Genomic DNA, 230,686 nt, shown 5'->3' on the forward strand with positions numbered 1-230,686 from the left:
TTCTTGCCGGAGGTAGAGCACTGGATGGTCTAGGGGGCCTACAAGCTTACTGAAATCAGCCAAACTCCGAATGCCGGTAAGTGAGAGCGCGGCAGTGAGACTGCGGGGGATAAGCTTCGTAGTCGAGAGGGAAACAGCCCAGATCGCCAGCTAAGGCCCCTAAGCGTGTGCTAAGTGGAAAAGGATGTGGGATCGCATGGACAACCAGGAGGTTGGCTTAGAAGCAGCCACCCTTTAAAGAGTGCGTAATAGCTCACTGGTCAAGTGGTTCCGCGCCGACAATGTAGCGGGGCTCAAGCACACCGCCGAAGCTGTGGCATTCACATATGTACTCGGCTTTCGCCTTCGGGTGGGAGTCCAGGTGTGTGGATGGGTAGGGGAGCGTCGTGTTGCGGGTGAAGCGGCGGAGTGATCCAGTCGTGGACGCTACACGAGTGAGAATGCAGGCATGAGTAGCGAATGAAGGGTGAGAACCCCTTCCGCCGGATGACCAAGGGTTCCAGGGCCAGGCTAATCCGCCCTGGGTGAGTCGGGGCCTAAGGCGAGGCCGAGAGGCGTAGTCGATGGATAACGGGTTGATATTCCCGTACCCGCAAAGGAACGCCCAAGATGAACCTCGGGATGCTAACTGCCTGAAGCGTCTGCGGTCTTCGGACCAAGGGCGTGGAGGCCAGGACCCTTCTGGGTAGTAGTTTAGTGATGGGGTGACGCAGGAAGGTAGCTGATCCCGGCCGGTGGTTGTGCCGGGGTAAGCGTGTAGGCCGTGTCATAGGCAAATCCGTGACACATGAGGCTGAGACGTGATGCCGAGCCGTTCTGGTGAAGTCAGTGATCCTATGCTGCCGAGAAAAGCCTCTAGCGATGTTCCGAGCGGCCCGTACCCGAAACCGACACAGGTGGTCAGGTAGAGAATACCGAGGCGACGGGTGAACTGTGGTTAAGGAACTCGGCAAATTGCCCCCGTAACTTAGGGAGAAGGGGGGCCGGACGCGTGAAGCCCCTTGCGGGTGGAGCGTGGTATGGCCGCAGAGAGCAGGGGGAAGCGACTGTTTACTAAAAACACAGGTCCATGCCAAGTCGTAAGACGATGTATATGGACTGACGCCTGCCCGGTGCTGGAACGTTAAGGGGACCTGTTAGCTCTTTGGGGCGAAGCGGAGAACTTAAGCGCCAGTAAACGGCGGTGGTAACTATAACCATCCTAAGGTAGCGAAATTCCTTGTCGGGTAAGTTCCGACCTGCACGAATGGCGTAACGACTTCCCCACTGTCTCAACCACAGGCCCGGCGAAATTGCAGTACGAGTAAAGATGCTCGTTACGCGCGGCAGGACGGAAAGACCCCGGGACCTTTACTATAGCTTGACATTGGTATCTGAATTCGATTGTGTAGGATAGGTGGGAGCCGGTGAAGCTCGGACGCCAGTTCGGGTGGAGGCGTTGTTGAAATACCACTCTGTTGGGTTTGGGTATCTAACTTGCGGCCCTGATCGGGTCGAGGGACAGTGTCTGGTGGGTAGTTTAACTGGGGCGGTTGCCTCCTAAAGGGTAACGGAGGCGCCCAAAGGTTCCCTCAGCCTGGTTGGCAATCAGGTGTTGAGTGTAAGTGCATAAGGGAGCTTGACTGTGAGACTGACGGGTCGAGCAGGGACGAAAGTCGGGACTAGTGATCCGGCACTTGCGTGTGGAAGCGGTGTCGCTCAACGGATAAAAGGTACCCCGGGGATAACAGGCTGATCTTCCCCAAGAGTCCATATCGACGGGATGGTTTGGCACCTCGATGTCGGCTCGTCGCATCCTGGGGCTGTAGCAGGTCCCAAGGGTTGGGCTGTTCGCCCATTAAAGCGGTACGCGAGCTGGGTTTAGAACGTCGTGAGACAGTTCGGTCCCTATCCGCCGTGCGCGTTGGATACTTGAGAAGGGCTGTCCCTAGTACGAGAGGACCGGGACGGACGAACCTCTGGTGTGCCAGTTGTTCCGCCAGGAGCATGGCTGGTTGGCTACGTTCGGAAGGGATAACCGCTGAAAGCATCTAAGCGGGAAGCTCGCTTCGAGATGAGGTATCCCACCACCTTTGAGTGGGTAAGGCTCCCAGCTAGACGACTGGGTTGATAGGCCGGAGATGTAAGCACGGTAACGTGTTGAGTTGACCGGTACTAATAGGCCGAGGGCTTAACCACTCTATGCTTTATGCTTAGCGTCCACTGTGTGATTCACAGCAAACGAACAACCATCCCATGCTGCTGTTTGTGGTGTGTGGGTTGCTGGTTGTGGTTTCGCTGATGGCTGTTTCGGTGGTCATAGCGGAGGGGAAACGCCCGGTTACATTCCGAACCCGGTAGCTAAGCCCTCCAGCGCCGATGGTACTGCACTCGGGAGGGTGTGGGAGAGTAGGACGCCGCCGGACTTAACGTTGAGAAAGGCCCACCCCTGACGGGGTGGGCCTTTCTTCGTTTCCACGGAATGGTGGCTCCGCGGGCCCGCGCGCGACCGTGACACATGGCGGTCGGCCGAGTTCAGCGGCGGTCGGCGGTAAATGCGGTTGGGCGCGCGGTTCGACGGCGGTCGCCGGTAATGCGGTTGGGCGCGCGGTTCGACGGCGGCCGCCGGTAATGCGGTTGGGCGCGCGGTTCGACGGCGGCCGCCGGTAATGCGGTTGGGCGCGCGGTTCGACGGCGGCCGCCGGGAATGCGGTTCGGCCGGCGTCAGTGGCGGTCGCCGGTGATGTAGTCGGCGAGGGTGCTGCGTTCGGTCTCCAGCTCGTCGATCCGGTTCTTCACCACGTCACCGATGCTGACGACGCCGGACAGGCGGCCGTCGACGAGCACCGGCACGTGCCGGAAGCGGCGTTCGGTCATGAGCCGGGCCACGTCCTCCAGCTGCGCATCCGGCGCGACCGTCCGGACCTGGGTCGTGTGAATGGTGCTGACGGGTTCGGTCAGCACTGCCGGACCGCGGTCGGCCAGGGCCCGGACGACGTCCCGCTCACTCACGATGCCCTCCACCGTCACCCCGTCCCGTGACACCACTACGGCGCCGATCCGGTGGCGTGCCAGCTCGCCGACCAGCCCCTCCACCGACATGTCCGGCGCCACCGTCACCACCGCGTCGCCTTTGACGCGAAGAATGTCTCTGATCCGCATCGCCCCTCCTGTACCGGTCGGCCCCCGTGCTCCCCTCTATCCCTTCCTGCCTTCTATGCCGAAAACCGACCCCGCAAGTCAAGGCCCTTCGGCGTACGTCGAAGCCGCGGCCCACCGGGCGGTCTCCCACTCATGGAGACTATCGCCGGTCCCTCGATGGGCGGACTGTCATCTGAAATCCTGCTATAGCACCACGGCTGGATGCCGGTCAATCGACTGTTGACCAACGTGCGGCCGGAAGGACCATCTGAGTGCTCATCGAGCCTCGCGGCAAATATGGCACTCGGACAGGTCACGTTCCGAAGAGGTTTCCAGGCATCGGCGTCCCGCGACGATCAACCGATTGCCGATACGTCCCTGTCCCGCGGCGATCAGCGGAACACCGATACGCCCCTCCCGGGTGGCACCCCGGTCACGGGCCCGGATGGCGCGCGATCTCCGTGCGCGATGCCGGGCCGGGTGGTGCAGCGGACGCGGGTTGCGGCGCCATGCCGGGTGGCGTGGCGCAGGGCGGCGCAGCGGAGGGCGGGCGTGATGCCGGCCGCGCCCGGTCTGCGGGTGTGGCGCCATGCCGGGTGGCGTGGCTGAGGGCGGGCGTGATGCCGGCCGCGCCCGGTCTGCGGGTGTGGCGCCATGCCGGGTGGCGTGGCCGAGGGCGGGCGCTGGTGCCGTCGGTGCGCCGGTCTTACGGGGGGCGGCGTCGCCGCGGGTGGCGCAGCCGGGGCCGGGCGTGGTGCCGGGGGCGTCCGGTCTGCGCGCCGGGCACTATGCCGGGTGGCGCAGCGGCGTGCGCGGAGCCACGGGTGCGGCGTCGCCGCGGGTGGCGCACCTTCAGCGAGCGTTGTTTCGTGACCGGCGGCGTACCGTGCGGTGGGCGCGGTGCCGTGAGGGCGGTGCACCGTTCAGTGCGGCGGTGTCGTGAGGGCGGCGGTGTGGCGCCGTGACGGCGCGCGGCCGGCTCACGTCCTGGCCAGGACGGTTCGGCGAGCGGCCGTCGCGCATCCGGCGTCGACCCGGCGTATGCGGTCGGCGGCTGTGTCGACGTGCGCCTCAGGCGATGGAGGAGAGCGGGGGAGAGGATGGCGGACGTGTCTGACGGCAGGGTGGTGCGGCAGTTGGAGGCGATCGCCGAGGTGGTCGAGGTCAGCGGGCGGTTGGGCGTCACGGCCTGGTTGCGTGGTGGGTGGGCGATGGACTTCTTCCTCGGTGAGCTGACCCGCCCGCACGTAGACATCGACTGGTTCGTCTGGGATGACCAGGCGGCACGCCTGGCGGAGGCTCTGGTCGCCCGCGGCTGGGCGCTCGAGGCAGAGCCGCCGCACGACCGGCAGATGGATCTGAGCATGAGGGATGTCGAGCAGAGCCTGACGCTTCTGGGCCGTGACGAGTCCGGGAATCCGGTGGTTCCGGCCGGGCCGTGGGCCGGCGCGCCGTGGCCGGAGACCATGCTCGACGGTCCGCCGCGCACTCTGGCCGGCATCACCTGCCGGATCATCGCCCCGGAAGCGCAGATCGAGATCAAGCGGATGCTGCCGGTCTGGAATCCGGCCCTCCCGCGCCGCCCGAAGGACGCCACCGACATCGCCCGCCTCGAGGCTGCCCTGCGCCGCTGACCCCCTTGTGCGTGCCGAAGGCGCTGACCGGCTGCCGTCCGAGGCGGCGCGGCGCCTGGTCGCGGGCGGCGCGGGCGCCGCGTCGCGGGAGGGTGGGCGATACCGGTCAGGGCAGTGTGGACGCGCCTCGCCAGGCGGCGTGGACGCCGCCGCCCCGCCGGGCGGCGGCGTCGGTGGGAGCGGAGGTCAGCGGCGGCGGATGGCCGAGCGCCAGCCGGACGGCACCGGCTTGGTGGTGCGTTTGCGGAGGAGGAACAGGGCTGCGGCGGCGCCGGCGAGGGCCAGCAGGCCGGCGGCGGGTTTGCGGTGAGTGGACACCGCCTGGGCGGGACGGGACGTGCGGACCGTGGTCACCGCCTGCCGCAGGCGCGACGGTGACGAGTCCGGGTCCATGTCGGTACGGACCTGCTCGGGTGCGTTGGTGGTCATCGCTCAACCTCTCAGGAGGGGGTGCGTGCTATGCCCGGCTTTATGCCCCTTGGTGGCGTGGTTTCAACCCGTGCTGTGACTGAAGTTAATCGGAGAGTGACGTCAGCGTTGTCCGCGAACTGACAGACTCCGTGTCCGAAACGGGTGAAGCGGGAAAACCGGGTCAAGCGTCGAGTGGCACGTGCCCGGAGATCACCGCGTCCGGCCAGCCGGCGGGGATACGTTCGAGGACGCCACCGGCGAAGACCTCACGCAGCCCGAGCGGCTTCAGGTGCACGTAGCCGATGTGGCAGTCGCAGATCGCGTTCACGCAGGTTCGCGGGCGCAGCGCGGCACGCCACGTACCGTCGTACAGATTTCCGATCTCCTCCTGGACGAAGTGACAGCGCCGCACCGTGCCGTCACCGCGCACCGAGATGGCCGTCTCCCCGGCGTGGCAGGGGCGGTCCAGCGACAGGTGGGGTCGCACGCTGTAGCCGAACAGCGGGTCGAGCGCGGTCCACCGCGCCTCCTCCTCGGGCGTGTACCGCCGGCCCTCGGCGGCGTTGACCCACACGTACACCCGCTCCGGAAGCGCGGCGCGCAGCGCGCGCGCCTCGTCGAGGTGTTCCGGAAGGCCGACCACCCCCACCGAGAAGCGCACGCCCATCCGCAGCAGCGCCGCGCAGCGGGCCAGGAACCGCTCCCGGGTGACCTGGCCCGGGTGATAGGTCGCCCAGAGCGCGGCGGTCGCCGGGTCGGCCGCGGCCAGCCAGTCCGGCCGGGCCGCCAGGTTCGTCTGGATCGCCACCCGCTCGACGTGCGGCAGATGCGACAGCGACACCATCGCGTCGCGGTACCAGCTGCGGGTCAGCCCCTCGCCCCACGGGGTGAAGAGCACCGACAGGCGTACGTCGGTGGTCGCGGCCACCCAGCCGGTGAAGCGCTCCAGCGCGGCGCGGTCCTCCCGCAGCAGCCCGGGCGGATCGTGCCGCTTCGCGAACGGGCAGTACGGGCAGTCGTAGTTGCAGCTCGCGAGCGGTCCGCGATAGAGCACGGCGAGCTTCATCGAGCCTGGTACCCGGCCATCGCCCGGCGTACGTCGGCGGAGGTGAGCCAGGGGCCGACGGCGTCCGAGCGTTCCAGCCCGGCGGCGGTCAGGCGCAGCCCGCCGGGCTCCGCCCATCCGGCCTCGACCAGCCGGGCCAGCTGTGGGAAGTCCGCCGCCGGGTCGCTGGCGAACCTTTCCCGGTACGCCGCCGCGGGCACCCCGTCCACCCGCAGCAGCGACTTGATCAGCCACCGCCGCCGCTGCTCGGCCTCGTCCAGCGCGAAGCCCACCTCGGCGAACGCGAAGTCGTCCGGCGGCCGGGACAGGTAGTCGTCGAGCACCGCCCGGACCTGGCCCACCGAGACCGCGTAGTCGAACGAGTAGTGCAGCCGCCGGGTGTACGAGCGCGCCCCACAGCCGATCCCGACCATCCCGTCGTCCTGGCAGCAGTAGTCCGGTCCGTCGTCGGCGACCGTGGGCAGCCGGAACTGCCGCATCGACTCCTGCCGGTAGCCGGCGGCCAGCAGCGCCTCGCGGCCCTGGCGGTAGAGCGCCAACCGCTGCGCGTCCCAGTCCGAGCGGGTGACGGCGCGGCGGCCCAACCCGGTCAGCGGGCGTACGTACAGCGGGTAGAGGAATACCTCCTCGGGGCGCCAGGCCAGCGCGGCGTCCAGGCTGAACTGCCAGGACCGCGGGGTCTGGCCGTCGATGCCGTAGATCAGGTCGAGGTTGAGCACCGGCACCCGGGCGTCCCGGATCGCGCCGAGCGCCCGCTCCACGTCGGCGCGGCGCTGCGGACGGCCGGCCGCGCGGGACTCCGCGTCGAGGAAGCTCTGCACGCCGATGCTGACCCGGGTCGTGCCGTGCGCGGTGAGCACGCTCAGCCGGTCCGGGGTGGCGGTGGCCGGTGACGTCTCCACCGACAGCGGCGCCCCGGGCAACCGCGCGCCGAGCACGGTGGTGCAGATGTCGAACAGCTCGGCCAGCTCGCCCGCCTCCAGATGGGTCGGGGTGCCGCCGCCGAACGCGGCCCGGGCGAACGCCGCGTCCCCGACCGCGTCGCGCACCCGGGCGGCCTGGTGGCGCAGCTGGGCGAGATAGGCGGTGACCTGCTCGGCGGGAGCGTTGGCCCGGGTGAACAGGTTGCAGAAGCCGCATCGCATCTCGCAGAACGGCACGTGCACGTAGAGGAAGAGCGCGTCGACCGCCTCGTCACGCCACACGTCGGCCAGCGCGGGGCGCGGGCGCAGCGGGCGGTACGACGTCTTGTGCGGGTACGCGTACAGATAGGCCTGGTAGGGGGAACCGTCGATCATCATGCTCCCGGGGTCAGCACGAACTGGGCGTACGGCACGGTCCACACCACCTCGTGACCGACCCGGTGTCCGGTGTGGCCGTCCTCGCCGTACGCCGTGCCGTGGTCCGCGCAGACGATCGTGAACACCGGCCGGTCCCGCCCGCTGACCAGCTGGAACAGGCGGTCGATGCGGCTGTCGACGTACTCCAGGGCGGCCGCGTGGCTGTCCCGGCTGTCGGTGGCGGCGCCGGGCAGGTAGTGCCGGTTGGGCTGGTGCAGGGCGGCCACGTTGAGGAAGGTGAACAGCGGCTGCCCGGCCGGCAGCGCGCCGAGCGACGCCTCCAGGCGCCGCAGCTGGGCGCCGAGGCAGTCCGGCGCGGTCACCCCGAACTCCGGTTCCCAGTGCGCCTCGGCGAACAGGCCGGGCAGCACCCGGCCGAGCGCGCCGCGCTGGTTGAAGAAGCCGACCCCGCCCAGGCAGAGCGTGTGGTAGCCGGCCCCGGCGAGCGCGGTGGGCAGGTCCGGCGCGTCGAACACCCAGGTGTCCGGCCCGGACGTCGTGCTGCCGGGGAACGCGGCGGCGTAGAGCCGCTCGTGGTCGCCCGGGGAGTCGGGGGTGGGCAGGAACCCGGCGAAGAACGCGTGGTGGGCGGCGTAGGTGAAGCTGGCCGGGGAGTGCCGCCGCTCCCAGCGGCCGCCCGGCAGCACCCGGGACAGGTGCGGCGTGCGGCCGGTCGCGGCCAGCTCGGCGGCCACGTCGTAGCGCAACGTGTCCAGGGTGACCAGGAGGATGTCGTGGCTGCCGATCAGCGAACGCACGCGGCCTCCCGGTGCCGCTGCCAGCGGCCGCTGACCAGCGCGTGGATCTGCTCGGCCCAGGTGTCGCGGCCGTCGTGCCGCACGCCGGGGATCAGGTCGCCGAACGCGTTCACCTCGGCGACCGCGTGTCGCGCCCGGCCGGCCAGGAACATCAGGTCGACGCCGACGTGCAGGCTGCGCGGGAAGCAGGCGGCCACCCGCTCGCAGGTCTCCATCGCGGCGGTCCAGGCCGCCGGGCCGGTGTGCGCGCGGAACGCGGCCAGGTCGCCGCGGGCGTTGCCCAGGTGCAGATTGGTCAGCGGGCTGCGGGACGTCCGGACCACCACGTGCGTGGGGCGCCCGGCGATCACCACCACGCGCAGGTCGGCGACCCGGTCGCCCAGGCGGGCCTTGGGCAGCCAGCGCTCCACGTGCAGGCCGTCCGGGGCGAGCCGGTCGACGATGGCCGCGATCTGTGGCTCGGTCGTGTACCGCCGCAGGCGCAGCGAGTTGAACAGCCCGTCCGGGGTGAGCTCGACCGAGGTGGTGGCCAGCACCCGGCCCGGCCCGACGGCGAACGCCAGCACCCCGGAGGCGGAGGAGCCGTGCGCCGGTTTGACGAAGACCCGGTGCCACCCCGCGGCGCTCATCGCCTCGCGCAACTGCGGATAGGAGCGCACCGGTGGCAGCGCCGCGGGCACCGGGATCCCGGCGGCGGACAGCAGCGCGTGGCACCGGCGCTTGTCGCAGAGCACCGCGATGTCGCCGGGGTGGTTGAGCGGGTCGGCCCCGCCGGACACCGCCCGCGTGGCAGCCGTGACCAGCCCGGCGTACGCGGCGGCCAGGCCGAGGATCTCGCCGTGGCGGGCGGGCCGGTCGCCGCCGCGCAGCAGGCGATCGACCTGCGCGTCCTCGCCGGGCGAGTCGATGCGCAGCAGCCCGCCGGTGGGCGCCGGGGCCCCGCTCAGCAGCTCCCGCCAGGGCAGCACCCGCGGCCGGGGCAGGCCGGCCGCCACCGCCGCCCCGACGAAGCCGGCCACCCGGCGGTTCGCCGGGTTGCCGATCACGGACAGCCGCATGTCACTCGGCCACCGCGGTGTAGCGCTCGGAGAAGTGTTCGCCGCCGGAGTCGTACTCGTCCGGCTCCTGCGGGTCGCCGACGTCGACGCGCACCCCGGGCAGCGCGGCCACCACGGCCGCCGCGGTCTGCTCGGACATGTAGTGGAACCGCAGGTTCAGCTCGCGCAGGTGGGTGAGGGGCTGCCCGGCCAGCAGGGCGGCCGCGCCGGCGTCGCCGAGCGTGCCCATCGACAGGTCGAGCGACTCCAGACGCTGGACCACCGGCGCCCCGGCGAGCGCGGCGGCGATGTCGTCGGCGAACTCGGCGTTGCGCAGGCCGAGCCGGCGCAGGTTCGGGAAGAGCTCGCCGTCCAGCAGCGGGCGCAGCACGTCGAGCGTGACCCGGCCGCCGTAGTCCGCCACGCCCAGCCACAGCTCCAGATCGGTCAGGGCGGGCAACCGGGAGGCGAGCACCGCGCCGGCGAAGTCCGCGCCGAGGCCGCCGCTCTGCACCACCAGCCGGCGCAGGCTGTCGTGGCGGACCGGGGCGGCGAACCGGAAGTCCTCGCCGCCGCGCACCTGCAGCGTCTCCAGCCGTGGGTAGGCGGTGAGCAGCGGGCTGACGTCGCCCACCTTCATCCAGGAGATTTCGCACTCCTCCGCGCCGATGTCACCGAGGAACAGCGAGCGCAGCCGGGGCAGGCGCGGGGCGGCCGCGCAGATCTGCGCGACCGGCGCGGGGGCGAAGGCGGCGTACCCCCACGAGCCGATCACCAGGGACTCCACGGCCGGGCCGAGGTCGGTCACGAACGCCTCGAACTTGGCGCGGAACTCCTCGCAGAGCTTGATGTCGACGGAGCCGTCGTAGCCGACGTGGGACACCCGCCACGCGACCGGGCCGGTGGTGTCCTGCGGGTAGTCGACGACCCGGCGGCCGTCGAAGGAACCGGTGCCGGAGGAGAACGTCATGGCGTGCTCACTCCGAGACCGCGGTGTAACGGGACGAGCCGCGCGGTTGCTGGCGTTCCGAGACGTCGACGCGGACCCCGGGCAGCGCGGCCACCACCGACTCGGCCACGGGCGCGGTCATGTAGTGGTGGTGCAGGTCGAGTTCGCGCAGATGGGTCAGCGACCGGCCGGCCAGCAGCGCGGCGGCGCCCTGGTCGCCGAGCGTGCCCAGGGACAGGTCGAGCGACTCCAGGCGCTGCACGACCGGCGCGGCGGCCACCGCGCCGGCCAGCTGATCGGCGATCTCGGCGTTGCGCAGGCCGAGGCGGCGCAGCTCGGGGAACAGGTCGCCGGCCAGCAGCGGGGCCAGGTCGGGCGGGGTGATGTCGCCGCCGTAGTCGCTGACGCCGAGCCAGAGCTCCAGGGCGGTCAGCGCGGGCAACTCGGAGGCCAGCACGGCCGCGGCGAAGTCGCGCGGCAGGCCGCCGCTCTGCACCACCAGCTCGCGCAGCCGCTCGTGCCGCACCGGGGAGAACCGGAAGTCCTCGCCGCCGCGCACCCACAGCACCTGCAGCGCGGGGAACGCGGCCAGCAGCGGACTCACGTCGCCGACCTTCATCCAGGAGATCTCGCACTCGTCGAAGGTGATGTCGCCCAGGAACAGCGCCCGCAGCCGGGGCAGGCGCGGCGCCAGCGCACACAGGTGCCCGATCGGGGCGACGTTCAGCGCGGCGTAGCCCCAGGAGCCGACGACCAGGGCGGTCGTGTCCGCGCCGGCCTGGTCGACGAACCGGTCCAGCAGGGCGGTGAACTCCGCGGAGACCTGGTCCTCGTCGTCGTCCTCCACCTCCGGGTCGGCGATGCGCCACGCGACCGGGCCGGTCACCGCCGGCAGCGGCCCCTCGGCGGGGAACTCCACGACCGGTAGACCGGCGAAGGTCTCGGCACTGCTGTTGAAGGTCATCGGCGCCCCCTGCCCTGCGTTCGACTCAGCGGCGCGACCGTAGCAGGAGCCACCGACAGAACGCCGCCCGCCCGCGGCCCGCGGGACCGGCGCAGGGCCCGCCCGGCCAGAGTGAGCAGCAGGATCGTGGCGGTGTCGCACAGCGCGGCGAGGACCAGGCCGGAGCCGGAGAGGCCGGTGGCCGTGACGGCCCGCAGCACCAGGCAGGCGGCGGCGCTGAGCGCGGCCACGGCGGCGAGCCGGCCCACCCGGTCGCGGCGTGGCCGGAACCGGTCGCCGTGGCCCTGCCACCAGCCGGGCAGCCGGCGCTCCACCAGCGTGGCGAACAGCAGCGCGGGCAGGGTGACCGTGGCGGCCAGCGCCAGCGACAGCAGCAGCCCGGCGCCGGCCACGGTGGCCGACACCGCGGTCACCGTGCCGAGGGTGATCACGTCGAACCGGCGCAGGCCCCAGCGGCCCTGCGCGAGCAGCCACACCGCGGCGACCGCGAGCGGCGAGAACCCGGGCAGCAGGGTGCCCACCCAGTGGACGAGCAGGTACGCGGCGGCGAACACGGCGGTCCGGGCGGCGTAGCGGGCGACGGTCATCGGCGTACCTCGAAGGCTCGGGGCGGTTGCCGGACCATCGGCGGGCGGCGCCCCCGGGTGAGGATTCCGCCGCCGTTGGTCGCCGGGCGGGCGGGCGCCGGTACGGCCGCCCCGCGCCGCCGGCGGTCACGCCACGCCGACCTCCCGGAACGCGGCCCGGACGGTCTGCGGGGCGTGCCGGCCCGCCTTGCCGTCGCGGGCCAGGAGCCGAGCCTGCTCGGCGCAGATGTAGGCGCAGTCCTTGAACTGCGCCTGCGGCCAGAGGTTCTGCAACGCGGCGTAGAAGATCTTGGCGGCCGGGAACGAGCCGAGCTCGATCGCGGTCAGGTAGAAGGCGCGGTTGACGATGCCGCTGTTGATGTGCGGGTCGCCGCTGGGCACGTACCGCGACATGTGCGCGGCCTGCGGGTCCTTGCCGAGCACCGGGTTGTCGTAGGCGGTGCCGGGGTGGGCCATCGAGCGGATCGCCTCGCCGTACATCGGGTCGGCCATGACCTGCTCGCCGATCAGCCAGTTGTGCTCGCCGGCGTCCACATGCTGCACGTACTGCTCGACGCAGGCGCCGAAGATGTCGGAGAACGCCTCGTTGAGCGCGCCCGGCTGGTCGGTGTAGACCAGCCCGGCGGTGTACTGGGTGACCCCGTGCGTCAGCTCGTGCGCGCACACGTCGATGTCCCGGGTGAAGTCCTGGAAGACCTGGCCGTCGCCGTTGCCGAAGACCATCCGGGTGCCGTCCCAGAACGCGTTGCCGTACTTCTCGCCGTAGTTCACGTCGCCGAGCAGCGCCGATCCGGCGCCGTCGATCGAATGGCGGCCGAGCACCTCCCGGAAGAACTCGCGGGTCGCGCCGAGCGCGTCGTAGGCGGCGTTGACGTTCCCCGCGGCCACCGGGTCGTCGCCCTCGCCGCGCACCGCCTGCACCCCGGTCTCGAACCGGTGCTGATCGTCGAAGATGTGCCGGTCGCCGTTGCCCGGCGAGGGCGCGGTGACCGCGTTGAGGCCGGTGGCGGCCAGCAGCAGGCGGCGCTGCTGGCGGACCGCGGTGGAGGCGACCGCGGTGCGTTGCGCGGCATCCGCGTCCAGTCCGAGCTGGCGGGCGTTGCGCGCGATGTGATCGACGATGTACGACGGGACGTAGAAGCAGACCGATCCGGACATGATTCCCCCTGGCACGATCTCGCGGGTCCGCATGATCAAGCGTGGGGGCCCGCCGGCCTTGAGCAGACAATGGCGCCGCTGCGACACGTCGCGTCCACTCTCGACCGCCCGGCGCATCGGTTCCTGAGCTGAAGATTACGGCCGGTCCACATCGGCGCCAATTCCCCGATCGCGGCATTGTCCCACGTCAAACCCCGAAAAGGGGGGTGAGTGGGAGCGCGCCGGTCCGGCGGCGCGCCCGTGACCTCACGATCGCGCGGTCAGCACTCCGCCCGGCCGAGGCGCCAGTAACCCATGAACGCGACCGCCCGGCGGTCCACGGCGCACGTGCCGACCAGGTGCCGGCGCAGCGTCTTGATCACCGCGGCCTCGCCGGCCAGCCAGGCGTAGAACCCGTCGGTGGCGGCGGTGCCGTCCGGGACCTCCCAGAGCATCTCCTCATCGACGTTCACGTCCTCCAGCTCCGCGCGGGTCACCCCGGCGGCGTCGCCGAGCAGGCGGGCCGCGGCGGCCTGGACCGCCGGGACCAGCTTGGCGCCGTGGGCGGCGCCGTCGCGCGCCAGCCAGGTGACCCGGATCCCGGCGGGGGCGTCCAGCAGCAGCTGGTCGCCGCTCTCCGGAACCTCCAGGACGACCTCGCCGCCCATGTCCGCGGGCAGGCCGGACAGGATGGAGGCGATCGCCGGGACCGCGGTCTCGTCGCCGACCAGCAGGATCCGGTTGGTGTCGACCGGCGGGTGGAAGTCGATGCCGCCGTGCGGGCCGGCGAAGTCGGCGTTCGGCCCGAGCAGGCAGGCGATCGAGCCGGGGCGGGCCGACGCGGCCCAGCGCGAGGCCGGGCCGTTCACCCCGTGCAGCACCATGTCGACGTCGACCTCGCGCAGGTGGCGGCGGACGGCGCGGACGGTGTACGTCCGGATCGGATTCTGCCGGTCGGCGGGCAGGCAGCGCCACTGCGCGAACCAGTCCGGCCCGGTGGGCAGGTGGTCGAGCCCGCAACCGGCCAGCGGCGGGATCAGCTTGCAGCGCTGGTCGAAACCGTTGTCGGCGAACCGGTCCAGATCGTCGCCGGTGAACGTGACGCGCAGGAAGTTCGGGCTGAGCCGGGTGACCCGGGCCACCTCGACCGGGAAGAACCGGAACGGGATCACCTCGGTCGACGGAACAACGGTCTGCGTCACGGTCGCCTCCCCGGCGGATCGGTTTAGGTGACCCTAACCTAATCCGCCCGGGTGCTGGCAACCCGATGGCAACCCGGAAATTCCTGCCGGCCGCCGCCGGCCGGACGATCCCAGGGGTCCCGTCGCAGAAGGAGCCGGAGATGCCGCAGACCCCGCCCGGAACCACCACCGTGCTGACCTTCAGCGATGCCGACGCCGGACTGTCCTGGCCCGCCGACGACTGGGCCGCCGCGCTGGAGCCGCCGACCGTGCTGATCGCCGACGACGACGAGGGCGTCCGGGACCTGATCGGCACGAGACTGCGGGCGGCCGGCTACCGGACGTTGATCGCCTCCGACGGGCGTACCGCGATGGCCCTGGCCCTGGGGGAGCGGCCCCAGCTGGTGCTGCTGGCCGTGGACATGCCCGGGCTGGACGGGTTCGCCTTCTGCTACGAGCTGCACTCCTCCCCGCAGACCGCGCACCTTCCGGTGATCTTCATCAGCGCGCGGGCCGAACCGGCCGAGGCCGAGCTGGCCCGGGTGGTCGGCGCCGAGGACTACCTGGTCCGGCCGCTCGACCCGGCCGACGTGCTGCGCCGGGTCCAGCGCCTGCTGCACCACTGACCGGTCCCGCGCCCGGCCGCGGCTCGCCGGTGGCCCACCGGCCCCGTGCGGCCCGCGGCGGCCGGCGGTGGCGCGCGGACCGTTAAGCTGCGGAGATGGCCGACGAGGACGTGGTCCGGGAGCTGCTCGCCGCGGTTCCCGCCGGCTGCACCTATCTGGTGCCGATCAGCGGCGAGGATGGCGCGATCATCGACTTCCGGGTCGCGGCCACCAGCGACCAGATCCACGACATCTACGGCCGCGGCACGCAACGCGTCGACAGCCGGCTCAGCAAGCTCTACCCCTCCATGGTGGACGGCCCGCTCTGGCGGCTGTACCTCGAGGTGATGCGCACCGGGACATCCGCCACGATGGACGAGTTCCGGTACGACGAGACCCGTCCCGGCGTGGTCGCCGAGTCCCGCTTCGAGATCAGCGTGCGCCGGGTGCTGAACGGCCTGCTGGTCTGGTGGACCCGGGTCGACGAGCACCGCCGCCGGCTGGAGAGCACCGAGCTGCTGGGCAGCCTCGGCTGGACGGAGTACGACCTGGTCACCGGCCGGGTGGACTGGTCCCCGGGGATGTACCGGATCTTCGAGCGGGAGCCGGCCGACGGGCCGTTGTCGCGTACCGAACAGGCCGCCGCCATCCTTGCCGAGGACCGCGGGATCTCCGAGACGGCCTGGCAGACCCTGGATCTCGGGGCCACCTCCGACGTGACCGTCCGGTTCCGGATCGGCGCCGGCGTCAAGCACCTGCGGATCCTCTCCGACATGGCACGCGACGCCCAGGGCCGGCCGGTCAAGATCTACGCCGTGGTGCAGGACGTGACCGCCCGCGTCGCCTCCCGCACCGAGATCGAGCGGCTCAGCGACGAGGTCCGGGTCGGCCAGCTGAGCGCGGTGGCCCAGCAGCGGGTGGCCCGCCAGCTGCAACAGATGATCCAACCGGTGCCGGCCGGCACGTTCGAGCTGGCCGGCCTGGAGGCGATGGTCAGCTACCTGCCGGCCGAGAGCGCCGTACAGGTGGGCGGCGACTGGTACCACGCGCAGACCCTGCCGGACGGCCGGGTCGCGCTCGCCGTCGGCGACGTGGCCGGGCACGGCCTGGACGCCGCCAGCGGCATGGCCCACCTGCGCTTCGCCCTGGTCGCCTGGCTGTCGGTGGGCATCCGCGACCCCGGCCTGCTGCTGCGCCACCTGAACCAGCTCTGTGCGCAGCTGGGCATCACCGCCACCGCGGTCGTCGGCGTCTACGACCCCGCCACCCGGCAGCTGCCCTGGGCGCGGGCCGGGCACATGGCGCCGCTGCTGGCCCGGCACGGCCGCGACATCGACCTGGGGTGGCCGCCCGGCCTGCTGCTGGGCGCCGAGCCGGACGCCGACTTTCCGGTCGCGCAGACCCGGCTGCAGTCCGGCGACCTGGTGCTGCTCTACACCGACGGCCTGGTGGAGCGCCGCGGCGACATGCGCCGCCGGACCGCCGAGGTGCGCGGGCACCTGAGGGCGGTCTCCGCCGATCCGGGCGCGGACCCGCTGCCGCGGCTGCACCGGCTGCTGTACGCGCCCAGCCCGGACGACGACACCTGCACGCTGGCCGTGCGGGTCCGCTGAGCGCGCTCAGAGGTCCAGGGCCACCCGGACCAGCGTGCCGCCCGGCACCTCGGCCGAGTAGACCCAGTCACAGATCCGTTCCACGATGGCCAGGCCCCGGCCGCGGGTCGCCTCCGCCGACGGCATCGCCCGGCCGAACGGCCGCGGCCCGCCGCCGTCGACCACGTCGCAGAGCAGCCGGCCGTCCTCGGCCCAGACCCGGATGTGCCCGCCCCCGCCGGTGTGCTGCAGGGTGTTGGTGGTCAGCTCGCTGACCGCCAGGGTGAGCAGGTCGATCCGGGCCTGCGCCAGGCCCAGCGCCCGGGCCCGCTCGGCGACGAAGGCGCGCACCGCGCGCAGATCGTCGGGCTCGGTGTACGACATGCCGTCGACGCCGGTCGGCTGCTCAGACATGGCGGCGCTCCGTGGCCGGGGCGCGCAGCAGGGCGTCCAACCCGGTCAGCCGGAGCACCGTGGCGACCGGGCCGGTGGCGTTGACGACGTGCAGCCGGCCGGCCCGGCCCCGTGCCGCGTGGTGGGCGACGACCAGGGCGTGCACGCCGGTGGAGTCCAGGAAACCGACCGCGGCGACGTCGACGAAGACCGTGCCGGCCCGGTCCACCGCGTCCAGCAGCACGGCGGTGAGCCGGTCGCGGGCGGTCAGGTCGCAGTCGCCGGACAGGATCACGGTGACCCGACCCGGCTCGGCGACCGTCCTCGCCTCGAAGCTCGCCATCGACCGCCGTACCTTTCCCTGCCGGGGAACAGCCTGTCCGGCCCCATCATGTCACCCGGCGGCCGGAAACGCGCCCGGGGCGGGGGATGCGGGCGGCGCCGAACGAGCCCGCGCGGGCGCCGGCTCCAGCGGCGCCCGCGCGGGCTCGGGATGCGTCAGGCCTGCTCGGCCAGGGCCGCGCAGCAGGTGTCGATGAGCAGGCGGGTGACCACGTACGGGTCGACGTTGGCGTTCGGGCGGCGGTCCTCGATGTAGCCCTTGCCGTCCCGCTCCACCTGCCACGGGATGCGCACCGAGGCGCCCCGGTCGGAGACGCCGTAGCTGTACTCGGTCCACGGGGCGGTCTCGTGCAGGCCGGTCAGGCGGTGCTCGATGCCCGCGCCGTAGCCGTCCACGTGCTCCTGGCGCCGCTTGCCCAGCGCCTCGGCCGCGGTGATGATCGCGTCGTAGTTCTCGCGCATCCCGTTGGTGGAGAAGTTGGTGTGCGCGCCGGCGCCGTTCCAGTCGCCCTTGACCGGCTTCGGGTCCAGGGTGGCGGAGATGCCGTAGTCCTCGGCGATCCGGTAGAGCAGCCAGCGGGCCACCCACAGCTCGTCGGCCACCTGCGGCGCGGCGACCGGGCCGATCTGGAACTCCCACTGGCCCGGCATGACCTCGGCGTTGATGCCGGACAGGTGCAGCCCGGCCGCCAGGCAGGCGTCCATGTGCTTCTCGACGATCTCACGGCCGAAGACCTCGTCCGCGCCGACGCCGCAGTAGTAGCCACCCTGCGGGGCGGGGAAGCCGCCACCGGCCGGGAAGCCCAGCGGCCGGCCGTTCTCGAAGAAGGTGTACTCCTGCTCGATGCCGAAGATCGGCTCCTGGCTCGCGTACTTGTCCGCGCTCGCGACGCAGGCGGCCCGGGTGTTGGTCGGGTGCGGGGTGCCGTCGATCAGCTCGACCTCGCACAGCACGATGATGTTGTCACCGCCGCGGATCGGGTCCGGACAGGTGAACACCGGCCGCAGCACGCAGTCGGACTTGTCGCCCGGCGCCTGGTTGGTGCTGGAGCCGTCGAAGCCCCAGATGGGCGGCTCGGCGCCGTCGGCCAGGATCTTGGTCTTCGACCGGAGCTTCGCGGTGGGCTGGGTTCCGTCGATCCACAGGTACTCGGCCTTGACAGCCATGAAATCTCCTAAAACGTGAAAACGGCGCCTTGCGGCATTGCCGGACGACCCTGGCGCGGCGGGCAGAGGCTACCGACCGAAGATCAAATCCACGTTTCCGATCCCGAACATCGGACGAGTGATCCCGGTAACCCGGCGGTCACCAATTCCTGCCCTCCCGGAGCAGAGCGGCCCGTGCCGCGGCGATGTGCGGCGCGTCCCGGGTGGCCGAGCGGGTGGCCAGGTAGAGCGTGTTGATCGGCGGGTCGGCGGTGGTCAGCACCTCGACCAGGGTGCCCGCGGCCAGGTCGTCGGCCACCAGGTAGCGCGGCAGCACGGTGACCCCGATGCCCGCGGCCGCGGCGGCGCGCAGCGCACGCAGGTCGGGAACGACCAGCACGGCGCGCCGGGGCGGGGGTGAGCCCAGCACGTGCCGCCACCAGCGGCGCACGATCGGCAACTCCTCCGCGTACGCCAGCAGCGGCGCCTGGTGCAGGTCCGGCAGCGGGAGTATCGCCGGGTCGGCCACCAGCACGAACTCCTCGTCGCAGAGCGGCTCGGCGTGCAGGCCGGCGCGGCGCGGGCGGATCGCGCTGACCACCAGGTCGAGCCGGCCCTGGCTGAGCTCGGTGAGCAGGTCGTCGGCCAGGCCGAGCCGCACCCGTACCGACACGCCGGCCGCGATCGTGCCGGCCAGCGCGGGCAGCACCCGGGCGGTCATCAGCTCGGCCGGGCCGCCCAGGTGCAGCGTGCGGCCGGCCGGCTCGGCCGCCTCGTGCAGCCCGGCGGCCACCCCGGTCAGGGCGTCCATCGGCCCGTCCAGGCGCCGGGCCAGGTCGTCGGCGGCGGCGGTCGGGGTCACGCCCCGGGCGCCGCGCACGAACAGCGGGTGCCCGAGCTCGCTCTCCAGGCTGCGCAGCTGCGCGGTGACCGTGGGCTGGGCCAGGCCGAGCAGCTCGGCGGCCCGGGTCAGGGTGCCGGCCCGGTAGACGGCCAGGAACGTGTGCAGCAGGTCGAGACTCACCACGTCGGCCATTCTCCCGCGGCATCCCATCAGTTTCCTGATGGGTGACTGCCGTTGTTGCTGTTGGTGGCCGATGGCTGCCGGCGGGCAGAGTGGACCGCGAGACCCCTACTCTCGGAAGGAAGAGAACCGTCATGGCGAAGATCCTGATCGGCCTGACCAGCCACGCCGACCTGGGCGGGCTCCGCGGCACCGGCTACTACCTGCCCGAGGCCGCCCACCCCTGGCAGGTGTTCACCCGGGCCGGCCACGAGGTCGAGTTCGCCAGCGTCGCCGGCGGCGAGCCGCCGGTCGACGGGGTGGACCTGACCGACCCGGTGCAGAAGGCGTTCACCGACGACCCGGCGGTGCAGCAGCGGCTACGCCACACACCCCGGTTCGCCGACCTCGACCCGGCCGGCTACGCCGCCGTGCTGTTCGCCGGCGGCCACGGCGCCATGTGGGACTTCCCCGGCGACGAGGGCCTGATCCGGTTCGGCCGCGGGGTGTACGAGCAGGGCGGCGTGGTGGCCGCGGTCTGCCACGGCCCGGCCGCGCTCATCGGCCTCACGCTCTCCGGCGGGACCCCGCTGGTGGCCGGCAAGCAGATCGCCGGCTTCACCAACAGCGAGGAGGCCGCCGTCGGGCTGACGGACGTGGTGCCGTTCCTGCTGCAGAGCCGGCTCGAGGAGCTGGGCGGCAAGCACAGCGGCGCGGCCGACTGGCAGCCGCACGTGGTCGTCGACGGGCGCCTGGTGACCGGGCAGAACCCGGCATCCTCCACCGGAGTGGCGGAAGAAGTGCTGAAAGTCCTGTCCACGCCCGGCCGGTAGACACATAATGTGACCGGCCCCACAGCCTTGCCGGGAGGGGCCCGAGGAACGACGATCAGTGGTAACAGCGCGGGAGGAGGCGGCCGTGCAGACCCAGAGGATCGTCGTCGGCTACGACGGCTCGGTGGAGGCGCGCAAAGCGGCCCGCTGGGCCCTCGACGAGGCCGAGCGTGGCGGTGTGCCGGTGGAGTTGGTGTACGCGTACGAGTGGCCCAGCTACGTCCCCGCCGCCGCGATGATGCCCGCCGCGGCCGTCTACCCGGACGCGGACACCGACGTGGCCGTCACCGACATGCTCACCGCCGCGGTCGACACCGCGACGGCCACCCATCCCGGCGTGCGGGTCTGGGCCCGGGTCGAGCACTCCACCGCCGCGGTCGCCCTGCTCCAGCGGGCCGCCGACGCCTCCCTGGTGGTGCTCGGCGGCCGCCGTCCCAGCGGTATGCGGGCCTGGCTCGGCTCGACCAGCGGCTCGGTCAGCGCGCACGCCCGTTGCCCGGTCGTGGTGGTCCGCGGCGAGCCCCGCACGACCGACCCGGTGGTGGCCGGGGTCGACGAGTCGGAGGCCGCCGGGCTGGTGCTCGGCTTCGCGTTCGAGCAGGCCGCGGTGCGCGGGGTGCCGGTCCGCGCGGTGCACGGCTGGTTCCCGCCGGACGGCCGGGACCTGCTCTGCGACGCGAACCTGCGCGCGGTCGTCGAGCAGCGCGGCCGCCTGGAGGCGATGGTGAGCTGCTGGCGCAGGCGGTTCCCGGGCGTCCCGGTCAGCGCCGAGGTGGTGGTCGGGACACCGGGTGAGGTGCTGGCCCAGGCCGCCACCGGCGCTCAGCTGGTGGTGGCCGGCGCGGGCGGGCGCAGCAGCCTGCGGGCGGTGCTGCGGCCCTCGGTCGGGCGGCACCTGCTGCACCGGGCGCGGTGCAGCGTCGCGCTGGTCGGCCGCGCTCGTGCCGCCATCCGGTTCTGACGTGCCGGCGGTGTTTCGTTCGTGCTGCAGTCGGTTGTGACGTGCCGGCGGTGTTTTGCTCGCGCTGCAGTCGGTTGTGACGTGCCGGCGGTGTTTCGCTCGTGCCGCAGTCGGTTGTGACGTGCCGCGGGGTCGCGCCGACGCGTGACGTCCGGTTGTGACGTGCCGCGGGGCCGCGCCCAGGCTGCCTTCGAGCGGTGCCTTGCCGCCCGCAACCGCCGCGCCTCAGCCCGTCAACGACGCCGAAGGCTTGGCCTTCACCGCACGAGCGGACCGTGTCCGGCCCGCGGCGCCTCGCTCGCCGGGAGCCGGCTCAGATGCGACCGGCGTCCAGCTCGTCGAGGATCCGGGTGAGGATCGCGGGCGTCTCGGCCGGTGGTTCGGCCTCGATGAACAGGCGGCCGATCGCCGCCGCGTAGTGGTCCACCTCGTCGCGCCGGTCCAGGTAGAGGGCGCTGGTCAGGTGCTCGATGTAGACCACGTCGGGCAGTTCCTCGTGCGGGAACCGCAGGATGCTGAACGCGCCGCCGGCCGCCGCGTGACCGCCCGACTCGAACGGGACGACCTGCAGCCGCACGTTCGGCGACGCGCAGGTCTCGATCAACGTGACGATCTGCTCGCGCAGCACGGCGCGGCCGCCGATCGGCCGGCGCAGCACCGCCTCGTCCAGGACCGCCCACAGGCGTGGCGCATCCGGCCGCTTCAGCACCTGCTTGCGCTGCATCCGCAGACTGGCGCGGCGGTCGATCTCGTCGGCACCGGCGTTGCTGTGACCGAGACGGATCACCGCGCGGGCGTACGCGTCGGTCTGCAACAGGCCCGGCACGAACTGCACCTCGTACGTCCGGATCAGCTCCGCCGCCTGCTCCAGGTCCAGATAGTTCTGGAACCAGGTGTCCAGCACGTCGCCGTACGCGTGCCACCAGCTCGGCGCGCTCGCCTCCCGGGCCAGCGCGACCAGGCGCTCGTGCTCGGCCGGGTCGTCGACGCCGTACAGCTTGAGCAGGTCGACGATGTCGCGCTCCTTGAAGCCGACCCGGCCCAGCTCCATCCGGCTGATCTTGGATTCTGAGGCGCGGATGGAGTACCCGGCCTGCTCCCGGCTCAGGCCGCTGGCCCGCCGCAGGGCGCGCAGATGGGTGCCGACCTGGAGCCGGCGCACGGTCGAGCCACCGCTGTCGTGTTCCTCCGCCAAGGAGACCTCCTCGGAGGCGAGCGTAGAGACCAGGGATCCGAAGCGAAGGAGAGGGGGTGGACCGCGGCGGGCGGAATACCGTGCCGGACGGCGTTACGGCTTGCGGCCGACGGCGCAGAACTGGCTGATCTCGGCGGCGTCACGGCCGTCCGGATCTGGCCGCCACCGGGTCACCGAAACCACCCCGGGCTCGACCAGCTCCAGCCCGTCGAACAGCGCGGCGATCCGTTCCGGGCTGCGCAGGTGGTATTTCGGATTGGCCGAGATGTTCCAGATCCGGGCGGCCTCGCGGACCTCCGGATCGGTGTCGCTGCCGTCGTACATCGCGAAGTAGCTGCCGGACGGGAAACGCGCCATCAGGGTGTCGATGATCCGCTTGGCCTCGGCGTCGCTCTCCACGTGACCGAGGATGCCCATCAGCATCAGGGCGACCGGCTGGTCGAGATCCAGCGTCGTCCCGGCCTGCGCCAGGATCCGCTCCGGATCGTGCAGGTTGGCGTCGATGTACGCGGTACGGCCCTGCGGGGTGCTGGTCAGCAGCGCCCGGGCGTGCGCCAGCACCAGGGGGTCGTTGTCGACGTAGACGATCTTCGCGTACGGGTTGGTGGCCTGGGCGACCTCGTGCGTGTTGTCGGCGGTGGGCAGGCCGGTGCCGATGTCCAGGAACTGGGTCACCTCGGCCTCTCCGGCCAGGAAACGCACCGCGCGGGCGAGGTACTGCCGGGAGAGACGGGCGTGCTCGGCGAAGTGTGGCATGGACGCGACGATCTGGTCACCGACCTCGCGGTCGACGACGAAGTTGTCCTTGCCGCCGAGCAGATAGTTCCAGATCCGGGCGGTCTGCGGCACGGTCGTGTCCAGTTTGGGCACGTCGGGCAGGTCGTCGGCCACGCGTACATCCTCGCGTCGGGGCGGACCCGGTGTCCGTTGTGGATCCGCGGCGGGCAGTCGCCGCCAGCATACCGAGCCCGGCCGTCCGAAAGGGAGCCGGGAGAGGATCAGGAGAGCGATGCCGTCACCCGACGTCGGACTTCCGTGTTCGTCGCGGTCGTCCCCGGCCGCGTCGGCAACCGGTGCGCGCCGTGGCGTCGGTCCGGGGCGGCCCAGCTCGCGGTCGTCCCCGGCCGCGTCGGCAACCGGTGCGCGCCGTGGCGTCGGTCCGGGGCGGCCCAGCTCGCGGTCGTCCCCGGCCGCGTCGGCAACCGGTGCGCGCCGTGGCGTCGGTCCGGGGCGGCCCAGCTCGCGGTCGTCCCCGGCCGCGTCGGCAACCGGTGCGCGCCGTGGCGTCGGTCCGGGGCGGCCCAGCTCGCGGTCGTCCCCGGCCGCGTCGGCAACCGGTGCGCGCCGTGGCGTCGGTCCGGGCGGCCCAGCGTGCCGCAGCTGGTCAGCTCGGCCGGTGGTGGCGGCCCGTCGTGCCGGGTGCCGGTCGTGACCAGGTCGATCGCCGCGAAGATCCGGGTCTTGGCCGGCGCCCGGTCCGGTCTGAGCCCGGCGTTGCCGGCGCTCCCGTGCTCGTCGACGATATCGGGCACCACCAGCGCGCTGGCGACGATCGTCAGCGGACCGGCGCCCGCGATGTCGCGGACCGCGTCGAGCAGCCGCTCGGCGGCTGCAGCGCGAAGCTGTCCAGGCCCCCGGAACGGGTGCGGCCGGGCCGGACATGCCACCGGCATCCGGGTGGCGCGCACCGTAGCGCCGTTCGCGGATGCCGCCCAGTAGGGCAGGATGGACGGCACAGGTCGCGGGGAGGGAGATGACATGCCACTGTTGCGCCGGGTCATCGGGGCGGTGCTGCGCCGTGTGCGCCAGCGCCAGGGCCGCACCCTCAAGGAGGTCGCGGGCGCGGCCGGGGTGTCGTTGCCGTACCTGTCGGAGGTGGAGCGCGGCACCAAGGAGGCGTCGTCGGAGATCCTCGCGGCGATCTGCCGAGCGCTCGGGCTGCCGATGACCGACCTGCTCGACCTGGTCCGCGACGAGATGCTGCGCCAGCTGGCGCCGCAGACCGCCCGCCGCGCCGGCCCGCTCGTGCAGGCTTCCCGCCGCCCCGCCCGGCCGCTCGTGCAGGCTCCCCGCCGCGCCGTTCCGGTCTCGCGGATCAGCGCGCCGGTCCCGTCGGCGGCGCCCGTGGCCGAGTGCGCGACCGGCACGACCCTGCGGCTGCGTTCGGCGGCGGGCCGCCCGCGCACCCGGCTCAGCTGCGCGCGCCGGGCCGTCCCTCTCACGGTGACCTGCTAGGAGGGTCGCCGGGTGAGGCCGCCTCCACGCCGGACCGCGGCGCGCGTGGCGGCCCGTGGCAGCGCGGACGCCGCGCGGGGCCGCCGCGGGGCTCGGCCGCGAGGCCCGCGGGCGGGGCCCCACTGCTCGTACCCGGAAGCAAGCGGCCCTGCCACGAGCGAACCCGGAGCCGACCCGCCTCCGCGGCGGGACAGGAGGACGAAGCCGACACCGGGATGAGGCAGGCCCGGCGCCGGATAAGGGAGGCGTGGCGCCGGGATGGGGCAGGCGTGGTGCCGGGATGAGGCAGGTCGGACCGGCGGGATCAGCGAGGCCGGGCGGCCGAGGCCGGATCGCCGGCCGGAGCCGGCAGCGGCGACGCCGCGTGGCACCGCGACCGGACGAAACGGCGCAGCCGGGCGGGAAGGGCGCAAGCCGGCGGCCGGCGGAAGCGGCTGGGAACGGGCCGGGTGGGACGGCCGGGGCCGAGGCGAAATCGAAGCTGGGCAGGGGAGATCGGGGCGGTTGCGGGGCTCAGTACGATCGTCGCCATGCCTGCGACCGGACAGCCTCTCGACGAGCCTGCGACCACCGAGCCGACCGAGGCCACCGGCGAGCAGCCGGATGGCGGGCCGGCGTCCCGACGTCGCCGTAAGTGGCTGCGGATCACGCTGATCCTGACGCTGATCCCGGTGGTGCTGATCGCCGGCGCCGCGGTCGCCGGCACGTTCTACTTCCGGTCGGTGACCAGCGACGTCGCCCGGGTCGACGCGTTCAGCGCGGTGCCCGAGGCGGCCCGCCCGACGAAGGACACGGTCGCCAAGGACGCCCTGAACTTCCTGGTGCTGGGCAGCGACACCCGCGACCCGGAGAACACCGGCGGTTCGCGCAGCGACACGATCATCGTGCTGCACCTCACCCGGGACCGGTCGGCCGCGCAGCTGATCTCGATCCCCCGGGACACCTGGGTGCACGTGCCGCGGTCGGCCGACGGCAAGCACGGCGACGTGAACGCGAAGATCAACGCGGCGTACGCGTGGGGTGGCGTCCCGCTGACCGTGCAGACCGTGGAGAGCTACACCGGGATCCGGATCGACCACGTCGCCATGGTCGACTTCGCCGGCTTCAAGGAGATCGTCGACGCGCTGGGTGGCGTGCGGATCACCGTGGAGCAGGCGTTCACCTCGACGCACTCGCTGAGCAAGGACAGCGTCCGCAAGTTCCAGGCCGGGCCGCAGACCATGGACGGCGCCACCGCCCTGGACTACGCCCGCGAGCGGTACGCGTTCAAGGACGGCGACTTCGCCCGGATCCGGCACCAGCAGGACGTGATCAAGGCGGTGCTGGACAAGGCGTCCTCCGGCGGCGTGCTGACCAACCCGGCGAAGCTGAACGCGTTCCTGCGGGCCACCACCAGCGCGGTCGGCGTGGACAAGACGCTGAACCTGCTCGACATGGCGATGGAACTGCGCCACCTGCGCAGCGGCAACCTGGCCTTCTACACCAGCCCGAGCAGCGGCACCGGCATGAAGGGCGACCAGAGCGTCGTGCTGCCGGACCGGGCCAGGGCGAAGAAGCTGTTCACCGCGATCCGCAAGGACGACCCGGCCGCGGCCGCCGCCGTGGCCGCCGCTTAGGCGTCCGCCGGCACCGGCGGCGCCCGGAGCGGTTCTCGACCGTGCTGATCCTCGCTACCCGATCAGGCGGTGACCGCTTCCGCGGGCGCCTTCGCGGTGCCGGCGATCCGTACCCCGAACCATGCGACCACCAGCGCCTCCGCCACCAGCAGCAGCGGGAAGAGTTCCGCCGGCCGGTCCACCCAGGCCGTCGCGGCGGCCAGGGCGCCGAAGGCGATCACCCGGGAGCCGATCCCGGAGACCAGGTAGCGCCGCGGGGCGGCCCAGATCATGTGCCGCACCGACATCCAGGTGGAGAACATCAGCAGCGCCTTGTACCCGCAGTACGCCGCCACCGCGGACAGGGCCAGGTCCCGCAGGTCGCCGGCGAGCAGGCCGCGCACCCACGGCCAGGTCAGGATCACGGCGGAGACGGCGGCCAACGCCGCCACGGTCAGCATCCGGGCGCCGGTGACCAGCCTCGCCCGGCGGCCGCCGACCACGTCCTCCCGGGTGCTCGCCGACAGCGCGACGTGGAACGGACCGAACGCCAGGTCCATCGCCCGCAGCACGACCACCGCGGCCGGTCCGGCCAGCGCGCCCGCCACCGAGGGCAGCGCGACCGTGTAGACCAGGTCGACCGCGGCCGTGGCGCAGTAGAGCGCGCCGACCCGGACCGCGGCCAGCGGGCTCGGCCGGATCCCGCCGGTCCGTTCCCGCCGGCCGCTCAGCAGCACCCAGGCCAGCACGGCGAGCTGGCCGGGCACCGCGGCCACGTCGACCCGCAGGCCGGCCAGCGCCAGCAGCCCGCCGGACACCAGCGTGCCGATCGCGGTGAGCTGCGGGATCAGGTTGGCGCGGGCGGTCGTGCCGGTGCGCGCGGCGGCCCAGAACAGCGCCTCCAGCGGGATCTGCAGCAGCACCGGCGTGAGCATCAGCAGCCGGTCGCCCCAGCTCGCGCCGGGCAGCGCGGTGCCGGCCGAGACCAGGCCGACCAGCGCGACCGGCCCGATGGTGACCGCGGCGGCGCGGCGGGCCCAGGCGTGCACGTCCCAGCCCGCCGGGACCAGCTCGGCCGAGAGCGGGCGGCCGATCAGCGACTCCATCAACGCGTACGGCACGGCGAGCAACGCGCCCTGCAGCGCGACGAGCGCGAGCCGGTCCGGGTCGGCCCACGAGGCGAGCAGGAAGAGGACGACGCTGGCCAGCCGGGACAGCGCCTGCACCGACAGCTGCGAGGACCGGAGTCCGCGGATCACGGCTCCGACCCGACAGCGGCGCTCGGCTCCCGCCGCTGCGGGGCCGGCGCGACGTCCGGATCGGCTGCGGCGGCGGTGCGCTGGGCGTACGCGGCGAACACCGCGAGCACCATCATCGCCCCGGTGTACTCCCACGTCTCGATCATCAGGCTGCCGCAGAGCAGCCCGGCCAGCAGCGCGAGGTGTACCACGTGAGCCGGGTGCGCGGCCGAGCCGCGGGACAGCCGCAGCAGTCCCCAGCCGGCCAGGCCGAGCACCACGACCAGCACCGGGACGCCGAACTGCAGCGCGATGCTGAGGAAGTAGTTGTCCACGAAGATCTGATGCCCCGCGCCGACCACCCGGGAGGTGGTGGCCGCGCCGGCCCCGCCCAGCCCCCAGCCGTACGCCAGCGGCGCGTCGCGCAGCAGCGCCGCCCAGTTGTCGAGGCGGTCGAAGGTGCTGGTGGAGCCGACCGCGCCGAGCGCCGCGAACCCGGCCACCACGCAGGCGACCACCGCGGCGCCGAGCAGCCGTGCCCGGCGCCGGGCCGCGGGGCCGCCGGCCCGGTTCAGCACCACCGCGGCGACCAGCCCGCCGACCAGCAGCAGCGCCCCGGACCGGCTGGTGCTCAACACCAGGCAGAGGGCGGCCGAGGCGGCGCCGGCGTGCCAGGACCAGGCGCGCGGGCGCAGGTCGCGGCTGATCCAGAGGGCGACGTAGCCGAGCAGGTAGGCCCCGGCGAGCATTCCCAGCTCGGCGTTGAACTCGGTGAGCCCGGGGGCCCGGAACGTGTCGCCGATGATCCGGATCGCCCGGTCCACCTCGAAGCCCCAGAGAACCAGCTGGTCCGGCCCGATCAGCACCTCGGCGACGGTGGCGACGGCGTTCGCGACGACCAGCCACGCGGTCACGGTGACCAGCCGGCGCAGGTCACGCTCGGACAGCCCGGCGGCGACCACGGCCAGCACGATCGGCAGCATCAGCAGGCGCCCGCCGACCGCGGTCTGCCCGAAACCGTGGTGCATGATGCCGACGAGCGCCCCCACCCCGGTCACCAGCAGCCCGGCCCCGGCGATCAGCAGCTGGCGGCGGGACGGCGGGCGGCGGATCAGGGTGACCACCAGCAGGGTGCAGGCGACCGCGGCGGCGGAGAGGCTCAGGGCGTAGTCGCGGCCACCGAACACCCAGCCGAGGAACCACTCGACCCGCAGCATCCAGAGACCGAGCGGCGCGACCAGCACGACGAGCACGTAGACGAGCCCGGGCAGCGGCCGCACGGCGAGGTACGCCAGTCCGGCGACCACCACCGGCAGGGCGGGGGAGAGGCCGGCGAGCCAGCAGAACGCGCCGGCGACGGCCAGGAACGCCGCGGCGATGACGGCGGGCCTCTTCCATTCGGTGATCACGATCGGCTCGTCTCCAGATGCGGGGTGGTGTACTCGTGCAGCACGGCATCGACGTGCGCGTCCCAGTCGAGGCGTGCGCCGTCGGAGCGGGCCGAGGCGGCGAGCGCGGTGTAGCGGTCCGCGGGCAGTCCGGCCGCTTCCTCGAGGCGGCCACGGAGCGCCGCGGCGCCGTCGAACAGCAGGTAGGAGCCGGGGGCGGCCATCACCGGCGCGGCCGCGGCGGAGGCCAGGATCGGCCGGCCGGCGATCAGGGCCTCGGCGCAGACCAGGCCGTACGTCTCGGACACCCGGCTGGGGAAGACCAGCCACCCGGCCTGCCGCAGCGCCTCGCGCTTGCCGTCGGAGTCGAGATAGCCCAGGTAGCGCACCGACGGGTGGGCGGCGGCGGCCGCCTCGACGCGCGCGCGCAGCGGCCCGTCGCCGCCGATCAGCAGGGTGCCCCGCGCGCGCAGCGGGCTCGCGCTCCACGCGTCGAGCAGATCGGTGACGCCCTTGTGCGCGGCGAGCGCGCCCAGGTAGAGGAAGGTCGAGCGGTCGCCGGGCGGCAGCGCGCGCCGGTCCGGCGGCACCGGCGTGGACAGCGGCACCACGCGCTGGTCCAGGGCGGCGGCCGACGGCACCAGGCGCAGCAGGGTGGCCCGGGTGCGTTCCGCGGGCAGCAGCAGACGGACCCGCCGCAGGCCACGGACGAGCGCCGCGGCGCGGGCGGCGAGCAGCGCGTCGAGGGCCCGGGACCGGCCGGTGTTGCCGAGCGCGTTGTTCGGGTCGCAGATCGCCATGTCGTGCACCGAGTGACAGACCGGATAGGCCGCGGCGAGCCGGGTCACCGCCGGCATCCCGATGCCCTGCCAGTTGTGCACGTGCACCACGTCGGGGGCGAACTCGCGCAGGTCACCCGGGTGCAGGCCGGTGCGGTCGGCGAGGTCACCCAGGTGCGTGGCGAGTTTGCGCAGCGGGCCGGGCGCGCGGTCGCTGACCCGGGTCCGGATCGGCCGGTCACCGGGTTCGCCGTGCGCGGAGGGACGCGCGTACACCGCGACGTCGTGGCCGCGCGCGACCAGGGCGGCGCTCAGGTCACGCAGGTAGCGCTCGGCCCCGCCGCGCACCGCGAACGACGTGTGCACCATCGCGATCCGCACCTCAGCCACCCGCCGGCGTCGCCACCGGGCCGAGCAGCTCGACCAGGTGATCGGTGGCCTCCTGCCAGGAACGCCCGGCGCCCGCGGTGGCCGGCCGGGGGCCCGCGACCGCCGCCCGCACGGCGTCGGCCAGCGCCTCGGCGGTCCAGGTGGTCATCCGCACGGCCGCGCCGGCGGTCGCTTCCAGCAGCGCCGGGTCGGGTGAGATCACCACCGGGGTGCCCAGGCGCAGCGCCTCGGCGGCGGGCAGGCCGTACCCCTCGAAGTGGCTCGGCATCAGGACCGCGGCGGCGCCGGCCACCGCCGCCGCGTACTCCGCGTCGGTGAGCCGGCCCAGGAACCGCACGCCGGGGCGGGGCGGGCCCCACAGGTCCGGCTTGCCGCCGGTCAGCACCACGATCTCGTACGGCGTGAGCAGCCCGGCCGCCTCGATCGCCAGCTCCACGCCCTTGTGCGCGGCGTGCCCGGCCACCAGCAGGTACGGCTTCTCCCCGGTCACCGGCGAGCGGCCGGGCGCCGTGCTCAGGTCGCTGCCCGGGTGCCACACCGCGGTCCGGTGGTAGCCGACCCCGTACACCCCGAGCAGGTCGTGCCGGGTGCGCGCGCTGACGCAGAGCAGCCGCGCCGACCGGTCCACCGCGGTGCGGTAGCTCAGCCTCCGGTACTGCAGCACGGCCGGCGACAGCCCGTGCGGCCACAGCCGGAACGCCAGGTCGTGCATGATCGTGGTGACCGGGGCCCGGCTGCCGCGGATCGCCAGCGACGGGCTCAGCGACAGCACCCGCGAGCCCGCGGCGGTGGCCCGGCGCAGCGCGGCGGCGGCGCCGGTGATCGTGGCGGCCCGGCCGCCGGACTGGGCGCTGAGCACGCTGACCGCGGCGGCCGACGCGGGCACCTCCCAGTCCGCCGGGGCGGCCACGATCCGCAGCTGGTGCCCGGCCGGCCAGTGCCGGGCCAGTTCGGTCAGGACCCGGGTGATGCCGCCCGGCCCGACACCGCTGGCCTCCAGCACGGTGACCCGGTCAGCGGAGGGCATCGGCGATCCAGGTGTTCATCCGGGCGGCGAACAGCTCCGGCGCGAACGTCTGGGCGTGCGCGCGGATCCGGGTCGGGTCCAGCTCGTCCAGACGATCCAGCGCGGCCACGTACCCGGCCGGGTCGTAGCCGTCGACCAGGACGCCGGTCTCACCGTCGATGACCGTTTCCAACAGCCCGCCCCGGCGCAACCCGATGATCGGGGTGCCGGCGGCCTGCGCCTCGACCGGGATGATGCCGAAGTCCTCGTGCACCGGGAAGAGCAGGGCGCAGGCGCCGGCGTACAGCTCGCGCAGCCGCGCCCGGTCCGGCCGGAGCTCGATGGTGATCTCCGCGCCGGACGCGGCCGCGAGCCGGCGCAGCCGCGCCTCGTCCGGCCCGTGCCCGGCGATGACCAGCGGCCGTCCGGACGCCTCGGCGATCGCCATCATCAGGTCGAAGTTCTTGTACGGGATCCAGCGCCCCAACCCGAGCAGATAGTCGCGCGACCCCTCCGGCGCGGCCCCGAAGTACGCCGCGTCGACCGGCGGGTAGATCACCTCGGCGTCCCGCTTCCAGAACCGCTGGATCCGCTGCCGCACCTCACGCGAGTTCGTGGCGTACGCGTGCACGTGCCGGCTCAAGCGCCGGTCGGCGGCCTGCAGGATCCGGCGCGGCCCGTGCAGCAGCGGGTTCGCGCCGCGCTCGTCGAACTCCGGCGACCAGATGTAGCGGGCCGGCGTGTGCACGTAGCTCAGGTGCCGGGTCTGCCGCGGGTCTCCGATCCGGACGGTGTGCGCGAACGCGTGGCTGCTGGAGAGCACCACGTCGTAGTGCTGCCGGGTGAGGGTGCGCCAGGCCAGCGGCATGAGCGGCAGCGCGAGTGCCTTGCTGTGCCGCAGCGGCGTGCTGGCCAGCCAGGATTCACGCAGGCGCCCGAAGACGCTGACGTCGGCGTCGCGGTCGGCCCAGAGCGCGTACCGGTCGGCGGCCGGCAGCAGCCCGGCGATGTGCCGGAAGACCAGTTCGGCGCCGCCGGTCGAGCCGTACCACTCGTGGACGATCGCCGCCGAGCGACCGCCCAGGACGTCGTCGGTCCACACCGGGTCTCCGCGAAGTGCCGGGCGTTCGCCCAGCAAGTCGTCAGTACTCACCATTCCTCCGCGAAGTCGTGCGTCACCGGACGGCGGCCCGTGCGTCCGGCCGCCGTCGATGTGGTGCGGGTTCCGTCAGCTGTGCCGGGACCAGAGATCACGCAGGGGAGCCCAGCTGCCGCCGAGGTCCTCCTTGCACAGCGCCTCCAGGTAGACCGCGGAGATCTCGCCCTCGCGGTCCCACCAGATGCCGCAGTACGCCCGGTTGTCGGCGCCCTTGAGCGCGTACTCCACATAGGTGCCGGTCGTGCCGGTGACCCCGCCGGTCTTGTGCGAGGGCAGCTCCATGCCCTGCACCAGCGAGCCGTTCTGCAGGCTGAGCTGCTGCCGCCAGGCGCGGGCGGCATCGCGCTGCGCGGCCGTCCGGTACGACGCGAAGTGCACCGACACCCCGCCGTAGCGGCAGAAGACGTGGGTCTTCTCGTCGACCGGCAGCTTCGGGCCGCCCGGCTCGGTGTTGCTCGCGCAGCCACCGACCTCGGCCACCCACGGGCCGGCGATGCCGCTCAGGTCGTTGCCGAGCTTGGCCCGGTTGATCGCCAGCTGGGACGCCTCGTACGGCGGCAGCGAGGTGCTGGCCGCCGGTTTCGCGGCCGTGCCGGCGGCCGCCGGGGACCCGCCGTCGCCCTGCGACTTGCCGAGGAAGAAACCGCCGGCGCCGAAGGCGAGCGGCAGCACGATCAGCGCGGCGATGATCCCGGCCCGGCCACGCTTCGGCTTGGCGGTGGCGGGGAAGCGCGGCGCGGCGGGCGGGCGCTGCTCGTCGAACGGGTCAACGGCCCAGGCCGGCGGCCCGCTCTGCGGCGGCGCCGACGTCGGGTCGGCCGGCCAGTAACCGGGACCCGAGTTCGGGTTCGCGGCGTCCCACGAGGGCAGCGGCGACGCCGAGGTCTGCTGCGGGGCCACCGGCGGGGTGGGCGGCGGGCCCCACTGCGGCTGCGGGGCGACCGGCTGCGCCGAGATCGGCTGCGTGGCGACCGGCTGCTGCGGCCCGGGCGCCACCGGCTGCTGCGGCGCCGGCGGCTGCATCATCGGCGGCGCCGGCGGGAACGGGCCGTTGACCGGCGTGGCCTGCGGCGACGTGGCCCACGGTCCCGGCGGCGGCGGGGGTACCGGGCCCGGGGTGATGGGCTCGTCGCCAGTGGGATTCCGGGAGGGGTCTTCGCTCACGGACGGCAGGCTACCAGCGCGGGCAAGCGGGATCGATGGTGTGCCCGGGTCCTTGATCAGACAGTTAGGCGAGCACGGTCAGCGGGGTTCCGGCGCCGATCTCGTCGAGCAGGGTGCGCTGCGCGGCCCCGGGCATCCGGATGCACCCGTTTGACACGCTGCGCCCGAAAACGCTGCTGCGGTACCACGCGTGGATGCCGGTGTGCGCGAGCTGGAAGGCGGCCGCCATCTTCTCCCGGTCGTCCGGGATGGAGCCGAGCACCAGCGCGTCCAGCCCGAGATAAGGCTCACCGGAAATCCGGGTGGTGCCCATCACGTACGTCCGGCCGACCGGCGTCGGGGTGGCCGCCGAGCCGACCGCCACCGTCCAGCGTTGCTGCTCCTGGCCGTCCCGCAGCCAGCTCAGCGTGTGCCCGGAGCGCTGCAGCACCAGCTGGTCGCGCAGGGCCTGGATCTCCCAGTCGCCCGGGGGCACCCAGCCGATCCGCCGGTTCACCGACGGCACCAGCACCGCCACCCAGCCGTTGTCCTCCCCGACGATCGGCACCACCGTGCGCAGCCCGCTGATCTTCGGCGGGAGGAAGGCACGCGGCTCGCCGCCCGGGGCGTCGTAGAGCGCCACCCGTTTCGACGGGCGCAGGCCCTGCGTCGGCGCGACCGTGGAGTTCTGCTCCGGGTCGGCGGGCAGGCCCCGCGGGCCCTGCTCGTACGAGATGACCGGCAGGTCGTCGGGGGGTTCCGCGGCCGGCAGCGGCGTCGCCGAGGTGCTGGGCCGCGCCGGTGCGGGGGCGGCCGCCGACGAGGGCGTCACCCACTGACCGGCGACCGGTTCGGGGTCGCGGTCGTGGGCGAGACCCACGGCCGCGCCGGTGGCGAGCACCGCGGCGGCGGCCGCGGCCGTCAGGTACACACGGGTGCGGGCGCTCGGCATCGGCCCAGACTAGCCATCCGGTCCGCCCACGATCAAAAAATGAGAGATGCTCGGCACAAGATTCGTTCACATCCGCCGGATAGGGTTCCCGGCATGCTTCGCAAGCTGGGCTTTCTCACCATCGGCCGGTTCGACGAGGCTGATCCGCGCCGCGGCCACGAATCCACGCTGGAGATCATCGAGCTGGGGGAGCGGCTCGGTTTCGACAGCGCCTGGCTGCGCCACCGGCACCTGCAGTTCGGCATCTCCTCACCGATCGCGGTGCTGGCCGCCGCCTCGCAGCGCACCAGCCGCATCGAGCTGGGCACCGCGGTGATCCCGCTGGGCTGGGAGAACCCGCTGCGCCTGGCCGAGGACCTGGCCACCGTGGACGTGCTCAGCGGGGGTCGGCTCAACCCGGGGGTCAGCGTCGGCCCGCCGATGAACTTCGAGCGCATCAAGGACGCGATCTACCCGGACACCGCGGCGGTCGAGGACTTCAGCTATGCCCGGGTCGAGCGCCTGCTCGCCGGCGTGCGCGGTGAGCCGGTCACCGACCTGCGCGGGACGGTCGGTTTCGAGGAGTTCTCCGACCGGGTCCAGCCGTACTCGCCGGGACTGGCCGACCGGATGTGGTACGGCGGCGGCAGCCTGCGCTCGGCCCGGTGGGCCGGCGAGCACGGCATGAACCTGCTGACCAGCAGCGTGGTCAAGGCGGAGGACGCACAGGACTTCGCGCAGATCCAGCTCTCGCACATCCGCGCGTTCCGGGCCGCGCACCCCGACGGCGCGCGGGCCCGGGTCTCGCAGGGGCTGGTGGTGATCCCGACCGACTCGGCGACCGCGGCCCAGCGGGCGAGATATCAGGCGTACGCGCGGAGCCGGACCGCGCGTACCCGGACCCCGCAGGGCCCGGCCCGGATGATGTTCGCCCCGGACCTGGTCGGCAGCTCCGCCGAGATCGCCGAGCGGCTGGCGGCGCACGTCGCCTTCCGCGAGGTGGACGAGGTGGCGTTCGCCCTGCCGTTCACCTTCGAGCACGACGACTACGTGCAGATGCTCACCGACATGGCGCACCACCTGGGCCCGGCGCTGGGCTGGCGGCCGGCCGCCTGAGGGGCCCGGCGGCCCGTCACGTTTCGCGCCGGGCTGCTGGGCCGCCGCGTCTCGCGCCGGGCTGCTGGGCCGCCGCGTCTCGCGCCGGGCTGCTGGGCCGCCGCGTCTCGCGCCGGGCTGCGGTGGCGTCGCGCGCCCGGTGCTGGGCTCCGGCGGCGGCCGGCCGGGCACTAGGCTCCGGCGGCCGGATCCGCGGCCGGATCCGCGGCCGGGTTCGCGGCGGGTGACGCGGACATCCAGGCTCGGGTGCCGAAGAAGGCGCAGGAGCGGCTGGCGACGGCGGCCGCCTCGTCGAGCGCCTCGGCGAACGCCGCGTCGGTGAGCGGCCAGCGCCGGGCCACCGCGAGGGTGAGCGCGCCGTGCAGGATGTCGCCGGCGCCGAGCGTGTCGAGCACCGCCGGCCGGGGCACCGGCTGCGCCACGAAGCCGCCGGGAGTCCAGCGCAGCAGTGGCTCGGCGCCGCGGCTGACCGCGATCCAGCCGACGCCGTGGGCGGACAGGTAGGCGGCCACCGGTGGTCCGCCGGCGACCCCCGGCGGGCGGAAGTCGGCGGAGCAGACCACCACGTCCAGCAGCGGCAACAGTTGCGGGATGACCGGTTTCCAGCTGCCCGCGTCCAGCACGGTGGGTATCCCGCGGCGGCGCGCCTCGGTCAGCACGGCGGTCGCCAGCTCCGGGTAGTGGCCGTCGACCTGCACGGCCGCGGCACCGGCCAGGAGCGGGGCGAGGTCGGGGACGGTGAGGGTGCGGGCGGCGCCGTTGGTGGAGACCACGGCGCGGTTGCCGGTGCCGGCACTGACCACGATGCTGGAGACCGGCGGGGCGCCGGGGTCGTCCGCGCTCAGGTCGCTCAGGTGGACGCCGAGCTGCGCCAGATCGGCGTGGATGCCGGCCGCGAGCGGGTGCCGGCCGACCGCGGTGAGCAGCACGGCCGAGCCGCCGAGGTGGGCGACGGTGGCCGCGGCGTTGGTCGCCGGGCCGCCCGCGGCCACGGTCTGCGCGAGCGCGGTGACCTTCTCGTTGTCTGCCGGGTACCGCTCGACGAGCTGCAGCACGTCCAGAGTGCACAGCCCGGCGAGCAGGACGCGGCTCACCGGACCGCCCGCGGCTCGGTGCGGGCCAGCCGCGCGGCGAGCCCGTCGACGAAGGTGACCAGCGCGAACTCGAAACTGTCCCGGTCCACCGCGTCGGCGTGCTCGCGCAGCCGGTGCGCGTCGCCCAGCGCCGGGTACCGGTCCAGGTAGACCTGCACGTCGTCGACGAATCCGCGCGAGAAGGACCCCATCGCCGCGCCGACGACCAGGTACTTCGTCGAGGCGCCGATCATCGTGGCGTCCCGGGCCGGCCAGCCGGCCGCGACCAGGCCGCCGTGCACCGCGTCGGCCCGGCGCAGCGAGGCGTCGCGCTGGCCAGGGCCGTGCGCGAGGAACGGCACGATGTTCGGGTGCTCGGCGAGCGCCGCGCGGTACGACCGGGCCCAGCCCAGCAGCCCCTCCCGCCAGCCGGCGGTGAACGCGCTGACGTCCACCCGCTCCATGATCTCGCTGGCCACGTCGTCGAGCAGCTGCTCCTTGGTGGGGTAGTGGAAGTACAGCGCGGGGGCGCTGACCGACAGCGCGGTGGCGAGCTTGCGCATGCTCAGGCCGTCCAGCCCGTCCCGGTCGATGATCTCCAGCGCGGCCGCCCGGATGCCTTTCCTGCTCAGCAGGGGGGTGGTGGGCCGGGGCATGGTTCCTCCGGGGATTGAGAAGACTAACGACGTTAAGTTAACATGGCGGCGTTAACCTGACAGCGTTCAGTTTAGGAGCCGGCCGTGGACCTCACCCTCTCCGCGGAACAGCAGCAGCTGCGCGACCTGGCCCGCGAGTGGGTCGAGCGTGAGGTCGTCCCGCACGCGGGCGAGTGGGACCGGGCCGAGCAGGTCGATCCGAAGATCGTCGGGAAACTCGCCGAGCTCGGTTTCCTCGGCCTGGGGATCGCCGAGGAGTTCGGCGGCTCGGGCGGCGACTTCCTGTCCTACGCGCTGGTCATGGAGGAGCTGGGCCGCGGCGACACCTCGGTGCGCGGCATCGTCTCGGTCTCCCTCGGACTGGTCGCCAAGAGCATCCAGGCCTACGGCGACGAGCACCAGAAACGCCGCTGGCTGCCGGCCCTGTGCGCCGGGGAGACCCTCGGCTGCTTCGCCCTCACCGAGCCCGGCACCGGCTCCGACGCCGGCAACCTCGGCGCCCGCGCGGTGCGCGACGGCGACGACTGGCTGATCAGCGGCGAGAAGATCTTCATCACGAACGGGACGTGGGCCGGAGTGGCGCTGATCTTCGCCCGTACCGGCGGGCCCGGGCCGAAAGGCGTCTCCGCCTTCCTGGTCCCCACCGACCGCGCCGGCTTCGTCCGGCGCGAGATCAAGGGCAAGCTCGGCCTGCGCGGGCAGGCCACCGCCGAACTGGTCCTCGACGAGGTCCGGGTCGCCGACTCCGAGCGGCTCGGCGCCGAGGGCGCCGGCTTCAAGATCGCGATGGGCGCGCTGGACAAGGGGCGGATCGCGGTCGCGGCGGGCAGTGTGGGCCTGGCCCGCGCGTGCCTGGAGGCCAGCCTGGCGTACGCCGGTGAGCGCACCCAGTTCCGCAAGCCGATCGCCGCCTACCAGCTCGTCCAGGAGATGATCGCGGACATCGCCGTGGAGACCGAGGCCGCCCGCCTGCTCGTCTGGCGGGCCGCCGACCTGGTCGACCACGGCCGGCCGTTCGGCACCGCGGCCTCGATGGCCAAACTGTTCGCCAGCGAGGCCGCGGTCAAGGCCGCCAACCAGGCGATCCAGATCTTCGGCGGGTACGGCTACGTCGACGAGTTCCCGGTCGGCAAGTACCTGCGCGACGCCCGCGTCACCACCCTCTACGAGGGCACCAGCCAGATCCAGAAACTGCTCATCGGCCGGGCGCTGACCGGGATCAGCGCGTTCTAGAACAAAGGAGTTCCTCCATGAGCCGGGTAGCCATCGTCACCGGGGCCGCGCGCGGCATCGGCGCGGCCACCGCGCTGCAGTTCGCGTCCGAGGGCGCCGCCGTCGCCGTGCTCGACCTGGACGAGTCGGCCTGCGCCGACACCGTCGGCCGGATCCGGGCCGCCGGCGGCACCGCCGTCGCGCTCGGCTGCGACGTGGCCGACGAGGCCCAGGTCGACGGCGCGGTCGACAAGGTCGCCGCCGAGCTGGGCGGCGTCGACGTGCTGGTCAACAACGCCGGGGTGCTGCGCGACAACCTGCTGCACAAGATGTCCGCCGCGGACTGGGACACCGTGATGAGCGTGCACCTGCGTGGCGCGTTCCTGTGCAGCCGGGCGGCCCAGCGGCACATGGTCCCCCGGCGCTCCGGCAAGATCGTCAACACGTCGAGCGTCTCCGCGCTGGGCAACCGCGGCCAGGCCAACTACGCCGCCGCCAAGGCCGGGATCCAGGGCCTGACCCGGACGCTGGCGATGGAGCTCGGCCCGTTCGGCATCAACGTGAACGCGGTGGCGCCCGGCTTCATCGTCACCGAGATGACCGACGCGACGGCGGCCCGGGTCGGGCTCTCCGCCGCCGAGATGCAGACCAAGGCGGCCGAGATCACCCCGCTGCGCCGGGTCGGACAGCCGGAGGACGTCGCCCGGGTGGTCGCGTTCCTGGCCAGCGACGCCGCCTCGTTCGTCACCGGCCAGACCCTGTACGTCGACGGCGGCCGCCGTCTCTGAGGTGCCCCCCGGGCACGCTGAGTTTTGAGGGAGCGACATGCGCCGCACCGTATTCAACGAGGACCACGAGGCCTTCCGGCAGACCCTGCGCGAGTTCCTGCAGGCCGAGGTCGTTCCGCACTACGACGCGTGGCTGCGCGCCGGTGAGGTGCCGCGCGAGTTCTACAAGAAACTCGCCGAGCTCGGCCTGTTCGGCATCGAGGTGCCCGAGGAGTACGGCGGCGCCGGCATCGCCTCGTTCAAGTTCGCCGCCGTGCAGTACGAGGAGACCGCCCGCGCCGGCGTCTCCTTCGGCGGCTCCGGCGTGCACGTCGCGCTCTGCCTGCCGTACCTGCTCAAGCTCGCCACCGAAGAGCAGAAGCGGCGTTGGCTCCCGTCGTTCGTCAGCGGCGACATGATGTTCGCGATCGCGATGACCGAGCCCGGCACGGGCTCCGACCTGGCCGGCATGAGCACCACCGCCAAGCTCACCGAGGACGGCAGGCACTACGTGCTCAACGGCGCGAAGACCTTCATCACCGGCGGCGTCCTGGCCGACCGGGTGATCGTCTGCGCCCGCACGTCACCGCCGAGACCGGACGACCGGCGCTTCGGCATCTCGCTGCTCGTGGTGGACACCAAGCTGCCCGGCTACACGGTCGGCCGCAAGCTGGACAAGCTCGGGCTGAAGACGTCCGACACGGCGGAGCTGGCCTTCCAGGACGTGCTGGTGCCGGTGGAGGACCTGCTCGGCGAGGAGAACCGGGGGTTCTCGTACCTCGGTCAGAACCTGCCGCAGGAGCGCCTGGGCATCGCCTACGGGGCGTACGCGCAGGCCGCCGCGGCGGTGGAGTTCGCCAAGAAGTACACACAGGAGCGCAAGGTGTTCGGGCAGACCGTCGCCTCGTTCCAGAACACCAAGTTCGAGCTGGCCGCCTGCCAGGCCGAGGTGGACGCCGCGCAGGCCGTCGCCGACCGGGCCCTGGAGGCGCTGGACGCGGGGGAGCTGACCCCGGCCGAAGCGGCCTCGGCGAAGCTGTTCTGCACCGAGGTGGCGCACCGGGTGATCGACCGGTGCCTGCAGCTGCACGGCGGGTACGGGTTCATCAACGAGTACCCGATCGCGCGCCTGTATGCGGACAACCGGGTCAACCGGATCTACGGGGGGACGTCCGAGGTGATGAAAATGATCATCGCCAAGGGGATGGGGCTCTAGGGTTCTCGGGAGCGCCCCACCCGGAACCTGCCTGGTCGCCGAAGGCGCCGCGAGTCCGGGAGGATCGTGGCGAGTGATCAAGCGGTGGGTGCGGGTGAGTGCGTGCATGGCTGGCCGAGCCGGTGAATGGGCCGGCGTGGTCGGTCAGGGGATGTAGTCCTCCAGGCGGGCCGGGGTGAGGCCGTTCTTGTGGATCGCTTCGAGGACGGCCAGGAAGTCGTCGACGAAGCGGGGGCGGAAGTGCATCAGGATGATGTCGCCGGGCTTCACGACCTTCGGGGTCCCCTGGTAGAAGATCTTGCCGTGGTCGGTGGTCTGGGTCCAGTTGAACACCGCCTTCATGCCGCAGTCGTGCGCGGCCCGCAACGTCGTCCCGTTGTAGGCGCCGCCGGGCGGGCGGAACAGGGTCGGACGGTCGCCGTACAGCTGGGCCAGACGATCGGCGCCACCGCAGATCTCGCGCTTCTGGCCCGGGTAGGACAGCCGGGTCATGGTGGCGTGGGTGATCGTGTGGTTCTCGATGGTGGCGCCCGCGGCCTTCAGCGGGGTGAAGTAGCCCGGGTCGTCCTTGATCGCGTCGACCTCGAGGAACAGTGTCACCGGCACGTTCGCGGCCTGGAACAGCCGCAGCGCCAGCGGGTTCTTCGCCCAGCCGTCGTCGATGGTGATGAACGCGACCTTCTGGGTGGTCGGGATGTGGCTGAAGAATGCCGCCTTGTCGCCGCCCGGCAACGCGACCCTGGTCGCCGCGGGCGCCGGTGGGAACCGCGGGATCCGGGCGCGCAGGTCCGGCGGCAGCGCGGCGAGGGCGGCCGACACCGATTCCGGCACCCCGGTTCCGGCGGCCGCTGATTCCGGCAGCCCCGCCCCCGGGCCGCCTTCCGGCGCGTTCGGCCCGGCGGACGCCGCCGCGGCGGACGGGTCCGGGGCCGTGGCGGAGCCGGACTTCGTGGCGCCGGGCGCGGCTGCCGCCGCGGCGCCGGTGGGCCGGCTGCCGGAGCTGCCGCACCCGGCGACGAGTGCCAGCAGCGCCGCCGCGGCCACGCTGCGGAACAGCCTGCTCGATCTCATGCCTGCGCCTCCGGGGGGAAGAGGTGGTCCGTCAGACGTGAGACGTCGTCGACCGGTGAAATGTGCGCCTGGAAGGTGGATCGTGTGGTTCGTCATGGCCGCCACCCGCCAGGTCGGGGAGCGCGGCCGATCTTAGAGGGTGGTGCAAAATCGTTCAGGGTGGTCTGTCCGCTGAGCCCGTTCGGAGATCGTTTCGCAGGTCCGCCACAGATTCGACCGGCGCCAGGACCCGACCGCGGTCGCCGTCGACTCGCTCCGGGGCCGCGAACCACGTCCCCGCGGCCACCATCGGCGAAGACGCCGGCACGAAGGTGCCGGGCCGCAAACGCGGGCCGGCCGTGGACGCCCTCGGCCTGATCATCGCCGTGGTCGCGACCGCCTGTGGCGCTGGCGTGCGTTCGACCGTCACAGTGACGCCTATCCGGACGCCACGAAGCAAATGAACGAGTGCGCCGAGGGCTATCGTCGTCGGATGCCTGAGTTGATCGCGCCTTCCGTCCGTCTGCACCGGGCCTGGCTCGAGGCTCATGCGGAGTGGGGCGCGGGGCCGCACGAGGACGGCTTCGGACTGGGCCAGTCTGACGACGTTGGCACACCAGCCGGCTTCGCCGCCTGGCTGGCACGGCTGGCGAAGCAATCGGATCCCGCCGAGACGATCGACGTCGGCAGACACCGCTGCACGTACCGCTGGATCGTCGACGGTGATCGGGTGCTCGGCGGGATCGCGCTGCGAGACGGCGATGACGACTACGTGTCATGGGCCGGACACGTCGGTTACGGCATCCGGCCCTCCGCGCGGCGACGCGGGCTCGCCACGTGGGCATTGGGTCGAATGCTCAACGAGGCTCGAGCGTGGGGCTTGGACCGGATTCTGGCCGTCTGCGCGGTCGACAATGCCGCGTCGATCAAGACGATCGAGCACGGTGGGGGAGTCTTCGAGGGCGTCAGGGACAACGGAACCGGCCCGCTCCGCCGCTACTGGATCACACTCTGATCAGGCGGCGATGGGCTCGGGCGGTGCGGCCTGGTGGCTCCCGCCCCGAGTTGCCGGGCGGGCGATGAGGGTGATGGTCGCCCGGGTGATGTGGGCTTTCGGAGTGTGCGGGGAGGCGTTGGTCGCGGACGTTGCGGCGGGCACGCATTACCGGAATTCGTCCTTCACGCCATCGAGTGACCACTATCTACCGCGAATCCGCAGAACGATCTCCGACCGGGTCCGACATCCAGATCAACCCGAACAGTTCGGGAGCGCCCTCCTGGATAGCGCCCGCGAACGCGCCGGGCTCTAGGGTGAGGCGCATGGCGCTGCTGCACCGGGCGGAGATCCGCCCCACCAAACTGGAGCTGCTCGGCGGCTGGCTGCCGTACCGGAGCTGGTTCGCCGGCCCCCGGGACGCCGGACTGAGCCGGGTCGCGGCGGCCCGGTTCGACGATCCGGCCGGAGCGGTCGGGATCGAAGTCCTGCTGGTGCGGGCCGGGGACGGGCCGGTGCTGCACGTGCCGCTGACCTACCGGGGCGCGCCCCTGGCCGGTGCCGGGGCGTTCCTGGTCGGCACCACCGAGCACGGCGTCCTGGGCACCCGCTGGGTCTACGACGCGGCCGGCGACCCGGTCTTCGCGGCGGTGCTGGCCGAGGTGATCCGGACCGGCGGCGCTCAGGCCATCGAGAAGCTCGTCGAGGACGACCGGGTCGTCGTCCGCGAGCCGAGCCTGCTGCTGCGCGGCAGCGGCGGGCCGGGGACCGGCGCGGCCGGCCCGGGCCGGGCCGGCGGCATCGAGGTCACCGACGGCGACCCGACGGTGATCGGCACGCGGTCCGGCAGCCTGCACCTGGTGCGCACGCCGTCCGCGCCGCACACCGGGTCCGGCGCGGTCCTGACCGGCCGGTGGTCCGGCGTGGACACCCCGGTCGTCCTCGCCCGCCTGGCCGGCTGACGCCGGGCTCGCGCGCCCGGCGGGCTGCGGCCCGTCCCCGCGCGCCTGGCGGGCTGCGGCCCGTCCCCGCGCGCCTGGCGGGCTGCGGCCCGTCCCCGCGCGCCGCGAACCCGGCCCGGTGACCGGCCTGCCGCGCCCGGCAGGCTCAGCCCTTGAGCCGCTCCTCCGCCTTGCGCGCGGCGATCAGGATCGGATCCCAGACCGGCGCGTACGGCGGGGCGTAACCCAGGTCCAGCGCGGTCATCTCGCTGACCGTCATCCGGTTCCAGAGCGCGACCGCGAACGCGTCGATCCGCTTCGCCGCCTCGGCGCGCCCGACGATCTGCGCGCCCAGCAGCACCCCGGTCTCCCGCTCGGCGATCACCTTGACCGTCATCGGGATGGCGCCGGGGAAGTAGCCGGCCCGGTTGGTCGACTCGACCGTCGCGGTGACGTACCGGAAACCGGCCTGCCCGGCCTCCCGGGAGCTGAGCCCGGTCCGGGCCACCTCCAGGTCGCACAGCTTGGTCACCGCGGTCCCGATGATCCCGGGGAAGGTGGCGTACCCGCCGCCCAGGTTGATCCCGGCCACCCGGCCCTGCTTGTTGGCGTGCGTGCCGAGGGGCACGTGCACCGGCCGTCCGGAGACCCGGTGCAGGACCTCGGTGCAGTCGCCGGCCGCCCACACCCCCTCGGTCACCTTCTGCCGCAGGTCGGTGCGCAGGCCGCCGGTGGGTCCGAGGGGGATGCCGGCGGCCTCGGCCAGCGCGGTGTTCGGCCGTACCCCCAGGCCGATGACCACGACCCCGGCCGGCAGCGGCCCGGCGTCGGTGGCCACCGCGGTGACCCGGCCGCCGGAGCTCTCCAGGCCCTCGACGGTGACGCCGGTGCGCAGGTCGATGCCGAGGCCGCGGACCGAGTCGGCGATCAGCGCCCCCATGTCCGGGTCGACGGTGCCCATCGGTTGCTCGGCCTTCTCCACCAGCGTGACCCGCAGACCGCGATTGATCAGTGCCTCGGCCATCTCGACGCCGATGTAGCCGGCGCCGATCACCACCGCGTCGCGCGGTTGCTCGGCGTCCAGCCACTCGCGCAGCGCGCTGCCGTCCTCCAGGGTCTGCACGCCGAAGACGCCGCCGGCGCCGGTGGCCGCCCAGCCCGGGCGGACCGGGGTGGCGCCGGTGGCGTAGACCAGCTCGTCGAAGTCCTCGCGCAGGTCCCGGCCGCCGTCGAGGTCGCGCACCGTCACCGTGCGCGCGGCCAGGTCGATGCCGGTCACCTCGTGCCGGGTGCGTACGTCGATCCCCTGCTCGCGGAACTGCTCGGGGGTGCGGGCGAGCAACGCGTCCGGGCCGTCGACCACCCCGCCGATCCAGTACGGGATGCCGCAGGCGGAGTACGACACGAACCGCCCCATCTCGAACGCCACGATCTGCAGCTCGTCCGGTCCGCGTCTGCGCCGCGCCTGAGCCGCCGCCGACATGCCCGCCGCGTCCCCGCCGATCACGATCATTCGCACTCGCCCATTGTGCCCGGTCCGGCGCGCCGATTACCGGCAGATTTCCGCAAGGTGTTGCCTCACGCATCGGTCGGAATCTATGGTGACCCCACCGACGTCGAAGCGCTTCGATGGCGCGTCCGCCGCCGAAGCCGGGTCCCGGCCGGCCCGGTGGTGGTCGTCCGCTCCGGATGATCACCACCGGCGCCGGCCGGAGTCCGACCGGTCCGCTCACCGTGCCTGCCCGAGGGGGGTCCACCATGCCCGCACGACGCGGCCTGGCGTTGCTCGCCGCCGCCCTGCTGGCCGTGCCGCCCGCGCCCGGGGCCGCGCGCGCCGGCGAACCGCTGCCGTTCCGCGATCCGGCCCTTCCGCTCCAGGCCCGCATCGACGACCTGGTCGGCCGGCTCACCCTGCCGGAGAAGCTGTCGCTGCTGCACCAGTACCAGCCGGCCGTCCCGCGGCTGGGCCTGGCGGTGTTCAAGACCGGCACCGAGGCCCTGCACGGCGTGGCCTGGTCCAACGACCACGACGCCGGCGGCGCCAAGGTCGACGCGACCGCGACGGTCTTCCCGCAGGCGGTCGGCCTGGCCAGCAGCTGGGACCCCGAGCTGCTGCGCCGGGTCGGCGCGGCGGTCGGCGACGAGGCCCGCGGGCTGCACGCGCAGGACCCCACGGTGTGGGGCCTGAACCTGTGGGCGCCGGTGGTCAACCTGCTGCGCGACCCGCGCTGGGGCCGCAACGAGGAGGGCTACTCGGAGGACCCGCTGCTGTCCGGGACGATCGCCACCGCGTACGGGCGGGGCCTGCAGGGCGACGACCCGCGGCACCTGAAGACCGCGCCCACCCTCAAGCACTACGCGGCGTACAACAACGAGACCCGGCGCGACCAGACCTCGTCGGACGTGCCGCAGCGGGTGCTCAACGAGTACGACCGCACCCCGTTCCGGATCCCGCTGCAGGCCGGCGCCGCGACCGGGGTGATGGCCTCCTACAACCTGATCAACGGGCGCCCGGCCACCGTCGATCCGGACCTGGCCACCCTGGTCCGCGGGTGGAGCGACCAGCGGCTGTTCAACATCACCGACGCGTGGGCGCCGACCAACCTGACCGGCTCGCAGGGCTACTTCGCCACCCAGGCCGAGGCGGACGCCGCCGTGGTCGCGGCCGGACTGGACAGCTTCACCGTCGACAACATCGACGGCGAGCCGACCGTCGCCGCGCTGCGGCAGGCCCTCGACCGGGGGCTGCTCACCGAGCGGCAGGTGGACACCGCGGTCGGCGATGCGCTGAGCATCCGGTTCCGGCTCGGCGAGTTCGACCCGGACGGCGGCCCGTACGCGGACATCCCGCCGTCGGTCGTGGACAGCCCGGAACATCGCCGGCTGGCCCGGCAGGCCGCGGCCGAATCCATGGTGCTGCTGAAGAACAGCGGGAACGCGCTGCCGCTGCGCCCGGGCGGCTCGGTCGCGGTCGTCGGCCCGCTCGCCGACACGCTCCACACCGACTGGTACGGCGGACAGCTGCCGTACCGGGTGACCGCCCTCGACGGCATCGGCGGGCGCGCGGCCGCCACGTACTCCGGTGGCGCCGACCGGATCGCGCTCAGGGACGTGGCCACCGGCCGCTACGTGAGCGCCGCCGACCCGCAGGCGGTGGCCGCCACCGCGACCACGGCCGACGCCGCCGCCCAGTTCGACTCGGTGGACTGGGGCGACGGGGTCTCCACCCTGCGCAACGCCGCCACCGGCAGGTACCTCGGCTACGACGGGGGCCCGTTCGTCACCCGCGACGACGCGCCCACCGGCTGGTACGTCCAGCAACAGTTCAAGGTGGAGAAGCAGCCGGACGGCACGGTGGTGCTGCACTACGCCGGGTACGAGACGCAGGAGAGCTGGTTCGGCGCGAACACGTACGTGACCGTGGGCGCCGACGGCCGGCTCGCGCTGGGCGCGGCGACCGCCGCCGGGGCCGCGCGCTTCACCAGGGAGGTGCTGGTCGACGGCGTGGCCGCGGCAGCCGCCGCCGCGCGGGGCAAGCAGGCCGCCGTCGTGGTGGTCGGGACCGACCCGTTCGTGGCCGGGCGGGAGGCGCACGACCGTACCGGCCTGTCGCTCGGCGCCCGGCAGCAGGCGCTGATCGAGGCGGTCCGGGCGGCCAACCCGCACACCGTCGTGGTGCTGCAGAGCGGTTACCCGGAGGCGATCACCTGGGCGCAGCGACACGTGCCGGGCATCGTCTGGACCACGCACGCCGGCGCGGAGACCGGCAACGCCCTGGCCGACGTGCTCTTCGGCGACGTCGACCCGGCCGGGCGGCTGACCCAGACGTGGTACCGGTCGGTCGCCGACCTGCCGGCCGACCTGACCCGGTACGACATCGTCAAGACCCGGCAGACGTACCAGTACAGCGCCGCGCGGCCGCTCTACCCGTTCGGCCACGGCCTGTCGTACACCAGCTTCGCCTACCGCGACCTGCGGGTGGCCGGTGACCGGGTCAGCGTGACCGTGACCAACACCGGCCGGCGGGCCGGGGCCGAGGTCGTGCAGCTCTATACCCACCAGCGTGCCTCCCGGGACGTCACGGCCGCCAAGCAGCTGCGCGCCTTCCGCAAGGTGTCGCTGCGGCCGGGGCGCAGCACGACCGTCACGTTCCGGCTGACGCCGCGGGATCTGGCCCGGTGGGACGTCACCCGGCAGCGCTGGGTCACCGAGACCTCGGTGTACGACATCCTGGTCGGCTCGTCGTCGCTCGACATCCGGCAGCGCGCGACCCGCGCGGTGCGCGGCGAGACGATCCCGGCGCGGGACCTGTCCGTGCCGACCCGGGCGGAGACCTTCGACGACTACTCCGGAGTGCGCCTGCTGGACGAGAGCAAGACGAGCGGCACGGTGGTCGGCGCGACCGCCGCCGGCGACTGGGTCGCCTTCCGTGACGCGGCGCTGCGCGGCGGCCGGACCCTGACGGTGCGGGCGGCGGGCGCCGGGACGGTGCAGGTCCGGGTGGGCTCGCCGACCGGGCCGCTGCTCGGCACGGCCACGGTGGGTGACACCGGCGGGATCCATGCGTACGTCGAGACGCGCGCCCCGTTGTCGGCCGTGAGCGGCCGCCGGGACGTCTGTCTGGTGCTGAGCCCGGGCCTGCGGGTGGCCTCGTTCAGCATCCGGTGAGACTCGCGGCGGGGAGCCGGATGGGAGCGGGCTCCCCGCCGCGACCCTGCGTGCGCGGGGCGTGATGGCGCGGGTGACTAGGATCGGCGGGGGGTAGCGGTCTTGGGCCGGGGTACATGGGGAGGCGCTGTGCCGACGATCAACGACGTCGCCCGGGCGGCCGGTGTGTCGCCCAGCACGGTGTCGTACGTGTTGAGCGGCCGCCGCCCGATCTCCGCCGAGACCCGGGCCCGGGTGCAGGCCGCGATCGCCGAGCTCGGCTTCCACCCGCACGCCGGGGCGCGGGCGCTGGCCAGCAGCAAGACGAACGTGCTGGCCCTGGTGGCGCCGCTGCGGGTGGACGTCAACGTCCCGGTCATCATGCAGTTCGCCACGGCCGTGGTGACCGCGGCCCGCGCGCACAACCACGACGTGCTGCTGCTGACCAAGGACGAGGGCACCGCCGGGCTGGAGCGGGTGGCGCACAGCACCATGGTGGACGCGCTGATCCTGATGGACATCGAGCGCGACGACGTGCGCCTGCCGGCCATCCGCCGGCTCAAGCAGCCGTCGGTGCTGATCGGCCTGCCCGCCGACCATGCCGGCATCGCCTGTGTGGACCTGGACTTCGAGGCCGCGGCCGGAGCCGCGCTGCGGCATCTGGCCGGGCACGGGCACCGGCGGATCGGGCTGATCGGCCCGTCCCCGGCGGTCTACCGGCGGCAGACCACCTACGCCGACCGGTTCCTGGCCGGCTTCCTGCAGGCCTCGGCCGACCTGGGGATACGCACCGCGACCCACCCGTGTGAGCCGGGCGTCGAGGGGGTCCGGGCCGCGCTGGCCGATCTCGACACCGAGCTGCCCGGGCTCAGCGCCCTGGTGGTGCACAACGAGGAGGCGCTGCGGCCGCTGCTGGACCTGCTGCACGCGGCCGGGCGGCGGGTGCCGGAGGACATCTCCGTCGTGGCGATCTGCCCGCGGGACGTGGCGACCAGTATGCCGGTCGATCTGACCTCGATCGACATCCCGGCGCACGAGGTCGGCACGCTGGCCGTGGAGACCGCGATGCGGTTGCTGGACGGCCGCCGGGTGGAGTTCACCCGCCTGCTCGAACCGGGTCTGGTCGAGCGGGGCAGCTGCCGCGAAATCGCGCCGTCACACCGTTGACATCTCCAGCACCGGTTTCATAGCGTCTGCGGCAAGGCCGTTGTCGAAGCGCTTCGACATTTTCCGCGCGATTGTCGAAGCGCTTCGACCCCCTTCGCCGCTGCACCCACTCCTCGACCCAGTCCCCCTGGGAGGACGACATGTCTTTTTCGCGTCGCGGTCTGCTGGCCGGGGCAATCCTGACGACCGCCTCGCTGGCCCTGGGCGCCTGTGGTGGCGGCGGTGACTCCGGCGCCGACGCCAAGTCCCTCACCCTGTGGCACTACGAGGGGCCGACCAGCGCGATGGGCATCGCCTGGAACCGGGCGATCGAGATCTTCAAGCAGAAGCATCCCGGCGTCGAGGTGAGGTTCGAGGAGAAGAGCTTCGAACAGATCCAGCAGAACGCCCAGATGATCCTGAACTCCGACAGCGCGCCGGACATCCTGGAGTACAACAAGGGCAACGCGACCGCCGGCCTGCTCTCCAAGCAGGGCCTGCTGACCGACCTCAGCGACCAGGTCACCAGGTTCGGCTGGGACGCCAAGCTCAGCGGCAGCCTGCAGACCACCGCCAAGTACGACGACGACGGCATCATGGGCAGCGGCAAGTTCTACGGCGTGCCCAACTACGGCGAATATGTCATGGTCTATTACAACAAGGCGATGTTCGACCGGTACCAGATCGCCGTGCCGACCACACTCGACGAGTTCACCGCCGCGATGGACACCTTCGTCAAGAACAGGGTCACCCCGCTGGCCGTCGGCGGCGCGGAGTACCCGGCCCAGCAGATCTTCTACGAGCTGGCGCTGTCCCGGGCCGACCGCGCCTTCGTCGACGACTACCAGCTGTACAAGAACAAGGTCGACTTCACCGGCCCGGTGCTCAGCCACGGCGCGACCACCTTCGCCGACTGGGTGCGCAAGGGCTACGTCGGCAAGGACGCGGCCGGCATCAAGGCCGAGGACATGGGCGTCTCCTTCGAACAGGGCAGGTTCCCGATCCTGATCTCCGGCAGCTGGTGGTACGGCCGGTTCGCCAAGGAGATCAAGAACTTCGACTGGGGCACGTTCCTGTTCCCTGGCAACAGCCTGCACCCCGGCTCCAGCGGCAACCTCTGGGTGGTCCCGGAGAAGAGCAAGGCCAAGAGCCTGGCGTACGACTTTATCGACATCACCATGTCGAGCGAGGTGCAGAACCTGCTCGGCAACAGCGGCGGCGTCCCGGTCGCGGCCGACCCGGCGGCGATCACCGACGCCAAGAACAAGGAACTGATCGAGAACTTCAACAAGATCTCCACCGCGGACGGCCTGGCGTTCTACCCGGACTGGCCGGCCCCGGGCTACTACGACGTGATGGTCGCCGGCGTGCAGGGCCTGATCAACGGCTCGAAGACCCCGCAGGCGTTCCTCGACGAGGTGGCCAAGCCGTACCAGGAGAACCTGGCCGACCTGGGCAAGTGACCCCGGCGTGGGCGGCGGGGCGACCCGCCGCCGGCGCCCGGTGCGGAAAGGATCTCCCCGGATGGCCGGCAACAGCAACACCCGCAGCCGCGGTTACGGGCTCTACCTCATCCCCGGGATCATCGCCTCGACCGCGGTGATCGTCGTCCCGCTGGTGATGACCGTCTACATCAGCTTCACCCGGTGGACCGGCATCGGCAGCCCTCGCTGGATCGGTGCCGACAACTACACCCGGCTGTTCGCCGACGCCAACTTCTGGGCCTCGTTCGGGCACATCATCCTGCTCATCGTCGCGATGGCGGTGGTGCCTACCCTGCTGGGCCTGGTGCTGGCCGCGGTGCTGTTCGACCACGTCGCCAAGCACTTCGGCGACCGCTGGGCCGCGGTGCTGCGCTCCGGGTACTACCTGCCGCAGGTGCTGCCGGTCGCGGTCACCGGCATCATCTGGGGCTGGATCCTGCACCCGAGCTACGGCGCGCTGAACAAGATCATGGATGCGGTCGGGCTCGGCTCGCTGACCCGCAACTGGCTCGGCGACCCGAAGTACGCGCTGTACAGCGTGATGGCCGTGATGATCTGGTTCCAGCTCGGCTACCCGGTGGTCATGTTCATGTCCGGCCTGCAGCGCATCGACCCGGAGCTGTACGAGGCGGCCGACCTGGACGGCGCCACCTGGTGGCAGCGGTTCCGGAGGATCACCGTCGCGATGATCCGGCCGGAGCTGTACGTGGTGCTGGTGACCACCACCATCGCCTCGCTGAAGATCTTCGGGCAGATCTTCGTGCTCACCCGCGGCGGGCCGAGCAACGCGACGTTGGTGCCGTCCTACTTCGCGTACAAGAACTTCTTCGAGAAGGCCCAGGTCGGGTACGGCTCGGCGATCGCCACGGTGCTCACCGTCCTGATCGTCGTGCTCGCCGTCGTCTTCCTGCGGCTGCAGAACCGTGCCGAGCGGAGCTGAACGCATGACCGTCACCGCTACGCGCACCCCGTCGCGCGCCCCGGCGAAGCCGTCCTTGCGGGAGCGGCACCCCGGCCGCTTCCTGGTGCTGGCCCTCCTGCTCGTCCTGCTGCTGCTGATGGTCGCGCCGCTACTGGTCGTCGCGGTCAACGCGGTCAAGAGCCCGGCCGACTACGCGTCCAACGGCCCGCTGTCGGTGCCCACCCACCTGCACTGGGACGGCATCGTCGACTTCTGGAACCGGGTCGACTTCGGGCTCAAACTCCTCAACAGCTTCATCACCAGCCTGGTGGTGGCGGTGCTGGGCGTGGTCCTCTCGGTGCTCAACGCCTACGCGCTGGGCATCGGCCGGGTCCGGGGCCGTGCCTGGTTCCTGGTCTTCTTCCTGGTCGCCAACCTGCTGCCGCAGGAGGTGCTGGTCTACCCGCTGTACTACCTGTCGAAGCAGATCGGCCTCTACGACAGCCTGTTCTCGATCATCATCATCTTCACCGTCATCCAGAGCGCGTTCGGCACCTACCTGCTCACCTCGGTCTACACCGAGTTCCCCCGGGAACTGCTGGACGCCGCCTCGGTGGACGGCGCCGGGAAGTGGCGGGCACTGTGGCGGGTGGTGGTCCCGGTCAGCCGGCCGACCCTCGCGGTGCTGTTCACGTTCTTCTTCATCTGGACGTGGAACGAGTTCTTCCTGCCCCTGATCTTCCTGATCTCCAACGACAACCAGACCGTCCCGGTGGCGCTCGGCGTGCTGCAGAGCGACCGGATGATGGACGCCACGACCACCAGCGCCTCCGCGCTGATCGGCATCGCCCCGGCGATGGTCTTCTTCCTGATCTTCCAGCGGACCCTCACGCGCGGCATCGCCGCCGGCGCCATCAAGTGACCCAGGAGAAGGACTGCCATGAAGTTCACCGACGGCTACTGGCGCAAGCGCGACGGCCTGACCGTGCTGCACCCCGCGCACTACCAGGACAGCACCCCGGGACCCGGCTCGCTGACCGTCTACGCCGCCACCAAACGCATCCGCGACCGGGGCGACACCCTGGACGCGCCGCTGATCACCGTCACCCTCACCGCCCCGATGGCCGACGTCATCCGGGTCACCGTCGAGCACTTCCAGGGCGCGCGCCCCCGCACCCCGGCCTTCGAGATCGCCGCGAAGGACGTGGACGTCACCGTCGACGCGGCGTCGTTCACCTCCGGCGCGCTGACCGCGCGGGTCAGCACCGGCGACGACTGGGCCCTCGACTTCCTCGCCGACGGCCGGCGGATCACCGGCAGCGGCTGGAAGGGCATCGGCATCGTCGACGGCCCGGACGGACCGTTCGTCCACGAGCAGCTCGACCTCGGTGTCGGCGAGCTCGTCTACGGCCTCGGCGAACGCTTCGGCCCGCTGGTCAAGAACGGGCAGAGCATCGACATCTGGAACGAGGACGGCGGCACCAGCAGCGAGCAGGCGTACAAGAACGTCCCGTTCTACCTCACCAGCGGCGGGTACGGCGTGCTGGTCGACCACCCCGGCCGGGTCTCCTTCGAGGTGGCCTCCGAGATGGTCACCCGCACCCAGTTCAGCGTCGCCGGGCAGAGCCTGTCGTACCTGGTCATCCACGGCCCCACCCCGGCCGACGTGATCCGCAGGTACACCGCGCTGACCGGCCGGCCCGCGCTGCCGCCGGCCTGGTCCTTCGGCCTCTGGCTGACCACGTCGTTCACCACCTCCTACGACGAGGAGACGGTGAACAGCTTCATCGACGGGATGGCCGAACGGGACCTGCCGCTGAGCGTGTTCCACTTCGACACGTTCTGGATGCGCGAGTTCCACTGGTGCGACTTCGAGTGGGACACCCGGATCTTCCCGGACCCGGCCGGGATGCTGAAACGCCTCGCCGACCGGGGGCTGCGGGTATGCCTGTGGATCAACCCGTACATCGCGCAGCGGTCGCCGCTGTTCGCCGAGGGCCGCGACAACGGCTACCTGGTCAGGACCGTGGACGGCGACGTCTGGCAGTGGGACCGCTGGCAGGCCGGCATGGCTCTGGTCGACTTCACCAACCCGGCGGCCCGGCAGTGGTACGCGGCGAAACTGCGGGCGCTGGTCGACATGGGCGTCGACGCGTTCAAGTCCGACTTCGGCGAGCGCATCCCGGTCGACGGCATCGTCTGGCACGACGGCTCCGACCCGGAGCGGATGCACAACTACTACACCCAGCTGTACAACCAGGTGGTCTTCGACGTCCTGCGAGACAGCCGCGGCGAAGGCGAGGCGGTGCTGTTCGCCCGCTCGGCCACCGTCGGCGGCCAGAAGTTCCCGGTCCACTGGGGCGGCGACAACACCGGCAACTTCGCCTCGATGGCGGAGAGCCTGCGCGGCGGGTTGTCGCTGATGTCGTCCGGCTTCGGCTTCTGGAGCCACGACATCGGCGGCTTCGAGGGGCTGCCCGACCCGGTGGTCTTCAAACGCTGGGTGGCGTTCGGGCTGCTCTCCTCGCACAGCCGGTTGCACGGCAGCAAGTCGTACCGGGTGCCGTGGAACTTCGACGAGGAGGCGGTGGACGTGCTCCGCTTCTTCACGCACCTGAAGTACCGGCTGATGCCGTACCTGTACGGCGCGGCCCGGGAGGCGCACCTGTCCGGGCTGCCGGTGATGCGCCCGATGGCGGTGGCGTTCCCGGACGACCCGGCCGTGGCCTACCTGGACCGGCAGTACATGCTCGGCGGCGACCTGCTGGTGGCGCCGGTCTTCGACGCCGGTGGCGACGTGCGGTACTACGTCCCGGCCGGGCGCTGGACGAGCTACCTGACCGGCGAGGTCGTGCAGGGCCCGGGCTGGGTGCGCGAGACGCACGGCTTCCGCAGCGTCCCGCTGCTGGTCCGGCCGGGGGCGGTGATCCCGGTCGGCGCCCGGCAGGACCGCCCGGACTACGACTACCGCGACGGCGTCACGCTGCGGTTGTACGCGCCCGCCGAGGGCCGTACGGCCGTGGTCGTCCCCGGCCCGTCCGGCGCCGACACCGTCTTCACGGTCGTCCGCGAGGGCGCCCAGCTGCGGATCGGCCGCAGCGGCGAGGCGCTGCCGTGGAACGTGCGGCGGGGTGACGAGGTCACCGAGCTGGCCGCCGACCAGGACAGCTGCACCCTCACCCTCAGCGGTTCGCGGAACCCTTCCGGTTCTGCCTCGCGGCCGCGGTAGGGCGGGGTGCGGGTAGATCAGCCGGGATCGGTGGCCGGGCGGGTAGCGGACAGCCCGGCCACCGATACCCGCGACGGTGCCCTTGGCGGTCACTTCACCGCGGTCTCGTGTTACCCAGCTCACCATGATCCGGATGTCACAGACGGGCGGTCAGGGGTCTCTCATCACGTGTCATCAGGAAGGTCCGGTGACGGAAGGAGCAAAGACGATGCAGGCGACGAAGGCGATGGAGCTGGCGCGGTTCACGGTCGACCCGCAAGATGTCGATGCCATGCTCGCCGCCCGGCCGGCCATGCTGGCCGCGCTGCGGGAGCGGTTCTCCGGCTTCGAGTCGCTGCGGCTGGTCCGGCTGGACGAGCGGACGTGGCTCGACGTGGTCATCTGGGCCAGCCGCGCGCAGGCCGACGAGGCAGCGGCGCTGGTGGGCGACGTGGCCGCATGCCGGAATGCGTTCGCGTACATCAAGGAGGTCGTGTCCATGGAGCACGCCGAGGTCGTCTTCGCAGGTGACCGTGCTGCCTGAGACCGATGGGGCGAGCGGGCCGGACCTGGAAGGTCTGGCCCGCCGGGCCGTAGCAGGCGAGGCCCGCGCCTTGGAACAGCTGTGCCGGGAGTTGCAGGACCTGATCTATCGGCTGGCGCTGCGGTTCTCCTCCGATCCGCAGGCCGCCGCCGACGCCACCCAGGAGATCCTCATCCTGGTCATCACGCATCTCGCCGAGTTCGAGGGCCGGTCGAAGCTGACCACCTGGGTGTACACGATCGCCTCGCGGTATCTGCTGCGTTCCGTGCGGGGCCCGGTGGAACTCAGCGTCGCCGGCCCCGAACCGTTCGCCGACTGGATCGACGACAACCTCGCCGCCGAATCCGCCGGCGGGCACGACGAGGCGGAGTATCGGCTGCTCGCCGGCGAGGTGCGCCTGGCCTGCACCTACGGCATGCTGCTGACCCTGTCCCGGCCGCTACGACTGGCGTACCTGCTCGGTGACCTGGTCGGTCTGCCCGATGTCGAAGGAGCGGCGGCTCTGGAGATCAGCCGTGCGGCGTTCCGTCAGCGGCTGGCTCGCGCTCGCACGATCATGCGGGGGATCATCGCGGACCGGTGCGGGCTGGTCCGCGCCGAACACCCCTGCCGCTGCGACCGCCAGATCGACTCCAGCATCGCCTACGGCATCCTCGACCCACGCCGGCCCGTGTTCAGCACCCTGCCCGGTGCCACCGCACCGATACCGGCCGGCACTCTGGCCGCGGCCGCCCACGAACTGGATCTGGCCACCGCCATCGCCGAGGCGTACCGGTCCGGGCCGGACTATCGCGCACCGGGCGACGTCTGGCGGGCCCTGCAACAGGCGTGCCCAGCTTTGACCGGCTGAACTCCGCCGTCGCGACCCCCACGGGCCCTGGCGAACGGCCGGTACGTGTCGTTCCCGCACCAAGGTTCTGTCCCGCCTGCGCAGATCCGCTGCGGAGGCGGGACCCACCGGGTCGCGCCGGTCATCCGGGCCGGTCCTCGCCGGCCTGGACCCGCTGGGCGCTCTCGATGATCCGGCGCAGCCGCCGATCGCTCTCCGGGTGGCGGCCGAGAAAGCGCGCGGCGGCGCCGCAGATCGCCGACGCCAGACCGGTGTCGCGCCCGTGCGGGCTCTGCAGCAGCAGGTCCAGGACACCGACCGCGACCTCGGGATGCGCCGCCGGGTCGGCGCCCAGCCGGCTCAGCACCGAGTCCGCATAGGCGAGGTGATCGTCACCGGTCCAGCCGAGCCGACTCGCCGCCGCGATCCGGGCGGCGTCCAGGTAGGCCGGGCCGGACGGATCGCTCCAGAGGCCGAGGAGCACGTGCGTCGCCGACCGGGTCCGCCCCTGCGCGTCGGCGGCGAACGTGTCGACGGTGAAACCCAGCCGGTCCGACAGCGGCTCCAGGGCGTGCTGCACCATGTCGTCCAGCACCGCGCACTGGAAGTACGACTTGCGGCGCAGCTGCTCCAGGCTCAGGTCGTGCACGGCGAAGGTCCGCCCGCGATCCTCCGGGCGCAGGTCGAAGGTCCAGGCCGGGTCGACGGCCGGGGCCCGCGGCGAGTTGTACAGGCTCAGGTGCAGGTCGCGCCGGTCGCCGTGCCGGGTGCGCTCCAGCGACACCAGGTCGACCAGGCTGGTCCACCCGTCCACGCCCAGCTGCGAACGCCACAGCAGGGCCTGGGCGTGCCAGGCGTCCACCGGGTCCGGCGGCTCCGGGTAGAGCTCGCCGCCCCGCACGTCGCCCACGCACAGGTTGAGCAGCAGCAGGTTCGCGGCGTACGTCGCGTAGCGCGCCGGCTCGCTCGGGCTCAGCGGCCGGTAGCCGGCGTACCGGGAGCCCGGCGGGGTGTGGTTGACCGCGCGGTACAGCCGCAACAGCAGGTCGCGCAGGTGCTGCCGGGCGTCGTCGGCGATCGGCCCGGCCATGTGGGTCAGGAACTCGATGACCGGCGCCCGCACGCTCAGCGGCTGGAACGACAGCAGCGCGCGCAGCAGGTCGTCCTCGGCGGGCGCGGGGGTGAACGACATCGACGACGCGGCGTCGCGGGCCGCCACGTCCAGCAGCGCCTGCCAGGTGAGCCGGGCGACCAGGAACTCGCCGAAGGTGGCGTGCAGGAACTCGTACGTCTGGAGGTGGTCGTCGCCGGCCGCCCGGGCCCGGTGGATGAAGAAGAACCGGCCCAGCGTCAGCTCGGCCTCCTGCAGCGGCGAGCGCATACCGGCCGCGGCGGGCGGGGTCTGCGGCCCGCGGATCCGCAGCGCCGCGATGTCCCGGTCCAGATCGGACTCGGTGGCCCACTGGGTCGCCCGGTTGAACATCGCGAACCCCACCACCGACAGACGCCGCAGCTCGTGCTCCACCGCCACCCGCAGCTCCCGGTCCGGGAGACCGGGCCGGTGCTTGGTGATCTCCCGCAGCGCGAAGCTGCGCAGCAGCTGCTCGTAGAGCTCGTCCGGGCGCAGCGAGACCGGGGAGCGCTGCAGCGCGTTGCCGGCCGCGTCGTAGAGCGCGAGCATGAGCAGCAGCAGCGGCTGCGCGGCGAGCTCGCGGTGGGCGAGCACGGTCTCCGCGGCGAGCGGCTGGAGCCCTCGCGCGGCGAGGTTCGCGGCGTTCCCCCGGTTCCAGATGTCCAGCCAGGTGGCCACCTGCTCGTCGTCGAACGGCTCCAGGCGCAGCGCGACCGTCTCCTCCGGAGCGCGGGCCCGGTCGGCCACCGCGGTCCGGCTGGTGACGAGCACGGCGAGCGGCCGGCCCTGCTCGGCCTCGCGGCGCTGGAACCGGGCCACCCGTACCAGGTAGTCGGTCTGGCTCACCCCGACCGCCTGCAGCAGCTCGTCGAAGCCGTCGAGCATGACGACCGGCATCGCGTCACCGGCCGAGCGGGCCAGCGCGGGCCACTCGACGCGCTCGCCGGTGGCCTGCCGGACCGCGTGCTCGATCTGCTCCTGGACGTCGTCGACCGCGGGTGTGTCGCGCAGGACGACCCGGACCGGCAGGAAGTCGGCGGCCGGCAGGCGCGCCGCCAGGATCCGGGTGAGCACCGACTTGCCGGAGCCGGGCTGGCCGAGCACCAGCAGCGGCGCGCGTGCGGCCTGCGGCGCGGTCAGGTGGCCGATCAGGAACTCCGGCAGGTCGTCGCGGACCGGACGGCCGGACCACCAGGACTCCTCGCTGACCCGGTCGGCGGGCGAGACGGCGGCGGCCCGGAACCGCGGCGGCAGGTAGCCCTCGCCGAGCGGGGGCACCCGGATGCCGTCCGGGATGTCGCCGGACTCCACGATGCGGCGACCCAGCTCGGCGCGGTAGGCCCGGGCCAGGCTCTCCCGGCGCTCGTCGGGCGCGCGGCCGGTGGAGATGTCGCGCAGCATCTCCTCCAGCCCGGCCAGCGCGGCCCGGGTCGCCCGGTGCTCCTGCCGGCTGGCCCAGCAGGCCACCTCGGGGAAGTCGGCCACCAGCCGCCGGAACAGCTCCTCGTAGCGCGTGACCGCCCGGGGTGGCACGCTGCTCATCGCGTCGTAGAACTGCCGTCGCCGGCCGACGGTCAGCCGGTCCCAGACGGCCAGGCCGGTGACGAAGGTGCGGACCGAGGCCGCCAGCTCCCGGTAGTAACCCTGCAGGAGGTCCGCGAAGACCTCCGGCGGCACCGCGGGCGCGGGCAGCGTCAGCACCGCGTCGTCGACCCGCTCGATGAACGAGCCGGCGGCCACCGACTGCTGCTCCTGGCGGGTCAGCTCCAGGTCACGGAACCGGAACGGCAGCCCGGCCTGTTCCATCGCCTCGAAGAAGGCGGCGACGACGAGCACCGCGTGGGCCGCCTCCAGCCGCTGCGTGCGGGTGTGGCGGGCCAGGCCGCTGCGCCGCTCGGACAGCTCCCGGACCAGGTCGTGGCTGAGGCGGGCCAGCTCGGCCTTCGCGTCGAACAGGCCGAGCAGCACCGGCGCGGCCGGCGTCGCGGCGAGCAGGGCGCCACCGGTGAGCTTCTCGATGGCGCGGACGACCGCGCTCTCCTGGCCGCCGAGCAGCCGGACCGCGTCCGCGTAACTGAGGGACCGAGCCATGCCGTCCATCATGGCCGGTGATCGCCACGTGGCCGGTGCGCCGGTGTCGCCTTGACCGGGGCCGCCGGGTGGGCCAGGATAGGCCAAGTTACCAACGGGTAACTTGAGGCAGGGAGGCCGTATGCCCACGCTCGACCGGCAGGACGACGTCTTCGTCCTCGACCTCGGCGACACCGAGAACCGCTTCCACCCCGACTGGCTGCACGCCGTCGGCGCCGCCCTGGACGAGGTGGAGCGGGCCGGCGGCGCGAGGGCCCTGGTCACCACCGCGACCGGGAAGTTCTACTCCAACGGGCTCGACCTCGACTGGCTGGGCGCCCACGGCGACTCCTTCCAGGAGTACGCGAACCTGGTGCACGCGCTCTTCGCCCGCGTGCTGTCGCTGCCGGTGCCCACCGTCGCCGCCCTGCAGGGGCACACCTTCGCCGCCGGCGCGATGCTGTCGCTGGCCCACGACATCCGGGTGATGCGCGCCGACCGGGGCTTCTGGTGCCTGCCCGAGGTCGCCATCGACATCCCGTTCACCCGCGGCATGTCCGCGCTGATCCAGAGCCGCCTGACCCCGCGGGCCGCGCACGAGGCGATGACCACCGGGCGCCGCTACGGCGGCACGGACGCGCTGGCCGCCGGGATCGTCGACCACGCGGTCGCGCAGGAGGCGGTCCGCCCGTTCGCCGTCGAGCTCGCCGCCGGCCTGGCGGGCAACGCCGGCGACACGCTGGGCACGATCAAGACCCGGATGTACGCCCCGGTCCTCGCCGTCCTGAACGACCGGGAGAACCCGCTGGGCTGAGCCCGGCGTCGCTCACGCGGGCTGGGCGAGCAGCGTGGCGATCCGGTGGTTGAGGCCCGGGACGTCACCCTGCTCCCCGTCGAGCAGCCACCGGCACATCTGCACGGACCCGTCGACGACCGTGCGCACCCGCTCCAGGCGCCGGGCGGTGAACTCCGCCCAGAGCCGGTCGTCCAGCGCCGGGCGGGACAGCAGCAGCTCGCCCAGCACGGCGGCGTCCTCCAGGGACATCGCGGCGCCCTGGGCCAGGGTCGGCGGTGCGGTGTGCGCGGCGTCGCCGATCACCGCCACCCGGCCGCGGTGCCACGGGCCGTCGAGCAGGTGGTGCCGGAAGCGGGTGAAGTTGATCCCGTCCGGATCGGTGAAGCCCTCGCGGATCTCGTCCCACGGCCCGTGATAGCCGGCGGCGAGCTCCCGGACCACCGCCAGGGACTGCGCCGGGGTGAGCCGCCCACGGCGGCGGGGCGCCTCGGCGAGGTAGGCGTACAGGGTGTCCGGCCCGGTCGGGCAGTAGCCGGCGATGTAGGCCGGGCCGCCGTGGATCAGCTCGGTGCGCCGCACCGACGGCGGCCGGGGCGCGACCACCCGCCAGATGTCGATCCCGACGTCGTGGGTGGTCAGCTCGATGCCGATCGCCCGGCGCACCGCGGAACGCATCCCGTCGGCGCCGATCACCAGGTCGTAATGCTCGGTGCGGTGGTCGGTGAGGGTGACCTCCACGCTCGCGCCGAGCGGGCGCATCGAGGTGAACGTGGCGCCGAAGCTGATCCGTGCCCCGGCCTGCTCGGCCCGCTCCAGCAGCAGCCGTGCCAGCACCGGGCGGTACGTGCCGAAGCTCGCCGGCAGGTCCGGCCCGCCCGTCCGGATGCCGGTGACCTCGGCGAGCAGCGTCCCGTGTGGATCGGGGGCGCGCAGGCCGAGCGTGTCGAAACCGTACCCACGCTCCCGCAACCGCTCCCAGACGCCCAGCTCGCGCAGCACTCGCAGGGCGTTGCCCTGCAGCGTGATCCCGGAGCCGTGCGCGCCCGCGTCGGGCCGGACGTCGACCAGGTCGACCGCGACGCCGCCGGCCGCGAGCCGGATGGCCACCGCCGCCCCGGCGGTGCCGGCGCCGACGACGAGAACGTTACGGACCGCGGGCACGGGCGCTCCCTTCCGGATCGGGACTGGACCGCTCCCACTGTCCACTGTGCTCACCAGGGTGGGAAGGGAGACGTGGGTCACTGCGGCGCACCCCTTGATCACTTTACTCGCCGTTCACGTCGCGGACGGCGCATGTCCCACAGCGGCGCGGGTAACGTCCCGATCGGAAGGGCCGAAGGGCCCTGCCAGATGGATCGCCCGCGGAGAAAAGTGAAGATCGAAAAAGCTTTCGGGGAAGGAAAGATCGTGACCGCTGTGCTGGACCACGAGGACCTGGTTCGCAAGCTAGCCCAACCGGACGACTCGGAGGTGGCGAGCCTCGACGCGTGGTGGCGGGCGAACAACTATCTGACCATCGGCCAGATCTATCTGCAGGGCAACCCGCTGCTGCGTGAGCCGCTCAGGAACGAACACATCAAGCCGCGTCTGCTCGGGCACTGGGGGACCAGTCCGGGGTTGTCGTTCATCTACGCGCACGTGTCGCGGTTGATCAAGACGACCGGGCAGCAGGCGATCTATCTGGCCGGTCCGGGGCATGGTGGCCCGGCGCTGGTGGCGGCGGGTTATCTGGAGGGCACGTATTCGGAGGTGTATCCGAACGTCGGGTTGGACGAGGCCGGGATGCTGCGGTTGTTCCGGCAGTTCTCCAGTCCGGGTGGCATCCCGAGTCACGTGTCGGTGACCACGCCGGGTTCCATCCATGAGGGTGGTGAGCTGGGGTATGTGCTGGTGCACGCGTTCGGCGCGGTGATGGACAATCCGGATCTGCTGAGCATCGCGGTGGTCGGTGACGGTGAGGCCGAGACCGGTCCGCTGGAGGGCTCGTGGAAGGGCATCTCGTTCATCAACCCGGAGCACGACGGTGCGGTGCTGCCGATCCTGCATCTCAACGGCGCGAAGATCGCCGGTCCGACCGTGCTGTCGCGCAAGGACCCGGAGGAGGTCCGCAAGCTCCTCGAAGGCCACGGTTACGAGATCATCGAGGTCGGCGGCGACGACGTGCCCGGCATGCACTACCGGTTCGCGGCCGCGCTGGCCGAGGCGTGGGGCAAGATCAGGGCCATCCAGACCGCCGCGCGCAGTGGCCAGTGGGACGGCACGCGCCCGCAGTGGCCGTTGATCGTTCTGCGGACGCCGAAGGGGTGGACCGGTCCGGAGAAGATCGACGGGATCACGGTGACCGGGACGTGGCGGTCGCACCAGGTGCCGCTGTCGGGGGTGAAGGGTAATTCCGATCATCTGACCGAGTTGGAGAACTGGCTGCGGTCGTACCGGCCGGAGGAGTTGTTCGACGCGACCGGCGCGCCGGTGGAGCTGGTGCGGGCGTTGGCGCCGGAGGGTGATCTGCGGATGAGCGCGAGTCCGCATGCCAACGGGGGGTTGCTGACCCGGGATCTGGATCTGCCGGACTTCCGTGGTTATGCGGTCGAGGTGAAACGGCCGGCGCAGGGGCGGGCGGAGTCGACGCGCAGGCTCGGTGAGTTCATGCGGGACATCTACACCCGTAACCCGGATCGGTTCCGGTTGTTCTGCCCGGACGAGACCAACAGCAACCGGCTCGGCGCGGTGTTCGAGGTGTCCGACCGGGCGTTCATGGAGACCGTCACCGGCGAGGACGTGAAGATCAGCCGGTCCGGGCGGGTGATGGAGGTGCTCTCCGAGCACAACTGCCACGGCTGGCTGGAGGGCTACAACCTGACCGGCCGGCACGGCATGTTCGCCACCTACGAGGCGTTCGCGATGGTCAGCGCGTCGCAGACGATCCAGCACGGCAAGTGGCTGCAGGAGGCCTCGCACCTGCCGTGGCGGGCCAAGGTGCCGAGCCTGAACATCCTGCTGACCTCGACCGCGTGGCGTAACGACCACAACGGGTTCTCCCACCAGGGGCCGGGCCTGATCCAGAACGTGCTGACCCAGCGCGGTGACGTGGCCCGGGTCTACCTGCCGCCGGACGCCAACACCCTGCTGTCGGTCGCCGATCACTGCTTCCGGTCCCGGTCGTACATCAACCTGATCGTGATCGACAAGCAGCCGCAGCTGCAGTGGCTGGACATGGACCAGGCCATCGAGCACTGCACCAAGGGCGCCGGGATCTGGGAATGGGCCGGTACCGACGACGGCTCCAGCGACCCGGACATCGTGCTGGCCTGCGCCGGTGACGTGGTCACCATGGAGACCGTGGCCGCCGCGCGGATCCTGATGGAGAAACTGCCGCAGCTGAAGGTCCGCGTGGTCAACGTGGTCGACCTGATGACCCTGCCACGGCCGAAGGACCACCCGCACGGCATGAGCGAGACCATGTTCCGGGAACTGTTCACCGACCACGTCGACGTGGTCTTCTCCTTCCACGGCTACCCCGGCGCGATCCACCAGCTCGTGCACGGCCGGCCCGACGCCGACCGGTTCCGGGTGCGTGGCTTCATCGAACAGGGCACCACCACCACCCCGTTCGACATGACCGTCCGCAACCGCGCGTCCCGCTACCACCTGGTCATGGACGCCATCAACAACGCCAAACGCCTGCCCAGCGGCGCCTCCGAACTCAAAGCCTGGTGCGAAGCACAACTGGCCCGCCACGAAACCTACGTCGTCGAACACCTCGAGGACATGCCCGAGGTACGTGACTGGTCGCTGGAGGACTGGGCCGAGCGCTGATCCGCTAGAAGGTCGATCCGCCTCTTTGCCTAACGAAGTGTTGGGTCAAGGGGCGGATCCCCTTTTTTTCGACGCCGGGTGACGAGAAGGTGAAGGGCACACACCTACTCGACGTTGAGGAGGACCTCGGATGGTCGCTACGCTCAGCCCCTGGCCGACGACCCGGCAGGGATCGACCCGGCATCCCGTGCCCACGCTGCAGTACCTGCTGCGCTCGCACGGCCACACGGTCACCGTGGACGGCGTCTTCGGGGCGCAGACCGGCGACGCGGTCCGCGCCTACCAGCGCACCCGGGGCCTGCCCGACAACGGCATCGTCGGCGCGGAGACCTGGTTGGCGCTGATCGCCGAGGTCGGTCCCGGCGCGCAGGGCAACGCGGTCCGCGCCGTGCAGCACCGGTGTCGGCCGAGGGACTCCTCCGGCGCGACGCCGGACGGGACCTTCGGCCCGGCGACCGAGTCGGCGGTGCGGGCGTTCCAGCAGGCGGCGGGCCTGACCGCGGACGGGGTGGTCGGCCGGCAGACCTGGCAGGCCCTGATCGGTGGCGCCGAGCGGTTGCGGCGGGCCGGCTGACCCGCTCGGGAGACGGCGCCGTCGCGGCCGTGCGGCGGTGCTGTCCGCGGTTCCGGCGGTGCTGTCCGCGGTTCCGGCCCGCTGTTCGCGGTTCCGGCGGCGCGGCCCGCCGGTGACCGCTGGTCAGCGTGGGTGGCGGGACGCGGCCGCGGCGACCGGATCGAAGCCGAACGGCAGCTCCAGCCGGTGCCGGCGCATCAGGTCCCGGTCGGCCAGCAGCGTGACCGTCTCGCCGTCCGCCGCGATCCGCCCCGCGTCCAGGACCACCGAGCGCGGGCACAGCTCCAGGGCGTACGGCAGATCGTGGGTCACCATCAGCAGCGTCACCGGCAGCGACTCGAGGATCTCGGCCAGCTCCCGCCGGCTTGCCGGGTCCAGATTGGACGACGGCTCGTCGAGCACCAGGATCTCCGGGCGCATGGCCAGCACGGTCGCCACCGCGACCCGCCGCCGCTGCCCGAACGACAGGTGGTGCGGCACCTGATCGCGGTGCTCGGACATCCCCACGGCGGCCAGCGCCTCGTCCACCCGGGCGTCCAGTTCGGCGCCGCGCAGTCCGAGGTTGGCCGGGCCGAAGCCGACGTCCTCGGCGACCGTGGGCATGAAGAGCTGGTCGTCCGGGTCCTGGAAGACGATGCCGACCCGGCGGCGGATCTCGGCGATCCCGGCCCGGTCGGCGGGCGTCACCGGCAGCCCGGAAACCTCGACCGTCCCGCCGCCGCCGTGCAGGATGCCGTTGAGGTGCAGCACCAGGGTGGTCTTGCCGGCGCCGTTCGGGCCGAGCAGGGCGACCCGCCCGCCGGCGGGCACCGTCAGGTCGACGCCGCGCAGCGCCTCGCGGCCGTCCGGGTACGCGTAACGCAGCCCGGCGACGCGCAGGGCGGGCGGCCGGTCGGCGGGATCCGTCATGTCGATCATGGTAGGTGGCCGTCCGGTCAGGTCAGCAGGCCGGCGGCCAGCGCGATGCCGGCGGACAGCACGGGCAGCGTGGCGGAGAGCGCCCACTCCCGGGGCGGCGCGGGCCGGCCCGCCGGATGGGGGAGCCGGCCGGTGTAGCCACGCGACACCATCGCCAGGTAGACCCGCTCGCCACGTTCGTACGAGCGCAGGAACAGCGACCCCACGCCGACCGCGAACGCCTTCACCTGCCAGAGGAACCGCGGGTCGTAGCCGCGCGACAGCCGGGCGATCCGCATCCGCCGCGCGTCGTCGGCGAGCACGTCGAGGTAGCGCAGCATGAACGTGGCGATCTGGGTGAACACCGCCGGGACGCGCAGCCGGTCCAGGCCGATCAGCAGGTCGCGCATCGTCGTGGTGGCGGCCAGCAGCAGCGACGCCAGCACGCCCAGGGTGCCCTTGGCGAAGATGTTCCACGCGCCGTGCAGGCCCTCCACGGACAGCGACATGCCGAGCCAGTCCACCCGCTCGCCGTGCCCGAAGATCGGCAGAGCGACCGCGAGCAGCACGAACGGCAGCTCGATGGTGGCCCGTTTGAGCAGCCAGAGCACCGGCACCCGGGCCACCGCGGTGACCGCGGCCAGCAGCACGGCGTAGCCGCCGAAGGCCGCGAACTCCGCGGGCGGGGTGAGCACCACCACGACCGTGAACAGCAACACCGCCACGATCTTCACCTCGGGGGCCAGCCGGTGCAGCCGGCCCGCCCGGTCCAGGTAGAGCGGGTGGGCGTGTCCCGCCGCCACCTCAGCCGGCCTTCTGCTCGCGGCGGCGGACCAGCCAGAAGGCGCCCGCGCCGATGCCGAACGTGACAAGCACGCCGGTGGCCCCGGCCAGGCCGGTGGAGAGGTACGGATTGTCGATGCCCCGGATCCCGTAGTCGGCGAGCGGGCTGTCCCGCAGCTGGTGCGCCTGCTCCTGCCGGGCCATGCAGTGCCCGCCGGTGATCTCGCCGGCGGCGTCGAAGGTGCACCCCTCACGGGCGGCGGAGTCCAGGCCGTCCGGGCTGCCGGAGGCGAAGTTGCTGACCACGCCGGCCAGCAGCAGCGCGACCAGCAGGCCGCCGGCCAGGAACCAACCGAGCTTGCGGCTCATACGACGGTCTCCACCTCAGGCGTCAGGGCGGCGGGCTTGCGGAACCTGCGGAGCGCGTAGACCAGGTCGGGCCGGACCCGGGCCACGGTTGCGACGGTGGTCGCGGCGATCAGGCCCTCACCGACGCCGATCAGCACGTGGGTGCCGGCCAGCGTGCCGGAGACCCAGGGCAGCGACAGGTCGGTGGTGCCGCCCAGCGCGTACTCCAGCACGAAACCCTGCGAGGCGACGACGACGGAGACGACCGAGGCGGCGAAGGCGGCCGTGCCGAGCCCGCCCGGGTTCTTCGGCAGCACCCTCAGCAGGCCGGCGACCAGCAGATATCCGGCGGCGGTGCCGAGCAGTGCCATGTTGGTGATGTTCAGTCCGATGGCGGTCAGGCCGCCGTCGGCGAAGAGCAGGCACTGCACGACCAGCACGGTGGAGACGCACAGCGCGCCCACCCACGGCCCGACCAGGATGGCCGCGAGAGCACCGCCCAGCAGGTGCCCGGAGACGCCCGGCAGCACCTGGAAGTTGAGCATCTGGACGGCGAAGATGAACGCCGCCACCAGGCCGGCCATCGGGGCGAGCCGGTCGTCCAGGTCGGCCCGGGCCCGCCAGACGCAAACCGCCAACGCCGCCACCGCCACCGCCACGAACAGCGCGGAGACCGGACCGTTCACGATTCCGTTCGCGATGTGCATCGCGCGCACATCCATGACGCCTCCCCCTGCGGGCCGGAAGTCCCCGCGGGGTCAGCATATTAGCCAGCCGTAGCTGTTGCACATCCTTGGCAACTAGGTCTTGTCATGATCGTTGTCACCGCGCACGCCGACGACCCGCCCGGGCCTGCGCCCCGGGCGGGTGGTGGCCCCGCCGATCGTCCGGCCTCAGCCGGCCAGCACGTCCTCGACCGGCCGCCGCGGCGCCTGCTGACCCGGACGGCCATATCCGATCCGCAGCGCGATCTGCGGGAACCCGGTACGCCCCAGCGACCGCCGCAGCTGGTCGCGGGCCGCCGGCACCTCGATCGGCTGGGAGATCATCGAGCAGGCCAGCCCGGCGTCGGTGACGGTCAGCAGCACCCGCTGCATCGCCTGCCCGGCCTGCACCTGGTCGAGCCGCCGGTCGCCGGCCGTGCCCAGGATGCCGACCAGCGGCTCCGGCTCGTAGTCCCGGCCCGGCGCGCGCCGCCGGTCGGTGAACGCCCGCTGCGGGATCAGATCCTGGTGCTCGCCGACCACGGCGCCGGCGTACGCCGGGACGCCGTCCGGCGCATCCTCGGTGTCGGTCCAGGTGATCAACTCGGCCTGGTACCGCTCGTTGCGGCGCAGCACCCGGTCGGCGCTGTGCGCGATCTCCGAGAACCCGGTCAGCGCCGTCATCCCGACCAGCAGGTCCAGCCAGGCGTTCTCGGCACGGGCCGCCTCGATCAGCCGGACCCGGGCGTCCGGCGGCACCGGGTCGGGCCAGAACGGGTCGCGGTTGCTGTGCCGGCGCTCGATCGCCGCGTACAGATCACGTTCCGGATACGTCGGCGGCCGGTGCCGCCCCGGCCTCAGCCGGGCCATCACGTCCGGATCCCCGGGCTCCGGCAGCAACGTCACCTCGGCCGGGGTGCCGGCCCAGGCCAGCGCCAGCCGGGCGTTGAGAGTGGCAGCGCCACAGGCCAGGCGCAACGCCCAGCCGCTCTGGTCGGCGACGCTGAGCTGACGGACCGGATCGGCCACCACCTCGATGGCACCGTCGCGCAGCCGGAAGACCCACGGCTGGGTGTTGTGCATCGAGGGCGCCTGGATCCCGGCCGCTGCCGCGCGCCGCAGGTCTGACTCGTCGTAGCCGTTCACACCGTCCAAGGTGCCTCGCGAGCCGCCCGGCGGGCAGGGCCGAAAGTCCTGCGCGCCGGGGATATGAAGTCAGCTCGGCAGGGGGACCTGCCAGGTCAGCCGGGTGCCGCCGTCCGCGGCCGGGCCGATCTCGAACGCGCCGCCCAGGTCGTTGGCGCGCTCACCCATGTTCACCACGCCGCCCCGCGCCAGCGACGGGTCGATGCCGACACCGTCGTCGCGGACCTGGAGGCGCAGCAGCCCGTCGGCGACCCGGACCGAGACGCGGGCGTGCTGCGCCCGCGCGTGCCGCGCGACGTTCGCCAGCGCCTCGCGCAGCACGGCCAGCAGTTCCGGTACGACGTCGTCCGGCACCGCGCTGTCCACCGGCCCGGACGTCTCCAGATCCGGCCGGAAGCCCAGCGTGGCCTCGGCCTCCTCGACCGCCTTGCGCAGCTCGCCGCGCAGCGACGGGCCGACCGGCGCGCGCAACTCGAAGATCGACCGCCGGATGTCGCGGATCGTCGCGTCCAGGTCGTCGACCGCGCTGTTGATCCGTTTCGCCACCTCGGGCTTCACCGTGTGCGGCCCGACCGCGCTCTGCAGGTGCATCCCGGTCGCGAACAGCCGCTGGATCACCACGTCGTGCAGGTCCCGGGCGATCCGCTCGCGGTCCTCCAGCACCGCCAGCAGCTCCCGCTCCTCCTGGGCGCGGGCCCGCTCCAGCGCCAGCGCGGCCTGCCCGGCGAACGTCGACAGCAGCACCGGGTCCTCACCCGCGCCGAGCGCCGCCTGCGTGGCCGACTGCGAGACGATCAGCACACCCTGCGGGCTGTCCGTCCCGGCCAGCGGCGCGGCCAGCGCCGGGCCGGACGGAACCGGGCCGGGCCACTCGGCGGCCGCGCGCAGGTCGTCCAGCTGCCGGTACCGGTCGAGGCCGAAGTCACGCACCACCGGGCTGTCCGCCGGCAGCACCTTGCCGGTCAGCTCGTCGCTGGCCGGGTCGGCGCCGTCGGCCACCTCGATCCGGTACCGGGCGTTCTCCTCCTCGTGCAGCAGCAGCAGCACCAGCTCGGCGCCGGCCACCTCACGGGCCCGGCGGGCGATCAGCCGCAACGCCTCGGTGCGGTGCACGGTGCCCAGCAGCACGCCGGTGATCTCGGCGGCCGCGGCCAGCCAGGCCTCCCGCCGCTGAGCCAGCTCGTAGAGCCGGGCGTTGTCGATCGCCACGCCCGCCGCGGCGGCCAGCGCCACCACGATCTCCTCGTCGTCCTCGCTGAACTCGGCGGCGCCCTGCTTCTCGGCCAGGTAGAGGTTGCCGAAGACGTGGTCGCGGGTGCGCACCGGCACGCCGAGGAAGCTGTGCATCGGCGGGTGGTTCGGCGGGAAACCGTACGACCGGGGGTGCTTGCGGATGTCCGACAGCCGCACCGGCTTCGGCTCGGTGATCAGCAGGCCGAGCACGCCCCGGCCGTGCGGCAGATCGCCGATCTTGGCGTGCACCGCGGGGTCGATGCCGTGCGTGATGAAGTCGGAGAGGCTGCCCTGATCGGGCCCGAGCACGCCGAGCGCGCCGTACCGCGCGCCGGCCAGCGCGCACGCGGCCTCCACGATCCGCTGCAACGTGCTGCGCAGATCCAGGTCCGAACCGATGCCGACCACCGCGTCCAGCAGCGCCCGCAGACGCTCGCGGCTGTTCACCACGTCGCCGACCCGGTCGAGCATCTCCTGCAGCAGCTCGTCCAGCCGGAGCCGGGACAGAGGGCTCAGACCCAGTGAGGGGGTAGATCCTTCGGCCACGGCAAAAGGGTATCCGGTGCCCGTCCCGGGCGACGCGGGACCTATGACCCTGTGTGCCCGGGCCGGCCGGGGGATAAAAATAAGACATGATCCGAGTCTTTCTCCTCGACGACCACGAGGTCGTCCGCCGTGGCCTGATCGACCTGCTCCAGTCCGGTGGCGACATCGAGGTGGTGGGCGAGTCCGGCTCCGCGCGCGAGGCGGCGGCGCGTATCCCCGCGCTGCGGCCGGACGTGGCGGTGCTGGACGCGCGGCTGCCCGACGGCAACGGCATCGACGTGTGCCGGGATGTGCGCGCGGTGGACTCGACGATCAAGGGATTGATCCTCACCTCGTACGAGGACGACGAGGCGCTGTTCGCGGCGATCATGGCGGGCGCCTCCGGGTACGTGCTCAAGCAGATCCGCGGCACCGACCTGCTCGACGCGGTGCGCCGGGTGGCCAGCGGCCAGTCGCTGCTCGACCCGGCCGTCACCCAGCGCGTGCTGGAGCGCATCCGCAACGGCGTGGAACAGCCGCGGGAGCTGGCCGGGCTCACCGACCAGGAGCGGCGGATCCTCGAATTCGTCGCCGAGGGGCTGACCAACCGGGAGATCGCCGGCCGGATGTTCCTCGCCGAGAAGACCGTGAAGAACTACGTCTCCAGCCTGCTGGCCAAGCTCGGGCTGGAGCGGCGCACCCAGGCCGCCGTCCTGGCCACCAAGCTGCTCGGGCACTGAACTTGTGGCTTCTCTCCGCTCGGCGGGCATGTCGCCCCGTTGACTCGATGCCGAGGGCCCGGAGAACGACCACGCTTCGATCTCCGGGCCCTCGGCATCGCCGGGCGAAATGCGCCGGGGTTGCGGTCCGACCGTGCGGGGGGACGGGGTTGCGCAGGCTGCGGTTCTCGGGGGACCGCGTGCGAGTGCTCCGGGTCCGGCGGGGCGGAGCCGCCGGTCCGCTCCGCGGCGGCGGGGCGGGCCCGCTCACCCGGTGGTGGGGCGTAGCGGGAGGCGGACGGTGGCTATCGTGCCGCTTGGCTTGCCGGCGCCCAGGGTGATGGTGCCGCCGTGCAGTTCGATGATGGCGCGGCTCAGGGCCAGGCCGAGGCCGGCGCCCGGGATACCGCTGTGCCGGGCGTTGGTGGCGCGGTAGAGCCGGGCGAAGAGCCGGTTCCGTTCGCCCTCCGGGATCCCCATCCCGGCGTCCGCGACGGTGAGGACCGCGGCGTCTTCGTCCGCGGTGAGGGTGACCGTGACCGTGGAGTCGGCCGGGCTGTACTGCACCGCGTTGCCGATCAGGTTCTCCGCGACCTGCCGCAGCCGCGCCTGGTCGCCCGGGATCTCCAGCCGGTCCGGCAGGACGGTCCGCACCCGCGGGTGCGGACGGCCGCTCTCCGCGGTCACCGTGGCCACCGCCGCGTGCAGCACCGCGGCCAGATCCACGGTGCCGACGGTCAGGCCCGCGTGCCCGGACTCCAGCGCGGACAGGTCCAGCAGCCGCTCCACCAGCGTGCGCAGCCGCGCGTTGTTGCGCTCGATCACCGCGAGCAGGTCGCGCACCTCGCCGATCGTGGTGTCGTCACCGGACTCGGCGATCAGGTCGGTGTACGTGGCGATCGAGGTCAGCGGCGTGCGCAACTCGTGCCCGACCAGCGCGATGTACTCGCCGATGCTGGCCGCCAGCTGATTCGCCAGCTCGTCCGAGCGGCGCCGCTCCAGGTACGCCCCCAGCAGCCCGGCGATCCCGGTCAGCAGCACCGCCAGGGCCGGCTCCGGGTCCTGCCGATCCGGGGTGAAGAAGGTGAGCACCCCGAACACCTGCTCGGCGCTGAGCACCGGCACCGCGCCGGCCGCGCGATATCCGGTCCCGGCCGCCACGTACGGCAGCATCGGCGAGTCCGGCGCCTGGATGTCCGGCACGAAGATCGCCTCGCCGCGCTCCCAGCACAGCCCGGCCAGCCCCTGCCCGCGTTCCATGACGGCCGGCAGCGGCGCGGCCCGGGCGCCCGGCGCGCTGTGCGTCACCGCCGGCCGCAGCCGCCCGGACACCTCGTCGACCAGCCACAACCGCAGGTACGGCCAGTCCAGGCAGGTGGACAGGCTGCGCAGCACGGCCGCCCCGGCCTGCTTGATGTCCGGCGCGTGCACCAGCGCCTGCAGCACCTCGGCCTTGCACCGCTCGTACCGCCCCTGCAGGTGGTCGCCGGTGATGTCGTGCACCGCGGCGACCGCGCCGAGCACCGTCCCGGCGGTGTCCCGCACCGGTCGCGCGTTGATCACGAACCACCGGGACCGGTGCTGCGGGTCGCAGGCGCGCAGGTCGGCGTGGTACACCCGCTCGCCGCGCCGGGCCCGCTCCAGCGGCACCTCGTCGGGCTCCAGCGGGGTGCCGTCGTGGTGGCGCAGCTGGAACCGGGCCGGCCACTCCCGCGCCGGCAGGGTCGCGCACTCGTCGCCGAAGAAGTCGCGGACCGCCTGGTTGACGAAGATGGTCCGGCCCTCGTGGTCGCAGGCCATCGCGCCGACGTCCAGGCACCGCGTCAGCTCGGCCAGGAACGGGTCGTCCGGCGGCAGCGGCAGGCACTGGCGCAGGGTCTCGGTGAGTTCCTTGACGCGGAACGGCTTGGGCACCACGGCGGCGGCGCCGGCCTCGGTGAGCCGCCGGTCGCCGGGTGGCAGGTAACCGGTGATCAGGACCACCGGGACGTCCGCGGTGGCCGGATCCGCGCGCAGCGCCCGGCACATGCGTACGCCGTCCAGCTGCGGCATGTCGACATCGGCGACGATGAGGTCGAACCGGTCGGCCAGGGCGGCGGCGAGCCCGGCCCGGCCGTCACCGGCGACGGTCGCCTCGTGGCCGAGCCGCCGGACGATCTCGGCGAGCACCGCCTGATGTTCCGGGTTGTCCTCGACGACCAGCACCGCTGCCATGGCCGTACTCTAGAGCGACATAATCTTTCACAAGCGGTAAAAAGTGACAATAGACTCGCCCAGGTTTCGCGAACGGCGAGGGCGGGGTACTGTCCGGCCGCATATCGGCGACTCCCGGGAACAGGCATGAACGACTGCACCGAGCGGCGGCCGGCCGCACCGGAAGACGGCCTCGCGGATGCGGCCCAGGGCGCCGCCCCGGAGGCGGGCTGCAGATGAGCGCGCTCACCGCCCACCTTGACGTGCCCCTCAACCAGGGTGCCCCCGGCACCGCCCGGCGCGCGGTCGTCGCCGTCCTTCTCGGCTGGGGGTTCCGCGATCCGGAATGGCTCGACGCGGCCGCCGTGGTGGTCAGCGAGCTCGTCACCAACGCGGTCCGGCACGGTGGCGGCTGCGTCGCGCTGCACGTCGAGGCGCACGGCGAGCGCGTGATGGTCTCGGTCGCCGACGGATCCTCGGTGGTGCCCCGCCGCCGCGACCCGGACGACGTGGGCGGCCGGGGGATCGCGCTGATCGAGGCCCTGTCGGCCGGCTGGACGGTGCACAACCACGAGGGCGGCAAGCAGGTGCGGGTGCGGTTGCACCCGTGCCCGGGCGCGACCGCGGCGGAGTCCGGCACGAGCCGGGAGGACGCCGCATGAGGATCGTCCGGTACGACGGCCCGGACCTGACCCGGCTGGCCTTCCACGGTGAACTGGACCTGGCCACCGCGGACCGGGTGCAGGAGCAGGTGGCCGCGGCGCTGGCCGCCGGACCGCCCCGCCGGCTGGTGCTCGACGTGTCCGCGCTGACCTTCTGCGACTCCTCGGGCATCGACGCGCTGCTCAACGCCCGCGCGTGCGCCCGGGCCCGCGGCGTGGCCTGCCAGGTGGTCGGCGCGCACGGCATCGTGCGCCGGTCGATGGCCGCCACCGGCGTCCTCGCCCTGCTCACCGCCGGCTGACCCCGGGCCCGCTCCCGCGCGACCGGGACCGGCACGGTGGGCCCGCGGCCGGGACCGGCACGGTGCGACCGGGACCGGGACCGGGACGGTGGGCCCGCGACCGGGACCGGCACGGTGCGCCGCGGTCGCGCCGCCTCGACCGGCCGGGACCCGCGCCGCATGTGGGCGGGTGACCGCGGACGGGGGTGGACCGGCGTACCGGGAAGGGTCTCAGACGCGGAAGCGGCGGACCGCCGAGCGCAGCTGCTCCGCCAGGGTCTCCAGGTCCGCGGCGGTGCTGGCCGCCTGGCCCGCCGCCGCGCGGCTGGTCGCGGTGCTGTGCGCGACGCTGGCGATGTTGCCGGCGATGTCGGTGGCGCCGGCCGCCGCCTCGCTGACCCCGCGGCTCATCTCGGTCGTGGTGGCGCTCTGCTCCTCGACCGCCGACGCGATCGTGGTCTGGAAGTCGCTGATCTGCTCGATGATCCGGCTGATCTCGTCGATCGCGGTGACCGCCTGCCCGGTGTCGTTCTGGATCGCCGCGATCTGCTGGGAGATCTGCTCGGTGGCCCGCGCGGTCTCCTGCGCCAGGTCCTTCACCTCGCTGGCCACGACCGCGAAGCCCTTGCCCGCCTCGCCGGCGCGGGCCGCCTCGATGGTGGCGTTCAGGGCCAGCAGGTTGGTCTGCGCGGCGATCGTGGTGATCACGTCGATCACGTCGCCGATCTGCGCGGACGAGTCGCCGAGCCGGTTGATGGTGGCGCTGGTGGCCCGAGCGGCGGCGACCGCCTCCGAGGCGACCTGGGCGGCCTCCCCGGCGTTGCGGGAGATCTCGCTGATCGCCGAGCCCATCTCCTCGGTACCGGCCGCCACCGTCTGCACGTTGCCGGACACCCCGGTGGCGGTCGCGGCGGCCAGCCCGGCCTGCTGGTCCGCCTCGGCCACCGCGTCGGCGATGTCGTGGCTGATCCGGCGCATCGTCTCGGACGCGTCGGTCAGCCGGCCGCCGCTCTCGGCGATCTCCACGACGGTGGTGCGGATGCCGGCGACCGCCTCGTCGACCGCCCGGCCCATCACCGCGATCTCGTCGGAGCCGGTGGTGTCGGCCCGGGCGGTCAGATCGCCGCCGGCCATCGCCTGCAGGGTCTGCACCAGCCGGGCAACCGGGCGTGTCACGCTGCGGGTGACCAGCACGGTGAGCAGCACCGCGGCCGCCACGGCCACCAGGAAAGCGATGATCATCGTGGTCCGGGCGGTGGCCGCGTGGCTGCGCGCGGTGCGGGTCGCGGTCTCGGCCCGCCCGCTGACCGAGGCGACCAGGTTTTCGGTGGCCTCGACAATCTTGAAGTAGATGTCGTATCCGGGCCCTAGGATGATCTTGTTGCCGCCCGGGATGTCGCCCCGCCCGAACGTGGCGGCCGCCTGGTCGTCGATCCGGAAGTAGTCGTCCCAGCTGGCGAGCAGGGCGTCGAAACTCGTGCGCTCCGCCGCCGTCATCGAGCCGGTGTCGGTGGCGTCCAGCAGGTCCAGGAGCTTCTTCTTGTCGGCGAGGAAGCCGGCCCGGTTGTCGCTGGCCGGGTCGACGGCGACCTTCGGGCCCAGCCGGTACGCGTCCCAGGCGTAGGCCACCTGCCAGCCGGAGATGTCCGCGTCGTAGTACTTCTGCTCGTCCACCTGGTGCAACAGCCGCTGCAGCCGCTGGACCTGCGCCGCCGAGTCGGACTGGCGGTTCAGGGCGACCGCGCCGATCGCGACCGCCACCCCGAGCAGGGCCAGTACCACGGCGAACGCCGCCGACAGGCGGCCGGCCAAGCGCAGACGTCGCAAGATCGGCATGATGAACCCCCCGCTCGGGCGACCGTTTCCTAGATCAGCAGACCACGGTCATCCGGGCGATGGTGCCCTTTCCGGAACCCTCCGAGGCGACGGTGAGTGTGCCCTCGTGCGCCGTCATGATCCGGTGGGCGATGCTCAGCCCCAGGCCGACGCCGGGAACGGCCTGTTCCCGGGCGAAACGACCGCGGTAGAACCGCTCGATCACGTGCGGCAGTTCGTCGGCCGGGATGCCGGCGCCGTCGTCGACCACGTCCAGCCCGAACTCGTCGATCCGGACCCGGACCGTCGAGCCGGCCGGGCTGAACAGCACGCCGTTGCGGACCAGGTGCTCGGCGGCCTGGCTGAGCCGGGTGAGGTCGCCGGGCACCGGGAAGCCGTCCGGCCCGTCGAGCGTCTCCAGCCGCAGCGTCACGCCGCGCTGCGCGGCCTGCGCCTGGCAGGCGGCGAGGGCCGTCTCGGCGACCGTGACCAGGTCGGTCTGCGCCCGCAGCAGCGGCAGCGGCGTGCCGGCGGGCCGGGTTCCGGCCAGCAGGTGGTCGACCATCCGGACCAGCCGTTCGCCGTTGCGCTGGATCGGTTCCAGCATCCTGCGGTACGGCGCCAGCTCGTCGTTCTCCACCAGCAGCTCCAGGTAGCCCTGGATGGTGGTGACCGGGGTGCGCAGCTCGTGCGACACGGTGGCGACGAAGTCCTCCTCCCGGCTGATCGCCCGGGTCAGCTCGTCACCGATCTCGGCCAGCAGCAGCCGGGCGCGGATCGCGGACAGGTGTCCGGCGGCCTGGCCGGCCATCGTGTGCAGCAGATCGAGCTGCCGGTCACCGGCTTCCCGCGGCTCGTCGTCGAGCACGCACACGGTGCCGAGCAGGAAGCCGTCCTCGTCCAGCAGCGGCACCCCGGCGTAGAACCGCAGGTTCGGCCAGCCCCGCACGTCGTCCCACGTCCGGTAGACCGGGTGGGCCGAGGCGTCCCGCACCACCAGCGGCGCCCGGCGCTGCACCACGGCCGCGCAGAACGACGCGTCCAGCGCGGCGCCCGCGGCCGGCATGCCGGTGTTGCCGGCGAACCAGCACCGGTCGCCGGCGACCAGCGTCACCGTGGACATCGCGGTCTCGAAGACCGAGCTGGCCAGCCGGGTCAGCTCGTCGAGGACGACCGGGCGGGGCGCGTCCAGCAACTGGTAGCTGTGCACCGCGGCCAGGCGCGCTTCATCGCCGACTGCGCTCATCTGCATCCGTCTCCCCGGGCCGCCGGCGGATTCTCCACCGTACGGCAGCTGACTTCGGCGGTCGGCGGGCCCGGATGAGGAGATCGCGACGGGTGATTTATTCCATCACACAACGCTTATGGATGGTCACCGAGGGTCGATGCTGGCGGCCCGCCGGGACGCGGCGCATCCGGACGAACGGGGCGGGACGGCTACGCCGGGCACCGCTGGGCGTACTCCTCGGCCACCGCCGACACGGCCCGTACCGCCCCGGCGGCCTCGGCCCGGATCCGCCCGGCGGTGCCCGCCGGGTCGGCGACCGTGCCGGCCCGGGCCTGATCCTCCACGCCGGCGCAGAGCCCGGCCAGCCCGGCGGCCCCGATGTTCGCCGCCGAGCCCCTCAGCGAGTGCGCCCGCTCGAGCAACGCCTCGGGGTCCGCCGCCGGGTCCTCCAGCAGCGCGGTGACCTGCTGCACCGCCCCCGGGGTCCGCGCCGCGAAGGACCGCAGCAGCCGCAGCGCCAGGGCCAGTTCGGCGGGCGCCGGGTCCGGGTCGAGGATCGCCTCGATCCGGGCGCGCACCGCGGCCAGCCGCTCGTCGTCCTCCGGCATGCGACCATCCTGCGCCCGGCGCCGGGCACGGGACGCCGGGTTCGGCCAGAAAACCCGCGGCGCCGAGCCGGCGAACCGGTGCCCCCACCGTCCGCTCGGCCGGCAGCCAGTGCCAATGACACGCGGCGGACCCGGGCCGTTGAGGCGCCCCAGCCGGCCCGGGTCCTGCCGACCCGCCCGGCGGCCGCGGTGGCGGCGTACCCGCACGCCCGGAACGCCGCGACCGGACCGCGCGGCAGCCCCCGCGCCTCCCGCCGGTCCGCGAGCGCGCCGTGCAGGTCGGTCTCGTACGCGTCCGTCGGCGGCGCGTGCGCCAGCACGTCACCCGCGCGCTGCGCCGCCGCGGGCGCGCCCCGGTCCACCGGCGGCGCTGACGGGATTGCGGGGGCGGGGCCGGGAACTCGGGGATCCGCCGCGGTGACGTGCGGGTTGGTGGTGGTTAGGCGGGGTTGGGGAGGGTACGTCAACTCCCTGGAAGCTGTGCAGGACGGAGGGGACGATGGCGTACACCGACGCGCGGAGTGAGCAGGCTTCTACCGCGGAACTGGTCAGCCGGCTCAGCGAGCAGGTCACGACGCTGGTGCGGGACGAGCTGACGCTCGCCCGCATGGAGATGGTCGACAAGGGCAAGAAAGCCGGGAAGGGCGCCGGGTTGCTGGGCGCGGCCGGTGTCACCGCGATGTACGGCCTCGGCGCCCTCCTGGTCACCGCCGGAGCCGCGCTGGCGCTGGTGCTGCCGGTGTGGGCGGCGGCCCTGATCGTGACAGCCGTGCTGTTCCTGGCTGCCGGGATCATGGCGCTGGCCGGTCGGCGAGAGGTCAAGCAGGCGGTGCCGCCGACGCCGGAGGCCGCCATGGAGAGCGGCCGGGAAGACGTCGACGCCTTCATGAGCGCGGCCCGCACGGGGAGGAACCTGTGACCGACGACGCCCCAGCCGGCGGCAACTCGGCGTCGGGCCGCGATCCGCGGGAGGGCGAGGCCCGACCCGGGGCCTCGGCGCCGTCGGGCCGTGTGCGCGAGGGTGACGCCCGGCCCGGGGCCTCGCCGCCGTCGGGCCGGGAGCAGGGGAGCGGCGCCCGGTCCGGGGCTTCGGCGTCCGGTCCGGGGCCCGCCGGGAAGTCCCCGGGCGGTCCGGGGCCCGCCGGGAAGTCCCCGGGCGGTCCGGGGCCTGCCGGGAAGTCCCCGGGTGGTCCGGGGCCTGCCGGGAAGTCCCCGGGCGGTCCGGGCGCGGCCGGCAGGGCGCCCACCGGGTCGGCCCGCGGCAACACCTCCCCGGGCGGAGCCCGCGGTGGCAAGCCATCCGCCGGCACTTCCCCCAGGGGAACGCCCGCCCCGTCACAGTCCGGCTCCCCGAAGCCCGCACCACCCAAGCCGTCCGCCCTGGACCCGCGCCGAGCCGCCGGCCCGAACCCGGCGGCCCCGAAGGCCGCGCCCACCCCGGGCGCCGGCCGCTCGTCGTCGGCACCGAAGCCGGCGCTCCCCAGGACCGCCTCCGCGTCCGCCGGTCCCGCACCGGCCGAGCCGCCGTCGTCGAAGGCGGCGCCGGAGTCCGCGATCACCGCAGCCACCGCGCCGGACGAGCCCGCGCCGACGCAGGTCCCGGGCGACGGGGGCATCACGCCTGCCAAGCCCGGCCCGCCGCAGGGCGCAGGTTCCGCGGGGCCCGAGGCCGCGAAGCCCGGACCGCGCAAAGGCGCGTCCCCGCCCGGCCGCTCCGTGCGGGGCGGGCCCGGCAGGTCGGCATCGCCGAAGGCTGCGGGTGCTGCGAAGACCGCGTCGCCGGAGGCTGCGGGTGCTGCGAAGACCGCGCCGCCACAGACCGGGGGTGCTGGGAAGACCGCGCCGCCGCAGGGTTGGCCTGAGTCCGCCGGGCCTGCCGAGCCCGTCGCACGGAAGCCGGCGCCGCCGGGCAGTCCGCATACCCCGGATGCCGCACGCAGCGGCGCGGATGCCGCACGCAGCGGCGCGGATGCCGCACGCAGCGGCGCGGATGCCGCACGCAGCGGCGCGGATGCCGCACGCAGCGGCGCGGATGCCGCACGCAGCGGCGCGGATGCCGCACGCAGCGGCGCGGATGCCGCACGCAGCGGCGTGCGGCCGTCGCCCGCGGCGAAAACCGCCTCAGGTGCGGCCGCTTCCGCGGGGTCGGAACCCGGGTTCCCGGGCACTGAGCCGGCAAGCACGGCCCGGCCCGCTCCGCGGGCTGCGGAGGCGGCGGTCGCGTCCGAGCCGGGCAGCCCAACCGGGACAGCCCAGTCGGCAACCGGGCCGGCTCAGACTGCTCAGTCGGCAACCGGGACGGCAGAGACGGGGACCGGGACGGCGCAGTCACCGATCGGGACGGCTGCGGCGGGAGCCGGGCCGGGTGCGGCGGCAGCGGCAACGGCGGGGGCGTCGGAGCCCACTGCGGTCACAAGCGCGCCGGACATGCCGGGGCAGACCCTGGCGGTGCCGCCCGCGGTGGCTTCCGGCGGGTCGGCGGCGTGGGTGGACACGGGTACAGCCGAGCCCGCCGATCAGGCCGAAAAGCGCAGCGCGGGGAGCGGTGCTGCCCGGACCGGGAGCGGGTCCGGTGGCGGAACCGTTCGGCGCGCGAACGGCGTTGCCGGCGCCGTCCCCGTGAAAAGCGGGGTTGCCGGGACCGCCGCGCGGGCAGAAGACGGGGGGTCGGGAACGGCCCGCCGACCCGGATCGCCCGCTGCCTCGGCGGGAAGCACGCTCGATCCCGGTTCCGCGCAGGAGTTGTCGCCCGGTTCCGGTCCCGCGCAGGAGACATCGCCCGGCTCCGGCCCGGCACACGGGCCGACGGCGGGTACGCCGATGAAGCACGAGACGTCGAAGGAGAGTTCACCCATGTCTGTGCAGTCGAAGTCGGAAGCCGCCGGCTCGTCCGGAAAGCCGGCCGCGACGGGCGGCGGTGCCGGCGGGGGGCATGGCGCCGGCGAGAGCACGCACGAGGACAAGCACACGCAGCCGCGTAGCACCGAAGAACTGCGCGCGGAGATCGAGCAGACCCGCGCGGAGATGGGGGAGACGGTCGAGGCGCTGGTCGCCAAGGCGGACATCCCGGCCCGGGTCAAGCACTCGGCTGCCGACAAGGCCGCCCATCTGAAGGAGACCGCCGCGGATCTGAAGGACGCGACCGTACACAAGGCAGCCGATCTGAAGAGCGCCGTCACCGGCAAGGCCGCCGATCTGAAGGAGACCGCTGCGGGTAAGGCCGCCGAGCTCAAGGAGACCGCTGCCGACAAGGTGGCACAGGTCAAGGGCGGCTCGGATGCCGACCGGGAGGCGCCGGGCGACGCGGCCGGTCCGGGCGGGCCGGAGGCCGGAATCGGGGAGCGGGCCGCGCAGATCGAGGAGGCGGCTGTCACCATGGGCAGCCAGGCCCAGCAGGTGATGACGCAGACGGGCAGCGCGACGGCGGCCGGAGACCAGTCGAGCGGACCCGGGCACATCGCCGAGGCGACAGCGCAGGCCGGCACCCGGATGGCATCGTCGGCGGCGGACGCCGCCGAGCGGGCCACCTCCGCGCTCGACTCGGCGCGTCGCCGGGTCGCTTCGCACCCCAAGGAGTACGCGCTGCTGGGCGCCGCCCTGGCCGCCGCTGCCGCCGGTGTCGCCCTGATCCGCCGCTCGCGCTGACCGTAACCGCACACCCGGCCGGGCGGATTGCGGCCTTGACCGGTCGGGTGAGCGGTTCGCCGACGCCTGGCTGCCGACCGGGTGAAACCTGGGCGTCGCCCGGCCTGCCGCCGCCCGGCGAGCAAGCGGGCGTCGCCCGGCCTGCCGCCGCCCGGCGAGCAAGCGGGCGTCGCCCGGCCTGCCGCCGACCGGCCAAGGTCCGGGCGTCGCGCGGTCGGCATCCGGCCGGGCGACGGCAGCAACCGGGACGCCGCAACGGCGGCGGCCCGGCGCGGTGGGCGCGTGTGGTCGCGGGATCAGGCGGCGCGGACCAGGGCGAGCAGCGCGGCATGCGTCTGCGCGTCCGCCGCGACCAGCAGCCCGGATCCGTTCTGCCAGGCAGTGCCGTCGGCGCCGGTGACCACGCACCCCGCGGCCGCACAGATCGCGATGCCGGCGGCGAAGTGCACGCTGTCGCTGACATCCCCGTACGTCAGATAGGCGGCCCGCCGCCCGTCCGCGACCCAGAGCAGGGCCAGGGTCGTCGACATCACCCGGGGGCGGAAACGGTCCCGGAATCCCGGCGCGGCGATGACCCGCGCCGGCTCGACCGCGAACGGCGGGTCCAGGTTGATGTCGACCAGCGCGGACACCGGGGACGGGGTCAGTGGCGTGTCGGTGCCGTCGGCGTGCCGGACCCGGGCGACCGTGCCGTCGGTCCAGTACGTCTCGCCGGTGAACGGATCGGCGGACGCGGCCGCGGTGACCCGGTCGCCGTCACGGAGGGCGACGTTCGCGGCCACCAGCGGGGTTCGTACCGCGTAGTTGAGCGTGCCGCAGAGCGGGTCGACCAGCCAGCGGCGCCGGGCGGCGGACGGTCCGGACGCGCCGGTCTCCTCGCCGGTGACGGCGTCGTCCGGGCACGCGGTCCGCAACACCTCACGGATGGCCTGCTCGGCCGCGAGATCCGCCTCGGTGGCGAAGTCGCCGCCGCCCTTGTCGACCCGATCGAGGGTGTGCCCGTACCGGTTACGGATGATCTCCGCCGCGGCCAATGCCGCCGCGATGGCGGTCTCGTGATCCATGGCATGGACCGTAGCCGGGGCGTGCGAGGATGGTCCGGCGCCGACCCCCTCCGGCGTAGGACGGCAGGCTCGCGCACCGATGAACGTCCCGGCAGATCGGCCGCGCCCGGCGGCGGACGCGGCGGCCAGTGACGAGCCTGCCGAGGCGACGACGGCCGACCCCGCTGCGGCGCCCACGCAGGACCCGGCCACCGCGGCGCCCACGGCTGAGCCGGACACGGCGGATCCGGCGGTTGCACCCGCTGACCCGGCCACCGCGGCGCCCACGGCTGAGCCGGCCACTGCGGCGGGGAGGGCTGAGTCGGTTGCCGTGGCGGGGCAGCCTGAGCCGCCCGCCGCGGCGCGCGAGGCTGAGACGGCCGCCGCGGCGGAGGAGGCTGAGCCGGCCGCCGCGGCGCGAGGGGACGCGCCGGTCGCGGCGTCCGATGCGGAGCCGGACACGGCGGATCCGGCGGATTCACCCGCTGACCCGGCGGATTCACCCCGGCCCGCCGGCCGCGGCACGCCGGACGTTGCGGATTCCGGCCCCGCGGGTATGTCGCATGTCATGCCTGACGCGCCGACCCTGCTCGCCGGCCGCTACCGGCTCGGTGACGAGCTCGGCCGTGGTGGCATGGGCCAGGTCTGGCTGGCGCACGACGAGATCCTCGAACGCGAGGTCGCGGTCAAGCGGATCGATCTGCCCGAGGAGCTGGCCCAGGGGGACGCCGCGGCGCGGCGCAGCCTGCGTGAGGCCCGTGCGGCGGCCCGGCTGAGCCACCCCAACGTGGTCCAGGTGTACGACATCCTCGCGCTGGACGAGCGCACCTGGATCGTCATGGAGTACGTCCCGTCCCGTTCGCTGCGCGAGGTGATCGCCGAGGACGGCCCGCTCGACCCGTACCGGGTGGCCCGGATCGGCGTGGACCTGCTCGCCGCCCTGCAGGCCGCGCACCGTGCCGGGGTGCAGCACCGGGACGTGAAGCCGGGGAACGTGCTGCTCGCCGACGACGGCCGGGTGCTGCTCACCGACTTCGGCATCGCCGCGATCGACGACGACAGCCTGACCAGCAAGTCGGACGTGCTGGTCGGCTCGCCGCTGTACATGGCGCCGGAGCGGGCGCGGTTCGGCGCCGGCGGCGCCCCGGCCGACATGTGGGGGCTGGGCGCGACCCTGTACGCCGCGGTCGAGGGCCATCCGCCGTTCCAGCGCACGTCGACGATGGCGACGCTGGCCGCGCTGGCCACCGAGGAGCCGGACCCGCCGGCGCACGCCGGGCCGCTCGCCCCGGTGCTGGACGGCCTGCTGCGCAAGGATCCGGCACAGCGGATGGCGGCCGAGGAGGCCGAGCGACTGCTGCGCCTGGCCGTCGCCGAGCTGGACGGGGTGGTCGCCGGGGCGGCTGCGGTCCCGAAGCCGCGGACCCCGGCGGACGACGAGAGCGCACCGCCGGCCCCCGCCGTACCGGAAAGGCGCCTGCGGCTGATCGCCCTCGCCGCCGCGGTCGTGGTGCTGCTCGCCGCCGGCCTGGCGGTGTTCCTGGTGACCCGGCCGTCGTCGGAGACGACGGCGGGGAAGACTCCCGCGACCACCGGCCCGGCCGCGGGCCCGGCCGGGACGGCGCCCGGCACCACCGCGACCAGCGCGTCGCCGTCACCGGCGCGTTCCTCGGCGCCGCCGTCGTCCCCGGCGCCGCCGGCGTCGGCGTCGGCGAAGCCCAGCGGCGGCAGCGGGACCGACGCGGGCGGGCGGCCGGTGTTGCCGGCCGGGTGGCGGGTCTGGAACGACGAGACGGGTTTCTCGGTGTACGTCCCGAAGGGCTGGAGGACGTCGACCAGAGGCACGATCCGTTACTTCCGCGACGGCAAGGGGCACGTCCTCGGCATCGACCAGACCGACAAGCCCAAGTCGAACCCGGTCGCGGACTGGAAGGCGCAGAAGAGGGCACGCGTCTCCGCCGGTGACTTCCCGAGGTACGACGAGATCAAGATCGCGGCGGTGGACTACTTCCAGAAGGCCGCCGACTGGGAGTTCACCTTCACCAGCGACGGCGTCCGCCAGCACGTGAACAACCGCGGCGTGGTCACGTCGGCCCGCCAGGCCTACGGTTTCTGGTTCCAGAGCCCGGACGCGGAGTGGGCGAGGTACCGCGCGGAGGTGCTGCAGGTGGTCTTCGACAGTTTCGTCCCGGACCGGGACTGATCAGAAGTCGAACAGGTCCGCCGTGCTGATCGTCATCGGGAACGGCGGCTCGGCGGTCAGGGCTCGCCCCGCCCGGTGCTGGCGTGCAGGGTGCCGGGAGCGTCTCGCGGCACCGGCGGCGCCCGCGGTTTCCCGCCTGCCGGCGCGTGATCATGCCGGCCCGGCCGGGCGCGGATGCGGACCACGTTTCGGGCGTGCAAATTACGTCCGTTCGCCTTGATCCGTGCCGTGGCCGTGTGGCAGGGTTCCCCCGTTTCGGGTGAGGACCCGCACCCCGACCGGAAGGCGCCGCCCCGTGAGCATTCGTTTCCCCGTGCCGCGCAACCCCGTCGCCGGGTCCCGGCCCGGGGGCGGACACCGCCGTGCGCCGGCCCGGCGACCCGGCGCGGCCGCTGCCGGCGTCCCGGTGCGCGGCACGGATCCTCCCCGGTACGACTTCGCGGAGACACCCGGATCGGGCATGTGATGAGCTATCACGGCTGACAGGCACCGCAGAACCGTCTCCACCGCGCCCCGAGGTGAATGAATGACCACGTCTCCCCCGCATCGCGCCGTGCCGCCCCGGCCCGCCACCGGTGAGCGGACCGGGCATCCGGCGATCGAGTTCGTCGGCGTGCGCAAGGAGTACCTGTCGCACGGTGAGGTGGTGCCGGCCGTCAAGGGCCTGGATCTGGCGGTCGCCGAGGGGGAGTTCTTCTCGCTGCTCGGCCCGTCCGGCTGCGGCAAGACCACCACGATGCGGATGGTCGCCGGGTTCGAGGAGCCGACCGCCGGGCGGATCCTGCTGGACGGCCGGGACGTCACCGGGGTCGCCGCCCACAAGCGCGACGTCAACCTGGTGTTCCAGTCGTACGCGCTGTTCCCGCACCTGAACGTGCGCCAGAACGTGTCGTTCGGGCTGGAGCGCAAGCGGGTCGCCAAGGCCGAGATCACCCGGCGGGTCGGGGAGATCCTGGAGATCGTGTCGCTGACCGGCATGGAGCGGCGCCACCCCCGGGAGATGTCCGGCGGCCAGCAGCAACGGGTCGCGCTGGCCCGGGCCCTGGTCAACCACCCGCGTGCGCTGCTGCTCGACGAGCCGCTCGGCGCGCTCGACCTGAAGCTGCGCCAGCAGATGCAGATCGAGCTCAAGCGGATCCAGCGCGAGGTCGGCATCACGTTCGTCTACGTCACCCACGACCAGGGCGAGGCGCTGACCATGTCGGACCGGATCGCGGTGATGAACGCCGGGCTGATCGAGCAGCTCGGCTCGCCGCGGGAGATCTACGAGCGGCCGGCGACCCGGTTCGTGGCCGGCTTCATCGGCACCTCCAACCTGATCGACGGGCGGGTCGACCGGGTGGAGAACGGGCACGCCGTGCTCGACCTCGGCGCCCCGGGCCGGATCGTGGCGCCGGTGCCCGGCACGGTCGGCGCCGGCCAGCGCATCGAGGTGTCGGTACGCCCGGAGAAGATCGGCCTGCACCGGGCGGCGCCGCCCGACGCGGCCGGCAGCGTGCTGGCCGGTACGGTCACCGAGGTCGTCTACCACGGCACCTCGACCAACTACACGGTGGCGACCTCCGCCGGACCGGATTTCGTGGTGTTCGACCAGAATGCTCACGATGCCGAGGACGTCGCCTCGCGCGGCGAGCACGTCTTCCTCACCTGGGCCCCGCAGCACTCGTACCCGATCGGAGTCTGATGTCTCGAACCGATGTGCCGGACCCCGCCCTCCTGCGCGGCATGACGTCGCGGCGGCTCGGCCGCCGCGACGCGCTGCGCCTCGGTGGGGTGCCGGCGGTCGGCGCGTTCCTGGCCGCCTGCGGCGTCGAGGGCAAGGGCACGCCCCAGGCGAGCGTGGCCCCCGACGCGGTCGAGAAGTTCTGGGCCGGCCGGACCCGGACCGGCAAGGTGGACTTCGCCAACTGGCCGCTGTACATGGACCCGAAGAAGCCGGAGCTGACCAGGTTCACCGAGCGGACCGGCATCCAGGTCAACTACCAGGAGGTCATCCAGGAGATGGGGCCCTGGTTCGCGAAGGTGCAGCCCCAGCTCTCGGCCGGCCGGTCGATCGGCGTCGACCTCATGGTGATCACCAACTCGGTCCAGTTCGGGCAGTTCCGCGATGCCGGGTTCCTGGCCCCGCTGGACCACGCCAAGCTGCCCCACTACGCGGCCAACGCGGCCGAGTCGTACGCGCGGGAGGCCTTCGATCCGGGCAACGTGTTCAGCGTTCCGTGGGCGTCCGGGATCACCGGCATCGCCTACGACGCGACCAGGGTGGGCCGGGAGATCACCAGCCTGTCCGACCTCTGGGACCCGAGATTCAAGGGCAAGGTCGGGATGTTCGCCGACATCCAGGAGCTGGCCAACTTCGGCCTGCTCGCGGTCGGCCTGAAGCCGGGCGACTCGGGCGAGCAGCAGTGGCGCCGGGCGGCCGCCAAGCTCAAACAGCAGAAGGACGCGGGCCTGGTCCGCAACTACTACGACCAGAGCTACGTCGACGCGCTCGGCAAGGGCGAGATCTGGATCACCCAGGCGTGGTCCGGTGACATCTTCCAGAAGAATCTCTCCGACGGTACGGACCTGAAGTTCGTCATCCCGGCGGAGGGCGGCACGATCTGGACCGACAACATGACCATCCCGGTCACCGCGGCCAACCCGGTCGACGCGATCATGCTGATGGACTTCTTCTACGAGGTCGGCACCGCGGCGTCGCTGGCCGGGTACATCAACTACGTCTGCCCGGTGCCGGCGGCGCAGGAGCAGATCCGCAAGGACGCGGCGGCCGCCACCGGGCCGGACCGCGAGGCGCTCACCCGGGTCGCCGACAGCCCGCTGGTGTTCCCGGGCGAGGCCGACTACGCCCGGCTGCACTACTACGTGGACTTCGACACCGCGGAGGAGCAGCGGGCCTTCCAGAACATCTTCCAGCCGATCACCCTGAGCTGAGCCGATGAACCGGGTGAGACGTACCCTCGCGCCCTACCTGCTGGTGCTGCCCGGCTGGTTGTGGCTGCTGCTGTTCTTCGTGGTGCCGATGGCCACCATGTTCTCGCTCTCCCTGCAGCAGGGCGACATCGTCAACGGGTACCGGTTCACCGGCCACTGGCAGAACTACCTGGACGCGGTCGCCGACTACCGCACCCAGTTGCTCCGCTCGCTGGTGTACGGGCTGGTCACGACGGTGGCTCTGGTCGTGCTGAGCTTCCCGGTCGCGTACTGGATCGCCTTCTACGGCGGCCGGCGCAAACCGACCTACCTGTTCCTCATCCTGCTGCCGTTCTTCGTGTCCTTCGTGCTGCGGACGATCTCGTGGCGGCAGATCCTCACCGACGACGGGATGCTGCTGCACCCGTTGAAGCAGGCCGGGCTGCTGCCGGACGGCTTCCACGTGCTCGGCACCTCGTACGCGGTGATCTTCGGTCTGATCTACAACTTCCTGCCGTTCATGGTGCTGCCGATCTACGTGGCCCTGGAGCGGATCGACCCGCGCGTGGTCGAGGCGGCCCGGGACCTGTACGCGACCCCGCTGACCGCCTTCCGCAAGGTGGTCCTGCCGCTGGCGCTGCCCGGCGTCTTCGCCGGGGTGCTGATGACGTTCGTGCCGGCCAGCTCGGACTACGTCAACTCCAGCGTGCTGGGCAGCGCGAGCACCACCATGATCGGCCAGGTGATCCAGGTACAGGCCCTGTCGAACTCCAACTACCCGATGGCCTCGGCGCTCTCCTTCACCCTGATGGCGGTGCTGCTGAGCGGCGTCTTCGGCTACGCCAGGATGCTCGGGACCCAGGACGTGATGAAGGTGGCCGCACGATGAGCCCGACCCGCCGCTCGCGTCCCGCCGGCGAGCGCGCCATGTTCGCCTACACCTGGCTGGTCATCGCCTGGCTGGTGACGCCGATCCTGCTCATGATCGTGTTCGGCTTCAACGACCCGCACGGCCGGTACAACCAGACCTGGCAGGGCTTCACCCTGAAGTGGTACGCCAAGGCCTTCGAGATCGGCGATCTCACCTCGGCCCTGGTGCTGTCGCTGACCATCGCGGTGGTCAGCGCGCTGCTCTCGGGCGCCCTGGGCACCGGCATCGGCTACGCGCTGGGCCGCTACCGCTTCCGCGGCGGGGACACCCTGAACCTGATCATGTTCACCACCATCTCCTCGCCCGAGCTGATCATGGGGATCTCGCTGCTCACCCTGTTCGTCACGATGGGCGTCGGCCTCGGCCCGGTGACCATCACCATCGCCCACGTGATGTTCTCCATCTCGTTCGTCGCCACCGTGGTCCGGGCCCGGGTGGTCACCCTGGACCGGTCCATCGAGGAGGCCGCCGCCGATCTCGGCGCCGGCCCGTGGACGACGTTCTGGAGGGTCACCTTCCCGATCATCCTGCCCGCCGTGTTCTCCGGCGTGCTGCTGGCCTTCGCGCTGTCGATCGACGACTTCATCGTCACCAACTTCACCGCCGGCACCGCCGTGACGTTCCCGCTGTGGATCTGGGGCGCCACCCGGGTCGGCCTGCCCCCGCAGGTCAACGTGATGGGCACGCTGATCTTCACGGCCGGGGTGCTGATCGCGGTGGTCGCCAACCTGCGGTCGCGGTCGCGGAGCCGGCGCGACTGAGCTCACCCGCGTGACGCCGGCGGATCCGTACATCCCGGACCCGCCGGCCGCCGATATGCCCGGCGTCCGGCCGGTAGCAACGCGGAAATAGTTGCGTACGGACTTGTGCGCGACGGAATCCGTGGGCAGGATCGGGTGCGACAGCCGGACCGACTGAGCGTGGGAGACATGACCGACCGACAGCCCGACGACGTGGAAACCCTCTCCGCGACCGCTCGTGACCACCTGTGGATGCACTTCACCCGGCTCTCGGCGTACCGGGACGCGCCGGTGCCGGTGATCACCCGGGGCGACGGCTGCTACGTGTGGGACTCCACCGGGCGCCGCTACCTCGACGGGCTCTCCGCCCTGTTCGTCGTGCAGACCGGCCACGGCCGGCAGGAGCTCGCCGAGGCCGCCGCCAAGCAGGCCGGTGAGCTGGCGTACTTCCCGATCTGGTCGTACGCGCACCCGAAGGCCATCGAGCTGGCCGCCCGCCTGGCCGGCCTGGCCCCCGGCGACCTGAACCGGATCTTCTTCACCACCGGCGGCTCCGAGGCGGTCGAGTCGGCGTGGAAGCTGGCCCGGGCGTACTTCAAGCGCACCGGCAAGCCGTTGAAGACCAAGGTGCTGTCCCGGGCGGTCGCCTACCACGGCAGCTCGATGGGCGCGCTGTCGATCACCGGCATCCCGCCGTTCAAGCAGGACTTCGAGCCGCTCGTGCCGAGCACCGTGCGGGTGCCGAACACCAACTACTACCGCCGCCCCGACGAGTCGATGACCCCGGAGCGGTTCGGGCTCTGGGCCGCCGACCGGATCGCCGAGATGATCGAGTTCGAGGGCCCGGACACGGTCGCCGCGGTCTACCTGGAGCCGGTGCAGAACGCCGGCGGCTGCTTCCCGCCGCCGCCCGGCTACTTCCAGCGGGTCCGCGAGATCTGCGACCGCTACGACGTGCTGCTCGTCTCCGACGAGGTGATCTGCGCGTTCGGCCGTCTCGGCGAGTACTTCGGCGCCGACCGGTACGACTACCAGCCCGACATCATCACCGTCGCCAAGGGCCTCACCTCCGGCTACGTCCCGCTCGGCGCGATGATCGCGTCCGAGCGGCTGGCCGAGCCGTTCCTCACCGGCGCCAACTGGTTCGCGCACGGCATCACCTACGGCGGCCACCCGGTCGGCGCGGCGGTCGCCCTGACCAACCTGGACATCATGGAGCGCGAGCAACTCAACCGGCACGTGCGCGAGAACAGCCCGCTGTTCCGGTCGTACCTGGAACGCCTCCTCGACCTGCCGATCGTCGGTGACGTCCGCGGCGACGGCTACTTCTTCGGCATCGAGATGGTCAAGGACAAGGCCACCAAGGAGACCTTCACGGCGCAGGAGTCCGAGCGTCTGCTCCGCGGCTACCTCTCCCGCGCCCTGTTCGAGGCCGGCCTCTACTGTCGCGCCGACGACCGCGGCGACCCGGTGATCCAGCTGGCCCCGCCGCTCACCGCGACCGAGACCCAGTTCGCCGAGATCGAGCAGATCCTGCGCGGCGTTCTCACCGAGGCCTGGGCCCGCCTCTGACGTGTCCCGCCGCCGCGCGGCCCGGGCACGGGACCACGCGGCGGCGGACCGGCTCGCCGCGGCTCGGTCCGCGGTCGGCGACGCCGGCGCGTCCAGGTGGCCGCCGGCCTTGCCGAGCGCCTCCGGGCCCCGGCGCGGCGGCCGGCCGCTGGAGGCGGCGGCGTGCACGGCGCGGATCGCGAACGTCACCAGACCGGCCAGCCGCGCCCGGCGCCGGTGCCGGGCCGGTCGTAGGCGACGGTGGTCAGGTCGCCGAGCCGGTCCAGCACGGGCTGCCCGGCCGCCCCGGCTCGCCGGGCACGGCAATGCACACGATGGGCGGTGGAGGCGTCACCCGATCGAGGGTATCGACGGACACCGTGCCCCGGGCGGCCCGCTCACCGCGGTTCGCTCAGCGGGCGGCGGGCAGGCGGTATCCGTACGGATAAAGGGGTTCATAGGGTTTGTCACCGATGTTGATCGGCACCTGGTCGGCCGAGCGCGGCCAGGTGACCGGCAGCCGTCCGGTGAACGGGCGGCGGCCGAACAGCACGTCGGCGACCCCGGCCCCCTCGCTGCCGGGCAGCCACGAGGCGACCAGCGCGTCGATCCGGCCGAGCTGGTCGGTGATCAGTTGCGGGCGGCCGGAGACGATCAGCACCACGCACTTCGCGGCGGCCGCGCAGACCCGGTCGACCACCGCGCGGTCGGCCGGTTGCAGGGCGAGCGACTTCGGTTCCCGCTGCGGCTCGGTGCACCAGGAGCAGACCGGGCCGCCGACGTCGCCGAAGCCCTCCGCGTACGGCGTCTCGCCGACCACCGCCACGCCGATGTCGTCGGCCGCGACCGGCGCCGACGCGTCCGCGCTGTAGGTGATCCGGGCACCCGGGGCGACCTGGCGCAACCCGTCCAGGATCGTGGTGCCCTCGATGGCGTCCCCGGAGCGGCCCTGCCAGTCGATGGTCCAGCCGCCGGCCTGGTTGCCGATGTCGTCGGCGTTGCGCCCGGCGACGTAGAGCTTGGCGTCGCCGCGCAGCGGCAGCAGGTGGCCGCTGTTCTTGAGCAGCACCTGGGATTCGGCGACGGCGCGCCGGGCGAGGGCGCGGTGCGCGGCGCTGCCGACGACGGCGGTGTCGGCGCCCGAGGCGTACGGACGCTCGAAGAGCCCGAGCTGGAACTTGACCCGCAGGATACGCCGCACCGCGTCGTCGATCCGGCTCATCGGCACCCGCCCGGCGCGCACCTCGGCGGTGAGCAGCTGCTGGAAGCGGTCCGCGGTGTTCGGCTCCATGAACATGTCGATGCCGGCGTTGACCCCGTCGCGCACCTGCTTGGCGGTGGGCCGCGGCTCGGTGTCCGCGACGGTCGGGTCGGGCAACTGGTGGATGCCCTCCCAGTCGCTGATCACGAAGCCGTCGAAGTCCAGTGCCCCCTTGAGCATTCCGGTGATCAGCTCGCGGCTGCCGTGCACCTTGACCGGGTTGCCGACGCCGTCCTCGGTCCAGTCGACGCTGGAGAACGACGGCATCACGCTCAGCGCGCCGTGCCGGGCGATCGCCACCCGGTACGGCGCCAGGTCGATGTGCTCGAAATCGGCCCGGCTGGTGACCGTGACACCCTGGTCGATCGGGTAGTCGCCGCTGCCGGTGCCGTACTCGGTGTCGCCGTCCCCGGCGTAGTGCTTGATCGTGGCGAGCACGCCGCCGCGGCGCAGCCCGTCGACCGCGGTCGCCATCGAGGCGACCAGCCCGGGGTCCTCGCCGAAGCTCTCGTACGCCCGGCCCCAGCGCTCGTCCCGGCTGACGCACACGCACGGCGCGAAGTCCCACGGGATCCCGGTGGCCCGCACCTCCGCGGCGGTGGCCCGGTACACCTGCTCCACCAGCCGTGGGTCCCGGGTCGCGCCGAGGCCGATGTTGTGCGGGAAGATCGTGGCGCCGGACGCGTTGCCGTGCCCGTGCACCGCGTCGATCCCGTAGATCATCGGGATGCGCAGCGGGGTGGCCAGGGCGGCTCGCTGGAAGGTGTCGACCATCTCGACCCAGGACCGTGGGGTGTTGGGCGTGGGCGCCGACCCGCCGCCGGAGAGCACCGACCCGAGCCGCTGCCGGGTGATCAGTGTCGGGTCGGTGGCGACCGCGGCCCGTTCCGCCTGGGTCATCTGGCCGATCTTGTCGGCCAGGGTCATCCGGTCCAGCAGGTCGCTGACGCGTTTCTCCACCGGCTGCCGGGCGTCTCGATACAGTGGCGTGGTGGCCGCCGTGACGGTGGCCCCCGGCACCAGCGCCACGACCAGTGCGCAGGTGGTGACGCCGGCGAGGGTGTGTCGTCTCATCGCGCCCTCCTCAGATGTCGGTCGTCCTCGATCCTCGGCCCCGGGTGCGCCGCGTCACCAGTGCGTTGCGGCAAGCGACATATCGTCGGTGGCAATTGTCGTAAAGCGCCTCCGCCGGTGCGTGGCGGGCGCATGCTCAGGGAATGGCAGTGTTGCTGATTGCCGAGGACGACGAGGACATCGCCGCCGTCCTGGCGCGGGTGTGCAAGCGGGCCGGTCTGACCGTGCTGCGCGCGCCGGACGGGCGGGCCGCCCTGGAGATGGTCGTCGCGGAGCGCCCGGACGTGCTGCTGACCGATCTCGGCATGCCGAGGATGGACGGCTGGGAGCTGATCCGCGCGGTCCGGGCCCATCCGGAGGTGGGGCGGACCCCGGTGGCCATCCTGACCGGGCAACTCGCCCCCGGCGATCCGCGGGTGGCCGAGGCGGAGGTCTGTGCGGTCCTGCTCAAGCCCTGCCCGAACGATCAGCTGCTGGCGGTGATCCAGGAGCTGATCGAGCGCGGGCCGCACGAGCACGCGCCGGGATGTACGGTGCAAAAGGTGCATAGCCAAGTTTAGGGTTCATCGGCGGCGATCCGGCGCCCCAGCCGTGCGTCGCCGCTGCCGTGCGTGCGGCGCAGACCGGAACCGCGACCGGCCGACTACCGGGTGCCCCAGGCGTAGGTCTGCTTGGCCAGCTTGAGGTACATGAACGTGTCGGCCGAGGTCACCCCGTCGATCGCGCGGACCTTCTCGTTGAGCAGGTCGAGCAGGTGCTCGTCGTCGGTGCAGACCAGCTCGACCAGCAGGTCGTACCGGCCGGCGCAGATCACCACGTAGTCGACCTCGGGGATCGCGGCGAGCTCGTCGGCGATCTCCCGGAGGTCGCCGCTGACCCGCAGGCCGACCATCGCCTGCCGGGCGAAACCGAGGGTGAGCGGGTCGGTGACCGCGACGATCTGCATCAGGCCGTTGTCCAGCAGCCGCTGCACGCGCTGACGCACCGCCGCCTCGGACAGCCCGATCGTCTTGGCGAGCGTGGCGTAGGACATCCGCCCGTCCCGCTGCAGGTGATCGATGATCTGCTTGTTGATCTCGTCCAGGGCCACGTCGCTCACGCCGCGATTCTTACCTGTGCGCGCGTGCCCGGGCAAAAAGTGTCCTAGTTGTTTCGCACCGAGGTGGCCAGGATGTCGAGGCCGCGCCGCAACTCGCCGTCGGAGATCACCAGCGGCGGCAGGAAGCGCAGCACGTTGCCGTAGGTGCCGCAGGTCAGTGTGAGCAGCCCGGCCTGGTGACAGGCCCGCGACACCGCCGCGGCGCGGGCGGCGTCCGGCTCCAGGCCGCCCGGGACCACCAGCTCGACGGCGACCATCGCGCCCCGGCCGCGCACCTCGGCGATCCCCGGGTCGGCCAGCGCGGCCAGCGCCGGCGCCAGGACCGACTCGATGCGCCGCGCGGCGGTGGCCAGATCCAGCTCCCGCATCGTCTCGATGGCGGCGAGCGCGGCGGCGCAGGCCACCGGATTACCGCCGTACGTCCCGCCGAGGCCACCGGCGTGCACCGCGTCCATCAGCTCGGCGCGGCCGACCACGCCGGCGATCGGCAGCCCGCCGCCCATCCCCTTGGCCGTGGTGATCAGATCGGGTTCGAGGTTCTCGTGCTCGGCGGCGAACCACTGCCCGGTCCGGCAGAAGCCGGTCTGGATCTCGTCGGCCACGAAGACCGCCCCGGCCTCGGCCGCCCACGCCGCGATCGCCGGCAGGAAGCCGGGCGCCGGGACCACGAAACCGCCCTCGCCCTGGATCGGCTCGATCAGCACGGCCGCCACGTTGCCCGCGCCCACCTGCTTCTCCATCACGTCGATCGCCCGGCGGGCGGCCTGCGCCCCGGCCAGCCCGCCGTCGCGCAGCGGGTACGACATCGGCGCCCGGTAGACCTCCGGCGCGAACGGGCCGAACCGGTGCTTGTACGGCATGTTCTTCGCGGTCAGCGCCATGGTCAGGTTGGTCCGGCCGTGGTACGCGTGGTCGAACACCACGACCGCCTGCCGCCCGGTGGCATGTCGTGCGATCTTGACGGCGTTCTCCACCGCCTCGGCGCCCGAGTTGAACAGCGCGGCCCGCTTGCCGAACGAGCCCGGGGTCAGTTCGATCAGCCGCTCGCAGACCGCGACGTACGACTCGTACGGCGCGACCATGAAGCAGGTGTGGGTGAACCGCTCCACCTGCTCGCGGACCGCCCGTACCACCCGGGGCGCGGCGTTGCCGACGGTGGTGACCGCGATGCCGGACGCGAAGTCGATCCACTCGCGCCCGTCGACGTCGGTCAGCGTGCCACCGCCGGCATGGTCGACATAGGCGGAGAGGGTCGAGCCGACCCCGCGGGCCACCGCCGCCAGCCGCCGCCTGTGCAACTCGCCGGACGAGGAGGGGGACACGGTCAGGCCCCCACGCGGTGCATGACGTGCTTGATCCGGGTGTAGTCGGCCAGGCCGTACACGGAGAGGTCCTTGCCGTGCCCGGAGTGCTTGAAGCCGCCGTGCGGCATCTCCGCGACCAGCGGGATGTGGCAGTTGACCCAGACGCAGCCGAAGTCCAGCCGCTGGGTCATCCGCATCGCCCGGCCGTGGTCGGCGGTCCACACGCTGGAGGCCAGGGCGTAGTCGACGCCGTTGGCCGACCGCACCGCCTGCTCCTCGTCGGTGAACCGCTGCACGGTGATGACCGGGCCGAACACCTCGTTCTGGATGATCTCATCGTCCTGTCGCAGGCCGGCCACGACGGTGGGGGAGAAGAAGAACCCGCGGTCGCCGACCCGGGTGCCGCCGGTCTCCACCGAGGCGTGGTCCGGCAGCCGGTCCAGGAAACCGGCGACCCGGGCCAGCTGGCCGGCGTTGTTGATTGGGCCGTAGAACGCGTCCTCGTCGTCCGGCGCGCCGGTGCGGGTGTCGCGGGCCCGCTCGGTGAGGGCGGCGACGAAGTCCAGGTAGGCGGCCGAGGCGACGAGCACCCGGGTGGCGGCGGTGCAGTCCTGACCGGCGTTGAAGTAGCCCGCCTCGGCGATCGCCGCGGCGGCGGCCGCGATGTCGGCGTCCTCGAACACCACGACCGGGGCCTTGCCGCCCAGCTCCAGGTGGGTGCGCTTGAGGTCGGCGGCGGCCGCGCCGGCCACCTCCATGCCGGCCCGCACCGACCCGGTGATCGACACCATCCGCGGGGTGCGGTGCCCGACCAGCGCGCGGCCGGTGTCCCGGTCGCCGAGCACCACGTTGAAGACGCCGGCCGGCAGGAACTCGGCGGCGATCTCGGCCAGCAGCACGCTGGTGACCGGGGTGGTGTCGGACGGCTTGAGGACCACGGTGTTGCCCGCGGCGATCGCCGGCGCGACCTTCCAGACCGCCATCATCAGCGGGTAGTTCCACGGCGTGACCTGGGCGCAGACGCCGACCGGCTCGCGCCGCACGTAGCTCTCGTAACCGTCGAGGTACTGCCCGGCGGAGCGGCCCTCCAGCACCCGGGCGGCGCCGGCGAAGAACCGGATCTGGTCGACCGCCGGCGGCAGCTCCTCGTCGGCGGTCAGCCCCAGCGGCTTGCCGGTGTTCTGCGACTCGGCGGCGACCAGCTCGTCGGCCCGGGCCTCCACCGCGTCGGCGAACCTCAGCAGCGCCCGCTGCCGCTGGCTCGGGGTGGTGTCGCGCCACCGGGCGAAGGCGGTCGCGGCGGCCGACATGGCCCGGTCGACGTCCTCGGGGCCGGAGACCGCGGCGGACGCGAACACCTCGCCGGTGGACGGGTCGACGAGGTCGCGGTACCGCCCGCCGGCGGGCGCGACCGCGGCCCCGGCGACGAAGTTGTGCAGGACCTGCTTGGCGGTCATCCGGCCTCCAGCGATGGGATCGGCGCAGTCCGCCCCATCTTTTCCGCTGAATCCGTGGTGAACAAGGGGGCGCGGGCAGCTTTCCGTGTTTCCGGCGGTTCCGCCACCACCGCCCGGCACGGGCCGCCCGGTGGCGGCACGGCCCACGCCGTGGCGCGGGCCGCCTCCGCATTGTGCGCCCGGCCCGCGCCCGCCGGAGACCGGAATCGGCGCCGTCACCCGGTCGGTCCGGCACCCGCGGTCACGACGCGAGCGGCTGGACCTCCACCGGGGTGACCAGCCGGCGGTCCGGCCCGGCCGGGCGCGCCGGGCCGGTGAGCCGGACGGTCGCCGTGCACGGCAGGTCCCCGGCCGACGTGCCGACCAGCACCCGCAGCTCACCCGGCTCCACCACGCGCCGCAGGTCCCGGCCGGCGAACGCGGTCCGGTCGGTGTGCACCCGGAACGTCACGTCGGCGCCCGCACCGGCGGCCAGCTCGACGCGGTGGAAGCCGGACAGCTGGCGCACCGGGCGGGTCACCTGGGCGACCGGGTCGGACAGGTACAGCTGGACCACCTCGGCGCCGTCGCGCGCACCGGTGTTACGCACCCGGACGGTCACCGCGAACTCGCCGTCGGTCGGCACGGTGTCCGCGCTGACCCGCAGCTGGTCCACGGTGAACGTGGTGTACGACCGGCCGTGGCCGAACGGGTAGAGCGGCGTCGGATCGAGGTTGCTGACCCCGCTGTCGGTCGCGCCCAGGATCGGCTGCAGGTACGTGCCCGGCTGCCCGCCCGGCGTCCGCGGGATCTGCACCGGCAGCTTGCCGGTCGGCTGGACCCGCCCGCTGAGCACCCCGGCGATCGCGTGGCCGCCGGCCTGACCGGGCATGAACGCGCTGACCAGCCCGGCGACCCGGCCGTCGAGGTCGCCCAGCGCGTACGGCCGGCCGGAGACCAGCACCACGACCAGCGGGGTGCCGGTGGCCAGCAGCTCCTCCAGCAGCTCCGCCTGCACCCCGGGCAGCCGCAGGTCGTCGGCGTCGCAGCCCTCGCCCGAGGTGCCCTTGCCGAACAGCCCGGCCAGGTCGCCGACGAAGGCCACGGCCAGGTCGGCGTTGCGGGCGGCGTCGACGGCCTCGGCGAAGCCGGTGCGGTCGTCGCCGTCCACCGCGCAGCCCCGGGCGTAGGTGATCTCGTTGGCCGGGAACTCGGCGCGCAGGGCGTCGACCGCGGTCGGGATGTCCAGGCCCAGGCCCAGCTGCGGGTAGCGGGGCAGCACGTGGTTGGGGAAGGCGTAGCAGCCCAGGAAGGTGCGCGCGTCGTCGGCGCACGGGCCGATCGCGGCGATCCGGAACGGCTCGGTGACCGGCAGCGCGCTGCCCGGGTCGAGCAGCACGATCGAGCGTTCGGCGAGCTCGACCGCGATGTCCTGGTTGGCCGGCGCGTTCAGGTCGGTGAGCGGCGCGGCGATCACCGAGGTCTCCGGCGTCCAGCCCGGGTCGAGCAGGCCGAGCGCGGCCTTCTGGGTCAGCAGGCGGCGGACCGCGCGGTCGACGTACTCCTCCGGCACCTCGCCGCGGCGCACCTTCGCCACCAGCGCGTCGCCGTAGCCGATGGTGTCCGGCAGCTCCACGTCGATGCCGGCGGCCAGCGCCTGCGCGCCGGCGTCGGCGTTGTCCGCGGCGACGCCGTGCATGGTGGCCAGGAACGGGATGGCCCAGTAGTCGGAGACGACCGTGCCGGTGAAGCCCCACTCGTCCCGCAGCACCTCGGTGAGCAGCCACGGGTCGGCGCCGGCCGGCACACCGTCCACATCGGAGTAGGAGTTCATCACCGAGCCGGCCCCGCCGCCGCCCCGGCTCACCGCGGCGACCGCGGTCTCGAACGGCGGCAGCACCACGTCGATCAGCTCGCGCCGGCCCATCGGCACCGGGCCGTGGTTGCGCGCGCCGCGGGACGCCGAGTACCCGGCGAAGTGCTTGAGAGTGGCGATCACGCCGGAGCTCTGCAACCCCCGGACGTACGCCGAGCCGACCGTCGCCACCAGGTACGGGTCCTCGCCGATGGTCTCCTCGACCCGTCCCCAGCGGTAGTCGCGGACCACGTCGAGCACCGGTGACAGGCCCTGGTGCACGCCGAGCGCGGCCATGTCCCGGCCGATCGCGGCGGCCATCCGCTCGATCAGCTGCGGGTCGAAGGTGGCGCCCCAGGCGAGCGCGGCCGGGTAGACGGTGGCGCCGAACGCGGTGAACCCGGTCAGGCACTCCTCGTGCACCAGGGCCGGGATGCCGAGCCGGCTGGACATCACGATCTGCTGCTGGCGGACCAGCTCGGCGGCGCCCTCGGCCGGGGTGAGCGGGACGCTGCCGTACACCCGGGTGAGGTGGCCGAGGCCGTGCCGGGCGGCCTCGGCGAGCGGGATGCCGCCGCCGGCCGCGAAGACGTCCTGCATCGGCGCGACGTTGTGCTGCTCCTGCGGGTCGTAACCGTCGTCGTCGGCGGTCGCGCCCATGTCGTTGCCGACCCAGCGGCTGCCCAGCTGCGCGACCTTCTCCTCGAGGGTCATCTCGGCGAGCAGTGCCTCGACGCGGTCGGCGACGGGCAGCGCCGGGTCGCGCCACGGCTGGGTCACCTGTTCTGTGGTCAACGTTTCCTCCGGAGGGTTCCCGAAACTTTCGGGTGCCTTGGCGTGCCTGCGGGCCATCGGGAAGAGCCCGCCGACGCTGCCTACTCTCGCGCTCCGGGCACGGTTACGGCAAGGGCCTTGACACCTGTCACGGCGAAACCCTACGTTAACGAAACCTCGCGTTAATTTGCGGCTGTCACTCGAAAGTTCCGGAACTCGGTGACCGCCGTCGCCATCGCTTTATCACCCGCCGCGGCCCCCTGCCGCGGCTTGTTTCGAGTACGGAGATCAGCGTGAAGCGCAGGAATTTTCTGAGTCTCTCCGCGGGTGCCGCCGCGGCCACCGGGCTCGCCGCGTGCGGCAAGTCCGGTCCCAGCGACTCGAGCGGCGGCGGTGGCACTGCCGGCGCTGACGCCGCCAGCTACTGGTTCCTCAGCGGCCCGCCCGGCGAGCCGATCCGCCAGGGCGCGGTGGACCGCTTCAACAAGGCCAACCCGGACAACCAGGTCAAGGTCACCACCTTCCAGAACGACGCCTACAAGGACAAGCTGAAGACCGCCCTCGGCGCGGGCCAGGCCCCGACGATCATCTGGGGCTGGGGCGGCGGCGGCCTGAAGAGCTACGTCGAGGCGGGTCAGGTGGACGACCTGACCGACTGGTTCGGCCAGAACGCCGCGGTCAAGGACCGGCTGTTCAAGTCCTCCTTCGGCCCGGCCACGATCGACGGCAAGATCTACGCCATGCCGGCGGAGACGGTACAGCCGATCGTCATGCTGTACAACAAGGAGGCGTTCGAGAAGGTCGGCGTGCAGAACCCGCCGCAGACCTGGGCCGAGGTGATGGACCTGGTCCCGAAGTTCAACGCCAAGGGCATCGCGCCGTTCTCGCTGGCCGGCCAGTCCCGGTGGACCAACATGATGTGGCTGGAGTTCCTCTTCGACCGGATCGGCGGTCCCGAGGTCTTCGGCAACGTCTTCAACGGCCAGAAGGACGCCTGGAACAACCCGGCCTCGATCGAGAGCCTCACCAAGATCCAGGAGCTGATCAAGGCGAACGGCTTCATCAAGGGCTTCGCCTCGATCGCCGCCGACACGAACGCCGACCAGGCGCTGCTCTACCGCGGCAAGGCGGCCATGATGCTGCACGGCAGCTGGTCGTACGGCATCATCCAGGCCGAGGGCGGCAACTTCATCAAGGACGGCAAGCTGGGCTACTTCAACTTCCCGGCTGTCGACGGCGGCAAGGGCGACCCGAGCAACACCGTCGGCAACGCCGGCCAGTACCTCTCGATCTACTCCAAGGCCTCCGACAAGCAGAAGGAGACCGCGAAGAAGTTCTTCCAGAGCCTGCTCGACGACACCGAGCAGGAAGGCTGGATCAAGACCGGCGGCGTGCCGATCGTGCAGGGCTCCAACGCCAAGCTCGCCTCCTCGCCGGACAAGGACTTCCTGAACTTCATCTACGACGTGGCCAGCAAGGCGAAGAACTTCGGCCAGTCCTGGGACCAGGCGCTGAGCCCGACCGCGGCGGAGACGCTGCTGGACAACATCGCGAAGCTGTTCCAGCTGTCGATCTCGCCGCAGAAGTTCGCCGACAACATGAACCAGGTCATCGGCAAATGACGATCGCACCGCCCGTAGTGCGGTCCGCTCCCCCCACCGCTGCTCGCGGCGGGGGGAGCGGTTCCGTCTCCTGGATGGCCTGGCCGGCGCTCATCGCGTTCACGATCTTCGGCATCGTGCCGTTGTTCGGCGTCGTCGCGCTCAGCTTCACGTCGTGGAACGGCATCAGCGAACAGATCAGCCTGACCGGGCTGGACAGCTGGAAGACCGTGCTCAGCGACCCCGGTCTGCCGCACGCCCTCTGGGTCACCTTCCTGATCATGGCGCTGTCCTGGCTGGCGCAGACCCCGCTCTCGATCCTGATCGGGGTCTTCATCGCGGCCCACAAGCGCTACCGCGCGCTGCTGGCCGTGCTCTTCTTCATCCCGCTGCTGCTGAGCCAGGCCGCCATCGCGATCACCTACAAGATGCTGCTGGACCCGAACTTCGGGCTCGGCGCCGGCCTCGGCTTCGAGTTCCTCCAGCAGAACTGGCTGGGCGAGGAGAACCTCGCGCTGGGCGTGGTGGTCTTCGTGGTGTCCTGGCAGTGGATCCCCTTCCACTCGCTGATCTACCAGGGCGGCGTCCGGCAGATCCCGGCCTCGATGTACGAGGCGGCGGAGATCGACGGCGCCGGCCGGGTCCGGCAGTTCTTCAGCATCACCCTGCCGCAGCTGAAGTACACGATCATCACATCGTCGACGCTGATGGTGGTCGGCTCGCTGACCTTCTTCGACCTGATCTGGGTGCTCACCGCCGGCGGTCCGAGTGACGCCACCCGCGCCCTCGCGGTGGACATGTACCAGACCGGCTTCAAGGCCGCCCTGATGGGCCCGGCCAGCGCGATCGCGGTCATCCTGGTCCTGGTCGGCCTGGGTCTGGCTCTGCTGCTGCGCCGGCTCGGTGGCCGGGACGCGACCGCGAGCCAGCTGGAAGGAGCCTGATAGTGACGACCGTGCTCGACAGCCGGGCCACCGGCAAGGTGGCCGGCGCGCCACCGGCCCGGAGCAAGCGGCCGCGGATCCTGCAGTACAACTTCCTCGGCGGTCTCGCCGGATGGCTCTGGCTGCTGGTGGTGATCATTCCGATCTACTGGATCGTGATCACCAGCTTCAAGCTGCAGAACGACTACTACGACACCAGCCCGCTCGCCCCGCCGGCCAACCCGACGCTGGAGAACTACCGGTTCGTCCTGGAGAACGACTTCGTCCGGTACTTCTTCAACAGCGTGATCGTCACGGTCGGGTCGGTGGTCCCGGCGGTGGTGGTGTCGTTCATGGCCGCCTACGCCATCGTGCGCGGCAGCGCGACCAGCCGGTTCCTGCGTTCGGTGAACTCGGTGTTCCTGATGGGCCTGGCGATCCCGCTGCAGGCGGTGATCATCCCGGTCTATCTGATCATCATCAAACTGCAGATGTACGACACGCTCGGGGCGATCATCCTGCCGTCGATCGCGTTCGCCATCCCGCTGTCGGTGCTGGTGCTGTCGAACTTCATCCGTGACGTGCCGAAGGAGCTCTTCGAGTCGATGCGGATGGACGGCGCCACCGAGTGGGGCACGCTGTGGCGCCTGGCGCTGCCGCTGACCCGGCCGGCGCTGGTCACCGTCACCATCTACCAGGGCCTGCAGGTGTGGAACGGCTTCCTGCTGCCGCTGATCCTGACCCAGACCCCGGAGCAGCGCACCCTGCCGCTCGCGCTGGCCAGTTTCCAGGGGCAGTACAGCGTCAACATCCCGGCCGTGCTGGCCTCGGTGGTGCTGACCACCCTGCCGATCCTGACCCTCTACATCATCGGCCGCCGCCAGCTACTCAGCGGCCTGACCGCGGGTTTCGGCAAGTGACTTGGTGCTCTCCCGCACCATCAGCTTGGTGACCAGCTCCACCCGGGGGGTCTCGATGGTCTCGCCGCGCGACAGTCGCAGGACTGTCCGCGCGGCGAGCGCCCCCATCTCCGCCAGCGGCTGACGGATCGTGGTCAGCGGCGGCGAGGACCAGCACGCGTCGGGCAGGTCGTCGAAACCGACCACGCTCAGGTCGTCCGGCACCCGCAGGCCGCGGCGGCGGGCCGCCTCGTAGACCCCGAGCGCCATCTGGTCGCTGGACGCGAAGATCGCGGTGGGCCGGTCCGGCCGGTCCAGCAGCCGGCCACCGGCCAGAAAACCCGACTCGTTGCGGAAGTCGCCCTGCTCCATCAGGTCCGGGTCGACCGGCAGCCCGGCGCCCTCCATCGCCGCCCGGAAACCGTCCAGCCGCGCCCGGCTGCACAGCAGATTCTTCGGCCCGGCGATGAATCCGATCCGCCGGTGGCCGAGCCCGATCAGGTGGTCGGTGGCGGTCCGGCCGCCGGACCAGTTGGTCGCCCCGATGGTGGGCACGTCGGTCGCGGCGCCACCGGCCGGGTCGATGATCACCACCGGGACGCGCAGCCGGTGCAACTCGGTGTGCACCGGCTCGGCGACGTCCGAGGTCACGAAGACCACGCCGTCGGAGGCGCGGGCGCGCAGGTTCTGCAGCCACTGCCGGGTCGCGGTGGTGCGCCGGTGCACCTGGGACACCACGGTGCCGACCCCGGCCGCGTGGGTCACGTCCTCCACGCCGCGGACCAGCTCCAGCGCCCACGGGCTGTCCAGGTCGTTGAAGACGAGGTCGATCAGGCGGGCCCGGCCGGAATGTCGAGAGTTGCGAGGACGGTAGTCGTGCTCGCGCAACAGCCGCTCGATGAGCTCGCGGGTCTGCGGCGAGACGTCGGACCGGCCGTTGAGCACCCGGGAGACGGTCGGCACGGACACGCCGGCGGCGTCCGCGATGGCCGCGATGGTCACGCGTTGTTTACCGACAGCCATGGGGGCGCGCTCCTTACCGCCGGGGTGCAATGGCTGCAACTTCCGGGCCCGGCACCGAAATCATGCCATGATTGAAGCTCGCTTTTACATGCTGGAAACGACCCGCTTTCAGTTAACCGGTTAAGCGCTACCGGCGGGTTCGCCGTGGGAGCGCTTCCGGTTCGGCGGCCGAAACTTCCGGACAGCGCTCGGCGAAAGTCGCCGGTGGGCGGGCAGTCCCAGGTCAGGGCCGGAATGACGATTTCAGCGGTGCAGACCAGCACGGTGCGGCCGGCGCGGCGGCACCGGGGGAGGGGCCGGTGACGTACCTCATGGGGAGTTGCCGCCGTGGCGGTCAACTCCCTCGGCTGCTCCGGAGCGCGGCCGCTACGCCGGTGGACTCCGGCGCGCTGCTCACGAAGGTGGCCGCGTCCGACGAGGTCGCCGCCCGCGGTCCCGGCCTCGCCGACCGGATCGTCACGCCCGGGCTGCACGAGCGCGCGGGCTTCGACCCCGCGGTCACGATCAGCGACGGTGCGCCTGCGAGGGACCGCCTCGTCGCCTCTCGGGCCGCGCCGCCTGCGGAAGCGGCTCCGGCCCCACCGGGCGAGCGGGCCGCGCCGGCGGCGCGAAAGGAACCCCGGAGGCTCCCTTTCGCGGCGCCGGGCCTTCGTGGTGGAGGGTCAGGAGAACTGCGGGATGACCTCCTCGGCGAAGGCGAGCAGGGGCTCGTGCTCGTACGCCACCCGGGGGATGTAGGCGATCACGTAGTCGGCGCCGGCCTCGGCGATCGCCTCCACCCGGGCGCGGATCTGCGCGGTGGTGTCGTCCGGGTTCACGTTCAGGCTGGTCGACTTGCTGATCCGGGCGTAATCGGTGCCCTGCTCGTCGCAGTGCCGGCGGAGCACCGCCAGCTTCTGCCGGATCACCTCCGGGTCGCCGTTGCCCACGTTGCAACCCTCGGCGTACTTCGCGACCAGCTTCAGCGTCACCTTCTCGCCGCCGCCACCCAGCCACAGGTCCGGCTTGCGGCCGCCGGCGCCCTTGGGCTGGTTGATCGCCCCGTCGATCCGGTAGTGCTTGCCGGTGAAGACCGGCTGCTCCTCGGTCCACATCCGGTGCACGACCTCGACGGCCTCGCGGAAGGCGCGCATCCGCTCCGGCACGTCGGCCCACTCGTAGCCGTAGGCCTTCCACTCGTGCTCGTACCACCCGGCGCCCAGGCCGGCGTAGAGCCGCCCGTGACTGGCCACGTCCACGGTCGACGCGATCTTCGCGTACAGCGACGGCTGCCGGTAACCGTTGCAGCCGACCATCTGCCCGATCTTCACCCGGCTGGTGTCCCGGGCCAGCGTCGAGCTCACCGTCCACGCCTCGAACGTGGTGTTGATCGTCGGCTCCGGGACGGTGTGGAAGTGGTCGTACACCCACACGGAGTCCCACGGGCCGGCGTCGGCAAGCCTGGCGACGGCGGTCATCGCCTCGTACTGCTCCACCGGGTCGTCGATCTCGACCAGGTCCATCCGCCAGCCCTGCGGCACGAAAACCCCGAAACGCATGCTCATGGACCCAATCTATAGATCGTCGGTGGCTTGAGTGGGTGGTGCCCCGCCAAGCGGGCGGGAGGCGACGCCGATCCGGGGACGGCCCGGGCGCAGCGACGGTGCGGTGGAGGTCGCCGACAGCGGTGGCGTCGCCCGCCACCCGGGGCCCCGCCGGTGCGCCGGCGTCGGTGGCGGCTGATCGGGTGGCGCTTGCACCGTGGCCGCCGGCTCGGCGGTGCGGGCCGGCGCCGGCGGTCGTTGTGGCCGTGTGGCAAGGGCGGCGGGGCCCGGTCCGGCGGCTGATGCCACGAGGCTGCTGAGGAAGTTTTCCTACTGGTTTTGCAGAGATAATTCCGTCGGATCGTTGACGGAAAAATTGCCGGTTGCCTACGGTGACCGCGTGTCGGCAACCGGAGGCGTCCACGCGCTGGTCAGACGGGCTCACGAGGAGCGCGTGCTGGCCATCCTGCGTGAGCACGGAACCCTGAGCCGGGCCCAGATCGCGGCCCGCTCGGGCCTGTCGCGCACCACGCTGTCCGAGATCACCGGCGACCTGCTGGGCCGCGGGGCGATCGTCAAGGTGACCACCGACGCGCACCGGCGGGCCGGCAGCGGACGCCCCGCCGAGCTGCTCGCCCTCGACCCGCGCTCGGGCCAGTTCCTCGGCGTCGACCTCGGGCACACCCGGGTGCGCGTGGTGGTCGCCGACGCGGCACACGAGATCATCGCGAGCGGGGTCGCGCCGTACCCGGCGGGGACGTCCCTGCCGGCGCGGATCCGCGCCGGACTCGCCCTGATCGAGCGGCTGGGCCGGGAGCGGGGCCTGGGCCTGTCCGCGTTGCAGGCGGTCGGGGTCGGGGTCACCGGCCCGTACCCGGCGGGCAGCGCCCGGGCGGACGTCTCCGCCGCGTTCCGGGAACGGTTCGGCGCTCCGGTGCTGGTGGACAACAACACCCGGTTCGCCGCGCTGGCCGAGGCCGGGACCACCGACGCGCGCGACGTGCTCTACATCCGGCTCGCCGCCGGCATCGGTGGCGGCCTGGTGGTCGGCGGGCGGCTGGTGACCGGGGCGCAGGGAGCGGCCGGCGAGTTCGGGCACGTGCTCGCCGAGCCGGGCGGCGCGGCCTGCCGTTGCGGCAAGCGTGGCTGCCTGGAGACGGTGGCCTCGACCGGGGCGGCGCTGGCCGCGGCCGGCGTCGCCGACCTGGACCGGCTGGCCGCACGCCGGGCGGAGCCCGCGGTGGCCGCGGCGATGGACCGGATCGGCGAGGCGGTGGGGCGGGTGCTCGCGTCGGCCGCGCTGATCCTCGATCCCGAGCTCATCGTGATCGGCGGCAGCCTGCCCCGCGCGGTCCCGGCGATCGTCGACCGCGCCGCCCGGGTGATCGCCGCCGGGCGGGTGCCGCCCGGCCCGTGGTCCGCCGGCACCCGCTCGGCGGACCACGGGACGGGCGGGCCGGGTTCGGCGGTGCGTGGTGGCCGGGTGGCCGCCGGGCCGGTGCCGGCGGACCGGGAGCCCGGCGGGGCGGCCGGTGGGTCCGGCCCGCTGGTGCGCGCCGCCCGGCTGGGCGACGAGGACGGGGCGCTGGGCGCGGTCGCCGCTCTCTACCGGCGTTCCCCGCTGCTGGCCGGATATTCCACTCTCGACGGGAGCACGCCATGACCCTGCTGGAAGCGGACACCGGGGTGACCGCCCCGGCGCCGCCGGGGGCGCGCCGCCGGGGCGTACCCAAGGCGGTCCTGAACCTGATCTCCGTCGTGCTCGGCGTGGCGCTGTGGTGGGGGCTGTCGGCGACCGGGCCGGACATCCCGGCGCCACCGGTGGTGCTGGACCGGGCGGTCGAGCTGATCGGGGACGGCACGCTGGGCGCCGACGTCCTGGCCAGCCTCCGGCGGGTGCTGGCCGGGTTCGTGCTGGGTGTGCTGCTCGCCGTGCCGGTCGCTTTCCTGATGGGCTGGTACGCCCCGGTCCGCGCCCTGGTCGAGCCGTGGATCCAGTTCTTCCGGACCATCCCGCCGCTCGCGCTGATCCCGATGGCGATCGTGCTGATGGGCATCGAGGAGACCCCGAAGATCTTCGTGATCTTCCTGGCCTCGTTCCTGTCCTGCGTGATCGCCACCCTGCAGGGCGTGCTCGGTGTGGACCGGACGCTGATCGACGCGGCCCGGGTGCTCGGCTCCACCGACCGGGTCGTGCTGACCCGCGTGGTGATCCCGGCGTCGTCGCCGTTCATCCTGGTCGGGATGCGGATCGGGCTCGGCTCGTCGTGGGCCACCCTGGTCGCCGCCGAGCTGATCGCCGCCCAGCAGGGCCTGGGTTACCGGATGCAGAGCGCGCAGCTCTACTACGACCTGCCGACCATCTTCGTCGGCCTGATCAGCATCGGCGTGCTGGGCCTGCTGATGGACCGGATGCTGCTGCTCGCCGAACGCCGCCTCACCGCCTGGCAGGAGACCCGATGATCACCGTCGACCGGGTACGCAAGGTCTTCACGCTGAAGAACGAGGAGTTCGTCGCGCTCGGTGAGGTGTCGCTGGAGCTGGCCGACAACGAGTTCGTCACCGTCGTCGGCCCGTCCGGCTGCGGCAAGACCACGCTGATGAACATCCTGGCCGGCCTGGAGACCCCGACCAGCGGGCAGGCGCTGCTCGACGGCGAGCCGGTCACCGGTCCGGGCCCGGAACGCGGCGTGATCTTCCAGCAGTACGCGCTCTTCCCGTGGTTGACGGTCCGCGAGAACGTCGAGTTCGGGCTGCGCAACCAGGGTGTGCCGCGGGCCCGTCGGCGGGTGGTCGCGGATCACTTCATCGCGCTGGTCGGGCTGGAGCGGTTCGCCGACGCGCTGCCCAAGACGCTGTCCGGCGGCATGAAGCAGCGGGTGGCGATCGCCCGGGCGTACGCGGTGAACCCGTCGATCCTGCTGATGGACGAGCCGTTCGGCGCGGTCGACGCGCTGACCCGGGTCCGTCTGCAGGAGCAGCTGCTGGCCACCTGGAGCCGGGACAGGCGCACCGTCGTCTTCGTCACCCACGACGTGGACGAGGCGGTCTTCCTGGCCAACCGGGTGGTCGTGATGGCCGCCCGGCCCGGCCGGATCGCCGAGATCGTCGACGTGGACCTGCCGTACCCGCGTACCGAGCAGATCCGTCTCAGTCCGCAGTTCACCGCGCTCCGCAATCGGGTGTGGAGCGCCGTTCATCACCAGGAGCCCGTACCGTGAAAAAGCTTCTCGCGGCGCTCGCCGCGGCGTCCCTGCTGCTCGTCGCCGCCTGCGGCGACGGCGACCCGGCCGGTGGCGGGGAGAAGTCGTCGAGCAGGGTGACGTTCGGCTACATCGCCGACTACAACGGTACGAGCCTGCTGGCCGTCGCCCAGGACCGCAAGCTCTGGGCGAAGCACGGCCTTGCGGTCACGCCCAAGGTGTTCACCAACGGTCCACTGCAGGTCACCGCGATGAACGCCGGTGACCTCGACTACGGCTACATCGGTCCGGGCGCGGTCTGGCTGCCCGCCTCCGGCAAGGCGAAGATCGTGGCGCTGAACTCGCTGGGCAACGCCGACCGGGTGATCGCGCAGCCGCAGATCACCGACCTGAGCCGGCTCAGGGGCAAGAAGGTCGGCGTCCCGGAGGGCACCTCGGGCGACATGATCCTCACCCTGGCGCTGGCCAAGGCCGGGTTGACGAACACCGACATCCAGCGCGTGCCGATGGACCCGGCCACCATCGTCTCGGCGTTCGCCGCCGGGCGGATCGACGCGGCCGGCATCTGGTACCCGCTGCTGGACAACATCAAGGCGCGGAAGCCGGACCTGGTCGAGCTGGCCCGCAACGACGACTTCGCCGCCGAGGTGGCGTTCCCGACCGCGTTCGTGGCCGGCAACGAGGCGGCCCGCGACACCGCCAGGACCACCAAGGTGCTCCAGGTGCTGCGCGAGGCGATGGACTACCGCGCCGCGCACCCGGACGAGACCGCCGCGCTGGTGGCCGCGATGAACAAGCAGACCGTGGAGGCGGTCAAGGCGGACGCCGCGAACAGCCGGATGCTGGACACCAGGACCCTGGACGGCTACACCGCCGACGGGACGGTCACCAGGTGGCTGACCGGGATGGGCGACTACTTCGTCGGCGCCGGGAAGCTGCCGGCCAACCCGGACCCGAAGTCGTACTACCTCGGTGACCTGTTCACGGGGGCCGCGGCGAAGTGAACTTCCTCTTCCTGATGACCGACCAGCACCGGGTGGACACGCTCGGCGCGTACGGCAACCCGCACGTGCGCACCCCGAACCTGGACCGGCTCGCCGCCACCGGCACCCGGTTCGACCGGTGGTACACCCCGACCGCCATCTGTACCCCGGCCCGGGCCAGCCTGCTCACCGGGCAGGCCCCGTTCCGGCACAGGGTGCTGGCCAACCAGGAACGCAACGTCGGCTACCGGGAGGACCTGCCGGACGACGCGTTCACCTTCGGGCTCGCCCTGCGCGAGCGCGGCTACCAGTGCGGACTGCTCGGCAAGTGGCACGCCAGCACCGCCAGGACCCCGGCGGACTACGGCTTCGACGGCCCGCACCTGCCGGGCTGGCACAACCCGGTCCAGCACGAGGACTACCTGGCCTACCTGACGGAGCACGACCTGCCGCCGTACGAGATCCACGACCGGATCCGCGGGACGCTGCCCAACGGCGGGCCGGGCAACCTGCTGGCGGCCCGGCTGCGGCAGCCGGTCGAGGCGACCTTCGAGCACTACCTGGCCACCCGCACGATCGAGCTGCTGCGCCGGTACGCCGCCGAGGGCAAGCCGTTCTTCCTGGCCACCCACTTCTTCGGGCCCCACCTGCCGTACATCGTCCCGGACGAGTACTTCGACCTGATCGACCCGGCGGTGGTCGAGCTGCCCGCCTCGATCGCCGAGACGTTCGAGGGCAAGCCGCCGGTGCAGCGCAACTACAGCGCACACTGGACGTTCGACACCATGCCGATCGAGGTGACCCGCAAGCTGATCGCGGTCTACTGGGGATACGTGTCGATGATCGACCACGAGATCGGCCGGATCCTCACCGCGCTCGACGAGCTCGGCCAGACCGGCGCCACGACCGTCTTCTTCACCTGCGACCACGGCGAGTTCACCGGCGCGCACCGGCTGCACGACAAGGGCCCGGCGATGTACGAGGACATCTACCGCACCCCCGGCATCGTCCGCGTCCCGGGCGCTCCGGCGCAGGCCCGCGACGAGTTCGTCAGCCTGCTCGACTGCACGGCCACCATCCTCGACCTGGCCGGCGCGGACCCCGCCCCGGCGGTGGACTCGCGCAGCCTGGTCCCGCTGCTGCGTGGCGAGCACCCGTGGTGGCAGCCGGACATCGTCGGCGAGTTCCACGGCCACCACTTCCCGTACCCGCAGCGGATGCTGCGCGACGAGCGGTACAAGCTGGTGGTGAACCCGGAGTCGGTCAACGAGCTGTACGACCTGCAGCGCGACCCGGACGAGCTGTCCAACGTCTACCGCCACCCGGAGATGGTGCCGGTGCGCGACCGGATGCTGCGGCGGCTCTACACCCTGCTGGTGGAGCGGGACGACCGGTTCTACCACTGGATGACGTCGATGTACCCGGTCGGCGAGGTGGACCACGATCCGACGCTGAGCGGGCTCGACGACCTGTCGTACCGGTCATGAGCTGCTGCGCCCCGTCGTCGGGGCGGGACCGGCCGGCGCCGGGGCCGGTGCCCGGCGGAGGCGGCGCCCACCGCGTACCGCAGGTGACCGTTCCCGCCCAGGTGTTCCGGATGGGCGACGCGCACGGCGACGGTCGTCCGGCCGACGGTGAGCGGCCGGTCCACCCGGTACGGGTGCACGCCTTCACGATCGACGCGACGCCGGTGACCGTCGCCGACTTCCGGGCGTTCGTGACCGCCACCGGCTACCGCACCGAGGCCGAGTCGTACGGCTGGTCCGCGGTGTTCCATCTGGCCGTCACCGACCCGGGGCGGGTGGTCGGGCGGATGGCCGGCGCCCCGTGGTGGCTGGGCGTCGAGGGCGCCGACTGGGCGCACCCGGACGGACCGTCCTCGACGGCCGGTGACGACCACCCGGTCGTGCACGTGAGCTGGCACGACGCGCGGGCGTACGCCGCGTGGGCCGGGCGCCGGCTGCCCAGCGAGGCGGAGTGGGAGTGCGCGGCCCGCGGCGGGCGGGCCGGGCTGCGCTACCCGTGGGGCGACACGCTGCCCGAGCGGTGGGCGTGCAACATCTGGCAGGGCGACTTCCCGGCCCGCAACACCGCCGAGGACGGGTGGGTCACCACCGCGCCGGTCCGCGCGTACCCGCCCAACGACTACGGGCTGTACCAGCCGGTCGGCAACGTGTGGGAGTGGTGCGCGGACTGGTTCTCGCCGGGGTACTACGCCCGGTCGCCGGTCGACGACCCGCGCGGGCCGGCGTCGGGCAGCTCCCGGGTGATCCGCGGGGGGTCGTACCTGTGTCACGACTCCTACTGCAACCGCTACCGCAACGCCGCCCGGTCGTCGAACACGCCCGATTCGTCGACCGGGAACACCGGCTTCCGGACCGTGGCCGCGTCCGGGCCGGCGAACACCGGCGCCCACCGGGACCGGCCGGTCCGGCTGAGACCGCCGAGGTCCCCGGGGCAGGCGTGACACAACCGGGCAAGTGAGGCGGCCGCCGGCCGATCGAACGGCACCGGGCCGGGCGGGCGAGTTCGTACCGTGAGGGTTGACCCTGATCTCTCGCCGCCCGCGACCGGTACCCCGGGGGAACTGATGAGCGCGACCGAGCCGCCCGAACGGCGCAGTCTCTTCGCCGACCTCGCCGTACGCCACAAGATCGGGGCGATCGTCCTGCTCGGCGTCCTGATGTCGATGATCTCCGGGGCCCTGGCCATCCGGGCGCTGAGCCGCTCGGCGGTCGCGGCCCAGGAGCTGTACCGCAAGAATCTGGCCGGGGTGGTGGCGCTCGCCGACCTGGAGACCGCCGCCGTGGCCACCCGCAACGACCTGGCCAACCTGCTGATCTCCCGGACCGCCGCCGACGACGCCAAGTACCAGCAGCGGGTCCGCGACGGGTTCAGCGCGTTCGCCGAGGGGCTGAGCGCCTACCGGCTGGCGGGCCCGGCCGGCGCCCCGGCCACCATCGCGCGGCTGGAGAGCGACTGGCGGGACTACCGGGACGTCGTGGAGAACACCCAGATCGCCAACGCGCTGGCGAAGCGGACCGAGGCCTACGCCCAGGTGCGCGACGAGCGGACGGCGCCGCTGATCGACCGGGTCAAGGCGGCGTTCACCGAGCTCAGCGGCGCCGAGTCGGAGGACGCCCGGACGGCTGCCGATGGGGCCGAGTCGGCCTACCGCACCAACCGGAACGTGATCATCACGGTGCAGGTGGTCGGCGGCGCCCTGGCCGTCGTGCTCGGTGTGCTGGTGATCCGCGGCGTGACCGGCGGGCTGAACCGGGTCCGCCAGGTCTGCGCCGGCCTGGCCGCCGGCGACCTGACCGGCCGGGCCGGGCTCCGCGGCAACGACGAGGTGGCGCAGATGGGGCGGGCGCTGGACACCGCCCTGGCCGACCTGCGGCGCACGGTGGCCACCATCGACCGGTCGGCGACCTCGCTGGCCGGCGCGGCGGACCGGGTCAACGAGGTGACCATGGCGATCGCCGGCTCGGCCGAGCAGGCCACCAGCCAGGCGCAGACCGTGTCGGCCGCGGCCGAGGAGATCTCCCGCAGCGTGGACACCGTGTCGGCGGGCAGCGAGGAGATGGGCGCCTCGATCCGGGAGATCTCGCAGAACGCCGCGGAGGCCGCGCAGGTGGCCGGGGCGGCGGTGGGCCTGGCCGCGCGTACCTCGGCGACGATGAACCAGCTCGGCGAGTCGTCCACCGAGATCGGCAACGTGGTCAACACGATCACCGCGATCGCCGAGCAGACCAACCTGCTGGCCCTCAACGCGACCATCGAGGCGGCCCGTGCCGGTGAGGCGGGCAAGGGTTTCGCGGTCGTGGCCAGCGAGGTGAAGGATCTGGCCCAGGAGACCGCGCGGGCCACCGAGGACATCTCCCGCCGGGTGCAGGCGATCCAGGCCGACACCGCCGGCGCGGTCGGCGCGATCGAGGAGATCACCCGGGTGATCGCCCGGATCAGCGACTTCCAGACCACCATCGCGTCCGCTGTGGAGGAGCAGACCGCGACCACCGCCGAGATGAACCGCAGTGTCGCCGAGGCGGCCGCCGGTACCGGCGACATCGCGCGCAACATCACCGGCGTGGCCGATGCGGCCCGGTCGACCAGCGACGGGGTGGCGCGGTCGCGGGAGACCACCGCCGAGCTGACCCGGATGTCGAGCGAGCTCACCGCGCTGGTCAGCGGCTTCCGCTACTAGAGTCGCAGGGTGGGTGAACCGCAGCTGCTCTCCGCGCACGCCGGCAACTGGACCGGTGGTGGCACCGGCGTCACGGTCGTGCTCCCGCCACCGGGCACGGTGGGCTCCGGCGAGGTGCGCGGCGGCGCTCCGGCCACCCGCGAGTTCGACCTGCTCCACCCGCTGCGTCTGGTGGACCGGGTGGACGCGGTGGTGCTCTCCGGCGGCTCCGCGTTCGGCCTGGCCGCCGCGGACGGGGTGATGGGCGTGCTGCGGGCGCGCGGGCTCGGCTACCCGACCGCCCTCGGCCCGGTTCCGGTCGTGGTCGGCATGTCCATCTTCGACGCCTCGGTGGCCGGGCGCCCGCCGACGTCCGCGGCCGGGCGCGCGGCGGCGCTCGCCGCGCTGCGCGGCGACGATCTCCTGCTGGGTACGACCGGAGCCGGCGCCGGGGCGGCCACCGGCGGGTGGCGCGGCCGGGCCGACCCGGGCGGCCTGGGCCGCGCCGACGCCCCGGCCGGCCCGGCCCGGGTGACCGCGCTCGTGGTGGTCAACGCCTGGGGCGACGTGCTGGGCCGGGACGGTCGGCCGGTCTTCGGCGGCGGCCCGGGACTTCGCGTGGCCACCCCGTTCGGGCGGGAGAACACCACGATCGCCGTGGTGCTCACCGATGCGCGCCTGGACAAGACCGGCTGCCATCTGCTCGCCCAGAGCGGGCACACCGGCTTCGCCCGGGCCCTGCACCCGGCCCACTCGCGTTACGACGGCGACGCGGTGGTCGCGCTGGCCACCGGGGAGGTGACCGCGGAGGTGGACCTGGACCTGCTGCGGGCGGTGACCACCGAGGTGATGGTCGAGGCCGTCCGGGCCGCGGTGACGTACCCCTGAGGATCTTCCGGATTGTCCTGGTGTTATCACTGTGGGATGTTGGTTGACTTCACCGCTCCGGTCGCCGCGTCGCCGGCCGAGACGGAATCCGCCGCCGTTTCTGCGGAGCAGGTCGGTTACGACGGTTTCGGCGCGGCGGAGACCAAGCACGACGTCTTCACCACGCTGGCCCTGGTGGCCCGGGCCACCGAGCGGATCTCGCTGCAGTCCGGGATCGCGGTGGCGTTCGCCCGCAACCCGATGACCGTGGCGGTGCTCGCCAACGACCTGCAGCTGATCAGCGAGGGCCGGTTCCGGCTCGGTCTCGGATCCCAGGTCAAGCCGCACATCGAGCGCCGGTTCGCGATGCCGTGGAGCCGCCCGGCCGCGCGGATGGAGGAGTTCGTCGCCGCGCTGCGGGCGATCTGGCACGCCTGGGCCACCGGGGAGCGGCTGATGTTCCGCGGCCAGTTCTACCAGCACACCCTGATGACAGAGTTCTTCGATCCGGGCCCGAATCCGTACGGCAATCCGCCGGTCGAGCTGGCCGCGGTGGGGGAGCGGATGACCACGGTGGCCGGCCGGGTCGCCGACGGGCTGCTGGTGCACCCGTTGACCAGCGTCGCGTACCTCTCCGAGCGGATCCTGCCGGCGCTGCGCGCGGCCCGCGGCGGTTCCCTCGACGATTTCACGCTGGGCCTGAGCGCGATGGTCGTGCTCGGCGCCGACGAGGCGCAGCGGGCCCGGGCCGAGCAGGCGGTTCGCGCGCAGATCGCGTTCTACGCCTCCACCCCGGCGTATCGGCCGGTCCTCGAGGTGCACGGCTGGGGCGAGCTGGCCGACCGGCTCAACGTGCTGTCGCGCCGGCAGGACTGGGCCGCGATGGCCGCCGAGATCGGCGACGACGTGCTGGACGCGTTCGCGGTGTCCGGCGATCCGGCCGCGGTGGCGGCCGGGTTGCGCGACCGGTTCGGCGCGACCATCGACCGCATCTCGCTCTACACGCCGTACGAGGCGGACCGCTACCAGCTCGCCGCGGTCCGCTCCGCCCTGCGCGCCTAGCCGATGGTGATGCTGTCCACCCGGTCGGGGTAGAAGGCGACGTGGTCCTTGATCTGCGCGACCGCGTCGTACGGCGCCGGGTACTCCCAGACCGCGTCGACCGACCGCTCGCCGCCGAGCGGGATGGAGTAGTAGCTCGCCTCGCCCTTGTACGGGCAGTAGGTGCGCGTGCCGGTGCGCTCCAGCAGGGTGCGATCGACGTCGGCCAGCGGCACGTACGGCACCGCCGGGTACGTCGCCTCGCGGAGGCTGAGCGCGTTGTCGGTGTCGGCGACCACCCGGCCGGCGACGACCACCACGACCCGCTCACCGGTCGGCGTGACGGTGATGGGATGGTCCGGGCCCGGCTGCTTCCTCGGCCTGTCGGTCATCTTCTCGCCTCCTGATTCAGACGGCTCCGACGCTACCGCGCCGCGCGCCCCGCCGTCGCCGCGCGGCGGGGCGCGGCGGGGTCACCGCTTCAGCGCCTCGGCGATCGCCTCGGCCGGCGCGGTGGTCGGGCGGCCGATCAGCTCGCGCAGGTCGGGGCCCGGGTTGTCCAGCGCGCTGTGCTCGCGCACGTGCACGTCGGTGTCGGCGAGGATCTCGGCGAAGTCCCGCGGCACGCCGGCCCCGGTCAGGATGGTCACCAGCTGCTCGGCCGGCACGTCGGTGTAGCCGATCTCGGCGCCCAGCTGGCGGCTCACCTCGGCGGCCAGTTCGGCCATCGTGAACGGCTGGTCGCCGCCCAGCTCGTACACCGGCCGCGCGGACCCGGCGGTCAGCACCGCGGCCGCCGCCTCGGCGTAGTCGGCGCGGGTGGCGGCGGCGATCCGGCCCTGACCGGCGCTGCCCAGGAACGCGCCGGTGGCCCGCACGGTGGGCAGCTGCGACGTGTAGTTCTCCAGGTACCAGCCGTTGCGCAGGAACGAGTACGGCAGCCCGGACGCGGCCAGTGCCTCCTCGGTCGCCCGGTGCTCGGCGGCCAGCCGGATCGGGGTGGTGTCGGCGCGCAGCACGCTGGTGTACGCCACGAACCCGACCCCGGCCGCCTTCGCCGCCTCGATCACCGCCCGGTGCTGCGCCAGCCGGCTGCCGACCGCGTTGCCGGAGACCAGCAGCAGCCGGTCCACCCCGGCGAGCGCGGTGGCCAGGGTCTCCGGGCGGTCGTAGTCGGCCTCGCGCACCTGCACGCCGCGCCCGAGCAGGTCGGCCGCCTTCTGCGGGGTGCGCACCGCGGCGACGATCGCGCCCGCGTCGACGCCCCGGTCGAGCAGGGCCTGGACGACGAGCCGGCCGAGGTGCCCGGTGGCGCCGGTGACAGCGATGGTGGTCATGACAACTCCTTGCGGGTCAGCTGGGTAAGCGCTGCATCCGAGAATGCACTAACTTTTCGAAAGTACCAACTGTCGGTGGGCGCCGTCACTCCGGGAGGCACTGCGGAACTGGGTATCCTCGATCCATGACCGAGCCGGCCGACGACCTCATCCCCAGCGTCTTCGCCCGGGACTGCGCCTCCCGGCAGGTGATGGCCGACGTCACCGGCCGCTGGGGCGGTCTGGCGCTCGCCGCGCTGCACGACGGCGCCTACCGCTTCAACGCGCTGCGCCGCCGGGTCGACGGGGTCAGCGAGAAGATGCTGGCCCAGACGCTGCAGGCGCTGGAGCGCGACGGTCTGGTCCGGCGCGAGGTGCAGGCCACCATCCCGCCCCGGGTGGAGTACAGCCTGACCCCGCTCGGCGCCCGGGTGGCCGGCAAGCTCAAGGAGCTGATCGACCTGCTGGAGAGCGAGATCGGCCACATCGGCGCCGCCCAGCGGGACTACGACCGGGCCCACCCCGCCGCGGTGCGGTAGGTTCCGTTCGTGAGCGCGTCGATCCGCCCCGATGTCCCCCCGTCCGGCGCCGGCTGCGTGGAGTGTCTGGAGTCCGGCGGCTGGTGGGTCCACCTGCGCCGGTGCGCGCAGTGCGGCCACGTCGGCTGCTGCGACACCTCGCCCGCGCAACACGCCACCGCCCATTTCCGGGCCACCGGCCATCCGGTGATCCAGTCGTTCGAGCCGGGTGAGGACTGGTTCTGGGACTTCTCGACCGGCCAGGCCGGCGACGGCCCGCAGCTGGCCCCGCCCACCAGCCGCCCCGCGGATCAGCCGGTCCCCGGCCCGACCGGCGCCGTCCCGGCCGACTGGCGCAGCCGGATCCACCGGTAACCGCCGGCCACCCCGGCGACGGGGAGCCGAGCGAACGGTAGGAACGCCGAGCGTATTCCTCAGGTGACCGAGCCCAGGGTCGATCGGGTGGGCAGTCGGGGCCAACCGTGGAGGAACGATGCTCGGTCTGGAAAACATCGGCACGGCCAAGAGGCTGGGCATCATCGTCGCCACCGGCGCCGTCACACTGGGCGGCCTGGCCGCGGTCACCCTCACCGGCCAGAACCGCCTGGCCGACCAGGCGTCGCTGGTCAGCCGCTTGCAGTGCGGCCAGGCCGCGCTGAACCACCTGAACAACCGGCAGAGCGAGCTGAAGGTGGACGCCTACCGGGCGGCGCTCGGCCACGACGTCAGCCAGGACGTCACGGACGACGTGCGGTCCTCGGTGGAGGCGTCCGACGCGGTGCTCGCCTGCGGGCTGCCCGCCGCCATCACCGCCGAGTTCCGCGGCTACACCGGCGACTTCGACGAATTCAACCGGTTCATCCAGGACTTCGTCGCCGCCGGTGTGGCGAACCCGGCGTCGGTGGCCGGGCGCACCGACGAGATCATCGAGATGAACAACAAGACCGACGACGAGCTGGACGCGCTCACCGAGCTGGTCGAGAAGCAGGTCGCCGAGCAGCAGGCCGCGATGGACCGCACGGTCACGTCGACCCGCTGGACCGCGATCGTGGTCGCCGCGCTGGGCCTGGCCCTGCTCATCGGCATGGCGATCCCGATGGTGCGCTCCATCCTCGACCCGATCCGGCGGATCGGCCGGGTCATCGACGCGCTCGACCACGGCGACCTGACCGTCCGCAGTGACATCACCAGCCGCGACGAGCTGGGCGTCATGGCCCGGAGCCTGGACCACACGCTGGACAACCTGCGCGGGTCGATGATCACCATCGCCAAGGACTCCGACTCGCTGGCCACCGCGGCCACCGAGCTGGCCGCGATCTCCGGTGAGATCGCCGCGGCGGTGGACAACACCGACCGGCAGAGCAGCTCGGCCGCCACCGAGGCCGACGAGATCTCCCGCAACGTACAGAGCGTGGCGGCCGGCTCCGAGGAGATGGGCCTGTCGATCCGGGAGATCTCCCGCAACGCCGCCGACGCCGCCCAGGTGGCCTCGGTCGCCGTCGCCGAGGCGGCCCGCGCCACCGAGACCGTCCGCCAGCTCGGCGAGTCGTCGGCCGAGATCGGCAACGTGATCAAGCTGATCACCAGCATCGCCGAGCAGACCAACCTGCTCGCGCTCAACGCCACCATCGAGGCGGCGCGTGCCGGCGACGCCGGCAAGGGCTTCGCCGTGGTCGCCAGCGAGGTCAAGGACCTGGCGCAGGAGACCGCCCGGGCCACCGAGGACATCGGCGCCCGGGTCACCGCGATCCAGCAGGACACCAGCGGCGCGGTCGAGGTGATCAACCGGATCTCCGAGGTCATCGCGCAGATCAACGACTTCCAGACGACCATCGCCTCGGCGGTGGAGGAGCAGACCGCCACCACCGGCGAGATGAGCCGCAGCATCGGCGAGGTGGCCGCCGGCTCCAGCCGGATCGCCGCGAACATCAACGACGTCTCGACGGCCAGCCAGGCCACGGTCAGCGGGGTCAACCAGACCCGGGAGGCCAGCGAGGAGGTCTCCCGCACCGCCGAGGAGCTGCGCGGCCTGGTGGGCGGATTCACGTTCTGATCGGTACGCCGGGAGGCCGCTCGCCAGCGCGAGCGGCCTCCGCTCACGTCCGCGCCCGCCCCGGCGGTTCACCACGCCCGCCTTCGCCGCGGTGGCCGCGGTTCCGCCCGGCCGCGCGATGATTCATCATCTGACGTTCCGGTCGGCGTGCGTGCCGTTCCGCCCGCGGACGCGTTGATCCCTCCGTCCCCCCGCTGCGCGCCCGCGCAGTCGCCGCGGCCCGCCGGCCGCGGTCGGACGCCGCCCAGTCGGGTCGGTCCGGCAAACGGTCCGGCTGGGCGGCCCCCACCGGTTCGCCGCCGGTCAGGACCAGGACCGCAGGATCTCCGGTACGGTCGCGGCCCGGCTCGGCCGCGGCACGCTTGCCGGCGTACGCCCGAAGCGCGGCGCCGGCGCCGGCTGGAGTTGCCCGCCCACCTCGACGAACGCCGACCGCGCCCGGTTGTGCGGATGCTCCGGCGCCTCCGCCGGGGCCAGCACCGGGCTGACGCAGGCGTCCAGACCGGCGAAGATCTCCGCCCACTCGTCGCGCGTGCGGCTGCCGAACCGCTCGGCGAAGACCTGCCGCAGCCGGGGCCACGACCGGTGGTCGTACTGCGCGGGCAGGTCCGGGTCGCCGTCCAGGCCCAGGCCGGTGAGCAGCGCGGCGTAGAACTGCGGTTCGAGGGCGCCGACCGCGACGTGTCCGCCGTCCGCGGTGCGGTACGTGTCGTAGAACGGCGCCCCGCCGTCGAGCAGGTTCTCGCCGCGAGCGCCGGTCCACCGGCCGGCCCCGATCATGCCGTGCAGGAACGCGGTGAGCAGCGCCGACCCGTCCACCATCGCGGCGTCGACGACCTGGCCGCGCCCGGAGCGCCCGCGTTCCACCAGCGCGGCGAGCACCCCGACGGCCAGCAGCATGCCGCCCCCGGCGAAGTCGGCGAGCAGGTTGATCGGCGCGTGCGGCCGCTGACCGGGCCGGCCCAGCGGGTCCAGCGCGCCGGCGACCGCCAGGTAGTCGATGTCGTGCCCGGCCGCGGCGGCCAGCGGGCCGTCCTGCCCCCAGCCGGTGATCCGGGCGTAGATCAGGCCCGGGTTGAGCTCGGCGCACCGCCGCGGGCCGAAGCCGAGGCGCTCGGCCACTCCCGGCCGGTAGCCCTCGACCAGCACGTCCGCCCGCTCGGCGAGGCGCAGCAGGTCGGCCACCCCGGCCTCGGACTTCAGGTCCAGGGTGACCGTGCGGCGGCCGCGTTGCAGCGGCCCGTCCGGCGGGACGAGCGGCCCGGCGCCGCCCGGCCGGTCCACCAGCACCACATCGGCGCCCAGGTCGGCGAGCACCATGCAGCCGAACGGGCCGGGCGCCAGTCCGGCCAGCTCGACCACGCGGATCCCGGTCAGGGCGGTCATCTCGGCGCCCTTGCTAGACCGGGGCGAACCGGTCGCCGTACCGGGCGGCCAGCTCGGCGGCGCGGCCGCGGAAATCCGGATGCTGCTCGGCGTACCGGAGCACCCCGCCGGTCCAGGCGGGGAAGCCGATGCCGAGGATCGAGCCGATGTTGCCGTCCGCGTCGGTGCGCAGCACACCCTCCGCACGGCAGCGCAGCGCGTCCAGCGCCTCGCTGAACAGCAGCCGTTCCTGCAGGTCGCCGAGGGGCACCGCGCGACCCTCGGCGGTGGCCAGCCCGGCCAGCCCGTTCCACAGCCTGCCCCGCCGGCCGTCGGCGTAGGTGTAGAAGCCGCGGCCGGACGAGCGCCCGGGCCGGTCGTGCTCCGTCAGCATCCGCTCGACCAGGGCGTGCGCCCGGCCCGCGGTCACGCCGGCCGCCCGGTACGCCAGGTGGATCCTGCGGATCAGGGTCAGCGTCACCTCGTCGGCCAGCGCCAGCGGACCGGTCGGGTACCCGGCCTGCAGCGCGGCCTGCTCGACCGACGCGGCCGGCACCCCCTCGGCCACCATGCCGATCGCCTCGTCGATGAACCGGCCGATCACCCGGCTGGTGAAGAAGCCGCGCCCGTCGTTGACCACGATCGGGGTCTTGCCGATCCGCCGCCCCAGGTCGAACGCCCGGGCGACGGCGGCGTCGCCGGTCTGGCCGCCGGCCACGATCTCCAGCAGCGGCATCCGGCCGACCGGCGAGAAGAAATGCATGCCGAGGAAGTCGGCGGGCCGGCTCACGCCCTGCGCCAGGCCGGTGATCGGCAGTGTGGAGGTGTTCGAGGTGAGCAGCGCGCCGGGCGCCAGAACCTGCTCCACCTCGGCGAACACCCGCTGCTTGAGCTGCGGGTCCTCGAACACCGCCTCGATCACCACGTCGCAGCCGCGCAGGTCGGCGACGTCCGCGGTGGGGGTGATCCGGGCCAGCACGGCCGGGTCGCCCTCGGCGACGGCGCGGGCCGCGGCCTCCGGCGAGACGTCCTTGACCACGACGTCGAGACCGGCCCGGGCGCAGGCGTACGCGATCCCGGCGCCCATCATCCCGGCGCCCAGCACCGCGACCCGCCGGGCCGGCTCCACCTGCACGTCCGGCCGGGCCGCGCCGCCGTTGACCGCGCGCATGTCGAAGAAGAACGCGCCGATCATGTTCTTCGCGATCTGCCCGGTGAGCAGCGTGATCAGCCGGCGGGTCTCGATGGTGAACGCGGTTTCCAGGTCCACCTGGGCGCCCTCCACCGCGGTCGCCAGGATCGCCTCGGGCGCCGGCATCCGGTTGCCCTTGAGCTGCTTGCGCAGCGTGGCCGGGAACGCCGGCAGCTGCGCGGCCAGCTCCGGGGTGGCCGGGGTGCCGCCGGGCATCCGATACCCGGGCCGGTCCCACGGCTGCGCCGCGTCCGGGTGTGCCGCGATCCAGTCCCGCGCCCGGGCCAGCATCTCCCTCGGCGTGGCGACGACCTCGTCCACCAGCCCGGCGTCACGGGCCGCGGCCGGCCGGAGCCGCTTGCCGGTGAGCAGCCAGGTGGTCAGCGCCGGGGCCAGCCCGAGCATCCGTACGGTCCGGGTCACCCCGCCCGCGCCGGGCAGCAGCCCGAGAGTCACCTCCGGGAACCCGAGCCGGCTGTCCGGGGCGTCGCACGCGATCCGGTGGTGGCAGGCCAGCGCGATCTCCAGGCCGCCGCCCAGCGCCGCCCCGTTGATCGCCGCGACCACCGGCCGGCCGTACGTCTCCAGCCGGCGCAGGTCCCGCTTGATCGTGCCGAGCAGCTCGAACAGGGCGGGCGCGTCCTCGCGCCGGGCCCGGCTCATCGTCGGCAGGTCGCCGCCGGCGAAGAAGGTGCTCTTGGCGCTCGTCACGATCACGCCGGCGACCTGCTCGCGTTCGGCCTCCAGCCGGTCCAGCGCGGCGGTCATCGCGGCCACGTACCGGGCATTCATCGTGTTCGCCGCTTGATCCGGGTCGTTCATCGTCAGCGTGACGATGCCGGCGGCGTCCCGGGTGTACTCGATCATCGGGTGAACTCCTGAACGCGCTCGATGACGGTGGCGACGCCCATGCCGCCGCCGATGCAGAGGGTGACCACGGCCCGGTGCAGGTCACGCCGCTCCAGCTCGTCGACCACCGTGCCGACCAGCATCGCGCCGGTGGCCCCGAGCGGGTGGCCCAGGGCGATCGCGCCGCCGTTCACGTTCACCCGCTCCGGGTCCAGGCGCAGGTCACGCAGGTACTTGAGGACCACCGCGGCGAACGCCTCGTTGATCTCGAACAGGTCGATGTCGGCCGTGGTGAGGCCGGCCACGTCGAGCGCCTTGCGGGTTGCCGGGGTGGGGCCGGTCAGCATCAGGGTGGGGTCCGCGCCGCTCACCGCGGCCGCGACGATCCGGGCGCGCGGGGTGAGGCCGAGCTCCCGGCCGACCCGCTCCGAGCCGATCAGCACCAGCGCCGCGCCGTCCACGATGCCGGACGAGTTGCCCGCGTGGTGCACGTGGTCGATCGCCTCCAGCCAGTGGTATTTCTGCAGCGCCACCGCGTCGAATCCGGCCTGCTCGCCGATCCCGGCGAAGGACGGCTTGAGCTTGGCCAGACCGGCCCGGGTGGTGTCCGGCCGCGGGTGCTCGTCGACGGTCAGCACGTCCAGGCCGTTCGGGTCGCGGACCGGCACGATCGAGCGGGCGAACGCGCCGCGCGCCTGCGCCTTGGCGGCCCGCTCCTGCGAGCGCAGGGCGTAGGAGTCGACGTCGTCGCGGGTGAAGCCCTCCAGCGTGGCGATCAGGTCGGCGCTGATGCCCTGCGGGACGAAGCTGGTGGCGAACGCCGTCTCCGGGTCGGTGAACCATGCGCCGCCGTCGGAGCCCATCGGGTTGCGCGACATCGACTCCACCCCGCCGGCCAGGATCAGGTGCTCCCAGCCGGAGCGGATCCGGGCCGCGGCCTGGTTGACCGCCTCCAGCCCGGAGGCGCAGAAGCGGTTGAGCTGCACCCCGCCGGTGGTGTCCGGCAGCCCGGCGACCAGGGCGGCGGTGCGGGCCAGGTCACCGCCCTGCTCGCCGACCGGGGTGACGATGCCCAGCACCAGGTCGTCGATCCGGGTCGCCGCCAGGCCGGGGGACCGTTCCCGTACGGCGTCGATCAGGCCGGTGACCAGCGTGACCGGCTTCGTGCCGTGCAGCGCGCCGGTGTCCTTGCCGCGCCCGCGCGGGGTACGCACCGCGTCGTAGATGTAGGCCTCAGAGGGCACGGGCGATCAGCTCCTTCATGATCTCGTCGGTGCCGTCGTAGATCTTGTGCACCCGGGCGTCGGCGTACATCCGGGCGATCGGGTGCTCGGTGGTGCAGCCGTACCCGCCGAAGATCTGCAGGCACCGGTCGACGATCTCGCACTGGCCCTCGGTCAGGTACGGCTTTGGCCATCGCGGCGGTCGCCATGTCCAGTTCACCGCGAGTGTGCCGGACGATGCAATCGTCGGAGCAAGACCCGGCCGGTCCTGCCGCGTCAGCTGGTGGAAGCCGACCCGGGTGGTCCGGACCGCCCGGGTCCGGATCGCGTGCACGTCGGCGCCGCCGTCCGGCTCGGTCATCGCGATCGCGCCGATCGGCTCGCCGCGGCACAGCCCGGGCAGCCGGCGCCGCTTCTGCGGTCGGGCGTGCGCCACGGCTCGGCGTAGCCGCCCAGTCCGGGGCGTCGGCATCGGTACACCTTCGAGCACTGTTGGCGATGTGTCAACAAGCCGACGATGAAAGCCCGGATTCATCTTTTCTCGCGATGGGCCGCGCTGCCGGGTCGTTTCGTCACCATCCGCGGGTCGATGCCGGGCCGGATCCCGACGGTTGACGGATCGACGTGCCGTAAGGTCACCGCTGTGTCGACAGGGAGGCCGCCCGGCCACGCCACCGGCGGAGCCGCTCGCGGATCCGCCGGGACTGCGGTGACGGGGCAGTCCAGCTCATCGCCGGGGGCGCGCGTCGCCGGTATGGCGGCCGGGAACGGCCAGCAGAACCGGTCATCGACCGGCCGGGCCGCGCCCGCTGCAGTCCATCGCCGCCGGCGGCTGGAACCGGACGCCCGGCGCGAGCAGATCATGTCGGTGGCGGTGCGGCTGTTCGGCGAGCGGCCGTACGCCGACGTCTCCACCACCGACGTGGCCCGCGCCTCCGGAGTGGCCCGCGGGCTGGTCAACCACTACTTCGGGACCAAGAAGGAGCTCTACCTGGAGGTGGTCCGGGTGATGCTGACCGTGCCGGGGGTGGCTCTGGAGCGCCTGCCGCGGGGCGCCCCGGCGCAGCGGGTGGACGCCATCGTCACCTGGTTCCTCGACGTGGTGTCCCGGCACAGCACGTCCTGGCTGGCCGCGATCACGGCCGGCGGGATGGCCGGGGACGGCGACGTGGACCGGGTCATCGCCGAGGCGATCGACGTGGCCGCCGACAGCGTGCTGGCCGCCGTCGGGCCGGCCGGGCGCCCCGACGAGGCGTTGCGCGGGATGGCCCGGTCGTACGTGGGGCTGGCCACCTGCACCGCGCGGGAGTGGCTGCAGCGGGGCGCGCTGACCCGTGAGCAGGTGCACACCCTGCTCACCACCACCCTGCTGACCATGGTCGAGAAGGTGTTCCCGCGGGCCACCTGAACCCTGGCGGCGCGCCGTCGGCCGGTGCTGGTCCCCCGGAGGCGGTGTGCCGGAACTTCCGCCGGAGTGAAGAGGGCTGGACAACCCCGCCACCCCGGAGCAGCGTCAGATCATGGCTGACTACCGGCAGACCTACCAGCGCAGCATCAGTGATCCCGAGGGCTTCTGGCGGGACGCCGCGACCGGCGTCTCCTGGCACGTCCCGCCCACCCGGATCCTCGACGACAGCGAGGCCCCGATCTTCCGCTGGTTCCCCGGCGCCGAGCTGAACACCTGCTACAACGCCCTGGACCGGCATGTCGACGGCGGGCGCGCCGAGCAGCCCGCGCTGATCCACGACAGTCCGGTCACCGGGGTCACCCGCACCTACTCGTACCGTGAGCTGCGGGACCGGGTCGCGGTCTTCGCCGGTGCGCTGCGCCGGCTCGGGGTGGCGCGCGGCGACCGGGTGGTGATCTACATGGCGATGGTCCCGGAGACGGTGATCGCGATGCTGGCCTGCGCCCGGCTCGGCGCGGTGCACTCGGTGGTCTTCGGTGGGTTCGGCGCGCGCGAGCTGGCCGCCCGGATCGACGACGCCCGCCCGAAAGTGATCGTCGCGGCGTCGTGCGGGCTGGAGACCGGCCGGGTGATCGCCTACCAGCCGATGCTGGACGCCGCGCTGCGCCAGGCCGCCCACAGCCCGGACCACTGCGTGCTGCTGCAGCGGCCCGAGCAGCCCGCCACGCTGCGGCCGGGGCGGGACCTGAGCTGGGCCGACGCGGTGGCCGGGGCGCAGCCGGCGGAATGCGTCCCGGTGCTGGCCACCGACCCGCTCTACATCCTCTACACCTCCGGCACGACCGGACGGCCCAAGGGCGTGGTGCGCGACAACGGCGGGCACGCGGTCGCGTTGCGGTGGTCGATGGGCAACATCTTCGGCGTACGGCCGGGCGAGGTGTTCTGGGCCGCGTCCGACGTCGGGTGGGTGGTCGGGCACTCGTACATCGTCTACGCGCCGCTGCTGACCGGCGCGACCACGGTGCTCTACGAGGGGCGGCCGGTGGGCACCCCGGACGCCGGCGCGTTCTGGCGGGTGGCCGCCCAGCACCGGGTGGTCAGCATGTTCACCGCGCCGACCGCGCTGCGCGCGATCCGCAGGGAGGATCCCGACGGCAAACACCTCCACGGGTACGACCTGCGCGCCCTGCGCCTGCTGTTCCTGGCCGGGGAGCGGCTGGACCCGCAGACCTACCACTGGGCCGGCGACCTGCTCGGCGTACCCGTGATCGACAACTGGTGGCAGACCGAGACCGGCTGGCCGATCGCGGCGAGCCCGCGCGGTGTCGAGGAGCTGCCCACCAAGCCCGGCTCGCCGTCGGTGCCGATGCCCGGTTACCGGGTGCGGGTCGTCGACGAGTCCGGCGCCGACGTGCCGCCCGGCGTGGAGGGCGCGATCGTGCTGGAGCTGCCGCTGCCGCCGGGCTGCCTGCCGACGCTGTGGCGCGACGACGAGCGGTACGTCCGCTCCTACCTCTGCACCCACCAGGGCAACTACCTGACCGGCGACGGTGGCCGCTTCGACGCCGACGGCTACCTGTACGTGCTGGGCCGCACCGACGACGTGATCAACGTGGCCGGCCACCGGCTGTCCACCGGGGCGATGGAGGAGGTGCTGGCCGCCCATCCGGCGGTCGCCGAGTGCGCGGTGATCGGCGTGCACGATCCGCTCACCGGTCAGGCGCCGCGGGCGTTCGTGGTGCTCAAGGCCGGCGCCGACGCGTCCGGGCTGGAGGCGGACCTGCTCGGGCGGGTGCGCGCGCAGATCGGGCCGGTCGCCGCGCTGCGCCGGGTGGACGTGGTGGCCGCGCTGCCCAAGACCCGTTCCGGCAAGATCCTGCGCGGCACGATGCGGGGCATCGCCGACGGTACGGACACCCCGGTCCCGTCCACGATCGAGGACCCGGCGGTCCTGGAGGCGTTGCGCCCGCTGCTGCGGTGACCGGGTGTGCGGGGCCGGTGGAGGGCGGCGCCGCACACCCGGCCGGACTCAGTGCGTGGTGCCGCCGGGGCCCATCGCGGTGAGGAACCTGTCGCGGAAGGCGCTCATCGGCCAGACCGGCGCGCCGGCGGCCGGTTTGAGCCCGTCGGTCCAGCCCCAGCCGGCGATCCGGTCGAGCACGGCCGGGTCCTTGGCGACGATCGTGATCGGCACGTCATGGCTGGCGTTCTCGCCGGTCACCACCGGGGACGGCTGGTGGTCGCCGAGGAAGACCATGACCAGGTTGTCGTTGCCGTACCGGGTGATCCAGTCGACGAGCGTGGTCAGCGAGTACTGGATCGACCTGCCGTACTCGCGGCGGACCTTGGCCGAGGCGGTCCAGATCTCCGCCTTGCCGGGCTGCCGGGCCACGACACCGCGGTAGATCGAGCCGTCGCCGACCTGGTCCCAGTCCAGCAGCTCGGGAATCGGCGCCCACGGGGTGTGGCTGGAGACCAGCGGCATCTCCACGAAGAGCGGCCCGCGGCCGGGCTTGGCGTACTCGACCTCGGTGAACTTCTTGAGCGTGTACTGGTCGGGCATCGGCGCCCAGCTGAACTTGGGGCCGTGGTAGCCCAGGTTGCGCGAGTCCCAGACCCGGTCGAAGCCGTAGAAGTTGCCCTCCGGCCAGGCCCGGGTGGCGCCCGGCATGACGCTGACGGTGTCCCAGCCGGCCTTCTGGAACAGGCTCGGCAGGGTGAGCCGGGTGCTGGCGGTCAGGTTGCGGTACCGGCCCTGGTTGTTGATCCACAGCCCGGACATGGTGGTCGAGTGGGCCAGCCAGCTGCCGCCGCCGAAGGTGGGCGAGGTCAGCCAGCCGCTGCGGGCGGCGAAACCGGCGGCCGTGAGCTTGGCGGCGCCGGCGTCCAGGACCGCGTCGACGCCGGGGGCCAGGCCGGGCGCCTCGACCGCGTTGCGGCCGTAGCTCTCCACGAAGGTGAGCATGACGTCCTTGCCGGTCAGCCCGGTCAGCAGCTGGCCGGCCGGGACGTTCTGGAACGCGTCGACCTTGACCTCGCGGCTGAAGGCGGCCTCGTTGCGGATCCCGGCGCGGGCCTGCCCGGCCCGGTCCCAGGCGTAGCTGAGCGTGGTACGGGCCGCGAGCGGGACGGTCGGCAGCACCGTGGTCACGCCCGTGGTCAGGGCCAGGCTCCAGGCGAGCGCGATGCCACCGGCGGCGACGGCGGACCGGCGGCGGTCGCGGCCGAGCAGCGCGGTGACGCGCAGGCACGCCCAGGTGGTGGTGCCCAGCACGGCGACGACCAGCAGCGCGACGGCGGCCACCGCGCCGACCGCGCCGGCCGGGCCGTACGACTCGTGCACGAAGTCGTAGGCGTCGTCGAACAGCACCCAGTCGAGCACCGGGTCGAACGGCCGGGCGAGGAACTTGAAGAAGCCCATGTCCAGGCACTTCTCGATGACCAGCCAGCCGAGCACGAGCCCGCCCAGCGCGGCCATGACCTGCCGGGGGCGGCGGGGCAGCACGATCAGCACGGCGATGCCGATGGCCGCCTCGACCGGGATCCGGGTGAAACTGGCCGGGGTGAGGCGGCGCAGCACGTTCGGGTAGAGCAGGGCGGCGTAGACGATCAGGCAGGCGAGCACGGTCAGGCTGTGGCTGATCGCGGGCCGGCGCAGAAGGGCGCGTACGCGGCCGGGCGGCTTCGGCGCGGACCGCCCGGTCCCGTCCGGCTGTGGTGCCGCGGACCGCTCGGTCCGGTCCTGCGTGCCGCCCCCGATCTTGGGGCCGGAAGCGGACCGGCCGGTCCCGCCCCCGGCGCCGGGGGTGTCCGGCGCGGACGGTGCGGTCCGCGTTCCGGGGCCTTCCGCGGCCTCGGCGCCGGGGGCGTCGGGCGCGGACGGTGCGGTCCGCGTTCCGGGGCCTTCCGCGGCCTCGGCGCCGGGGGCATCGGGCGCGGACGGTGCGGTCCCGGTTCCAGGGTCCGTCCCGGTTCCGGGGTCCGTCCCGGTCCCGGCGGTCGGGGTGCCGGCGGCGGTCGGTTCGGTGCCGGGGCCCTCCGCGGCCTCGACGGTCGGCGTGGCGGCGGTGGACGGCCGGGTCCCGGCCGCGGCGCTCGCCGTGGTCGGCTGATCGTCCAGGCTCTGCTGGTCGGCGGGGTGGTTGTGTGGCACGTCTGTGGGAACGGAGGGCCGCCACGGATGGTTCAGCCGGTGCCCAACTTCCCCGTACGATGTCGATCTTCTACGGCGGGCAGGAGCAGGTTGTTGACCGATCGCACGATCCTCGTCATCCCGGTCGACCGGGTCGCCGGCCTGGACATCCCGCCGCTGGCCGTGGACACCGGCGGGAGCGACCCGGAGTGGGTGGACTGGCCGATCGGGTCCTGGCCGTTCCGGCGTGCGCCGTCGCTGCGGCTGCCGCTGAGTCCGGAGGCGGCCGCCAAGGTCCGCCGGCGCCTGCGCGTCGCGCCCTACCTGACCGCCGCCCACTGGACCGTCGTGCTGGGCTACCTGGGTTCGACGGTGCTCTTCCACCGGGATGCCGGCCCGGGCTTCCCGGTCGTCCCGATGGTGCTGCTGGCGCTGATGACCGTGCTGTCGCTGGCGGCCGCCCCGAAGCCTCCGGTCCGGCAGGCGCCGCGGCGGCAGTACGGCCGGCTGTGCCTGGAAGCGGTGCCGGGCGAGGTCGCCCGGCTGTGGTGGGCGGCCAATCCGGGCCTGCGTGACACCCCGCGGTTCGCGCCGCGCCGCTACCCGCGCCGGTTCTACGCGCTGTCCGGTGGCGCCCTGATCGCGGCGTCGATCCTGCTCGGTGTCCTGCTGACCAACGACGGCCGGGAGAATCCCGAGCCGCTCTACCCGGCGGTGCCGCTGCTGTTCCTCGTCGGTATCGGGGTGACCGGCAAGGTGCTGCCGCCCGGCTACATCCGGTTCGACCGGAGCGGCTCGGCCTGATCCCGGCGGCCCGGCCCGGCAGGCAGGCAGGTGTCGCGGACGTCATAGCTCTCTTGCGAATTTCCTATGTGACCTATAGGAAATAGAGAGAGGAGGTCGTCCATGCGTCCCGTCCGCATCACCGCCGCCAGCCTTGTCGCCACCACCCTGCTGCTTCTCGCCGGCTGCTCGGCCGAGCCGTCCGGCGCCGCCGCCGGTCCCGGCGAGCCGGTCACCGGCGGCTCGCTGACCTGGGCCGTCGAGACCGAGCCGATCACCTTCAACCCGCACCAGTACGCCCAGGCCAAGACCCGCCTGCTGGTCTGGAACACCTTCGAGGCGCTGCTCACCCACGACGACAAGGGTGGCTACCTGCCCTGGCTCGCCAGCGGCTACCAGGTCTCCCCGGACGGCCGGACCTACACGTTCGAGCTGCGCGGCGACGTCACCTTCACCGACGGCACGAGATTCGACGCGGCCGCGGTCAAGGCCAACATCGATCAGCTGCGCACCGAGGGTTACGCGCCCACCGTCGCCGCCGTCCAGCTCAAGAACCTCGACCGGGTCGAGGTGAAGGACGACACCACCGTCGTGTTCCACCTGAGCCGCCCGGACGTGCTCCTGCTCGACTTCCTCTCCTCGCCGCAGGGCGCCCAGGTGTCGCCGAGATCGCTGCGGGAGGCGAGGAACCTCAAGGCCGGCGGCCCGGAGCTGGCCGGCACCGGCCCGTTCGTGCTGGACCGCTACACGCCCGGCCAGGAGGTGCACTTCCGCCGGAACCCCGCCTACCACTGGGCGCCGGCCAACGCCGGGCACACCGGGCCGGCGTACCTGGACGAGATCACCTACCGGTTCCTCAAGGAGTCGTCGGTGCGCGTCGGCGCGCTGACCTCCGGGCAGGTGCAGGTGATCGAGGGCGTGCCGGCCACCGACGAAGCGTTGATCAGCGCGAACCGGAACCTGGTCCTGCGGCGCGGGCTCAACTCCGGATCGGCGTACTCGTACTACTTCAACACCGCCCACGCGCCCTTCGACGACCCGCGGGTGCGCCAGGCGTTCCGGGAGGCGGTGGACGTGCCCGCGGTGCTGGCCGGGGTGTACCGCGACACCGCCACCCGGGCGTGGAGCGTGATCGGGCCGACCAGCCCGTTCTACGACCGGACGCTGGAGGGCAGCTACGGCGGGAACGCCGCCGAGGCCAACGAGTTGCTCGACCGGGCCGGGTGGGCGACCCGCGACGCGCAGGGCTACCGGACCCGGGACGGCAGACGGCTGACGGTACGCCTGGTGCAGTCCGCGCCGTTCGTCCGCGACCGCCGCGACGTGCTGGCCCAGGCGGTGCAGGCGGCGGTCAAGCAGAGCGCCGGCATCGACCTGCAGGTGCGGCTGGTCGACCAGGGCACCGCGACCCAGGCCCTGGCCGACGGCGAGTACGAGGTGTTCGACAACTCCCGCGCCGACACCGACGCCGGCGCCGCGCTGAACCTGCTGCTGCACTCCACCGGAGCGATCAACCGGACCGGTGTGCGCAGCGCCGAGCTGGACCGGCTGCTCGACGCGGGCGTGGCCAGCACCGATGCGGCGAAGCGGACCGCGGCGTACCGGACCCTGCAACGGCGGGTGGTCATCGAGCAGGCCCTGGCGCTGCCGCTCTACGCGCCGCAGGACCAGATCGCCGCGGCCCGGACGGTCGGCGGCATCGGCTTCGAACCGACCGCCGGGGTCCCGGTCAGCGCCTACCACCTGTGGCTGGCCCAGTGATCAGGCCGATCGCCCGGCGGGTCCTGACCGGGGTGACCGTGCTGTGGGCGGCGGCCACCGCGGCGTACCTCGCGCTGCTGGCCGCCCCCGGCGACATGGTGGACAGCATCATCGGCGACGGCGCGGACACCCCGGGCATCCGTGCCGAGATCATCCGCGAGTGGCACCTCGACCGGCCCGCCGCCGTGCAGTACCTGGACTACCTGTGGCGGGCCGCGCGCGGCGACCTGGGCCGGTCGTACCTGCTGCAGCGACCGGTCGCCGAGGTGATCGGCGCCCAGCTGGCACCGACGCTGAAACTGGCCGCCGCGGCGGCCGGGGTCGGCGTCGTGCTGGCCCTGACGCTGGCGCTCGCCGCCCGCCGGCCGTGGGCGCGCGGGCTGAGCTCGACCGTGGAGCTGGTGCTGGTCTCCACCCCGCCGTTCCTGATCGGGATCGTGCTGCTGAGCATCTTCTCGTTCCGGCTCGGCTGGTTCCCGGTCTCCGGTGACCGGGGCGCCGCCGCGCTGGTGCTGCCGGCCGTCACGCTCGGCCTGCCGGTCGCCGGGACGCTCGCCCAGGTGCTGCGCGACGGCCTGGACCGGGCCCTGGAGCAGCCGTTCGCGGTCACCGCCCGCGCGCGTGGGCTGCGCGAGAGCGCGGTGCTGGCCCGGCACGCGCTGCGGCACGCCCTGCTGAGCGGGGTCACCATGCTCGGCTGGATGTTCGGCGTGCTGGCCGGCGGCACCGTGATCATCGAGCAGGTGTTCGGCCGGCCCGGGCTCGGCCAGGTCGCCGTGCAGGCGGTCGGCGCCGGTGACATGCCCGTGGTGCTCGCGGTCGTGGTGCTCGGCGCGGCCGTCTTCGTGGTGATCAACACGCTCGCGGACCTCACCTACCTGATCATCGATCCCCGGCTGCGGAGGACCTGACGATGACCGTCGCCCTGACCCGGCCCCGCGCCGTGCGGCTGGCCGTGGGCCGGCCCCGCCCCGGTGTCACGCTCGCCGCCGTCTTCCTGGCCCTGGTGCTGACCGCGGCGGTGTGGCCGGCGCTGCTGGCCGGCGACCCGCTGGCCGCCGACCCGCTGCACGCGCTGCAGGCGCCCTCGGCCGGGCACCTGTTCGGCACCGACCAGCTCGGCCGGGACGTGTTCGACCGGGTGGTGCACGGCGCCCGCCACTCGCTGAGCATCGGGGTGGCGGCCACCGCCCTCGCGGTCGGCGCCGGCATCCTGCTCGGCCTGGTCGCCGGGTCCACCCACCGGCTCGCCGACGAGGCGCTCAGCCGCTCGTTCGACGCGCTGGCCGCCTTCCCGCTGGTGCTGCTGGCGTTGCTGTTCATCGCGCTCGCCGGGCCCGGCGCCACCAGCCTGATCGTGGCGATCGGGGTGGCGCTGGTGCCGCACTTCGCCCGGGTGGTGCGGGCACAGACGTTCGTGGTGCGCCGGGCCGCGTACGTCACGCACGCGGTCGCCTTCGGCGCCGGCCGGTCCCGCCTGGTGCTGCGCCACGTGCTGCCCAACGTGCTCGGCCCGGTCCCGGTGCTCGCGGTGATCGGGCTCGGTGAGGCGGTGCTGCTCGCCGCCGGGCTCAGCTTCCTCGGCATGGGACCGCAGCCGCCGTCGCCGGAATGGGGCGCGATGATCGCCGAGGGCCGCGGCTACCTGCACGTCGCCTGGTGGGCGTCGATCCTGCCGGGCGCCGCGGTCACCGCCACGATCCTCGCGCTCACCGTCGCCGGCCGTTTCCTGCAGCGCCGCTTCGAGGGACGGGACCTGCCATGATCCGGGTCGAGGACCTGCGGGTCACCTTCCACCTGCCCCGGCGCGCCGTCGAGGCGGTCCGCGGGGTCAGTTTCACCATCGAGTCCGGCGAGTGCGTGGCGATCGTCGGCGAGTCCGGCTCCGGCAAGAGCGTCACCGCCCGCAGCCTGGTCGGCCTGGCCGGTCCGGGCGCCCGGGTGGACGCCGCCCGGCTGGAGGTCGGCGGGCGGGACGCGCGCCGCTTCGCGCCGCGGGACTGGCGCCGGCTGCGCGGCGGGTTCGCCGCCCTGGTGCTGCAGGACGCCCTGGTCTCGCTCGACCCGCTGCGCACGGTGGGCGCGGAGATCGGTGAGGTCCTGCGGGTGCACGGCCAGGGTTCGCCCGCCGACCGTACGAGCCGGGTGCACCGCCTGCTGGAGGAGGTGCACGTGCCGGAGCCGGCGCGCCGGGCCAGGCAGTACCCGCATCAGCTCTCCGGCGGGCTGCGCCAGCGCGCGCTGATCGCCTCCGCCCTGGCCGGGCGCCCGAAGCTGCTGATCGCCGACGAGCCGACCACCGCCCTGGACGCCACCGTGCAGGCGCAGATCCTCGCCCTGCTCGCCGAGCGGCGGGCGGCCGGTCAGACGTTGCTGCTGATCAGCCACGACCTGGCCGTCGTCAGCCGGCTGGCCGACCGGATCCTGGTGATGCGGGACGGGCGGATCGTCGAGACCGGGACGACCCGGGCGCTGCTGTCCGGGGCCGGTCATCCGTACACCAGGGGTCTGATCGCCGCCGCGCGGGGCCGCCGCCGGGAGCCGGCCGCCGAGCCCGGCCCGGTGGTCGCGCAGGCGACCGGGCTGCGCAAGGTCTACGGCGACCGCACCGTGCTGCACGGCGTCGACGTCGACGTGCGGCGCGGCGAGATCGTCGGCCTGGTCGGCGAGTCCGGCTCCGGCAAGACCACCGTGGCGCAGCTGCTGTTCGGGCTGATCGAGCCGACGTCCGGGCAGGTCCGCTTCGAGGGGCAGCGGTTCAGCGGGGTGAGCGAACGGTCCCGGCGGCCGATCCGCCGGCGGCTGCAGTTCATCGCCCAGGACCCGCTGTCGGCGTTCGACCCGCGCTGGACCGTGCGCCGCATCGTCGGCGAGGCGCTGCCCCGCGGCGCGACCGTGGCCCCGGTCCTGGAGCGGGTGGGGCTCGGCGCGGACGTGCTGGACCGTTACCCGCGGCAGCTGTCCGGCGGGCAGCGGCAGCGTGTCGCCATCGCCCGCGCCATCGCGCCACGACCGAGTCTGATCATCTGCGACGAGCCGGTGTCCGCCCTGGACGTCTCGGTGCAGGCGCAGATCCTGGACCTGCTCGCCGGGATCCGTGCGACCGACGGGACCGCGCTGCTGTTCATCTCGCACGACCTCGGCGTGATCCGCGACCTGGCCGACCGGGTGCTGGTCATGCACGACGGGCGGGTGGTGGAGCAGGGGCCGGTCCGGGCCGTCTTCGACCGGCCCGGACACGAGTACACCCGCAAACTGCTCGACGCCGTACCGAAACTGGAGGTTCCGGCATGACATCGCACCTGGCGGTCGCCCTCGACGGCGACTCCTTCGACGCCGCCGACTGGGTGGCCCAGGTCCGCCTGGCCGACGAGGCCGGGCTGGACCTCGTCACCTTCGAGGACAGCTTCGGCCGGCGCGGCCCGGACGCGGTGCTGGTCGCCTCCCGCGTCGCGCCGCTGACCCGGCACGTCGGGCTGGTCCCGGTCGCGACGACCACCCACACCGAGCCGTTCCACCTGTCCACCGCCCTGGCCACGCTCGACCACGTCAGCCACGGGCGGGCCGGCTGGCAGGTGCGGGTCTCCGCCGACCCGGCCGAGGCGGCGCTGCTCGGCCGGCGCGCGCCGCTCGGCTTCGACGAGCTGTTCGCCGAGGCCGCCGACGCGGTCGAGGTGGTCCGGCGGCTCTGGGACAGCTGGGCGGACGACGCGATCATCAAGGACGTCGCCACCGGACGGTTCATCGACCGGGACAAGCTGCACTACATCGACTTCGCCGGGCCGTACTTCGCGGTCAAGGGCCCGTCGATCGTGCCGCGTCCGCCGCAGGGGCAGCCGGTGGTCGCGGCGCTGGCCCACGGCCCGCGGGTGTGGCAGCGCCTCGACGCCGACGTCTACTTCACCACGCCCGCCGACGCGGACGCCGCCGCGCGCATCGTCCGGCAGATCCCGGCCGGGCGGAAGGTCTTCGCCGACCTGGTCGCCTTCCTCGACGACGACCAGCGAACCGCGATCGGCCGCCGCGGCGCGGCCATCTCCGACGCCGCCGTCTTCGCCGGGACGCCCGCCGGGCTCGCCGACCTGATCGCCGCCTGGCAGCCGGCCGGGCTCGCCGGGTTCCGGCTGTGGCCCGGCGACCCGGCACACGACCTGCCCGCGATCACCCGCGAGCTGGTCCCCGAGCTGCGCCGGCGCGGGCTGTTCCAGCCGTCGGCCGCCACCACCCTGCGCGACCGGCTCGGCCTGCCGGCGGCCGTCAACCGTTACGAAGGAGCCGCACGTGCCTAAGCAGATCATCCTCGCGGCGCATTTCCCGGGCGTGAACAACACGACCGTGTGGAGCGACCCGCGCGCCGGCAGCCAGATCGCGTTCGCGTCGTTCGAGCACCTGGCGCGGACCGCCGAGCGCGGCCGGTTCGACTTCTTCTTCCTGGCCGAGGGGCTGCGGCTGCGCGAGCAGCGCGGCCTGATCCACGACCTGGACGTGGTCGGCCGCCCGGACACCCTGACCGTGCTCGCCGCGCTGGCCGCGGTGACCGAGCACCTCGGCCTGGCCGGCACCCTCAACGCCACCTACCACGAGCCGTACGAGCTGGCCCGCCAGCTGGCCACCCTCGACCACCTCTCCGGCGGCCGGGCCGCGTGGAACGTGGTCACCTCACCGGGCGGGTTCTTCGGCGCCAACTTCCGGCGCGGCGGCTTCCTCGACCACGCCGACCGGTACCTGCGCGCCGGAGAGTTCATCGAGGCCGCCCGGGCGCTGTGGGACTCCGACGGCGGCGACTTCGCGTACCGCGGGCGGCAGTTCGACATCCGGGGCCGTTTCGGGGCGCCGCGCAGCCCGCAGGGCCACCCGGTGATCCTGCAGGCCGGTGACTCCGACGGCGGGCGCGAGCTGGCCGCGAAGTACACCGACGCGATCTTCTCCCGGCACCACCAGCTCGCCGACGCGCAGGAGTTCTACCGCGACGTCAAGAGCCGGCTGGCGCGGTACGGCCGGGACCGGGACAGCCTGAAGATCATTCCCGGGGTGTCGTACGTGCTCGGCGACAGCGACGCCGACGCCCAGGAGAAGGCCCACCACATCCGGCGCCAGCAGGTCAGCCCGCAGACCGCGATCCTGCTGCTGGAGCAGCTGTGGAACCGGGACCTGTCCGGGTACGACCCGGACGGCCCGCTGCCGGAGATCGACCCGCGGCTCGACGAGGACGACACCATCGTCCAGGGCCGGGCCGGCATGTACGCCGACCGGCTGCGGACCGCGAACGAGTGGCGGGCCCGCGCCGAGCAGAAGAACCTCGGCATCCGCGACCTGATCATCGAGGTGACCGGCCGGCAGAACTTCATCGGCACCCCGGCGCGGGTGGCGCAGCAGCTCGACGAGTACGTGCAGACCGACGCCTGCGACGGGTTCATCCTGGTCCCGCACCTGACCCCGACCGGCCTCGACGACTTCGTCGACCAGGTCGTGCCGCTGCTGCAGGAGCGCGGCGTGTTCCGCACCGAGTACGAGGCCGGCACGCTGCGCGGGAACCTGGGGCTGGCATGAGGTTCCTGCTGCTCACCCTGATCACGCACTTCGACCGGGACCGCAGCCCGGCGCGGCGCCTGCGCGAGGTGGTGGACAGCGCCGTCGTGGCCGAACAGCTCGGCTACGACGGCTTCGCCGTGGGGGAGCGGCACGAGCGGCCGTTCCTGTCCTCGGCCCCGCCCGTGGTGCTCAGCCACATCGCCGCGCACACCTCCACCATCCGGCTCTGGACCGGTGTCACCACGCTGAGCCTGCTCGACCCGGTCCGGGCCTTCGAGGACTACAGCACCCTGGACAACCTCTCCGACGGACGCCTCGAACTGATCATCGGCAAGGGCAACGGCGCCGCCCAGGCCCGGCTGTTCCACGTCACCACCGACGACCAGTGGGACCGGCTGCGGGAGGGCTACGAGCTGTTCCGGCGGCTGTGGCGCGAACCCCGGGTCACCTGGTCCGGGCGGTTCCGGCCGCCGCTGACCGACGCCGAGACCTGGCCCCGGCCGCTGCAACAGCCGATCACCGTCTGGCACGGCAGCGCCACCAGCCGGGCCTCGGTCGAGCTGGCCGCGGAGTACGGCGACCCGCTGTTCTCCGCGAACGTCACCCACCCGATCGAGCCGTACGCCGAGCTCATCGACCACTACCGGGAGCGCTGGGCGGCGCACGGCCACGACCCGGCGGCGATCCGGATCGGCGCGGGCACCGCCGGCTTCCACGTGGCCCGCACCTCGCAGGAGGCGCTGGCGGCGTACCGGCCGGTCTGGCAGGCCCGGGTCGAACAGTTCCGCCGGGTCGGCGTGGAACCGGTCTTCCCGACCGTGGAGGACGCCGTCGAGCGCAGCTCCGCGCTGATCGGCAGCCCGCAACAGATCATCGACAAGGTGCACCGCTATCACGAGCGGTTCGGTCACGAGGTCATCCACCTGGCCGCCGACACCGAGGGACTGACCGAGAAGCAGCAGCGGGCCAGCCTGGAACTGTTCGCCAGCGATGTCGCCCCCGTCTTACGCCAGTTGAAAGGGCGGTAGAGCCATGCCCGTACCCCTCTCGATCCTCGACCTCGCCCCGCTGGTCGCCGGCGGCGACGTCGGCGACGCCCTGCGCCGCACCCTGGATCTCGCGCGCCACGCCGAACAGTTCGGCTACCACCGGTACTGGGTCGCCGAGCACCACTTCACCCCCGGGGTCGCCTCGGCGGAGCCGGCGCTGCTGCTCGGCCAGATCGCCGCGGTCACCGACCACATCCGGCTCGGCTCCGGCGCGGTGCAGACCGGCCACCGGACCGCCGCGTCCATCGTCGAGCAGTTCGGGCTCCTCGACGCGCTCTACCCGGGCCGCTTCGACCTCGGCCTCGGGCGGTCCGGGCAGGCCAAGAAGGAGGCGCTGCGGGCCGAGGCGGCGGCCGCGGTCCCGGCCCGCGCGGAGGTCGTCGACGGGCTGCTGATCCCGGAACCGTTCTCCTGGGCGCCGATCTTCGCCTCCGAGCGCAGCGCGCTGATCGGCCGGCTGCTGCAGCAGCCGGGCGCGGAGTCGCTGCCGCTCGGCGAGATCCTCGACCAGATCCAGACGCTGCTCGCCGGGCCGTACTCCGACGGGCGCGGCAACGAGGTCACGGCGGTGCCCGGGGCGGGCGCCGACCTGCGGCTGTGGCTGCTCGGCAGCAGCGGCGGGGAGAGCGCCCGCACGGCCGGGGCGCGCGGCCTGCCCTTCGTGGCGAACTATCACGTGGCCCCGGCCCGGGTGATCGAGGCGGCCGAGGCGTACCGGGCGGCGTTCCGGCCGTCGGCGACGCTCGCCGAGCCGTACCTGATGGTCTCGGCGGACGTGGTGGTCGCCGAGGACGACCAGACGGCGCGACGCCTGGCCGCGCCGTACGCGCTGTGGGTGCGCAGCATCCGGACCGGGCTCGGCGCGATCCCGTTCCCCAGCGAGCGGGAGGCCGCCGCGTACGAGTGGAGCGACCACGACCGCGCCCTCGTCGCCGACCGGGTGGCGACCCAGTTCGTCGGCTCCCCGGCGACGGTCACCGAGCGGCTGGAGACGCTGCGCCGGGTCACCGGCGCGGATGAGCTGCTGGTCACGACGATCACCCACCGGCACGCCGACCGGGTCCGCTCCTACGAGCTGCTGGCCAAGGAGTGGGCCGGATAGCCGCGCGCCGCGGTTCACACCGCACGCAGGCGGTCGAGGGTGTGACCGGTCATGCGCTTGCAGAGGTAGGCGGCCCGCTCGTAGGACAGGCGCCGCCGTCCGGTCTCCGGGCAGAGGTCGGCGGCCGCCGGCGGGCGACCGGGGCCGGGGCGCCGCTCGGAGAGGAAGAGCGGGCCACGGGTCCGGCCGGCGATCAGTTCCGGGAGCAGCCGGGCCGTCCCGGAACGCCAGACGATCGTTTTGTCGCGGGCGCTGCGGTCGTCCAGGTCCAGATCCTCGACATTGAGCGCGAGCACCGCCCCGACCTTCGCGGCCGACTCCCGCAGCAGGCACCAGAGCACCCGCTCCCGAAGCGCCGGTGCGCCCGACGCCCCGCCGGCCGCCGGCCGATCCGACATCGCGGCGGCCCCCCGGCCCGGCCCGGAGGCCGGCCCACCCGGGTCAGCGGTGGGCAGCGGGCGGGGCCGGAGGGTGGCGGCGAGTGACGGGTCGCCGGACCATGCGGTGAAGGAACGGATCGCGGCCACGTGGCGGTTCCAGGTGCGCGGCGACACGTCCGGCCAGCTCAGCGCGACGATCTCGGTCAGTCTGGTGGGGGTCAGGTCGGCCAGGGGCGTGCGCTCGCCGGCGAGCCGGGCGATGCGGTGCAGGGTCTGACCGTAGGCGCGGGCGGTGGCCGGGCTGCGTGGGGCGAGGAACTCGGCCACCGCGGGGCCGAGCAGCCGGCCCGGCTCCTCGGGCACGTCCAGAGCCGCCGCTCGGCGCAGCAGGAAGTCGCGCTCGGCCGTGTTGCGGGCCAGGGAGGCCGCTCGCTGCAGTTCGTGCCGGGCCTGCGTGGGATGGCCGAGCCGGACCAGCAGGTCACCGCGGACGCCGGGCAGCAGGTGGTAGTCCGCCATCTGGGGGTCGGCGCGCAGTTCGTCGAGCAGGTCGAGGCCGGCCTGCGGCCCGTGCGCGAAAGCCACCGCCACCGCTCGGTTCAGCCGGACGACCGGGGTCGGGAGCAGGCGCTCCAGGGTCTGGTAGAGCGCGCTTATGCGGACCCAATCGGTGTCTTCGGCCACGTGGCAGACCGCGATCGCCGCCTGCAGCACGTAGGGCCCGATCGGGCCGCCGGCCTCCCGGGCGCGCAGCATGGCGGCGAAGCCCCGGCGGATGAGCAGCTGATCCCATCGGCCCCGGTTCTGTTCGTGCAGCGGGATCGGCTCACCGGCCGGGCCGGTACGCGCCGCCGACCGGGACTGCTGGATCTCCATGAGCGCCACGAGACCGTGCACCTCGGCCTGGTCGGGTGCGAGCACGGCGAGCATCCGGCCCAGCCGCAGCGCCTCCAGGCAGAGGTCGGCGCGGATCAGGTCGCTGCCGGAGGTGGCCGCATAGCCCTCGTTGAAGATCAGGTAGACGACCTCCAGCACGGACGACAGCTGCGCGGACGGCTGGTAGGCCACACCGGCCTCGGCGAGCGTGCGCTTGGCCGCGGCGATCCGCTGCCCGATCACCTGCTCGCTGACCAGGAAGGCCCGCGCGATCTCCGCCGGGCTCAGGCCGGCGACGACCCGCAGGGTGAGTGCCACCCGCGCTTCGGTCGGCAGCACGGGATGACAGGAGGTGAACATCAGCCGCAGAACGTCGTCCCCGGTCGGTTCCGGCGCCCGGGCCAGGTCCGGGGCGAGCCGTTCCCGCGTGCGTGACCGCCTGATGTGGTCCACGGCCCGGCGTTTGGCGGTGGTCGTCAGCCACGCGCCGGGGTTGTCGGGAATCCCGGTCACCGGCCACTGCTGCAGGGCGGCGACCACGGCGTCCTGTGCGAGTTCCTCGGCCAGGCCGACGTCGTGCACCAGCCGCAGGAGCCCGGCGACGATCCGCGCGGACTCCTGCTTCCAGACGACGCCGACCGTGGCCGAGAGGTCGGTCACGGACCGTAGACCTGGTGGATCATGCTCTCCCCGTCGCCGACGATCGTGCGGAAGCGGCGGCCGAGTTCGATCGCCTCCTCCCTGGAGCGGACCTCGATCAGGGCAAATCCGGCGATCGCCTCCTTGGCCTCGGTGAACGGCCCGTCGGTCACCGTGATCTCATCGCCCACCGAGGTCATCTTGAAGCCGGCCGGGTCCAGGCCGCCGGTGGCGAGCAGGACCCCGGAGGCGGTCAGCTCCTCGACGAACGCCGCCATGTCGGCGTAGAGCCGGGCGTCCGGTTCGGCGCCGCCGGCCTTCTGCATCATCAGGTAACGCATCGTGTCTCTCCGTTTCGTCATGCCTGCTTGCGCACCGGCGTCGAACGAGCTGATGTGACAGGTAATCAGAGCATTAGCTGTCACATCCGCGGAACCGACGTCGGGGCGACAACCGACGAAGGAGCTCGATGATGACCACCGCCCTCGCCGTTCCGTCCCGCCGGGCAGCGCTCGTGGCCGCCGGCCCGCTCTGGGCGGCGGTGGCGCTCGCGCAGGCCGCCACCCGCGACGGGTTCGATCTGACGCGGCACCCGCTCAGCCTGCTCAGCACCGGTTCGCTCGGCTGGGTGCAGATCGCCGACTTCGTGGTGGCCGGCCTGCTCATGGTGGTGGGCGCCGGCAGCCTGGACGGGCGGTGGGCGTCACGCCTGACCCGGGTCGCCGGCCTCGGCATGATCGCCGCCGGGCTGCTGGTGATGGACCCGGGCGGCGGCTTCCCGGCGGATCACCCCGCGGTGCCGGCAACGATGAGCTGGCACGCGATCGGGCACATGGCGGCCGGCACGGTCGCGTTCACCGCACTGATCGCCGCCTGCTACGTGCTGGCCAAGCGCGCCCCGACGCGCGGCTCGGCGGTGGCCGCGGCGGCCTCGGGGACCGCCCTGCTGGCCGGCGACCTGTGGGCGATGTCCGGCGGCGCGGCCGGCACGCTGACCCTCGCGGTCGGCGCGATCACCGCGATGCTCTTCGTCAGCTTGACCGCGCTGCGCTCAAGCTGAGATGTGCCGGGTCCGGCCGCGCCCCGCGGCCGGACCCGGCATGCAGCCTCGCCACGCCTTTCGGGCCCGGCGTGCTTTTCGGGCCCGGCACGTCCTTCGGACCGGGCCGGACCGGGAGAGCCGGCGGCCGGCTCCGGCGCCCGCGGCGCGGTCAGATCTCCAGGACCAGCTTGCCCCGGGTACGGCCGGTGGCCAGCCGCCGGTGCGCCTCCGCGGCCTCGGCGAGCGGCAGCACCTCGGCGACCTCCACCCGCACCTTCCCCGCGTCGATCAGACCGGCGATCTCGGCCAGCGCCGGCCCGTCCGGCTCCACCAGGTAGGGGATCGCCCGGACGCCGGCCTCGGCGGCGGCGCTCGCGACCGCCGGGGCGACACCGGACGGGACCGCGATGAGCAGGCCGCCGGGGGCCAGGGTGGCCACCGAGCGCACTCCGGTGTCCTCGTCGCCGATCAGGTCGAGAACCACGTCGACGTCCTTGACCACGTCCTCGAACCGGGTCGTGGTGTAGTCGATCACCTCGTCGGCGCCGAGCGAGCGCAGCCAGGCGTGCTTGCTGGCGCTCGCGGTGCCGATCACGTGCGCGCCCAGGTGCTTGGCGAACTGCACCGCGAAGTGGCCGACGCCACCGGCCGCGGCGTGCACCAGGACGCGCTGGCCGGGGCGGATGGTGGTGGCGGCGGTGAACGACTGCCAGGCGGTGAGGGCGGCCAGCGGCACCGCGGCCGCCTCGGTGTGGCTGAGGGTGGCCGGCTTGCGGACGAAGTGCCGGGACGGCGCGGTCACGTACTCCGCGTAGGCGCCGGCCTGGCGCGGGAACCACGGCATCCCGTACACCTCGTCACCGGCGGCGAGGGTGTGCACGCCGAACCCGACCTTCTCCACCACCCCGGACACGTCCCAGCCGAGGATGAACGGCGGCGAGCCGAGCACCCCGGCCATCCCGTGGCCCTCGCGGGTCTTGTGGTCGACCGGGTTGACCCCGGCCGCGACGACCCGGACGAGCACCTCGGTGGGCAGCGGTTCGGGCGTGGGCACCTCGGCCACCCGGAGCACCTCGGGACCACCGAACTCCTGCTGCGTGACGGCGCGCATGACGAATCCTTTCGAACGGCTGGAGCAGTACGGGGGGCAAGCTATCCCCGAGACGGTAGTTACCGGCAAGGGCAGCTACTATCCAACGGAAAGTAAGGAGGTCCGATGAGTGCTGCCTGCGCCACCGGCCAACACGACAAGCATGACGTCTACGCCGAGCTGTGCCCCTGCCGCGGGCTGCTCGACCTGATCGCCAACAAGTGGACCACTTTGGCGGTCGGCGCGCTGGAGAACGGTCCGCTGCGCTTCGGCGCCCTGCAACGCCACATGGAAGGCATCAGCCCGAAGGTGCTCACCCAGACCCTGCGCCGGATGCAGGACGCCGGCCTGATCACCCGCACCGTCTACCCGGCCGTGCCGCTGCACGTGGAATACGAGCTCACCGCGGTCGGCCGGAGCCTGACCGTGCCGCTGCGCGGGCTGCGCGACTGGGCCGAGAAACACCTCCACGAGATGAACGTCTGACCCGGCCGCGCGATCGATATGCGCGGGACCCGGTCCCCAGGGCATTCATCGTGCGCCACGATGGGTCGGTGGAACTGCGGCAGCTCAGCTACGTGGAGGCGGTCGCCCGGTACGGCGGGTTCACCCGCGCCGCCGGGCGGCTGCACGTCGCCCAGTCCGCGGTCTCCGCGCAGATCCGGGCGCTGGAGGCGGAGCTGGGCGTGGAGCTGTTCGCCCGGACGACACGGCGGGTGGCGCTGACGCCGGCCGGGGAGATGTTCGTGGCCCGGGCCCGGCGGGTGCTCGCCGAGCTGGACGGCGCCCGCCTGGAGATCGGCGAGAGCGCCGCGGTGGTCACCGGCCGGGTGACGATCGGCGCGACCGCGGCGCTCGGGCCGTACGACCTGCCCGCGGCGCTGGCGGCGTTCGGCGACCGGTTCCCGGGCATTCTGCTGCGGCTGCGGTCCGGCCGGGTCACCGGTCTGCTCGGGGCGCTCGACGGTGGCGAGCTGGACCTGGTCGTCGGCCCGGTGCACGCCGACCTGCCGGCTCGCTTCGAGGCGTTGCCGCTGGCCGACGAGCAGCTGGTGCTGGCCCTGCCGGTCGGGCACCCGCGGGGCGGGGCGGGGCGGCTGAGCCTGGGCGAGGTGCGCGACGAGCCGTTCGTCTGCCTGCCGGAGGGCAGCGGGCTGCGCTGGATCCTGGACGACGCGGCCCGTACCGCCGGCTTCGCGCCCCGGGTCCGGTTCGAGACCGACAGCCTGGGCGGCATCCGGGAGCTGGTCGCCGCCGGGCTCGGGGTGGCGTTGCTGGCCCGCTCGGCGGCCGAGGCGGCCGGCGGGCCGGCGATCACCGTCCGGCAGCTGCATTCACCCCCGGCGCACCCGCCGATCGGGGTGATCCACCACCGCGACCGGCCGCTGACGCCCGCGGTGCAGGCCTGCCGGCACGTGCTGGCCAGCGGTAGGCCGTGAAGTCGACGTGCCGGCGCAGCTCGAAGCCCAGCCTGCGGTAGAGCCGGATCGCGGTCGTGTTGGCCGCCCCGGTGTGCAGGAACGGCGTCTCGCCGCGGGCCAGGATGCCGGCCGCCACCGCCCGGATCAGCCGGGTGGCCAGCCCGCGCCCGCGGTACGCCGGGTCGGTGCACACCGCGCTGATCTCGGTGAAGCCGGGCGGGCGCAGCCGTTCCCCGGCCATCGCGACCAGCCGTCCGTCGCGGTCGCGCAACCCCAGGTAGGTGCCGAGATGCACGGTGCGCCGCAGGTACGGGCCGGGCCGGGCGCGGCCGATCAGGTGCAGGATCTGGGGCACGTCCGCGGCGGTCAGCACGGTCGCCGCCGGGTCCGGCTCGGCGCGCAGCGCGACGTCGACCATCTGTACGCCGGGAGTGCTGCGGGTCGGCAGCCAGCCGGGTGGCTGGTGCCCGGCCAGCCCGGGCAGGATCACCTCGGTGTCCCGCGGGACGAGCGCGGCCAGGTCGCTCCAGGACCGCGGGTCCTGCGGGGCGCCGAGCGCGTGGAACGGCGCCACGTCGCTGTGGTAGCGCGCCGCCCGGCCGTGGACCTGGGCGAACGCCGCGTGCGCGCCGGTCAGCGAGTGCCAGGCCGGGTTGTCCAGGACCTCGTCGAAGCCGATGTGGGTGGTCATTTGCCCTCGATCGGCAGGCCGGGCGGGTTGATCTCGGACTTCTCCACCGCCTCGCCGGTCAGGTTCCAGCGCTGCAGGATGCGCGCGTAGTCGCCGCTGGCGATCAGCTTGTCGGTGGCCGCGGCGAGCGCCCGGACCAGCCCGCTGTCCTTCTTCGTGGTGAAGGCGATCTTGCCCTGCAGGGCGGCGCCGGCCCCGGAGTAGGTGCCGGCGATCTCCAGGTTGCCGTCCACCGCCACCTGGTACGCCACGCTCGGGTTCGGGCCGAGGTAGGCGTCGATCTGGCCGGAGCCCAGAGCCAGGTAGGTGGCCTGGTTGGTCTGGTAGTACCGGATGTCCACCGGCGGGCGGCCCTGCTTCTCGGCCTCCCGGCTCCACTCGACGAGGATCTTCTCCTGGTTGGTGCCGGAGCTGACCGCGACCTTCCTGCCGGCCACGTCCGCCGGGCCGGTCACCCGCAGGCCGGCCCCCTTCCTCGTGACGAAGGCGAGGTTGTCCAGCCGGTAGGTGGCGAAGTCGTACTTGCGCTTGCGCTCCTCGGTGACGGTGATGTTGCTGGCGCCGACGTCGAACTTGCCGCTGTCCAGGCCGATGAACAGGTTCTCCCAGGAGGTGTTCGTCACGACCGGCCGCAGCCCGAGGAGCCCGGCGACCGCGTAGGCCAGGTCCGGCTCACTGCCGATCAGGGTCCTGTTGTCGGTCGCGGTGAACGACAGCGGCGGCGAGCCGGCGCCGGCCGCGCCGACCCCGACGGTGAGTTCGCCGGTGGCCCGGATGTCCGCGGGCACCAGCGCGGCGAGGGCGTCGTCCCTGGCCGGGACGATCCGGTCCTGGTCGGCGGAGGTGTTGATCGCCGGGCCCGCCGACCCGGCCGGCCCGGCGACGGCCGCCGGTCCCTCGTCCGGCGCGGCGCAGCCGGTCAGGCTCAGCGCTGCGGCGGTCACCAGGGCACATATCAATCTGGTACGCACAGGGTCTCCTCGTTGTCGCTCAGCGGACCCGGGACAGGAACGCCCGGGTCCGCAGGTGCCGTGGATCGTCGAGCACCCGCGCGGGCGGGCCCTGCTCGACGATCCGGCCCTCGTCCATGAAGATCACGGTGTCCGCGGCCTCCCGGGCGAAGCCGATCTCGTGCGTCACCACGATCATCGTGGTGCCGCTGCGGGCCAGTTCCCGGAGTACGTCGAGCACCTCGGCGACCAGTTCGGGGTCGAGCGCGGACGTGGGCTCGTCGAAGAGGATGAGCCGGGGTTCCAGGGCCAGCGCCCGGGCGATCGCGACGCGCTGCTGCTGGCCGCCGGAGAGCTGCCGGGGATAGGCGCCGGCCCGGTCGGCCAGCCCCACCCGGGCCAGCAGCTCGCGGGCCCGTTCGTAGGTCTGCGCCCGGGGCCGGCGCAACGCCGCGATCGGCGCCTCGGCCACGTTCTCCAGGGCGGTCAGGTGCGGGAACAGGTTGAAGTTCTGGAAGACGAAGCCGATGCGGGAACGCTGCCGCAGGATCTGCCGTTCGCTCAGCTCGTACAGCCGGTTGCCGCTGCGGCGGTAACCGATCAGCTCGCCGTCGACCCGGACCCGGCCGCGGTCCACCTTCTCCAGGTGGTTGATGGTGCGCAGCAGGGTGGACTTGCCGGAGCCGGAGGGTCCCAGGATGACGGTGACCGTGCCGGCCTCGGCGGTCAGGTCGATGCCGCGCAGCACGTGTAGAGCACCGAACGACTTGTGGACGCCGGCGAGCTCGACGACCGGGGTGCTCATCCGCGGATCGCCGCCCTCAGCCGCTGCCACGGGGTGGGTGGCAGGACGCGCACGGCGCCCCGGGCGAAGCGCCGCTCCACGTGGTACTGCAGGACGGAGAGCAGGGCGGTGAGGATGACGTACCAGACGGTGGCGACCATCAGCAGCGGCACGACCCGGCCGTTGCGGCCGTAGATCACCTGGACCTGGTAGAACAGCTCGCCGATCGCCAGCACGTACACGATCGAGGTGCTCTTGAGCAGGTTGATCAGCAGGTTCGCGGCGTTGGGCAGGATCGCGCGCATCGCCTGCGGCAGCACGATGCGCAGGAACTGCCGGCGCCGGGGCAGCCCCAGGGCGGCGGCCGCCTCGTGCTGGCCCTGGTCGACGCTGAGCAGCCCGGCGCGGATGATCTCGCCGGCGTAGGCGGCCTCGTGCAGCGCCAGCCCGAGCAGGGCCGCGCCGAACGAGCTGATCAGGCTGGTCGTGCCGAACGACCAGCCGGGCCCGAACGGGACGCCGATCTGCAGCGTGTCGTAGAGGTAGCCGAGGTTGGCCCAGAACAGCAGCTGCACCAGCAGCGGCACGGACCGGAACACCCAGATGTAGGTCCAGCTCACGGCGGTCAGGACCGGGTTGCCGGACAGGCGCATGGCGGCCAGCGGGATGCCGCCGAGGAAGCCCAGCACCGCGCCGGCCAGGGTCAGTTCGAGCGTGACCAGCAGCGCGTGCAGGACCGACTTCTCCAGGAAGTAGCCGGCGAAGGCCGGCCAGTCCCAGCCGGGATTGGTGGCCAGCCCGTGCCCGAACTGGGCGAGCAGGACCAGCACCAGGGCGGTGCCGGCCCAGCGGCCGGGGTGGCGGGCCGGCACGACGACGAGCTCGCCGGACGCTTCGGCCTCGCCGGTGCCGCGAGGCGGGGAGAGGACGCTCACGAGGCTCAACGTAGGTACCCGGCCGGATCACCCACAAGTCCTACGGGTCCAATATGTTTTACGACCTGGTTACGTCGATCCATCTGGCGGGACGATGCTCGTGCACCATTGCCATTAAGTCCATCGGTACGATAGGAATACCAGGCATTGTCACGTACCTCTGCCTGGAGTTTTCCCGTGACCACCTTGCTTGCCCCGGCCGCCGCGCCGGAGAGTTCGGCGAAGCCGGCGCCGGCGCTCGCCCCCGGCGGCGGTCTGCGCCGCCGCATCGCCCTGCGCGTCGTGGCGCTGCTCGCGCTGGGCCTGCTCTGGGAGATCGCGGCCCGGGCGCTGGACAACCCGGCCTTCATCCCGTCGCCCGGCGCGGTCTGGCGCCAGCTCGTGCTGACCTCGACCACCCACGACGGCCTCCGCGGTTACAGCGGCCACCTGCTCGTCGAGCACCTGGGCGTCAGCCTGCGCCGGATCGTGATCGGCTCGGCCGTCGGGGTCGCCGCCGGCCTGCTGATCGGCGTGCTGCTCGGCACGGTCGGCTGGCTGCGGGTGATCGCCGAGCCGGTGGTCACCTTCGTCCGGGCGCTGCCCCCGCTGGCGTACTTCAGCCTGTTCATCATCTGGTTCGGCATCGACGAGACCCCCAAGCTGTGGCTGCTGTCGATCGCCGCGCTGCCGCCGGTCGCGGTGGCCACCGCCGCCGCGGTGCACGGCGCCCCGTCCGGCCTGGTCGAGGCGGCCCGCGCGCTGGGCGCCGGCCGCTGGCGGACGATCCGCGACGTGGTGCTGCCCAGCGCGCTGCCGGAGATCTTCACCGGGATCCGGCTGGCGGTCGGTGTCGCCTACTCCTCGGTGGTGGCCGCCGAGACGATCAACGGGGTGCCCGGGATCGGCGGCATGATCCGCGACGCGCAGCGCTACTCGCAGACCGACGTGGTGGTGCTCGGACTCTTCGCCATCGGCCTCTCCGGCCTGCTCATCGACGCCCTGCTGCGGATCGCCGAGGAACGGCTGATCCCGTGGCGCGGCATTAGTTAAGGACATCCCGATGAAGAAGTTGCTCGCTGCCGTTTCCGCGTTCTCCGTCCTGCTCGTCGCCGCCTGCGGCAACGGCGCCGCCAGCGGGGGAGGCGACGCGTCCAACAAGGCGATCCGGATCGCCTACCAGGCGTTCCCGAGCGGCGACCTGATCGTCAAGAACCAGGGGCTGCTGGAGAAGGCGCTGCCGGACTACCGGATCACCTGGACCAAGTTCGACTCCGGCGCCAGCATCAACACCGCGTTCGTGGCCAAGAGCCTGGACATCGCGGCGATCGGCTCCAGCCCGGTCGCGCGGGGCCTGTCCGCGCCGCTGAACATCCCGTACCAGGTGGCCTTCGTGCTGGACGTGGCGGGGGACAACGAGGCGCTGGTGGCCCGCAACGGCTCCGGCATCACCGGCGTCGCCGGGTTGCGGGGCAAGAAGGTGGCCACGTCGTTCGCCTCCACCGCGCACTACAGCCTGCTCGCCGCGCTGGCGCAGGCCGGCGTCAAGGAGTCCGAGGTGAACATCGTCGACCTGGAGCCGCAGGACATCCAGGCCGCGTGGGGCCGTGGCGACCTGGACGCGGCCTACACCTGGCTGCCCGTGCTGGACGAGATCCGCAAGACCGGCAAGGTACTGATCACCAGCCGGCAGCTGGCCACCGCCGGCAAGCCCACCCTGGATCTGGGCGTGGTCTCCACCGCGTTCGCCGACGCGCACCCGGAGGCGGTCGACGCCTGGCGCAAGGCGCAGGCGCAGGCGCTGGACCTGATCGCCGAGGACCCGGCCGCCGCGTCCCAGGCGGTCGGCGCCGAGCTCAACCTCCCCGCCGCCGACGCGCTCAACCAGCTCAAGCAGGGCGTCTTCCTCAAGCCGGCGGACATCGCGTCGCCGGAGTGGCTGGGCACCGAGGGCAACGTCGGCAAGCTCGCCGACAACCTGGTCAGCGCCGCCGAGTTCCTCAAGTCCCAGCAGAAGATCGACGCCGTGCCGACGCTGGACGCGGTCAAGAAGGCCGTCTACGTCAAGGGGCTGCCCAGTGTCCTCGGCTGACGCGGTCGCCCTGGAGGCGGTGACGCGCTCCTACGGCGACGTCACCGCCGTCGGGCCGGTGGACCTGACCGTCCCGGCCGGCGAGTTCCTGGTCCTGGTCGGCGCGTCCGGGTGCGGCAAGAGCACCCTGCTGCGGCTGATCGCCGGCTTCGAACAGCCGACCTCGGGCACGGTCCGGACGGCCGGCGCGGCGCCGGTGCCCGGCCGCGGCGCCGGACTGGTCTTCCAGCAGCCCCGGCTGTTCCCGTGGAAGACGGTGGGCGGCAACATCGGGCTCGCGCTGCGGTACGCCGGGCAGCCGGCCACCCCGGAACGGGTGGACGAGCTGCTGGCCCGGGTCGGGCTGCACGACGTGGCGCACCGGCGCACCTGGCAGATCTCCGGCGGCCAGCAGCAGCGGGTGGCGATCGCCCGGGCCCTCGCCGTGGACAATCCGCTGCTGTTGCTGGACGAGCCGTTCGCGGCGCTGGACGCGCTGACCCGCGAGCGCCTGCAGGACGACCTGCGCCGGGTCAGCGAGGCGTCCGGGCGTACCTGTGTCTTCGTCACGCACAGCGTCGACGAGGCGGTCTTCCTCGGCAGCCGGGTCGTGGTGCTGACCCCGCGGCCCGGGCGGATCGCGCTGGACCTGCCGATCGGGCTGCCGCGCAGCGGGGTCCCGGCCGGTGAGCTGCGCGGCTCGCCGGAGTTCGCGGCGCTGCGCGCCGAGGTGGGCCACGCCATCCGGGACCGGGCGGGCGTCTGAGCGACCCGGTCCGCGGGCGCCGGGGCCGGTCATCACATGCGGGTCCGGGGTGGAATGACATGCCCTCGGGTATTGCCATTCATCGATGGGTGCTGGTGGGCTGGGGCCACCCCCATCGACCCCGGAGGTCGTTCATGAGACGACGTGCCCTGGCGGCGTTCGCCGCCGCCACCCTCGCCCTGCTCGCCGCGGAGCCGGCCGCGGCCGTGCCGGAGGAGGTCGAGGCGAGCGCGTACGAGGTCCACGACGTACGCACACCCGCCCAGCGCAACGCCATCGCCCGCAGCGGGGCGGCGATCGACGGCATGGAGCACGCCGTCGTGCAGATCACCGCCACCGCCGCCGAGGTGCGCCGGCTGCGGCGGGCCGGGTTCACCGTCGAGCCGGTGAACCGGGTGCTCGACTTCCCGCCCGCCGACTCCGCCTACCACAACTACGCCGAGATGATCGCCGACGTGAACGCGATCGTCGCCCGCTACCCGTCGATCGCCAGCAAGCGCGTGCTCGGCCGCACCTACGAGGGCCGCGACATCGTGGCCGTGAAGATCTCCGACAACGTGAGCGCCGACGAGGCCGAGCCCGAGGTGCTCTACGAGGCCAACCACCACGCCCGCGAGCACATCACCGTCGAGCAGGCGTTGTACCTGATGCACGAGTTCACCGACGACTACGCCACCGACAGCCGGGTCCGGGCCGTGGTGGACAGCCGGGAGATCTGGATCGTCCCGTCGGTCAACCCGGACGGCTCCGAGTACGACGTCGCCACCGGCAGCTACCGCTCGTGGCGCAAGAACCGGCAGCCGAACTCCGGCTCCACCGCGATCGGCACCGACCTCAACCGCAACTACTCCTACCGCTGGGGCTGCTGCGGCGGCTCGTCCACCACGCCGTCCTCGGCGACCTACCGCGGGCCGTCGGCGTTCTCCGCCCCGGAGACCCGGGTGATCCGGGACTTCGTGGCCAGCCGGGTGGTCGGCGGCGAGCAGCAGATCACCGCGACGATGGATTTCCACTCGTACGGCGAGCTGGTGCTCTGGCCGTTCGGCTACACCACCGCGAACACCGCGACCGGGATGACCACCGACGACTACAACGCGCTGTCGACGCTGGGCCGGCAGATGGCCGCCACCAACAACTACACCGCCGAGCAGTCCAGCGACCTCTACATCACCGACGGTGACCTGTTGGACTGGATGTGGGGCACGTACAAGATCTTCGCGTACACCTTCGAGATGTACCCGACCGGCACGTCCGGTGGCGGCTTCTACCCGCCGGGCAGCGTGATCGCCACGCAGACCGCCCGCAACCGGGAGGCCGCGCTGCGTCTCGCCGAGATCGCCGACTGCCCGTACCGGGTGATCGGCAAGGAGAGCACCTACTGCTGAGCCGGGGTACGGTCCAGCGCCGCGTCGATCAGCGCGGCCGGGCCGGGCTTGGCGAAGTAGTAACCCTGCGCGTACCGGTAGCCGAGGGCCTCCAGCCGGATGGCCTGCTCCTGGGTCTCCACGCCCTCGGCGACCGCGCGCAGCCCGAGCGTCGCCGCGATGGTGCTCAGCGAGGTGGCGATCGCCTCCTGCTCGGCGGTGCCGTTCAGCTCGTCGATGAACGACTTGTCCACCTTGAGCGTGGTGACCGGGCAGGTGCGCAGCAGGGTCAGCGAGGACTGCCCGGTGCCGAAGTCGTCCAGGGCCACGCCGACGCCGAGCTCGCGCAGCTCCCGCACGGTGCTCAGCGCCGCGCCGCCGCCGAAGACCGCGGTCTCGGTGATCTCCAGAGTGATCTTGTCGGGGTCCAGCCGGTAGCGGGCCATCGTCGAGGCCACCTGGTCCGGCAGGTCCGGGTCGAGCAGCTGCCGGGCCGACACGTTGATGTTGACCCGGGGCGCGGCGGCGCCGTGCCGCAGCTGCCACCGCGCCGCGTCCGCGCAGGCCGTCTCGATCACCCAGAGGCCGAGGTCGAGGATCAGCCCGGTCTGCTCGGCGACCGGGATGAACTCGGCCGGCGACACCGGCGGCCCGCCCTGCGGGTGCCAGCGCACCAGCGCCTCCACCCCGGTGAGCCGGCCGCCGGGAAGCTCCACGATCGGCTGGTAGACCAGCCGGAACTCGCCCATCTCCAGGCCTCGGCGCAGCGCGGCGGCCAGGTCGGCGTCGTGCTGCGCGGTGCTGTCCAGTTCCCTGGTGTGCTCCTGGTGCCGGTTGGCCCCGGCCCGCTTGGCGGCCTTGAGCGCCAGCTCGGCGCGGCGCAGCAGATCGGGCACCGCCTCGTCACGGCCGGCGGCCACCCCGGCGGTCACGGTGACCAGCAGGTCGTGCCCGTCCACCCGCAGCGGCAGCCGGAACGCCCGGACCAGCCGCTCGCCCAGCTGCTCCTGCTCCCCGGGCACCAGCACGCCGAACTCGTCGCCGAGCAGCCGGGCGACGAGCGCGTCCGGCCCGAAGGTCTCGGCGATCCGGGCGGCGGCGGCCCGCAGCAGCGCGTCGCCCCGTTCGTCACCGAGCCGGTCGTTGAGGGTGCCGAAGCCGTCCAGGTCGCAGACCGCGACGGTGGCCGGGTCGGTGCGCCGCTGCAGGCTGGCGGCGAACAGCCGCCGGTTCGGGCATCCGGTCAGGTCGTCGTGGTTGGCCTGCTCCTCCAGCCGGTCCAGCAGCACCGTGTTGTCCGAGAGCGCGGCCAGCTGCCGGATCACCACCAGGGTGATCAGCACGACCGAGCCGCCGACCAGCCGGGGTGGCAGGTAGCCGAGCCGCAGCGTGACGCCGACCAGCAGGACGGCGATGACCAGGATCGCCGCGTAGGGCACCACGCTGATGCCCCGCCAGCGCCGGCTGCGCCGTACGCCCACCGGCCGGGCCGGGCGCTCCTGCACACGGATCTGGGCACGCGTGGCCAGAGCGAACAGCACGCCCAGCGGCGCCATCGCCATCGCGGTGACGCTCAGATGCGGCCACGGCGTGGTCCACGGGTAGACGACCCAGGTGGCCGGGGCCAGCAGGCCGATCGGGGCGAGGTACCACAGCGCCGGGCCGTGCACCGGGCCGGAGCCGGTCACCCCGACCCGGACCACCGCGACGGTGGCGGCGCACGCGGTGATCAGCACGATCAGCAGCAGCTCGGTGGCGAGTGTGCCGGACGCCGCGGGCATCGGCATGGTGAGCAGGAAGTGTGAGGTGACCAGCGAGGCGGCCACCCCGACCACGGCCACGTCCAGGAAGTTGGCCAGGCTGGTCCGCCAGGTGCGCGGCTGGCGCGGCAGGCACAGCATGGCGTACACGGTGCCGACCACCGCGCCCAGGTAGCAGGTGGCGGCGAACGCGCCCATCGAGGTCCGGTGCCCGGCGATGGCGGTGTGCAGGCTGTGGTCGAGGGTTCCGGCGGTGAGCACGCCGGCGGCGACCGCCAGCCGGTGCCAGAAGGCACGCGCGGCGCCGTGGCCGGCCCGGGCGGCGACCAGGCAGGCGTACGCCGCGGTGGCGGCCGACGCGACGCCGGTCGGCCAGAGCAGCCAGGCCGGCGCGTCACCGAGGGCGCCGCCGATCCCCAGCAGCACGGTCAGCGCCGCCCAGACCACCGCCAGGAGCACGATCCGCCCGGCCGTCCGGGCCGGTCCGTCCACTCGCCGCATGCTCCACCGTCGATTCCCCGCGTCGCGGTTCAGGTGACGTGCCTGATCGGCCGCGGGACCGGTGATCTGAGGGAAAGACAGAGGTGCGGGCGTGACCCGTGGACACGTGTCACGCCCGCACCTCCCGCCCACCCGCACCGTCCGCGGGTGGCCGGGGCCGATCAGCCGGGGATGGACCACCAGGCCGTGGTGTCCGGCGGCAGCACCACCTCGTCCGGGCCGCCCTCCAGCGGGCCGCTGGCCAGCAGCAGCTCGCCGGGCCGGTCGAGGCTCACCGGCCGGTCGCTCATGTTGACCGTGCAGCGGAACACCGGCGCCCCCTCGACCGCGCGCTCGAACGCCAGCACCCCGGCCGGCGCGGGCACCCAGCGCAGGTTGTCGGTCGGCCGCAGCGCCGGGTTGGCGCGGCGCTGCGCCAGCGCCGCGCGGTACAGCTCCAGCGTCGAGTCCGGCACGCCGGCCTGCGCGGCCACGCTCAGCCGGGCCCACGACTCCGGCTGCGGCAGCCAGCTGGCGCCGCCCTCCGGGCCGAAGCCGTACGGGGCCCGCTCACCGCTCCACGGGATCGGCACCCGGCAGCCGTCGCGGTACCCGTCCTGGCCGGCGGCCCGGTGGAACGCCGGGTCCTGGCGCACCTCCGGCGGCAGGTCGAGCACCTCCGGCAGACCGAGCTCCTCCCCCTGGTAAAGGTACGCCGAGCCGGGCAGCGCCAGCATCAGCGCGCTGGCCGCACGGGCCCGCCGCAGGCCGGCGACCGGGTCGACCGCGACCGCCTTGCGCCCGGCCACCTCGCCCTCGGCGGTCTGCATCAGCCGGGTGGTGTGCCGGACCACGTCGTGGTTGGACAGCGTCCAGGTGGTCGGCGCCCCGACCGCGCTCATCGCGGCGAGCGACTCATCGATGATCTGGCGCTGCTCGTGCACGTTCCACGCGGTGCCCAGGTAGCTGAAGTTGAACGCCTGGTGCAGCTCGTCGTCGCGGACGTAGTGCGCCACCCGGGACAGCGTGGGCGCCCACGCCTCGGCGACCGCGATCCGCTCGCCCGGGTACTCGTCGAGGATCCGCCGCCACGACCGGTAGATCTCGTGCACGCCGTCGCGGTCGAAGCACGGGCTCTCCCCGACGCCCAGCAGATGCCACTCGGCCCCGCCGCCGACGTCCGGCAGGCCCGGCTCCTTGATCAGGCCGTGCGCCACGTCGATCCGGAAGCCGTCGACGCCCAGGTCGAGCCAGAACCGCAGGATGGTCTTGAACTCGTCGCGGACCGCCGGATGGTCCCAGTTGAAGTCGGGCTGCTCCGGGGCGAACAGGTGCAGGTACCACTCGCCGTCCGGGACCCGCGTCCAGGCCGGGCCGCCGAAGATCGACGGCCAGTCGTTGGGCGGCAGCTCGCCGTGCACACCGCGCCCGGGGCGGAAGTGGTAGCGCTCACGAAACAGCGAGCCGGGACCCTCGGCGAGCGCCCGCTGGAACCATTCGTGCTGGTCGGAGGAGTGATTGGGGACCAGGTCGACGATCACCCGCAGACCGAGCGCGTGCGCGCCGGTGATCAGTTCGGCGGCGTCGGCGACGGTGCCGAAGATGGGGTCGACCCGCCGGTAGTCGGAGACGTCGTAACCCGCGTCGGCCTGTGGCGACGCGTAGAACGGGGACAGCCAGACCGCGTCCACGCCCAGGTCCTTGAGGTACGGCAGGCGGCTGCTGATGCCGGGCAGGTCGCCGATGCCGTCGCCGTTGGAGTCGGCGAAGCTGCGCGGGTAGATCTGGTAGATGACCGCGTTGCGCCACCAGGATGCCGGCGGCGCCTCGACGGTGGGCGGTGCGACCAGTTGATCAGTCATGGCGAGGAACGGTAGCAGGCAACTAACACGTGTTACATAGGTCGCGCGTGCTTTCTTTCTGCAAGTTCTTGCAGACGGTGCTTATGCCGGTTTTGCGGCCGACTCCCGGACGATCAGCGACGTGCCGAGCAGCTGATGCGGGTGCTGGTCCTCGCCCCGGATCGCGGAGATCAGGAAATCGGCGGCGATCCGCCCCTTGGCCACGATCGGCTGCCGCACGGTGGTCAGCCGCGGCCGGAACCAGGCCGACTCGGCCAGATCGTCGAAACCGGTCACCGACACCTCGCCCGGCACGTCCACGCCGAGCTCCTGCAACGCGTCCACGGCCCCGAAGGCGAGCACGTCGGACAGCGCCAGGATCGCGGTCGGCCGTGCCGCGGCGCTCATCAGCTCCCGGGTGGCCCGGTATCCGTCGGTACGCGTCACCGGCACCTCGGCCAGCCGTACGTCCGACATGGTCAATCCGGCCTCGGCGAGCGCGTCGCCGATCCCGGCCAGCCGCCGGGCCAGCGGCCCCCGGTAGCCGCGCGCCGGCACCCCCGGCCCCGGGTCGATGGAGAGCACCGCGAGCCGCCGGTGCCCCAGCTCCAGCAGGTAGCGGGCCACCTCCCGGGCCCCGCCGCGGTCGTCGACCTCGACGCTGGGCGCGCCCTCGTGCCGGTCGGAGTCGATCAGCACGAACGGGATCCCGCGCCGGTCCAGCTCGGCCACCTCGCCGCGGTCGATCTCCAGACCGCAGACGACGAACCCGTCCACCGCCGCGTACGGGATCGCCTTGAGCACCGAGTCCTGCAGCGGCGGGGTCAGCAGCAGCGTGTACCCCTCCTGGTCGCACACCTGCCCGGCGCCCATCAGGAACCGCGAGTAGTACGGGTTCTCCAGGATCTGCGCCAGCCGCTGCGGCAGCAGCACCCCGATCGAGTTGGTGGTACCGGCCTGCAGCATCCGCCCCAGCGTGTTCGGCGTGTAGCCGAGCTCCTCGGCGGCCGCCAGGATCCGCTCCCGGGTCGCCGACGAGATCCGCTGCGGGTTGTTGAACGCGAATGACACGGCCGACCGGGAGACCCCCGCCGCCGCGGCGACGTCGCTGGAGGTGGGCTTGCCCGCCCTCGCCGCGCTGCTGGCCTTCCTAGACGGCATCCACGCTCCCCGGGGTCGGCGCCCACCATAACGCAGTGGCCCGGCGCCGCCGGTGACCCCGCCGTCCCGGCCGGCCCGAGTCGGCACGAGAGGCCGGCATGGGTTCGCGGCGGCGGGGTATTCCGACGGTCGTAGGCAACGCGGACTCGAGCCCCCGGAGGCGCACGATGGCTTTTGATGACAAGGTCGACAACAAGGCCGAGGAGATGGGCGGCAAGGTCAAGGAGGGCGTCGGCCGGGCGACCGACGACGAACGTCTCGAGGCCGAGGGCCGGGCGGACCAGACCAGCGCCAACCTCAAGCAGGCCGGCGAGAAGATCAAGGACGTCTTCAAGTCTTGACGGGGTGCGGGGAATCGGGCCGGGGCGAGCGCCCCGGCCCGATTCGTGTCCGGCGGGCCCGGCGCCGATCTCGCCGAGCCCTCCTATTCAGCCGATGGGATTTGTGGGTAGGCTCCCGGCCATGGACTTCCACTGGTTCCTCCCCACCAACGGCGACAGCCGGGACATCGTGGGCGGCGGCCACGGCACGCCGGTCGGCTCGGCCGGCGGGGTGCGCCCGCTGACCATCGGCTACCTCGGCCAGATCGCGCGCGGCGCCGAGCAGCTCGGCTTCGTCGGCGCGCTCACCCCGACCGGCGCCTGGTGCGAGGACGCCTGGCTGACCACCGCCATGCTCACCGAGGTCACCGAGCGGCTGAAGTTCCTGGTCGCGTTCCGGCCCGGGCTGATCGCGCCGACCCTGGCGGCGCAGATGGCCTCGACGTTCCAGCGGCTCTCCGGCGGGCGGCTGCTGCTCAACGTGGTCACCGGTGGCGAGTCCAGCGAGCAGCGGCAGTTCGGCGACTTCCTGGACAAGGACGCCCGCTACGCGCGCACCGCGGAGTTCCTCGGCATCGTCCGCCCGCTGCTGCGCGGCGCGACCGTGACGTACCAGGGCGCGCACCTGCGGGTGGAGAACGCTCACCTGGCCCGGGTGCCGCGGACGCCGCCGGCGATCTACTTCGGCGGCTCGTCGAAGGCCGCCGGCCCGGTCGCCGCCGAGCACGCCGACGTCTACCTGACCTGGGGTGAGCCGCCCGCCCAGGTGGCCGAGAAGCTGGCCTGGATCCGCACCCTGAAACCGGACATGCGCTTCGGCATCCGGCTGCACGTGATCACCCGGGACACCGCGGAGGCGGCCTGGGCGGAGGCGGCCCGGCTGTTGCGCAACGTCTCCGAGCGGGACATCGCCACGGTGCAGGCCGGGCTGCGGCGCAGCGAGTCGGAGGGCCAGCGGCGGATGCTCGACCTGCACGGCGGCAGCCGCGACGGCCTGGTCGTCTCGCCCAACCTGTGGGCCGGGATCGGGCTGGTCCGCGGCGGCGCCGGCACCGCCCTGGTCGGTAGCCACACCGAGGTCGCCGACCGGATCGCGGAGTACGCCGCGCTCGGCATCGAGGAGTTCATCCTGTCCGGGTACCCGCACCTGGAGGAGGCGTACTGGTTCGGCGAGGGGGTGCTGCCCGAGCTGCGCCGCCGCGGCCTGTGGCGGCACCCGGCGGGGGAGGAGGGCACCGCCGCGGCGGCCATCCCGTTCGCCGGCGTCCCGGTGCCGGCCGCGGGCTCCTGAACCGGCGCGCGCGCCGGGCCGCCACGACCGCCCGGCGCGCCGCTCGGCCGCGGCCGGCGGACGTGTCGCTCGGTCCCGCCCGCGGGGCGCCCGGCGCGCTCCGCCGTCATCGCCCGGCGCGTGTCCGGCGCGCCGCTCGGCCGCGGCCGGCGGGCCGCGGGAGCTCGGCGCTCGGCCGCGGCCGGCCGGGCCACCAGAACCGGTCGCCGAGGAGGGTGGCCAGGGCCGGGACCAGCACCGTACGCACGAGCAGGGTGTCCAGCAGCACCCCGATCATCACGATCACGCCGATCTGGGTCAGCGTGATCACCGGCAGCACGCCGAGCACCGCGAACACCGCCGCCAGCAGGATGCCGGCGCTCGTGATCACCGCGCCGGTGACCGCGACCGCGTGCACCATGCCGTCCCGCGTGCCGCGCCGGCCGGCCTCCTCGCGGGCCCGGGTGACCAGGAAGATGTTGTAGTCCACCCCGAGCGCCACCAGGAACAGGAACGAGAACAGCGGCACCTGGTTGTCCAGCGCGTGGTCGAACAGCAGCGACCCGGCGCCCAGCGCGGCCAGGAAGCTGAGGATCACCGTGGCGATCAGCAGCGCCGGGGCGACCAGCGCGCGCAGCAGGACCACCAGCACGAGCAGCACCACCAGCAGGATCACCGGGACGATCACCCGCAGGTCGCGCCGGGTGGCGTCCCGGGTGTCCAGACTGGTCGCCACGCTGCCGCCGACGAGCGCCCGCCCGGCCAGCTCGGCGCGCAGCGCGCGGATCGTGTCGAAGGCGGCCGGGGTGTCCGGCGCGGCGTCCAGGATCACCTGGATGCTCGCCCGGGTGGCGGTCCGCTCGGCGATCCGGGCCTGGGCCACGCCTGGCGTGCCGGAGACCGTGGCGAGCGCCGACGGCGCCTGCTCCGGGCTGGTCAGCACGATCGTCGGGCTGGCCGCGCCGGCCGGGAAATACCTCGACAGGGTCTCCAGCCCGGCGACCGACTCGGAGCGCACCCGGAACTGCTCGCTCTGCGACAGTCCGAGCCGGGTGCCGAGGCCGCCGGCGCAGAGCAGGCCCAGCACGATCACCGACGCCAGGGTCACCGCGACCGGCCTGGCGGCCACCGCGCGCCCGATCCGGGCCCACAACCCCCGCTCCGCCTCGACGCCGCCCTGCCCGGGCCGGGGCACGAACGGCCAGAACAGCCCGCGGCCGCAGACCACGAGCGCGGCCGGCAGCACCAGCAGCGCGAACACCGCGGCGATCGCGATGCCGGCGGCGGCCGTGACGCCCAGCGAGACGTTGCTGCGCAGGCTGGCCAGCAGCAGGGTGAGCAGGCTCAGGACGACCGTGCCGGCGCTGGCCGCGATGGCCGGGCCGGCGCCGCGCAGCGCCTGCCGCATCGCGGTGAACCGGTCCTCGTGCCGGTGCAGCTCCTCGCGGTAGCGCGAGATCAGCAGCAGCGCGTAGTCGGTGCCGGCGCCGAACACCAGCACGGTCACGATGCCGGTGGTGGAACCGCTCACCGGCAGGTCGGTGTGCCGCGAGAGCAGCGCGACGAGGCTGGTGGTCACCCGGTCGGCGAGTCCCACGACGGCCAGCGGGACCAGCCAGAGCAGCGGGCTGCGGTAGGTGACCAGCAGCAGCACCGCGACCACCGCCACGGTGACGATCAGCAGCCGGGTGTTCGCCCCGGTGAAGCTGTCGGCCAGGTCGGCGGTGAACCCGGCGGCACCGGTCACCTCCGCGGTGACTCCGGCCGGCAGCCCGGCCCCGGCCCGGGTCCGCAGGTCGGCGACCGCGGCGATGGTCTCGTCGGACGACACGCCGGCCGGCAGCGGCACCGACACGATCGCGGCGCGGCGGTCCGGGCTGACGATCGGCGTGCCGAGCCGCCCGGCCGGGGCCAGGTCGGCGTCGGTCAGCGGCTGACCCCCCTTGGCGACCACGATCAGGGCGGCGCTGGTGCGGCCGGACGGCAGCTGTTTCTGCAGCTGGGCCACGCGGGTGGACTCGGCCGACGACGGCAGCGAGGCGTTCGGGTCGTTGGTGACCCTGGTCGATCCCGCCAGGCCGATCACCAGGCCGCCGAGCACCAGGGCCAGCAGCAGGGACGCCCATGCCCGTCTCATGAATCCTCCAAGGCTAAGAATCTCGATCATCGAGATTCTCCACCGCCGGTGGGCGATCTGCAACACTGGCGGGGTGAAGGAAACCGAAGCCTCCGCCGGCGAAGCGGTGGAGCGGCAGCGCCTGCGCTCCCGGCTCGTCGACCTGCTGAACGCCTACTCCAGCGAGGCCAACCACATCGGGCACGCCTTCGCCGGCCGCCACCACATGCACGGCACGGACCTGCACGCGCTGCTGGCGGTGATGCACGCCGAGCGGGCCGGTGCGCCGTTGACCCCGGGCCGGCTGGGCGAGGCGATCGGGCTGTCCTCCGGCGCCACCACCGCGCTGATCGATCGGCTGGAACGCGGCGGGCACCTGCGCCGCATCCGGGAGAGCGCCGACCGGCGGGTGGTGCACCTGCGCTACGGCGAGGCCGGGATGCTGCTGGCCAGTGCCTTCTTCACCCCGCTGGCGCCGCGCACGGACGCGGTCATGGAGCGGTTCGACGTGGCGGAGCTGCAGGTGGTCGAGCGGTTCGTGCAGGGGATGGTGGACGCCCTGGTCGGCTACCGCAACGAGCTACGGGGCCGCGACTGACGCAACCGGGCCGCAACGCGCGGTTGCCCCAGATCGGCCGGCGCGTCGCCGATCAACACCGGCGTGCGAACCGAGCCCTTGCTGTCCCAGGCCGACGACCTGCTCGCCCGTGGCCGTGCGGAGAACGCCGCCCACCTGCTCGCGCCGATCGTCGGCCGGCAACCGGAGAACGTGGAGGCCTGGCACCGGCTGGCCCGGGCGCGGCTGGAGATGGGCGATCCGACCGGGGCGCTGCGCTCGGCCCGGGCCGCCTGGCGGCTCGACCCGTCCGGCCCGGAGACGCTCTACTGGCTCAGCCGGACCGCCACCGAGCTCGGGCGGCACCGTGAGGCGATCGACGCCGCGGCCGCCGCCTGCCGCCAGGACCCGGGCAATCCACGGCTGCACGACCGGCTCGCGCAGGCGCAACTGGCGGCCGGCCGGGTCGGCGACGCCCTGACCGGGTTGACCATCGCGATCGAGCTCGCCGGTTACGACGCGGACCTGCACGTCACGCTCGGCCGGGCGCTGTTCGCCGCGGGCCGCCCGCTGAGCGCGCGGGAGGCGATCGGCCGGGCGCTGACCCTGGCGCCCGGGCACCCCGGCGCGCACCGCACGCTGGCCCTGTTCGAGATCGCCATGGCGTCCGTGGTGGATGCGGCGTCGCTGGCCCAGGCGGCCGACGAGTTCGCCCAGTCGATGCGGGTCGGCGCGGACGGTCGCACCGACGAGCGGGCGATCCTGGCCCGGGACGCGCTCGGGCACACCGCCCGGGTCGCCCTGACCTGGTGCCTGATCACCCTGCTCGCACTCGGCGTGCTCAACGCGACGTCGCTGGTCGCGGTGCCGGCCGTGCTCTACCTCACGCTGCTGTGCCTGGGTTCGGTCGCGGCCTGCGGCGCGGTGCTCCTGCGACCGGCGTTGCGGGGTTTCTGACCGTCGCGGTGCTCCTGCGATCGGCGTCGCGGGGGTGAGCGGCGCGGATGCGGCCAGGCGCGCGCCGGGCCGCATCAGGAGGCCAGGCGGCGCAGGATGCGGGCCAGCTCGGCGCGGTCGGCGTCGTCCAGGACGGCGAAGAGGCGCTCGCCCGCGGCGGCCCGGGCGGCCCGGACGCCCTCGCCGGTGGCCCGGCCCGGCCCGGTGAGCGCGACCAGGGTGGCGCGGCGGTCGGCCGGGTCCGGGCGGCGCTCGACCAGACCGCGCCGCTGCAGGTCGTCGACCACCTCGGTGGCCGAGCGCGGGGCGATGCGCAGGTGCTCGGCGAGGGTGCTCAGGCGCATCTCGCCGTGGGTCAGCAGCATGTTGAGGGCGCGGAACTGCGAGGGAGCGATGCCCCAGGGCTCCATCTCCCGCCTGGCGTGCTCCCGGATCCGCCGGCTGACCGCCCAGAACGCCTCCGGCAGCGACTCTTCCTCCACCGGAACAAGGTAGCAGCGATTACCGTTGCTCCCTCATGTTGAGGTAACCTCAGCTTGTCCGGGGGCCCCGCGGCGGGACGCATACCACGGCGCGGTGGCCTCCTTCGTACGAGGAAAGGTCGTGAATTTGGCCGAACATCCCGGCCGGGGCGCGGCACGGACCGTGACCCCCGCGGAGCGGGCGCAGGCCCGAGCCGTCTCGCTGCGCCGCATCGGCGCGCTCTTCATCGGCCACCGGCGGCAACTCGCCTCGGTCGTGGCCATCATCGTGGCGTCATCCGCGCTCGGCATGGCGTCGCCGTTCCTGCTCCGCGAGGTCATCGACGTCGCCCTGCCGCAGCGCGACCTGCGCCTGCTCGTCCAGCTGGTGCTGGGCATGGTGGTGGTCGCCGCGGTCACCTCGGCGCTCGGCGTGGTGCAGACGTGGATCTCCACCACCGTCGGCCAGCGGGTCATGCACCGGCTGCGCGTCGACGTCTTCCGCCACCTGCAGCGGCAGTCGGTGGGCTTCTTCACCCGCACCCGCACCGGCGAGGTGCAGTCCCGGATCACCAACGACATCGGCGGCATGCAGACCGTGGTCACCTCGACCGCGACCAGCATCGCGGCCAACCTCACCACCGTGGTCGCCACCCTCGTCGCGATGATCGCGCTGACCTGGCAGCTCACCCTGATCTCGCTGCTCGTGCTGCCCCCGGCGATCTACCTGACCCGCCGGGTCGCCCGGATGCGCCAGAAGATCACCGCGCAGCGCCAGCGGGAGCTCGCCGAGCTCAACGTGATCATCGAGGAGGGGCTGTCGATCAACGGCATCCAGCTCAGCAAGACGATGGGCGCCGGCGCCGCGCAGGTCGAGCGGTTCACCCGCTCGTCGAACCGGCTGATCGACCTGGAACTGCGCTCCGAGCTCGCCGGACGCTGGCGGATGGCGGCCATGAGCGTCGTCTTCGCGGTCATCCCGGCGACCATCTACCTCGCCGCCGGACTGCCGTTCGCCGCCGGCGCGATGAGCATCGGCACCCTGGTGGCGTTCACCGCGCTGCAGGGCAACCTGTTCCGGCCGCTGATGAGCCTGCTCGATGTGAGCGTCACGCTGACCAGCTCGCTCGCGCTGTTCGCGCGGATCTTCGAATACCTCGACCTGCCGGTCGAGATCGAGGAGCCGGCCCATCCGGTACGCCTGGCGCGGGTGCGCGGCCACCTGCGTTTCGAGGACGTGACCTTCGCGTACGACGACCGCTCACCCGCCGCGCTCGCCGGCGTCACCCTGGACGTGCCCGCCGGCACCTCGCTCGCCCTGGTCGGTGAGACCGGTTCCGGCAAGAGCACGATCGCCGCCCTGATCGCCCGCCTCCACGACCCCACCGCGGGCCGCGTGACGATCGACGGCGTCGACCTGCGCGACCTGTCCCTCGCCGACCTGTCGGAGATGGTCGGGGTGGTCAGCCAGGAGACGTACCTGCTGCACACCACGATCCGGGAGAACCTGCGCTACGCGAAACCCGACGCGACCGACGAGGAGATCGTCGCGGCCGCCACCGCCGCCCAGATCCACCCGCTGATCGCCGCCCTGCCGGACGGGTACGACACCGTGGTCGGCTCCCGCGGGCACCGCTTCTCCGGCGGCGAGAAGCAGCGCATCGCGATCGCCCGCACCCTGCTGCGCAACCCCCGCATCCTGGTGCTGGACGAGGCGACCAGCGCACTGGACACCGAGACCGAGCGGGCCGTGCAGCAGGCTTTCGACGAGTTGGCCCGTGGCCGCACCACGGTCACCATCGCGCACCGGCTGTCCACGGTCCGGGACGCGGACCAGATCGTGGTGATCGACCACGGCCGGGTCCTGGAGTCCGGCACCCACGAGTCCCTGCTGTCGCACGGCGGCCGGTACGCCGCGCTCGCCGCTTGACACCGGCCTTCCCCGGTACGGCGGGCAGCCCCCGCGCCACCGCCCGCCCCGCCCCGTCCCGCCCCTGCCGGCGCGGCCCGGTCCCCCTGCCGGCGCCGCCCACCCCGCCCCTCGCGGGGCAGCCCGCGCCCGTGCCTGCCCGCGGCCCGGGCATCCCTGCTCCCCGACCGCCCCGGCGTCGGCCCCTGCCCAGCGACATCCGCGCCCGTGCTTGCCCGGCAGGGTGAGGATCGTGTCGAGACGCACCGGCCGGCCTTACGTGCTTCGCCAGGTCGGGGTACCGGGTAGGCTGGCCGCCGGACCGGTACGGCAACGACGGGGCGGCCGCGTGGTCACCCGAGGAAGTCGGACACCAGCTCCACGGTCTCGAACCTGCGCGCGGCGAGGTCCTCCCGGGAGCACACGGAGAACAAGGCGAGGTGTGCGTGGCCCGCGGGCCAGGCTACGGCCGCCGGCAGCGCCGGCCGGCCACCGAAATACCCCATGACCGGGCCGTCGCCGTCGCCGTCCAGGGAGAGACACGGACGCGCGAGGCTTACCCAGTAGTCGATGGCATCCCGCGGCATGCCGTGCCCAAGGGCGATCTCCCGGAATTCCGTCAACGTCTACACAGCGGTCACGATCCTAAATAGATGCCAGCCTTCCCGACCTCGCGCAGAAGTCCGCGACGTCCTACTACTTCGGCGTGCGGCGTGACGATCCCGCTGACCGGACGATTCATGATCTACCGCTTGGCGACGACCGCCCACACCCGGTGCGGCACGGACAGGTCCTCGTCGGCGATCAGGGCGGTCAGCTCGGTGGAGAAACGCTCGACCGCGGCCGGTGGGAGGCTGGCCGCCACGCCGGCGCTCGCCCGGATGCGGCCGACCCAGCCGGCGCGGGTGTACGGCACGTCCACGTCGAACGAGAACGTCTCGATCCCGGTGAAACCGGCCCGGCGCAGGTCGGTCAACCAGCGGGGGTGCAGGCCGGTGCCGCCGGCCAGCGGCCACGCCGGGTTGTGCGCCAGGATCAGCCGCTCGGTGGCCGCGACCACGGTGCCGGGCAGCGGCAGCCAGTCGAAGTGCGCCAGCACGATCCGGCCGCCGCGGCGCAGCAGCCGGCGGGCCTCGGCGGCGGCCTCGTCGGCGCGGAACCAATGCCAGCACTGGCCGGCGGCGACCACGTCGAACGCGGCGCCGGGCAGGCCGGTGCGCTCGGCGGCGGCGACCGCGTAGGTGACGTCGACGCCGGCCGCGCGGTCCAGGCGCCGGGCCTCGTCCAGCAGCGGCTCAGCGAGATCGATTCCGGTCACCGTGGCGCCGCGCAGGGCGAACAGCCGGGCCAGGCTGCCGGTTCCGGTGCCCAGGTCCAGAACGGTCTGCCCGGCGGCGCCGACGCCGTACGCGGCGAGCCGGTCGAGCAGCGCCGGCGGGAAACCGGCCCGGTGCCGGGCGTAGTCCCGCGCGGTACGCCCGAAGTCCACCTGGCTCACGAGGTGCGCCGTACCGCGTCGGCCCAGCCGCGCACCTCGGCCGCCTCCCGGGCGCCCGGGCCGACGTAGTCCGCGGACGGCCGGATGATCTTGCCGAGGCGCTTCTGTTCCAGCACGTGCGCGCTCCAGCCGGCCGTCCGGGCGCAGGTGAACAGCGCCGTGAACAGCTCCGCGGGCACCCCGGCGAAGTCCAGCACCACCGCGGCCCAGAACTCGACGTTGGTTTCCAGCACCCGGTCCGGCTTGCGTTCGCGCAGCTCGGCGAGCGCGGCCAGTTCCAGCTCCCGGGCCACCTCGAAGCGCGGCGCGCCCAGTTCGAACGCCGCCTCCCGCAGGATCCGGGCGCGCGGGTCCTCGGCGCGGTAGACCGCATGGCCGAAACCCATCAGCCGGTGGCCGCCATCCAGGACGCCGCGGACGTACGCCCGCGCGTCCCCGGACCGCTCCACCGCCTCGATCATGCCGAGCACCCGGGCCGGCGCGCCCCCGTGCAGCGGCCCGGAGAGCGCCGCGATCGCCGCCGACAGGCAGGCCGGCACGTCCGCGCCGGTGCTGGCGACGACCCGCGCGGTGAACGTCGAGGCGTTCATGCCGTGCTCGGCGGCGCACACCCAGTAGCGGTCGAGCGCGGCCACGTGCCGCGGGTCCGGCTCGCCCCGCCAGCGGATCATGAAACGCTCGGTGGCGCTGCGACCGGCGTCGACCAGGCGTTGCGGGACCGCGGCCGGGCCCGAGCCGCGGGCGGCCTGAGCGACGTACGACAGGACCGTCGCCGACGTGCGGGCCAGGTCGTCGCGGGCCTGCGCGTCGTCGATGTCGATCAGCTGGCGCAGGCTCCAGTGCGGCGCGAGCAGCGACACCGCCGCCTGCACGTCGGCACGGGCGTCCCCGGAGCGCACCGGGAGCGGGACCGGTCCGGCCGGGGGCAGCGGCCGGGTGAACTCGCCGTCGGCGAGCAGGCCCCAGACGTCGCCGAAGGTGACGTGGCCGGCCAGGGAGCGGATGTCGACACCGCGGTAGCGCAGGGAGCCGCCGTCGCGGTCGGGTTCGGCGATCTCGGTGTCGAACGCGACGACACCGGCGAGTCCAGGGTTGACAGTCAGCATGTCTTCAACATGACGACTGGCGGACGGGCCAGTCAATGTTGACGCAGTCAACATGAGATGATGTGCACATGACGTCGGAACAGCTGCTCACCACGGAACAGGTCGCCCAGCGGCTCGGCGTGAAACCGGCGACGATCTACGCGTACGTCAGTCGTGGCCTGCTGTCGAGCCGCCGCAACGCGGCCGGCAAGGGCAGCATGTTCGCGAAAGCGGACGTGGACACGCTGATCGCGAGCCGACGCCGGGTGACGCCGAACATCCGGACCGGCATCACGCTGATCCGCGACGGCGCGCTGTTCTACCGCGGCCACGACGCCACCGAGCTGGCGCGCACGGCGACCTACGAGGCCGTGGCCAATCTGCTGTGGACCGGTGAGCCGCGGCACGAGCCGTTCCCGTCGAACGCGGACATGGTCGCGCTGGCCAGGCGCATCGGGTCCGCGCTGCCCGGCGCGGCCCGGCTCGCCGACCGGCTGCGGGTCACGGTCGCCGCGGTCGCCGCCGCGGACCCGCTGCGCTTCGACACCTCGCCGGCGGCCGTCCTCACCACCGGCCGCACGCTGATCGCCACGATGGTCGCCGCCCTGCCGGTGGTCCCGCCGACCGTCCCCCCAGCGGGTCCGTCGGCCGCGCCGGGAAGTCCGGGAACCGAGGGGGCGCAGGGATCCGGGGGGACGCAGGGGTCCGGGGGGACGGACGGGTCCGGGGGGACGGACCACTGCGCTCGGGGCGAGCGCTCGGCGGGGGCCGGATCGCTCGCCGGGCTCCTCTGGCCGCGCCTCACCGGCCAGCCGATCTCGGATTCCGGCCGGCGCACCCTGGAAGCCGCCCTGATCCTGCTCGCCGACCACGACATCGCCGCGTCGACGCTGGCCGCCCGGGTCGCCGCCTCCACCCGCGCCCACCCCTATGCGGTGATCAGCGCCGGGCTCGCGGCGCTCGACGGCCCGCTGCACGGCGCCGCCAGCGAACACGTCCACCCGCTGGTGGCCGCGGCGCTCTCCGGCGGCGATCCGATCACGATCATCTCGGAGCGGCTGCGCGCCACCGGTGGCATCCCCGGCTTCGGCCACCCGCTGTATGCCTCCGGGGATCCGCGCGCCGGCGCCCTGTTCGACCTGCTCGGCGATCACCCGGTGCGCGCGGCGGCGACCCGGCTGGCGGACGCCGTGCGTACCCGGTCAGGCATCCTGCCCAACATCGACCTCGCGCTGGCCGCCCTCGCCCTGCGTTACGACATGCCGCCCGACGCGGGCGAGGCGATCTTCGCCGTCGCCCGCACCGCGGGCTGGCTGGCACACGCCCTTGAGGAGTACGCCAACCGCCCGGCCCGCTTCCGCCCCACCGGCCAGTACTCCGGCCGCCAACCCAGCTGAAACGCTGTCCCGGTACGCCGCCCAGCGTGCGCTAGCGCTCCTCGTAACGGTCGAAGAAGACGACCTCCTCCAGCGGGCGGCGCCTGGGCTGCGCCCAGCGGCCCCTGCTCGGGTAGCCGAGCGGGACGATCGCCATGGTCAGCGCGTCGGCGGGAAGGCCGAGAAGGTCGCGTACCTCCTCCTCGTGCCCGATGTGCAGGGTGGTCAGGGTGGAGCCCAGGCCGTACGCCCGGGCGGCCAGCATCAGCTGCTGCACCGCCCCGTAGATCGACGACCCGAGTCGCGGGTTGCCGGATTTCGCGGCGCCGAGCAGGACCGGGACGATCCAGACCGGGGCCTGCTCGATGTGGTTGGCCAGGTGGTCGGCGGCCAGGAAGGTGCGCTTGCTCATCGGGCCGTCGTCCGGGGCGTTCAGGATCTGCTCGCGGCGGGAGCCGTAGTGGCGTTCCCAGCCCTCGCGGTACCAGCCGGCGATCTGCTTCTTGACCTCCGGGTCGCGGACCACGATCCAGGCCCACGCCTGGCTGTTGCCGCCGGAGGGGCCGCGGACCGCGGCGTCCAGGACGGCCCGGATGACGTCGTCGGCGATCGGCTCGGTGGACAGGTAGCGGCGGGCCGGGGTGGAGTGCAGGGCCTCCAGCAGGCCCAGATCCTGCGGCGCGGGAGTCGTCATGACCGGAGCCTAGTGCGGCGAGCGCCGATGCGCGCCGGCTCGCAATCCGGCATCCCGGTGCGGAGGGTCCGGCGGCGAGCGCCGATGCGCGCGGCGCGCACCCCGGCGGGATCGCGGCGCCGGGGCGGGCCGGCGCCGGCCGGACGGTGCGGCCTCAGGTGGTCCAGGCGGCGAGGACGACGCCACGTGCGTCGATGACCAGGATCTGGGCGCCCGCGCCGATGCCGACGCCGGCGGAGTGCTCGAACGGGACGCGCCAGGTGAACGACGCGCCGGTGTGCAGCGTCATGGCGCCCGGTGGGCGGGAGGCGCCGTCGATCGGGCCGCTCTCCGAGCCGCCGGCGTAGCGCAGCCGGACCAGCGCCGGCCCGAACTCCCACGTGCCGCGCAGCACCCTGACGGTCACCCGGACCACGTACGGCGGGTCACCGGCCTGGTCGGGACCGGCCGGCTCCTCGGTGACCCGCACCCGGGCGGCCAGATCGGCGGTACGGATGTCCTGTCCGGAGCCGAGCGGCCGCGCGTCGCCGGCGGGCGGCCGGGAGACGCTGTCCGGCGCGGCCGCCCGCGCCTCGCCCGCCGCGGTGACGGGGGCGGGGGAGGCGGCCGGCGGGGACGGCGTGGGCGGCGCCGCCGGTGGTTCCGGGCCGCAGCCGGCCGTGAGCCCCCCGAGCAGCGCGGCGATCAGCTGGGTCGCTCGGCGCATGTGTTCCATCCAACCGCTACCGGCCGGTTCCGCAACCCCACGGTGCGGGATTTCCGTCGTGCCGGTGAGCTGACCAGCCATTTCCCGGGGTCGATGTCGGGATGCCGACGGCTGGCCGCGGGGACCCGGGCGACTCCGCCCCGGGCCGCCCGCCCGGCCTCAGACCGGCACCTCGGCGAGCATCGGGCGGACCAGGCGGGCGAACTCGTCCGGCCGCTCGATCTGCGGCATGTGCCCGGTGTCGGCGAACATGTGGGACCGGGCGTGCGGGAACGCCGCCCGGGCCGCCGCCAGGTGGGTGCTGGGCAGGATCAGATCGCGGTCACCCCACAGGATCATGGTGGGTCTGGCCAGCTCGGCGAGGGCGGCCAGCAGCGTGGACCGCCAGGCCGGGGCGACCCCGCGGAAGCCGCCCAGCTCCTTGGCGATCTCCAGGTAGACCGCCGCGAAGTCCGGTTGCCGGGCGATCCTGATCGCCATCGCCACCCGTTCCGGGGTGACCAGCGCCCGGTCCCGGAACAGGGTGCGCTCGACCCGTGGCGCGGTGCGCCGGTCGATGCGCCGCAGCATCTGCCGCCCCACCCCGGGCAGCGCCAGCAGCCGCAGCGCCCAGGTCACCTCCCGGCCGAAGCCGGCGCTGTTCACCAGGGTCAGCGTGGCCACCCGCTCCGGTGTGCCGGCCAGCATGGTCATCGACACCGCGCCGCCCAGTGAGTTGCCCATCAGGTGCACCGGGCGGGTCTCGCCGAGCGCGTCCAGGGTGGCCCACACGCCGTCGGCCAGCACCCGCAGCGTGGTCGGCTCGGGCATCCGCTGGGACAGCCCGAAGCCGGGCATGTCCATGCTGATCACCCGGTAGTCGGTGTCCAGCCGGGGGTGCTGCAACGACCAGTCCTCCAGGCTGCGGCCGATGCCGTGCAGCAGCAGCACCGGCGGGGCGGCCGGGTCACCGGTCTCGTGGACACGGATGCGGGCACCGCGTACGTCCAGGTGGTTCATCGGCCCGCACCCACCCGCGGGCGCCCGGCCGCCTTGACCGAGACGGACGTCAGCGCCCGGACGATCCTCGCGTGACCGACCGGCAGCAGCCGGGCCAGCAGGTCCGGCGCCTTGGCGTTGGCCGCGATCAGCAGGCGCGCCCGGCGCTTGGCGACGGCCCGCAGGATCTGCTCGGCGGCCTTCTCCGGGGGGAAGCTGAGCAGCGCGGCGAACAGCCGGCGGTTCGGCTCGATCTCCGCCTCCGGCACGTTCGCCCCGACCAGCGCGCTCTCCGCGATCCGGGTACGGATCCCGCCCGGGTGCACGGTGGTCACCCCGACCCGGTTGTCGATCAGCTCGCCGCGCAGCGCCTCGCTGAGCCCGCGCAGCGCGAACTTGCTGGCGCTGTACGCGCTCTGCCCGGGCGGCGCGATCAGCCCGAACAGGCTGGACACGTTCACCAGGTGGCTGCCCGGCCGGGCGGTCAGCGCCGGCAGCAGCGCGTGGGTGAGCAGCATCGGGGCCCGGAAGTTCACGTTCATGACGCGTTCGAACTGCTCGACGCTGACCTGGTCGAACCGGCCGCCCAGCGCGATGCCGGCGTTGTTGATCAGCAGTCCGAGGGCCGGGTGCTCGGCGAGCACCCGCGCGGCGAGCCCCTCGACCGCCGCCCGGTCGGCGAGATCGGCGACGACGGCCTGCACGCTCAGGCCGGGATGGGCGGCGCGGATCCGGGCGGCGACCGGGTCGAGCCGGGCGCCGTCGACGTCGACCAGGACCAGGTCGCTGCCGCGGTGCGCCAGGCCGTAGGCGAGCTGTTCGCCGATGCCGCTGGCGGCGCCGGTGAGGACGGCGGTGCGGCCGGCGAACCGGTAGGGATCGAGACGGGGCATCAGACCACCTCGGTGTGCGGGACGGGAGCGGTACGCCGGGCGAAGATCATGTCCCGGGTGACGTCGGCGCGCGGGGTGGCCAGCACGTCACGCAGGTAGTTCTGCCGGACCAGCCAGGGGTCCCGGTCGCCCTGCCGAGGGAACCTGTCCAGCGCCCGCTGGACGTACCCGGACGAGAGGTCGAGCAGCGGGCGGCCGGTGCCGGCCGGTCGGGTCGGGGTGGCCACGGCGTAGCCGTGCCGGTCCATGTGGTCGAGCAGTTTGAGCACGTACCGGTGGGAGAGGTCGGCGCGCAGCGTCCACGACGCGTTGACGTAGCCGATGCAGTACGCGAAATTCGGCACCCCGGAGAGCATCAGCCCGCGGTAGGCGGCCTGCTCGCCGATGACGACCGGCACGCCGTCCAGGCTGACCCGTACGCCGCCGACCGGCAGCAGCGACAGTCCGGTCGCCGAGACCACCACGTCGGCCGCCAGCACCCGGCCCGACCGCAGCCGGACGCCCTCCGGGACGAACTCGTCGATGTGGTCGGTCACCACCGACGCCCGGCCGGAGCTGATGGCGTGGAACAGGTCGCCGTTGGGGATCACGCACAGCCGCTGGTCCCAGGGCTCGTAGTAGGGCTTGAAGTGCTCCTCGACGTAACCCGGGTCGCCCAGGAACCGGCCGGCCACGGCCTGCAGCACCCGGCGGACCTGCTTCGGGTGGCGCCGTGCCAGCTGGTAGAAGGCCTGGGTGACCAGGATGTTCTTGGCCCGGGCGACCCGGTTGGCCGCCGCCGGCGGCAGGACCCGGCGGGCCAGGTCGGCGAACACGTCGCGGTTCGGCAGCGGGATCACGTACGTCGGTGAGCGCTGCAGCATCGTCACGTGCGCCGCGTCCCGCGCCATCGCCGGGACCAGGGTGACCGCGGTCGCGCCGCTGCCGATCACCACCACCCGCTTGCCGGTGTGGTCCAGGTCGTCCGGCCAGGACTGCGGGTGCACCAGGCGGCCGCGGAACTCGTCGAGGCCGGGGAAGTCCGGCTGGTAGCCCGCGGCGTAGCTGTAGTAGCCGGCGCAGGCGTACAGGAACCTCGCGGTGTAGACGTCCCCGCCCTCGGTCCGCAGCGTCCAGCGCGCCGCGTCCGCCGACCAGTCCGCGCTGACCACCCGCGCGCCGAACCGGATGTGCCGGGTGATCCCGGCCTCCTCGGCGGTCTCCTCGATGTACCGCCGGATCTTGTCGCCGGACGCCAGCGACTCCGGTTCGCGCCACGGCCGGAACGGGTAACTGAGCGTGAACATGTCCGAGTCGGAGCGGACCCCGGGGTAGCGGAACAGGTCCCAGGTGCCGCCGATCGCGTCCCGGGCCTCCAGGATCGCGTACGTGTCGGCCGGCCGCTGCCGCTGCAACCGCCACGCGGCGCCGATCCCGGACAGCCCGGCGCCGATGATCAGCACATCGAAGTCCCCGCTCATCCGGCCACCGCCGGCGGGTTCGCCGGAAACCACGGCGGAGTGCCCGCGCCGGTGATCCGCACGCCGCCCCACGGGTCGGGCTCGCTCAGCCGCACCGGCGTCTCCGGCGCCCCGGGGATCGCGATGGTCGCCCGGCGCAGCCCGCCGCTGACGCGTTCGCGCAGATCCTCGACCGGACTGGTGCGGCCCGCCCAGCGGAACCGGCCCTCCACCGGCTCGAAGCGCGCGGACATCCGCACCTCGACCGCGACCGGGCCGTCGTCCAGCCGCAGCGTCGCCGGTCCCCGGTACTGCTCGTCATCGGTCACGGTATCGACCACCCTTCTGCTTGGGCCGCCAGCCCGCCGGGGGTGTCGGCGGCGCGGCTGATCCCGGCGACGCCACCCCAGAGGAACGCGGTCAGGTATTCGCCGAGCGCCTCGCGGCTGATCGGCTGCTGCTGCCGGAGCCACCAGTCGCCGACCGACTGCACGTAGCCGACCACCCCGTACGCCCACGGCAGCGCGGCGCCGGAGTCGAGCCCGCGGGCCCGCAGCCGGTCGCCGAAGATCCGCGCCAGGCCGCTGGCCACGGTGTCCACCACGTCGGCGACCACGTCGCGGCGCCGGGCGATGTCCGGCTGGTGCACCACGAACCGGTACAGGTTCAGGTCGGCCTCGATGTGCGCCAGGTAGACGTCGATGGCGGCGGCGATCGCGGCCCGCTCCTCACGGACCGACTCGACCGCCGGGATCATCGCCTCCAGCACCAGCGCCCCGGCGCGCTGCCCGACGGCCAGCCACAGCTCGGACTTGTCGGCGAAGTACCGGTACAGCACCGGCTTGCTGACCCCGGCGTGCGCGGCGATGGCGTCCATGCCGACCTCCGGCCCGTGCTGCCGGATCGCCTCGATCGCCGCGGCGGTGAGCTCGGCGCGGCGCTGCTCGCGGTGGCCGTCCCAGCGGCCGCGGCGGCGGTCGGTGTTGACGGGGGGAGTGACCGACTTCATAGTACTAGAAGTAACTGTTACCGCCGGTAACGTCAAGCACCTGCCGCTTCCTGGAGGGCTGCCATGACGACAGTGACCCCGCCCGACCGGGACCGCACCGCCACCCGGCTGTTGCGCTCCTCCGCCGAGCACTCCTACGACCCGGAGATCGAGATCGACTGGGACGCCCCGTTCGCCGAGGGGAAGTACTTCGTCCCGCCGCACCGCTCCAGCCTCTACGGCACCGCGCTCTGGGACCGGCTGACCGAGGCGCAGCGCATCGAGCTGACCAAGCACGAGGTGGCCAGCATCGCCGGTCTGGGCGTCTGGTTCGAGACGATCCTGATGCAGCTGCTGATCCGCGGCTACTTCAGGCAGGACCCGACCGCCGCCCACGCGCAGTACGCCCTGACCGAGATCGGCGACGAGTGCCGCCACTCGGTGATGTTCGGCCGGATGATCGCCCGTCTGGGCACCCCGGTCTACCGGCCGGACGGCATCAACCAGTTCCTCGGCCAGTGGATCGCGCACACCGCCACCGGACCGCGGATGTTCGCCGCCATCCTGATCGCCGAGGAGATCCTGGACACCCTGCAACGCGAGGCGATGGCCGACGAGGACGTGCAGCCCCTGGTGCGGATGATCTCCCGGATCCACGTGGTCGAGGAGGCGCGCCACGTCCGCTACGCGCGGGAGGAGCTGGCCCGGCAGATCCGGGCGGCCGGCCGGGGCCGGCTCGCGTTCGACAAGCTGGTGATCGGGCGGGCGGCGTACCTGACCGGCACCCGGCTGGTCGACCCGCGGGTCTACCGGGCGGTCGGGATCGACCCGTGGGAGGGGCGCCGGGCGGCGTGGGCCAACCCGTACCACCGGGAGACGATGCGCTGGGCGGGGGAGCGGGTGGTGGCGTACCTGACCGATCTCGATCTGATCGGCGGTCCCGGCAAAGCGCTCTGGAGGGCCTCCGGGCTGCTGCCCCGCTGAGTCGCCGGTGGGCGGGCCGGGTTCCGGTGCCCCCCGCTGAGTCCCCGGTGGGCGGGTCGGGTTCCGGTGTCCCCGGGGTGCTGTCGGTGGGCGGGCCGGGTTCCGGTGTCCCCGGGGTGCTGTCGGTGAGCGGGCCGGATTCCGCTGCCCCGGGGTGCTGTCCGTGGCCGGGGCGCCTCCCGCGCCTCGGGTGGCCGTGCCCGCGGCGGGACGCCGTACGTGAGCGAGGTCGCTCGGGTGCGGGACGGTTTCGGCTCGGTTGCCGGTGTGCGGCAGCCGGGCGGACGAACCGGACCGGCCGACGGGCGGGACGATCACGCCCGAAGGGCGGTGGGCGCGGCGTCCGGGCGCGTGCGAGATTGTCGCCCGATGTATGCCGGGTGGGGAGAGGGATCGATGGACGACGCGCTGGTGGCCTACAACGCCGGCCGGGTGGACGGGGCTGCCGGATACCGCGACCCGCAGATCGCCGGGGACCCGGAGGTGGGCGCCGACTACCGGATCGGGCTGCTGGACGGGCGGGTCGCGGCGTACCACCTGATCAGCGAGGTGCGCCGGATCCTCGGGGTGACCGGCTCGCTGTTCGCCGAGCCGGACGAGCCGTGGCAGCGGGCCGTCGCCGAGCCGGACGAGCCGTGGCAGCGGACCGTCGCCGAGCCGGACGAGCCGTGGCAGCGGACCGTCGCCGAGCCGGACGAGCCGCGATAGCGGACGACCGGCCCGATGATCGCGCGGTGATCAGCAGCTCACAACCCGATTCGTCCGGGAAGTGACCGGCCGTTATCACCACGGAAACATTCGCCTACCTTTCCCGAAATCCAGTCTTAGGACTCTTGCACCGGAAACGGCGGCACAGGACGGAGACCGGATGACCGAGGGCGCACTGGCCGGGTTCACCGTGGCGGTCACCGCGGAGCGGCGCCGCGGCGAGATGACCGCGCTGCTGGAGCGGCGCGGCGCGCGGGTGGTGAGCGCGCCGGCGATCACCATCGTGCCGCTGATCGACGACGAGGCGCTGCGTGCCGCCACCGAGGCCTGCATCGGCCTGGAACCACACCTGGTGGTGGCGACCACCGGGTTCGGCTTCCGCGGCTGGCTGGAGGCGGCCGAGGGCTGGGGCCTGGGCGACGCGCTGCGCGTCTCGCTGACCGGGGCGAAGATCATCGCCCGAGGACCGAAGCCGTGCGGGGCGATCCGCGCCGCCGGGCTCTCCGAGGACTGGGCGGCCAAGACCGAGGCCTCCGAGGAGGTGCTGGAGCGGCTGCTGCGCGACGGCGTGGCCGGCCGGCGGATCGTGGTGCAGGAGCACGGCGAGCCGCAGACCGAGTTCGTCGCCGCGCTGCGTGCCGCCGGCGCCGCGGTGGTCGAGGTGCCGGTGTACCGCTGGGCGCTGCCCGCCGACCCCGCCCCGGTCCGCCGGCTCACCGAGCAGGTCGCCGCCGGCCAGGTGGACGCGGTGACCTTCACCAGCGCGCCCGCGGTCAAGGCGTTCCTGCGGATCGCGGGGGAGGCCGGCGCGGACGTGGCGGCCGCCTTCCGGTCCGGCACGCTGGCCGCCTGTGTCGGGCCGGTGACCGCGTCGCCGCTGCTCGACCTGGACGTCCCGGTGGTGATGCCGGAGCGGTACCGGCTCGGCGCGCTGATCAAGACGGTCACCGACGAACTGCCCCGGCGGGCGGTACGGCTGCGGGTGGCCGGGTCGATCCTGGAGGTGCGCGGCCATGCGGTGCTGATCGACGGGGCGACCCATGCGCTGGCCCCGGCCGCCATGGCGATCCTGTCGTCGCTGGCCCGCCGCCCCGGCGCGGTGGTCTCCAAGGAGCAGCTCGCGGCCGCCCTGCCGCGGGGCAACGACGGGCACGCCGTCGACGTCGCGGTGGCCCGGCTGCGGGCGGCGCTCGGCTCCGGCAAGCACATCGAGACGGTCATCAAGCGCGGGTACCGCCTGCGGGTGGACGAGGCCGCCTGACCGGACGCGCCGCGGGACGCCTCTCCCGCATCCGTTGGCGAGCCTGATGCAGTGCCGGGCCGCCACGCCCCCGGGGCGCGGGCCCACAGCGTCGCCGACCCACAGCGTCGCCGACCCACAGCGTCGCCGGCCCGCACCGGGCGCCGCGCGCGACTGACCGGGTGCCACGGACCGTTCCGTCGCCCGGACCGTCCGCCGCCCGGAGCATCGATCGCCCGGAGCATCCGTCGGCTGGACCGTCCGCCGCCCGGACCGTCCGCCGCCTGGAGCATCCATCGGCTGGACCGTTCCGCCGCCCGGAGCATCCGTCGCCCGGAGCGTTCCGTCGCCCGGACCGTTCCGCGGTCGGGGACGCGGCCGACCGAGCGCCCACCCACGACATGACCCGCTGATTTCCACCCCGTTCCCTCGTGAAGGAGACCACTGTGTACGACACCACCCTGATCGCCGTCGCGCACGGGACCCGGTCCGCGACCGGCCGCCGCGAGCTGCAGGAGCTCGCCGCCGCGGTGGCCCGCCGCCGGCCCGGGCTCGACGTCCGGCTGTGCTACGTCGACGTGCAGGAGCCCCGGGTCGCCGCGGTCGTTGCGGCCACCCCGCGCGCGGTGGTGGTGCCGCTGCTGCTGTCCTGCGGATACCACGTGCGGGTCGACATCGCCGAGGCGGTGGCCGGCACCGGCGTCCCGGTGACCGCGCCGCTCGGCCCGGACCCGGCGCTGCTGGCCAGCCTGATCCGCAACCTGCCGCCGGCCGACGCGGTGGTGCTGGCCGCCGCCGGGTCGTCCGACCCGCTGTGGCGGGCCGACGTGGCCGGGGTGGCCGCGCAACTGCCCGGCCGGGCCCGGGTCGGTTACGTCTCCGGCGCCGGGCCGCGCGTGCCGGACGTGGTCGCGCAGCTGCGTGCCGAGGGCGCGCGGCGGGTCGCGGTCGCCGCGTACCTGCTGGCGGACGGATTGTTCTACCGCTCGCTGCACGAGGCCGGCGCGGACTCGGTGACGCCGCCGCTGTGCCACGACGGCGCGGTCGCCGACCTCGTTCTGGGGCGTTTCGACAGCGCTCTGCTCACAACTGTCGGTAGCCGCTTGTAGTCACAACGGGTGCGCTCCGGTTGTAGGGATTTCCGAACAACAGCGTCACCGTAGGTGGTCCTCCGGGTTAACGCCGGGCCGACAGAGTTCCTCTCGTGGCGGTGCACACCGGCCAGAAGGGACCGACTGCAGTGACTCAGAAACTTGTCGTCATCGGCAACGGCATGGCGGGCGCCCGCACGGTCGAGGAGATCCTCGCCCGGGACGGGGACTTCACCGTGACGATGTTCGGTGACGAGCCGTACGGCAACTACAACCGGATCATGCTCTCCAACCTGCTCGCCGGGGTGGAGACCGAGGACGGGATCTTCCTCAACGACCTGGCGTGGTACCGGGACAACGGCATCACGCTGAACGCCGGCAGCAAGATCGAGCGGATCGACGCGCAGGCCAGGATGGTCTACGACGCCGAGGGCAACGGCACCCCGTACGACAAGCTGATCATCGCGACCGGCAGCTACTCGTGGACCCCGCCGATCAAGGGCATCCACAATCCGAAGCGCGGCTACCACCAGGGTGTCTTCGCCTTCCGTACGCTCGACGACACCCGCCGGATGATCACCTACGCGCGCCGCGCCGAGCGGGCCGTGGTGATCGGTGGCGGGCTGCTCGGCCTGGAGGCGGCGCGCGGCCTGCAGAACCACGTCAGCCACGTGACCCTGCTGCACGCCATGGGCCATCTGATGAACATGCAGCTCGACGAGCGGGCCGGGGAGATGCTCAAGGCCAGCGTCGAGAGCAAGCTGGGCATCGACGTCATCGTCGACGCGATGACCACCGAGATCCTCGGCAAGGATCGGGTCACCGGGGTGAAGCTGGCCGACGGCACGGTCATCGACTGTGACGTGGTGGTGGTCGCCGCCGGCATCCGGCCGAACACCGAGATGGTGGCGAGCAGCGGGCTCCCGGTCGAGCGGGGCATCGTGGTCGACGACCAGATGCGGGTGCAGGGCCAGGACGACATCTACGCGGTCGGCGAGTGCGCCCAGCACCGCGGCGACCTGTACGGCCTGGTCGCCCCGCTGTGGGACCAGGCGAAGGTGCTGGCCGACCACATCACCGGCCGGAACCCCGCCGCCGCGTACGAAGGCTCCAAGATCTCCACCAAGCTCAAGGTGGCCGGCATCGACGTCGCGTCGATGGGCCTGCGCGAGCCGGAGAGCGACGCGGACGAGGTGATCGTCTACAACGAGCCGCGCAAGGGCATCTACAAGCAGCTGATCATCCGCGACAACGTGCTGGTCGGCGCCACCCTGGTCGGTGACAACCGCAAGGCGGCGTCGCTGATCCAGGCGTTCGACCGGGGGCTGCCGCTGCCCGAGGAGCGCGCCGAGCTGATCTTCGACATCGGTGGGGTGGTGGAGGAGTCGCCCGAGTCGATGCCGGACGACGCCCAGGTCTGCAACTGCAACGGGGTGAGCAAGGGCGCCATCTGCGGGGCGGTGCGCAGCGGCTGCAAGACGGTGAGCGGCGTGATGGACGCGACCCGGGCCGGCAAGGGCTGCGGCACCTGCAAGCCGCTGGTGCAGCGGATCGTCGAGTGGGCCAACGGCGGCGAGGCCGAGGAGGACCCGGCCGCCTCCTGGTACGTCCCCGGCGTCCCGATGCCGAAGCCGGAGCTGATGGCCGCGATCCGCAGGTACGGGCTGAAGAGCGTCTCGGCGGTCTTCGACAAGCTGGTCCCGGGCGGCGCCCACGACGCCAAGAGCAAGATGGGCCTGGCCTCGCTGCTCAGGATGATGTGGGGCGCCGACTACGTGGACGAGCGGGACGCCCGCTTCATCAACGACCGGGTGCACGGCAACATCCAGAAGGACGGCACCTTCTCGGTGGTCCCGCAGATGAAGGGCGGGGTCACCACCCCGGCACAGCTGAAGCGGATCGCCGAGGTGGCCGAGAAGTACCAGGTGCCGATGGTCAAGCTGACCGGTGGCCAGCGCATCGACCTGCTCGGCATCCCGAAGGAGAAGCTCCCGGCGATCTGGGCCGACCTGGACATGCCGTCCGGGTACGCGTACGCGAAGAGCTTCCGCACCGTGAAGACCTGTGTCGGCTCGGACTTCTGCCGCTTCGGCGTCGGCGACTCCACCGCGCTGGGCATCGCGATCGAGGAGCGGTACCAGGGCCTGGAGGGTCCGGGCAAGATGAAGCTCGCGGTCACCGGGTGCCCGCGCAACTGCGCCGAGGCGTACGTCAAGGACCTGGGCGTGGTGGCCATCGACGGCGGTAAGTGGGAGATCTACGTCGGCGGCGCGGCCGGCGCCCACATCCGCAAGGGCGATCTTCTGGCCACTGTGGACTCCGCGGCCGAAGTCATCACCCTGACCGGCCGATTCCTCCAGTACTATCGGGAGAACGCCAACTGGCTGGAGCGGACCTACGCGTTCGTCCCCCGGATCGGCATCGACCGGATCCGGCAGATCGTCGTGGACGACGCGGATGGCATCGCGGCCGCTCTGGACGCGGCGGTCGAAGAGGCCGTGCAGGCCTACCAGGACCCCTGGAAGGAGCGTGCCGAACCCGCCACGCCCGGCCAGTTCCGTACCTCTCTTCCCCTGACCGTTCTTCCCCAGGTTCCGGTGCGCGCATGAAAACTCTGACCCCTACCGTTCTCGGCCCGATCACCGACATCCCGCTCGGCGAAGGACGCACCTACGCCGTGGACGGGGAGATGATCGCCGTCTTCCGCCTGCGCGACGGTTCGCTGCGCGCCGTCTCGGCGGTCTGCCCGCACAAGGGCGGCCCGCTGGCGGACGGGCAGATCGACAACCGGATCGTCGTCTGCCCCCTGCACCTGTACGCATGGGACCTCGCCACCGGGTGCTCCCAGTCCGGCCAACCCCCGATCAGCGTCTACCCGGTCCGGGAGGACGCGGGTCGCATCCTTCTCGGAGAGTGACATGACCGCGACTGTCGAACCCATCGAGGTGACCCGCCCGGCGGCGGCCTCCCTGCGAGGGCACTGGATCGACGACTGGCGCCCCGAGGACCCCACGTTCTGGGCCGGCGGCGGCGCCCGGATCGCCAAACGCAACCTGATCTTCTCGATCTTCTCCGAGCACATCGGCTTCTCGGTGTGGTCGCTGTGGTCGGTGATGGTGCTCTTCCTGGGCCCGCAGTACGGTTTCGACCCGGCCCAGAAGTTCCTGCTCACCGCGGTGCCGACGCTGGTCGGGGCGGGGTTGCGGATCCCGTACACGTTCGCCGTGGCCCGCTTCGGCGGGCGCAACTGGACGATCATCAGCGCGTCGCTGCTGCTGGTCCCGGCGATCCTGGCGGCGATCCTGATCGAGCCGGGCGTCTCGTTCACCACGTGCCTGATCCTGGCCGCCACGGCCGGCGTGGGGGGTGGCAACTTCGCCTCGTCGATGGCGAACATCAACGCCTTCTTCCCGAACCGCCACAAGGGCTGGGCGCTCGGCATCAACGCCGGGGGCGGCAACATCGGCGTCGCCGCGGTCCAGCTGATCGGCCTGTTCGTGCTCGCCGTCTTCGGCGCCGGGCGCCCGGGCATCGTGGCCGGCATCTACATCCCGCTGATCGTGCTGGCCACTGTCGCCTCGGCGATCTGGATGGACAACCTGTCGCAGGCCCGCAACGAGAAGCGCGGGATGCGTGACGCGGTGCGCGAGTCGCACACCTGGGTCATGTCGCTGCTCTACATCGGCACGTTCGGCTCGTTCATCGGCTTCGGGTTCGCCTTCGGCCAGGTGCTGCAGGTGCAGTTCGCCGACCGGTTCGACACCCCGATCAAGGCGGCCTACCTGACCTTCCTCGGGCCGCTGCTGGGCTCGCTGATCCGCCCGGTCGGCGGCGCGCTGGCCGACCGGCTCGGCGGCGCGCGGGTCACCTTCGTCAACTTCATCGCGATGGCGGCGGGCGCGTCCACCGTGCTGGTGGCGGCGCAGCAACGGTCGCTGCCGCTGTACCTGGCCGGGTTCACCAGCCTGTTCATCCTCAGTGGACTGGGCAACGGGTCGACGTACAAGATGATCCCGGCGATCTTCAAGGCGAAGTACGCGGGCGACGAGCACCAGGCGCGGCGCATCTCCGGCGCGGTGATCGGCATCGCCGGCGCGATCGGGGCGGTCGGCGGGGTGCTGGTCAACCTGGCCTTCCGGCAGTCGTTCCTGACGTACCGGGACGCGGACGCGGCGTACCTGGGCTTCATCGGGTTCTACGCGCTCTGCGTGCTGGTCACCTGGGTGGTCTACCTGCGCCCGGCGGCGCGGCGCACGATCGCGGTGTGACCCTCCGGCAGCACCGGGGCCCGGGCGCGGTCGCGCGCCCGGGCCCCTTTCCGGTCGTACCCATTGCGGGTCGATAGGTCCGCGGTTTTCCGCGATGATTTGCGGAACCATACCGTAGTCGCGGTCGCTCGGAATCTGATTCCGGAAACCTCGGGAAGCCCTTGTCGGGAACCTTTTAGCATCGACTCGACTCGGCAAGAGCCAACGGAGAGGAATCGACAATCATGAAGCACGTGACCCGCATGGTGCTCACCGCCGGAATCACCGCCGCCGCCGCGCTGAGCGTCGGCGCCGGCGCGGCCTCGGCGGTCCCGCGGACTGCCCCGACCGCTGTCCAGCAGGTGGCGTCCGGCCACGACGACCCCGACGAGCTGCAGTTCTACGACTGGTACGGCTCGAAGTCGGCGTGCAAGAAGGCCGGCAACAAGGGTGAGCAGCGTGACGAGTGGTACGACTTCTCGTGTGATCAGGGCCGTGGCAAGCACCGCTACGAGTGGGGTCTGTACATCGCGATGGACGACGAGGACCGGCACGGCGGCGGAGACGACGACTGACGCCGCGGGACGGGTGACCGGCTGAGTGCGGACGGCCGTCCCGATCGCGGGATCGGCCGTACGCCTGCCGGGGTCCGCAGCCGGCCGGTCCCCGGGCACGTGTGCCCGGGACGTCGTTTCCGGCCGGCGCCCCGGCCCTCGCGCAATTGGTGCCGTGCCCGAATGAATTCGGGATCCTCCGCCGCCTTCCGGGGACGCTGCCGGGCCGCATCGGCCCGAGAAACCGAGAGGCTCGTTGCGATGAACAAGACAATGCGCATGCTGATGGTCGCCGGCGTGGTCGTCGGCGCCGGACTGGCCGGGACCGCCGGTGCGGCGTCGGCCGAGGCCGCCGTCAATCCGGCGGCCATCACCGACTATCCGGCCATGGAGTTCTTCGACTGGTATCCGACCGAGCGCAGCTGCTCGGAGGAGGCCGAGCTGGGCATCGACAAGAGGTACTGGTCGGACTACCGCTGCGACCGGGGCACCGGCCTGCACACCGGCGACTGGGCGCTCTACGTGACCTTCTGAGGCCGCCGCGGGCGGGCCGGCCCGGCCCGGGACACGGCGGGCCGGCCCGCCCGTGGCATCGCCCCGGAAACGACGCAGCCACTTCGGCCGGCACCGCCGGCCGAAGTGGCTGATGCGCTTCGGTGCCGGCATCGTTTCTTTCGCTGATTTGCCGTGCCGCGCCGGCATTTCGCGATTGCGGGATGATCCACCGAGAGGCCGGGCCGCCGGCCGAAAAGATTCGCGGGAGCCGGGGTCACCCGATCGTGTTCGTGTGTCGGCGCGCCGGAATCCAGCCGCGCCATATGATCCCTTAGTCCGAAAATTACCTTTCATGCAGAAAAGGTGATCAGATGAACAGGGTGATGCGCGGATTCGTGTTGTCCGGTGTGGCGGCCGCCGCCGGCCTGGCCGCCGGCGCCGTTCCGGCGGCCGCGTCGAGCGGCGCGCCGCAGCCGCCGGCTCGGAGCGCGGCGGTCCAGCGGGCCGACGCCCAGGCCCGCTTCGGCGAGGCGATCGTCGGCTACTACCGCAGCCCTCTGGCCTGCCACCGGGCCGGGCGGCTGGGTGAGTGGCGCGACCGCTGGGCGGACCACGAGTGTTTCCAGGTCCGGCGGGGCGTGCACCGCGGCTTCTGGGCGCTGAAGGTCTACGGCTGGGACGACGACGTCCACGGCGGTCCGCAGGGTGGCCCGCAGGGCGGTCCGCAGGGTGGCCCGCAGGGCGGTCCGTGGAAGAAGGGCTGAGCGGGATCGTTTTCGGCCGGGGGCCGCATCCATCCGGATGCGGCCCCCGGTTTTTTGCCTGTCAGGCCGCCCCGGGCGGCGCTTTCCGCACATCCCCTCCGGTGCGCCCCGATGGCGTTTCCCGGACCTGCTCGCCGGCGTGCCCGGTAATACGGCACACGGGTCGTCCCCGGGACTGCCGAATTCCACGACATCCCCCATTGTTCGAGCGATTATGACCGAATGGCCGAAAGGGCGTCGTACCTTTCGGCGAGAGTTGCGAAATGGTCGGACGTCCTGTCGCGGGCGCCGGTTGCGAACCCGGTCACATCGACGTGGTTCGCTTCACTTCACGCCTTCCCATCGGTGGTGGTGGATGACAACGTGTCCACATGAGATGGCGAACCCCCCTCCTCGCGACGCTCGTCGTGGCCCTCGTGGCGGCGTCGGCGGGACCTGTCGGCGCGGCCGGCGCCGCGCCGCGGCTCGGATATCTGGATCCCGCAGGCCAGCCCCGGCTGACCGAGAAGGTTCCGGTCAACGTGGTGTTCCTCGGTTACACGCCGGCGCAGGCGAACCGGAGCAGGTTCCTCGCCGGCCTGGCGAAGAGCTACGAACCGGTGGTCCGCTCCCGGCTGTCCTACGGCGTGACCGAGAAGCTCGGCATCACCTACACCTACGACTACCGCCTGACCTACCCCGGCCGGGCGTACCAGGACTCGTTCTTCGGGCAGCTCGGCAGGCTGGCCGAGCCGGCCCCGCTGACCGCATATCAGCAGGCGTACAACGATCAGCAGCACAACGTGCTGGACGTCACCGCCAACCACACCATCGACGCCCCCAGCGTGGAGAAGTGGCTGGCCCTGCACCCGCCGGCCGGCGTGGACACCCGGCGCAACACCGTCTACTTCATCAACTGGTACGGCCGCAGCGACTTCAAGTTCCACGTCTACAGCAAGACCGGCGAGCCGGACCCGGACACCGGCTACGACTTCGGCGCCAACCGGGACAGCCGCAAGATCATCGCATGGGGCGGCACCACCGCCGACGACGAGGAGACCGGCCTGGGCGCCACCCGGCGGGTGTGGTTCCACGACCTGTCGGCCGGCCCGGAGTCCTGGACGTCGAACTACGACGTGGACAACGCCGACGTGGACGGCGACGGCGTGCCCGACTACCGGATGCCACCCACCTGGGAGTACACCGAGGGCGGCTACCGTGACCCGGCCGAGCTCGCCGGCGACCTGGCCCGGATCACCCGGTACGTCGCGCTGAACCTGCTGATGACCACGTCCCCGCTCTACCCGGTCGAGCTGCCCGGCGCCGGACTGCCGCGGGCGATCGACGTGGACAGCAACACCTACGAGGGCTGGCCCGGCGTCGACGCCTCGACGCGCTACCTGCGGCCCGACCTGGTCACCGCGGAGCTGTCCGAGCTGCGCTGGCGCAACCGGATCTCCACCGACCAGCAGGACCTGCCCTACACCGCGGAGAACCAGGCCTGTTACGTGGCGGTGCTGAACGACGAGTCCTGCTTCCCGGAGACCGGCTACCCGGCGGTGGCCAACCTCTACCTCTACCAGAGCCGGCACCTCGACGGCGTCCTCGACGGCGACGCCGGCTACGAGGTGCCGGTCTTCAACTACGCGGTCGCCGAGGGCGTCGGGGTGCCCGGGCTCGGGTACGCCGCCGAGGACTACCGCACCGGCGACCAGACGTACGTCTTCAACTTCATCTCGCCGGAGGTCGTCGAGCTCGGCTACGGCCTGACCACCACCCAGATCCACGAGGTGGGCCACCACCTGGGCATGTCGCACCCGCACGACGGCTACGACAGCGCCACCGGGGTGGACTACGCGCCGTCCGGCGAGTTCCAGTTCGCCAACGCCGGCGACGAGAACAACTCGATGATGAGCTACATCGACCTCAACTGGGACTTCAGCCAGTTCGACCGGGACAACAGCGACCGCTTCCTGACCGCCGCGTACTGGGAGGCGGCGAACCGGGTGGCCGCCACCGTCCCGGCCGGCCGTGGCCGCACCGCGCTCAAGGCGGCCGACGCCCTGCTCGGACTGGCCGTCAAGGCGTTCGCCGCGCACCGGTACCGGGCCGCGTACGCGCTGGCCGAGCAGGCGTACGCCACCGTGGCGCGGATCCCGGGCGCCCAGGCGGCGACGGTGGCCACCCAGCTCAAGGCCGAGGCCGACGCGGCGCGCCGCACCACCGCGGTGCACGACCCGCACGAATTCATCGACACCCTCGACCCGCAGAGCCCGCGCAGCCAGCCGTAGCCCGGAACCGGTGAAAAGGGACGGCGTGCGGATGCGGGCACCCGTACGCCGCCCCGGTCTGGCAAGATCCGCCGCATGCTCGAACCGGGGCGCCGATGGCGCTGATCGTCCGGCGGGCGGCGGCGGCCCGGGGGCTGCTCGCCGCGGCGGCCGCGGTCATGCTCGCCGCGGTGCTGCTGCTGGCCGGCCTCACCGCGTACGCCACCGTCTCGGCCGGCGCCGGGGTGCGCGCCGCGGTCGCCGCCGCCGACCCGGCCGAACGCTCCGTGCTGGTGCGCGGCGCTCCCGGCGCCGACCCGCCGGCGCGCGACCGCGGCGTGCGCGACGCGTACGCGCCCGCGCGGGTGAGCGCCGCCCGGTACGGCTCCGGCTGGGCCGTGCGCGGCGCCACCGGCAGCGCGGTCCCGGACTCCTCCGGCGCCGTCTACGCCTCGATGACCCGGCTCGACGACCTGTCCCGGCACGCCGAGCTGGTGTCCGGCCGGTGGCCGTCCGGGACCCGGGAGGTCAGCCTGGCGCAACCGGCCGCCGCGGCGCTCGGCCTCACCAGCGGGACGACACTGCGGCTGGAGGACCGCCGGAGCGGGCGGGTGGTGGCCCGCCGGGTCAGCGGGATCTGGCGGCCCCGCGACGCCGCCGACCCGTACTGGCTGCTCACCCCGGACGTGGCCGGTGGGCGCCGGCCGCAGACCGCGACGTACGGCCCGATCGTCAGCAGCGACCCCGGGTTCTTCGCCGCCGGGGCGTCGGCCGGCTGGCTCGTCGAGCCGGATCTCACCGAGCCGACGATCGGGCTGGTCCGGCGTACGTCGGAGACCCTCACCGCGACCGGCGCGGACCTGCCGCGGACCTCCGGCCTGGGCACCTCGGCGACGGTGACCACCGGCCTGCCGCAGCTGGCCGACCGCCTGGAACGCGCCGACCTGGTCCGCCGCTCCACCATGGTCACCCCGATGCTGCTGATCGTGGTCCTCGGCGGGTACGCCCTGACCCTGGTCGCCGCGCTGCTCGCCGAGTCGCGCCGCGGCGAGACCGCCCTGCTGCGCGCCCGTGGCGCTTCCCGGCGCCAGCTCGCCGGGCTGGCCGCCGCCGAGGGCCTGGCGCTGGTCGTGCCGGCCGCGCTGATCGGCCCGCCGGCCGCGACCGCCCTGCTGCGCCTGCGATACCCGCAGACCGCATTGGACGCCGGGGTCTGGCTGGTCACCGCCCTGGTCGCCGCGGGCGGCATGGTGGCCCTGACCGCCCCGGCGCTGCGCCGCGGCGGCACCTACGTGGCCGAGACGGCCGGCCGCAACCGCCTCCCGGCGCTGCGCCGGGCCGGACTCGACCTGGCCGTCGTCGCTCTCGCCGTGCTGGCCTGGCTGCAGCTGCGGCAGTACTCGGCGCCGACCGGCGCGGGCGGTCTCGGCATCGACCCGCTGCTGGCCGCCGCGCCCACCCTCGGCGTGCTGACCGGCGCGGTCCTCGCCGTCCGGCTGCTGCCGCCGGTGGCCCGGCTCACCGCCGCCCGGCTCGGTCGCGGCCGCGCCCGCGCCGGGCTGCTCGGCGCCTGGCAGGCCGGCCGCCGCGCGCACGCCGGGCCGATGGTGATGCTCGCCCTCGCGGTCGCCGCCGCCACCGTCTCCTGGTGCCTGGCCGCCACCGTCCAGCAGTCCCGCGCCGACCAGGCGGTCCAACGGGTCGGCGCGGAGCTGCGGCTGGTCGAGGCCGGCGGCGCCGCACCGCCCGGCCGGGCCGAACAGCTCGCCGCCCTGCCCGGCGCCGGCGCCGTGGTGCCGGCCTACCGCGACGGGGTCCCGATGACCGCCGGCACCGACCCGGCCGAGCTGGTCGCGATCGATGCGGCCGCGGCCACCGGCGTGGTGCAGGCCCGCCGGGATGCCACCGGCGGGCCGCCCGGCGAGCTGCTCGCCACGCTCGCCGCGGCCGCCGGTCCGGCCCCCGCCGCCACCCTGCGGGCCGGCCGGATCAGCACCTCCGGCCCGGCCCGCACGATCGCGGTCTTCACCGGCGGTCGCCGCGTCGACCTCGGCGTCAGCGACCGGGGCCGGCCGGTGACCGTCGCGGCGGGCAGCCCCGGCCTGCTCGGCTTCAAGGTTCAGTCGCTGGATGCCGCGCCGGTGCGTTGGCGGATCACCGGCCAGGACGTCCGGTGGCGCGGCCTCGCGCAGACCGGCCTGACCGTCCAGCCCGCCGCCGACGGCACGTTCGAGGTCACCGAAGCGCTCACGGTGACCGGCCCGGCCCCGCCGCGCGTGGTGCCGGTGGCGGTCACCAGGGCCGCCCGCGAGGCGCTCAGCACGGTCGGCTCGCTCAGCATCGGCGGCGTGGCGGTGCGGGTCACCGTCGTCGCCACGATCGACCGGGTGCCCGGCACCACGCGCAGCGCCGCCGTCCTGGTCGACCGCACCGCCCTGGACGCCCGGCTGTTCTGGAGCTTCGGCATCGTGCGCGACACCGGCGAGTGGTGGATCGGCGGGCGGCCCACCGGCACGGGCGGCCTCTCCGGCCTGCGCGTCCTCGACCGCCGCGAACTCGCCTCGGGCGCCGACCCGTTCGGGTCCGCCGCCCGGATCGCGCTCTTCGGCGCCGCGCTCGGGGCGATGCTGCTCGCCGCGGCCGGCATCGCCGCCGACGCCCGGGCCACCGCCCGGCACCGGGCGGTGGAGCTGGCCGTGCTGCACACCCTGGGGGCCGGGCCGCGGCTGCTGGCCCGCTCGCTGGTGGTCGAACAGGCGCTGCTGGCCGGGCTCGGCGCGCTCGCCGGCCTCGGCGTCGGACTGCTGGTGGCCGCCACGATGGCCCCGCTGCTGGTGCTGACCCCGGCGGCCGCCCGGCCGGTGCCCGACGCGCTGCCGCAGGTCCTCTGGGGACGCACGCTGGGCAGCGCGGCCCTGCTGGTCGCGGTCGCTCTCGCGGTCAGCGTGATCACCGCCGGATCCGCCACCCGGCGGCTGCCGGCGGCCCGCCTCCGGCTGGGGGCGGACCGATGACGCCGCTGCGGCGGGTCCGCGCCTTCGCCGGCCAGCTGGCCCTGCTCGCCGTGCTCGGCGCGCTGACCGCGTTCCTGGTCTCCGGCCCGGCCCGGCTGGCCAACGGCCGCACCGACGCCGGCCTGCGCGGCGACATCGGCAAGCTGGAGGCCAGCTCCCGCGACCTCACCTTCCAGACCGCGAGCCGGATCGGGGAGGTCAGCGGCGGGTACGGCGACCGTGAGCTGGAGTCGTACCGGCGCGGCCTGCCCGCCCCGCTCGGCGAGCTGATCGGTGGCGCCTGGTACATCGCCGAGACCCCGCAGTCCAGCATCGTCCCGGCCGGCGTCACCCCCGGCGTCTGCCCCGACGTGGTGACGGTCCGCTGGCAGACCGGCGCGGACCGGGCCGTCACCATCGTCGCCGGCCGGGCGGCCCGGTCCGGCGACCTGCCCGAGGTGATCGCGGAACGGGACGCGGCGGCGGCGCTCGGCGTGCGGGTCGGCGACCGGGTCCACCTGACCGCCCGGTACGGCCAGACCGACGCCCGGGTCGCCGGCCTGTTCACCCGCGCCGATCCGGGCGACCCGATCTGGGCCGACCAGGCACTGACCGTCGGCGCCTGCCCCGACCCGCGCGAGGGCATCCGCGACCAGGCGGTGCTGCTCACCGACCGGGCCGGCGCGGTGCGGGCCGGCACCGGCCTCGCCGGGCTCAGCGACCGGTGGCGGTACCGGCTGGCCGAGGACCGGATCACCGCTGACCGGGTGGCCGCGCTGACCCGGGCGGTCGCGCTGGCGCGGCGCGAGCCGCCGGAACGGACCTCGCTGCAGAGCAGCCTGGACAACACGCTCGCCGGGTTCGACGCCCAGGTCCGCGCGGTGCGGGCGCTGCTCGCCGTGGTGCAGGCCGGCATCCTGGCCACCGCGGCCGGGCTGATCCTGCTCGCCGCGCGGCTGATGACCGACCGGCGGCGCACCGAGTTCGCGCTGCTGCGCGCCCGGGGCGGCGCGGTGCGCACGGTCGCCGGCCGGACCCTGCGCGAGACCCTGATCGCGGTCCCGGCCGCGGTCGCCGCCGGCTGGCTGGCCGGGGTGCTCGTGCCCGGCCGCCCGGACGAGGTGGAGCCGCTGCTGGTCGCGGCGGTGGCGCTGCTCGCGGTGCTGGCCGCCCCGGTTTGCGCGGCGCTGGCCGCCCGGCGCCCGGCGTTCTCCGGGCACCGCCTGGACGCCTCCGCGCTGCGGCCCTCGGCGCGCCGGCTCACCGCCGAGGCGTTCCTGGTGGTGCTCGCGGCCGGGGCGATCTACCTGCTGCGCCGTCGCGGGCTGGACGCCGGGGCGGGGGTGGACCCGTACCTGATCGGCGCGCCGGTCCTGCTCGCCCTGGCCGCCTCGGTGGTGGCGTTGCGCGTCGTGCCGTTCCCGCTGCGCCGGGCCGGGAAGCTGGCCGCCCGCGCCCGCGGCGCCACGGCCTTCCTCGGTCTCAGCGCCGCCGCCCGCGCCCCGCTGCACCCCGGGCCGCTCGCCGTGCTGGTCGTGGCGATCGCCACCGGCCTGTTCACCGGCGCCGTGACCAGCACCGTCGACGCCGCCCGGGACCGGGCCGCGCAGCTGGCCGTGCCCGCCGACGCGATGGTCGCCGGCTACCGGTTCACCCCGGACATCGCCCAGCGGGTCGCCGCGCTGCCGCACGTCGACCGGGCCGTCGCGGCCCTGTTCTACCCGGGCGCGTCGGTGCGCGGCGACTCCAGCGCGACCCTCACCCAGACCCAGGCGGTGGTGCTCGACGCCGGCGTCGCCGGACTGGACCTGCCGGCCGCGCTGACCGGGGCCCGGCCCGGCGGTGACCCGGTGCCCGCGGTCGTCTCGCCGCGGCTGGCCCGGCAGATCGGCGCCGGCGGCACGGTGGAGGTGCTGGGGCGCCCGTATCGGTTCACCGTCGCGGAGGTCCGCGACACCATGCCCGGGCTCGGCGCCGGTGCGCGGGACTTCCTGGTGCTGCCCCAGCAGGCCATGCCGGTCCCGGACTTCGCGCCGATCCTGCCGAACCGGATCCTCGTGGACGGGTCCGGCTTCGACATCGATCAGGTGCGGGCGACCGCCGACGCCGGCCAGCGCGCCCAGCTGCAGGCGCTGACCGGCACACCGGTGGAGCAGTCGCAACTGGCCGCGCCGGCCACCGTCACCACCCGGGCGGCGTACCGCGCCGGACTGGAGCAGCGCGGCGTGGACGGCGTGCTCAGCTTCACCTTCACCGCCGGGATGATCGCGTCCGCCGCGCTGGCGCTGACCGCGGTCGTGCTCGCGGTGCTGACCGGCGCGCCGTCGCGCGGGCGTACGCTGTCGCGGCTGCGCACCATGGGCCTGTCCCCGGCGCAGGGCCGCCGCCTGCTGGTCTTCGAGCTCGTCCCGCTGATCACGGTGGCGGTGCTGGCCGGGGGCGTCGCCGGGTTCGTGCTGCCGGCGCTGATCGGGGCCGCGCTCGGACTCAGCGGCTTCACCGCCGGGGTGACCGTCGGCACCAGCCTGGACCCGTGGTTCGCCGGCGGGGTGCTCGCGGTCGCGGTGGTCGCGGTGGTCGCCGCGCTGGTCGTGGAGAACGTCGCCAACCGCCGCCTGCGCCTGGGCACGGTGCTGCGGCTGGGAGAGGAGCAGTCGTGACGGACCGGCCTGTGCGGCCGCGAGCGGGGGAGCAGCCGTGACCGATCTCGCCGATCTGGAGAGGCGGGCGGCCGAGCGCGCCGCGGCCCGTGCGGGCGGGCAGGACCGGCTCAGCGGGCACATCGTCTGCGACGCTCTGGTGCGGATCTTCCGGACCGAGGGTGTCGAGGTGATGGCCCTGCAGGGCTTGGACCTGGTGGTCGACCGCGGCGAGCTGCTCGCCGTCGTGGGCGCCTCCGGCTCCGGCAAGTCCACCATGCTCAACATCCTGTCCGGGCTGGACGAGCCGACCGCCGGGCTGGCCAGGGTGGCCGGTTACGACCTGCTCGGGATGACCGCGAAGCGGCGCCTGGAGTACCGCCGCCGGATCGTCGGCTTCGTCTGGCAGCAGACGGCGCGTAACCTGCTGCCGTACCTGAGCGCCCGGGAGAACGTCGAGCTGCCGATGCGCCTGGCCGGCGCCCGGCGCCGGCGCCGCGCCGAGGAGCTGCTGGAGATGGTCGGGGTCGCGGAGAAGGCCGGCCGGCGCCCGGCCGAGATGAGCGGCGGCGAGCAGCAGCGCTGCGCGGTCGCGGTGGCGCTGGCCAACGATCCGGAGGTGCTGTTCGCCGACGAGCCGACCGGCGAGCTCGACGAGGCCACCGCGGACGAGGTGTTCGGGGCGCTGCGCACGGTCAACGCGGAGCTCGGGGTGACGGTCGTGGTGGTCACCCACGACCACAACGTCGCCGGCCAGGTCCGCCGGGCGGTCGCGATCCGCGACGGCAAGACCGCCTCCGAGGTACGCCGATCGGCCCGCCGCGCCGCCGACGGCACCGAACACCACGTCTCGCAGGAGTACGCCGTGCTGGACCGGGCCGGCCGGTTGCAGCTGCCGGCCGCGTTCGTCGACGCGCTGAGCCTGCGCGACCGGGTCCGGCTGAACCTGGAACCCGACCACGTCGAGATCCGTCCCGGCACCGCCGGCACGGACCCGGAGGAGCCCGCATGAGCGTCGTCGAGGTGTCCGGCCTGGCCCGGGACTACGGTGCCGGCGAGCGCGTGGTGCACGCCCTGGCCGGGGTGTCGTTCACCGCCGGCAAGGGGGAGCTGGTCGCCGTCCGGGGCCGGTCCGGCGCGGGCAAGACCACCCTGCTCAACCTGATCGGTGGCCTGGACCGCCCGACCGCCGGCACGATCACCGTGGCCGGGCGCGACGTCACCGGCGCGGCCGAGGCCGACCTGCTCCAGCTGCGCCGGGACACGATCGGCTTCGTCTTCCAGTCGTTCGGGCTGATCCCGATCCTGTCCGCGGCCGAGAACGTCAGCGTCCCGATGCGCCTGGCCGGGCGTGACCCGCGCGGCCGCGACGAGCGGGTCGCCGTGTTGCTCGAACTGGTCGGTCTGGGCGGCCAGGCGAACCAGCGTCCCGGCGAGCTCTCCGGCGGCCAGCAGCAGCGGGTCGCCCTGGCCCGTGCCCTGGCCAACGATCCGGACCTGCTGATCGCCGACGAGCCGACCGGCCAGCTGGACTCCGACACCGGCCGCGCCATCATGGACCTGCTCCGCGCCGTGGTCGACGCCCGCGGGATGACCGCCCTGGTCGCCACCCACGACCCGAGCCTCATCGACCGTGCCGACCGGGTCCTGACCCTCCGCGACGGCCGCCTCGCCGACCCGGCATAACCCTCCGCCCGCCGCAGGGACCGCGTCGCGCGCCCGCTCGTAAGGTCTCGCGGCCGAGCCCGGTGCCGGCCCCGCGCGGCGCCGCCACGGCACGAGGCAGCGGCCGGGGTCACGGGTCGGCTGGTGGGGCAGCGGCGAAGCGTACGACGGGGGACGCGAGTTGATCGTGGCGGCGCGGGTCTGGCCCGGCGGGCCGGCGCCGGTGGCCGGGCCGGAATGGCGGCGGGGCCGCACCGGGATCGGTGCGGCCCCGCCGGGACGGGCCGGGTTCAGCCCTTGACGCTGCCGGCCAGCAGGCCGCGCACGAAGTAGCGCTGCAGCAGCAGGAACACCGTGACCGGCACGATGATCGACACGAACGTGCCGGAGGCCAGCAGGTGCCAGGCCGTGCCACGGGTGCCGGTGAGGTTGGCCAGCTGGTAGGTGATCGGGGCGACCTCGTTGCCGCCGCCGGCGAAGACCAGGGCGACCAGCAGGTCGTTCCACACCCAGAGGAACTGGAAGATGCCGAACGCCGCCAGCGCCGGGACCATCAGCGGCATCATCACCCGGAAGAAGATCGCCACGTGGCCGGCGCCGTCCATCCGGGCCGCCTCGATCAGACCGGCCGGAACCTCCTTCATGAAGTTGTGCAGCAGGTAGATGGCCAGCGGCAGGGCGAACGTGGAGTGCGCCAGCCACAGCGGCCAGAACGTGCCGCTGATGTCGATCTTCACGAAGATCGTCAGCAGCGGGATCAGGGTGACCTGCAGCGGCACGATCTGCAGCGCGAAGATCGCCAGGAACAGGATGTTCTTGCCGCGGAAGTCGATCCAGGCGAACGCGTAGGCGGCCAGCGCCGCCAGCGAGACCGGGATCAGGACCGCGGGAATGCAGATCACCAGCGAGTTGACGAAGAAGTCGGCGAGGTTGACCCCGCTCTCGCTGTCGAAGACCGCCCGGTAGTTGTCCAGCGTCAGCTCCGGGTCGGTGAAGAACGTCCACCAGCCGGTCCGCTTGATCGACAGCTCCGGCCGGAACGACGAGAGCAGCAGGCCGAACGTCGGCAGCGTCCACAGGACCGCGATGACGACCGCGGCCAGCGACGCCCACGGCGAGCTGAGCTTCTTCTTGGCCACCGAGGCGGCGCTCAGTTGGACCGGGGTGATCTCCGGCGTCGTCGTCAGAGGGGTGACCGCCATCATGCCTCCTGACGGACTTGACGGATGTTGTAGAAGACGATCGGCGTCACCAGGACGAACAGCACCACCGCGAGCGCAGCGGCCAGACCCTGGTTGTCGGCCCGGATCAGCTGGCTGTAGAACTCGTTGGCGATGACGCTGGTGTTGAAGTTGCCGCCGGTCATGGTGCGGACCACGTCGAACACCTTGAGCGTGCCGATGGCGATCGTGGTGAGCACCACGACGATGGTCGGGCGCACGCTCGGCAGCGTGATCTTGACGAACATGCTCCACGGGTTCACGCCGTCGAGGCGGGCGGCCTCGACGATGTCGTCCGGAATCGCCTTGATCGCCGCGGACAGCACGGTCATGGCGAAGCCGGCCTGGATCCAGATGAACACCACGATGAGCAGCAGGGTGTTCAGCTTGAACGTGTCGGTGATCAGCAGCTGGACCGGCTTGCCGCCGAGCCAGACGATGATCTGGTTGATCAGGCCGATCTGCTTCACGTTCGGCTGGTCCACCCGGTACTCGTACATGAACTTCCAGATCACGCCGGCGGCGACCATGGAGATCGCCATCGGCAGGAAGATCAACGCCTTGGCGAACGACTCGAACCGCGACCGGTCCACCAGGATGGCGTAGACGAGGCCGATGGCGGTGGCCAGCAGCGGGACGATGACCACCCAGATGATCGTGTTGGCCAGCACGACGAGCTGGTCGTGATCGGTGAAGATGGTCTTGTAGTTGTCGATGCCGATGAACGCGCTGCCCCGCGCGTCGAAGAACGACTCGTAGATGGTGCGCAGGCCGGGATAGACCAGCCCGACCGCGAGCATCAGGACGACCGGGAGCAGGTAGAGGTAACCGACCGCGTTGTCGGAGCGCTTGCCGCGGACCCGGCTCGCGAGGAACAGGATGATGCCCAGCACGGCGGCGAACAGCAGTAGCGCCGAGAGCATCTGGAGAAGCTTCTCCGGGGTGTTGGTGGCGGTGCTGAACACGTGACCCGGACCTCCTTCATGTTTCCGAGGGGAAAGAGGGCGATGGCCGGCTGAAGTGCCGTAGCACTCCAGCCGGCCTCTGCAGAGGAACTCAGATCACTTCTTGGGCCACGCGTTTTCGATGTTGTTCACCGTGGCGGTCGTGTCCTGGCCGGTGATCCAGGCCGTGGCCTGCTTCCAGAACGCGTTCGAGCCGACCGCGGCGGGCATCATGTCGGAGCCGTCGAACCGGAACTGCGCCGCCGGGTCCTGCAGGGTCTGCGCCGACAGCTGGTCGATCGGGCTGGACAGGTTCTCCACCTTCAGACCCTTGTTGGCGCTGACCCAGCCGGTCGACGCCTTGGCCTTGACGTTCGCCCAGGTGTCGGTGGACAGGTAGTACTGGAACGCCTTGACCTCGGGACGGTCGGCGAAGGCGAGGGTGAACTCGCCACCACCCAGCACCGGCTTGGTCGTGGTGTCCTTGCCCGGCAGGTAGAAGGCGAAGATGTCGCCGTCCTTGGAGATGTCCGTGCCCTTGGTGAAGTTGGCCGCGTAGAAGCTGGCCTGGCGGTGCAGCGAGCAGGTGCCCTCGAGGATCTGCAGGCCGGCGTCCTGGAACGTGGTGGAGGCGACGCTCTTGACGTCACCCAGCCCGCCGTTGACGTACTTGTCGTTCTTCAGGTAGTCGCCGACGGCGTTCCACGCGGCGGTGGACTCGGGGCCGTTGAACGGGAGCTCGTGCTTGACCCACTTGTCGTAGGTGTCCGGGCCGGACAGGCGCAGCATGAAGTCCTCGACCCAGTCGGTGACCGGCCAGCCGGTGGCGTCACCGGAGCCGATACCCGCGCACCACGGCTTCGAGCCGGTGGCGGCGATCTTGTCGCTCAGCTGCTTGAGCTCGTCCAGCGTGGTGGGGACGGTGTAGCCCTTCTCGGCGAACTCCTTCGGCGAGTACCACACGAAGGACTTCACGTTGGCGCCCAGCGGCGCGGCGTAGAACTTGCCGTTGACCGTGCCGTAGGCCTTCCAGTCCTTGCCCCACCACTTGTCGACGTTGTCCGCGACCTCCTTGGGGGCCTCGACGGCCTTGCCGGTGTCGACCAGCTGCTTGAGCAGACCGGGCTGCGGGACGAACGCGACGTCCGGCGGGTTGCCCGCCTTCGCCCGTACCAGGACCTGCGTCTCGAAGGCCTTGTCGCCCTCGTACTTCACCGTGGCGCCGGTGCACTTCTCGAAAGGCTCGTACGACTTCTTGTGCGGAGTGTCCTCCGGCGTGACGATGCCGGTGTAGACCGACACGGTCTTGCCCTTGAGGTCGCCGAACTGGCTGAACTGGGCGCAGTCGATGGACGACGCCGCTGTGTCCGTGGTTGCGCCCGACTCGTCCTTGTCGTCGCCGCCGCACGCCGTGAGGCTGAAGGCCAGCCCGACGCTGAGGGCACCGGCGAGCGCGACTCGGGATCGCGAACTCCCACTGTGACCGAACATACCGCTCCCTATGTCTTGACGCGCCTCCGGCGTCTGGCGACGCCGCCGTCCGAAGCGCTTCTTGACCAACAGTCAAGAGGTAACCGGCAAGTTGCGCAATGATTTCCGCGTGATCGAGTCGGTAACGATATAGCGGCGACGACCCGGCACCTTAACCGGTTAAGGAGATTGTCGGAAGAGCTTCCTGCCTGATCGGCTTTCCCGGGGGTGTTTAGGAGTATTTATCCGCTCTAAGCGGTCATCATACGGTCGGTGAGTCGGTTTTGTTGCTCTTCGCGGGAACCCGTCTCAGCCGGGCGGCGGCGAGGGTCGGGCAGAATCGTCCCTACGCCGCAAAAAGGAACCGCCGCGGCGGCCCGGAAGGCCACCACGGCGGTTGATCGCAGAACGGGGGTCAGCCGGCCACGGCGACGTACTTGTAGCCGAGCCGGCGCATCCGCTCGCCGTCGAGTACGTGCCGGCCGTCCAGCACCAGCGGGTTGCGCATCAGCCCGACGAACTTGCTCCAGTCCAGTTCGAGGTACTGTGCCCACTCGGTGACCAGTACGACCGCGTCGCAGTCGGCGAACAGCTCGTCCAGGCTCTCGGTCAGGTACGGCGCCAGCTCGGGCTGCTCCTTGCGGAAGCGCTCGGCCGCGACCGGGTCGTGCAGCTTCACCCGGGCGCCCCGGGCCAGCAGGGAGTTCGCGATGTCCAGCGCCGGCGCGTCGCGCAGGTCGTCGGTGTTCGGCTTGAACGCCAGCCCGAGCAGGCCGATCTTGCGGCCCTTGAGGATCCGCAGCTCGTCCTGCAGCCGCTCCACCGCGATGGCGCGCTGGCGCTGGTTGACGTCGCGGGCGGCCTTGACGATCGGCATCTCGAGGTTGTACTCGGAGGCGGTGGCAATCAGCGCCTTGGTGTCCTTGCCGAAGCAGGAGCCGCCCCAGCCCACGCCGGGCTGCAGGAACCGGGAGCCGATCCGCTGGTCCAGGCCCATGCCGCGGGCTACCTCGCTGATGTCCGCGCCGACCTTGGCGGCCAGCTGGCCGATCTCGTTCACGTAACTGATCTTGAGGGCCAGGAACGCGTTGGCCGCGTACTTGATCAGCTCGGCCGAGGCCAGGTCGGTGGAGACCAGCGGGACCGCGGTGGCGTCCTCCGGGCGGGGCAGGAAGGTGGGCGCGGTGAAGGTCTGGTTGATGATCGGGCGGTAGAGGCGGTTGAGCACCTCGAGGCTGCGCGGGTTGTCCGAGCCGATCACGATCCGGTCCGGGAACAGGGTGTCGGCGATGGCGTTGCCCTCGCGCAGGAACTCCGGGTTGGAGGCGACCGCGAACTCGACGCCGGCCGGGCGGTCGGCGCGCTGCGCGAACGAGTCGCGCAGGATGGCGTCGACCCAGTTGCCGCTGCCGATCGGCACCGTCGACTTGTTCACCACGACGGTGAAGTCGTGGTCCAGGGCGTGCGCCACGCTCTCCGCGGCGCTGCGAAGGTACTGCAGGTCGGGGCTGCCGTCGGCGGCCGACGGGGTCTGCACCGCGACGAAGACGACGTCGGCGCCGGGCACCGCGTCGGCGTAGCTGGTGGTGAAGCGCAGGTTCGCGGACGCCTCGGCGAGGAGCTCCTCCATCCCGGGCTCGTAGATCGGGCACTTCCCGGCGCGCAGCATGTCGACCTTGGCCTGGTCGAGATCCACGCAGGTGACCTCGTGCCCGAGGAAGGCGAGGCTGACTCCGGTGGTCAGGCCGACGTAACCGGTACCGACAACGCAAACCTTCATGCAAGCTCCTCCACCGTTACGCCGGGCCGATGTCACGCCGTGTACCGGTATCCCCTTCACCGGCCAGCCGCGGGACCGACCGGCAGTCGCCGGTCCGCGCGTTCCGCCGAATGATACACATCCGCCCCTCCAGCACCTTGTCGCTGCTCGCCGCGTTCCCCCCGGAGATAACGCATCTGACCGGGACTTTTGTCCGTGGCGGGGTGGGCCGGGCGCCGTCCGCGGGCCACCACTTCATTGTCGCTCTGCGTAGTGCCGCGGCGACGGCTCCTCGATATCAACGCGAAGTTTCCGGCTCTTGACACGGCGATGACGGCGGCAGACGCTTTGGGAGCGCTCCCAGGTTCATGTACGTCAATGGAAGGTTCCCCGATGCGAAGTTCCCCCGGCGGTGCGCTCGCCGCCGCCCTGGTGGTCGCCGCCACCGCGGTAGCCGTGATCTCCCAGCCGATCTCCGCCACGGCTGCCGGCACCGAGCCCTACACCTGGAAGAACGTCCGGATCGACGGTGGTGGTTTCGTTCCGGGTGTCGTCTTCAACCCCGGCGAGAAGAACCTGATCTACGCGCGCACCGACATCGGCGGGGCCTACCGCTGGAACCAGTCGACCCAGAGCTGGACCCCGCTGCTGGACTGGGTCGGCCAGGACGACTGGGGCCACAACGGCGTGCTGAGCATCGCCGCCGACCCGGTCGACACCAACCGGGTCTACGCCGCCGTCGGGATGTACACCAACAGCTGGGATCCGAACAACGGCGCCATCCTGCGCTCCACCGACAGGGGCGCCACCTGGCGGCAGACGAACCTGCCGTTCAAGATCGGCGGCAACATGCCCGGCCGCGGCATGGGGGAGCGGCTGGCGGTCGACCCGCGCGACAACAGGAACGTGTACTTCGCCGCCGAGGGCGGCAACGGGCTCTGGCGCAGCACCGACTACGGCGCCACCTGGGCCCGGGTCGGCACCTTCCCCAACGCCGGCAACTACGTCCAGGACCCCACCGACACCAGCGGCTACCTGAGCCAGAACCAGGGCCTGACCTGGGTCACCTTCGACCCGAACTCGCCCGCCGTCTACGTCGGCGTGGCGGACAGGGCGAACCCGGTCTACCGCTCCCTCGACTCCGGCGCCACCTGGGCACGCGTCCCCGGCCAGCCCACCGGGTACCTCGCCCACAAGGGCGTGGTGCAGGGCGGGTACCTGTTCATCGCGACCAGCGACACCGGCGGCCCGTACGACGGCGCGGCCGGCCAGGTCCACCGGCTGGACACCCGGACCGGCGTCTGGACGGACATCTCACCCACCCCGGTCGCCGACCGTTACTACGGGTACTCCGGGCTGACCGTGGACCGGCAGCACCCGGGCACCCTGATGGTCGCCACCCAGATCTCCTGGTGGCCGGACGCCATCTTCTTCCGCAGCACCGACTACGGCGCCACCTGGACCCGGATCTGGGACTGGAGCGACTACCCGAACCGGACCAAGCGCTACATCATGGACATCTCGGCCAACCCGTGGCTGGACTTCAACAACACCTCCGTGGCGCCCGAGGAGAGCCCGAAGCTCGGCTGGATGAACGAGTCCCTGGAGATCGACCCGTTCGACTCCGACCGGCTGCTCTACGGCACCGGCGCCACCCTGTACGGCACCACCGACCTGACCAGGTGGGACAGCGGCGCGACGGTCACCATCAAGCCGATGGCCAAGGGCCTCGAGGAGACCGCCGTCCTCGACCTGGCCAGCCCGCCCAGCGGCGCCCCGCTGGTCAGCGCGCTCGGCGACATCGGCGGCTTCCACCACGCCGACCTCGACGCCGTGCCGGCCAACTTCCACGACACCCCGAGCCTGGGCAGCAACACCAGCCTGGACTTCGCCGAGCTCAGCCCCAGCTTCTTCGTCCGGGTGGGCAACGCCGACGCGGCACCGCACATCGGCGTCTCCACCGACGGCGGCAAGACGTGGCACCAGGGACAGGAGCCGGCCGGGGTGACCGGCGGCGGCACGGTCGCGGTCGGCGCCGACGCGGGCGCCGTGGTCTGGTCACCGGCCGGCGCGGGCGTGCATTACTCCACCACCCGCGGCAGCAGCTGGACCGCGTCCACCGGCCTGCCGGCCGGCGCCGTCGTCGAGTCCGACCGGGTCAACCCCAGGACCTTCTACGCGTACGCCAACGGCGCCTTCTACACCAGCACCGACGGCGGGGCCACCTTCACCGCCTCCGCGCAGGCGTTGCCCACCACCGGGCGGCTGCACCTGAGGGCGGTCCCGGGCATCGCCGGCGAGGTCTGGGTGGCCGGCGGCACCGGCCTGCTGCGCTCCACCGACTCCGGGCGGACCTTCACCAGGGTCGGCACGGTCGCCGAGGGCATCAACGTCGCCTTCGGCAAGGCCGCACCGGGCGCCACCCACCCGGCGGTCTTCCTGGTCGGCACGGTCGACGGGGTCGACGGCGTGTTCCGCTCCGACGACACCGGGGCCCACTGGGTCCGGATCAACGACGACAGGCACCGGTACGGCAACATGGGCGACGCCCTGGCCGGCGACCCGCGCATCTGGGGCCGGGTCTACCTGGGCACCAACGGCCGCGGCATCCTCTACGCCGACCGCACCGGCGGAACCTCGTCGCCGACCCCCTCGGCGAGCGTCTCGTCGCCCGGCTCGCCGAGCCCGTCGCCCTCGACCAGCTCGCCCGGCCCGTCACCGTCGGTCCCGTCGCCGAGCCCGTCGACGTCGCCGTCCACCGGCTGCACCGCGGTCTACCGGGTGACCGGCTCATGGAGCGGCGGCTTCCAGGGCGAGGTCACGGTGACCAACACCGGCGCCACCGCGGCCACCGGCTGGACGGTCACGTGGGCCTACACCGGCGGGCAGACCGTCACCCAGGCCTGGGGCGGCACCGCCACCCAGTCCGGCGCCGCGGTCACCGTCACCCACGCGTCGTACAACGGCGCCCTCGCGTCCGGGGCCTCCACCACGGTCGGATTCCTCGGCGGCACCACCGGCACCACCAATCCCGTTCCGTCCCCTGTCACCTGCACCCGCACCCCGTGATCGGTGACACCCGCTCCCAAGGAAGGAACATCGTGAGACCGTACGCTCAACGCCTGCGACGCAGGCTGGCCGTCACCGGCGTCGCCGTCCTCGGCGCCGGCACGGCCTTCGTGGCCGGCGGCCCACCGGCGTATGCCGCGGCCGGTTGCGCCGTCGTCTACAAGGTGCAGAGCCAGTGGAATGGCGGCTTCACCGGCGACATCGCCATCACCAACTCCGGCGACCCGCTGACCAGCTGGAAGCTGGAGTACGACTTCCCGGACGCCGGGCAGAAGGTCACCCAGGGCTGGAGCGGCACGTACGCCCAGAGCGGCAAGCGCGTCACCGTGACCAACGCGCCCTGGAACGGCACGCTCGGCACCGGGGCGTCCACCAGCACCGGCTTCAACGGCACGTTCGGCTCCACGAACCCGGTGCCCACCGCGTTCACCCTCAACGGGCAGCCGTGCAACGGCTCGGCGGCCGCGCCCACCGTGGCGATCAGCAGCCCGGCCGCGAACACCCGGTACACCGCCCCGGCGTCCATCCCGATCACGGCCACCGCGACCGCGGCGAGCGGGCAGACCATCGCGAAGGTCGAGTTCTACCACGACGGGCTGCTGCTCGGCAGCGACACCACCGCGCCGTACTCGTACACCTGGAGCGGGGTGCCGGCGCAGGCCGCGGCGTACCACCTGCAGGCGGTCGCCTACGACGGGGCCGGCACCAAGAGCAGCACCGCCGACGTGCCGGTCTTCGTCGACGCGTCGACCAGCCCGGCGATCGTCGCCGACGCCACCTCGGTCACCCTCGCGCCCGGCAAGAGCGGCACGTACCGGCTGAGCCTGAGCAAGGCGCCGGCCGCGAACGTCACCGTCACGGTGGCCCGCGACACCGGCAGCACCGCGATCACCGCCACCCCGGCCACGCTCACCTTCACCCCGGCCAACTGGAACACCGGCCAGCCGGTGACGATCGCGGCGGCGAACTCGGCGAAGACCGGCGACACCGCCACCATCACGGCCACCGCCAGCGGCCACACCGCCGCGAACGTGGCGGTGACCGTGGTCGAGGAGGGCGCCGTCGACGCCCGCTTCACCCAGCTCTACAACGACATCAAGAACCCGGCGAACGGCTACTTCAGCCCGGAGGGCGTGCCGTACCACTCGGTCGAGACGCTGATCGACGAGGCGCCCGACCACGGCCACGAGACCACCAGCGAGGCGTTCAGCTACTGGCTGTGGCTGGAGGCCGAGCACGGGCAGGTGACCGGGGACTGGGCGCCGTTCAACAACGCCTGGGCGACGATGGAGAAGTACATCATCCCGTCGCACGCCGACCAGCCGACCAACGCCAGCTACAACCCGGCCAAGCCGGCCACCTACGCGGCCGAGTACCCGCTGCCCTCGCAGTACCCGTCGCAGCTGGACAGCTCGGTGTCGGTGGGCACGGACCCGCTGGCCGCGGAGCTCAAGAGCGCGTACGGCACCGACGACATCTACGGTATGCACTGGCTGCTGGACGTGGACAACACGTACGGCTTCGGCCGCTGCGGGGACGGCACCACCCGGGTCGCGTACATCAACACCTTCCAGCGCGGCGCGCAGGAGTCGACCTTCGAGACCGTGCCGCAGCCGGCCTGCGACACGTTCAAGCACGGCGGCCCGAACGGCTTCCTGGACCTGTTCACCAAGGACACCTCGTACGCCAAGCAGTGGAAGTACACCAACGCGCCGGACGCCGACTCGCGCGCCGTCCAGGTCGCCTACTGGGCGCACCAGTGGGCCACCGCGCAGGGCAAGCAGTCGCAGATCTCCAGCACCGTGGCGAACGCCGCCAAGATGGGTGACTACCTGCGGTACTCGTTCTACGACAAGTACTTCAAGCAGCCCGGCTGCACCTCGACGTCGTGTGCCGCCGGCAGCGGCAAGAACAGCTCCAACAACCTGATGTCGTGGTACTACGCCTGGGGCGGCGCGTACGACACCAGCGCCGGCTGGGCGTGGCGGATCGGGTCCAGCACCAGCCACTTCGGCTACCAGAACCCGATGGCCGCGTACGTGCTGTCGAACGTGGGCGCCTTCAACCCGAAGTCGCCGACAGCCAAGGCCGACTGGCAGGCCAGCCTGAACCGGCAGCTGGAGTTCTACCAGTGGCTGCAGTCCAGCGAGGGCGCCATCGCCGGTGGCGCGACGAACAGCTGGAACGGCAACTACTCGGCGCCGCCGGCCGGCACGCCGACCTTCTACGGGCTGGCGTACGTGGAGGCGCCGGTCTACGCCGACCCGCCGTCCAACCAGTGGTTCGGTATGCAGACCTGGTCGCTGGAGCGGCTGGCCGAGTACTACTACACGACCGGTGACGCCAAGGCCAAGTCGATCCTCGACAAGTGGGTGACCTGGGCGCTGGCGAACTCCACCATCACCGCCAGCAGCTTCGAGATCCCGTCCGACCTGACCTGGTCGGGCGCGCCGGCCACCTGGAACGCGTCCAACCCGGCGGCCAACACCAACCTGCACGTCACGGTCAAGAGCAAGGGCACCGACGTGGGCGTGGCGGGCTCGTTCGCCAAGCTGCTGACCTACTACGCGGCCAAGTCCGGCAACACGGCGGCGAAGACGGCGGCCAAGAACCTGCTCGACGCGATCTGGACGCACAAGGACGCGAAGGGCGTCTCGGTCACCGAGACCCGCGCCGACTACAACCGGATGGACGACACCTACAACGCCAGCACCGGCCAGGGCATCTACATCCCCAACGGCTGGAGCGGCAAGATGCCCAACGGCGACGTCATCAAGCCCGGGGTGTCGTTCCTCGACATCCGCTCCTTCTACAAGAACGACCCGGACTACCCCAAGGTCCAGGCGTACCTGAACGGAGGGGCCGCACCCACCTTCAACTACCACCGGTTCTGGGCCCAGGTCGACGTCGCCACCGGGTACGCCGACTACGCCCGTCTCTTCCCGCAGGGGTGACAAACATGAGATTTGTACGCATGGCCGCGGCGGCCCTGATCGCCGCCGCGGCCGGGGCCCTGGTCCTGCCCGCGACCGCTGAGGCGCACGGAGCCATCCAGGTACCCGGCAGCCGCACCTGGCTCTGCTACCAGGACGGCCGTAACTCCAGCACCGGCGCGATCGAACCGAAGAACGCGGCCTGCGCCGCCGCGGTCGCCAAGAGCGGCACCACCGCGCTGTACAACTGGTTCGCCGTGCTGCGCTCGAACGGCGCCGGCCGGGTCTCCGGCTTCATCCCGGACGGCCAGCTGTGCAGCGGCGGCACCGGCGGCCCGTACGACTTCACCGGTTTCAACCTGGCCCGCGCCGACTGGCCGACGACCCACCTGACGGCCGGCGCGACGATGCAGTTCCGCTACAACGACTGGGCCAAGCACCCGGGCACGTTCTCGCTCTACATCACCAAGGACGGCTACGACCCGACCAAGCCGCTGGCCTGGGGTGACCTCGAGCCGACGCCGTTCGACCAGGTGACCAACCCGCCCGCGAACGGCGGGCCGGGCACCGACGACGGGCACTACTACTGGACCGGGCGGCTGCCGTCCGGCAAGACCGGCAAGCACCTGATCTACTCGGTCTGGTCCCGCTCGGACAGCCAGGAGACCTTCTACGGCTGCTCGGACGTCGTCTTCGACGGCGGCAACGGCGAGGTCACCGGGATCGGCACGCAGCCGAGCACCTCACCGAGCGTCTCCCCGTCGGTGTCGCCGTCCACCCCCGACACCTCACCCGGGACCGGCGGTAGCTGCACCGCGATGTACAACACCGTCTCCACCTGGTCCGGCGGGTTCCAGGGCGAGGTGATGGTGCACGCCGGCAGCACCCCGGTCAACGGCTGGCGCGTCTCCTGGACGTGGCCCGGCAGCCAGACACTGGCCTCGGTGTGGAGCGGCAAGGCGAGCAGCACCGGCTCGCTGATCTCGGTCGGCAACGAGAACTGGAACGCGTCGGTCGCGGCCGGTGGCCGCACCACCTTCGGTTTCCTCGCCTCCGGCGCGGCGCCGACCGCCCTGACGAACCTGAGCTGCTCGACCGGGTGACCCGGACGATCCGGGGGTGCGACACGCCGTCACACCCCCGGATCGGATTCCGGACCACGAACTTGACGGCGGGACACCAGATTCCCTAATTTGCCGTCATCTTGCGAAACGTATATTCCGCACAGCTGCGCCGAGCGACCACGCGTCGCGCGCTCCTCATGGGAGGAGCCGGCGCGGCTGCGCTGTTCGCCGCCCCGGGCGTCGCCGGGCCCCGGCATCCGGCCCGGTCCCGGCCCGCCTGGACGGGCAGCTGGGCGACGGCGACCACGGCCGCCCGGGCCGCCGAGCCGGTGCTGCCGGCCGGTCGCACCCTCCGCCAGGTGGTGCATCTGAGCCTCGGCGGGAGCGAGCCGCGCATCCGGCTGACCAATGAGTACGGCCAGACCCCGGTACGCCTCTCGGAGATCTGGACCGGCCTGCGCGCCGGCGGCCCGGACAGCACCGCCATGCACCCGGGCAGCATCCGCCGGGTCACCTTCGACGGCAGCGCGGCGGTCGTCCTGCCGGCCGGCGCCACCGTGGTCAGCGACCCGGTGCCGGACCTGCCGCTGCCACCCGGCGCCGACCTGGTGATCACCTTCCACCTGCCGGACCCGACCCGGATCGGCACGATCAGCCCGTTCGTCTGGCAGCGCAACCGGATCCTGGCCGGCAACGTGGCCGCCGAGCCGGACCCGCCCGGCGGCCGGGCCACCACCCGGTACACCCTGCTCAGCGGGGTCAGCGTGCGCACCCCCGGCCGGTCCGCGGCGGTCGTCGCGTTCGGCGACTCGATCACCTGCGGCTCCAGGACCAGGATCGGCGCCAACCGCCGCTGGCCGGACCTGCTGGCCCGGCGCCTCCGCGAGGCCGGGCAGTCGCTCGGCGTGCTCAACGCCGGGATCGGCGGCAACCGGCTGCTCTCCGGGCCGGATCTGTCCGCGCCGGTCACCACGGGCGGCTTCGGCGGCGGGAGCCCCGGCAACCGCGGGGTGCCGGTCACCATCGGCCCGGCCGGGCTGCGCCGCTTCGACCGGGACGTGCTGTTCCAGCCCGGCGCCCGGTACGTGATCACCCTGATCGGGGTGAACGACATCGCGCACACCGACCCGGGAGCGCCCGCGCTGATCGCCGGGCACCGGGAGCTGATCGCCCGGGCCCGGGCGGCCGGGCTGGCCGTGTTCGGCGGCACCCTGCTGCCGTTCGGCGGCAGCGGCCGGGACAACGCGCCGAACCGGGCCACCCGGGCCGCGCTCAACGAGTGGATCCGCGACAGCGGCGAGTACGACGCGGTGATCGATTTCGACGCCGCGGTCCGCGACGGCGCGAACCCGGAGCGGATGTACCCGGCCTACGACAGCGGCGACCACCTGCACCCGAACGACCTGGGGATGCTCGCCCTGGCCTCGGCGGTGCCGCTGGCGCTGTTCGCCTGACGCCCCGGGTGCGCCCGACGGCCGCGAGCGCCGGGCCCGGCGGAAGCGCGACGGTGGGCGGAAGTCAGCGTCCACGGCCCCCCGTCGGCCCCGCGGACGTCGTATCATGATGCGCAAGATCGTTTGCAAAACGTTTGCATCCTGAGGGATCGTTCTCCTGATCGGTAAGGAAACTGTTCGGGGGAACGACTGTCATGCGGTGGCGCCTCCTGGGCCCGGTACGCCTGATCGGCGACGACGGCGTCGAAACCGATCCGGGCTCCGGCAAGCAGCGCTGCGTGCTGGCCGCGCTGCTGATGACCCCCGGCCGGGTGGTCCCGGCGGCCACCCTGATCGACCGGGTGTGGGGGCACGCCCCGCCCCGCTCCGGGACCCCGCTCGCGCCGTACGCCACCCGCCTGCGCCGGGTCCTCGGCCCGCTGCTCGGTCCGGACGTGCTGCGCTGGACCGCCGGCGGATACCTGCTCGACGTGCCGCCGGACCGGGTCGACCTGCACCGCGCCCGGCGGCTGATCCACCACGCGCGCGCCGCCGCCACCGCCGACGACCACCAGCGGGTCGTCACCCTGCTCAGCGGCGCCCTGGAGCACTGGCAGCCGGTCGCGCTCGCCGGGGTGCCCGGCGCCTGGGCCGACCGGGTCCGGGCCGGCCTGGCCCGGGAACGCCTGGACGCGATCGCCCAGCTGGGCCGGGCCGGTCTGCGGCTGGGCCGGGCCGAGGAGGTGGCGCAGCGGCTCACCCCGTTCGTCGCCGAGTACCCGACCGCGGAGAGCCTGGTCGCGGTGCTGATGAGCGCGCTCGCCGAGGCCGGGCGGCCGGCCAGCGCGCTGGAGACGTTCGCCCGGGCCCGGGACGCGATCGCCGACCGGCTCGGCGCGCCGCCCGGCCCGGAGCTGGCCGAGCTGCACACCAGCATCCTGCGGGCCGCGTACCGGCGGCAGGTCCCGGCGCAGCTGCCGGCCGCCGCGCCCGGCTTCACCGGCCGGGCCGCCGAGCTGGCCGCCCTGGACCGGGTGACCGCCGGCGAGCCGCGGCCGGTCGTGATCACCGGGCCGCCCGGGATCGGCAAGTCCGCGCTGGCCGTGCACTGGGGGCACCGCTCGCGGGCGGCCTTCCCGGACGGGCAGCTCTACCTGGACCTGCGCGGTTTCGACCGGCGTCGCACCGCGATGAGCGCCGCGGACGCCGCCGGCAACCTGATCGTCGCGCTCGACCCGGGCCGCCCGCTGCCGACCGGCCTGGACGCCCGCGCCGGCCTGTTGCGCAGCCTGCTGGCCGGCCGGCGGACGCTGCTCGTGCTGGACAACGCCCGCGACGCCGGCCAGGTCCGGCCGCTGCTGCCCGGCAGCACCGCGGGCGTGGTCGTGGTGACCAGCCGGGACCGCCTCACCGGGCTGGTCGCCTCGCACGGCGCGATCCCGATCGCCCTGGACGCCCTGACCGACGCGGAGGCCCGGCAGTTGCTCGCCAACCGGCTCGGCGCTCGGGTGGCGGCCGAGCCGGACACCGTCGCGGCCCTGGTCGCGGCGACCGGCGGGCTGCCCCTGGCGCTGGTCGCGGTGGCCGCCCGGGCGGCGCTGCCGGGCGGGCAGCCGCTCGCCGGGCTGGCCGCCGAGCTGGCCGGGGCCGGGCTGGACGCGCTGCGCGGCGCGGACCCGGCGACCGACCCGCGGACGGTGTTCTCCTGGTCGTACCGGGCGTTGAGTCCGGCCGCCGCGCGGCTGTTCCGGCTGCTCGGCGCACACCCGGGGCCCGACCTGGACGCGGCCGACGCCACCGCGCTGGCCGGCGCGGACGCCCGCGCCGCGCTGGCCGAACTGGTCGCGGCCAGCCTGCTCACCGAGCGCCGCGCCGGGCGCTGGGCGATGCCGATCCTGCTCCGGGCGTACGCACGGGATCTGCTGACCCCGGCCGAACGCGGACCGGCCCTGGCGCGCCTGCGCGACCACCGGCGGCGCGCCGGGGTCCTGGTCCCGGTGCGTGCGCTGCGCCTCAGCCGCTGAAGCGGTCCGGATCGCCGGCGCCGGCCCGCAGGATCTCCGGCGCGCCCCCGGACAGGTCGACCACCGTGGTCGGCTCGGCGCCGCACTCGCCGGAGTCGATCACCGCGTCCACCACGTGGTCCAGGGCCTCCTTGATCTCCCAGCCCTGGGTCATCGGCTCGGTCTCGCCGGGTAGCAGCAGCGTGCTGGACAGCAGCGGCTCGCCCAGTTCGGCGAGGATGGCCTGGGCGGTGCCGTGCGCGGTGATCCGCACCCCGACGGTCTTCTTCCGCGGGTGCAGCAGCCGGCGCGGCACCTCCTTGGTGGCCGGCAGGATGAACGTGTACGGCCCGGGCGTGCTGGCCTTGACCGCTCGGAACAGCGCGTTGTTGATCTGCACGAACTGCCCGAGCTGGGCGAAGTCATGACACATCAGCGTGAAGTGGTGCTTGTCGTCCAGGTGCCGGATCGCGCGGATCCGCTCGATGCCGTCCTTGTTGCCCATCCGGCAGCCCAGCGCGAAGCCCGAGTCCGTCGGGTAGGCGATCAGCCCGTCCCCCCGGATCACCTCGACAACCTGGTGGATGCTGCGCGGTTGCGGATTGTCCGGATGCACGTCGAAGTACTTCGCCACTCGGGGGAGCCTATGCCTGCCACCCGGCGCGGGTGGGGCGAGGGGCCCGACGGCGGCTCGCGCCGCGTCCCCGCACCGCCGCCCGCCACCCGGCACCGGGGCCGCCCGGCGCGCGGATCCGGCGCGCCGGGCGGGGTCAGTGCGAGCGGGACTCCAGGGCACGGATGACCGCGGCCATGTCCTCGGCCGCGTGGCCGGCCGCGGACGTCTCCGCGTACAGCTCCAGGCAGGCGTCCAGCAGCGGCGACGGGATGCCGGCCCGCTCGGCGGCCTCGACGATCAGCCGGTTGTTGTAGAGCACGTCCCGGATCGAGGCCTGCACCGTGAAGTCGCGGTCGAGCAGCTTGCGGCCCTTGAGACGGGAGACCGGACTGGCCATCGGGCCGGCGTCGAGCGCGGCCAGCAGGCAGGCGGGGTCCAGCCGGTGGCGCCCGGCGAAGTGGAACGCCTCGGCCAGTCCGGTGACCATGCTGATCAGGAACGTGTTCACGGCCAGCTTCATCAGCAGGCCGTTCGGCACCGGGCCGCAGCGGACCGTCTCCCGGCACATCGGGCGCAGCAGCGGCGCCACCCGGTCCAGGTCGTCGTCCGCGCCGGCCAGCATCGCGACGAGCTGCGCCGTCTCGGCCGGCACGCGGGAGCCGGAGACCGGCGCCTCGACGTAGCGCCCGCCGGCGTCGTGGACCTGCTCGGCGAGCCCCCGCGACCAGGCCGGCGCGGTGGTGCCCATGTGCACCAGGGTGCGGCCGGCGACCAGGTCGCCGAACGCCGCGGTGTCGCGGCCCAGCACCCGGTCGGCGACCCCGTCGTCGGCCAGCATCATCAGGACGACCTCGGAGCGCGCGAAGACGCCGGCGGGGTCCGCGGCGACGGTCGCGCCCTCCGCGCGCAGCGCCTCGGCCGCGGCCGGGGAGCGGTTCCAGACGGTCAGGCCGGTGCCGGCCCGGACCAGGTTGAGCGCCATCGGCCGGCCCATCACGCCCAGCCCCAGAAATCCCACGGTCATCCGGCTCACGCTAGCCGCTCGCGGGCCCGCCGGAGGTGGCCAATCAGCCGGGTGTGGCCGGTGTCAGCCAGGCGGCGGCGTCCGCCGGCAGGCGGCCGTCCGGGGTGAGCGGATCGCTGGTGAGCAGCACCTCACCGGGTGGCAGCGGCACCGGGCCGGCGCCCATCGCAACGACCAGGGTGAGACCGGGGCGGCGTGCGGTCAGCCGGGCGTCCGGGCCGACGGACCACTCGACCGGGTCGTCGGCGGTCAGCGCGCCAGCGGCGTGCAGGCGGCGGCGCAGCGCGACGGCCCGGCGGCAGAGCGGCAACGCCGGCGAGTCCAGGTGCTCACCCCAGCCGGGCGGGACCGGCAGCCAGGGCGGGGCGGCGCCGGGCGGGCTGAAACCGTAGGCGCCGGCCGGGTCGCGTCGCCAGGGCAGTGGCACCCGGCAGCCGTCGCGGGACAGCCCGCCGCGCCGCCACGCCGGGTCCTGCCGGGCCGCCGCGGGCACGTCCACCTCCGGCAGCGCGTACTCCTGGCCCTGGTAGAGGTAGGCGGCGCCGGGCAGCCCGAGCACGGTCAGCAGCGCGGCGCGGGCGCGGGCCGGGCTGCCGTACCGGGTGCGGGCGCGTACCACGTCGTGGTTCTCCACCACCCAGGTCACCGGTGGGTGCCGCAGCTGCCGTTCGCCGGCCGCGCGCCAGGCCTCGGCGTCCCACGGCGCGGTCAGGAACGCGAAGGCGAACGCCTGGTGCAGCCGGTCCGGGCCGACATACCGGGCGGCCCGCTCCGGCGCCAGGTTGACCTCGCCGATCAGGGCGCGCGGCGGGTCGTACGCGTCGGCGACGGCCCGCCAGCGCCGGTACACGCCGATCACCTCGGGCTGGTCGCAGGCGAACGGGTTGCCCCGCAGCCGGCCCGGCTCCGGCACGGTCCCGGGTGGCAGCGGCGGCAGCCCGCTCGCCTTGAACAGCCCGTGCGCGACGTCCACGCGCAACCCGTCCACGCCCCGGTCGAACCAGAAGCGCAGCACGTCGTCGAAGAACGGCGCGGTCCGCGGGTCACGCCAGTTCCAGTCGGGTTGCTCCGGCGCGTACAGGTGCAGGTACCACGCGCCGTCCGGGGCGCGGCTCCAGGCCGGGCCGCCGAAGACGCTGGGCCAGTCGTTGGGTTCGGCGGCGAAGTGGAACCGGGCCCGCGCCGACGGGTCGCCGGCCAGCGCGGCCCGGAACACCGGGTGCTGATCCGAGCAGTGGTTGGGCACCACGTCGATCAGCACGCGCAGGCCCAGCCGGTGGGCGTGGGCCAGCATCCGGTCGAAGCCGGCCAGGTCGCCGAAGAGCGGGTCGACGCCGGTGTAGTCGCTGACGTCGTACCCGTGGTCGGCCTGCGGCGACGGCTGGAACGGGGTCAGCCAGACCGCGTCGGCGCCCAGCCCGGCGATGTGCCCGAGCCGGGCGGTCAGGCCGGCGAGGTCGCCGATGCCGTCCCCGCCGGCGTCCGCGAAGGAACGTGGATAGACCTGGTAGACGACCCCGTCGCGCCACCAGGCCGCCGGCATCAGGGCCGGCGCCGGTTCTGCAACCGGCTGACGAGCCGGCGCAGGCGCTGCTGGTTCTCCGGCTTGGCGAGCTGCTGGCGACCCTGGTCGACCAGCTGGCGGCCGCGCGGGCTCTGCAGGAAGGACTGGATGCGTTGCGTGATGGTGGCCATGCCCTCTCTGTGCCCACAACGGCTGCCGGCCAATCAGTGGCGGCGTGCCCCGGTGGGGACCATGCTGAGGGCGTAGTCCAGCGTGAGGGAGCTGTGGTGGAGACCGAACTGTTCATCGGCGGCACGTGGGTGCCGGCGTCCTCGGCGCGACGTTTCGACGTGCTGGACCCGGCGACCGGCGACGTGATCGCCTCGGTCGCGGACGGCGGGGAGGCGGACGCGATCGCCGCCGTGGACGCGGCGGCCGCGGCGGCGCCGGGCTGGGCCGCGACGCCTCCGCGGGTACGCGGTGAGGCGCTGCGCCGGGCGTTCGAGCTGATGACCGAGCGGGCCGACGAGCTGGCCAAGCTGATCAGCCTGGAGAACGGCAAGGCGGTGGTGGACGCGAAGGGCGAGGTGACGTACGCGGCCGAGTTCTTCCGCTGGTTCGCCGAGGAGGCGGTGCGCGTCGACGGCAGCGTGGCGACCGCCCCGTCCGGCGCCAACCGGATCCTGGTGACCCGCCGGCCGGTCGGGGTGTGCGTGCTGGTCACGCCGTGGAACTTCCCGGCCGCGATGGCCACCCGCAAGATCGGTCCGGCGCTCGCCGCGGGCTGCCCGGTGATCCTCAAACCGGCCAGCGACACCCCGCTGACCGCGCTGGCCATGGCCGCGCTGCTGGCCGAGGCCGGGGTGCCGGACGGCGTGGTCAACGTGCTGCCGTCGCGCAGCTCCGGCAAGGTGGTGGCGGCGATGCTGCGCGACTCCCGGGTCCGCAAGCTGTCCTTCACCGGCTCCACCGAGGTCGGCCGGATCCTGCTCGCCCAGGCCGCGGAGAACGTCGTGAACACCTCGATGGAGCTGGGCGGCAACGCCCCGTTCGTGGTCTTCGCGGACGCCGACCTGGACGCCGCGATCGAGGGCGCGATGCTGGCCAAGATGCGCAACGGCGGGGAGGCGTGCACCGCCGCGAACCGGTTCTTCGTCGAGGCCGGCATCGCCGACGAGTTCGCCCGGCGGCTGGCGCAGCGCATGTCAGCGCTGGTGGTGGGCCCGGGCACGGACGAGCGCACCCAGGTCGGCCCGCTGGTCAACGAGGACACCGTGGCGAAGGTGGACGCGCTGGTGAGCGGGGCGCTGGAGGCCGGGGCGTCGGCGGTCACCGGCGGCAGCCGGCCGTCGGGGCCGGGGTTCTACTACCCGCCGACGGTGCTCACCGGGGTCGCGCCGGACTCGGCGATCCTGCGTGAGGAGATTTTCGGGCCGGTCGCGCCGATCGTCACGTTCACCGGGGAGGACGAGGCCGTCCGGCTGGCCAACGACACCGAGTACGGTCTGGTCGCCTACGTCTACACCGGTGACCTGGCGCGCGGCCTGCGGGTCAGCGAGGCGATCGAGGCCGGTATGGTCGGCCTCAACCGCGGCCTGGTCAGCGACCCGGCGGCTCCGTTCGGCGGGGTGAAGCAGAGCGGCATCGGCCGCGAGGGCGGGCACGAGGGCCTGCTGGAGTACCTGGAGCCCAAGTACATCGCCCTGGACTGGTGATCTCAGCGGCGGCGCACCAGCGCCGCCGCGTCGAGCGCGAAGGGGAACGGCTCGGCCGCGACCAGTCGTTCCCCGTGCCCGGCGACCGCGTGCTGGGTGTGGTGATCCTCCTTCAGCCGGAACAGCCGCAGCGTGATGGTGTCCCTGTCCGGCTCCACCCGCAGGCGGCACCCGATGCGGGCGGCGGCGCAGAGCGCCATCGTCAGGACCCGGTCGTTGCCGGCGTTGCGCCGTGCCCGGTCACGGGCCGGTCGCCCGGTTCGGGAAAGAGGTCCTCGTCGATACGGTCCGTGTTGTCTTGCCGGTGACACCGGGCCAAGTGAATAATCTTGCACTCAGGCCTACACCCGATGTTGCGGCCGTGGCGCGCTGGCCGATACTTGGCGGACTGCCCGGCGACCCCCACGCAGGTCGGGATTCACCCTGAGAGGACTTCAACTGCCATGCGCAAGGCACTGTTCGCACTTGTCGCCGCCGGCCTGATGACGTCGGTCACGCTTACGGCCTGTGACGACGGCGGGGACGGCGGTGACTCCAGCGCCAGCGGCACCACCGCCAACGCGACCTCTTCGGGCAAGGGCAAGAACGGCGTCGGCGTCGTCCTGCCGGACACCAAGACCTCCACCCGCTGGAAGAACGACGACCCGAAGTACCTGAAGGCGGCGTTCGAGGCGGCCGGGGTGCCGTACGAGATCCAGAACGCCGAGGGCGACAAGGAGATGTTCAAGGCGATCGCCGCCAAGATGATCGACAGCGGCGTCAAGGTGCTGGTGATCGCCAACCTCGATTCCGGCAGCGGCAAGGCCGTGATCGAGAACGCCCGGGCGCACAAGGTTCCGGTGATCGACTACGACCGGCTCACCCTCAACGGCGGCGCCGACTACTACGTCAGCTTCAACAACCAGCTGGTCGGCATCCAGCAGGCGCAGGGCCTGATCAAATGCATGAAGGCGCAGAAGGGCGCGGACAAGCCGGTGGTCGCCGAGCTCAACGGCTCGCCCAGCGACAACAACGCCCGGCTCTTCAAGGAGGGCTACGACTCCGTCCTGCAGGCCAAGTTCGACAACGGCGACTTCACCAAGGGCCCTGACCAGTTCGTCCCGGAGTGGGACAACGACGAGGGCAAAGAGATCTTCACGCAGATGCTCAAGCAGTGGCCGGACATCAGCGGGGTGCTGGCCGCCAACGACGGCCTGGGCAACGCCGCGATCGAGGTGCTCAGGGCCAAGGGCCTCAACGGCAAGGTTCCGGTCACCGGGCAGGACGCCACCGTCGAGGGCCTGCAGAACATCATCGCCGGGGACCAGTGCATGACCGTGTACAAGGCCACCAAGCGTGAGGCCAACGCCGCCGCCGACCTGGCGATCGGCCTGGTCAAGGGGCAGAAGAAGACGGCCGCCGACCGGGTCAAGGACCCTGAGTCGGGCGCCTACGTCCCGGCCGTGCTGCTGCCGCCGACCGCGGTCACCGCCACCAACATCATGTCGACCGTGGTGAAGGACGGCTTCGTCACCACCAAGGACATCTGCACCGCGAAGTTCCTCAAGGACTGCCGCAGGTACGGCCTGGCCGCCGAGTAGCGCCCACCGAGTGCGGGGGCCGGCCGGTGGCCGGCCCCCGCACTCATGCGCCCAGCAGTTCGCGGACCCGGGGCACGACCCGCGAGCCGTACAGCTCGATCGCGGTCATCAGGTGCTCGTGCGGCAGGGTGCCGTGGGCGTACTTCAGGTCGAACCGCTGGATGCCGAGCGCCTTGACGGTCGAGGCGATCTTCTGCGCGACGGTCTCCGGGGAGCCGACGTGCCAGGCGCCCTCGGTGATGTCGGCCTCGAAGCGGTCCCGGGTGATCGGCGGCCAGCCGCGCTCCCGGCCGATCCGGTCCAGCATCCGGCGCGCGTGCGGCCAGAGCAGCTCGACCGCCTCCTCGTCGGTGGCCGCCACGAACCCCGGGCAGTGCGCCGCGACCGGCTGCTCCGGGCGGCCCAGCTGGCCCAGCGCGCGGTGGTACAGGTCGACGTACGGCGCGAAGCGGGCCGGCGCGCCGCCGATGATGGCCAGGCAGAGCGGGAGGCCGTACCCGGCGGCGCGGATCACCGACTCCGGACTCCCGCCGACCCCGATCCAGGTGCGGATCCGGCCGGACTCGGTCCTCGGGAAGACGCTCTGATCGCGCAGCGGCGCGCGGACCGTGCCGGACCAGGTGACCGGCTTCTCCTCGAGCAGGGCGGCCATCAGCTCGGTCTTCTCCTCGAAGAGCCGGTCGTAGTCGGCCAGGTCGTACCCGAACAGCGGGAACGACTCGGTGAACGAGCCACGGCCCAGGATGATCTCGGCGCGGCCGTGCGACACCGCGTCGAGCGTGGCGAAGCGCTCGAACACGCGTACCGGATCGTCGGAGCTGAGCACGGTGACCGCGGTGCCCACCGTGATCCGCTCGGTCCGGGCCGCGATCGCCGCCAGGACGATCTCGGGCGCGGAGACGGCGAAATCGTCCCGGTGGTGTTCGCCGACGCCGAAGGCGTCGACGCCGAGGCGGTCGGCCAGCACGGCCTGCTCCACCACGTTGCGGATGACCTGAGCGTACGGCGTGTCGGCGGTGACGTCGCCGAACGTATCGAGACCGAACTTCACCTCGACGATCTTATCGGCGGCCCTTGAGACGCCGGCCCATCTCCCGGGCGATCTCCTTCTTGGCGTCCCGCTCGGCCATCACCTGCCGCTTGTCGTACGACTTGAGGCCCCGGGCGATGCCCAGCTCGACCTTCGCCCAGCCGTCCTTGAAGTACATCGAGAGCGGCACCAGGGTCAGCCCGGTGCCGTCCCGCAGGGTGTTCAGGATCTTGGTGATCTCGGTCCGGTGCAGCAGGAGTTTCCGGGTGCGGCGCGGCGCGTGGTTGGTCCAGCTGCCGAAGCCGTACTCGGCGATGTGCAGCCCATACAGCATGATCTCGCCGTCGTGCTCCTGGGCGAACGCGTCCACCAGCGACGCGCGGCCCAGGCGCAGCGACTTCACCTCGGTGCCGGCCAGCACCAGGCCCGCCTCGTACGTCTTGAGGATCGCGTAGTCGTGACGTGCCTTCTTGTTCGAGGCGATCAGCTTGGTCCCGGTCTCCTTGGCCACGCCTAGAGACTAGCTAGGGCAGGTCGGCCGGGATCGGGCGGCGCATCGAATACGTGACGCTGCTCAGCCGGTGCGGCTCGTCCTTCACGTGGATCACCGCGCGGTCGTAGGCCTGCCAGCCGGCCGCGCCGGCCCGGTTCAGGTGGCGCAGGTCGTCGAAGCGCTCGTCGGTGCCCCAGCGCAGCACCCCACCCGGGTGGTGGAACGTCGCGGTCCAGTCCATGAACCGGTCGGTGCCCAGCGTGCCCGCCGAGCGGTACTCCAGCCGCGCATACTCCCAATTGGTCACCCGGACGATTATGCCGGTCGCGGGCGGGCGCCGCCGTCCGTACTGGACACTCGAACGTCCCGTCGCGCGGATTCCCGGTCGCCGGCCCGCCGGGCGCCCGATCCGTGCTGGTCAGCGCGTCTCCGCCCGGCCGTGGGCGGCGGGCGAGCCGGGCGGCCGTGACCCCGGTTCCGGAGCGGCCCGGCCGCCGCCCGTCCGGCCGTCACCCTGGCCGTTGTCCCGGCCGTTGTCCCGGTCGTCGCTCCGGTCGTCGCCCGGTCGTCGCGCCGGCCGTCGTCCGGCCGCGGCCCGGCCGGAGGAAGCGGCGGCGACTCGCGCTGCGACCGCCGTGCCGGCGGCCGCCTCGGGGGCGATGATGACGGTACGCCGGGGCGGCGGGGCCTGGGATCGAGAGCGCGAGAGGACCGTACGAATGATCTTCATTACCGCGAAGTTCCTGATCAAGCCGGAGCACGCCGACGAGTGGCCGCGGATCGCCGGGCCGTTCACCGAGGCGACCCGGGCCGAACTGGGCTGCCTCTGGTTCGAGTGGTCCCGCAGCATCGACAACCCGCAGGAGTACGTGCTGGTGGAGGCATTCCGGGACGACGAGGCGGGCGCCGACCACGTCGGCTCGGCGCACTTCAAGCAGGCCCGGCAGGAGCTGCCGCGGTACCTGATGGCCACGCCGAAGATCGTCAGTCAGTCGGTGGAGCAGGACGGCTGGGCGGAACTGGGCGAGATGGCCGTCGAGCGGTAGGCCCGGCCGTACCGGCGGCCGACGCGTTCTGCACCGACCGCCCGGACCTTTCCGGGAAGGGGCCCGGCCTGCCCCGCCGGGCTCGTCCGGCCCCGCCGGGCTCGTCCGGCCCCGCCGGGCTCGTCCGGCCCCGCCGGGCTCGTCCGGCCCCGCCGGGCTCGTCCGGCCCCGCCGGGCTCGTCCGGCCCCGCCGGGCCCGGCCTGCCCCGCTGGGCCCGTCCGGCCCCGCCGGGCTCGGCCGGGCGGTGGATCAGGAGAGGGCGGCGGCGACCGCCGGGTACCAGCGGGCGGCGATCTTCGCGTTGCCCGCGTCGTTGGGGTGGACGCCGTCGTACGTGTCGGTGGCGGTGTCGAAGCCGGTCCACTGGTCGACCACGGTGATCGGGGACGCGGCGGTGCTCAGCCCGGCCGCCCACGCCGGGATCGCGGCGTTCAACTCGATCACCCGCCGGCCGCAGTCCGCGCAGGTGGGCGGATTCAACGGGATGATCTGCGCGACCAGGACCCGCATGTTCGGGTTGCTGGCCCGCATCTGGCCGACCAGCGTGGTGTAGGCGGCCAGGATGGTGGAGGTGGGCAGGTTGCTCCACGCGTCGTTGGTGCCGAAGTGCATCAGGACCACGTCCGGGTCGGTCGCGGCCAGCCAGCCGGTGAGCAGGCTCTGGCCGGCGACGTTGGTGACCAGGTAGCCGCCGTGCCCCTCGTTCTCCCCGTCGTAGGGGAAGCCGCAGCCCTGGCCGGGCAGGGTGCCGACGAAGTCGACCCGGTCGGCGGGCAGCTTCCGCCAGAGCAGGGCGCGCCAGCAGCCCGGGGACCCGGTGATCGAGTCGCCCAGCGCCATGATCCGGGTGGGTGCGTCATCCGGCGGGGTGGTCGGCGTCGCCGGGGTCGTCGGGTTCACCACACCGCCGGTGCACGCCACGCCGTTCAGCGTGAACGCGGTCGGCGCCGGGTTGGCGCCGGTCCACGAGCCGGTGAAGCCGAACGAGGCGGTGCCCCCGGTGGGGATCGATCCGTTCCAGGTCGCGTTGCGGACGGTGACGGTGGTCCCGGACTGGCTGACCGACCCGTTCCAGAGCTGGGTGATGCTCTGCCCGGGGGCCAGCGGGAAGACCAGCGACCAGGACGTCACCGGATCGCCGAGGTTGGTCACGTCGACGGTGGCCCCGAACCCGCCCGGCCACTGGCTGGCCACGGTGTACTCGACGGAGCAGCCGGCGGCCGCGTCCGCCCTGGTGGCGGTGGCGAACAGCAGACCGCTGAGCACGGTGCAGGCGCCGGCCAGAGCGGCCAGCCTTCGTCGGTGCATGGGGATTACCTCCAGTGGGGATACTGGGAGCGTGCCCATCAACGTACATCAATGCGATTGGCGGCCGGTCGGCTTCGACGCCCGGCTGCGGCCGCGCCGCAGCCGGTGGGCCGGTCACTCGGCGGTCAGGGTCGCGGTTCCCAGGTTGCGGATGGAGGCGTCGAGCACCTGGGCCGTGTGCGCCAGGGCGATCTCCCCACCCTGCCGCCGGACCGCCGCCGCGACCTGCATCAGACAGCCCGGGTTCGCGGTGACCAGCAGCGACGCGCCGGTCTGGAGCACCGCGGCGGCCTTGCGGTCACCCAGCTCGGCGGCCGGCTCGGGATTGAGCACGTTCCACACCCCGGCCGACCCGCAGCAGATCTCCGGCTCGGCTATCTCGCGCAGCTCCAGCCCGGGGATCGCGCGCAGCAACGCACGGGGCTGGGTCCGGATGCCCTGGGCATGTCCGAGATGGCAGGCATCGTGGTAGGCGACCGTCACCGGCAGCGGGTGCCGCTGCGCGACCGGCCCCAGCTCGGCGAGCAGCTCGGCCAGATCACGCACCTTGGCGGCGAACGCGGCCGCCCGCGACGCGTACGCCGGATCGTCGGCGAGCAGCTCGCCGTACTCCTTCAGCGACGACCCGCACCCGGCCGCGTTGACCACGAAATAGTCCATGCCGGTGCGTTCGAACGTGTCGATCAGCCGCCGCGCGAACCGCTCCGCCTCGGAGCGCCGCCCGTTGTGCACGCTCAGCGCTCCGCAACACCCCTGCCCGGACGGGATCAGCACGTCGCAGCCCTCGGCGGCGAGGACCCGTGCGGTCGCCGAGTTGACGTCCGGGAAGAACGCGGACTGCACGCACCCGGTCAGCATGCCGACCACCGCGCGCCGGGCGCCGCGGGCGGCGACGCGGCGCGGCGGCCGCGGCACGCCGCGCAGCCGCGGAGCGAGCGCGTCCAGCGTGGCCAGCGTGGGCGCGAGCCGCTCCAGCAGCCCGCTGCGGGCGACCAGCCTCTGCAGACCCGATTTCTGGTACGCCCACAGCGGTCCCCGCAACAGCCGCAGCCGCCGCGGGTACGGGAACACCGCGAAGATCGCCGCCCGCAGCGCGCGGTCCCGTGCCGTACGCGGATACCGCCGCTCCACCTGGGCCCGGGTGTCCTCGATCAGCCGGTCGTACCGCACCCCGGACGGGCACGCCGTCACACACGCCATACAGCCGAGGCAGCGGTCGAAGTGGGTGACCATCGAGTCGCTCAGCGGCTCACCCTCCACCCCCTGGGCGATCAGGTGGATCCGGCCGCGCGGCGAGTCCATCTCCTCGCCCCACAGCACGTACGTCGGGCAGGTGGCCAGGCAGAACCCGCAGTGCACGCAGTCCGACAGCAGGTCGGCGCTCGGCGGGTGGTGATCGTCGAAGGCGCCCGGCCCGGTCCCGGTCTCCGCGGCCCGCAGCGCGTCCGGTGGCGTCGGCCCGGTGCCCCGGGTGGCGTCCACGTCAGCCATCAGATGCCTCCCACGAAGCGACCCGGCGCGAACCGGTGATCGGGATCGAACCGGTCCTTGACCCGGCGCATCAGCGCCAACCCGGGCACCGGTCCCCACCTGTCCAGGGTGTCGCGTACCCCGGCGGGCGCGACCAGCACCACCGCGTGCCCGCCCGCGCGGGTCGCCGCCGCCCGCAGCAGCTCGACGGCACGGCCCACCTCGACCGTCCCCTCGGCGGTCGCCGTACCTTCGGCGGTCGCCGAGCAGCCGGGCCTGGGGCGCGGCGCGGCGGGGCCGGAGCCCGGCGTCGCGGAGGCGGAGGGTCGTGCGGCGGAGCCGGGAGCCGGCGCCGCGGAGGCGACGCGCGGCGCGACGGGTGCGGGGGAGAGCGGCGCGACGGGTGCGGAGGAGAGCGGCGCGACGGGTGCGGGGGAGAAAGGTCCGGCCGCCGCGGCGGAGGCAGCCGCGCGGTCCGTGGCGCGGGCGGTGGCGTTGCCCGGGGACGTGACGCCGGGCGGGAAGCCCGCGTAGAGAACCCCGGTCCCGGCCGATCCGCGTACCGTCGCGCCCGCGCCCACCGCGGTCGCCACCAGGGCCGGCACCTGCGACAACCGACCGGTGAGCTTGACGCCCACGCCGTCGCCGGGCCAGGGCGGCCGATCCCACCACGGCGGGGCCTCGGCCGACACCTGCCCGCCCAGCAAGTCGGCGATCGCGGCGGCCCGCTCGCGTACCCCGTCCGGTGTCCCCTCCAGCAGGACGGCCAGCTCCGGCTCCGCGCCGGGAACGGCATTCACCTCCACGGCGCTCGCCGCGAACTGCCCGGCCAGGATCCGGGCCGCGTGCCCGGGCGGGGCGACCGCCCGGACGAACCGGGACGCGGCCGGGACCGGGTGCAGCCGGAAGACGCACTCGGTGATCAGCCCGAGAGTGCCGAAGGCGCCGGTGTAGAGCTTGCAGAGGTCGTACCCGGCGACGTTCTTGACCACCTTGCCGCCGGCCCGCGCGATCGTCCCGTCCGGCCGGACCACGGTGATCCCGATCAGGAGGTCCCGCGCCGTGCCGTACCGCAGGCGGCGCGGTCCGGAGGCGTTCGCCGCGACCGTGCCCCCGGCCGTCGCGCCGGGCGGCGCGTCCAGCGCGAGTTGCTGGCCGGGCAGCCCGTGCAGCTCGGCCATCGGGGTGCCGGCCCGGACCACGGTGATCATCTCTCCGGCGGCGTGCTCGGCCACCCCGGCCAGGCGCCGGGTGTCGACGATCAGGTCCAGGCCGCGGGGTGGCGGTCCCCAGTCCAGTTTGGTGCCACCGCCCCGGATCACCACCCGCAGGCCGCGGGCGGCCCTGAGCAGCGCGGACGCTTCGGCGGTGTCGCGCGGCGCGGCCACCAGCCGGGCGGGCACCCCGCAGACCGTGTCGCCGTCTCCGGCCGGCGTCGTGAGCTCGTCCAGGTCGGCCATCAGAAGATCTCCGCGACGTCCGGCTCGTGCAGCGGGTGGACGCCCTGCCGGCGGCCCGGGGGTTCCCCGCACAGGCGCGGGGTCGGGAAGACCTTGCCCGGGTTGGCCAGCCCGTCCGGGTCGAACGCGCACCGCAGCAGCTGCATGGTGTCCAGGTCGGCCTCGTCGAACATCCGCGGCATGTACCTCACCTTGTCGGCCCCGACGCCGTGCTCCCCGGTGATCGACCCGCCCAGCTCGATGCACACGTCGAGGATGGCGCCGGACACCGTCTCGGCGCGCTCGGCGGCGCCGGGCACGGCGTCGTCGAAGAGCACCAGCGGGTGCAGGTTGCCGTCCCCGGCGTGGAACACGTTGGCGACCCGGACGCCGTGCTCGGCGGCGATCTCGCCGATGCGCCGCAGCACCGCGGGCAGCGCGGTGCGCGGGATCACCCCGTCCTGCACGATGTAGTCCGGGCTGATCCGGCCGACCGCGGCGAACGCCGACTTGCGCCCCCGCCAGATCAGCGCCCGCTCGACGTCGTCGGCCGCGATCCGGATCTCGAACGCGCCGCTGGCCTCGCAGAGCGCGCTGACCTCGTCGAACTGGGCGGCCACCTCGGCCTGCGGGCCGTCCAGCTCGACGATCAGCACCGCACCGGCGCCGGCCGGGTAGCCGCACCGCACCGCGGCCTCGGCGGCCTCGATCGCGAGCGCGTCCATCATCTCGACGGCGGCCGGGATCACCCCCGCCGCGATGATCGCCGAGGTGGCGGCCCCGGCCTGGTCGGTGGACCGGAACGCGGCCAGCAGGGTGCGCACCGCCTCGGGCAGCCGGGTCAGCTTGACGGTGACCTCGGTGGCCACCCCGAGCGTGCCCTCCGACCCGACGAACGCGCCGAGCAGGTCATACCCCGGGGTGTCCGGCGCCGCGCCGCCCAGCCGGACCCGCTCGCCGTCCGGGGTGACGATCTCCAGCCCGGTCACGTGATGGGTGGTGAAGCCGTATTTCAGGCAGTGGGCGCCGCCGGAGTTCTCCGCGACATTGCCGCCGATCGAGCAGATCTGCTGGCTGGACGGGTCGGGCGCGTAGTAGTAACCGTGCGGGGTGGCGGCCTTGGTCAGCTGCAGGTTGATCACTCCGGGCTGGACCACGGCCCGCTCGTCCTCGGGCCGGATCTCGACGATCTCGCGCAGCTGCGAGGTCACGATCAGCACCCCGTCGGCGTGTGGCAGGGCGCCGCCGGACAGGCCGGTGCCGGAGCCGCGGGCGACGAACGGGGTGCCGGTCTGCGCGCAGGCGCGGACCACCGCGGCGACCTGCTCGGCGGTGGCCGGCAGGGCGACCAGGGCCGGGACGACCTTGTAGTGGGCCAGCCCGTCGCACTCGTAGGTCCGCAGCTCCTGCCGGTCGGTGAGGACCCGCTGCGCCCCGATCTCAGCCCGCAGCCGGGCTGCCAGTTCGTCGATGCCGGCCATGGCAGGCCTCCTCACTGCCGCTCACCGTCACGCTAGCGGCGATCTCGCTTTCGCGCGACGGCTGACCGGCCGCCTGTGGAAAACCAGCCCGCGCCGCGGCGGACCGGACCGGCCGTGGCGGATCGGACGGGCCGTGGCGGATCGGACCGGCCGTGGCACGCCGAACCCGCCGCTGGGCGGATCAGGCCGTGGCGCGGCGTGGCGGACCCTCGACGGCGGCGACCCGGCGGGCGGCCCGTCCCGGGCGCGCTCGCGGGCCGCCGGGTCCGGAGGGCGGCGGCGGTGGTACCGGCCAGTCGCCGCCGGCGAGCCGGACTTCCCCCCGTCGCCGCCGGCGAGCCGGGACTTCCCCCACCGTCGGTGCGCGCCGGGACTTCCCCCGCCGACTTCCCGCCGGCGCGGGAGCGCGGAGTCCCCGCCGCTGCGGTGGGCGGCCCGGGCTGTCGGGGCCGGAGCCTGTGCCAAGATGGCCGGATGCTCGTGACCGCCAGACCCCGCCGGGTCGCCGTGGCCGCCGCCTTCGCCCTGCTCGCGGTGGCCGGCTGCAGCTCGGACGACGACAAGCCGGACGCCGGCCGGATCGACGTGACCACCATGCGCGGCGCCTTCCTGCAGGCCGCCGAGGTCGGTCCGACCTGGACCGCGCCGACGGCCAGCGCCGACGCGCAGCGGATGGTCAGCTTCTGCGGCGGTGCGAGCACCCCGCCGTCGATCCCGCCCGGCGCCGACGTGGTCTCGGCGTCGCTCGCCGACGAGGGGGAGCGGGGCGCGCAGACCCTGGAGCAGCTGGCCCTGGTCTACCCGGACGACAAGGCGGCGCGGGCCGGCCAGTCGCTGCTGCGGGCGGTGGCGGACGGCTGCGCGCCGTCGGTCTCGGTGCCCGCGGCGGTCACCTCGGACCGCTCCGAGCCGGCCTACACTGAGACCGTCGAGCTGCGCGACCTCAGCGAGGGCGCCTGGTCCGGGTTCGTGCTGATCCGCCACAAGACGTACGAGGCGCGGCACCCCGGCACCGCGGACACCGCGGTCGCCGTGCTGACCAGCCGCAACGTGGTGCTGGTGGACACCTACGCGATCTATCAGCTGAATACGTCGCAGGCCGCCGCGGGCTTCGAGACCGACTGGAAGAAGCTGGTCGGCTCGGTCGTGCAGCGGGTGGGATAGACAGCCGGACGCGGGTGGTCTAATGTTCGCGGTGCGCCGTTGCGAGTTCTTCCCCCGTGGAATTCGCAGCGGCGCCCTTATTTGTAGCCCCGCCCGTTCGTAGCCTCGCCTGTTCGTGGCGCCGACCGGCCACAGAGGCTCTTCCCGGCCACAGGCGATTCTCCTGGCCACAGACAATCCTCCCGGCCACAGAGGATCTTCCGGTGACCGACCTTGAGCGTCGCTCAACCCTGACCTAGGCTCCTGCCTGGCTCATCAACCTCAGTTCACGCAAGCGCCGGCATCGGGGGATGTTCATCGACCTGCCGTCAGGCATCGTCGCTGCTCATGGCGCTGTTGAGGGGGAGCGGAAGGGTGGTGCGGAGTGGCCGGTACGGAGGGGGTCTTCTCCATCGCGGGGAAGCTGGATCGGCTCTTCCGCGCCACGGGGGCCCGGAGCCCAGCTACATGGCGGTCGCCGAGGCGATCCGTGACCGGCAGGGTGTGCCGATCTCGCACACCTACATCTGGCAGCTGCGCACCGGCCGCCGGGACAACCCGACGCTGCAGCATCCGACCGCGCTGGCCGAGCATTTCGGCGTGCCGGTGCCCTATTTCCTCGACGACGAGCTGGCCGCCCGGGTCGACGCGCAGCTGAAGTTGCTGCCCGGCCTGCGCACCGCGGGGGTCACCGAGATCGCGATGCGGGCGGCGGACGTGTCGCCGGGCGCCCGCGCGGGGATCAGCGAGGCGGTCCGGCAGGTCGGGGTGGCCGAGCACGGTCCGGACCGGTCCGCCCGAGCCGGCGGAACGCGGCGCTGACCCGGGGCAGCCAGGCGACCTCGTCGGCCATCTCCGGACCGACCGGCGCCCAGGTCCGGGGTTCCGACGCCGCGGCACCGGCGGCGTGCCGGCGCGGCGCTTCGCGCAGCCCGGGCAGCGGGTGCCGGTGCCGCGGCCGGCCCCGCCGGGCGGCCACTTGCGCGCTGAACAGGTCCAGATCGAAGGGATGCGGCACGCGCGGCCCGCGCAGCCGCCGCTGGCAACGCCGGCGCAGACCCTCCATCGCCGAAACGCTGCCCGGCAGGCGTCAGATGCTCGTAACTGCGCGCAGAGAGCGCGATCCGAACACCGTGCCTCGCACCGGTGTGGAAAAGTCCACGAGACTGTTAACTATTCGCCGAAGTCGTGCTTAGCCTTACGAATCCCGGGGCACGAACGTGTTCAGCCGAGGATTCTTAGGCGGAGGTGGGTGCGGCATGAAGTTCGTCTACGACTTCCACGAAGGCAACAAGGACCTCAAGGACCTGCTGGGTGGCAAGGGCGCCAATCTCGCGGAGATGACGAACCTCGGCCTGCCGGTCCCGCCCGGCTTCACCATCACCACCGAGGCGTGCCGGCAGTACCTGCGTAACGGCACGCACGTGCCGGGACTCGCCGGGGAGATCGACGCGCACCTGGCGACCCTGGAGCGGACGATGGGCCGCCGGCTCGGCGACCCGGACGACCCGCTGCTGGTCTCCGTGCGCTCCGGGGCGAAGTTCTCGATGCCGGGCATGATGGAGACCGTCCTCAACGTCGGCCTCAACGACGCCTCGGTCGCCGGGCTCTCCCGGCAGGCCGGCGGGAACGACCGGTTCGCCTGGGACTCGTACCGGCGGCTGATCCAGATGTTCGGCAAGACCGTGTGTGACGTGCCGGGCGGCGAGTTCGAGGACGCGCTGCACGAGGCGAAGGCCGCCAAGGGAGTCACGGACGACGTCCAGCTCGACGCGAACGATCTGCGGGCGCTGGTGACGGCGTACAAGAAGGTGTTCGTCAAGCACACCGGGCACGACTTCCCGCAGGCTCCGCGGGAGCAGCTGGACCTCGCCGTCGAGGCGGTCTTCCGGTCCTGGAACGCCGACCGGGCCGTGCTCTACCGGCGCCAGGAACGCATCCCCGCCGACCTGGGCACCGCCGTCAACGTGGTCGCCATGGTCTTCGGCAACCTGGGCGCCGACTCCGGCACCGGCGTCGCCTTCACCCGGGACCCGGCCAGCGGCGAGCCCGGCGTCTACGGCGACTACCTGCCCAACGCGCAGGGCGAGGACGTGGTCGCCGGCATCCGCAACACCCTGGCGCTGGCCGAACTGGAGAAGCTGGACAAACCCTCCTACGACCAGCTGCTGCGGATCATGGCCACGCTGGAGGGCCACTACCGCGACCTGTGCGACATCGAGTTCACCATCGAGCGCGGCAAGCTGTGGATGCTGCAGACCCGGGTCGGCAAGCGCACCGCGGCCGCCGCCTTCACCATCGCCGCCCAGCTCGTCGACGAAGGCGTGATCGACCTCGACGAGGCGCTCGCCCGGGTCACCGGCAACCAGCTCGCCCAGCTGATGTTCCCCCGCTTCGACCTCGCCGGCGAGCCGGCGCCGATCACCCGTGGGGTCGGCGCGTCACCGGGCGCGGCCGCCGGTGAGGTGGTCTTCACCGCGCAGCGCGCCGTCGAGGTGGCCGCCGCCGGCCGGCCGGTCATCCTGGTCCGGCGCGAGACCAACCCGGACGACCTGCCCGGCATGATCGCCGCGCGCGGCATCCTGACCAGCCGTGGCGGCAAGACCTCGCACGCCGCGGTGGTCGCCCGGGGCATGGGCAAGACCTGCGTCTGCGGCGCCGACGAGATGGAGGTCGGCGCGTCCTCCTTCACGATCGGCGAGACCGTCGTCGGCGAGGGCGACATCGTCTCGATCGACGGCACCACCGGCCGGGTGTACCTGGGGGAGCTGCCGGTGCGTCCGAGCGAGGTGGTGCAGTACTTCGAGGGCGACCTGGACCCCGAGCGGGCCAACGAGCCGCTGGTCGCGGCGGTGCACCGGATCGTCACGCACGCCGACGCCAGACGCCGGCTCACCGTGCGCACCAATGCGGACACCGGCGCCGACGCGGCCCGGGCGCGGCGTTTCGGCGCGCAGGGGATCGGACTGTGCCGTACCGAGCACATGTTCCTCGGCGACCGGCGTGAGCTGGTGGAACGGCTGATCCTGGCGCGCACCGACGGGGAACGCGACGAGGCCCTGGCGGCGCTGCAGCCGCTGCAGCGGGCGGACTTCCTGGAGATCTTCCGGGAGATGAACGGGCTGCCGGTCACCATCCGGCTGATCGACCCGCCGCTGCACGAGTTCCTGCCGTCCCTGGAGGAGCTCGCGGTCAGGGTGGCGGTGGCGCACGAGCACGGCGAGCGGGTCGAGCACGACGAGCAGATGCTCGCCGCGGTCCGCCGGATGCACGAGCAGAACCCGATGCTGGGCCTGCGCGGGGTCCGACTGGGTCTGGTCATTCCCGGTCTGTTCGCCATGCAGGTCCGCGCCATCGTGGAGGCCGCGGTCGCGCTTGCCGCCGAGGGCGGCACCCCACGCCCGGAGATCATGGTGCCGCTGGTCGGCGCGGTGCAGGAACTGGAGACGGTACGCGCGGAAGCCGAGAAGATCATCGCCGAGGTGATCGGCGACTCCGGGGTACGGGTGCTGATCGGCACCATGATCGAGGTACCGCGGGCCGCGCTGACCGCCGGGCAGATCGCCGAGGCCGCCGAGTTCTTCTCCTTCGGCACCAACGACCTCACCCAGATGGGCTGGGGCTTCTCCCGCGACGACGTCGAGGGCGCGTTCTTCTGGCGCTACCTGGAACTGGGTATCTTCGGCATCAGCCCGTTCGAGTCGATCGACACCGAGGGTGTCGGCCGGCTGGTGCGGATCGCCGCCGAGGAGGGGCGCGCCACGCGGCCGGATCTCAAGCTCGGCGTCTGCGGCGAGCACGGCGGCGACCCGGACTCGGTGCACTTCTTCCACCAGGTCGGCCTGGACTACGTGTCCTGCTCCCCGTTCCGCGTGCCGATCGCGCGGCTGGAGGCCGGCCGCGCGGCGGTGGAGTCGTGCGGCTCCGACCACCGGTGAGATCGCACCCCTGATCGTCCCGGCCGGTCGGCGACCTCGCCCCCAGGGACCGGCGCCCGATGAGCGCGTGGCGGTTCGCCGCACGGTCATCGGGCGCCCCGGCGGCGC

194 protein-coding genes, 2 rRNA genes and 3 pseudogenes (1 of these 199 cut by a window edge) are annotated in these 230,686 nt (G+C 73.0%); 104 read left to right on the plus strand and 95 right to left on the minus strand.

The genetic code is table 11. The features are described 5' to 3' along the window. Together ACTEI_RS11280 and rrf are read left to right on the plus strand one after the other, a co-directional pair. A 23S ribosomal RNA gene (locus tag ACTEI_RS11280) occupies positions 1-2,178 on the plus strand; it begins 931 nt to the left of the window's first position. A gap of 110 nt (positions 2,179-2,288) precedes the next feature. Then, positions 2,289-2,405, plus strand: a 5S ribosomal RNA gene (gene rrf / locus ACTEI_RS11285). 298 nt (positions 2,406-2,703) lie between these two features. Here rrf and ACTEI_RS11290 read toward each other — a convergent pair. Then, the gene (locus ACTEI_RS11290; protein ID WP_122977600.1) at positions 2,704-3,141 is read right to left on the minus strand and encodes a CBS domain-containing protein; all 438 of its coding nucleotides are present in this window, start codon (positions 3,139-3,141) and stop codon (positions 2,704-2,706) included. 1,088 nt (positions 3,142-4,229) lie between these two features. Between ACTEI_RS11290 and ACTEI_RS11295 the strand changes: the two genes are divergently transcribed. Next, the gene (locus ACTEI_RS11295) at positions 4,230-4,754 is read left to right on the plus strand and encodes a nucleotidyltransferase domain-containing protein (RefSeq protein ID WP_372443314.1); all 525 of its coding nucleotides are present in this window, start codon (positions 4,230-4,232) and stop codon (positions 4,752-4,754) included. A 186-nt stretch (positions 4,755-4,940) separates the two neighbouring features. Here ACTEI_RS11295 and ACTEI_RS11300 read toward each other — a convergent pair whose 3' ends face one another. The 10 genes from ACTEI_RS11300 to ACTEI_RS11345 all read right to left on the minus strand — a co-directional run bounded on the left by ACTEI_RS11300 (position 4,941) and on the right by ACTEI_RS11345 (position 14,205). Next, on the minus strand, positions 4,941-5,183 hold the full coding sequence (locus tag ACTEI_RS11300) for a hypothetical protein (RefSeq protein ID WP_122977602.1): 243 nt from the start codon (positions 5,181-5,183) through the stop codon (positions 4,941-4,943). Between the two features lie 163 nt (positions 5,184-5,346). Then, positions 5,347-6,219 carry an STM4011 family radical SAM protein gene (locus ACTEI_RS11305; RefSeq protein ID WP_239082715.1) on the minus strand — a complete coding sequence of 291 codons (873 nt, stop codon included), beginning with the start codon at positions 6,217-6,219 and terminating at the stop codon, positions 5,347-5,349. Between the two features lie 8 nt (positions 6,220-6,227). Then, entirely contained in the window at positions 6,228-7,529 is a 1,302-nt protein-coding gene (locus ACTEI_RS11310; RefSeq protein ID WP_122977604.1) for an STM4012 family radical SAM protein, read from the minus strand. Next, the gene (locus ACTEI_RS11315; RefSeq protein WP_122977605.1) at positions 7,529-8,329 is read right to left on the minus strand and encodes an STM4013/SEN3800 family hydrolase; all 801 of its coding nucleotides are present in this window, start codon (positions 8,327-8,329) and stop codon (positions 7,529-7,531) included. Before ACTEI_RS11315 ends, ACTEI_RS11310 begins: the two co-directional genes overlap by 1 nt. Next, the gene (locus ACTEI_RS11320; RefSeq protein WP_122977606.1) at positions 8,317-9,387 is read right to left on the minus strand and encodes an STM4014 family protein; all 1,071 of its coding nucleotides are present in this window, start codon (positions 9,385-9,387) and stop codon (positions 8,317-8,319) included. The genes ACTEI_RS11315 and ACTEI_RS11320 overlap by 13 nt, the downstream gene beginning before the upstream one ends. 1 nt (position 9,388) lies before the next feature. Beyond that, positions 9,389-10,336: an STM4015 family protein gene (locus ACTEI_RS11325; RefSeq protein WP_122977607.1), complete on the minus strand. Its 948-nt coding sequence runs from the start codon at positions 10,334-10,336 to the stop codon at positions 9,389-9,391. A 7-nt stretch (positions 10,337-10,343) separates the two neighbouring features. Then, a complete protein-coding gene (locus tag ACTEI_RS11330; protein ID WP_122977608.1) occupies positions 10,344-11,279 on the minus strand; it encodes an STM4015 family protein in 936 nt (311 codons plus the stop codon). Then, positions 11,276-11,866 (minus strand): hypothetical protein, encoded by a 591-nt coding sequence (locus ACTEI_RS11335; RefSeq protein ID WP_122977609.1) that lies wholly within the window; start codon positions 11,864-11,866, stop codon positions 11,276-11,278. The genes ACTEI_RS11330 and ACTEI_RS11335 overlap by 4 nt, the downstream gene beginning before the upstream one ends. Before the next feature lie 126 nt (positions 11,867-11,992). Then, positions 11,993-13,024, minus strand: coding sequence for a M4 family metallopeptidase (locus ACTEI_RS11340; RefSeq protein ID WP_122977610.1), 1,032 nt, complete (start codon positions 13,022-13,024; stop codon positions 11,993-11,995). Between the two features lie 260 nt (positions 13,025-13,284). Then, positions 13,285-14,205 carry a siderophore-interacting protein gene (locus ACTEI_RS11345; protein WP_122977611.1) on the minus strand — a complete coding sequence of 307 codons (921 nt, stop codon included), beginning with the start codon at positions 14,203-14,205 and terminating at the stop codon, positions 13,285-13,287. A 140-nt stretch (positions 14,206-14,345) separates the two neighbouring features. Here ACTEI_RS11345 and ACTEI_RS11350 point away from each other — a divergent pair, with 140 nt between their 5' ends. Next, positions 14,346-14,810 (plus strand): response regulator, encoded by a 465-nt coding sequence (locus ACTEI_RS11350; protein ID WP_122982077.1) that lies wholly within the window; start codon positions 14,346-14,348, stop codon positions 14,808-14,810. A gap of 95 nt (positions 14,811-14,905) precedes the next feature. Further along, the gene (locus ACTEI_RS11355) at positions 14,906-16,402 is read left to right on the plus strand and encodes a PP2C family protein-serine/threonine phosphatase (RefSeq protein WP_122977612.1); all 1,497 of its coding nucleotides are present in this window, start codon (positions 14,906-14,908) and stop codon (positions 16,400-16,402) included. Between the two features lie 6 nt (positions 16,403-16,408). Here the strand turns inward: ACTEI_RS11355 and ACTEI_RS11360 are convergent, their stop codons facing one another. From ACTEI_RS11360 to ACTEI_RS11375, 4 genes are all read right to left on the minus strand, one after another. Beyond that, complete coding sequence (locus ACTEI_RS11360; protein ID WP_122977613.1) at positions 16,409-16,795, minus strand: ATP-binding protein; 387 nt, start codon at positions 16,793-16,795, stop codon at positions 16,409-16,411. Continuing rightward, entirely contained in the window at positions 16,788-17,117 is a 330-nt protein-coding gene (locus ACTEI_RS11365; RefSeq protein ID WP_122977614.1) for an STAS domain-containing protein, read from the minus strand. Before ACTEI_RS11365 ends, ACTEI_RS11360 begins: the two co-directional genes overlap by 8 nt. Before the next feature lie 155 nt (positions 17,118-17,272). After that, positions 17,273-18,283 (minus strand): glutamine synthetase, encoded by a 1,011-nt coding sequence (glnII, locus tag ACTEI_RS11370; RefSeq protein WP_122977615.1) that lies wholly within the window; start codon positions 18,281-18,283, stop codon positions 17,273-17,275. Between the two features lie 139 nt (positions 18,284-18,422). After that, positions 18,423-19,298, minus strand: coding sequence for a LysR family transcriptional regulator (locus ACTEI_RS11375; RefSeq protein WP_122977616.1), 876 nt, complete (start codon positions 19,296-19,298; stop codon positions 18,423-18,425). Positions 19,299-19,420: 122 nt separating this feature from the next. Between ACTEI_RS11375 and ACTEI_RS11380 the strand changes: the two genes are divergently transcribed. Together ACTEI_RS11380 and ACTEI_RS11385 are read left to right on the plus strand one after the other, a co-directional pair. Further along, positions 19,421-20,098 carry a type 1 glutamine amidotransferase domain-containing protein gene (locus ACTEI_RS11380; RefSeq protein WP_122977617.1) on the plus strand — a complete coding sequence of 226 codons (678 nt, stop codon included), beginning with the start codon at positions 19,421-19,423 and terminating at the stop codon, positions 20,096-20,098. 85 nt (positions 20,099-20,183) lie between these two features. Beyond that, complete coding sequence (locus tag ACTEI_RS11385; RefSeq protein ID WP_122977618.1) at positions 20,184-21,059, plus strand: universal stress protein; 876 nt, start codon at positions 20,184-20,186, stop codon at positions 21,057-21,059. Between the two features lie 313 nt (positions 21,060-21,372). Here the strand turns inward: ACTEI_RS11385 and ACTEI_RS11390 are convergent, their stop codons facing one another. The 3 genes from ACTEI_RS11390 to ACTEI_RS38220 all read right to left on the minus strand — a co-directional run bounded on the left by ACTEI_RS11390 (position 21,373) and on the right by ACTEI_RS38220 (position 24,014). Further along, positions 21,373-22,254, minus strand: a complete 882-nt coding sequence (locus ACTEI_RS11390) for a helix-turn-helix domain-containing protein (protein ID WP_122977619.1) — start codon at positions 22,252-22,254, stop codon at positions 21,373-21,375. 93 nt (positions 22,255-22,347) lie between these two features. Beyond that, complete coding sequence (locus ACTEI_RS38215; protein ID WP_239082716.1) at positions 22,348-23,145, minus strand: SAM-dependent methyltransferase; 798 nt, start codon at positions 23,143-23,145, stop codon at positions 22,348-22,350. Positions 23,146-23,252: 107 nt separating this feature from the next. Continuing rightward, positions 23,253-24,014 (minus strand): P-loop NTPase family protein, encoded by a 762-nt coding sequence (locus ACTEI_RS38220; RefSeq protein ID WP_244940678.1) that lies wholly within the window; start codon positions 24,012-24,014, stop codon positions 23,253-23,255. On the opposite strand from ACTEI_RS38220, the gene ACTEI_RS39150 reads away from it, so the two are divergent. Continuing rightward, positions 24,013-24,489: a helix-turn-helix domain-containing protein gene (locus ACTEI_RS39150; RefSeq protein ID WP_122977621.1), complete on the plus strand. Its 477-nt coding sequence runs from the start codon at positions 24,013-24,015 to the stop codon at positions 24,487-24,489. The genes ACTEI_RS38220 and ACTEI_RS39150 overlap by 2 nt on opposite strands. Before the next feature lie 530 nt (positions 24,490-25,019). Beyond that, positions 25,020-26,105 carry an LCP family protein gene (locus tag ACTEI_RS11405; protein WP_122977622.1) on the plus strand — a complete coding sequence of 362 codons (1,086 nt, stop codon included), beginning with the start codon at positions 25,020-25,022 and terminating at the stop codon, positions 26,103-26,105. A 62-nt stretch (positions 26,106-26,167) separates the two neighbouring features. Here the strand turns inward: ACTEI_RS11405 and ACTEI_RS11410 are convergent, their stop codons facing one another. From ACTEI_RS11410 to ACTEI_RS11440, 7 genes are all read right to left on the minus strand, one after another. After that, positions 26,168-27,343, minus strand: coding sequence for a hypothetical protein (locus ACTEI_RS11410; protein WP_122977623.1), 1,176 nt, complete (start codon positions 27,341-27,343; stop codon positions 26,168-26,170). Next, positions 27,340-28,731: a hypothetical protein gene (locus ACTEI_RS11415; RefSeq protein ID WP_122977624.1), complete on the minus strand. Its 1,392-nt coding sequence runs from the start codon at positions 28,729-28,731 to the stop codon at positions 27,340-27,342. The genes ACTEI_RS11410 and ACTEI_RS11415 overlap by 4 nt, the downstream gene beginning before the upstream one ends. Beyond that, positions 28,728-29,870 (minus strand): glycosyltransferase family 4 protein, encoded by a 1,143-nt coding sequence (locus tag ACTEI_RS11420; protein ID WP_239082718.1) that lies wholly within the window; start codon positions 29,868-29,870, stop codon positions 28,728-28,730. Before ACTEI_RS11420 ends, ACTEI_RS11415 begins: the two co-directional genes overlap by 4 nt. 1 nt (position 29,871) lies before the next feature. Continuing rightward, a complete protein-coding gene (locus ACTEI_RS11425) occupies positions 29,872-30,906 on the minus strand; it encodes a glycosyltransferase (RefSeq protein ID WP_122977626.1) in 1,035 nt (344 codons plus the stop codon). Then, a complete protein-coding gene (locus ACTEI_RS11430) occupies positions 30,893-32,038 on the minus strand; it encodes a glycosyltransferase (protein WP_239082719.1) in 1,146 nt (381 codons plus the stop codon). The genes ACTEI_RS11425 and ACTEI_RS11430 overlap by 14 nt, the downstream gene beginning before the upstream one ends. Before the next feature lie 75 nt (positions 32,039-32,113). Beyond that, the gene (locus ACTEI_RS11435; RefSeq protein ID WP_122977628.1) at positions 32,114-33,208 is read right to left on the minus strand and encodes a hypothetical protein; all 1,095 of its coding nucleotides are present in this window, start codon (positions 33,206-33,208) and stop codon (positions 32,114-32,116) included. Positions 33,209-33,272: 64 nt separating this feature from the next. After that, complete coding sequence (locus ACTEI_RS11440) at positions 33,273-34,139, minus strand: L,D-transpeptidase (protein ID WP_122977629.1); 867 nt, start codon at positions 34,137-34,139, stop codon at positions 33,273-33,275. Positions 34,140-34,232: 93 nt separating this feature from the next. On the opposite strand from ACTEI_RS11440, the gene ACTEI_RS11445 reads away from it, so the two are divergent. Next, the gene (locus tag ACTEI_RS11445) at positions 34,233-35,234 is read left to right on the plus strand and encodes an LLM class flavin-dependent oxidoreductase (RefSeq protein WP_122977630.1); all 1,002 of its coding nucleotides are present in this window, start codon (positions 34,233-34,235) and stop codon (positions 35,232-35,234) included. A gap of 170 nt (positions 35,235-35,404) precedes the next feature. Here ACTEI_RS11445 and ACTEI_RS11450 read toward each other — a convergent pair whose 3' ends face one another. Then, a complete protein-coding gene (locus tag ACTEI_RS11450; RefSeq protein WP_122977631.1) occupies positions 35,405-36,328 on the minus strand; it encodes a PfkB family carbohydrate kinase in 924 nt (307 codons plus the stop codon). Further along, positions 36,325-36,963 carry a TetR/AcrR family transcriptional regulator gene (locus ACTEI_RS11455; protein WP_122977632.1) on the minus strand — a complete coding sequence of 213 codons (639 nt, stop codon included), beginning with the start codon at positions 36,961-36,963 and terminating at the stop codon, positions 36,325-36,327. The genes ACTEI_RS11450 and ACTEI_RS11455 overlap by 4 nt, the downstream gene beginning before the upstream one ends. Positions 36,964-37,047: 84 nt before the next feature. Here ACTEI_RS11455 and ACTEI_RS11460 point away from each other — a divergent pair, with 84 nt between their 5' ends. From ACTEI_RS11460 to ACTEI_RS11470, 3 genes are read left to right on the plus strand one after another with little or no spacing between them, the layout of a single operon-like run. Continuing rightward, the gene (locus tag ACTEI_RS11460) at positions 37,048-38,196 is read left to right on the plus strand and encodes an acyl-CoA dehydrogenase family protein (RefSeq protein ID WP_122977633.1); all 1,149 of its coding nucleotides are present in this window, start codon (positions 37,048-37,050) and stop codon (positions 38,194-38,196) included. 17 nt (positions 38,197-38,213) lie between these two features. Continuing rightward, positions 38,214-38,963, plus strand: a complete 750-nt coding sequence (gene fabG, locus ACTEI_RS11465; RefSeq protein WP_122977634.1) for a 3-oxoacyl-ACP reductase FabG — start codon at positions 38,214-38,216, stop codon at positions 38,961-38,963. 37 nt (positions 38,964-39,000) lie between these two features. After that, a complete protein-coding gene (locus ACTEI_RS11470) occupies positions 39,001-40,158 on the plus strand; it encodes an acyl-CoA dehydrogenase family protein (RefSeq protein ID WP_122977635.1) in 1,158 nt (385 codons plus the stop codon). 144 nt (positions 40,159-40,302) lie between these two features. On the opposite strand, the gene ACTEI_RS11475 is transcribed toward ACTEI_RS11470, so the two are convergent. After that, a complete protein-coding gene (locus ACTEI_RS11475; protein WP_122977636.1) occupies positions 40,303-41,229 on the minus strand; it encodes a polysaccharide deacetylase family protein in 927 nt (308 codons plus the stop codon). Between the two features lie 196 nt (positions 41,230-41,425). Here ACTEI_RS11475 and ACTEI_RS39155 point away from each other — a divergent pair. From ACTEI_RS39155 to ACTEI_RS11490, 3 genes and pseudogenes are all read left to right on the plus strand, one after another. Then, positions 41,426-41,609: pseudogene (locus ACTEI_RS39155) on the plus strand (IS5 family transposase); the annotation flags it as partial. Between the two features lie 92 nt (positions 41,610-41,701). Next, positions 41,702-42,223, plus strand: coding sequence for a GNAT family N-acetyltransferase (locus tag ACTEI_RS11485; protein ID WP_122977637.1), 522 nt, complete (start codon positions 41,702-41,704; stop codon positions 42,221-42,223). 305 nt (positions 42,224-42,528) lie between these two features. Beyond that, positions 42,529-43,164 carry a CG0192-related protein gene (locus ACTEI_RS11490; protein WP_122977638.1) on the plus strand — a complete coding sequence of 212 codons (636 nt, stop codon included), beginning with the start codon at positions 42,529-42,531 and terminating at the stop codon, positions 43,162-43,164. Positions 43,165-43,309: 145 nt separating this feature from the next. On the opposite strand, the gene ACTEI_RS11495 is transcribed toward ACTEI_RS11490, so the two are convergent. Beyond that, on the minus strand, positions 43,310-44,656 hold the full coding sequence (locus ACTEI_RS11495; protein ID WP_122977639.1) for an FAD-dependent oxidoreductase: 1,347 nt from the start codon (positions 44,654-44,656) through the stop codon (positions 43,310-43,312). 245 nt (positions 44,657-44,901) lie between these two features. On the opposite strand from ACTEI_RS11495, the gene ACTEI_RS11500 reads away from it, so the two are divergent. The 8 genes from ACTEI_RS11500 to ACTEI_RS11530 all read left to right on the plus strand — a co-directional run bounded on the left by ACTEI_RS11500 (position 44,902) and on the right by ACTEI_RS11530 (position 55,923). Then, on the plus strand, positions 44,902-47,811 hold the full coding sequence (locus tag ACTEI_RS11500; RefSeq protein ID WP_122977640.1) for a glycoside hydrolase family 3 protein: 2,910 nt from the start codon (positions 44,902-44,904) through the stop codon (positions 47,809-47,811). Positions 47,812-47,940: 129 nt separating this feature from the next. After that, on the plus strand, positions 47,941-48,957 hold the full coding sequence (locus ACTEI_RS11505; protein WP_122977641.1) for a LacI family DNA-binding transcriptional regulator: 1,017 nt from the start codon (positions 47,941-47,943) through the stop codon (positions 48,955-48,957). A 140-nt stretch (positions 48,958-49,097) separates the two neighbouring features. Further along, entirely contained in the window at positions 49,098-50,399 is a 1,302-nt protein-coding gene (locus ACTEI_RS11510) for an ABC transporter substrate-binding protein (RefSeq protein WP_122977642.1), read from the plus strand. Between the two features lie 61 nt (positions 50,400-50,460). Then, entirely contained in the window at positions 50,461-51,360 is a 900-nt protein-coding gene (locus ACTEI_RS11515; protein WP_122977643.1) for a carbohydrate ABC transporter permease, read from the plus strand. A 4-nt stretch (positions 51,361-51,364) separates the two neighbouring features. Then, positions 51,365-52,243, plus strand: a complete 879-nt coding sequence (locus tag ACTEI_RS11520) for a carbohydrate ABC transporter permease (protein WP_122977644.1) — start codon at positions 51,365-51,367, stop codon at positions 52,241-52,243. 18 nt (positions 52,244-52,261) lie between these two features. After that, complete coding sequence (gene yicI, locus ACTEI_RS11525) at positions 52,262-54,550, plus strand: alpha-xylosidase (protein ID WP_122977645.1); 2,289 nt, start codon at positions 52,262-52,264, stop codon at positions 54,548-54,550. A 187-nt stretch (positions 54,551-54,737) separates the two neighbouring features. After that, positions 54,738-55,073: an antibiotic biosynthesis monooxygenase gene (locus ACTEI_RS36895; protein WP_164465914.1), complete on the plus strand. Its 336-nt coding sequence runs from the start codon at positions 54,738-54,740 to the stop codon at positions 55,071-55,073. Then, positions 55,057-55,923: an RNA polymerase sigma factor gene (locus ACTEI_RS11530; protein WP_164465915.1), complete on the plus strand. Its 867-nt coding sequence runs from the start codon at positions 55,057-55,059 to the stop codon at positions 55,921-55,923. The genes ACTEI_RS36895 and ACTEI_RS11530 overlap by 17 nt, the downstream gene beginning before the upstream one ends. Positions 55,924-56,044: 121 nt before the next feature. Here ACTEI_RS11530 and ACTEI_RS11535 read toward each other — a convergent pair whose 3' ends face one another. Further along, positions 56,045-59,125 (minus strand): NACHT domain-containing protein, encoded by a 3,081-nt coding sequence (locus tag ACTEI_RS11535; protein WP_145830857.1) that lies wholly within the window; start codon positions 59,123-59,125, stop codon positions 56,045-56,047. 121 nt (positions 59,126-59,246) lie between these two features. Here ACTEI_RS11535 and ACTEI_RS11540 point away from each other — a divergent pair, with 121 nt between their 5' ends. Continuing rightward, entirely contained in the window at positions 59,247-59,918 is a 672-nt protein-coding gene (locus ACTEI_RS11540; protein ID WP_122977648.1) for an enoyl-CoA hydratase-related protein, read from the plus strand. A 12-nt stretch (positions 59,919-59,930) separates the two neighbouring features. Here ACTEI_RS11540 and ACTEI_RS11545 read toward each other — a convergent pair whose 3' ends face one another. Then, positions 59,931-61,061, minus strand: coding sequence for an FAD-dependent monooxygenase (locus tag ACTEI_RS11545; protein ID WP_122977649.1), 1,131 nt, complete (start codon positions 61,059-61,061; stop codon positions 59,931-59,933). 246 nt (positions 61,062-61,307) lie between these two features. Between ACTEI_RS11545 and ACTEI_RS11550 the strand changes: the two genes are divergently transcribed. Both ACTEI_RS11550 and ACTEI_RS11555 read left to right on the plus strand, forming a co-directional pair. Then, positions 61,308-63,716 carry a phosphoketolase family protein gene (locus tag ACTEI_RS11550; protein ID WP_122977650.1) on the plus strand — a complete coding sequence of 803 codons (2,409 nt, stop codon included), beginning with the start codon at positions 61,308-61,310 and terminating at the stop codon, positions 63,714-63,716. Positions 63,717-63,846: 130 nt separating this feature from the next. Beyond that, the gene (locus ACTEI_RS11555; protein WP_122977651.1) at positions 63,847-64,290 is read left to right on the plus strand and encodes a peptidoglycan-binding domain-containing protein; all 444 of its coding nucleotides are present in this window, start codon (positions 63,847-63,849) and stop codon (positions 64,288-64,290) included. Positions 64,291-64,413: 123 nt separating this feature from the next. On the opposite strand, the gene ACTEI_RS11560 is transcribed toward ACTEI_RS11555, so the two are convergent. From ACTEI_RS11560 to ACTEI_RS11585, 6 genes are all read right to left on the minus strand, one after another. Next, complete coding sequence (locus ACTEI_RS11560; protein ID WP_122982078.1) at positions 64,414-65,199, minus strand: energy-coupling factor ABC transporter ATP-binding protein; 786 nt, start codon at positions 65,197-65,199, stop codon at positions 64,414-64,416. Positions 65,200-65,225: 26 nt separating this feature from the next. After that, positions 65,226-65,990 (minus strand): cobalt ECF transporter T component CbiQ, encoded by a 765-nt coding sequence (gene cbiQ / locus ACTEI_RS11565; RefSeq protein ID WP_122977652.1) that lies wholly within the window; start codon positions 65,988-65,990, stop codon positions 65,226-65,228. A 1-nt stretch (position 65,991) separates the two neighbouring features. Continuing rightward, positions 65,992-66,339: a PDGLE domain-containing protein gene (locus tag ACTEI_RS11570; protein ID WP_122977653.1), complete on the minus strand. Its 348-nt coding sequence runs from the start codon at positions 66,337-66,339 to the stop codon at positions 65,992-65,994. Beyond that, on the minus strand, positions 66,336-67,040 hold the full coding sequence (locus ACTEI_RS11575) for an energy-coupling factor ABC transporter permease (RefSeq protein WP_122977654.1): 705 nt from the start codon (positions 67,038-67,040) through the stop codon (positions 66,336-66,338). The genes ACTEI_RS11570 and ACTEI_RS11575 overlap by 4 nt, the downstream gene beginning before the upstream one ends. Before the next feature lie 171 nt (positions 67,041-67,211). Beyond that, positions 67,212-68,168 (minus strand): Acg family FMN-binding oxidoreductase, encoded by a 957-nt coding sequence (locus ACTEI_RS11580; RefSeq protein ID WP_187645972.1) that lies wholly within the window; start codon positions 68,166-68,168, stop codon positions 67,212-67,214. Positions 68,169-68,237: 69 nt separating this feature from the next. Beyond that, the gene (locus ACTEI_RS11585; RefSeq protein ID WP_122982080.1) at positions 68,238-69,872 is read right to left on the minus strand and encodes a GAF domain-containing sensor histidine kinase; all 1,635 of its coding nucleotides are present in this window, start codon (positions 69,870-69,872) and stop codon (positions 68,238-68,240) included. Between the two features lie 161 nt (positions 69,873-70,033). On the opposite strand from ACTEI_RS11585, the gene ACTEI_RS11590 reads away from it, so the two are divergent. After that, positions 70,034-70,666, plus strand: a complete 633-nt coding sequence (locus ACTEI_RS11590; protein WP_122977655.1) for a response regulator — start codon at positions 70,034-70,036, stop codon at positions 70,664-70,666. A gap of 246 nt (positions 70,667-70,912) precedes the next feature. Here the strand turns inward: ACTEI_RS11590 and ACTEI_RS11595 are convergent, their stop codons facing one another. Further along, entirely contained in the window at positions 70,913-72,859 is a 1,947-nt protein-coding gene (locus ACTEI_RS11595) for a hybrid sensor histidine kinase/response regulator (RefSeq protein WP_122977656.1), read from the minus strand. Positions 72,860-73,074: 215 nt separating this feature from the next. Between ACTEI_RS11595 and ACTEI_RS11600 the strand changes: the two genes are divergently transcribed. Further along, positions 73,075-73,500, plus strand: coding sequence for an ATP-binding protein (locus ACTEI_RS11600; RefSeq protein WP_122977657.1), 426 nt, complete (start codon positions 73,075-73,077; stop codon positions 73,498-73,500). Further along, a complete protein-coding gene (locus ACTEI_RS11605) occupies positions 73,497-73,802 on the plus strand; it encodes an STAS domain-containing protein (RefSeq protein WP_122977658.1) in 306 nt (101 codons plus the stop codon). The genes ACTEI_RS11600 and ACTEI_RS11605 overlap by 4 nt, the downstream gene beginning before the upstream one ends. 210 nt (positions 73,803-74,012) lie before the next feature. Here ACTEI_RS11605 and ACTEI_RS11610 read toward each other — a convergent pair whose 3' ends face one another. The 3 genes from ACTEI_RS11610 to ACTEI_RS11620 all read right to left on the minus strand — a co-directional run bounded on the left by ACTEI_RS11610 (position 74,013) and on the right by ACTEI_RS11620 (position 77,432). Beyond that, complete coding sequence (locus tag ACTEI_RS11610) at positions 74,013-75,617, minus strand: methyl-accepting chemotaxis protein (RefSeq protein WP_122977659.1); 1,605 nt, start codon at positions 75,615-75,617, stop codon at positions 74,013-74,015. A 34-nt stretch (positions 75,618-75,651) separates the two neighbouring features. Beyond that, positions 75,652-76,842 carry a sensor histidine kinase gene (locus tag ACTEI_RS11615; RefSeq protein WP_122982081.1) on the minus strand — a complete coding sequence of 397 codons (1,191 nt, stop codon included), beginning with the start codon at positions 76,840-76,842 and terminating at the stop codon, positions 75,652-75,654. 191 nt (positions 76,843-77,033) lie between these two features. Then, complete coding sequence (locus ACTEI_RS11620) at positions 77,034-77,432, minus strand: Hpt domain-containing protein (protein WP_122977660.1); 399 nt, start codon at positions 77,430-77,432, stop codon at positions 77,034-77,036. Positions 77,433-77,931: 499 nt separating this feature from the next. On the opposite strand from ACTEI_RS11620, the gene ACTEI_RS11625 reads away from it, so the two are divergent. Together ACTEI_RS11625 and ACTEI_RS11630 are read left to right on the plus strand one after the other, a co-directional pair. Next, positions 77,932-78,351 carry a phage holin family protein gene (locus tag ACTEI_RS11625; protein WP_122977661.1) on the plus strand — a complete coding sequence of 140 codons (420 nt, stop codon included), beginning with the start codon at positions 77,932-77,934 and terminating at the stop codon, positions 78,349-78,351. A 1,508-nt stretch (positions 78,352-79,859) separates the two neighbouring features. Further along, positions 79,860-81,077, plus strand: a complete 1,218-nt coding sequence (locus tag ACTEI_RS11630; RefSeq protein ID WP_122977662.1) for a DUF3618 domain-containing protein — start codon at positions 79,860-79,862, stop codon at positions 81,075-81,077. Between the two features lie 296 nt (positions 81,078-81,373). Here ACTEI_RS11630 and ACTEI_RS11635 read toward each other — a convergent pair whose 3' ends face one another. Continuing rightward, positions 81,374-82,141 (minus strand): inositol monophosphatase family protein, encoded by a 768-nt coding sequence (locus ACTEI_RS11635; RefSeq protein ID WP_122977663.1) that lies wholly within the window; start codon positions 82,139-82,141, stop codon positions 81,374-81,376. A gap of 547 nt (positions 82,142-82,688) precedes the next feature. On the opposite strand from ACTEI_RS11635, the gene ACTEI_RS11640 reads away from it, so the two are divergent. The 6 genes from ACTEI_RS11640 to ACTEI_RS11665 all read left to right on the plus strand — a co-directional run bounded on the left by ACTEI_RS11640 (position 82,689) and on the right by ACTEI_RS11665 (position 90,479). Continuing rightward, positions 82,689-84,323, plus strand: a complete 1,635-nt coding sequence (locus ACTEI_RS11640) for a serine/threonine-protein kinase (RefSeq protein ID WP_122977664.1) — start codon at positions 82,689-82,691, stop codon at positions 84,321-84,323. Between the two features lie 526 nt (positions 84,324-84,849). After that, positions 84,850-86,007 (plus strand): ABC transporter ATP-binding protein, encoded by a 1,158-nt coding sequence (locus ACTEI_RS11645; protein WP_122977665.1) that lies wholly within the window; start codon positions 84,850-84,852, stop codon positions 86,005-86,007. After that, a complete protein-coding gene (locus ACTEI_RS11650; protein ID WP_239082502.1) occupies positions 86,007-87,257 on the plus strand; it encodes a polyamine ABC transporter substrate-binding protein in 1,251 nt (416 codons plus the stop codon). Before ACTEI_RS11645 ends, ACTEI_RS11650 begins: the two co-directional genes overlap by 1 nt. Positions 87,258-87,261: 4 nt before the next feature. After that, the gene (locus ACTEI_RS11655) at positions 87,262-88,125 is read left to right on the plus strand and encodes an ABC transporter permease (RefSeq protein ID WP_122977666.1); all 864 of its coding nucleotides are present in this window, start codon (positions 87,262-87,264) and stop codon (positions 88,123-88,125) included. After that, entirely contained in the window at positions 88,122-88,928 is an 807-nt protein-coding gene (locus ACTEI_RS11660) for an ABC transporter permease (protein ID WP_122977667.1), read from the plus strand. Before ACTEI_RS11655 ends, ACTEI_RS11660 begins: the two co-directional genes overlap by 4 nt. Positions 88,929-89,096: 168 nt before the next feature. After that, positions 89,097-90,479: an aspartate aminotransferase family protein gene (locus ACTEI_RS11665; protein ID WP_122977668.1), complete on the plus strand. Its 1,383-nt coding sequence runs from the start codon at positions 89,097-89,099 to the stop codon at positions 90,477-90,479. Between the two features lie 185 nt (positions 90,480-90,664). Here ACTEI_RS11665 and ACTEI_RS38920 read toward each other — a convergent pair whose 3' ends face one another. Both ACTEI_RS38920 and ACTEI_RS11670 read right to left on the minus strand, forming a co-directional pair. Beyond that, positions 90,665-90,790, minus strand: a complete 126-nt coding sequence (locus ACTEI_RS38920) for a hypothetical protein (protein ID WP_262384799.1) — start codon at positions 90,788-90,790, stop codon at positions 90,665-90,667. An 80-nt stretch (positions 90,791-90,870) separates the two neighbouring features. Then, on the minus strand, positions 90,871-92,793 hold the full coding sequence (locus ACTEI_RS11670; RefSeq protein ID WP_122977669.1) for a glycoside hydrolase family 3 protein: 1,923 nt from the start codon (positions 92,791-92,793) through the stop codon (positions 90,871-90,873). A 143-nt stretch (positions 92,794-92,936) separates the two neighbouring features. On the opposite strand from ACTEI_RS11670, the gene ACTEI_RS11675 reads away from it, so the two are divergent. Further along, positions 92,937-93,353, plus strand: coding sequence for a response regulator (locus ACTEI_RS11675; protein ID WP_122977670.1), 417 nt, complete (start codon positions 92,937-92,939; stop codon positions 93,351-93,353). An 83-nt stretch (positions 93,354-93,436) separates the two neighbouring features. On the opposite strand, the gene ACTEI_RS11680 is transcribed toward ACTEI_RS11675, so the two are convergent. The 4 genes from ACTEI_RS11680 to ACTEI_RS11695 all read right to left on the minus strand — a co-directional run bounded on the left by ACTEI_RS11680 (position 93,437) and on the right by ACTEI_RS11695 (position 99,282). Further along, on the minus strand, positions 93,437-93,892 hold the full coding sequence (locus ACTEI_RS11680) for an Lrp/AsnC family transcriptional regulator (protein ID WP_164465916.1): 456 nt from the start codon (positions 93,890-93,892) through the stop codon (positions 93,437-93,439). 44 nt (positions 93,893-93,936) lie between these two features. Continuing rightward, positions 93,937-95,214 (minus strand): 4-aminobutyrate--2-oxoglutarate transaminase, encoded by a 1,278-nt coding sequence (gabT, locus tag ACTEI_RS11685; RefSeq protein ID WP_122977672.1) that lies wholly within the window; start codon positions 95,212-95,214, stop codon positions 93,937-93,939. 2 nt (positions 95,215-95,216) lie between these two features. Further along, the gene (locus tag ACTEI_RS11690; RefSeq protein WP_122977673.1) at positions 95,217-96,653 is read right to left on the minus strand and encodes a gamma-aminobutyraldehyde dehydrogenase; all 1,437 of its coding nucleotides are present in this window, start codon (positions 96,651-96,653) and stop codon (positions 95,217-95,219) included. Between the two features lie 241 nt (positions 96,654-96,894). Then, complete coding sequence (locus ACTEI_RS11695) at positions 96,895-99,282, minus strand: glycoside hydrolase family 3 N-terminal domain-containing protein (protein ID WP_307837890.1); 2,388 nt, start codon at positions 99,280-99,282, stop codon at positions 96,895-96,897. A 272-nt stretch (positions 99,283-99,554) separates the two neighbouring features. Between ACTEI_RS11695 and ACTEI_RS11700 the strand changes: the two genes are divergently transcribed. From ACTEI_RS11700 to ACTEI_RS11710, 3 genes are all read left to right on the plus strand, one after another. Then, positions 99,555-100,883 carry an extracellular solute-binding protein gene (locus ACTEI_RS11700; RefSeq protein ID WP_122977675.1) on the plus strand — a complete coding sequence of 443 codons (1,329 nt, stop codon included), beginning with the start codon at positions 99,555-99,557 and terminating at the stop codon, positions 100,881-100,883. 74 nt (positions 100,884-100,957) lie between these two features. Continuing rightward, positions 100,958-101,806, plus strand: a complete 849-nt coding sequence (locus ACTEI_RS11705; protein ID WP_239082501.1) for a carbohydrate ABC transporter permease — start codon at positions 100,958-100,960, stop codon at positions 101,804-101,806. Between the two features lie 2 nt (positions 101,807-101,808). Beyond that, on the plus strand, positions 101,809-102,705 hold the full coding sequence (locus tag ACTEI_RS11710) for a carbohydrate ABC transporter permease (RefSeq protein WP_122977677.1): 897 nt from the start codon (positions 101,809-101,811) through the stop codon (positions 102,703-102,705). On the opposite strand, the gene ACTEI_RS11715 is transcribed toward ACTEI_RS11710, so the two are convergent. Beyond that, positions 102,670-103,707, minus strand: coding sequence for a LacI family DNA-binding transcriptional regulator (locus ACTEI_RS11715; RefSeq protein ID WP_122977678.1), 1,038 nt, complete (start codon positions 103,705-103,707; stop codon positions 102,670-102,672). The two genes, ACTEI_RS11710 and ACTEI_RS11715, sit on opposite strands and share 36 nt — an antisense overlap. A 662-nt stretch (positions 103,708-104,369) precedes the next feature. Next, positions 104,370-105,251, minus strand: a complete 882-nt coding sequence (locus ACTEI_RS11720) for a TIGR03560 family F420-dependent LLM class oxidoreductase (protein WP_122977679.1) — start codon at positions 105,249-105,251, stop codon at positions 104,370-104,372. A 379-nt stretch (positions 105,252-105,630) separates the two neighbouring features. Here ACTEI_RS11720 and ACTEI_RS11725 point away from each other — a divergent pair, with 379 nt between their 5' ends. The 9 genes from ACTEI_RS11725 to ACTEI_RS11765 all read left to right on the plus strand — a co-directional run bounded on the left by ACTEI_RS11725 (position 105,631) and on the right by ACTEI_RS11765 (position 115,528). Then, complete coding sequence (locus tag ACTEI_RS11725) at positions 105,631-106,893, plus strand: ROK family transcriptional regulator (RefSeq protein ID WP_203723721.1); 1,263 nt, start codon at positions 105,631-105,633, stop codon at positions 106,891-106,893. After that, positions 106,890-107,693, plus strand: coding sequence for an ABC transporter permease (locus tag ACTEI_RS11730; protein ID WP_122977681.1), 804 nt, complete (start codon positions 106,890-106,892; stop codon positions 107,691-107,693). The genes ACTEI_RS11725 and ACTEI_RS11730 overlap by 4 nt, the downstream gene beginning before the upstream one ends. Then, positions 107,690-108,451 carry an ABC transporter ATP-binding protein gene (locus ACTEI_RS11735; protein ID WP_122977682.1) on the plus strand — a complete coding sequence of 254 codons (762 nt, stop codon included), beginning with the start codon at positions 107,690-107,692 and terminating at the stop codon, positions 108,449-108,451. Before ACTEI_RS11730 ends, ACTEI_RS11735 begins: the two co-directional genes overlap by 4 nt. Beyond that, on the plus strand, positions 108,448-109,437 hold the full coding sequence (locus ACTEI_RS11740; RefSeq protein WP_122977683.1) for an aliphatic sulfonate ABC transporter substrate-binding protein: 990 nt from the start codon (positions 108,448-108,450) through the stop codon (positions 109,435-109,437). Before ACTEI_RS11735 ends, ACTEI_RS11740 begins: the two co-directional genes overlap by 4 nt. A gap of 14 nt (positions 109,438-109,451) precedes the next feature. After that, entirely contained in the window at positions 109,452-110,903 is a 1,452-nt protein-coding gene (locus ACTEI_RS11745) for a sulfatase family protein (protein WP_122982083.1), read from the plus strand. Next, positions 110,900-111,883, plus strand: a complete 984-nt coding sequence (locus ACTEI_RS11750) for a formylglycine-generating enzyme family protein (protein ID WP_122977684.1) — start codon at positions 110,900-110,902, stop codon at positions 111,881-111,883. The genes ACTEI_RS11745 and ACTEI_RS11750 overlap by 4 nt, the downstream gene beginning before the upstream one ends. 123 nt (positions 111,884-112,006) lie before the next feature. Beyond that, complete coding sequence (locus ACTEI_RS11755; protein WP_164465917.1) at positions 112,007-113,620, plus strand: methyl-accepting chemotaxis protein; 1,614 nt, start codon at positions 112,007-112,009, stop codon at positions 113,618-113,620. Positions 113,621-113,629: 9 nt separating this feature from the next. Then, positions 113,630-114,487: a P1 family peptidase gene (locus ACTEI_RS11760; protein ID WP_122977685.1), complete on the plus strand. Its 858-nt coding sequence runs from the start codon at positions 113,630-113,632 to the stop codon at positions 114,485-114,487. A gap of 36 nt (positions 114,488-114,523) precedes the next feature. Next, a complete protein-coding gene (locus ACTEI_RS11765; protein WP_122977686.1) occupies positions 114,524-115,528 on the plus strand; it encodes a TIGR03617 family F420-dependent LLM class oxidoreductase in 1,005 nt (334 codons plus the stop codon). On the opposite strand, the gene ACTEI_RS11770 is transcribed toward ACTEI_RS11765, so the two are convergent. After that, positions 115,525-115,899 carry a DUF427 domain-containing protein gene (locus ACTEI_RS11770; RefSeq protein ID WP_122977687.1) on the minus strand — a complete coding sequence of 125 codons (375 nt, stop codon included), beginning with the start codon at positions 115,897-115,899 and terminating at the stop codon, positions 115,525-115,527. The two genes, ACTEI_RS11765 and ACTEI_RS11770, sit on opposite strands and share 4 nt — an antisense overlap. An 81-nt stretch (positions 115,900-115,980) precedes the next feature. Further along, positions 115,981-116,844, minus strand: a complete 864-nt coding sequence (locus ACTEI_RS11775) for an SDR family oxidoreductase (protein WP_122977688.1) — start codon at positions 116,842-116,844, stop codon at positions 115,981-115,983. 125 nt (positions 116,845-116,969) lie between these two features. Between ACTEI_RS11775 and ACTEI_RS11780 the strand changes: the two genes are divergently transcribed. From ACTEI_RS11780 to ACTEI_RS11790, 3 genes are all read left to right on the plus strand, one after another. Further along, positions 116,970-117,362 (plus strand): winged helix-turn-helix transcriptional regulator, encoded by a 393-nt coding sequence (locus ACTEI_RS11780; protein WP_122977689.1) that lies wholly within the window; start codon positions 116,970-116,972, stop codon positions 117,360-117,362. Between the two features lie 9 nt (positions 117,363-117,371). After that, positions 117,372-117,716 carry a UBP-type zinc finger domain-containing protein gene (locus ACTEI_RS11785; protein WP_122977690.1) on the plus strand — a complete coding sequence of 115 codons (345 nt, stop codon included), beginning with the start codon at positions 117,372-117,374 and terminating at the stop codon, positions 117,714-117,716. Positions 117,717-117,834: 118 nt separating this feature from the next. Continuing rightward, complete coding sequence (locus ACTEI_RS11790) at positions 117,835-119,394, plus strand: methyl-accepting chemotaxis protein (protein ID WP_122977691.1); 1,560 nt, start codon at positions 117,835-117,837, stop codon at positions 119,392-119,394. 303 nt (positions 119,395-119,697) lie between these two features. On the opposite strand, the gene ACTEI_RS11795 is transcribed toward ACTEI_RS11790, so the two are convergent. The 4 genes from ACTEI_RS11795 to ACTEI_RS37740 are packed head-to-tail and all read right to left on the minus strand — an operon-like array spanning position 119,698 to position 124,495. Further along, entirely contained in the window at positions 119,698-120,780 is a 1,083-nt protein-coding gene (locus ACTEI_RS11795) for a CaiB/BaiF CoA transferase family protein (protein ID WP_122977692.1), read from the minus strand. 13 nt (positions 120,781-120,793) lie between these two features. Next, on the minus strand, positions 120,794-122,818 hold the full coding sequence (locus ACTEI_RS11800) for a 3-hydroxyacyl-CoA dehydrogenase NAD-binding domain-containing protein (protein ID WP_122977693.1): 2,025 nt from the start codon (positions 122,816-122,818) through the stop codon (positions 120,794-120,796). Further along, entirely contained in the window at positions 122,815-124,044 is a 1,230-nt protein-coding gene (locus ACTEI_RS11805) for an acetyl-CoA C-acetyltransferase (RefSeq protein ID WP_122977694.1), read from the minus strand. The genes ACTEI_RS11800 and ACTEI_RS11805 overlap by 4 nt, the downstream gene beginning before the upstream one ends. Beyond that, complete coding sequence (locus ACTEI_RS37740) at positions 124,034-124,495, minus strand: acyl-CoA dehydrogenase family protein (protein ID WP_239082499.1); 462 nt, start codon at positions 124,493-124,495, stop codon at positions 124,034-124,036. Before ACTEI_RS37740 ends, ACTEI_RS11805 begins: the two co-directional genes overlap by 11 nt. A 282-nt stretch (positions 124,496-124,777) precedes the next feature. Here ACTEI_RS37740 and ACTEI_RS11815 point away from each other — a divergent pair, with 282 nt between their 5' ends. Together ACTEI_RS11815 and ACTEI_RS11820 are read left to right on the plus strand one after the other, a co-directional pair. After that, complete coding sequence (locus ACTEI_RS11815) at positions 124,778-125,431, plus strand: TetR/AcrR family transcriptional regulator (protein ID WP_122977695.1); 654 nt, start codon at positions 124,778-124,780, stop codon at positions 125,429-125,431. 112 nt (positions 125,432-125,543) lie between these two features. Beyond that, positions 125,544-127,412 carry an AMP-binding protein gene (locus tag ACTEI_RS11820; RefSeq protein WP_122977696.1) on the plus strand — a complete coding sequence of 623 codons (1,869 nt, stop codon included), beginning with the start codon at positions 125,544-125,546 and terminating at the stop codon, positions 127,410-127,412. Between the two features lie 48 nt (positions 127,413-127,460). Here ACTEI_RS11820 and ACTEI_RS11825 read toward each other — a convergent pair whose 3' ends face one another. After that, on the minus strand, positions 127,461-129,584 hold the full coding sequence (locus tag ACTEI_RS11825; RefSeq protein ID WP_316248172.1) for a sulfatase-like hydrolase/transferase: 2,124 nt from the start codon (positions 129,582-129,584) through the stop codon (positions 127,461-127,463). A gap of 93 nt (positions 129,585-129,677) precedes the next feature. Here ACTEI_RS11825 and ACTEI_RS11830 point away from each other — a divergent pair, with 93 nt between their 5' ends. From ACTEI_RS11830 to ACTEI_RS11870, 9 genes are all read left to right on the plus strand, one after another. Then, the gene (locus ACTEI_RS11830; protein WP_122977697.1) at positions 129,678-130,367 is read left to right on the plus strand and encodes a hypothetical protein; all 690 of its coding nucleotides are present in this window, start codon (positions 129,678-129,680) and stop codon (positions 130,365-130,367) included. A 102-nt stretch (positions 130,368-130,469) separates the two neighbouring features. After that, positions 130,470-132,107, plus strand: coding sequence for an ABC transporter substrate-binding protein (locus tag ACTEI_RS11835; protein ID WP_122977698.1), 1,638 nt, complete (start codon positions 130,470-130,472; stop codon positions 132,105-132,107). Then, positions 132,104-133,018 (plus strand): ABC transporter permease, encoded by a 915-nt coding sequence (locus ACTEI_RS11840; RefSeq protein WP_239082498.1) that lies wholly within the window; start codon positions 132,104-132,106, stop codon positions 133,016-133,018. Before ACTEI_RS11835 ends, ACTEI_RS11840 begins: the two co-directional genes overlap by 4 nt. A 2-nt stretch (positions 133,019-133,020) precedes the next feature. After that, positions 133,021-133,872, plus strand: coding sequence for an ABC transporter permease (locus ACTEI_RS11845; RefSeq protein WP_122977699.1), 852 nt, complete (start codon positions 133,021-133,023; stop codon positions 133,870-133,872). After that, positions 133,869-135,401, plus strand: coding sequence for a nickel ABC transporter ATP-binding protein NikE (gene nikE / locus ACTEI_RS11850; protein ID WP_122977700.1), 1,533 nt, complete (start codon positions 133,869-133,871; stop codon positions 135,399-135,401). Before ACTEI_RS11845 ends, nikE begins: the two co-directional genes overlap by 4 nt. Next, the gene (locus tag ACTEI_RS11855; protein WP_122977701.1) at positions 135,398-136,396 is read left to right on the plus strand and encodes an LLM class flavin-dependent oxidoreductase; all 999 of its coding nucleotides are present in this window, start codon (positions 135,398-135,400) and stop codon (positions 136,394-136,396) included. Before nikE ends, ACTEI_RS11855 begins: the two co-directional genes overlap by 4 nt. Continuing rightward, a complete protein-coding gene (locus ACTEI_RS11860) occupies positions 136,389-137,657 on the plus strand; it encodes an LLM class flavin-dependent oxidoreductase (RefSeq protein ID WP_122977702.1) in 1,269 nt (422 codons plus the stop codon). The genes ACTEI_RS11855 and ACTEI_RS11860 overlap by 8 nt, the downstream gene beginning before the upstream one ends. Continuing rightward, positions 137,654-138,667, plus strand: a complete 1,014-nt coding sequence (locus tag ACTEI_RS11865) for an LLM class flavin-dependent oxidoreductase (protein WP_122977703.1) — start codon at positions 137,654-137,656, stop codon at positions 138,665-138,667. Before ACTEI_RS11860 ends, ACTEI_RS11865 begins: the two co-directional genes overlap by 4 nt. Before the next feature lie 4 nt (positions 138,668-138,671). Then, on the plus strand, positions 138,672-139,790 hold the full coding sequence (locus ACTEI_RS11870; protein WP_122977704.1) for an LLM class flavin-dependent oxidoreductase: 1,119 nt from the start codon (positions 138,672-138,674) through the stop codon (positions 139,788-139,790). Positions 139,791-139,804: 14 nt separating this feature from the next. Here the strand turns inward: ACTEI_RS11870 and ACTEI_RS39160 are convergent, their stop codons facing one another. Beyond that, entirely contained in the window at positions 139,805-141,706 is a 1,902-nt protein-coding gene (locus ACTEI_RS39160; RefSeq protein ID WP_122977705.1) for a DUF6596 domain-containing protein, read from the minus strand. After that, positions 141,703-142,026, minus strand: coding sequence for a YciI family protein (locus ACTEI_RS11880; RefSeq protein WP_122977706.1), 324 nt, complete (start codon positions 142,024-142,026; stop codon positions 141,703-141,705). The genes ACTEI_RS39160 and ACTEI_RS11880 overlap by 4 nt, the downstream gene beginning before the upstream one ends. Before the next feature lie 131 nt (positions 142,027-142,157). Here ACTEI_RS11880 and ACTEI_RS11885 point away from each other — a divergent pair, with 131 nt between their 5' ends. Further along, positions 142,158-142,745 (plus strand): DUF998 domain-containing protein, encoded by a 588-nt coding sequence (locus tag ACTEI_RS11885; RefSeq protein ID WP_122982087.1) that lies wholly within the window; start codon positions 142,158-142,160, stop codon positions 142,743-142,745. A 151-nt stretch (positions 142,746-142,896) separates the two neighbouring features. Here ACTEI_RS11885 and ACTEI_RS11890 read toward each other — a convergent pair whose 3' ends face one another. Continuing rightward, positions 142,897-143,838: an NADP-dependent oxidoreductase gene (locus ACTEI_RS11890; protein ID WP_122977707.1), complete on the minus strand. Its 942-nt coding sequence runs from the start codon at positions 143,836-143,838 to the stop codon at positions 142,897-142,899. A 105-nt stretch (positions 143,839-143,943) separates the two neighbouring features. On the opposite strand from ACTEI_RS11890, the gene ACTEI_RS11895 reads away from it, so the two are divergent. Together ACTEI_RS11895 and ACTEI_RS11900 are read left to right on the plus strand one after the other, a co-directional pair. After that, the gene (locus ACTEI_RS11895) at positions 143,944-144,303 is read left to right on the plus strand and encodes a winged helix-turn-helix transcriptional regulator (RefSeq protein ID WP_122977708.1); all 360 of its coding nucleotides are present in this window, start codon (positions 143,944-143,946) and stop codon (positions 144,301-144,303) included. Positions 144,304-144,395: 92 nt separating this feature from the next. Continuing rightward, positions 144,396-145,181, plus strand: a pseudogene (locus ACTEI_RS11900) (LysR family transcriptional regulator); the annotation flags it as partial. On the opposite strand, the gene ACTEI_RS11905 reads toward ACTEI_RS11900, so the two are convergent. The 4 genes from ACTEI_RS11905 to ACTEI_RS11920 are packed head-to-tail and all read right to left on the minus strand — an operon-like array spanning position 145,132 to position 148,598. Next, a complete protein-coding gene (locus ACTEI_RS11905; protein ID WP_122977709.1) occupies positions 145,132-145,929 on the minus strand; it encodes a GNAT family N-acetyltransferase in 798 nt (265 codons plus the stop codon). The pseudogene ACTEI_RS11900 and the gene ACTEI_RS11905 overlap by 50 nt on opposite strands. Beyond that, the gene (locus ACTEI_RS11910) at positions 145,926-146,900 is read right to left on the minus strand and encodes an ABC transporter substrate-binding protein (protein WP_122977710.1); all 975 of its coding nucleotides are present in this window, start codon (positions 146,898-146,900) and stop codon (positions 145,926-145,928) included. Before ACTEI_RS11910 ends, ACTEI_RS11905 begins: the two co-directional genes overlap by 4 nt. Positions 146,901-146,919: 19 nt before the next feature. After that, positions 146,920-147,684, minus strand: coding sequence for an amino acid ABC transporter ATP-binding protein (locus tag ACTEI_RS11915; RefSeq protein ID WP_122977711.1), 765 nt, complete (start codon positions 147,682-147,684; stop codon positions 146,920-146,922). Then, positions 147,681-148,598 (minus strand): amino acid ABC transporter permease, encoded by a 918-nt coding sequence (locus tag ACTEI_RS11920; protein WP_122977712.1) that lies wholly within the window; start codon positions 148,596-148,598, stop codon positions 147,681-147,683. Before ACTEI_RS11920 ends, ACTEI_RS11915 begins: the two co-directional genes overlap by 4 nt. A 177-nt stretch (positions 148,599-148,775) precedes the next feature. Between ACTEI_RS11920 and ACTEI_RS11925 the strand changes: the two genes are divergently transcribed. The 4 genes and pseudogenes from ACTEI_RS11925 to ACTEI_RS11940 form a co-directional block, all read left to right on the plus strand. Beyond that, positions 148,776-149,630, plus strand: coding sequence for an ABC transporter permease (locus ACTEI_RS11925; protein WP_122977713.1), 855 nt, complete (start codon positions 148,776-148,778; stop codon positions 149,628-149,630). Between the two features lie 10 nt (positions 149,631-149,640). Then, on the plus strand, positions 149,641-150,669 hold the full coding sequence (locus ACTEI_RS11930; RefSeq protein WP_122977714.1) for a taurine ABC transporter substrate-binding protein: 1,029 nt from the start codon (positions 149,641-149,643) through the stop codon (positions 150,667-150,669). Next, a complete protein-coding gene (locus ACTEI_RS11935; protein WP_122977715.1) occupies positions 150,656-151,414 on the plus strand; it encodes an ABC transporter ATP-binding protein in 759 nt (252 codons plus the stop codon). Before ACTEI_RS11930 ends, ACTEI_RS11935 begins: the two co-directional genes overlap by 14 nt. Before the next feature lie 134 nt (positions 151,415-151,548). After that, a pseudogene (locus ACTEI_RS11940) lies at positions 151,549-152,796 on the plus strand (M14 family metallopeptidase); the annotation flags it as partial. On the opposite strand, the gene ACTEI_RS11945 reads toward ACTEI_RS11940, so the two are convergent. The 3 genes from ACTEI_RS11945 to ACTEI_RS11955 form a co-directional block, all read right to left on the minus strand. Beyond that, positions 152,790-155,039 carry a putative bifunctional diguanylate cyclase/phosphodiesterase gene (locus tag ACTEI_RS11945; RefSeq protein WP_122977717.1) on the minus strand — a complete coding sequence of 750 codons (2,250 nt, stop codon included), beginning with the start codon at positions 155,037-155,039 and terminating at the stop codon, positions 152,790-152,792. The pseudogene ACTEI_RS11940 and the gene ACTEI_RS11945 sit on opposite strands and share 7 nt — an antisense overlap. Positions 155,040-155,200: 161 nt before the next feature. After that, positions 155,201-156,880 carry a glycoside hydrolase family 13 protein gene (locus tag ACTEI_RS11950; RefSeq protein WP_122977718.1) on the minus strand — a complete coding sequence of 560 codons (1,680 nt, stop codon included), beginning with the start codon at positions 156,878-156,880 and terminating at the stop codon, positions 155,201-155,203. Between the two features lie 81 nt (positions 156,881-156,961). Then, a complete protein-coding gene (locus ACTEI_RS11955) occupies positions 156,962-158,020 on the minus strand; it encodes a LacI family DNA-binding transcriptional regulator (protein WP_122977719.1) in 1,059 nt (352 codons plus the stop codon). Between the two features lie 167 nt (positions 158,021-158,187). Between ACTEI_RS11955 and ACTEI_RS11960 the strand changes: the two genes are divergently transcribed. Next, entirely contained in the window at positions 158,188-158,361 is a 174-nt protein-coding gene (locus ACTEI_RS11960) for a CsbD family protein (protein ID WP_122977720.1), read from the plus strand. A gap of 121 nt (positions 158,362-158,482) precedes the next feature. After that, the gene (locus ACTEI_RS11965) at positions 158,483-159,631 is read left to right on the plus strand and encodes an LLM class flavin-dependent oxidoreductase (protein WP_239082497.1); all 1,149 of its coding nucleotides are present in this window, start codon (positions 158,483-158,485) and stop codon (positions 159,629-159,631) included. Positions 159,632-159,737: 106 nt separating this feature from the next. Here the strand turns inward: ACTEI_RS11965 and ACTEI_RS11970 are convergent, their stop codons facing one another. Beyond that, positions 159,738-161,747, minus strand: a complete 2,010-nt coding sequence (locus ACTEI_RS11970; protein WP_122977722.1) for an MMPL family transporter — start codon at positions 161,745-161,747, stop codon at positions 159,738-159,740. Between the two features lie 73 nt (positions 161,748-161,820). Here ACTEI_RS11970 and ACTEI_RS11975 point away from each other — a divergent pair, with 73 nt between their 5' ends. Then, complete coding sequence (locus ACTEI_RS11975; protein WP_239082496.1) at positions 161,821-162,324, plus strand: MarR family winged helix-turn-helix transcriptional regulator; 504 nt, start codon at positions 161,821-161,823, stop codon at positions 162,322-162,324. Between the two features lie 63 nt (positions 162,325-162,387). Then, positions 162,388-163,239, plus strand: coding sequence for a tetratricopeptide repeat protein (locus tag ACTEI_RS11980; protein WP_122977724.1), 852 nt, complete (start codon positions 162,388-162,390; stop codon positions 163,237-163,239). Positions 163,240-163,313: 74 nt separating this feature from the next. Here ACTEI_RS11980 and ACTEI_RS11985 read toward each other — a convergent pair whose 3' ends face one another. Then, on the minus strand, positions 163,314-163,721 hold the full coding sequence (locus ACTEI_RS11985; RefSeq protein WP_239082495.1) for a MarR family winged helix-turn-helix transcriptional regulator: 408 nt from the start codon (positions 163,719-163,721) through the stop codon (positions 163,314-163,316). A 163-nt stretch (positions 163,722-163,884) separates the two neighbouring features. Between ACTEI_RS11985 and ACTEI_RS11990 the strand changes: the two genes are divergently transcribed. Then, a complete protein-coding gene (locus ACTEI_RS11990) occupies positions 163,885-165,630 on the plus strand; it encodes an ABC transporter ATP-binding protein (protein ID WP_187645976.1) in 1,746 nt (581 codons plus the stop codon). A 332-nt stretch (positions 165,631-165,962) separates the two neighbouring features. Here ACTEI_RS11990 and ACTEI_RS11995 read toward each other — a convergent pair whose 3' ends face one another. The 3 genes from ACTEI_RS11995 to ACTEI_RS12005 all read right to left on the minus strand — a co-directional run bounded on the left by ACTEI_RS11995 (position 165,963) and on the right by ACTEI_RS12005 (position 168,213). After that, entirely contained in the window at positions 165,963-166,232 is a 270-nt protein-coding gene (locus ACTEI_RS11995; RefSeq protein ID WP_122977726.1) for a hypothetical protein, read from the minus strand. A gap of 122 nt (positions 166,233-166,354) precedes the next feature. After that, on the minus strand, positions 166,355-167,107 hold the full coding sequence (locus tag ACTEI_RS12000) for a class I SAM-dependent methyltransferase (protein ID WP_122977727.1): 753 nt from the start codon (positions 167,105-167,107) through the stop codon (positions 166,355-166,357). Further along, on the minus strand, positions 167,104-168,213 hold the full coding sequence (locus ACTEI_RS12005; RefSeq protein ID WP_122977728.1) for a citrate synthase 2: 1,110 nt from the start codon (positions 168,211-168,213) through the stop codon (positions 167,104-167,106). The genes ACTEI_RS12000 and ACTEI_RS12005 overlap by 4 nt, the downstream gene beginning before the upstream one ends. Positions 168,214-168,281: 68 nt before the next feature. On the opposite strand from ACTEI_RS12005, the gene ACTEI_RS12010 reads away from it, so the two are divergent. Then, on the plus strand, positions 168,282-169,589 hold the full coding sequence (locus ACTEI_RS12010) for a citrate synthase (protein WP_122977729.1): 1,308 nt from the start codon (positions 168,282-168,284) through the stop codon (positions 169,587-169,589). A gap of 31 nt (positions 169,590-169,620) precedes the next feature. Here the strand turns inward: ACTEI_RS12010 and ACTEI_RS12015 are convergent, their stop codons facing one another. The 7 genes from ACTEI_RS12015 to ACTEI_RS12045 form a co-directional block, all read right to left on the minus strand. Further along, positions 169,621-170,262, minus strand: a complete 642-nt coding sequence (locus tag ACTEI_RS12015; RefSeq protein WP_122977730.1) for a nitroreductase family protein — start codon at positions 170,260-170,262, stop codon at positions 169,621-169,623. A gap of 154 nt (positions 170,263-170,416) precedes the next feature. Continuing rightward, positions 170,417-170,968, minus strand: a complete 552-nt coding sequence (locus ACTEI_RS12020) for a hypothetical protein (RefSeq protein ID WP_145830858.1) — start codon at positions 170,966-170,968, stop codon at positions 170,417-170,419. A gap of 159 nt (positions 170,969-171,127) precedes the next feature. After that, on the minus strand, positions 171,128-171,967 hold the full coding sequence (locus ACTEI_RS12025; protein WP_122977732.1) for an alpha/beta fold hydrolase: 840 nt from the start codon (positions 171,965-171,967) through the stop codon (positions 171,128-171,130). Then, positions 171,964-172,839 (minus strand): SDR family NAD(P)-dependent oxidoreductase, encoded by an 876-nt coding sequence (locus ACTEI_RS12030; RefSeq protein ID WP_122977733.1) that lies wholly within the window; start codon positions 172,837-172,839, stop codon positions 171,964-171,966. Before ACTEI_RS12030 ends, ACTEI_RS12025 begins: the two co-directional genes overlap by 4 nt. Next, positions 172,839-174,299: a flavin-containing monooxygenase gene (locus tag ACTEI_RS12035; protein WP_122982089.1), complete on the minus strand. Its 1,461-nt coding sequence runs from the start codon at positions 174,297-174,299 to the stop codon at positions 172,839-172,841. Before ACTEI_RS12035 ends, ACTEI_RS12030 begins: the two co-directional genes overlap by 1 nt. Beyond that, a complete protein-coding gene (locus ACTEI_RS12040; protein WP_122977734.1) occupies positions 174,296-174,607 on the minus strand; it encodes a DUF4873 domain-containing protein in 312 nt (103 codons plus the stop codon). The genes ACTEI_RS12035 and ACTEI_RS12040 overlap by 4 nt, the downstream gene beginning before the upstream one ends. Next, the gene (locus ACTEI_RS12045) at positions 174,604-175,287 is read right to left on the minus strand and encodes a TetR/AcrR family transcriptional regulator (protein ID WP_122977735.1); all 684 of its coding nucleotides are present in this window, start codon (positions 175,285-175,287) and stop codon (positions 174,604-174,606) included. Before ACTEI_RS12045 ends, ACTEI_RS12040 begins: the two co-directional genes overlap by 4 nt. Positions 175,288-175,350: 63 nt before the next feature. Between ACTEI_RS12045 and ACTEI_RS12050 the strand changes: the two genes are divergently transcribed. From ACTEI_RS12050 to ACTEI_RS12120, 15 genes are all read left to right on the plus strand, one after another. Further along, positions 175,351-176,250, plus strand: coding sequence for an AurF N-oxygenase family protein (locus ACTEI_RS12050; protein ID WP_122977736.1), 900 nt, complete (start codon positions 175,351-175,353; stop codon positions 176,248-176,250). Positions 176,251-176,646: 396 nt separating this feature from the next. Continuing rightward, a complete protein-coding gene (locus tag ACTEI_RS12055) occupies positions 176,647-176,958 on the plus strand; it encodes a hypothetical protein (protein ID WP_164465788.1) in 312 nt (103 codons plus the stop codon). A 160-nt stretch (positions 176,959-177,118) separates the two neighbouring features. After that, positions 177,119-178,219, plus strand: a complete 1,101-nt coding sequence (locus tag ACTEI_RS12060) for a uroporphyrinogen-III synthase (protein WP_122977737.1) — start codon at positions 177,119-177,121, stop codon at positions 178,217-178,219. Positions 178,220-178,644: 425 nt separating this feature from the next. Continuing rightward, entirely contained in the window at positions 178,645-179,307 is a 663-nt protein-coding gene (locus ACTEI_RS12065; protein WP_122982090.1) for a sirohydrochlorin chelatase, read from the plus strand. A 131-nt stretch (positions 179,308-179,438) separates the two neighbouring features. Beyond that, entirely contained in the window at positions 179,439-181,898 is a 2,460-nt protein-coding gene (gene nirB, locus ACTEI_RS12070; protein WP_122977738.1) for a nitrite reductase large subunit NirB, read from the plus strand. Next, positions 181,895-182,206 carry a Rieske (2Fe-2S) protein gene (locus ACTEI_RS12075; RefSeq protein ID WP_122977739.1) on the plus strand — a complete coding sequence of 104 codons (312 nt, stop codon included), beginning with the start codon at positions 181,895-181,897 and terminating at the stop codon, positions 182,204-182,206. The genes nirB and ACTEI_RS12075 overlap by 4 nt, the downstream gene beginning before the upstream one ends. 1 nt (position 182,207) lies before the next feature. After that, a complete protein-coding gene (locus ACTEI_RS12080; RefSeq protein ID WP_122977740.1) occupies positions 182,208-183,557 on the plus strand; it encodes a nitrate/nitrite transporter in 1,350 nt (449 codons plus the stop codon). Between the two features lie 224 nt (positions 183,558-183,781). Beyond that, positions 183,782-184,111 (plus strand): hypothetical protein, encoded by a 330-nt coding sequence (locus ACTEI_RS12085; protein WP_122977741.1) that lies wholly within the window; start codon positions 183,782-183,784, stop codon positions 184,109-184,111. A 240-nt stretch (positions 184,112-184,351) separates the two neighbouring features. Further along, entirely contained in the window at positions 184,352-184,624 is a 273-nt protein-coding gene (locus tag ACTEI_RS12090; RefSeq protein ID WP_145830859.1) for a hypothetical protein, read from the plus strand. A 332-nt stretch (positions 184,625-184,956) separates the two neighbouring features. Next, positions 184,957-185,349: a hypothetical protein gene (locus ACTEI_RS12095; protein ID WP_122977743.1), complete on the plus strand. Its 393-nt coding sequence runs from the start codon at positions 184,957-184,959 to the stop codon at positions 185,347-185,349. Positions 185,350-185,720: 371 nt separating this feature from the next. Next, a complete protein-coding gene (locus ACTEI_RS12100; protein ID WP_145830860.1) occupies positions 185,721-187,619 on the plus strand; it encodes a zinc metalloprotease in 1,899 nt (632 codons plus the stop codon). A gap of 95 nt (positions 187,620-187,714) precedes the next feature. Beyond that, positions 187,715-190,612, plus strand: coding sequence for an FtsX-like permease family protein (locus ACTEI_RS12105; protein ID WP_122977745.1), 2,898 nt, complete (start codon positions 187,715-187,717; stop codon positions 190,610-190,612). Beyond that, on the plus strand, positions 190,609-193,251 hold the full coding sequence (locus tag ACTEI_RS12110) for an FtsX-like permease family protein (protein WP_122977746.1): 2,643 nt from the start codon (positions 190,609-190,611) through the stop codon (positions 193,249-193,251). Before ACTEI_RS12105 ends, ACTEI_RS12110 begins: the two co-directional genes overlap by 4 nt. A gap of 37 nt (positions 193,252-193,288) precedes the next feature. Then, positions 193,289-194,242 carry an ABC transporter ATP-binding protein gene (locus tag ACTEI_RS12115; RefSeq protein ID WP_122977747.1) on the plus strand — a complete coding sequence of 318 codons (954 nt, stop codon included), beginning with the start codon at positions 193,289-193,291 and terminating at the stop codon, positions 194,240-194,242. Continuing rightward, positions 194,239-194,916, plus strand: coding sequence for an ABC transporter ATP-binding protein (locus ACTEI_RS12120; protein WP_122977748.1), 678 nt, complete (start codon positions 194,239-194,241; stop codon positions 194,914-194,916). Before ACTEI_RS12115 ends, ACTEI_RS12120 begins: the two co-directional genes overlap by 4 nt. A 269-nt stretch (positions 194,917-195,185) precedes the next feature. Here ACTEI_RS12120 and ACTEI_RS12125 read toward each other — a convergent pair whose 3' ends face one another. From ACTEI_RS12125 to ACTEI_RS12140, 4 genes are all read right to left on the minus strand, one after another. Further along, positions 195,186-196,100: a carbohydrate ABC transporter permease gene (locus ACTEI_RS12125; protein WP_372443276.1), complete on the minus strand. Its 915-nt coding sequence runs from the start codon at positions 196,098-196,100 to the stop codon at positions 195,186-195,188. Beyond that, the gene (locus tag ACTEI_RS12130; protein ID WP_203723722.1) at positions 196,097-197,038 is read right to left on the minus strand and encodes a carbohydrate ABC transporter permease; all 942 of its coding nucleotides are present in this window, start codon (positions 197,036-197,038) and stop codon (positions 196,097-196,099) included. The genes ACTEI_RS12125 and ACTEI_RS12130 overlap by 4 nt, the downstream gene beginning before the upstream one ends. Before the next feature lie 138 nt (positions 197,039-197,176). Beyond that, positions 197,177-198,550 (minus strand): ABC transporter substrate-binding protein, encoded by a 1,374-nt coding sequence (locus ACTEI_RS12135; protein ID WP_122977750.1) that lies wholly within the window; start codon positions 198,548-198,550, stop codon positions 197,177-197,179. A gap of 394 nt (positions 198,551-198,944) precedes the next feature. Next, positions 198,945-200,309: a UDP-glucose dehydrogenase family protein gene (locus tag ACTEI_RS12140; protein WP_122977751.1), complete on the minus strand. Its 1,365-nt coding sequence runs from the start codon at positions 200,307-200,309 to the stop codon at positions 198,945-198,947. 372 nt (positions 200,310-200,681) lie between these two features. Between ACTEI_RS12140 and ACTEI_RS12145 the strand changes: the two genes are divergently transcribed. From ACTEI_RS12145 to ACTEI_RS12165, 5 genes are all read left to right on the plus strand, one after another. Continuing rightward, positions 200,682-203,357: a cellulose binding domain-containing protein gene (locus tag ACTEI_RS12145; RefSeq protein ID WP_122977752.1), complete on the plus strand. Its 2,676-nt coding sequence runs from the start codon at positions 200,682-200,684 to the stop codon at positions 203,355-203,357. A 32-nt stretch (positions 203,358-203,389) separates the two neighbouring features. Further along, on the plus strand, positions 203,390-206,311 hold the full coding sequence (locus ACTEI_RS12150; RefSeq protein WP_187645973.1) for a glycoside hydrolase family 48 protein: 2,922 nt from the start codon (positions 203,390-203,392) through the stop codon (positions 206,309-206,311). 5 nt (positions 206,312-206,316) lie between these two features. After that, positions 206,317-207,393: a lytic polysaccharide monooxygenase auxiliary activity family 9 protein gene (locus tag ACTEI_RS12155; protein WP_122977753.1), complete on the plus strand. Its 1,077-nt coding sequence runs from the start codon at positions 206,317-206,319 to the stop codon at positions 207,391-207,393. Positions 207,394-207,551: 158 nt separating this feature from the next. Then, positions 207,552-208,808 (plus strand): SGNH/GDSL hydrolase family protein, encoded by a 1,257-nt coding sequence (locus ACTEI_RS12160; protein ID WP_122977754.1) that lies wholly within the window; start codon positions 207,552-207,554, stop codon positions 208,806-208,808. A gap of 194 nt (positions 208,809-209,002) precedes the next feature. Then, positions 209,003-210,811: an AfsR/SARP family transcriptional regulator gene (locus ACTEI_RS12165; protein ID WP_122977755.1), complete on the plus strand. Its 1,809-nt coding sequence runs from the start codon at positions 209,003-209,005 to the stop codon at positions 210,809-210,811. Here the strand turns inward: ACTEI_RS12165 and ACTEI_RS12170 are convergent. The 4 genes from ACTEI_RS12170 to ACTEI_RS36900 form a co-directional block, all read right to left on the minus strand. Further along, on the minus strand, positions 210,801-211,424 hold the full coding sequence (locus ACTEI_RS12170; RefSeq protein ID WP_122977756.1) for an L-threonylcarbamoyladenylate synthase: 624 nt from the start codon (positions 211,422-211,424) through the stop codon (positions 210,801-210,803). The two genes, ACTEI_RS12165 and ACTEI_RS12170, sit on opposite strands and share 11 nt — an antisense overlap. 136 nt (positions 211,425-211,560) lie before the next feature. Continuing rightward, on the minus strand, positions 211,561-212,430 hold the full coding sequence (locus ACTEI_RS12175; protein ID WP_122982093.1) for an NAD(P)-dependent oxidoreductase: 870 nt from the start codon (positions 212,428-212,430) through the stop codon (positions 211,561-211,563). Positions 212,431-212,473: 43 nt separating this feature from the next. Beyond that, positions 212,474-213,973, minus strand: coding sequence for an alpha-amylase family glycosyl hydrolase (locus ACTEI_RS12180; protein WP_122977757.1), 1,500 nt, complete (start codon positions 213,971-213,973; stop codon positions 212,474-212,476). Next, positions 213,973-214,125, minus strand: coding sequence for a hypothetical protein (locus ACTEI_RS36900; protein ID WP_164465919.1), 153 nt, complete (start codon positions 214,123-214,125; stop codon positions 213,973-213,975). The genes ACTEI_RS12180 and ACTEI_RS36900 overlap by 1 nt, the downstream gene beginning before the upstream one ends. 96 nt (positions 214,126-214,221) lie before the next feature. Between ACTEI_RS36900 and ACTEI_RS12185 the strand changes: the two genes are divergently transcribed. Next, positions 214,222-215,649, plus strand: coding sequence for an NAD-dependent succinate-semialdehyde dehydrogenase (locus ACTEI_RS12185; RefSeq protein ID WP_122982094.1), 1,428 nt, complete (start codon positions 214,222-214,224; stop codon positions 215,647-215,649). A 2-nt stretch (positions 215,650-215,651) separates the two neighbouring features. On the opposite strand, the gene ACTEI_RS12190 is transcribed toward ACTEI_RS12185, so the two are convergent. Next, entirely contained in the window at positions 215,652-215,849 is a 198-nt protein-coding gene (locus ACTEI_RS12190; RefSeq protein ID WP_122977758.1) for a hypothetical protein, read from the minus strand. Between the two features lie 243 nt (positions 215,850-216,092). Between ACTEI_RS12190 and ACTEI_RS12195 the strand changes: the two genes are divergently transcribed. Then, positions 216,093-217,229 carry a sugar ABC transporter substrate-binding protein gene (locus ACTEI_RS12195; protein ID WP_122977759.1) on the plus strand — a complete coding sequence of 379 codons (1,137 nt, stop codon included), beginning with the start codon at positions 216,093-216,095 and terminating at the stop codon, positions 217,227-217,229. 43 nt (positions 217,230-217,272) lie between these two features. On the opposite strand, the gene ACTEI_RS12200 is transcribed toward ACTEI_RS12195, so the two are convergent. Genes ACTEI_RS12200 through ACTEI_RS12210 form a run of 3 tightly spaced genes read right to left on the minus strand, consistent with a single transcriptional unit; the run spans position 217,273 to position 219,059 of the window. After that, entirely contained in the window at positions 217,273-218,289 is a 1,017-nt protein-coding gene (locus tag ACTEI_RS12200; RefSeq protein WP_122977760.1) for an LLM class flavin-dependent oxidoreductase, read from the minus strand. Between the two features lies 1 nt (position 218,290). Then, positions 218,291-218,770: an SsrA-binding protein SmpB gene (smpB, locus tag ACTEI_RS12205; protein WP_122977761.1), complete on the minus strand. Its 480-nt coding sequence runs from the start codon at positions 218,768-218,770 to the stop codon at positions 218,291-218,293. 13 nt (positions 218,771-218,783) lie between these two features. After that, entirely contained in the window at positions 218,784-219,059 is a 276-nt protein-coding gene (locus ACTEI_RS12210) for a hypothetical protein (RefSeq protein WP_122977762.1), read from the minus strand. Between the two features lie 412 nt (positions 219,060-219,471). Here ACTEI_RS12210 and ACTEI_RS12215 point away from each other — a divergent pair, with 412 nt between their 5' ends. Beyond that, entirely contained in the window at positions 219,472-219,798 is a 327-nt protein-coding gene (locus ACTEI_RS12215) for a putative quinol monooxygenase (protein WP_122977763.1), read from the plus strand. Positions 219,799-220,048: 250 nt separating this feature from the next. On the opposite strand, the gene ACTEI_RS12220 is transcribed toward ACTEI_RS12215, so the two are convergent. The 4 genes from ACTEI_RS12220 to ACTEI_RS12235 form a co-directional block, all read right to left on the minus strand. After that, a complete protein-coding gene (locus ACTEI_RS12220) occupies positions 220,049-221,107 on the minus strand; it encodes a cellulose binding domain-containing protein (protein WP_122977764.1) in 1,059 nt (352 codons plus the stop codon). A gap of 114 nt (positions 221,108-221,221) precedes the next feature. Beyond that, entirely contained in the window at positions 221,222-222,598 is a 1,377-nt protein-coding gene (locus tag ACTEI_RS12225; protein ID WP_122977765.1) for a (Fe-S)-binding protein, read from the minus strand. Beyond that, positions 222,598-224,037: an FAD-binding oxidoreductase gene (locus tag ACTEI_RS12230; protein ID WP_122977766.1), complete on the minus strand. Its 1,440-nt coding sequence runs from the start codon at positions 224,035-224,037 to the stop codon at positions 222,598-222,600. The genes ACTEI_RS12225 and ACTEI_RS12230 overlap by 1 nt, the downstream gene beginning before the upstream one ends. Then, complete coding sequence (locus ACTEI_RS12235) at positions 224,037-225,497, minus strand: FAD-linked oxidase C-terminal domain-containing protein (RefSeq protein WP_122977767.1); 1,461 nt, start codon at positions 225,495-225,497, stop codon at positions 224,037-224,039. Before ACTEI_RS12235 ends, ACTEI_RS12230 begins: the two co-directional genes overlap by 1 nt. Positions 225,498-225,971: 474 nt before the next feature. Between ACTEI_RS12235 and ACTEI_RS12240 the strand changes: the two genes are divergently transcribed. The 3 genes from ACTEI_RS12240 to ppdK all read left to right on the plus strand — a co-directional run bounded on the left by ACTEI_RS12240 (position 225,972) and on the right by ppdK (position 230,578). Continuing rightward, positions 225,972-226,661 (plus strand): hypothetical protein, encoded by a 690-nt coding sequence (locus ACTEI_RS12240; RefSeq protein ID WP_122977768.1) that lies wholly within the window; start codon positions 225,972-225,974, stop codon positions 226,659-226,661. A 447-nt stretch (positions 226,662-227,108) separates the two neighbouring features. Next, the gene (locus tag ACTEI_RS12245; RefSeq protein ID WP_203723720.1) at positions 227,109-227,462 is read left to right on the plus strand and encodes an XRE family transcriptional regulator; all 354 of its coding nucleotides are present in this window, start codon (positions 227,109-227,111) and stop codon (positions 227,460-227,462) included. A gap of 437 nt (positions 227,463-227,899) precedes the next feature. Further along, positions 227,900-230,578, plus strand: coding sequence for a pyruvate, phosphate dikinase (ppdK, locus tag ACTEI_RS12250; protein WP_122977769.1), 2,679 nt, complete (start codon positions 227,900-227,902; stop codon positions 230,576-230,578). Positions 230,579-230,686: the final 108 nt, after the last annotated feature.

The sequence above is a fragment of the Actinoplanes teichomyceticus ATCC 31121 genome (assembly GCF_003711105.1).
GTDB lineage: Bacteria > Actinomycetota > Actinomycetes > Mycobacteriales > Micromonosporaceae > Actinoplanes > Actinoplanes teichomyceticus.

Coding starts and splice junctions, on each gene's coding strand:
- ACTEI_RS11290 (WP_122977600.1), bottom strand. CDS start 3,141: ATGCGGATCAGAGACATTCTTCGCGTCAAAGGCGACGCGGTGGTGACG.
- ACTEI_RS11300 (WP_122977602.1), bottom strand. CDS start 5,183: ATGACCACCAACGCACCCGAGCAGGTCCGTACCGACATGGACCCGGAC.
- ACTEI_RS11310 (WP_122977604.1), bottom strand. CDS start 7,529: ATGATCGACGGTTCCCCCTACCAGGCCTATCTGTACGCGTACCCGCAC.
- ACTEI_RS11320 (WP_122977606.1), bottom strand. CDS start 9,387: ATGCGGCTGTCCGTGATCGGCAACCCGGCGAACCGCCGGGTGGCCGGC.
- ACTEI_RS11325 (WP_122977607.1), bottom strand. CDS start 10,336: ATGACGTTCTCCTCCGGCACCGGTTCCTTCGACGGCCGCCGGGTCGTC.
- ACTEI_RS11330 (WP_122977608.1), bottom strand. CDS start 11,279: ATGACCTTCAACAGCAGTGCCGAGACCTTCGCCGGTCTACCGGTCGTG.
- ACTEI_RS11335 (WP_122977609.1), bottom strand. CDS start 11,866: ATGACCGTCGCCCGCTACGCCGCCCGGACCGCCGTGTTCGCCGCCGCG.
- ACTEI_RS11340 (WP_122977610.1), bottom strand. CDS start 13,024: ATGTCCGGATCGGTCTGCTTCTACGTCCCGTCGTACATCGTCGATCAC.
- ACTEI_RS11350 (WP_122982077.1), top strand. CDS start 14,346: ATGCCGCAGACCCCGCCCGGAACCACCACCGTGCTGACCTTCAGCGAT.
- ACTEI_RS11355 (WP_122977612.1), top strand. CDS start 14,906: ATGGCCGACGAGGACGTGGTCCGGGAGCTGCTCGCCGCGGTTCCCGCC.
- ACTEI_RS11360 (WP_122977613.1), bottom strand. CDS start 16,795: ATGTCTGAGCAGCCGACCGGCGTCGACGGCATGTCGTACACCGAGCCC.
- ACTEI_RS11365 (WP_122977614.1), bottom strand. CDS start 17,117: ATGGCGAGCTTCGAGGCGAGGACGGTCGCCGAGCCGGGTCGGGTCACC.
- glnII (WP_122977615.1), bottom strand. CDS start 18,283: ATGGCTGTCAAGGCCGAGTACCTGTGGATCGACGGAACCCAGCCCACC.
- ACTEI_RS11375 (WP_122977616.1), bottom strand. CDS start 19,298: ATGGCCGACGTGGTGAGTCTCGACCTGCTGCACACGTTCCTGGCCGTC.
- ACTEI_RS11380 (WP_122977617.1), top strand. CDS start 19,421: ATGGCGAAGATCCTGATCGGCCTGACCAGCCACGCCGACCTGGGCGGG.
- ACTEI_RS39150 (WP_122977621.1), top strand. CDS start 24,013: ATGCCACTGTTGCGCCGGGTCATCGGGGCGGTGCTGCGCCGTGTGCGC.
- ACTEI_RS38220 (WP_244940678.1), bottom strand. CDS start 24,014: ATGTCATCTCCCTCCCCGCGACCTGTGCCGTCCATCCTGCCCTACTGG.
- ACTEI_RS11405 (WP_122977622.1), top strand. CDS start 25,020: ATGCCTGCGACCGGACAGCCTCTCGACGAGCCTGCGACCACCGAGCCG.
- ACTEI_RS11425 (WP_122977626.1), bottom strand. CDS start 30,906: ATGCCCTCCGCTGACCGGGTCACCGTGCTGGAGGCCAGCGGTGTCGGG.
- ACTEI_RS11440 (WP_122977629.1), bottom strand. CDS start 34,139: ATGCCGAGCGCCCGCACCCGTGTGTACCTGACGGCCGCGGCCGCCGCC.
- ACTEI_RS11445 (WP_122977630.1), top strand. CDS start 34,233: ATGCTTCGCAAGCTGGGCTTTCTCACCATCGGCCGGTTCGACGAGGCT.
- ACTEI_RS11455 (WP_122977632.1), bottom strand. CDS start 36,963: ATGCCCCGGCCCACCACCCCCCTGCTGAGCAGGAAAGGCATCCGGGCG.
- fabG (WP_122977634.1), top strand. CDS start 38,214: ATGAGCCGGGTAGCCATCGTCACCGGGGCCGCGCGCGGCATCGGCGCG.
- ACTEI_RS11470 (WP_122977635.1), top strand. CDS start 39,001: ATGCGCCGCACCGTATTCAACGAGGACCACGAGGCCTTCCGGCAGACC.
- ACTEI_RS11475 (WP_122977636.1), bottom strand. CDS start 41,229: ATGAGATCGAGCAGGCTGTTCCGCAGCGTGGCCGCGGCGGCGCTGCTG.
- ACTEI_RS11485 (WP_122977637.1), top strand. CDS start 41,702: ATGCCTGAGTTGATCGCGCCTTCCGTCCGTCTGCACCGGGCCTGGCTC.
- ACTEI_RS11490 (WP_122977638.1), top strand. CDS start 42,529: ATGGCGCTGCTGCACCGGGCGGAGATCCGCCCCACCAAACTGGAGCTG.
- ACTEI_RS11495 (WP_122977639.1), bottom strand. CDS start 44,656: ATGATCGTGATCGGCGGGGACGCGGCGGGCATGTCGGCGGCGGCTCAG.
- ACTEI_RS11500 (WP_122977640.1), top strand. CDS start 44,902: ATGCCCGCACGACGCGGCCTGGCGTTGCTCGCCGCCGCCCTGCTGGCC.
- ACTEI_RS11510 (WP_122977642.1), top strand. CDS start 49,098: ATGTCTTTTTCGCGTCGCGGTCTGCTGGCCGGGGCAATCCTGACGACC.
- ACTEI_RS11515 (WP_122977643.1), top strand. CDS start 50,461: ATGGCCGGCAACAGCAACACCCGCAGCCGCGGTTACGGGCTCTACCTC.
- ACTEI_RS11520 (WP_122977644.1), top strand. CDS start 51,365: ATGACCGTCACCGCTACGCGCACCCCGTCGCGCGCCCCGGCGAAGCCG.
- yicI (WP_122977645.1), top strand. CDS start 52,262: ATGAAGTTCACCGACGGCTACTGGCGCAAGCGCGACGGCCTGACCGTG.
- ACTEI_RS11535 (WP_145830857.1), bottom strand. CDS start 59,125: ATGGCTCGGTCCCTCAGTTACGCGGACGCGGTCCGGCTGCTCGGCGGC.
- ACTEI_RS11540 (WP_122977648.1), top strand. CDS start 59,247: ATGCCCACGCTCGACCGGCAGGACGACGTCTTCGTCCTCGACCTCGGC.
- ACTEI_RS11555 (WP_122977651.1), top strand. CDS start 63,847: ATGGTCGCTACGCTCAGCCCCTGGCCGACGACCCGGCAGGGATCGACC.
- ACTEI_RS11560 (WP_122982078.1), bottom strand. CDS start 65,199: ATGACGGATCCCGCCGACCGGCCGCCCGCCCTGCGCGTCGCCGGGCTG.
- ACTEI_RS11570 (WP_122977653.1), bottom strand. CDS start 66,339: ATGAGCCGCAAGCTCGGTTGGTTCCTGGCCGGCGGCCTGCTGGTCGCG.
- ACTEI_RS11575 (WP_122977654.1), bottom strand. CDS start 67,040: ATGGATGTGCGCGCGATGCACATCGCGAACGGAATCGTGAACGGTCCG.
- ACTEI_RS11585 (WP_122982080.1), bottom strand. CDS start 69,872: ATGCTCGACCGGGTCGGCGACGTGGTGAACAGCCGCGAGCGTCTGCGG.
- ACTEI_RS11590 (WP_122977655.1), top strand. CDS start 70,034: ATGATCCGAGTCTTTCTCCTCGACGACCACGAGGTCGTCCGCCGTGGC.
- ACTEI_RS11595 (WP_122977656.1), bottom strand. CDS start 72,859: ATGGCAGCGGTGCTGGTCGTCGAGGACAACCCGGAACATCAGGCGGTG.
- ACTEI_RS11600 (WP_122977657.1), top strand. CDS start 73,075: ATGAGCGCGCTCACCGCCCACCTTGACGTGCCCCTCAACCAGGGTGCC.
- ACTEI_RS11605 (WP_122977658.1), top strand. CDS start 73,497: ATGAGGATCGTCCGGTACGACGGCCCGGACCTGACCCGGCTGGCCTTC.
- ACTEI_RS11610 (WP_122977659.1), bottom strand. CDS start 75,617: ATGCCGATCTTGCGACGTCTGCGCTTGGCCGGCCGCCTGTCGGCGGCG.
- ACTEI_RS11615 (WP_122982081.1), bottom strand. CDS start 76,842: ATGAGCGCAGTCGGCGATGAAGCGCGCCTGGCCGCGGTGCACAGCTAC.
- ACTEI_RS11620 (WP_122977660.1), bottom strand. CDS start 77,432: ATGCCGGAGGACGACGAGCGGCTGGCCGCGGTGCGCGCCCGGATCGAG.
- ACTEI_RS11625 (WP_122977661.1), top strand. CDS start 77,932: ATGGCGTACACCGACGCGCGGAGTGAGCAGGCTTCTACCGCGGAACTG.
- ACTEI_RS11630 (WP_122977662.1), top strand. CDS start 79,860: ATGCCGGGGCAGACCCTGGCGGTGCCGCCCGCGGTGGCTTCCGGCGGG.
- ACTEI_RS11635 (WP_122977663.1), bottom strand. CDS start 82,141: ATGGATCACGAGACCGCCATCGCGGCGGCATTGGCCGCGGCGGAGATC.
- ACTEI_RS11640 (WP_122977664.1), top strand. CDS start 82,689: ATGCCTGACGCGCCGACCCTGCTCGCCGGCCGCTACCGGCTCGGTGAC.
- ACTEI_RS11645 (WP_122977665.1), top strand. CDS start 84,850: ATGACCACGTCTCCCCCGCATCGCGCCGTGCCGCCCCGGCCCGCCACC.
- ACTEI_RS11650 (WP_239082502.1), top strand. CDS start 86,007: ATGTCTCGAACCGATGTGCCGGACCCCGCCCTCCTGCGCGGCATGACG.
- ACTEI_RS11655 (WP_122977666.1), top strand. CDS start 87,262: ATGAACCGGGTGAGACGTACCCTCGCGCCCTACCTGCTGGTGCTGCCC.
- ACTEI_RS11660 (WP_122977667.1), top strand. CDS start 88,122: ATGAGCCCGACCCGCCGCTCGCGTCCCGCCGGCGAGCGCGCCATGTTC.
- ACTEI_RS11665 (WP_122977668.1), top strand. CDS start 89,097: ATGACCGACCGACAGCCCGACGACGTGGAAACCCTCTCCGCGACCGCT.
- ACTEI_RS11670 (WP_122977669.1), bottom strand. CDS start 92,793: ATGAGACGACACACCCTCGCCGGCGTCACCACCTGCGCACTGGTCGTG.
- ACTEI_RS11675 (WP_122977670.1), top strand. CDS start 92,937: ATGGCAGTGTTGCTGATTGCCGAGGACGACGAGGACATCGCCGCCGTC.
- ACTEI_RS11690 (WP_122977673.1), bottom strand. CDS start 96,653: ATGACCGCCAAGCAGGTCCTGCACAACTTCGTCGCCGGGGCCGCGGTC.
- ACTEI_RS11705 (WP_239082501.1), top strand. CDS start 100,958: ATGGCCTGGCCGGCGCTCATCGCGTTCACGATCTTCGGCATCGTGCCG.
- ACTEI_RS11715 (WP_122977678.1), bottom strand. CDS start 103,707: ATGGCTGTCGGTAAACAACGCGTGACCATCGCGGCCATCGCGGACGCC.
- ACTEI_RS11720 (WP_122977679.1), bottom strand. CDS start 105,251: ATGAGCATGCGTTTCGGGGTTTTCGTGCCGCAGGGCTGGCGGATGGAC.
- ACTEI_RS11730 (WP_122977681.1), top strand. CDS start 106,890: ATGACCCTGCTGGAAGCGGACACCGGGGTGACCGCCCCGGCGCCGCCG.
- ACTEI_RS11735 (WP_122977682.1), top strand. CDS start 107,690: ATGATCACCGTCGACCGGGTACGCAAGGTCTTCACGCTGAAGAACGAG.
- ACTEI_RS11745 (WP_122982083.1), top strand. CDS start 109,452: ATGACCGACCAGCACCGGGTGGACACGCTCGGCGCGTACGGCAACCCG.
- ACTEI_RS11750 (WP_122977684.1), top strand. CDS start 110,900: ATGAGCTGCTGCGCCCCGTCGTCGGGGCGGGACCGGCCGGCGCCGGGG.
- ACTEI_RS11755 (WP_164465917.1), top strand. CDS start 112,007: ATGAGCGCGACCGAGCCGCCCGAACGGCGCAGTCTCTTCGCCGACCTC.
- ACTEI_RS11765 (WP_122977686.1), top strand. CDS start 114,524: ATGTTGGTTGACTTCACCGCTCCGGTCGCCGCGTCGCCGGCCGAGACG.
- ACTEI_RS11770 (WP_122977687.1), bottom strand. CDS start 115,899: ATGACCGACAGGCCGAGGAAGCAGCCGGGCCCGGACCATCCCATCACC.
- ACTEI_RS11775 (WP_122977688.1), bottom strand. CDS start 116,844: ATGACCACCATCGCTGTCACCGGCGCCACCGGGCACCTCGGCCGGCTC.
- ACTEI_RS11780 (WP_122977689.1), top strand. CDS start 116,970: ATGACCGAGCCGGCCGACGACCTCATCCCCAGCGTCTTCGCCCGGGAC.
- ACTEI_RS11790 (WP_122977691.1), top strand. CDS start 117,835: ATGCTCGGTCTGGAAAACATCGGCACGGCCAAGAGGCTGGGCATCATC.
- ACTEI_RS11795 (WP_122977692.1), bottom strand. CDS start 120,780: ATGACCGCCCTGACCGGGATCCGCGTGGTCGAGCTGGCCGGACTGGCG.
- ACTEI_RS11800 (WP_122977693.1), bottom strand. CDS start 122,818: ATGATCGAGTACACCCGGGACGCCGCCGGCATCGTCACGCTGACGATG.
- ACTEI_RS37740 (WP_239082499.1), bottom strand. CDS start 124,495: ATGCCGACGCCCCGGACTGGGCGGCTACGCCGAGCCGTGGCGCACGCC.
- ACTEI_RS11815 (WP_122977695.1), top strand. CDS start 124,778: ATGGCGGCCGGGAACGGCCAGCAGAACCGGTCATCGACCGGCCGGGCC.
- ACTEI_RS11820 (WP_122977696.1), top strand. CDS start 125,544: ATGGCTGACTACCGGCAGACCTACCAGCGCAGCATCAGTGATCCCGAG.
- ACTEI_RS11835 (WP_122977698.1), top strand. CDS start 130,470: ATGCGTCCCGTCCGCATCACCGCCGCCAGCCTTGTCGCCACCACCCTG.
- ACTEI_RS11845 (WP_122977699.1), top strand. CDS start 133,021: ATGACCGTCGCCCTGACCCGGCCCCGCGCCGTGCGGCTGGCCGTGGGC.
- nikE (WP_122977700.1), top strand. CDS start 133,869: ATGATCCGGGTCGAGGACCTGCGGGTCACCTTCCACCTGCCCCGGCGC.
- ACTEI_RS11855 (WP_122977701.1), top strand. CDS start 135,398: ATGACATCGCACCTGGCGGTCGCCCTCGACGGCGACTCCTTCGACGCC.
- ACTEI_RS11865 (WP_122977703.1), top strand. CDS start 137,654: ATGAGGTTCCTGCTGCTCACCCTGATCACGCACTTCGACCGGGACCGC.
- ACTEI_RS11870 (WP_122977704.1), top strand. CDS start 138,672: ATGCCCGTACCCCTCTCGATCCTCGACCTCGCCCCGCTGGTCGCCGGC.
- ACTEI_RS11880 (WP_122977706.1), bottom strand. CDS start 142,026: ATGCGTTACCTGATGATGCAGAAGGCCGGCGGCGCCGAACCGGACGCC.
- ACTEI_RS11885 (WP_122982087.1), top strand. CDS start 142,158: ATGACCACCGCCCTCGCCGTTCCGTCCCGCCGGGCAGCGCTCGTGGCC.
- ACTEI_RS11890 (WP_122977707.1), bottom strand. CDS start 143,838: ATGCGCGCCGTCACGCAGCAGGAGTTCGGTGGTCCCGAGGTGCTCCGG.
- ACTEI_RS11895 (WP_122977708.1), top strand. CDS start 143,944: ATGAGTGCTGCCTGCGCCACCGGCCAACACGACAAGCATGACGTCTAC.
- ACTEI_RS11905 (WP_122977709.1), bottom strand. CDS start 145,929: ATGACCACCCACATCGGCTTCGACGAGGTCCTGGACAACCCGGCCTGG.
- ACTEI_RS11915 (WP_122977711.1), bottom strand. CDS start 147,684: ATGAGCACCCCGGTCGTCGAGCTCGCCGGCGTCCACAAGTCGTTCGGT.
- ACTEI_RS11930 (WP_122977714.1), top strand. CDS start 149,641: ATGAAGAAGTTGCTCGCTGCCGTTTCCGCGTTCTCCGTCCTGCTCGTC.
- ACTEI_RS11945 (WP_122977717.1), bottom strand. CDS start 155,039: ATGCGGCGAGTGGACGGACCGGCCCGGACGGCCGGGCGGATCGTGCTC.
- ACTEI_RS11950 (WP_122977718.1), bottom strand. CDS start 156,880: ATGACTGATCAACTGGTCGCACCGCCCACCGTCGAGGCGCCGCCGGCA.
- ACTEI_RS11955 (WP_122977719.1), bottom strand. CDS start 158,020: ATGCCGTCTAGGAAGGCCAGCAGCGCGGCGAGGGCGGGCAAGCCCACC.
- ACTEI_RS11960 (WP_122977720.1), top strand. CDS start 158,188: ATGGCTTTTGATGACAAGGTCGACAACAAGGCCGAGGAGATGGGCGGC.
- ACTEI_RS11965 (WP_239082497.1), top strand. CDS start 158,483: ATGGACTTCCACTGGTTCCTCCCCACCAACGGCGACAGCCGGGACATC.
- ACTEI_RS11970 (WP_122977722.1), bottom strand. CDS start 161,747: ATGAGACGGGCATGGGCGTCCCTGCTGCTGGCCCTGGTGCTCGGCGGC.
- ACTEI_RS12005 (WP_122977728.1), bottom strand. CDS start 168,213: ATGCTGACTGTCAACCCTGGACTCGCCGGTGTCGTCGCGTTCGACACC.
- ACTEI_RS12010 (WP_122977729.1), top strand. CDS start 168,282: ATGACGTCGGAACAGCTGCTCACCACGGAACAGGTCGCCCAGCGGCTC.
- ACTEI_RS12015 (WP_122977730.1), bottom strand. CDS start 170,262: ATGACGACTCCCGCGCCGCAGGATCTGGGCCTGCTGGAGGCCCTGCAC.
- ACTEI_RS12020 (WP_145830858.1), bottom strand. CDS start 170,968: ATGCGCCGAGCGACCCAGCTGATCGCCGCGCTGCTCGGGGGGCTCACG.
- ACTEI_RS12025 (WP_122977732.1), bottom strand. CDS start 171,967: ATGAACCACCTGGACGTACGCGGTGCCCGCATCCGTGTCCACGAGACC.
- ACTEI_RS12030 (WP_122977733.1), bottom strand. CDS start 172,839: ATGCCCCGTCTCGATCCCTACCGGTTCGCCGGCCGCACCGCCGTCCTC.
- ACTEI_RS12035 (WP_122982089.1), bottom strand. CDS start 174,299: ATGAGCGGGGACTTCGATGTGCTGATCATCGGCGCCGGGCTGTCCGGG.
- ACTEI_RS12045 (WP_122977735.1), bottom strand. CDS start 175,287: ATGAAGTCGGTCACTCCCCCCGTCAACACCGACCGCCGCCGCGGCCGC.
- ACTEI_RS12050 (WP_122977736.1), top strand. CDS start 175,351: ATGACGACAGTGACCCCGCCCGACCGGGACCGCACCGCCACCCGGCTG.
- ACTEI_RS12055 (WP_164465788.1), top strand. CDS start 176,647: ATGGACGACGCGCTGGTGGCCTACAACGCCGGCCGGGTGGACGGGGCT.
- ACTEI_RS12060 (WP_122977737.1), top strand. CDS start 177,119: ATGACCGAGGGCGCACTGGCCGGGTTCACCGTGGCGGTCACCGCGGAG.
- ACTEI_RS12075 (WP_122977739.1), top strand. CDS start 181,895: ATGAAAACTCTGACCCCTACCGTTCTCGGCCCGATCACCGACATCCCG.
- ACTEI_RS12080 (WP_122977740.1), top strand. CDS start 182,208: ATGACCGCGACTGTCGAACCCATCGAGGTGACCCGCCCGGCGGCGGCC.
- ACTEI_RS12085 (WP_122977741.1), top strand. CDS start 183,782: ATGAAGCACGTGACCCGCATGGTGCTCACCGCCGGAATCACCGCCGCC.
- ACTEI_RS12090 (WP_145830859.1), top strand. CDS start 184,352: ATGAACAAGACAATGCGCATGCTGATGGTCGCCGGCGTGGTCGTCGGC.
- ACTEI_RS12095 (WP_122977743.1), top strand. CDS start 184,957: ATGAACAGGGTGATGCGCGGATTCGTGTTGTCCGGTGTGGCGGCCGCC.
- ACTEI_RS12100 (WP_145830860.1), top strand. CDS start 185,721: ATGAGATGGCGAACCCCCCTCCTCGCGACGCTCGTCGTGGCCCTCGTG.
- ACTEI_RS12105 (WP_122977745.1), top strand. CDS start 187,715: ATGGCGCTGATCGTCCGGCGGGCGGCGGCGGCCCGGGGGCTGCTCGCC.
- ACTEI_RS12110 (WP_122977746.1), top strand. CDS start 190,609: ATGACGCCGCTGCGGCGGGTCCGCGCCTTCGCCGGCCAGCTGGCCCTG.
- ACTEI_RS12120 (WP_122977748.1), top strand. CDS start 194,239: ATGAGCGTCGTCGAGGTGTCCGGCCTGGCCCGGGACTACGGTGCCGGC.
- ACTEI_RS12125 (WP_372443276.1), bottom strand. CDS start 196,100: ATGATGGCGGTCACCCCTCTGACGACGACGCCGGAGATCACCCCGGTC.
- ACTEI_RS12130 (WP_203723722.1), bottom strand. CDS start 197,038: ATGCTCTCGGCGCTACTGCTGTTCGCCGCCGTGCTGGGCATCATCCTG.
- ACTEI_RS12135 (WP_122977750.1), bottom strand. CDS start 198,550: ATGTTCGGTCACAGTGGGAGTTCGCGATCCCGAGTCGCGCTCGCCGGT.
- ACTEI_RS12140 (WP_122977751.1), bottom strand. CDS start 200,309: ATGAAGGTTTGCGTTGTCGGTACCGGTTACGTCGGCCTGACCACCGGA.
- ACTEI_RS12145 (WP_122977752.1), top strand. CDS start 200,682: ATGCGAAGTTCCCCCGGCGGTGCGCTCGCCGCCGCCCTGGTGGTCGCC.
- ACTEI_RS12155 (WP_122977753.1), top strand. CDS start 206,317: ATGAGATTTGTACGCATGGCCGCGGCGGCCCTGATCGCCGCCGCGGCC.
- ACTEI_RS12160 (WP_122977754.1), top strand. CDS start 207,552: ATGGGAGGAGCCGGCGCGGCTGCGCTGTTCGCCGCCCCGGGCGTCGCC.
- ACTEI_RS12165 (WP_122977755.1), top strand. CDS start 209,003: ATGCGGTGGCGCCTCCTGGGCCCGGTACGCCTGATCGGCGACGACGGC.
- ACTEI_RS12175 (WP_122982093.1), bottom strand. CDS start 212,430: ATGACCGTGGGATTTCTGGGGCTGGGCGTGATGGGCCGGCCGATGGCG.
- ACTEI_RS12180 (WP_122977757.1), bottom strand. CDS start 213,973: ATGCCGGCGGCCTGGTGGCGCGACGGGGTCGTCTACCAGGTCTATCCA.
- ACTEI_RS36900 (WP_164465919.1), bottom strand. CDS start 214,125: ATGGCCACCATCACGCAACGCATCCAGTCCTTCCTGCAGAGCCCGCGC.
- ACTEI_RS12190 (WP_122977758.1), bottom strand. CDS start 215,849: ATGGCGCTCTGCGCCGCCGCCCGCATCGGGTGCCGCCTGCGGGTGGAG.
- ACTEI_RS12195 (WP_122977759.1), top strand. CDS start 216,093: ATGCGCAAGGCACTGTTCGCACTTGTCGCCGCCGGCCTGATGACGTCG.
- ACTEI_RS12215 (WP_122977763.1), top strand. CDS start 219,472: ATGATCTTCATTACCGCGAAGTTCCTGATCAAGCCGGAGCACGCCGAC.
- ACTEI_RS12220 (WP_122977764.1), bottom strand. CDS start 221,107: ATGCACCGACGAAGGCTGGCCGCTCTGGCCGGCGCCTGCACCGTGCTC.
- ACTEI_RS12225 (WP_122977765.1), bottom strand. CDS start 222,598: ATGGCTGACGTGGACGCCACCCGGGGCACCGGGCCGACGCCACCGGAC.
- ACTEI_RS12230 (WP_122977766.1), bottom strand. CDS start 224,037: ATGGCCGACCTGGACGAGCTCACGACGCCGGCCGGAGACGGCGACACG.
- ACTEI_RS12235 (WP_122977767.1), bottom strand. CDS start 225,497: ATGGCCGGCATCGACGAACTGGCAGCCCGGCTGCGGGCTGAGATCGGG.
- ACTEI_RS12240 (WP_122977768.1), top strand. CDS start 225,972: ATGCTCGTGACCGCCAGACCCCGCCGGGTCGCCGTGGCCGCCGCCTTC.
- ACTEI_RS12245 (WP_203723720.1), top strand. CDS start 227,109: ATGGCGGTCGCCGAGGCGATCCGTGACCGGCAGGGTGTGCCGATCTCG.
- ppdK (WP_122977769.1), top strand. CDS start 227,900: ATGAAGTTCGTCTACGACTTCCACGAAGGCAACAAGGACCTCAAGGAC.